This is a genomic window from Haloarcula sp. JP-L23 (assembly GCF_011602445.1).
Taxonomy (GTDB): Archaea; Halobacteriota; Halobacteria; order Halobacteriales; family Haloarculaceae; genus Haloarcula; species Haloarcula pellucida.
Genome location: NZ_CP050014.1, coordinates 2,728,006 through 2,949,975, shown reverse-complemented (window position 1 = coordinate 2,949,975; position 221,970 = coordinate 2,728,006). Strand labels below are relative to the sequence as shown.

Below are 221,970 nucleotides of genomic sequence, written 5' to 3'. Positions count from 1 at the left end.
GTGTTGGCCGAGAGCTTCGGACTCTGATGCGGTACAAGGTGGCCCCGCCGGCGCGGTCGCTGTCGTTCCTCGCGGACGCGCGGGCGGCGATTCCGCTGGTCCCGGACGACGAGGCGGACTGCTGTCGGGCCATCCAGCGGACGACAGACGTCCCGGACCGCGAGACGGCCCGCGAGTACCTGACGTTTCTGCGAGCGCTGGGCCTCCTCGAAGAGAGCGACAGAGGGTACTACCGGACGCGGACTGATCTGGAGCGAGACACGCTGGCGGCGACGTTCCGAGAGAACGTCTTCGGCGCCGCCGAGGTACTGGACGTACTCGGCACCGACCCACGAACGGCCGACGACGCCTTCGAAGCCGTCCGGGACATCGTCCCCCGCTGGGAGCGCGAACGCCGCGCCAACTGGGAATCCGTCTGGCGCACGCGGGTCGAACACCTGCTGGCGTGGGCGGCAGTGTTCGGGGCGGCACGGCACACGGACGCAGGCTTCGAGGCGCCGTAGTGTCCCGTCTCGGGTCCGCCACAGGACCTCGTCGACGTCGGCTCTTCGATGTACTACTACCGACTGTCGAGTTCGCACGAGTATGCCCGTCTGGCACGGCGATCCGCCGTACAGTCCGGCAACACAGCCGGTATCCGCCCGAATGTACGTTCGAGACCGCCTACTCGGGGGTGGCGTGGGCCATCAGGTGCCCATAGCAGGCGGTCGCCGGACTGGCCGAGCGACCGAGGTTCGTCGGCGTCCCGTCGGGCATCTGGGGCGGACAGACCAGCGTCCGCTCGCGCCGAAGACGTGCATATCCACGTCACGGCGAAAACGACCGACGAATAACGGCGTCGTTCCTAACGGAGTCAGTCTGTGACGATATCGGTGACAGTGCCGACGCCTTTCGACCGCCCTTCTCGGAAGACGAACTTCTGGCCCTCCTCGACGAGGTACGACCGGAACTTGAACTCGACGGTGGTCTCGCCGGCGTCGCCGGGGAGGAGTTGGCCGTCCTCCGGGTGGAACGCCGCCGCTTCACTGATCGTTTCGAGGTGGACGACCGGTTCGTAGCCGTCGCCGATGCGTGTGGGGTGGTTCAGCACCATCACTTCGGCCTCGAACTCGCGGACGGGTGTCGGGTCGGCGTCCCGCGGGAGTAAAACCATCCCGCGTTCGATGTCCGCCTCGCGGACGCCTTTGAGTGCGATACCGACGATGCGGCCCGCTTTGGCCTCGTCGACCCGGTAGTAGTGCATCTCGATGGATCGGACTTCTACCTCGCGGAAGGTCCCGTCCTGCATCGGTCCTAACAGGAGTTCGTCGCCGGCTTCGACCTCGCCGGACTTGATGGTGCCCGACGCGACGGCGCCGACGCCCTGTACGTTGTACGTGCGGTCGACGTACATCCGGAACTCACCGACTTCGCCAGCCGTCTTCGGGAGCGCCTCGAACATCGCGTCGAGGGCGTCGAGGCCCGCCTGTGTGACGGCACTCGTCGTCACGACTGGGACGACGGTCTCGGATATCTCCTCGATAGCGGCCTCGATGCCGTGGCGCTCGACCCGGAGGGGCGTCTTGTCGACCTCGCGGAGCGCTCGCTCGACGGCCCGTTCGACCTCGCTCACTCGCTCGTCGGGAACGAGGTCCGTCTTGGTGATGGCGACGATAGTCGGGAGGTCAGTCGCCAGCAAGATACCTAGGTGCTCCCGGGTCGTGTCGGTCACGCCGTCGTCTGCCGCGACGGTAAGCAGGCCATAATCGAGTTTCTGGCCGACCAGTCCGCGGATCGTCGTCCGGAGCCACGGTTCGTGGCCGACCGTGTCGACGAACGACACCAGTCGGTCGGACTCCTCCACTACGCGTGCGCGGTCACTTTTCCGATGCGGGTTGTCCATCCGGACCGGTCCGTCCTCGTCGAAGCCGTAGACGCCATAGGAGAGGTCCGCCGAGAGGCCGCGTTCGACCTCGTGGGGCTGGACGTCGAGGAAGCCGCGCGTGTTACCCTCGCCGTCGTCGGCCTCGCCGGTGACGAGCGACCCGACGAGCGTGGACTTGCCGTGGTCGACGTGACCGGCGGTCCCGACGACGATGTGGTCGTCGTCTTCGAGAACGGCGCCCTCTCTGACGGTGGCGACCCCGACGATGCCTTCTGGGCCGTCACCACCGCCTGCCGAGTCCGTCTCCGGGACGCCGTCTGTGCCCCACGTCTGGACGTCTTCGATGTGGGCACCGGCCTCCTCGGCCAGTAGGCTCAACACGTCCATCGACTCAGAGAACTCCTCGGGAGCGATACCGGCGAGGCCGCCGTCGTCGGTGACGCCGACGACGTAGGTCGCCTCACCGTCGCCCGAGAGGACGCGGTGGCGAAGTTGCGCAGTCAGGGATTCGAGCCGGCCCTCCGAGAGGTGTAGATCCTCTGTGAGCCGTTCTTTGAACTCGACGCTGCCGCCCTCCTGTTCGCCGCGCTCCAGCGCGCGCCGGAGGACAGCCCGGTCGGGGCTCATGCGAGTCCGTAACGGAGGACGAGATAAAAGCTTTCCCCGGGTTTGGAGCCGCTTACCGGTGTTTTAGCGGGTGAATGGGTCTGTCTCTCACAATAGTTTCGCCCGAGGATTTATGTACGTGAACGGAACGATGCCCGGGCCGTGCCCAGACTCGCCGCACGGGACTCGCGGGCGCGCGACACCCACTCGTGCGGACGGTAGCGGGGGACTCCCGTGACGACCCCGACGATTTCCGGGTGTCGCCAGTTCGCCCCTGAAGGCCGCTACGGGCGGTACGGAGCGACGGCTTCGAGAAACCCGTCGGCGTACCGGGCTTCGGTCACCCGGTCGGCGCGCGCCTTCGCCGTCTCGTCAGCGTTGGCCACGGCGATGGCCTCCCCGGCCACGTCGAACGCCTCGGCGTCGTTCTCGGAGTCGCCGACAGCGAGGAACGACGACGGGTCCATCTCCAGTTCCGCACAGATGGCCTCCAGTCCCGTCCCCTTGTCCACGCTCGGGTCGGTGACGTGATACGCGAATCCGGTGTCGAGGACGACGAGGCCGAACTCCTCGGCCACCCGTTCCAGTGGCTCGAGCGGTTGGTTCAGACTGACGACGACCTCCGTCTCGCGCCAGCGGTTCGCCAGATCGACGGCCCCGAAGCCGAGTTCGTGCCCCAGTTCGCGGTAGGCTTCCGCGACGGCGAGACTCGCTTCGTGGTCGCCGCGCAACTGGAGTTCGTCGGTCGCCTCGACGAACACTACGCCGCCGTTCTCCGCGACGACGGTGCGTTCGATGCCGAGGAACTCACAGAGCGCGATGGGGAACGGCATCGCCTTTCCGGTGGCGATAACGACGGTTTCGGGCCACTCGCGTAACACGGGGAACACGCGCGGGTCGATGGCGCGTGACTCGTCGGTGAGCGTCCCGTCGATGTCGACGAGCAACGGCGGCGTCTCGGACATACGCCAACTGACGCCCGAGGCGGTTTGGCCGTTGCGATTACACGGGTCGGCGTCGGTCACGACCGGTGGGTCTCCCGACCGGTCCGGCGAACCGCCGGGACACAGTTACAACCACCCGTATCAGTCGTCGGTCAGCCTCTCGTAGGCGGCTTTGACCCGTTTAAACTCGGCCTCGCTCCCGGTGTCTGTGTCGGGATGGACCTCTTTGACACGTTCTCGGTAGGCCTGCTTGACCGCTTGCTCGTCCGCGCTGGGGTCTAGTCCGAGGCGGTCGTAGGCCTCCGACGGACTGGGACCGCTCGACTGGCGGACGCGACGGTGCTGGCGTTGCTGGGTCCGCTGTCGACGCTGCTGCTGTCGGGCCTGCTGAGCGCGTCGACCGAACCCGTCTGCACGTCGGCCGTCCCTCGGCGGGGTCCACTCCTCGCGCGGCCCGGCACCGAACCCGCCTCGACGACTCCCGCGGGACTGTGTGGCAGCGCGCCGTTCGACTCGTTCGTAGAGGTTAGCGGCCATCTTGCCGCTTAGATGGTAGTACATGACGTACGTGGAGACAGCGAACATCAGGGCCAAAAAGAGCACGGCCGGGTTCACCAGTATCCCCACCACCGTCAGCACCGCTGTCAGTACCGCGAACACCGCGGCGACGCCCGTGATGAGCCGGTCGTACTGCACGAATCGTGGTTCGGTCCACAGGACTGTAAGCGTCTCGCCTGTCGCCCCCAAGCGTTCAAGACTCCGAGCGTGCTAGAGTGTAGCATGAGTGTCTCCGGGCTCTGTGACCTGTGTGACCGGCCCGACGTCGACCACGGCTGTGACCGTTGTGGCCGACTCGTCTGTGACCGCCACTGGGACGAGACTACAGGACTGTGCGTCGAGTGTAGCGTCGAGGCCGGAAAACCGGGCGAGCGAACCGACCCCGAGAACCTGCCGGACGGCGTCGACACCTACCGGTTCTGAGCTACCGGTACTGGTTGAGTTGGGTCTTGAGTCGCTTCGCCGACTGGCCAGCCGCTTCGAAGAACTGCTCGGGGGACCCGCGGCCGGCGGCGTCTCCCGGCCCCGTCGCTCGACTGTCCGAGGTGCGTCGCGCCTCGCTATCTTCGCCGGCGAAGATGATACCCCGCGAGGAGTTCACGAGGCCGACGCCGTCGGCCAGTCCGTACTCCACGGCGGCCTCGGCGTCGCCGCCCTGCGCGCCGACACCGGGGACGAGAAACGGGATGTCGGGGACGAGTTCACGTATCTCCTCGAGTTCTTCCGGTGCGGTAGCGCCGACGACGAGGCCGACGTTCCCGTTGTCGTTCCAGAGGTCCGCGAGATGGACGACGCGCTCGTACAGTTTCTCGCCGGAGGCCAGTTCGAGGTCCTGCAGGTCGGCGCCGCCGGGGTTCGAAGTACGCCCGAGGACGAACACGCCCTTGTCCTCGTGCTGGAGGAACGGTTCCAGCGAGTCCCGTCCGAGGAACGGGTTGACCGTGATGGCGTCGGCGGCGGGACCGTGGTCCTCGTCCAGAATCGTCGCGTACTGCCGGGCCGTGTTCCCGATGTCGCCCCGTTTGGCGTCCAGCAGGACCGGAACGTCCTTCCCGTGGGCGTACGCGATGGTCTCCCGAAGCGCCCGCCAGCCGTCGGGGTCCTCGTAGAACGCCGCGTTGGGTTTGTAGCAGGCGGCGTGTTCGTGGGTCGCGTCGATGATTCGGCGGTTGAACTGCCAGCGCGGCAGGTCGGCGTCCTGTACCGCCTCGGGCAGGCGGTCCGGGTCCGGGTCCAGTCCCACCGAGACGACGCTGTCCGCGGCCACGATGCGGTCGTGGAGGCGGTCGAAGAAGTGCATAGGTACCGCGCCGACGGCGACGGATACAAGCGTTTCCCTCTGTCGCCGCGACCGGCGTCTTCTAAAATCAACGTTGAGAATCAGACCCCGCGTCTATTTCATACCGGACGTGGAACGGTAGCTATGGACCGATCCCTCGATGTCGGGCACGTCGCGGAGACGCTCCCGAACCTGTGGCAGGCACTCGAGGACCCCCGGCTACGGCCGTTCGGACTCGTCGGCGGCGTCGGACTGCTCGCCGTCGGTGCGGTGCTCTCTCTGGCACCGACGTCTGGTACGTCTGCGTTCTGGTCGAACGCGGTCGCTGCCACGCTCGTCTTCGTCGGGGTCCCGCTCTTCTGCCTCGGCCTCGCAGCACGGGAACCCGCGTCGGACTCGTGGTTTCACATCGGTGTCGACCTCTCGACTAAACAACGCCAAGCCGTCGCTATCGGCACGTTCTGTATCACGCTCGCTCCGATAGTGATGGTTCTTGGCTCGCCACTCGGACTCAAGACCGTGGTGCTCGCGACGGCGGCGACGATGACCTTCGTCGGGTCGGCGCTGGTGCTCACTGGATTCGTCGCGTGGACGGCCGAAACGCTGGCGGAACCGGGGTCGAACTGACTACCCGAGTCGGTCGGCGAGGACGTCGACGAGCGATTTGACCGCGGCGCCGCTGTGTGCGATGACGACGGTCCCGTCGTCCGATTCTTCGACCGTGACGTCCTCGCGGTCTACGTCGACGGTCACTGGTTCGGTCAGCGTCAGGCGTGCCGTCTCGGGCGTGACGTGGACCTCGCCGAGGCGAGTTCCGTCGGCCTCGATCCCGAAGGCGAAGGCGCCACCCGGTGTCGGGTCCACGTCCGGGTCGGCGTCGACCACCGACAGCGTCCCGAGCGCACCCCGTTCCAGTCCGGTCACCTCCGAGGCGAGCAACTGGCCGATGCGTTTCCCGTCGGTGATGCGATCGTCGACCATCAGATTTCCTCCCGCGCCTCCGCGGCGATGCTCTCTACGGTGACGCCCTCGCTGCGGGCGTAGACGACTGCCGCGGCCTCCAGCGTCACGCCGAGGGTTGACTGCAGCGAGTTGATCCCGGCGACGGCTGTCTGCTTTTCTACGCCGCTCTCGACGACGGCGTCTAACACTCGCTCGAACGTCGAGCGTGACTGGAGGACCTCTTCGCCCGGGGCGAAGCCGTCCGGAATCTCGACGTTGCCGGCGTCGAACGTGACGACGAGGGCGTCGTCCTCGCGTTCGACGAGGCCCTCGCTCGCGGCGACGTCGACAAGCGACTTCGCCTGATCCGGCGAGAACCAGTTCCGGTCGAGCGACAGGGCGACGACGAACTCACTCTCGGCCATCCGGTCGGTCCCCCGCTGACGGAACGGCGCGGCCACGGCCGTCTTCAGACTCATCGTTCGGGTAACCGTCTCGCCCCCGGGTAACGATTACGATCACTGCTCTCCCACACCCTAGGCGGCCCGCTGGCCCAGCGCCGATGCGGGCTCAGAACGCCCGTCACACAGCTACACACCCCGGCCGGTCATCGAACGGTTCAAGTAGCCGCTGGTTTATGAATCGGGTATGAAAGACCAGGGACGCTCCCCTCGCAAGCGCACAGGCGGTCGACGACGCCCGAACCACAAGAAGAAAAAGCACGAACTCGGCCGTGAGCCGACCGAGACGCAGGTCGGCGACCAGAAACTGAAGGTCGTCGACTCCCGCGGCAACACGCAGAAGGTCCGTGCGGTCACGACTGACGTCGCGAGCGTCGCCGACGGCGCCGAGACCGTCGAGGCGACCATCGAGAACGTCGTCGAGAACCCGTCGAACCCGAACTACGCCCGCCGAAACATCATCACGAAGGGCGCTATCGTCGAGACCTCCGAAGGCGAGGCCCGCGTCACCTCCCGCCCCGGGCAGGACGGACAGGTCAACGCTGTTCTCGTCGAGTAACCACTCTCCGAGCATTCTACCGCATCCGACGGCCCGATACCGACTGGTAAGTCAGGAGAGCCCTCGCGCCGCGAACCGTTGACGGCGGCTGGTGCAGGGCCGCCGTCGAGGTGACGTGCTCGAATCGACTGACGAAGTAGTGGCTGGTTGGATGCCAACAGCACGTCACCGAGAACTACACAATCGGTCATGATAAAGAACTAGGGCGGGTAGCACGCCGTCACAGCGAGGCCGTACCGCCGTGGACTACGGTAGTGGTACGTACCGATATATACGGCTATTATAAAGCATCTAACTGGGATCCACCGTCCTGACTGGTAAGGCCAACCCAAGCGGTGGCTACTCCCACATGGTACTGCAACCGACACTGAACCCGACCATCGACGCCTCGCACCGACGCATCGACAGCGGCCAGTGGGACGACATCTACGTCGTCGGCGACGTCCACGGCTGTCGAGGAACGCTGGAGCAGTTGCTCGACGAACTCGACCCGGGTCTCGACGACCTCGTCGTCTTCGTCGGTGACCTCGTCAGGAAGGGACCGGACAGCAAGGGTGTCCTCGATATCGTCCGCGACCGTCCGAACCTCGTCAGCGTTCGGGGCAACAACGAGCAGAAACTCGTCGACGGCCACAAGACCATCGATGCGCTCACCGACGACGACGTGGCGTACGTCGAGTCGATGCCTGCGGCCGTCTCGTGGGACGACGCACTCGTGGTCCACGGCGGCGTCGACCACCGGAAACCGCTGGTCGAACACTCCCTGACCGAACTGCTGAACAACCGCTCGCTCGTCCCCGACGCGAGTTACGAGCGACCGTACTGGTTCGAGACGCGGCGGGAGACCCCGCGCGTGTTCTTCGGTCACACCGTCCTCGCCCATCCGTTCGTCAGCGACTACGCCGTCGGACTCGACACCGGGTGCGTCTACGGCGGGCAGTTGACCGCATACGACTACCGCGCCGACGAACTGATCGCGGTCGACCCGCCGGAGACGTACGTCTCGCGCTCGTCTGACAGCATCGTGGAGCCACGAGTTACGTCGCCGACAGATCAATGACAGCGGAGGACACCCTCGACATCTCGCCGTACGAGCCAGCCAGCGTCGATCTCTCGGACCCGGACCTGTACCTCAACCGCGAACTGAGCGAACTCGCCTTCCAGCGCCGGGTGCTCCACGAGGCCATCGACGACCGGAACCCGCTCTTAGAGCGAGTTCGGTTTCTCTCTATCGTCACCCGGAATCTTGACGAGTTCGTCATGAAGCGTATCGGCGGCCTGAAACAACAGGTGGAGGCGGGCGTCGCCGAGCGAACGGCCGACGGACGGACCCCGAAAGAACAGTGGGCGGAAGCCCACGAGACGCTCGGGCCGATGCTCACCAAACAGGCCAACTGCTACAGCGAGATGCTCCGCCCGGCGCTCGCCGAGGCAGGTATCGACGTCCTCGACTACGACGACCTGAACGCGGCCGAACGCACGGAGATGCGTGAGTACTTCGAGGAGTCCGTCCTGCCGACGCTGACGCCGCTCTCGTTCGACCCTGCCCACCCGTTCCCGTTCATCTCGAACCGGTCGCTCTCGCTCGCGGTGTTGACCCGACGACCCGACAGCGACGACCCGACGTTCACTCGCATCAAGATCCCGCCGAACCGGCCCCGACTCGTCCAGCTCGGCGACGACTCGCGGTACGTTCTCGTCGAGGACGTGGTTCGGCACAATCTCGACCTCCTCCTCCCGAACGTCGATGTCGTGGACACGGCGCTGTTCCGCCTGACCCGTAACGCCGAGGTCCGGCGCAACGAGGAGGTCGCAGAAGACCTCATCGACATGATAGAGGAGGTGCTCGAACAGCGCCGCTTCGCCAGCGTCGTCAGGATGGAGATAGAGAGCGACGCGCACCCGCGTATCCGCGCGACCCTACAGAACCAACTCGACCTCGACGACCGCGAGATATACGACCTCGACGGACCGCTCGACTACCGAGAGTTCGCGTCGCTGACGGACCTCGAACGACCGGACCTCAAACTGGAGTCGTGGACGCCACAGCCACACCCACGGCTTCGGGACCGCCGACCGGCGGCCTTCGAACGCGACGAACACGACCACCACCAGAGCGTCTTTGACGACATCGACGAGGGCGACATCCTGTTGCACCACCCGTACCACGACTTCGGGGACACCGTCCAGCGGTTCCTGAGCGAAGCCGCCAACGACCCCGACGTCCTCGCGGTGAAGGCGGCGATCTACCGGACCGCGAGCGACTCGCAGGTCATCCAGTCGCTCATCGAGGCCGCCAAGAACGGCAAGCAGGTGGCCGTGATGGTCGAACTGAAGGCCCGCTTCGACGAGCAGAACAACCTCGAATGGGTCCGTAGACTAGAGGAAAACGGTATCCACGTGGCCTACGGCACTATCGGGCTGAAGACCCACACGAAGACGGCGCTGGTTGTCCGCGACGCCGAGGACGGCGTCAACCTCTACTCCCACGTCGGGACCGGCAACTACCACTCCGAGACGGCAAAGGGGTACGTCGACCTCGGCCTGTTGACGGCCGACCGCGACGTCGGACAGGACCTCGTCACACTGTTCAACTTCTTCACCGGGCCGGGACTGGACGAGGAGTTCAGGAAACTACTCATCGCGCCGGTGACGATGCGTTCCGAGTTCACTCGGTGCATCCGACGGGAGGCCCAACACGCACAGGCCGGTCGGCCTGCCCGCATCGTGGCGAAGGTCAACGGACTGGAAGACCCCGACATCGTCGCAGAACTGTACCGGGCGTCGATGGCGGGGGTCGACATCGACCTCATCGTCCGCGACATCTGCCGACTCCGTCCGGGACTGGAAGACGTCAGCGAGAACATCACGGTCCACTCGGTCGTGGGACGGTTCCTCGAACACTCTCGCGTCTTCTACTTCGAGAACGGCGCACGCGCCACGGACTGTGAGACGACCGGCCCGGAGTACTACATCGGGAGCGCCGACTGGATGACTCGGAACCTCGACTATCGCGTCGAGGCGGTCACGCCGGTCGAAGACCCCGCTATTCGTCGGCAGTTACGCTTCGTACTGGCGCTCATGCTGGCGGACAACCGCAAACGCTGGACGATGAACGCCGACGGAAGCTACGACCAGCAGTATCCGAAAGACGGCGAGGCCGTCGTCAACACGCAGGAGATTCTGATGCGTGAGACGCTGAAAGCGAGTCGCCGGGAGGACGCCGAGACGGGGATACTCGCGGACTACCCGGTCGACAGCGACCTCCTCGTCGAAGCGAGTCGTGGAGAGTGCGAAAGCGCGAGGACGGCGTCCGCTGACCGGACGGACGCTCCGGTCCAGAGTTTCGATGGCGGACAGTTGCTCTCGGACCCGCTCGACCGCTATCCTGAGAAGTGGTACCGACCAGACAGCGACGTCTACGACTACGCCGTCCGGACACCGGACGGTGAGCGGCGATACCTGAAAACGAGAGACGGCGTGGCGTCGCTGCTGGAACGACTCTACGACTAGGGGCGCGGGGCTGCTTTCTGGAGCGCGCTCTCGGCGATGTTACCGCCGTAGTCGGCCGTCCGGGAGAGGGAGTCGACGACGCGGCCGAGAATCTGGGCGCTCTGTGGGTCCTGTTCTCGGACGTCGGTATCGACTTCCCGGGCCGTCTCGTCGACGCTGGGTATCTGGCTGCGTGCCTCGTTCGCCAGTTCGACGGCGTCGTCGGAACTCTCAGCGAGGAGTGCGTCCATCGCCGTCTCCGAGACGGAGGTCGCTTCCTGCTCTAACTGTCGGAGCAACTCGGCCGTCTCGCCGGTAATCTCGCCGATCTCCTGGGACAGGCCGGCTATCTTCGTCGCGTGGTCGGCGATGCGCTCCAGTTGCCGGGCGCTAGACTGGTAGTCGAACACCGTCTCGCGGGGGAACCCGATCTCGTTGGCCGCCGTCGGGTTCCGAAGGACCGTCCGGAACACCCGTGAGACCATGTACCAGAGGCGGTCGACGTCGTCGTCGCGTTGCATCACGTCCGCTGCGAGGTCGTCGTCGTCCTCGATGAGCGCCTCGACGGCGTCCGAGAGCATCGTCAGCGAGACCAACCGCATCCGAGTGATGGCGTTGTGGACCGACAGTTCCGAGGAGTCGAGGAGGTCCTGTAACACGACGCGGTCGGACGTCTCCTCGATGACTTCCAGCCCCACGAGTCCCTGTGTCGCGTCCCGGATGATACGCCGCTGTTCGGCGGTGATACGTGGTGCTTCGAGGCGGATGACGTCGAACCCACTGACGTACATCGTCATCACCGCACGCGTGAGTTCGTGTTTGTTGTCCAGACCACCCACGTCAAGCGTCCCCTCGACTCTGTCGTCGTCTCGCTTCGGTGCGAGCAACAACAGGTCCTCCTCGGCGTGGAACTCGACGACGCTGCCAGCGCTCACGTCGTTCTCTGTCGCCCAGTCTTTCGGGAGCGAGACGGTGTACGTCGAGCCACCGGTCACCTGCACCTTGCGGGTCTCCATGTACGTCCGTATCAGACCCCCTTTGACATAAATCCATCTCAATCTATATATCCGGAAAATATTTCACCTTCAGCGGGCCGAATATCATCCTGAAGGGCTCTATAGTAGTTCTCTACCTCCGAGCGTGTTACCACAACTAGCTTCAGAGCGCCCGTCGGGAGTCGCGCGCTACCGTCAGAATTCCGCTGTTAGACGTATATTCGGCACTAATTCCGGTACCCCCGACACACACTCCCAATATTTGTCTATATAGATAACGTAGCAATACATACACGTCATAGTAGAGTACTTATTTATCACTGGCCTCGATTGGGGCGATGACAGACTCACCGAACGGCGGCGTCTCGCGTCGTAGTTTTCTGGCAAGTACCGGTGCAGTCGGAGCACTCGCTCTCGCAGGCTGTACGGAAGGGCCCTCCAACGGTGGCTCCGACGATGGCAGCGGTTCCAGCGGTGACAGCGGTTCGAGTCAGCTCTCCGGCGAGATAAACATCACGGGGAGCAGTACGGTCTACCCCGTCGCGACGGCCGTCGCGAACCAGTTCCAGAAGAAACACTCCGGCGTCGACATCAGTGTGAGTTCGACCGGGTCCGGTGGTGGGTTCAGCAACCACTTCTGTGTCGGCAACTCGGACTTCAACAACGCCTCTCGTCCCATCTCGGAGGAGGAGAAACAGCTCTGTAGCGACAACGACATCGAGTACCACGAGATTAACATCGCCACGGACGCGCTGACTGTCATCGTCAACAAAGAGAACGACTGGGTCGACTGCATGACCCCCGACCAGCTCAAGCAGATATGGCGCGCCGACGGGGCCTCGAAGTGGTCCGACGTCGACAGCGAGTGGCCCGACGAGCCCATCAGTCGCTTCGGCGCCGCCGACACCTCCGGGACGTTCGACTACTTCAAGGAGTCCATCCTCGGCGAGGAGGCAAACCACACAAGCAACTACGAGGCCACCGAGCAGGACAACCTCATCCTCCAGGGCGTCCAACAGGACCAGTACGGCATCGGCTACTTCGGCTTCGCGTACTACGTGGACAACAAGAGCGCCGTGAAGGCGCTGGGCATCGACAACGGCAACGGCTGTGTCAAACCGTCGCTCGAAACCGCGAAGGCCGGCGACTACAAGCCGCTCTCCCGCCCGCTCTTCACCTACCCCCAAAAGAGCGCCCTCGCCGAGGAGCACGTCGCGGAGTTCGCCCGCTACTACGTCGAGCAGAGCGCCAACTCCTCGCTCATCGCCGACGAGATCGGCTACGTCCCAAAGACTGAGGAGAGCATGCAGGAGGAGCTAGACGCGCTGAACGAGGTTATCGACGAAGTCCAGTAACCGTCACATAGGCGAGTATTGAGAGACAATAGCCCTATAGATACAATCCGGGTACTTTTTCCCGAGATACAGTATATGACACAACAACCACGATGAGCAACGAGGGACAGACTCCCGACCTCACAGGGGACCGGGGGTTCAGGACGGTTCGGGAGTCGACGTACAGATACGCCCTTGCCGGGTGTGCCGTATTGTCCGTCCTGACGACCGTCAGTATCATCGCGGTGCTGGTTCTCGACGCGGCCGACTTCTTCTCGGTCGTTCCCATCGCGGAGTTCCTCGGCGGGACGCGGTTCAGTCCGAACCTCCAGCCCCGGAGTTTCGGCGTCCTCCCGCTCATCCTCGGGACGCTTCTCATCACTATCGGGGCGGCCGTCATCGCACTCCCCGTCGGCCTGCTGACGGCCATCTATCTCAGCGAGTACGCGACCCAGCGGACTCGTTCGCTTCTCAAGCCGATGCTGGAAGTGCTCGCCGGCGTCCCGACCGTCGTCTACGGCTACTTCGCTATCGTCTACATCACGCCCGCACTCAACGTCGCTCTCGACTGGCTGAACTCGACGCTGGGGCTCGGACTCCCCAATCTGGGCCTGTTCAATGGGCTCTCTGCCTCTATCGTCGTCGGTATCATGATAATCCCGATGGTCTCCTCTATCAGCGAGGACGCGATGAGCTCCGTGCCGGACTCACTGCGACAGGCCGGCTACGGCCTCGGGGCGACAAAGTTCAACGTCTCACTCCGCATCGTCGTCCCGGCCGCCGTCTCGGGCATCGCGTCGTCGTTCATCCTCGCCATCTCTCGGGCCATCGGCGAGACGATGGCCGTGGTGCTGGCCGCTGGCTCACAGCCACCGGACATTCCGGCAGTCCAGTCGGCCTTCGGCATCCCGTACGTCGCGCCGGGTGACCTCCTCGGACTGTACACGGAGAGTTCGGCGACGATGACCGTCGCGATGATAGACATCGCGAGCGGGGACATCTCGGGGGGGTCGACCGCCTACAAGTCGCTGTTCGCCATCGGCCTCACGCTGTTCGTCATCACGCTGGCGATGAACGTCGTGAGTGACGTCGTGGCGAGCCGCTACCGGGAGGAGTACGAGTAAATGGCGACACAGACACCGACACAGGAGACGACAGAGTTCGGCGAAGTCAGCCGACTCAAGGGCATCGCGTTCAAGTACATCTCGTTCGGGGCGTCCATCGTCGGTATCCTCGCGCTTGGCATCCTGCTCGCGTACGTGTTCTGGGACGCCTTCGGGCTGGAGTCGGCGGGGACGACGTGGTACCTTTCCTACACGGTGACGCTGCTGGTGCCACTCCTCACGTTCTTCGCGTACGCACGGACGAGGCCCGACGTCGTCGCCGGTGCGTTCGAACTGTTCAGCCTCACGCTGGGCGGCGTGATGCTCACCGTCGCGACGGTCATCGTCCTCTCCGTCATCGCCAGCCCACCGGTCTGGTTCGCTTACTTCCTGACCGTGGTCGGCCCGGCCATCGGCATGTACGTCTACGGCCAGTACGACCGTGAAGCGACGTGGGTCGGCCTGGGCATCCTCGCCGCCGTCGTCCTCGGCCCCGTGGTCGGTACGATAGCTCTCGGCACCCTCAGCTCGCTCGGCGCGATGCTCGGCGCACCGGGCATCTACTTCCTGTCGCTGGTCCTGCCGGGCGCGGGGATGGCCGCCTTCCTCGCGCACGACCGACTGGAACTCTCGAAGCGACAGAGCATCGGCATCGGCGTCGGCCTCCCGGTGCTGGCTATCGTCGGCGTCCCGGTCGTCGACATGGTACCCCAGATAGCCCGGTCGGTGTGGCTCATCGGCCTCGTGATGTTTGGGTTGCCCGTCGGCTACACCGTCGTCAACACCGCGCAGCGACGTGAGCGGTGGGCCGCCTTCGCGTTCCCGGCTATCGCTATCCTCGGCTTCCTGCTCGGAGAGTTCGTCGTCGGCGTCGTCGGCGCGACGGAGCCCTCGCCGTGGCTCGACTGGCAGTACGTCACGAGCGGGCCGTCGATTTCCAACGCCGCCGAAGCGGGCCTGTACCCGGCTATCATCGGGTCGGTGTTTCTCATCGTCCTCGTGAGCGTGTTCACGTTCGTATTCGGCGTCGGCACCGCTATCTACCTCGAAGAGTACGCTCCCGCCACTGGACCGCTCGGGACGATTACCCGACTCATCAACGTCAACATCTCGAACCTCGCCGGCGTCCCGTCGGTCGTGTACGGATTGCTCGGACTGGGTATCTTCGTCAATATCAACGCCCAACTCGGACCGATTACCTACGCCGGGTTCGGCGTCGGGACGGTGTTCACCGCGTCGCTGACGCTCTCCTTGCTCATCCTCCCCATCGTCGTCATCTCCGCACAGGAAGCCATCCGGTCGGTGCCCGACTCGCTCCGGCAGGCCTCATACGGTATGGGCGCGACCCGGTGGCAGACGATTCGGAACGTCGTGTTGCCCCGGTCCTTACCGGGCATCCTGACGGGGACGATTCTGGCGCTGGGTCGGGCTATCGGCGAGACGGCACCGCTCATCATGATCGGTGCGGCGACGACGAAGTTCTCGCCGCCGTCGGGACTGTTCAGCAAACTCACCGCGATGCCGATGCAGATCTATGCGTGGGCGTTCCAGCCCTCGCCCGACTTCCGCTACGGCGTCGTCGCGGCCGGGGTCGTCACACTGCTCATCGTCCTGCTGACGATGAACAGCGTGGCGATTCTCGTGCGGAACAAATACCAACAGGAGGCACATTAATGACCACAGAGGACATGGCGACAGAGACCGAGGCACAGCACGACGAGGCGGACGAGGAGTCGCTCATCAGTACCGACCCCGGCAAGGGCGGCTTAGACGAGAACGCCGACCGCGGCGGCGTCACCGCGAGCAATACCGTCATCCGCTCGCGGGACCTCGACGTGTTCTACGGGGAGACACAGGCACTCCAGCACATCAACCTCGAAATCCCCGAAAACCAGGTGACAGCGATGATCGGCCCCTCCGGGTGTGGGAAGTCGACGTTCCTGCGGTGTATCAACCGTATGAACGACCTCATCGACATCGCCCGCGTCGAGGGAGAACTGACCTTCAAGGGCAAGAACGTCTACGACGACGACGTCGACCCGGTGGCGCTCCGCCGGCGCATCGGGATGGTGTTCCAGCACCCCAACCCCTTCCCGAAGAGCATCTACGACAACGTCGCCTACGGCCTGCGCACGCAGGACAAGACCGAAAACATGGACGAAGTTATCGAGGAGTCCCTGAAGAAGGCGGCCCTGTGGGACGAGGTCAAAGACCGCCTCGACGAATCCGCACTCGACCTCTCGGGTGGCCAGCAACAGCGACTCTGTATCGCGCGGGCCATCGCCGTCGACCCCGAAGTCGTGCTGATGGACGAACCTGCCTCGGCGCTAGACCCCATCGCCACCTCCCAAATCGAGGACTTAATCGAGGAACTCTCCGAGGAGTACACCGTCGTCATCGTCACGCACAACATGCAGCAGGCGGCCCGCATCTCCGATAAGACGGCCGTCTTCCTCACCGGCGGAGAACTCGTCGAGTTCGACGACACGGACAAGATATTCGAGAACCCCGAGAGTCAGCGCGTCGAGGACTACATCACCGGGAAGTTCGGATAACGTCCCAACCGCTTCGTTCTGTCCTCACTCGGCGAGCGTCGCTTCGGTGTCGATACCGTACACCGCACGCGGCGTCTCGACGTGTGCGGTCCGCACCGCCTCCTCGTGCCCCGCTTCTAACAGCCACCGGACGCGCCGTGGCACCGTCTTCGGCCCCAGTACTGCGCCGGGTCGGTCCGGGTCGTCGATGTAGTCCGTCTCCATGAGGAACGGGTCGCCCTCCTCGATAGCTATCTCCAGTTCGTCCTTGTCCGCGAGGACGGACTTCGTGGGGCCCTGCAACCGGCCGCCGGAGTAGTGCTTGACGACCTGTCGGCGGTCCATGCCACGTTCCTCGGCCCACTGTGCCACCTGCTCGAAGTCCTCACCGCCTTCGGTGTGCAGCTGGACCGCGAACTCACCGTCGGCGGCCAGTTCGAAGGCGTGACACATCACGGCGTTCGAGGCGTCCCACACGTCCTCGTCGACGTCGTAGTGGGGTCGCCCCGACTTGATGGCCAGCGCCGGGCCGTCCCTGACGTACTCCGCGGCCACGTCCAGCCCCGTCTGCATGATGTCGCGGGCCTCCGCGGGCGTGTAGCCGTTTTCGACCAACTTCGAGACGAGTGCCGGGTGGACCCCCAGCACCGGCCACGCCCGGCCGGACAGTATCTCCGTCGCGGACTCGACGGCGCCGACAGTCAGGTCGAACGCCTCGCGGAACGTCGACTCGTCGGTCGCGGCCTCGACGAGGTGCCACGACGGCTTGTTGAGGACGAGCAGGTGGGTGCCGCCCTGTTCGGCGAACTCCTCGACGGCCTCGACGTTCCGGCCCTGCACCGGGTCCAGATGCATGTGGTTGTCGAGTACCGGCGTCTCCTCGATGTCCATATCCGGTGGTCCGGTGCCCGCACAAAAAGGCGTTCGCTATTCGACGTCGGCTTCCAGCGAGAGGGCGTCTTGGGCGGCGTTCTGGAGTGCGTCGGACTTCCCGTGTTCGCCGGGTGCAAGCGCGACGGTCCGGACGTCGTTCCGGGCAGCGACCTCCAGTGCTGGTTTGAAGTCCGTATCTCGCGAGGCGACGACGAGCACGTCGATACGGTCGGCCGCGACGGCCGCCGTCGCGTCGACGGCCAGACGCACGTCCACGTCGCCGCTCGTGGTGACGACTTCGAAACCGCGGGCTTCGCCGGCCTGAATCAGCCCCGGCGAGGCGTTCTCGTCGAGGTACAGTCTGGTCGTTGCTAACGGCCCGTACGATTCTGCGATAGTCCGAACCTCGTCTAAGTCGACGTCGAACTCCGAGCGCAACACGTTCGGGCCGTCGACGTACAACCCGACGCGCGTCCGGTCGTCGGCGTCGTCACCGACGAGGCGACGAAACAAGTTCATGCGCCCTCTCGCCCGCCGCTGGGCTTATGTGTGGCGTTTCGGGTCTCGGTGGTCGTTCGAGCAGTAAATCAAATACCGCTATATCGAATCCAGTACTCAGAAGATGCGACTACAGGGGGTTTAGCGGTGCTGTGATGCGTGGGTTCGGCCGAATCAACGAGCGGAACCTGCTTCAGATTGTCCTCTCCAAGCGGGCGTTCTTGTCGTGCAGGCAACGGATTCAAAGTATTTCCGAGACTCCGGATAGTGTAGCCACTCAGACGCCGTGCTAACCCAGATTGAGTGTCTCTCTCTACTCGATTCCTATTTCCTTCTTCAACAGCGTCAGCGTATTGTCGGCTGTTACGATCGGTGAGTGCTCGTACTCAGCGGTGAACCACACTTAGACCACCGCTTCACCAGCGAAATCAGGTACGGTCTTTTCGAGGGTCCTTTGTGTGGAATCGACACTATCAAAATAAAACATAGGAGGCTCTGGACAGAAGCTTACTCATCATAGCTGATAGCAATTATTGTGGCGCTTCCGATGAGTCCGTCTTATTTGGTGTATCTGTGTACGTCACTACTTTGCCATTATCTGTAATTCTAATTGACGTGATGAGTCCAATTAACTTAGGATTAGAATGAGCTAACTTAATCCTTGATGGTTTTTCACGGAACTTGACACTGGCAGAGTATTCAAAGTATTTCGTACAGGTATTGCAGTTGTGCTGATCTAAAGGATAAACATCAAGAAGATAATCGTCACCATTATCCGTGGAAATACTACTGGTACCTATTCCCAGCGGACCGCACTTCTCAGCGGAACCCCAAGTTCCATCTATGGTTGCTATGTTACTATTGTTGTCCCACTTGATAACACCAGAATGTTCTTTTTCACCACAGCCACGTTCTTCAATAGTAACTGATTTTTCATATGCATTTTCCCTTTCGTTATTTGGACCACTGAGGCATCCACTAGCAGCTAAAGTGCATGTACTAAAAACTTGAAGAAAACCTCTTCGTTTCATCCAAGATAATCTAAAAGACAGAGGAATTTAAATCTCACTCTCGACAGTTTGCGTTTTAGATGGAGATATTGGATTTATTTTTCTGGTTCAAGCCCGTGAATCTGAATCGGTAAATTATCAGCTATATGGGTAAACTCTTTTTTCTGGCCGTTAATTTTCAACGTCTTTGGTTCGTCTAGTTGCTTAACGCCATATTCCTGCTTTTCTTTCGCAGTCATGTCCTGTGCCGACGGAATTCCAGACCGTTTGTTCTCTTTGTCATTTACTGCTCGTTTAGCTTGCTCTCTCGTAAGATATTCTGGAGCCTTTTGGTCGGTTGTGGTCAGATCAGAGGTAGAAGTCGTGCTTGGCGGATCAGCAGGTTCAATATAGGAATAATCCTTAAAGCCACCAACTGTCAGCATGAAGGATATCGGTGTATCAGTATTACCTTGGGTTGTTACTTTCATGTTGCCGTAATCATCTGGATCGATATATCCGAACCAGTAGGCTTGATGAGCTGCTTCTTCTTTATCATCATTAGTTCCGTATGACCAGTTCCACTCATGACAGGAGTAATCATTACAGCCTTTATTTCCGCCCTCATCAAGCTCATCAGCGATCTTACTACCAGCGGATGCAACGCTATATGCATCACTGAGTAGTGAAGCGGTAAAATCGATCATATCAGTGGCAACATTTGCTAAGTCAATGTTGCTATTCGGATTCGGCCATGCACCAACGTATTCAGAGTCTTCACCATCAATAGTTAGCGATGAAGAATCTTCCTTAGTTATTTTTGTTGAATGGTTTTCAACGAATGGTTTTTTATTTCCGGTTCGTTCATCAACTGTAATCACCTGGGTGTTAATAGAAAACTTATGATTCCAACGATAGGGTTCGGTATTTTCTTGGAAGGAACCCTGATAATAAACAGTAGAGGAGACTGGCACCTCAATATAACTGTGCCATTGTGAATTTTTCGTATATCGGATGGTTCGCCTTTTGGAATCACCTTCAATAGCATCGTAGGGATAACTGGCCGCTGAAGCCATTCCAGTAAAGGACCTAATAGCTGGAACTGTCGCGAGGGTAAGACTTCCTTTTTTTTAAGGCGTTGCGTCGAGTGATGCCATCATCGTCGCTATTATTCGCCATGCAATTTTTTATAAAACTCGAAGATATATAAAAATAAGTAATTCTAACTTCTATTATAATATGGTTATCCATTATAGCTAACTATTATAAAGTATAGATTCAATTAATAAAATAGAAAAATAACCAAGCCATTGACAGACGTAGGTCAACGAATCTAGTGAGGTCTGCTCGAGCTACAAAGGCCAAGAACCGCCGCGGAACAGCTGTTCTCGCGGCGCTTGTCTCAGACTAGGAGATCATGATGGCGGGGGCGCCACGGTGATCAGCTGACGCTCGTTGCGGCGTGCTGCGACTCGCTTTGTGTGATCCGTGGACAGCGTGGATCGATTACCAGGGCGATCTTGAACCAGTAATTCAGGTGGGTGGAGACCTCTCCCAGCCACTGGGAAAGGTCTGGACCGACGGACTCCAAGCGTATATACAAATGGACCGTACCCATCGAACAGTCGTACACAAAGAGACGTATGTATCGCCTGAGGGTGTCCATATAATTAGTTGAGTGCCTGTTCTCACTTGTCCAGCCGTGGCTACGGAAGTTCCGCGGCCTGTCCAAGCAGGGCTTGGAACAGGCAGCTCACACCTTCGGTATCATTTGGTCACTCAACCTAGCTGGTGAATCAGTCGATACAACTATTGATTGTCTCGTTATCGGGACTTTCCGTAATTCTACATAAGAGCGACGCTCATGTGTAGCAAATTGTTGGTTTCACAGCGTCGCCCGAACAGCGTGTTTGAGAGCATTTCGGCCCGGTTTTCGTATAACTCTCGCCGTAGTTGAAATGCTCTGAGATACTGTGTCAGCTTGTCCTTGGAGACGCCTCGGTGAGGCGAGAGCCACCGTCGCGTCAGCGATGCGTGGCTCTCGCAAGTGCTTGGCCCGCTGCCCAAAGGGATTTTCCTCGGGGCTGCAGAGTGGCTCTATGGTCCTCCCGCTGGAGATGGGATGGCGGCACCTTCTGTTCGAGAACTGGCCGGTCGACCCGGCGGTGATGGACGCACACCTCCCCGACCGGTTGGTGCCCGACGTGTTCGACGGGTCGGCGTGGCTCTCGATCGTACCGTTCACCAACGTCGCCGTCCGGCCGAAGGGCCTTCCCGAAGCGTTCGGTATCCGGGTACCCGAACTCAACGTGCGGACGTACGTCACACGCGAAGACGTCCCGAGCGTCTACTTCTTCAGCCTCGACGCGCAGGGCATCTCGAGCGTCGTCGGCGCACGCCTGTTTCATCACCTCCCGTACTACTACGCGCGCATCTCGCTGTGCTGGGACGACGGCCGAGTGCGGTTCAGTAGTCGCCGTCGACATCCGGGGTCCCGCCCCGCGCAGTACGCGGGGACCTACTGGCCGACCGGCGCGCCGTTCTCGGCACCCGACGACCCGTTCGGCGAGTTCCTCGTCGAGCGCTATCGGTTCTACACCGAGGCACAGGACGGGTCGCTCAGATACACCGACGTCGAACACGACCCGTGGACGCTGTACCCCGCCGTCGCCGACGTCGAGACGAACACCGTCCGCTCGGCACACGGGTTCGCACGACCCGACGGCGACCCAGTCTACTACTACAGCCCCGGCCTCGACGTGGTCGCATCACGGAGCAAGCACGCTCGCGACGACTAGGTCTCGTCGGTAGGGTATCGAAGGTAGCGACGCGAGGCGGAACAGTGAGGCCGATGAACCCCACGGCGACGAGCCAATCACCGGTCGGCGACCCAACGTGTCGCTTCATCGCCGCCCCGAGGAACGTCATCTCGCGCCCACGCGAGAAGATACGGGTCCACGGCTCCGTAGACGCCGTCTACCGCTACGACTCTCCGTCTGGTGTCGTCACCGCTGTATAACGCACAGCCGTTCTATCGCTCCGCTCAGCAGGCCGCCCGTGACGCCACGAACGTGATTTGATATCGCGATATGTGATTTATGAGTTCTGTCGAAACCGTCCCAGACCGCGACCAGAGGCCAAGTAGTAAGGTGACCGGGGGCGATTTCTCGGCTATGTCACTGCGGACACCCCCGCTCTCGGGGGTCCACGAGGAGGCCGGTGCCAGCATGACGGACTTCGGCGGGTGGGAGATGCCCGTCGAGTTCGAGTCGATTCGCGAGGAACACGCCACCGTTCGGTCCACCGTCGGGAAGTTCGACGTCTCGCACATGGGCGAGATAACCGTCGACGGGCCCGAGGCCGAACGCCTCACCCAGCGGTTGACGACCAACGACGTGGCGGCGCTGGACCCCGGTGAGGCACAGTACGCCGCGATAACGAACGACGACGGCATCATGCTCGACGACACCGTCGTCTACCGATTACCGGCGGAAGCAGACGACGAGTTCCTGTTCGTTCCCAACGCGGGCCACGACGAGGAGATGGCCGAGCGGTGGACGAGTCACCGAGAGCAGTGGGGCCTGGACGCGACGGTCACGAACCGGACCACGGAGTACGCCATGATCGCACTTCAAGGGCCGGACGCGCCGGATCTGCTGGCCGAGCGGACCGATATTCGCCTCGCCGAGATGGACCAGTTCGGCGTCGAACGCGGACCGGTCGCTGGCGTCGACTCGCTGGTCGCGCGAACGGGCTATACGGGCGAGCGCGGGTTCGAGATACTGTGTCCGTGGGACGCGGCCGAGACGGTGTGGACAGCACTGGAGTGTCCGCCCTGTGGCCTCGGCGCGCGCGACACCCTTCGTCTGGAGATGGGGTTTCTCCTCTCGGGACAGGACTTCGACCCCGAGGACGAACCGCGGACGCCATACGAGGCCGGCATCGGCTGGACGGTCAAACTCGACACCGAGTTCGTCGGCCGCGACGCGCTCGAACAGCAGGACGCCGAGGGCATCACGGAGAAACTGGTCGGCATCGAACTGGTCGACCGAGGGATTCCGCGCCACGGCTACGAGGTGCAGACTCCGGAGGGCGAGTCGATAGGCCACGTGACGAGTGGGACGATGAGTCCGACGCTCGGCGAGGCTATCGCGCTGGCGTACCTCCCCGTCGAGTACCGCGACCCCGGCACGTCGCTGCGCGTCGTCGTTCGCGGCGAACCGAAGAAGGCACGTACCCGGGCCACCCCATTCATCGACAGATGAGCTTCGACGTTCCCGACGACCTGCGATATCTGGAGTCCCACGAGTGGGTGCGCGTAGACGACGCGACCGCTCGTGTCGGCATCACCGACTTCGCTCAGGACGAACTGGGCGACGTGGTCTTCGTCGAACTGCCCGACGAAGGCGAGGAACTGACCGCCGGCGAGGAGTTCGGCGTCGTCGAGTCGATAAAGGCCGTCTCTGACGTGTACGCCCCGGTTTCGGGGACAGTGACCGCCGTCAACGACGCCCTGTTCGACGAACCGGAACTGGTCAACGAGGACCCCTTCGGCGAGGGCTGGATGCTCGAAGTCGAACTGGCCGACGCGGGCGAACTCGACGACCTGCTTTCGGCGGACGCGTACGGCGACCAGATAGCGTAGTCGCGCGTTCGACCGCGTGCGACTCTCTCGCGCGGACCGGGGGAAGGAGTAGGCTAATGTACAGTCAGTTGCTAGCATCAGCCATCATGTCCACCCGTGCGGATGGGCGTTCCTACCAATGAGCGAGAGTGACGTATCCACGACTGGCAGTCCGTACGCACCGCACACGCCGGCCGAGACGGCGGCGATGCTGGAGGCGCTCGGAGTCGACGACGTCGAGGCACTGTTCGACGTGCCCGACGCCGTCGCCTTCGACGGCGACTTTGGCATCGACGCCCACGGCGAGCGTGAAACACGCCGGGAGGCGGCCCGTCTCCTCCGGCGCAACGACGACCTGACGGAATTTCTCGGTCGGGGCCACTACGACCACTACGTGCCGAGCGTCGTCGACGACCTGTCGAAACGGTCCGAGTTCCTGACCTCCTACACGCAGTACCAACCCGAAATCGCACAGGGGTTCCTGCAGGCGCTCTTCGAGTACCAGTCGATGCTGGTCGAGTTGACCGGGCTGGGGGTCGCCAACTGCTCGATGTACGACGCTGCGACGGCGCTGGGCGAGGCGGCGACGCTCTCCCAGCGAGTCCGCTCGGTGTCGGGCGACCGGATTCTGGTCCCCGAACACCTGCGTGACGGCAAGCACGCGGTGCTGGAGAACTACGCGGATGGCCCCGGGCTCTCTGTCGAGTCGTATCCGATGGACGACGGCCAGGTCGACGTCGCCGCCCTCGCCGAGATGGCCGACGAGGACGTGGCGATGGTGTACGCCGAGACGCCCAGCGTACGGGGCGTCGTCGCGGAGAATCTCGCAGGCGTGGGCGACGTGACCGACGACCACGACGCCTTGTTCTGTCTCGGGTCGGACCCGGTCGCACTAGCCCTGCTGGAGCGCCCGGCCGACGTGGGCGCCGACGTGGTGGTCGGCGACGCCGCCTCACTGGGCATCGGCACCGCATACGGCTTCGGTCTCGGGATGTTCGTCACCCGCGAGGAGTACCTCCGGCAGGTCCCCGGCCGTCTCGTCGGCGCCAGCGAGGACGCCAACGACCGCCGGGCCTACACGCTGACGCTCCAGACGCGCGAACAACACATCCGCAAGGAGCGTGCCACCTCGAACATCTGTACGAATCAGGCGTGGGTCGCGCTCCGCACCGCGATGCACGCCGCGTGGCTGGGTCCGCAAGGACTGGTCGACCTCGCCGAAGACTGCGTGACGCGCGCCGAGGGTCTCGCCGCCCGACTCGACGAAGTCGTGGGCTTGCAGGCGCCGGTCCACGACGGCCACCACTTCCGGGAGTTCGTCGTCCGCACCGACCAACCGACGCGGGCGGTCGTCGAGGACCTCGCCGCGCGCGGCTACGCCGTCCACGCCGTCGACGAACACCTGTTACAGGTGTGTACTACCGAGGTGACCGCCGACGAAGAGGCGGCGTTCGTCGAGGCGATGGCGGAGGTGGCCCGATGAAGTACAATCAGGCCCGGTGGACGGACGACGACGACGAGCGCTACGAACCGCTCCTCTCGGAGAAGGCAAACCGCGAGGTCGCCGTCGAAGATTCGCCCCTCCCGGACGACCTGACGCGGGACTCGCTGGAACTGCCCGACCCGGCCGAACCGGAACTCGCCCGACACTACACGCGCCTCTCGCAGATGAACTACGGCGTCGAGAGCGGGCCGTTCCCGCTGGGGTCCTGTACGATGAAGTACAACCCGTCGTTCACCGAGGACATCTCGCGCCGTGCCGACGCCGCCGTCCACCCGGACCGACCGGACAGTACTGTACAGGGGACGCTCGCGCTCTGTCACCGCCTGCAGGACTATCTCGGTCGCATCGGCGGGATGGACGCCGTGACGCTCCAGCCACCGGCCGGGGCGGCGGGTGAGTTCACCGGTATCCAGATAGCGAAGGCCTACCACCAGCACAACGACGACGAGCGCTCCGAGGTCGTCATCCCCGACTCGGCCCACGGCACGAACTTCGCCACGGCGGCGATGGCGGGATATAGCGTGGTCGAACTCCCGAGCGGCGAGGACGGCCGGGTCGACCTCGAAGCACTGGAGGCGGCCGTCGGCGAGGAGACGGCGGCGCTGATGCTCACCAACCCCAACACGCTGGGCCTGTTCGAGCGCGACATCGAACAGATTGCCGACGTCGTCCACGACGCCGGCGGTCTGCTGTACTACGACGGCGCGAACCTCAACGCCCTGCTGGGGAGGGCGCGCCCGGGCGACATGGGCTTTGACGTGATGCACTACAACGTCCACAAGACGTTCGCGACGCCCCACGGCGGCGGTGGGCCGGGTGCCGGCCCCGTCGGCGTGACCGAGGACCTAGCCGAGTTCCTGCCGGACCCGCACGTCCGCTCGAAGGACGGCGGGTTCGAGTACTACACGCCCGACCACTCCATCGGGAAGGTCCACGGCTACTACGGCAACTGGCCGGTCCTCCTGAAGACGTTCGCCTACGTCACCCGTCTGGGCGATTCGGGACTGATCGACGCCAGCGCCAAGGCGGTGCTGAACGCCAACTACCTCGCCGAACAGATTCCCTACGAGGTGCCCTTCGGGCCGTTCCACCACGAGTTCGTCGCCAGCGCTAGCCCGCAGGACGCCGCCGACGCGGCCAAGCGGATGCTCGACCACGGCGTCCACCCGCCGACGACGAAGTGGCCCGAAATCGTCGACGAGGCGCTGATGACCGAACCGACGGAAGGCGAGAGCAAGCGCTCGCTCGACCAACTGGCGGCGGCGTTCTCGGCGGTCCACGGCGAGGACGACGAGACGCTGGCGTCGGCACCCGAGCGGACGGCCGCCGGACGCATCGACCAGGTCGGCGCGGCGCGGAACCCGCGGCTCTCGTGGCAGGCGCTCGATTCTGAAACCTGATAATCTGGGCCGAGTTTATTAGTTCCCGGTCCCCGGTTACGACGTACCACCAGCATGTCCGAGCAGTCCGTCGTCTTGCACGTCCGTCCCGCCACCGTGGCCGACGGTGTCACCTCGCTCTCACTCCCGGCGGGCCCCGCCGTCGAGGTGACGTCGGTCACGTCTCGCGATGCAGCCCTCGACACTGCGGCCGCCATCGACCCCGACGTCGTCGTCTGCGACCACGTCCCCAGCGCTGGCCTCGACGGCCTCGCCGTTCTCGACGCACTCAGCGACCGGCACCCCGACGTTCCGGTGTTGCTGTGTACCCCCGGCCCCGACGGCAGCGTGGCCGCCGAGGCGACGCGCCGCGGCGCCACCGAGTACGTCCCCCGGAGCGAGACGGACCCCGCAGAGCGGGTCCGGGCGGTGCGAACGGGAGGGGATGGCCCCGAGAGAGCGACGGACGTCACCGGGCAAAAAGCGCAGGAACGCGAACTCCGGACGAACAACGAGGCCCTGCGGGACCTGACACGGTTGGCGACCCGGGACGACCTCACGAACGCGGAGACCATCGACGCGGTGCTCGAACTCGGCGCCGAGCGGTTGAACCTGTCGCTGGGGTACATGAGCCGCATCGAGGGACAGGACTACGAGGTGGTACAGGTCGTCGGCGACGACGAGGTCATCCAGCAGGGCGCGACCACGGACCTCGCGAACACGTACTGCAAACGTATCGTCGAAACGGGGGAGGCCCTCGACGTCCTCGACGCGCCGGCAGAGGGGTGGGCCGACGAACCCGCCTACCAGACGACCGGGTTCGCCTGTTACTTCGGCGGTGGGATTCACGTCGACGGCGAACTGTACGGCACGCTGTGTTTCGCCGACGAGGAACCGCGGTCGGAACCGTTCAGCGAGGGCCAGCGGACGTTCGCCGAACTCCTCGTCGAGTGGGTCAGTCGGGAACTCGAACGGCGTCTGCGGGAGGACGAACTCGAACGCTACGAGGACATCATCGAGGCCGTGGACGACGGCGTCTACGCCCTCGACGACGAGGGTCACTTCGAGTTCGTCAACAGCGCGATGACGGCCCTCACGGGGTACGACGAGGACAGCCTGTTGGGTGCGTACACCGGGGCCGTCAAAGACGATGCGAGCGTCACGCGCGCGGAGTCGGTCATCCGGGAGATGCTGTTCGGTGACCGCGACGACGAGGCCACCTTCGACCTCGAAATCCAGCGGGCCGACGGCACGGCGTTCCCCGCCGAGGACCACATGACGCTGCTGTACGGCGACGACGGGGAGTTCGTCGGCAGTGCAGGCGTCGTCCGGGACGTCACCGAGCGAAAAGCGCGCGAACGGGAACTCCGCGAGGCACGCCAGCGCATCCAGCAGATACTCGACCGCATCGGTGCGGCCTTCTTCGCCGTCGACGACACTGGGGAACTCACCTACTGGAACCACCGCGCCGAGGAAGTCCTCGGGAGAGACGCCGAGACGGTGATGGGCGAAACCCTCTGGGAGATGTTCCCCGAGGCCGTCGGGGCGACGTTCCACGAGGCCTACCGCGAGGCGATGAAGACGCAAGAACCGGTCTCGTTCGAGGAGTACTACCCACCCGTAGAGAAGTGGTTCCGGGTCAACGCCTACCCCTCCGAGAACGGCCTCTCGGTGTACTTCCACGACGTCACCGACCAGAAGGAACGCGACGAGAAACTCTCTGGACTCCTCGAAACCACGCGGTCGCTGATGCAAGCCCACACCGCGTCCGAGGTGGCCGAGACGGTCGTGGCGGCCGCGGAGGCCCAACTCGAGTTCGACCTCAACCTCGTCAGACTCCACGACCCGGAGACGGACGTCCTGCGGCCGGTGGCCGGGTCCAGTTCACTGCCTGACCGGCCGCTGTACGACGCTGACGAGGCGTTCCCCGGCGAGGCGTTCCAGCGCGGCGAGACCATCCGTGTCGACGACTTCGACGACGTCGAGCGGTACGACAACCGCGACGCCAACGCCGCGATGTACGTCCCCCTCGGCGACCACGGCGTGCTGAGCGTCGCCGCCGTGGAGACGCCCGAGTTCGACGACGCCGACGTCTCCGTGGCCGAGATTCTCGCCTCGAACGCCGCCGCCGCGCTGGACCGCGTCGAGCGCGAGGAGGACCTCCTGCGCTACGAGACGGCCGTCGAGAACGTCCGTGACATGGTGTACGTCTTAGACGAGGACGGCACCTTCCAGCTCGTCACCGAACCGCTCGCCGAATGGCTCGGCTTCGAGCGCGAGGAGATGCTCGGCGAACACCCGCGGTCGGTGCTCGACGACCGCTCTGTCGCTGCCTTCGAGCAGCGCATCCGTGACCTCCGAGCGCAGACCGACGACGCGTCGGTGCAACTGGAGACGTCGCTGGTCACCGCTGCGGGCGTCGAACGTCCCGCCGAAATCGAGGTGTCGCTCATCGACGACGACGTGTTCCGCGGGACCGTCGGCGTGGTCCGGGACCTGACCGAACTCAAACAGGCCCGCGAAGAGCTTCGCGACGAGCGCGACCGCTTCTCGTATCTCTTCAACAACCTCCCGGACGCGGTCGTCGAGACGGAGTTCGTCGACGACCGGCAGGCGGTGCGCTCGGTCAACCCCGCGTTCACCGAGGTGTTCGGGTTCGACCACGCGACGGTCCTCGACCGGGAACTGACGGACCTCATCGTCCCGCCGGACGAGGCGGCCCGGACAGAGGCCGACCGTCTCGCCGCTGTCAACGCGACCGGGGAGTCCGTACAGGCCGAGATTCGACGCCGGACCGACCAGGGGTTCCGTGACTTCCTCTATCGGGGCGTCCCCTACCGGCGCGACGACGGCCGGATGTGGGGCTTTAACATCTACACGGACATCACCGACCAGAAAGAACGCGAGCGTCGACTGGAGGTTCTCAACCGCGTGTTGCGCCACAACCTCCGGAACGACCTCACCGTGGTGATGGGGCTTGCCGACGAGCTGGCCGAGCGACTGGACGATACCGACCGGCTCTCGCTGGTCGAGCGACTCCAGCAGAAGGCCGCCGACGTGGCCTCGGTCAGCGACCGGGCCCGCGACATCGAGCGTGCCGTCCGCCGGGACGACGCCGGGACGAAACCGGTCGACGTCCCCGACGCCGTGGCTTCGCTGGTCGACACCTACGACGAGGCCGACGGCGCTATCGAGACTGCCATCCCGCCGGTCGACGCGGCGGCCGCCGACGGGCGGTTCACGCGCGTCGTCGCCGAGTTACTGGAAAACAGCCTCGACTACGCCGGCCCGGACCCGTCCATCACCGTCGACGTCAGCGTGGCCGACGAACGCGTCTCGGTGACGGTAGCCGACGACGGGACGGGAATCCCAGAGTACGAACTGGACGTCCTGACTGGTGACGAACCCATCACGCAGTTGAGTCACGGCAGCGGCCTCGGCCTGTGGCTCGTCATCTGGGTGACGGAGTCCTACGGCGGGACGGTGACGTTCGAAGAATCGGACGCAGGCGGTGCGTCGGTCACGCTCACTCTCCCACGGACGGACGTCTAGACCGCGTCCCGGATGCGGTCGGCGAGGACGCTGTACTGTTCGGTCCCGGTCCCTTTCTGGACGAACGCGGTCACGCCGGCGTCCGTAGCCGCTGGCTGGACGTCCTCGGGTTCCCGGGCACTGAACAGGAAAAACGGGAGCGACTCGTCGTGTTCTCGAATCGCCGTACAGAGCTCTACGCCGTCGAGTTTCGGCATCTTGAAGTCGCTGACGACGGCGTCGTAGTCGCCAGTCAACGCCATCTCCAGCGCCGCTTCCGGGTCAGACTGGCTCGTCACGGAGAGATCGTCTTCTTGACCGAGGAACGTCGCTACGATTTCGAGTACGTCATGGTCTTCGTCAACCAGTAGGACCTCCACACTCATCATATAATGCTTTCGGCCCGAGGTGGTAAAACTCCCGGTCACCGCATCTCGTCTAGCGCGACGAACGCCGACCGGTCGGCGGTGAGCCACGTCGACATCCGCGGCACGCCGGACAAACCGGGCGGATAAATCGTACACCGGTCGGGGCCGTCGGAGTACTGCACGACCGTCAGGGACAGTTCGACGTCGGGGTCGCCGGGACCGCTCCGAGTCTCGGCGGTCACCCAGTCCGGGTCGAGGCTCATTGCGTCTACGTGACGTTCCACTGACCACCGATAAAACGGCTGCTAAGAACTCTCTATACGGCTATTGAGGCGTCTATGCCGTCTGTCCGGTGTCGACTTCGCCGTCGATACGGACGAACCCGTACTCACACTCGGGGCAGTGCCACTTGACTTTCGTCCCGAGGTGCATCGTGGTACTTGCGACCTTCCAGAAGTTCCGGTACTCTTCGCACTCCGGGCAGTAGTGCTCCAATTCGAGGCTCATACACCCCGGTTCTTCGTGGGCCCAATTGAAGGTCCCGGTTTCCGCCGGTTCGCGGTCGTCTCGCCGGTCCCGAACACGCAAACCGTTCGCGCCCCTGTCGTCCGTATGGGACGATGGGACCGAGAGTCGACGCGACCGACGGCACTGGACGTAGACGCCGAGGCGCTCCCGCCCGAGGAGACGGCGACGGCGACGTTCGGCATGGGCTGTTTCTGGGGACCTGACGCCCGGTTTGGCGCGATGCCGGGCGTGGTCCGTACGCGCGTCGGCTACGCGGGCGGGAGCGACCCGGACCCGAGTTACTACGCGCTCGGCGACCACTCCGAAGTGATACAGGTCGAGTACGACCCTGCGGAGCGCTCTTACGAGGACCTACTGGGCGTGTTCTGGTCGAACCACAGTCCGTTCTCCACGCCGCACAAGCGCCAGTACCGCGGCGTCGTCCTCGCACACGACGACGCCCAACGGGAGGCGGCAGCGGCCTCGAAGACGGCCCTCGAGGAGCGAACCGGCAAAACGGTTCAGACGCCCGTCGAGACGCTAGAGCGGTTCCACCGGGCGGAAGACTACCACCAGAAGTACGAACTCCGGTCGACGCCGGTCGTCGCCGACGAACTCGAAGACGTCTACGGGCCGGCGTTCGTCGAGTCGACGGTCGCCGCCCGCCTCAACGGTTTCGTCGCCGGCCACGGCGACGACGCCCAGCGCCGCGAACTCCTCGCCGAGTTGGACCTTCCGCCCTCGGTCATCTCGGAAGTCCGACGACGACTCTGACGCCACGGTCGTCCGGTCGGTTCGCCGCGCCCCAAACGGTTCGCCCACGGCTATAAGAGCGTGGCAGACCCACCTCCTGTATGACCATCTACACCGGCCGCGGCGACCAGGGGCAGACGGACCTCCGGACGATGGACCGCGTCTCGAAGGACTCCCGCCGCATCGAGGCCTACGGCACCGTCGACGAGGTGAACGCTCTCGTCGGCGTCGTCCGACCGACGGGCTACGACGACTTAGACGACCACCTCCGGGCGGTGCAGAACCACCTCCACATCGTGCAGGCCGACTTCGCGAATCCCCAACCCGACGAGGACGACCCGCAAATAACCGAGGAACACGTCGAGGAGATAGAGGCCATTATCGACGAGGCCAACGAGGAACTGGACCCGCTGGAGTCGTTCATCCTCCCGTCGGGGTCCGAACCCGGCGCGAAACTCCACCACGCGCGAGCGGTCTGTCGCCGGGCGGAGCGACGGTCCGTCTCACTGGCCGCCGAGGAGGCCGGCGTCAACGAGACGGCCATCGTCTACCTCAACCGCCTCTCTGACGCGCTGTTCACCCTCGCGCGACTGGTCAACAAGCGCGAGGGCGTCCGCGAGGAGAGCCCCGAGTACTGACTGGACCGGGTCCAGTTGGCCCACATTTTCTTGTGTCTCGGTTACGTGTCACAGGGTAGTCATGGCAGCGACCTTCGAACTGTACACCGACAGTGCAGACCAGTGGCGGTGGCGGCTTCGCCACTCGAACGGCAACATCATCGCAGACAGCGGCGAGGGCTACGCCAGCAAGGCGAAAGCGAAGCAGGGAATCGAGAGCGTGAAGTCGAACGCGCCGGACGCCGACGTCGAAGAGCAGTGACGACCGCGCGGGTTCGCAATAGCAAAGTGACCGGCCCGGAAGGGTGAGGTATGAAAGCGACCGCGAAGGCCCACCCGATTCAGGGCTTGGTCAAGTATCACGGGATGCGCGACGAGGAGCTTCGGCTCCCCTACCACGACAGCATCTCGGTCTGTACGGCGCCGAGTCACTCGAAGACGACCGCCGAGTTCGACCCGGCCCGCGAGGAAGACACCTACGTCATCGACGGCGAGGCAGTCGAGGGTCGCGGGGCCGAGCGCATCGACGCCGTCGTCGACCACGTCCGCGAGTTGGCGGGCATCGACCACGGCGTCCGCTTCGAGTCGACGAACAACTTCCCGACCAACATCGGCTTCGGGTCCTCGTCCTCGGGCTTTGCCGCCGCGGCGATGGCACTCGTCGAGGCGGCCGGACTGGACATGACTCGCCCGGAGATTTCGACGGTCGCCCGCCGTGGCTCCTCGTCGGCGGCCCGCGCCGTCACCGGCGCGTTCTCCCACCTGCGGACCGGGATGAACGACGAGGACTGCCGGAGCGAACGCATCGAGACCGACCTCGAAGACGACCTGCGCATCGTCGCCGGGATGGTCCCCTCCTACAAGGAGACGGAGGCCGCCCACGCCGAGGCCGCCGACAGCCACATGTTCGAGGCCCGGATGGCCCACATGCACGGCCAGATCTCCGACATGCGTGATGCCCTGTACGACGCCGACTTCGACCGGGCGTTCGAACTCGCCGAGCACGACTCCCTCTCGCTCGCGGCGACGACGATGACCGGGCCCGCAGGGTGGGTGTACTGGCAACCGCGCACTATCGAGATTTTCAACGCCGTGCGGGAACTCCGCTCCGAACACGACGTGCCGGTGTACTTCTCGGTCGACACCGGTGCCAGCGTCTACATCAACACCACCGAGCAGTACGTCGACCGCGTCGAGGAGACGGTCGCCGACTGCGGCGTCGACACCCGCGTCTGGGAGGTCGGCGGCCCCGCCCGCGTCCTCGACGAGGACGCCGCGCTGTTCTGACCCGACTTCTGACCGACGGGCTGGAACAGGATTATCCCGCTCCGGACCCAACCAGTGGCCATGCGCGTCGCCGTTCTCGGTGCCGGATACGCCGGCCTGACACTCGCACGGTCGCTCGAACGGACACTCCCCGAGGCCGTGGACCTCGTCGTCGTCGACGAGCAACGTGACCACCTCGTCCAGCACGAACTCCATCGAGTCGTCCGACGGCCGTCGCTCGCCGACGACATCACCGTCCCCCTGACCGACGTGCTCGACTGTGAGGTTCGGCGGGCCGAAGTCACGGGCCTCGACGCCGACAACGGGCGCGCGACGCTCCGGACGGCCGACGGGGAGGAGACGCTGGACTACGACGTCGGCGCGGTGTGTCTGGGTGCCGAGACGGCCTACTACGACCTCGACGGGGTCCGGGAGCACGCGACGCCGCTGAAACGTCTCGACCACGCCGAGACAATTCGCACGGACTTTCTCGAACTCGGCGACGGTGCCCGGGTCGTCGTCGGCGGGGCGGGCCTCTCCGGCGTGCAGGTCGCCGGCGAACTCGCGGCACTGGCCGACGAGGAAGCCGTCGACGTGGAGGTCGTCCTCGTAGAACAGGAGGCCCACGTCGCGCCGACGTTCCCCGAGTCGTTCCAGCGAGCGGTCCACGACTCGCTGGTCGACGCCGGCGTCACCGTCAGGACGGGCACCGGCGTCTCGGGCGCCGACGCCGACGCCATCGCGCTCGAATCCGGCGCGGACCTCGCCTACAACCAGTTCGTCTGGACGGGCGGGATTCAGGGGCCGGAGGCGTTACACGACGAGCGCCCGGTCGTCAGGGCCGACCTCCGACTGGGCGAGTCGACGTTCGCCGTCGGAGACGCCGCCCGCGTCGTCGACAGCGACGGCGAGGCAGTGCCGGCGAGCGCCTCGGCCGCCATCCGTGAGGCCCGCGTCGCGGCCGACAACGTCGCGGCACTCGTCGACCACCGCCGCGACGGCGACGGCAGGTTCGAACCGCGTCTGACGCAGTATTCCTTCGACGTGCCGGGATGGCTCGTCTCCGTGGGGAACGACGCCGTCGCGAAGGTCGGGCCGACCGTTCTCACGGGCCGGGCGGCGCTCGCGCTGAAGACGACGGTCGGTGCGGGCTATCTCGGTAGCGTGGGTGCCATCCGGAACGCGACGGACCTCGTCCGGGAGGAACTGAACGTGGCCGTCGACGAGGCCGACGTCGACGTGGACGTGCCGGACGTCGTGGACGTCTCGGAGAAGTAGGCCGCTCAGTCCTCGCCGGTCGCCGCTTCGAGCGCGTCGTCCGGTTCGACCCAGATGACGAACTGGTCGTGGTCTTCCCGGTCGACGACGCCGCGGACGTACTCGGCGTCGACCGGTGGGGCGTTGACCTCGGATTCGGCGACGGGGACGACCTGTCGAACGTTGTCGACGACCCATCCGACGGCACCCTGTTCTTCGAACATCTCGGGGTCGAAGACGACGATGAGGTCCTGACTGCCGTCCGCGCCGATGTCCATCATCTCTTTCGGTTCGAGGATGGTCGTAATCTGCCCGCGCAGGTCGACGACGCCCTCGACGTAGTCGGGGGTGTTCGGGACTCTGGTCACCGCGTCCCGTTTGACGATCTCCTCGACGTACTCGATGTCGAGACAGTAGTACTCTTCGCCGAGTGCGAACTCGAGGACCCGGACGAGTTCCTCCGTCTGTGTCGATTCCTCTTCCAGTGCGGCGGCGCGGGCCCCGCCCTCGGTTCGGCCGACGTCGCCGGTCGCCATCGCCTCCTCTAGGAGTTGCTGGTCCGGGAGTTCGACGCCGGTCGGCCCCTGCATCGGCGACGCCGTCGCGGAGACGTCGCCGGTCTGTGTCGCGGGCGCCGCGTCGGCGTTGCCACCTGTAATCTCTGCGGCGGCGGCCGCCGCTCGCTGGGCGACTTCGGCCGGGTCGACCTCGGCGTCCGACTCGTCGGTCACCGCCGCCTCGGTGCCGGTTCCGTCGGCCGGTTCGTCGGCAGGTTCGGCCGCCGTGTCCTCGGCCGTCTCCGTCGTCGGTTCCTCGGACGCCGACTCGCCGTCCGACTCGGCGTCGGTCGGCCCGTCGCTCGCGGCCTCGGCCTGTTCGTCCGTCGGCGCTGCCGATTCGTCGTCGTCCCTGTTCCCCGCGCGCATCTTGCTGATGCGTTCTGCTCGGTCCATGCGGTCGTCGTCACTCATGCTGTCACCTCTGTGTAGCCGAACTGTTCGTCGAACGTCGCGGCGATGTCGCTGAAGACCTCGGCCATGTCACAGCGCTCGTCGGTCGCGAAGATGGATTTCCCCTCGGTGTAGGCCCGCTGGAGCGCGACGCGCTTGCGGACCTCCCACACGGGACTGTCCGGAAACGCGGCGTCGAACCACTCCAGCATCATCTCGTCCTCGGACGTCGTCTCGATACGGTTCGCGACGACACCCAGCGTCCCGACGGTGGTCCCGGTCTGGCGCTCCATGGCGGCCATCTGATCCATCAGGAGTTCGATGGCTCGCTCGGAAGTGGCTTCGGCCAGCGCCGGGATGAGGATGTGTCCCGCGGCGAACACCCCGGTGTCGGTCAGCTTGCCGTAGAACGGCGGCGAGTCGATGATGACGTAGTCGTACCCCGACACCGTCGAGAGCGCACGGTCCAGCGTGTCCAGCGCGTGGTCGCCGGTCACCGTCTCCGGCGTGACGTTGAGGGCGAACCCGGCCAGCGCCGCCGGGTCGACGCCGTGACCCTGCGTTCGGACCCGGGCGATGAGGTCGGCGATGGTCAGTTCGTGTTCCGCCTGAAGCATGTCGATGCTGGAGGGAATCACGTCCATCTCCTCGTGTTCGACTACGAGGTCGCCCAGCAGCGAGGGGTCCCTCGTCAGCGCGTCGAACAGTGTCGGTGGCTGGGCGTCGTAGGCGTCGGTCAGCCCCAGTCCTTCCGTGGCGTTGCCTTGCGGATCGAGGTCTACGAAGAGGACGTCCCGACCCCGGTCGTTCAACGCACCGGCTACGTTGATGGCTACCGTCGTCTTGCCGGTCCCGCCCTTCGCGTTGGTCACGCAGATACGGGCAGGGTCGGTCGTTGCGTGCCGGCTCATCGTCGAAGTGGCTCCACCTCGGTCGTGGGTCCCTATAAAAATACGCCCCCGATTATCAACCGCGTAATTCGGGTATCAGCGACGGAATCGACTGGAAAGAGCCGTGAGCGAGTGTCTGACGGCCGTCCGACGGGTGCAAGATTTAACTTGACGTAGGTGAAACAGTTGTGTCATGACTATCAACCCGCGCGACTACGACCTAGACGAGTTGCGCAAGATGGCCCGCAAGCGCGGTGATCGTAACGGCGGGCTGGGTGAGGACGAGGAGGTGCCCGACCCATCAAATCTCGAAATGGGACTCGAAGACGCCGACGAAGAGGTACTGGCCGGCAGTTCCTTCCGGTCGGGGCTGTACCGCGAACTGCTCCCGTTCCTCGCGGGTGACAGTCAGGAGAAACCGTATCTCGCCTCGCTCCCGGAGACGTACGCCGCCGAGTTCGTCGTCTTCGAGTGGCTCGAGTTCCTGTTGATGCACTCGGGGTATCAGGGCGCAGACGAGGCACTGGCCTACTACGAGTCCATCGACTGGATAACCGAGGCGGTCGAGTCGGACCTCTCCGATTACCTGCTGGGTATCGATGAGTCCGCCACCAACGACGGCAACGACCTCAGCGTCGACGACCACATGCTGAGTCTGGTGTACATCGCGAAACTCACCGCGATGACGTAGAGCCGGGTCGCTATCAGCGCTGATTCTTGACGTGAGGTTATATACCGAGGCGGCGACAACACGCCATCGTACATGAGTGACGACGACGCGGAGGCAGGCGGTGGGAGCGGCCGTTCGGTGCCGATCGGTGTGAAACTGGGTAGCACGCGGACGGTCATCGCCCTCCCCGACGAACACGGGACCGAGAACCGCATCATCAAGACCCTGACCTGCATGGCCACCTACGAAGACGCGCTGACCGGCGAGGAGAAGATCCTCTACGGCGAGGAGGCGGCCCGCGAGTACCCTGACCGAGTGCAGTACATGCTCCGGTCGGGCCTCCCGGAGGACGAAGACCGCGCGGCGATGACCAAGACGTTCTTCGAGGCGCTCATCGAGGAGAACGACATCCCGGCCGACAGCGGCGTCGTTTACGCCATCCCGACCATCGACAACCCCGCTGGACTGGACAACCTCAAAGACGTCATCGAGGGGTCCTCTATCGGTCTGAGTATGGTCGAGAGTTATCCCGAGTCGCTGTGTGGCTCGATTCCCGCCTTCGGCGACGATCTAGAGGCCATCGACGAGATATTCATCTCGGTCAACATGGGGTCGACCAACCTCGAAGCCTCCGCGTACCGCCGGGGCGAGCAACTCGCTCCCTTCACGACGGGCGCGGTCACCGGCAACGAAGTCGACCGGATGATAGCGAACTACGTCGAAGAAGAGACGCAGGGACGGGTCAACATCGACACCCAGACCGCCCGCGAGTACAAGGAGGCCCACGCCGACTTCGTGGAGTTCGAGCCGTTTACGGACATCATCCAGCAACCCGGTGGCGGCACCCACGAGTTCACCATCGAGCGCTCGGTGATGGACGCCGTCGACGAGTATCTGGACGACGCCGTCGACGAACTCGCCAACACGTTCCTGCCGGAGCTAGCAAACGACTACATGAAGGTGTACCAGTTGGCACTGGACCGCCCCGTCGTCCTCACGGGCGGGATGGCCTGCATCCCCGGCATCGTCGAGGAGTTCGAGCGGCGACTCAGCGAGGAACTGAACCGAGAAATCGAGGCGACGGCCGCGGACGAACCGGACGTCGCACCGACCGTCGGCGCACAGCGTATCGCCGCACGACTCGTCGAGAACAGCTAATCAGCCGCTCCAGCAGTCGAGCCACCGCTCGATGACCGGTCGCATCGCTCGGTCGCGCCGTGGGCGCTTCCCCGAGAGGATATCGAACACGTCGGTGTCGATTCGGACGTCGAGTCGCCCCTCGACACGGTTCTGTCCCCCGCTGTGGTCCGTGGTATTCAGCCGTACCCGTGGCATGGAACTGGCTATGGAACCCTGAGTTGTAAACCTCAGTCAGACGCCTGTCTGCCGTCTCGGCGACGAGCGGCGACACGAAATTGTGAGACGGTCCCGACTCTCGCGACCGAACTGTCAGATCACCGACGGAGCCGAAAAATTCCACGTAGTATTATCGGATTAGATGAGTGAGTATCATAGTCACCGACGCTGTAGGCCGTATTGATGGGTCAGGTTATCAAGGTAGATAATCGTGGGGGTACGCTGCCAGACGTACTCACTCGGACCGGACAGGGTGGGTTCCTGTCCACGGGCTATCTCCGCGACCAACCGGCAGCGGCGGCACTCGACGACGACGAGACACCACAGTTCGTCCTCACAAACAGCAAGAACGGCGTCACTATCGAGTCGTCGGATTCGACCGACCACGTCACGCCCGGAAGCGGGTATCGGACGGTCGCCGTGCTGACCGACCGCCGCGTCGTCGTCTTGGTGGGCGACGCGGACGGCGACACGCAGTTCGTGGTGCCGCTGGTCGAAATCGAACAGGTCGAACACACCACGAGTATCCGGCGCGGTCGGCTCACCTTCCGCCGCGAGGGCGGGTCGACGTGGCACGTCCACACCGGGACCGACGGACTGGCCGAGGTTGCCGACTACCTCGCCGCCGCGTCACAGGCGTGGATACGCGTCGAGAACGAATGCAACAGGGTCACACAGACGCTCGTCACTGCCACGGACCACAGAGACGACGGCGAGTACGACGAGGCGCTGTCGACCGCTGAGAGTGCCGAGGACCACCTCGAAACTGCGCGGGCGACGGCGCTCCGGTTCTCGACGGCCCGGCCCGGCGATGCCCTCCGGAAGCGACTGGACCCCGTCGAATCGCGCTGTGTGAACACTGTCGCAGAGATTCGGGTCGGCCGCGCCAGACAGGCCACGGACGAGGGCGAATCCCTCTGGCGCGAAGACGACTACGAGGCCGCCTACGAGGCCTACGAGCGGGCCCGTGAGGAGTACGAAGCGGCGCTGGCACTCGACCAGACCCGTCTCGACGACGTCGACGGGATACGCGAGGAACGGGAGCGCCTCGACCGCATCGTCGGCCACCTCGAACAGTCCCCGCTCCGCCACGCCGTCAGGGCCGACAACGCGGCCGTCGACGCGGACGACCCGGCGGTCGCGGCCGACCGCTGGACAGAGGCGATGGCTCACTACCGGCGCGTGCTGGAACTGGACTGGGGCAGCGGTGACCGGCGCTTCGCGGGTGACCCCGAGAAGGTGCGCGAGCGACTCGGGACCGTCGCGGAGCAACTGACCGGGGCCCAGCGAGCGATCGCCGTCGACGCGATGCGGGCCGGCGACTGGTACAGCGACGCCGAGCAGTACGATGCGGCCCTCGCGGAGTTCGAGGCCGCTGCAGAGGCTTTCGAGACGGCGCTGGCGACCGCCCGAGACTGCTACCCGGACGCGGTCGACCACCTCGAAACCGAACGGGACGCGGTCACACAGCGTATCGAGCGAATCGAGGCGATACTGGCCGGCGACGAGGTCACGGACCACATCGAGGGTGGCGAGGAACCGGCCGATTCGGTGACGGCGACCATCGGTGATCCGGTTCCCGACGACGACGGTCCCACGGCCATCGAGGCGGCTATCGAGGCCGCGGAGTCGGAGTTCGGGCCGTCGCTCACCGGACAGGGTGCGCCCGAGTCGACGACCGAGCGCCTTCGCTCGCTCGACCAGCAGGAACTGACGGCGGTGGTCGCCGACGCACTCGACGAGACGGTGTGGTCGACCCAGCGCGGGGCCGGCGAGTCGCCGTTTGACCTTCTGGTCCGGCGGGACGACGGCGACGTGATGGGTGTCGTCGTCGAGGACCCCGAGGCGGACTCGGTCGGCGCGGCCACACTCGACCGCTGTGCCGACCTCGCGTCCTCGGACGACGCCGACGCGGTGTTGCTCGCGGCGGCGGTCCCCTTAGAACAGGAACGCTCCTCGCTCGCGGGCGACCGGGAGGTTCGAGTCCTCGATGGCGACTCGCTCTCGGCCATCGTCGACGCGCAGGACGTCGCCTTACCCGAGTCGACACGGCGCGTCATCGAAGAGTGACTGGCGGGCACTCCCCGAATCCGCGCGAGCGGGTGGCCAGACCAGAGACCAGACGGACGAGTCGACCGCCCGCTGTCCCGTCGAAGTCCCGGAATTCGGACTGCGCAGGGCCGCATGCCGGCGTATAGTCCCACCCCAGCCCGCTTTACCGATGTAAGGCCGTTAAATTAAATAGAGTTTCCAAGGGGGAAGCAACGCTTAATACTGCCCAAAAACCATCATCAACTATAATGTACTGTTCGAACTGCGGTACACGGATGACGTACAACGACGAGACGACGAAACTGACAGAGTTCGTCTGCCCGAACTGTCACGACACGCTCATCGACTGGAAGGCCGAGGCTCGGAACGCGCGTATCGACTGACGCGACGGCACCGTCTTCGCTGTTTTTCTCCGGTAGGACGGTGCTTCCGCCGACCCACTCACATTCAGTCAGTAACAGACACGAACGATTGCCGAATGTTTTTATATTTGAGAGGGTGAGTACCTCCAATGGTAGAGTCGCGACGCGTCGGCTGCCTGTTCGTCGATTCCTGTTCCGACGAACAAACGGCAGCGTACGAATGGTGCGAGGAGGCGTTCGACGACGTCGAGCGGTGTTCTCTCGCAACTGTCGACCCGACCGACTACGACGTGCTCTGGTGGCACCGTGACGACCCCTTCGACGGGGCGGCCGTTGCGGGCCCCCAAGGGGAGGCACTCGCCGCCTACGTCCGGTCCGGTGGGTCGCTCCTGCTGACCCTCGGCGCGATGGCCGCCGTCGAACCGCTCGGCTTCGACGCGGTCGGTCCCGACGCGGTGGGCTGGGAGGAGATTCCGGAACCCACGGGTCCGCTCTGGAAGGCCCTCTATGCCGACCACCCGGTCGCAGAGGGGTTCGACACGCTCAGAGTCCACACCCGCGGCCCCGGGATAACGGTGCCCTACGCGCGCTATGAACACGTCGCGCCGATGGCGGGTGACGTTCTCGCTAGCACGGTGCGGGGCGACACCGACGTGGTGAAAGGAATGGCCACTGTCGTCTGGGAACCCGGCGAAGGCCACGTCCTCGGCATCGGCTCGGCCGTCTCCTTTCGCCAACCGACCCACGACATCTGTCACCGTAACCGCGAGACGCTGGTGTCGAACGCGCTGGGGTACCTCGCCGACGGCGACGGTGTTCGGTTCACCGGTCGCCCGAAAGACGTCGAGACGCTTACCGCGATGCGCGAGGGGCTGGCCGACGACCCGCTCCGGCCGACGTTCCACGTCACCCCGCCGGCCAACTGGCTCAACGACCCGAACGGACTCATCCACTGGAACGGGCGCTATCACCTGTTCTATCAGTACAACCCGACCGGGCCGTTCCACAACACGATTCACTGGGGCCACGCGGTCAGCGACGACCTGATACACTGGGAGGACCGACCGGTGGCGCTCTCGCCGTCGCCGGACGGTCCGGACCGCGACGGCTGTTGGTCCGGATGTGCGGTGGACGACGACGGCACCGCGACCATCCTCTACACCGGCGGCCGGGACAAGAAACAGTTGCCGTGTATCGCGACGGCGGCCGACGAGGCGCTCTCGTCGTGGGTCAAGGACCCCGCGAACCCCGTCATCGAGGAGACGCCCGCCGAACCCGAGGTCCTGCGGACCGAGGACTGGGAAGGCGAGTTCCGCGACCACTGCGTCTGGCGCGAGGACGGCGTCTGGCACCAGCTCATCGGCGCCGGCATGGAGGGCGGCGGCGGCGCGGCCCTGCTGTACGTCTCCGAGAACCTCCGGGACTGGGAGTACCGCGGTCCCATCCTCAGCGGCGACCGCGACACCGCCGGCACCGTCTGGGAGTGTCCCGAACTGCTGGACTTCGGGGACCGACACCTCCTGCACGTCTCGAACTACGAGGACGTTGTGTACTTCCTCGGTACCTACGACGACGGCGAGTTCACCGCCGAGCGCCGGGACAAACTCGACCACGGCGACTTCTATGCGCCCCAGTCGATGTGGACGGACGACGGCCGCATCCTCACGTGGGGCTGGATTCCCGAGGCGCGTGACGTAAGCGCCCAGTGGGACGCAGGCTGGTCCGGGACGATGTCGCTCCCACGCGAACTGACGCTGGCCGACGACGGCGGCCTCTGTCAGCGGCCCGCGCCGGAACTGACGGCCCTCCGCGGGGCGAACACCCACCACGACGAACTCCGCCTGTCGAGCGGAGACCGACAGCGCGTAGACGTCGAGAGCCGGGCGTTCGAACTGCGCGCGACTGTCCGACTGGAGGACGCCGAGGCCGTCGAACTCTCCGTGCTGGAGACACCGGACCGGGCCGAGCGAACGCCGATTCGCTACACGCGCGACAGCGAGATGTACGTCGACCGCTCGGAATCGAGCCACGACCCGGAGGCGACCATCGCCACCCAGCGGATGCGAGTCACGCCGTACGACTCGCCGCTCTCGCTGCGCGTGTTCGTCGACGGCAGCGTCGTCGAGGTGTTCGCCAACGAGCGCCACTGCCTGACCAGTCGCGTCTACCCGACCAGCGAGGACGCCACGGGCATCTCGCTGGCGGCCGACGGCGGGCGTGCGACCGTGGCGTCGCTCGACGTCTGGGAGATGCAGAGCGCGTGGGACGCGGAACGCGAGCCGAGTGTCCGCGAAAAACTGTCGAGCCGTCCCTGAGTCAGTCCTCGGAGACGTAGCCGCCGCTGCCGTCCTCGTCGGTCCGCGCCCGACGAATCAGTTCTCGCTCGGTCGGCGGTAGTTCCTCACCGGCCATCGGGACGTGCCAGTGACCGAGTTTCCCGGTGATACGCGTCTCCGTTCCCTGCACGTCGAGTCGGAGCGTCGGCCCGAGCGTCCCGCCGAACCGGCGCATCTGTTCGGACTCCGGGAGGTGTGCTATCTCGTCGAGCGTCTCGCCCGCGAAGTCGAAGTAGTTGAAGAAGCTCTGGACGAGCACCTCGTCGTCGTGGGGGAACGCCATCCACGAGTACGACTGGAACGGTGCGTTCTCGGGGTTAGTGACGACGAGGCCCGACTCGTTCAGCGGGACGTAGTCCCCGCGCAGTTCCTCGGCGACGAAGCCATAGAGCGCGTCGTACCCCTCGAGTCCCGGCGCGAACGTATGGAGGTGACTGGAGACGAAGAGGTAGTACAGGTCGTCCTTGTAGACGATGTGAGGGCGTTCGAGTTCCTGATTGACGCCCACGGCGTCCAGCAGCGGGTCTTCGAGTTCCCACGAGAGCGGGTCGCCCGTCGGCGAGCGTGCGATGCCGACGCTGCCGTTGTACCCCTGCTGGGCGGCGTCGCCGTCACAGACGTCGCTCCCTTCGGGCACGGGGGAGTTGGCCTCGAAGAGGAGCCACGTCTCGCCCGTCTGGGGGTCCTCGAAGAACCACGGGTCGCGGAACGTGTAGATCATCGCGCGCGATTGGTCTTCGCGCTCGTACCGGTCGCCGTCCGGGCGGAGCAGTTCGTGGTGGGTCCACGGTCCGCGAAGGGAGAACCCCTCGCTCGTGTCGACGGTGCCACCGCCGGCCCCGACGATGCGCTGGGAGTACGTCAGGTCCTCGGCCCCTTCCTCACCAGCGGCGGTGTAGAACAGGTAGACCGACCCGTCGTCGTCGTACAGCGCGGAGCCGGCCCACTGGCGCTGGCCCAGTGCGTCCTCGAAGACGGGGCCGCCGTCGTGCCAGTTGCGGCCGTCAGCAGAGTAGAAACAGCGGACGCTCGCCACGTCGTGGCGCTTACCCGGCAGGAGGTCCGAGGGCGCGGTCAGCGAGAAACAGACGCGGTAGCCGTCGACCTCGGCGAGGGTGCCGTCCCGGTTCCGGAGGAACCACGTATCCCAGATGTGGAGATGGGGTATCTGGTCGCTCTCGGGCGGATAGACGATGGGTCCCACCGTCTCGTCGGTCCGTTCGATGCGTGCCGCTTGTTCACGTGTCCAGCCGGCGCGGGCTCTGAAACCGGGTGCCCCGTCGCCGAGCGAGTGGTCGTCCATGCATCCGTGTGCGTCCACGACCGGGATAAGGGTTTCTGGATGACTACAACTGCTGTTGTATACGCGTTTCTGATTGGTTCTCCGTGTGCCTACTCACGGGCCTCGCCGAACTCCTCGGCCTCGACTCGCGAGAGACGCATCGCGTTGCCGGTGACTCCGACGGTCATCCCCGCGTCGCCCAGCAACACTGCCAGCGCGACGCCGACGTATCCGGTGACCGCACCGACCGCCAGCAGGAGTTTCAGGCCCAGACTGGACCAGACGTTCTGCCGGATGACGCCGGTGGCCTTCTTCGAGAGGGTGGCGAGATAGGGCAGTCGCCCGATGTCGTCGCCCAGCAGGGCGATGTCGGCCGTCTCGATGGCCGCGTCGCTGCCGGCCGCGCCCATCGCGATACCCACCGTCGCCGTCGCCAGCGCCGGCGCGTCGTTGACACCGTCGCCGACCATCGCCACGCTGTCGTACTCGTCTAGCAGTTCCTCGACGGCGGCCACTTTCTCGTCAGGCATGAGTCCTGCCCGGTAGTCGGTGATACCGACCTGTTCGGCGATAGCGCGGGCCGTGCGCTCGTTGTCGCCGGTGAGCATCACCGGTTCGATACCGAGGTCACGGAGACGCGCGACCGTCTCGGCGGCGCCCGGGCGCAGTTCGTCGGCGACGGCGACGATACCCTCCAGCGAGTCCTCCGTCCCCACCAGCACGACGGTCTTGCCCTCGTCCTGCAGTCGGGGGATGGTGTCCTCGACGAGGTTGAGACAGCCCTGTCGGTCACACATCTCCCGGACCTCGCCGGCCAACTCGCCGGAGGGGTTGACCACGTGGGCGTGGTCGAGTTCGAAGCCGAGGTCGTCGAACAGGCCGGGTTTGCCGGCGTAGTGGCGCGTCCCGTCGAGCGTCGCCTGCACGCCCTCGCCGGTCAGGCTCTCGAAGCTCGTCGGTTCGGTGACTTCGACGGCCGCCTCCTCGGCGTGAGCGACGATGGCCTCGCCGATGGGGTGTTCCGACCGGGCTTCGAGGCCCCGCGCACAGCGCAGGACGTCCGTCTCGGTCCGGTCACCGACGGGGACGACGTCGGTGACGGAGAGTTCGCCCTTCGTGAGCGTCCCCGTCTTGTCGAGGGCTATCGCGTCGACGCCGCCCATCGCTTCGAGGTAGGTCCCGCCCTTCACGAGGACGCCGTGGCGGGCGGCGCTGGTGATGCCCGCGACGACGGTGACAGGCGTCGAGATGACGAACGCACAGGGGCAGGCGAGCACCAGCAGGGTGATACCGGTGACGAACCACTCCAGCCACGGTGCGCCCAGCAAGAGCGGCGGGCCGACCGTGACGGCGACGGCGAGTGTCACCATCAGCGGCGTGTAGTAGTTCGAGAACCGCTCGACGAACTGCTCGCGCTCGGTTTTCTTCGCCTCGGCGTCCTCCACGAGGCGGATGACCTGCGAGAGGGTGTCCTCGCCCGGCGGCGCGGTCACTTGCAGTTCGAGGTAGCCGCCCTCGTTCATCGTCCCGGCGTAGACGGCGTCCCCCGGTTGCTTGTCGACGGGGACGGACTCGCCGGTGACGGGCGATTCGTCGACGGCGGACGCCCCTTCCAGAACGTCGCCGTCGGTCGGTATCTTCTCGCCAGGCCGGACGACGACGCGGTCGCCGACGGTCACCTCGTCGACGGGGACCGTCACTTCCTCGCCGTCCCGCTTGACTGTCGCCTCGTCGGGTGCGAGGTCCACCAGTTCCCGCAGAGAGTTTCGCGCCCGGTCCATCGCGTACCCCTCCAGCAACTCGGCGATGCTGAAAAGCACTGCGAGCGTCGCCGCCTCGACGTACAGCGTCTCGTCGCCGACCAGCGAGGCGGTGATGGCGCCGACGATGGCCGCCGACATCAGGAAGTCGATGCCGAGGTTGCGCTGCCGGGCGGCGACCACTCCCCCGCGCAGGATCTCCTGTCCGGCCGCGGCGACCGCTCCCAGAAAGAGGAGGTCCGCGAGGACGAACTCGACGAGGCCGAACGGTCCGACCGGACCGACGGTGGCGACCGGTATCGGGGCCAGACCGAACTCGGCGACGAGGCCGACGGCGAGCAACACGCCGCCGACGGCCGTCTTCTTCGCGCGGGCCGACCGCCAGACCGAGGCGCGAGCCTCGCTTCTGGGCACGTCGGTCGCGTCGTCGCTCGCGCCCTCGACGGCGTAGCCCGCCCGTTCGACGGCCGAGACGAGCGTCTCCCGCTCGACGGCGCCGGGGTCGTACGTCACTACCGTGATACCGCTCCCCGGCCGCGTGTCCACGGATTCGACCCCCGGTAGGTCGGTCATCGCCGAATCGACCGTCGCCGCACAGGACGAACAGTCCATCTCCGGGACACGGAGGCGGAGCGTGCGCGTGTCCTCGCTGCTCATATGCGAGGGTAGACGACGGTGTCCTATTAACCCAACTGCTACAGAGTGGGGTACAGTTGGCCGAGATTATTAAAGAATCTGGGCTAGATTATTATGGGTCTTCGACGGCGTCCTCGTCCTCGTGCAGGCCCACGCCCTCAGGGGCGCTGATGTCGAGCGGCCGGACCCACTCGTACCAGATGTACACGACCCCGAGGCCGTAGCCCAGCGCCCAGACGGCGCTTCCGACCCACGGATACCCCATCTGACTCAGGAACCCGTTCGCGAGGCCGGGGACGATTACCACGGCGGCGATGGTCACGGCGAGCGCTATCGTGTCGTCGCGGTTCATCGACCCCTCACCACCGCACGGAGGACGGTCATGGGCTATCGTACGTACTTGCTCGGCTTAGGCGTGGCGTTTGCCGCCACGCCGGTGACCACCGGACCGTCTCTCGGCCGCAACACAGCCGCCCCATTTTTATCACAGTACGCCCTACGCCGGGTGACGGGAATGTCTCAGAACCACACTGGCCGGTCGTCAGAAGAAGATATTGAGTGGTGCTACGACGCCGTCCACCGGGTCTCGCGGACGTTTAGTTTGACAATTGCGGAACTCGACGAGCCGATGGCACGCGACATCTGTGTCGGCTATCTCCTCTGCCGCGTCGCCGACACTATCGAGGACGCCGGACACATCCCCCCGGGGGTACAGGCGGACCTCCTCCGACTGTACAGTCGGACGCTTGACCCCTCTGCCGACGCCTCGGTTCGCGCGTTCGACGAGGCGGCGTCGGAGTGGCTCCCTGCCACGATGACCGACGACTGGGAGGTCGTCGACAACGCCGGTCGTGCGGTCGGTGTCTTCCGTTCGCTCGACAGTCACTCGCTCGAAGCGATTCGCGGCCCGGTCCGCGAACTCGTCGACGGGATGGCGATGTTCGTCGACCGCTACGCCGACGAGGGCGGTCTGCGCATCAAGAGCCTCGAAGAACTCGAAGAGTACTGCTGGTACGCCGCCGGCACCGTCGGGACGCTGGTGACGGGGCTCGTCTCCCACGAAGCCACCGACGAGCAGGTCCAGCGGATGGAGGAGAACGCACGCTCCTTTGCCCTCTTGCTCCAGTTGGTCAACGTCGCGAAAGACGCCGCGACCGACATGGAGGAGGAGAACAACGTCTACCTCCCGCTGGAACTGCTCCGCGAGGAGGGCCTCGACCACGGCGACGTGGGCGACCCGAGCAACGTCGACTCGCTGGTCCCGGTCATCGAGCAGGTAACCGCCCGGGCCGAGAGCTACCTCGACGGGGCCCAGACGTGGCTCGACGCCATGCCCGAGACGCGGGGCAACTCGCTGTCGGCGTGGGCCATCCCCTTCCTGCTCGCCGTCGGCACCATCCGCGAACTCCGCACTCGCCCGGCCGACGTCATCGAGCAAGGCAACGTGAAGATAACTCGCGAGGAGGTTCACGCGGTGTGCCAGCAGTTCGTCGGCGACGGCGACCCTGCTATCGGCGACCTGCGGAGCAAGATTCGCCAGCGACCCCTCCACGAGTACTGATCCAGCGACCGACCGGTCGACTCGACATTCCTCTCTCGGGCCGAGCGTGGTCCGCACAACCCTGAAACGTCGCCCACACGTACTGTCGTCCATGAGCGAGACGCTCGAACTCCCAAACGGCGACGAGGTGTCGCCCGACGACGTCTTCCTGTACAACGATTACCCCTACCGACTCGTCTGGCTCGATAGCGAGACGCACGCCTTCGAACTGTCGCCGCTGTACTGGGGCGACAGCGGCATGGACATCCCGTTCCGTGACCGAGAAGCGCTCGTCGACCAGTGGGAGTCCGACTCCCGAGGCTTGCTCTCGGCCGAGGGATGGGCTGACTGGCTCGACGACGCCACAGCGGACCCACGGTTCGGCGAGGAGGAAGTGGCCGAACTGGCCGCGGAACTGCCCACAGAGTGGGACCCCTCGGAACGTGACTCGTCGTCGACTGGCGGCCTCCGCGACAAACTCGGGCTCTGAACTCGGGCGGTTCGCCCGGTCGACGCGACGCCGTACCGACTCTGTAACCTATTAGAACGCGGAACCTGAGACACCGCACATGGAACTCATCTGGTTCGCGGCCGGCGGCGTGCTCGTCCTCGCGCTGGGTCTGGTAGCGCTTCGACGCAACGGGTCGTCAGACGTGGCTCAGTCCAGACGTGCCCACGAGGACGCACAGGAGCGTGACCCACCCGTCGACATCGGCGAGACGTACGAGTTCGGCATCACGGAGTTCACAGACCACCACTCCGGCGACCGCGTCGCCGTCGGGAAGGTGGAGGGGTTCGTTCTCTTCACCGAGGACGTGCCCTCGTCGCTCTCGGAGGGCGACGTCGTTCGTGCGCAGGTGTTGTCGTTCAACCGCGGTCACACCTCTGCGGACGCGCGGTTCGTCGAGACGGCGTAGCACGGCGCGAGTAGCGTCCCCTCAGTACCGGGCGACGGTGCCGTCGATCTGTGCCTTGCGAATCAGTCGAGACAGATACCGGTTAAACGGGTCGGTACCGTGAGTTCTGGGCCGATGGTTGCTTCAAACCCGAAATCTGCGCCGACTGGCACCGCCCAAGTGGTATAGACTACCTCCGGACGTGGTCGAAAGAGCGCGGCGTAAACCCCTCACAACCGCCAGCAGCGAGGGTTTGGTAGAGCTCCACCACTTCTCAGGGCAACGAGACACAACGAACGTACTTAGCCCCCCGATAAGTTTCCATTCGTAGAATCTAGGGCCGACAATGAGACGACGGACGTTCCTCGCCCACTCGGCGGCGGCCCTCGGTGGGTCAGCGCTTATCGGGACCGTTGGGACGACATCAGCGACGGCAACGACGCAGGCAGGTGGAGGGGCGCGCACGACGGAGACGCTTCTGGCGGGGACGGAGTACGCATCAGAGGTGGTCACCATCGATGCGCCGAACGACGGCCCCACCGCCGTCGTCGTCGGCGGGATGCACGGTGACGAACCGAGCGGGTATCGGGCGGCGAGCGACGTCGCCTCGTGGGAGTTCGACGCCGGAGAACTAGTCATCCTCCCGAAGGCGAACCGACCGGCCATCGAGCGAGGGACGCGACACAACGACAACGGTGACCTGAATCGGAAGTTCCCCACAGGTCGAGAGGCAGAGACGAAACTCGCACGGGCCATCTGGCAACTGGTCGAGCAAGCCGATCCCGATGTCGTCCTCGATTTACACTCCTCGCAAGGCGTGTATCGAACCCACGAATCGTCCGTCGGGCAGGCGGTCTTCCCGACGGTAGTCGACCCAGCACCGGCTTACGCGCAGACGGCTATCGATACCGCGAACGACACCGTCGTCCCGTGGTATATGCCGTACCATCGCTACGAGCGCGGGAACTCCCTCGACGGGTCTTCTCCACTCCTCGGCCACAAGGTTGCAGGTGACCTCGACCTCCCGGGCTACATCGTCGAGTCGACGAGGTTCATTCTTGATCCGTCGACTGCGGCACAGTGGACGTCGCTCATTGCAGAGACGTTGTTGGCGAGACACGGCATCCCACGGCGTGACGGGCGGGTCGAAACCACGGGAGGTGATAAGAACAGATGAGCGACTCAACTGCGGACGGACTCGACCTCCAGCACTTCCGGACGGTGTTTGCTGGCCGCGTCGTCGCGGTCGTGTTCACACTCCTAACTGTTCCACTCGTCGTCGGCAGTCTGGACGGCCGACTACTGACGCCGTTGGCGTATCCGGGCTACCTCGTGATGATGCTCGGAAGTTCCGTCGGGAGCTACCTGTTCCCGAGCTTTGACCTCTGGGTGTTCTGGGCTCCCTTCTTGCTCGGGAGCTACGCTGTCGCCGTCGTCGCCGGTGTCGGATACCGCACCATTCGCTGACAGCCTCCGTCGAACCGGATCCGTCCCTCATCGAGGCGGCCAAGGCAGACCTCGGATGGGCCGACAGCGACGCCGACGAATACGACGTCCACGAGGACGCGATAGCGACCAAAGCAGACGAAAAAATCCACCTCCGCGGTGATCTGTAAGCTCCCCTTGTCCTCGGCTGGGGATTTTCGCCACGTTGGGAGCCGGCTTGGCACCGCCGTGTGATGTAACCCCCACGTGTCGGCTTCACTTCACGGCTACAGTCGCAGGGTTTCGCCACGTCCCTTCGATATCGGCGGAATTGTTGGTGACTTTGCGCTGTGTATTCAGCACGGCTTCTCAGAACTGTCGCTGATTGAGGGTTTCAACGAGGCCACCGAAACGTAACTGTACTACTAGTATCCTACTTCGACGTACTCGGGTAGCGTATGGCCGCTACACTCGTCGTTTCGTGAACGCAGAGGATGGGTTGGGGCGGATTCTCACCGACTGAACTTCGCTCGCTACCGCTCGCTCGCTCCGGGGTTCGAATCCGCCAAACGCTTCATACACGCGCCGCTCGCAGTGAAGCGGCGCGAGAAATTCAGTGGGTTGGGGCGGATTCGAACCGCCGACTTCCTCCGTGTGAAGGAGGTATCATAACCGGACTAGATCACCAACCCCGGCTACACCCGAGGCTATTCGACCGGATACATTAAGAATTGCGTTCCGACTACGCTTCCGTCTCGTCTTTCTGCCGGTAGGAGTCGATCTTCTCGCGGGCGTCGGCGATGGCCTGTTCGGCCTCGCCCTCGGCGTTCTGCTGGAGTTCCTTCAGGTCCGATTTGACCTTATCGAGGCGTCCGGCTTCCGGTTCGCTCTCCTTACCGGTCAGTTCTCGGAATCGCTGCTCGACGGGTTCGAGTTCCTCTTTGACGCCCTTGCTCGCGGTTTCGCCGGCGCGCTTGAGATAGTACCGAGCGTCTTCGAAGTGCTTGTTCATATCTGTCCCTTGGCGGACGACGAATAAATCCTTTGTGCCCGACTGGGTGTGTACGAACTGTTTTCCATCCTGCCACACATCATCGTGGTATGTTCACACGTGTATCTATTCCGACGCCGTTTCAGGTCGGGGCGGTCAACGCGTACGTCGCCGGTCGAACCGTCGTCGACCCGGGGCCGGACAGCGAGGAGGCGTGGTCGCGGCTGCTGGAGACGCTGGAGGCACGCGAACTCACGCCCGCTGACGTCTCGCAGGTCCTCGTCACCCACCCGCATCCCGACCACTTCGGACTCGCGGCCCGCCTGCGCTCGGAAGGGGCACGTGTCCTCGCCAGTCCCGACGCCGCGGGCATCATGCGCGACTTCGCCACCCGCCTGAAGTACGAGCAATCGTACTTCTCGGATTTCTTCGAGCGCTGTGGCATCTCCCGAGAGACCGCGGAGGCGGTCACACAGCTCCCAGAGGCGTTTCTGGCGTACGCCCAGAGTGTTGCCACCGACCGCGAGGTGACGGCCGGTGATACGCTTACCGTGGACGACGAGCGACTCACGGTCGACAGCGTCGCCGGACACGCCGTGGGGGAACTCATCTTCTCGTACGACTGGGACGGCCGCCGCGAGGCCGTCGTCGGCGACAACGTGTTGGGCGACATCACGCCGAACCCGTTCCTCCAGCCACCCGAGGACCGCGGCGGTCAGCGTCCGCGCGTCCTCCCCGCGTTCAACGAGTCGTTACGCTGGCTCCGAGAGCAGGGTCACGACCGCTTTCTCACCGGCCACCGAGAACCCGTCGAGTCACCGACGGAGCGTATCGACGCCATCCTCGCCGAACACGACCAGCGAAGCGAGGAAGTCACCGACATCGTGAGCGAGGGCGCGACGACGCCCGCGGACGTGATGACGGCGCTGTTCGGGGACCTGCCGGCGACGGAGTACTTCTCGGGCATGAGCGAGGCTATCGGGCATCTGGACGTGCTCGAAGCACAGGGCCGCGTCCAAAAACGAGAGAGCGGCGGCGTCTTCGTCTACGAGCTACAGTAGTTCGACGGCCCGGAACGCGAGACTGGAGACGTAGTCGAACCCGGGGACCAGCAGCACCGTCACGACGGCGGCCGAGACGATAGCCGTGTAGAGACCGGTCGGGTACGACTCGATGGTGCGGTCGCCGGTCGGCTCCTCGATCCACATCGCCTTGACGACGCGGGAGTAGTAGAACAGCGACAGCGCGCTGTTGATGACCAGCGCGGCCGCGAGCGACCACGCGCCGACGTCCAGCGTCGCCGAGAACAGGTAGAACTTCGAGAAGAACCCGCCGCCGATGGGCAGGCCGGCCAGACTGAACAGGAAGACGGTCATCGCGGCACAGGCCAGCGGGGCCTGCCGGCCGAGACCGTTGTAGTCCTCGAAGCGGCGGCCGATGCCCCAGTACTCGGCGAGCGCGATGAACAGGAACGCGCCGGTGTTCATGAACCCGTAGACGAGCAGGTGGGCCATCCCGGCGCTCATCGAGAGGGCCATCCCGTCACCGGAGGCCGACAGTGCGGCCAGGCCGATGAGGATGTAGCCGGCGTGGCCGACGCTGGAGTAGGCCATCATCCGCTTGACCTTCTCTTGGGTGGCGGCCGCGAAGTTCCCGATGAACATCGTCGCGATAGCGAGCACCTGGAAGACGACGAACCAGTTCAGCGCCTCGCCGCTGGAGACGAGCGCCCCGATGGGGAACGCGACGGCGAAGGCACGGAAGGCGAGCACGAACCCGGCGGCCTTCGAGGCCGACGAGAGGAACGCCGAGATGGGCGCGGGCGCGCCCTCGTAGGCCTCCGGCGCCCAGAAATGGAACGGGACGGCGGCGATTTTGAACGCGACGCCGCCGATGACCATCATGATACCGACGCCCAGAATCGACATCGGGACGGCGGGCGACCCGGACTGGGCCTGCACCGTGCCGTCGACGATGGTCTGGACGGTGCCGCTCTCGATGGCCGTCGCGATGCCGTCGAACCGGAGGACGCCCGTCGCGGCGTACACCAGCGAGATGCCGTAGGCAAACACCGCCGAAGACACCGCGCCGATGAGGAAGTACTTGAGCCCGGCCTCGACGCTGCCGCGGTTCTTCTTGAGGAACGCGACGAGCGCGTAGGAGGGCAGCGAGACGAGTTCCAGTGCGACGAACGCCGTCGCCAGACTGTTGGCCGCACTCAGGACGGACATCCCCGTCGCAGCCAGCAAGACGAGAGCGTAGAACTCCGCCTGATAGGCGTGTTCTCGCACGTAGTCCGTACTGGCGAGCGTCACGAGCGCCGTGACGCTCGCGACGATGATCATGAAGAACAGGGCCATCTGGTCGACGACCAGTTGCCCGTTGAACAGCACGGGCGTGCCGACGCCGCCCTCGCTGGTGGGGATGCCGGTGCCGCCGAAGATGAACCACACGGCGAATGCCAGCGACGCCAGCGATCCGACGACGGAGACGCCGCCGAGGAGACTCGTGTTCGTCGTATCGGGGTCGACGCTGTCGATCAGTAGCAGGACCAGCGCCGTCACGGCGAGTGCAAGCGCAGGTGCAAGCCCCGCCCAGCTAGGTAGCTGATGAACCATCTATGCACCACCTCCAGTGAGCGGCGTAATCGCGTGTTGAATCATATCGTAGGAGAGGTCAGGGGCGACACCGAGTGCGATGACTAGCAGGAGGAGGACCGCGAGCGGTGCGACGTCGTGGAACGCGGCCGGACCGACCTCGTAGTCCGTCTCCAGACTGAAGCCACCGAACAGCGTGCGCTGCATCGCCCACAGCAGGTAGCCGGCGACGACGACGATACCGAACATGGCCAGCGAGGTCAGCACCGGCGCGGCGCTACCCAGCGTGGCCGCGTCGAACGCGCCCTGGAAGATGAGGAACTCTCCGGCGAACCCGGCCATCAGCGGCAGGCCCATGTAGCCGAACGCGGCGGCCACGAAGATGCCGACCGTCCACGGCATCCGGTCTGCGAGGCCGGACATGTCGCCGACCATGCGCGTGTGTGTGGTGTTGTAGATGACGCCGACGGTCATGAACATCAGCCCCGAGATGAGGCCGTGTGCGACCATCTGGAAGGTCGCACCGCCCATGCCGTGGGGCGTGAAGGCGACCAGTCCGAGGATGACGTACCCCATCGACGAGATGGAGGAGTATGCGACGATGCGCTTGAGGTCGCGCTGTGCCAGCGCCAGCATCGCGCCGTAGATGACGCTGACGACGCCGACGATGGCGAGGGGGACGGCGAGTGCCTGTGCCGTCTCCGCGAGCATCGTGAAGTTGAACCGCAGCAGTGCGTAGGTCCCCATCTTCAGGAGGACGCCCGCCAGCATCACCGACACCGGCGTCGGCGCCTCGACGTGAGCGTCGGGCAGCCACGTGTGCAGCGGGAAGACGGGCACCTTCACCGCGAACCCGAAGAACATCAGGACGAAGGAGATGGTCGCCAGACTGAACCCGGCGATGGTCGGCAGTCCGGAGGCGTTGCGGAACGCTTCGGCCATCGCCGGCAGGGCCAGCGACGTGAGGTCGGTGCTGAACACCAGTGCGAACAGCCCCGCGAACATGACGAGCGAGGCCACGTTCGTGTAGACGAAGAACTTGATCGCGGCGTACTTCCGCCGGGGGCCGCCCCAGACGCCGATGAGGAAGTACATCGGGATGAGGACGCCCTCCCAGAAGACGAACCAGAGGAAGAAATCGAGCGCCGCGAAGACGCCGATGAGGCTCGTCTCCATGAACAGCATCAGCCCGTAGAACTGGGACTGTCGCTCGTCGATGGGCGTCCACGCCGAGACGATGGCCAGCGTGGTCAGGATGGTCGTCAGCGCGAGCAGCGGCATGCTGACGCCGTCCAGCCCGACGTAGTAGGCTATCTGGTAGCCCGCGAGGTCTATCCACGGGATCTGTTGGCCGAAAGCCACCTCTCCGGGCGAGAGGAGCGCGTTGCCCGCACCGCCGTTCTGGGTGAGGAACACGTAGTACATGTACACCGACGCCAGCGCCGGGACGGCGCTGATGGCGGCGGCGAGTTTGCCGGCGTAGCGGTCCGGCGAGAGCATGACCGCGGCGCTCCCGAACAGTGTCACCGCGAGGAGTGCAGCGACCCACATTCAGAACCACCCCCCGGCGAGGCCGAAGATAGCCAGCAGGAGCACCAGCCCCAGCGTCAGCAGCGTCGCGTAGTTGCTGACGACGCCCGACTGGATGCGGCGGATGCGACTGCCACCGAAGAGGCTCACGCTGGAGATGCCGTTGACGACGCCGTCGACGACACCCTGATCGAACTTGTCCATCGCGCGTGCGAGCGGGTACGTGAGACCCGTCGCGAGCCACACCTGATACTCGTCTTGGTAGTAGTTGTGCATGAGTAGCGTCTTCAGACTGCCCAACTTGTCCGTGTGTTCGACGGGGTCGGGTCCGCGGTACAGCGCGGTCGCGGCGCCGGCACCGGCGAGCGCCAGCCCCAGCGAGACGGCCGCCGAGGCGAGCAGCGTCGGCGTCTCACCGAGCGGGTACCCCGCGGTGACGTGGGCCACGTCGTGAAGCAGCCCTTCGTAGTGGTGGAGGCCGGTGTTGAGTGCGGCCGGCCAGCCACCTTCCTCGGGACCGTTCAGCCACTTGTGGAGGAAGTCGATGTGCGCGCCGGTCAGTTCCGCGACGGGTTTCATGTTGATGAACCCGACCGTCGCGGCCAGCACGCCCAGCACCGCGAGCGGCCCTTTGACGTTCCAGCGAACGCCGTGGGGGTTCCGCGCGGTGTCAGTGCGGGCGGTTCCGTGGAAGGTCAGGTACACCATCCGGAAGGTGTAGAAGCCGGTGAAGAACACGGCCAGTAGCCCCATGGCGTACGCGACGAGGTAAGCCGTTCCGAGACCGCCCTCAGTTCCGAACCCGTGGATGAGCGCCTCGAACAGCACCTCGTCTTTCGACCAGAAGCCGGCGAAGGGAACGATGCCGGCCAGCGCCAGCGACCCGGAGAGGAACGTCCAGTAAGTCACCGGCATCTTCTCTTTCAGACCGCCCATGTCCCACATGTTCTCGTTGTGGTGCATGGCGATGATGACCGACCCGGCACCGAGGAACAGCAGCGCCTTGAACACGGCGTGGGTGGTCAGGTGGAAGACGGCGGCGATGTAGCCACCCGAGCCCAGCGCGAGCATCATGTACCCGTACTGGGAGATGGTGGAGTACGCGAGCACCTGTTTGATTTCCTGTTTGACCAGCCCCATCGTCGCGGCGAACAGGGCCGTGAAGCCACCGATCAGCGCGATGACCGCGAGCGCCGTCGGCGAGATGGCGTAGAACCCGTACATGCGCGCGACGAGGTAGACGCCGGCCGCGACCATCGTCGCTGCGTGGATGAGCGCGGAGACGGGCGTCGGGCCCTCCATCGCGTCGGGGAGCCACGTGTGCAGCGGGAACTGTGCGGACTTCCCGATGACGCCACCGAGGACGAGCAGTCCCAGCACCGTGAACCACGCCTGCGCGGAGAGGCCGACGGTGTCGAGCATCGCGATGGCCTCCGTCTCGCCGTCGACGACGGCGTGCTCTGCGAGCACGGGGAAGCTCTGGGCGACCACCTCGCCGTTCTGCGTGATGGGGGCGAAGAGGCCGGTACCGAAGGTGGCGAAGATACCGACGACGCCGATGAGGAAGAAGTAGTCACCGAAGCGGGTGACGAGGAACGCCTTCTTCGCGGCGCTCGGCGGGCCGTCCTCGCGGAACCAGAACCCGATGAGCAGGTACGAACACAGGCCCACCAGTTCGAAGAACATGAAGGCCATCAGCAGGTTGTTCGCGACGACGAACCCGAGCATGCTCGCCGTGAACAGGCCGAGGCCGGCGTAGTAGCGCGGCAGGCCCGTCTCGTCCTCGTCGTTCATGTAGCCCAGCGAGAAGATGTGGACGAGGAACGAGATGAGCGTCACGATGAGCAGCATGAGCGCCGACAGCGGATCGAGCAGTAGCCCGAACCGGAGCGTCACCGACTCGACGCCGGCGACCCACGTGTAGACGAACTCGTTGTGGTAGCCCCCACCGGCGACGGTGAGCGCGACCCAGATAGAGAGCAGCAGCGACCCGCCCGTCGCGGTGATGCCCGCGAGCGCGCCGCCTTTCGGCATGCGGTCGCCCGCGAACAGTGCGACGAGGAACGATACGAACGGCAGCAGGACGATCGCCGGAGCGTATGTGAATGCAGCCATCTGTTACCACCTCATCGTCGTCGCCTTCGTCACGTCCACGTCACTGAAGTTACGGTACAGCACGAGGATGATACCGATGCCGATAGCCACCTCGGCGGCGGCAAGGGCCATCCCGAACAGCGCGAACACCTGCCCGGTGAGGTTGCCGTGCTGGAGCGAGAAGGCGACGAAGTTGATGTTCGCCGCGTTCAACATTAGTTCGACGGACATCAGGAAGACGAGCGCGTTCCGTCGGGTCAGAATGCCGAACAGGCCGATACAGAACACGGCAGCCGAGAGCAGGAGGTACATCTCGGCGGGAATCACGCACCGTCACCTCCGTGACTGTCGTCGGACTCCGCACCGCCGTCGGCCGCGACGGCCGGTTCGTCGGTGCCCGTGTTGTCGACGCCGAGGTCGACGATTTCGCCGGACTCCTCGCGGCGGGCCAGCATGACTGCGCCGACCAGCGCCGCGACCAGCACGACGTCGATTATCTCGAAGGCCACGAGGAACCCTTCGGAGGGGACGGCGGCCTCGTTCTCACCCATTATCGCGCTCGGCGCGATGTCGAACATCGCCGCGCCCAGACTCTTCGTAATCGCGGCGGACTCTCCGAACCCGGCCGGGTTCGGGAACGAGACGCCGAGGAACACGACGCCGAGGACGACGAACAGCGCGACGGCCGCCAGTCCCGCGACGAAGTTCCCCTCGGTGTTGAGTCTCGGTTTACTGGTCATGGTGTCACCTCGATGACGGAGTCGTCCTCCCGAGTGAGCATCACTGCGAAGGTGATGAGGATGAGGACGCCGCCGACGTACACCAGAATCTGCATCGTTGCGACGAACGCCGCCTGGTTCATGACGTAGAACACGGCGACGCTGACCAGTGACACGCCCAGTAACAGCGCCGAATGCCAGACGTCCCGAACTAACACGACGCCTGCCGCGCTGCCCACCGTCACCAACGCGAACAGCGCGAACGCGATTGACTCGTACAGTGCCATCTTACTTTGAGACTCTTTGCGGCGCCCCTTTGAAGATTCCTCTTTCGTCTCGCGTGAGCGCGGGTCCGCACGGGGGACCATCGGCTACCGACGGCCCGAATCGGGCGTGAAAAGAACGGCCGACAGGTTACTGGTAGTCCACTTCGCCGTCGCCCTCGCCGATCCACGCGCCCCGGTCGGGTTCGCGGGATTCGAGCGGGTCGATGTCCTTGTACCACGGCACGTTCTTGAGTTGCTCCTTGTCGTAGGCGAACTCGTCTTTCGTGTCCGCGGTGAACTCGAAGTTCTGGGTCAGCAGGATGGCGTCGGTCGGGCAGACCTCCTCGCACAGTCGACAGTAGATACACTGGCCGATGTGGAGGTTGTACTGCTCGCCGTTGCGCTGGTCGTCCATCACGATCTGGATGGTGTTGTTCGGGCAGACGTTCTCACACTGCCGACACCAGATACACCGCTCTTGGCTCCACTTGTGGACGCCGCGAAAGCGGGGGCTCACCTCGGGGGCGACGTCCGGGTACTCCACCGTGAACGTCTCCCCGTCGAGGGCGTGTTTCATCGTCGTCGCCATGGACTTCAGGATGCCAATCATTGTCAGTTGCCTCCAGCGGATTCGGTCGTGAGTGCGGTCATCAGGCGATCACCCCGACGATGACCGCGGTCAGCAGCAGGTTCGCCAGCGAGAGGACGAGCATTCCCTTCCAGCCGATCTCGATGAGCTGGTCGATGCGGACGCGCGGAACCGCCGAGCGGGCCCACTGCGTGAACAGGAACACGCCCCAGATCTTGATGAAGAACCAGACGATGCCGAGACTCGCCGGTCCCGGACCGGCCGGGCCACCGAGGAAGATGGTGGCGATGATGGCCCCGCCGAGGAAGATGTGGATGAACTCACCCAAGTAGACGAGGACGAAGTACACCGAGGAGTACTCGGTCTGGTACCCGGCGACAATCTCTGTCGGCGCTTCGGGAATGTCGAAGGGGTTACGGCCGACTTCGGCGAGGTTCGCGATCATGAACAGCACGAACGCGAAGGGGTTGACGAACGCGTACCACGAGGGCAGCGGCCCGATGAGGGTCTGTTGCTGGGCTGCGACGATTTCGCTCATCTGGAGCGACCCGGCGAAGATGACCACCGACGCGCCGGTGAGGATGAGCGGAATCTCGTAGGCCAAGTTCTGTGCGACGGCGCGCAGACCGCCGAGGAACGAGTACTTGTTGTTCGACGCGTAGCCGGCCATCACCAGACCGACCGAAGCCATCGAGGCCGTCGCGAACACGTAGGCCAGACCCACTTCGGGGTCGGCCAGGTGGATACCGCTGCCCATCGGAACGACTGCGAACCCGAGCAAGGCAGTGCTAGCGATGACGAGCGGCGCGAGGTCCCACGCGGGGCGGTCGACACCGTCCGGAACGATGAGTTCCTTCGAAAGCAGGCGCACTGCGTCGGCCACGATGATAAACAGGCCGTACGGTCCGATTCGGTTGACGGCGATGCGGTCGGTGAACGCCGCCGTGATCTTCCGCTTCGCCCACGGGCCGGCCAGCGCCGTGTTAGTCATCATCAGCGTCCCGATCAGCGCCGCGCCGACGAGACTCATCAGGATCATGACCGGCGTGCTGTTGGGGTCGAGTCCGACGAGGTTCGCCAGCGTCTCTGGGAGCGGTGCCGACTGCATCAGCGGTCCACCTCCCCGAGGACGATGTCGAGGCTACCGAGCGAGGCCACCATGTCCGGGACGTACTCGCCCTGTGACATCTCGGGCAGCGTCTGGAGGTTCGAGAAGCACGGACTCCGGATCTTGAACCGGGCCGGCTTGTCGGTGCCGTCCGACCGGATGTAGATGCCGAGTTCACCCTTCGCACCCTCGACGGCGCGGTAAATCTCCGTGTCCGGGTCCGGACGCAGCGTCCGTGGGACGTTGGCCTGAATCTCGCGCTCGTCTTCGGGCCACTGTTCGAGGAGGTTGATACACTGTTCGATGATGCGGGCCGACTCCTCGACTTCGCGCATGCGGACGAGGACGCGACTGAAGTTGTCACAGCCATCCTCGGTGACGACGTTCCAGTCGAGTTCGTCGTAGTAGCCGTAGGGGTCGTCACGGCGGAGGTCGTAGTCGACGCCGGAGCCACGGGCGACCGGGCCAGTGGCGCCGTACTGCTTGGCCTCTTCGGGTGAGAGGACGCCGGTGTCGACACACCGCATCTGGAAGATCTCGTTGCCCGTGATGAGGTCGTGGTACTCTTCCAGTTTGTGCGGCAGGTCGTCGAGGAAGTCGCGGGTCTTCTCGAAGAACTCCTCGCGGGGTTCCGGGAGGTCCCACGCGACGCCACCCAGCCGCAGGTAATTGAACATCAGGCGCTGGCCGGTGAGGTCTTCGAGGATGTTCTGGACGACCTCGCGGTCGCGGAACGCGTACTGGAAGATGGCGGTGAAGTCGCCGAAGACGTCCAGCGCGAACGTCCCGAGTGCGAGCATGTGCGCGGCGATGCGGCACAGTTCGGCGGACATCGTCCGGATGACCTGTGCGTACTCGGGCACCTCGATGTCCGCGAGGTCCTCGGCCGCGCGAGCGTACGCCCACTCGTTGAGGATGCCGGCCGAGACGTAGTCCCAGCGGTCCGGGTACGGCATGATCTGGTGCCGGTAGGTGCCCTGCTGGCACATCTGCTCCTCACAGCGGTGGAGATAGCCGATGTCCGGTTCGATGTCGGCGATCTGCTCGCCGTCAAGCACCGTCTTCACGTGCAGGACGCCGTGGGTCGCCGGGTGGTGGGGACCGATGTTGACGAACATCGTGTCCGAGTCGTCCTCGCTACGGTGGTCCGCCTCCAGCGGGTTGGCGTTCTCACGCAGCGTGACGATCTGTGGCTGGTCCTGATTGAAGTCCTGCGAGAGCGGGTGGCCCTGCCACGTCTCGGGGAGGAGGATGCGCCGCAGGTCGGGGTGGTCGTCGTAGTTGATGCCGACGAGGTCGTAGGCCTCTCGCTCGTGCCAGTCGGCCGTCGAGTAGACGCGAGCGGCCGACTCGTTGTGCGGGTCGTCCTTCGGCGAGGGCACGACGACGGACAGTTCCTGCGTCGGGTCGTCGAACTTCCGGAGATGGTAGATAGACTCGTACCGGTCGTCGTACTCCTGTGCCGTGACACACGCACAGTGGTCGAACCCGGCCTCGTTCTTCAGCGTCGAGAGGACCGCCTGCACTTCGTCGGGACGGATGACGAACCCCTCGGCGTTGACGTGTTCCTCGCGGTCGAGGACGTGCCCGCCGAGCAGGTCGGCCAGTGCGTCGTAGTCGAGGCCGTCCTCGGTGACACCGACCTCGGCCGCCGTGTCGGGTGTGGGTTTTTCCAGACTCATGGTTATGGGGAGTTGTCCCAGTTGTACCGCATGACGAGGTCGTCTTCGTCGATCTCGTCTGCGAGTTTGTCGACGAGTTCGTCCTGTTCTAAGTCACCGAACTGTTCGAGTTCGTACGGTTTGACCGTCACCGGCGAGGACTCGCCGTTGGCGATGCGCTCCTGTAGTTTGGCGACGCCGTAGACCAGCGCCTCGGGGCGCGGCGGGCATCCGGGGACGTGGATGTCGACGGGGATGACCTCCTCGGCCCCCTTGACGACGTTGTACCCTTCCTGGAACGGGCCGCCGGAGATGGTACACGACCCCATCGAGACGACGAACTTCGGTTCGGGCATCTGGTCGTAGACGCGCTTCATCCGCGGGGCGAACTTCGAGACGATGGTCCCCGGGACGATGATGACGTCGGCCTGCCGCGGCGACGCGCGCGGCACCCCGGCACCGAACCGGTCGAGGTCGTGCTTGATGGCGTAGGTGTGGATCATCTCGATGCTGCAACAGGCGATACCGAACTGCAGCATGAACATCGAGGACCCCCGGACCCAGTTCATGAACTTGTCGAACTTGGTCAGGATGAACGGCGTCGACCCGAACGCCTCGCGTAGCGTCGAGTTGAACCGGTCGTCCACGCCGTCACCCATGCGGGCTTCTTGCGTCGATACATCTTCGACCGCCGGCGGTGTCTGGTCACTACTCATATGTGTCTGCCCCCTTCGTGGCACGCGGACTGCGCACCCATCTGACTGCGCCGTTACGCCACGCCCAGCCGAGTCCGACGACGAGCACGCCGATGAACACGACCATCGGCAGCAGGACCTTCGACATCCCGACCGCGCCGACAGCGTCGCGGTAGATGACCGTCCACGGGAAGATGAGGACGGTCTCGATGTCGAAGATGACGAACAGCAGGGCGACCATGTAGTACTGGATATTGAACTTGATCTGCCTGCTGCTGCCGGTCGGCACCTCACCGGACTCGTAGGTGGCGGTTTTGCCTTGTTCGGGCACGCGCGGACGCAGAAGGCTCGACACGGCCATCATCGTGATGGGGATAGCGAGCGCCACGACCGCGAGTGCGCCGATGGCGATCCATGGATTACTCATTCCGAAATCTCCTATCGTGCGACGGTTAGAAGTACTGGCATATAAGGGTTGATAACCACTACGGCGCCGGATTTCGGGCGGTTCGGGGGTCTTTAAAATGGCCGGTCAGAGCGTCGGCTAGTCCCAGTACGCCGCTTTGAACCCGGGGGTCCCGAGTTCGTGAAGGTCTCGTGATACCTTTCCGACCTCCTCCTGCAGACCCTCGTGGTATTCGACCAGACGGTCGCGGAGTTCGTCGTGTTCTCTGGAGAGAATCTGGACGGCGGTGAGCGCCGCGTTGAACGACTTTCCGGCGTCGACGGCCGTGATGGGCGCGCCTTGGGGCATCCCGATGACGGAGTCGATGGACTTCTCCTGGACGGGGACGCCGATGACCGGCAGCGGGTAGGCGATGCTCGCGGTCATGTTCGGGAGGTCGGCGGACTTCCCGCCCGCGCCGGCGATGATGACGTCGACGCCGCGGTCCTCGGCCGTCTCCGCGTACGCGTACATCAGGTCCGGAGTGCGGTGGGCCGAACAGACGAACGTCTCGAAGGTGAAGCGAGCGTCGGGCGCGTCGGTGTAGTCGGTCTGTTCCTCGAAGCCGAGTTCGTCGGCGAGTGCGGCGTAGGCCCCGGGCCGTTTCCCCTTCCCGCCGGCCATCGTCGGGAGGTCCGAGTCCGACCCCATGACGATTCCCACGTCGGGCGTCAGGTCGTTCGGGCGGTCCATCGCCGCTTCCTCGTGTAGCTGGTCGACGAGCGACTGGACGGAATCTGCGGTCATACGAGAGCGTCCGAACGCTGGGGGTGTAAGTGTAGGCGATTTCAGTTCGTCACTCGGCATCGAGTACGGTCGCGAGCGCGTCGTAGCAGGCCTGCGGGTCGGCGGGGAACAGTCTGAGCGGTCGGGTCTGGCCGGAGACGCTGACTCTGAGCGCCCCCCGTTTCCGGTAGGTGAGCGCGGTGCTACCGATGCCGGCGACGACGAACAGTACCGCGAACAGGAGGTTGCGACCGACCGACGCGAGGCCGAATCCGACGAGGCCGAGACTCATCACGACGAGGAACCAGTCGATATCTTGCAGGGTCACGTCCACGACGCCGGACAACGGGACGGCGACGGACTCGCCGTCCGGCCGGTCCACCAGCAGTCGGTCGCGAGTGACGGTAATCCGGCCACCGCGTCGCAGGACGCCGTCGTACACTGTTTCGCTCTCGTCGGACATCGCGACTCAGTCGTCGCCCGAGACTGGCGGTCGGTCGCCGCCGCGACCCCGGAGGCGGTCGAACGCCGAGACGAACTCGTCGTCGTCCTCGGTGAGTTCGGCCCACGCGCTGAGGCCGCGTTCCTCGCGGGTGCCGGGGATGGTGTTGTCGAGGACGAACGCGACGATGCCGCCGACGACCATCCCGGTACCGCCGACGACGAACAGCGTCGTCGCCACGACGTCCGTCCCCAGTATCGCGCCGAGGACCGGGACGCTCGCGAGGCCCTGTTGGAGTGCCGTCGCACCGGACGCCTCCAGTCCCTGCCCGACCTGACTCATGTACTCGGGGACGGCGAGGCCAGCGAAGAGGGCGAAGCCGACGATGAAGATGTTGCGGTTGGCGTCTAAGTCGACGTACTTCAACTGCGAGAGGCCCACGGCGGCGATTTGTCCGAACATGACCATGTAGAGGCCGCCGATGATGGGCGCGGGGATGGTGGCGAACAGTTCCCCCATCGGGCCGAAGTAGCCGACGACGATCATCACCGCGGCACCGATTTGGACGACGTAGCGGGAGGCGACGCCGGTGATGGCGATGGCGCCGACGTTCTCGGTGTAGGAGGTACAGCCGTTCCCGGTGCCCATGATGCCGGCGAAGACGTTGCCGACGCCTTCCATGCCGATACCGTGGTCGATGCGCTTCGCGCTCGGGGCGCCCTTGCCGGCGATGCGGGCGACGGAGTGGTAGTCACCGAAACTCTCGACGACGGACGCGAGCATCCCCGCCATCATGCCGACGATGAACCCGGGTGTGAACTGTGGGAGGCCCCACTGGAACGGGTAGATAGGCTGGAGCAGCGGGGCGCTCGTGACGCTCCCGAGGGCGACGTAGCTCACCGACCCCTCGGCGAAGACGCCGGTCACAGAGAGGACGGCGGCGACGCCCCACGCGAAGGCGATGCCGAGGAGGACGGGGAACAGTTTGAACACCCGATGTCGACGGTCGAGGTACTGCGAGAAAACGACGATAGAGAGCATCGTCAGCCCGAGCAACCACCAGTTCTGCCCGGTACCGGGCGCACCGAAGTTCGGGTTCGAAATCTGGGGGACGTTGAACAGCGCGAGGCCGATGAGCGCGATGACGGGCGCGATGACGACCGGCCCCATGTACCGCTTGAGTTTGCCCATCACGCCGGTGTAACCGATGAGAACCTCGACGAGGCCGGCGACGATGACCGCGCCCTGTAACTCGACGAGCATCGTCTGCCAGTCGGCCCCCTGCTGGGCCAACACGCCGACGATGGCTAGTCCGGGCGCGAGCATCGAGAACGTCCCGCCCTGCACGATGGGGTAGCGGTTCCCGATGGTCGTCTGGGCCAACGTCGCGATACCGGAGACGACGAAGAACGTGCCGATGAGTCGGCCGACCTGTCCCGGTGCCGCCTCGAACATCCCCATCGCTCCCGCGAGACCGAGTGGGATGGCGACAGAGGCCCCTATCATCGTCAGGTAGTGCTGGACGCCCAGCAGCATCGACGCGCCTCTCGGTGGTCTGTCTTCGATGCCGTACTCCACGAACCCGGCAGCCGAGGTCTCGCCCACGGCGTCGGGCCCCTCGGGTGTGAAGTCTCCTTTCACTTCCTCGAAGTCGTCCGCGTTGTCAGAACCCATGAGCCAACTACGGTGGACGTGGCTACGACGCCACTAATCTCTTGCCAGTCAGGTCACTCTCAGACGCACGAGAGCGCTGGACGCCCACACCGAAAGGAAAACGCTCTTAGCCCGGACCGACACATCTGCGTACATGAGCAACGGGGACGACGAGACCGCCGAGGACGCCCCTGCCGAGGAAGACGGCGACGGCGTCGGTAGCGAGGAACTCGAATCGCGACTCGACGAGGCCAGCGAGGCGCTAGAGGCCGCCGAGACGGAAGCGGACCTCGACGAAGTCGAGACGACGCTCGACGACGTCGAGAGCGACCTTGAGGCCGCCGACCTGCCCGAGCCGGACGAGGACGACGAGGACGCCGAGGACCCCCGCGAGGAACTCGAATCGCGCCTCTCGGACCTGCGTGACGACCTCGAATCCCAGCGCGGACCCTACGCCGAGGACGTCGTCGACGTCGTCGAGACCGCACAGGGAACCGTCACCGACAGCGAGTGGACCGACGACGGCGAGGACGAGGCCCACGAGGCCGTCGATACGTTCCTCGCGGCAAGCGAGGAGTACGTCGACCACGGCGCCGACGCCGGTGCCGACCTCGACGCCGCGGCCGACGCCCTCGCCACCGTCGCGGACGCTATCGAGGGTGCGGCCCTCGACGCCGACGACGACGACGAAACCATCGCCGGCCTCCTCGAAGCGGCAGAGACCCTCGAAGACGACCTCGAAGCGGCGGAGGTCTGGGACGACCTCACCGTGCGAGAGCAACTCGACGCCAAGGGGTTCTACGACGTCCTCACCAACGAGAACCGCAAGGACTTCCCGGCCGAGTGGAACGCCGCGAAGATCCACGCCAAGGAGGGCAACCTCGACATCGTCCTCTTTGCGCTCGACAAACTGGGCTCTGAGTTCATCGAGGAGTACTTCATCGACATCCTCTATCACCTCGGGAGCGACGCCGCACCCGCCTTCGACGTGATGCACCAACGCGCACAGAAGCGCGATAAGGGACCGATCAAGGTCCTCGGGAAGATCGGCGACGACCGTGCCACCGAGACGCTCCACGACTTCATCGACGGCGACGGCGACCCCGCCCTCCAGACGGTGACGATGCGCTCGCTGGGCGCTATCGGGAGCCCCGAGTCGGTCCAGCCGGTCGCGAACCGACTCGACGCCGACGACGACGAGGTCCGCTCGGTGGCGGCCCGGTCGCTGGGACTGCTCGGCGACACCCGCGCGGTCGCCCCCCTCGCTGACGTCCTCGAGAGCGACGACAGCGACGAGGTCCGCGCGTCCGCCGCGTGGGCGCTCCGACAGATCGGGACACAGGAGGCCCTCGACGAGGCGGCGAAGTACGCCGACGACCGCGCCTACCTCGTGCAGGCCGAAGCGGAGAAAGCCGAGAGCGCGTAGGCCGAACCCTTTTGTCCGAAGGGGCGACCAGCCCCGCCGATGCGGTTCCCCGTCGACGTTTCAGACTCGACTGCTCGCACCCCGCTCGCCCAGCGACTCGCGTCGCTGGCACTCGTCTCGCTCGTCCTCGTCAGCAGCGTCACCGCCGGCGGGATAGCGGTCGGTTCCCCGACAGCAGGTGGTCCCCCGGCGACGGCACCGACCATCCACGCCGTCTACCCGGACCCGGTTGCCGGCGGTGATCGGGGCGAATTCGTCGTCCTCGACGTCCCCGCGGCAACCAATCTCGGCGCGTACACGCTCACGGACGGCCACACCACTGCTCCGCTGCCGGACCGGACCGTGCGGGGACGAATCGTTCTCACCGCCCATCCCGACCGGGTACAGAACCTGACCGACGAGTCCGTCTACAGTCTCGATTCAGCCGTCGCTCTCGCGAACGGCGGCGACACGCTCCGACTACGCCACAACGGCAGCGTCGTGGACCGACTGCGGTACCGCGACGCCGACGAGGGTGCGGTCGGCGTCGTTCACGGATCGACGGTACGGTGGCGTCCGCTCGGCGCGACGGACCGCCCTGTCGTCACGGACGGTCCCGGGTCAGTCCGGGTTTTCACCCTCCCGGACGCGCCGGGCGCCCCGGTCGAACCCCTCGATGACGCCGACGAACGGCTCTATCTGGCGGGCTATACGCTTTCGTCGACCCGCGTCGCGGACGCACTCGTCGCCGCCCATCGACGAGGGGGCGACGTGCGCGTCCTGCTGGAGGGGTCACCGGTCGGTGGCCGGACCCGCGCGGAAGCCCGAACGCTCGACAGACTCGTCTCGGCGGGCGTGAGCGTACGACTCGTCGCTGGCCCACACGCTCGATACACCTACCACCACGCGAAGTACGCCGTCGCGGACGAGCGCGCGGTGGCCCTCACCGAGAACTGGAAGCCCGCCGGGACGGGCGGCAACAGCAGTCGCGGGTGGGGCGTCACGACGAGACAGTCGCGGGTCGTCGCGGGTCTCGCGGCGACGTTCCGTGCCGACGCTGGCTGGCGGGACGCCGTTCCGTGGTCCCAGTACCGACGCGGACGGCAGTTCGAACGCGGCGAACCCGCCGACGCGACGTATCCGTCGCGGTTCGAGGCGCGGTCCGTCGCCGTCGACCGAACCGACCTGCTCGTCACGCCGGACAACGCACAGCGGGCGCTCGTCGACGAACTCGACAGCGCGGACGACTCCATCGCGGTCGTTCAGCCAACTATCGGCGGATGGAACGAACCACTGCTCCGGGCACTCCGGCGGGCCGCCAGCCGCGGCGTCGAGGTCCGTCTCCTCCTGAGTTCGGCGTGGTACGTCCGCGAGGAGAATCGACGGACCGTCGAGCGGTTCGAGGCGTGGGCCGACCGGACCGGCGCTCCGCTCTCGGCGAAACTAGCCGACTCCGGTGGTCGTTTCGCGAAGATACACGCGAAGGGAGCCGTCCTCGACGGTGACCGGGTCGTCCTCGGGAGCCTCAACTGGAACGAACAGGCCGCGACGACGAACCGCGAGGTGGTGCTGGTCCTCCACGGCACCGAGGTGGCAGCGTACTTCGGCCGCGTGTTCGAGGCGGACTGGTCCGGCGGTCGACCGGCGGTACCGACTGGGCTTCTCGGTGCTGTCTTGGGCGTCCTCGTCGTGGGCGCACTCGCCGCTCGGCGGGTTCGGTTCACGAGATAGCGGTTCGAGAAGGGGCCGTCGTGCCGCTCAGACTTCTTCGGGGAGCGCCGTCGAACTGCCGAGGTCTTCGTCGATCTCGGCGTCAGCCATCTTCTCTACCAGCGCGTCGATGACGGCGTCGCGCATCCCCGAGACGAACTTGATAGAGCCGACGACGAGGTGGCCGCCGCCGGAGACGCCGCCGCCGTCGACCTCCTCGGTCAGTTCCGAGACGTAGCGCGGGATGTCCAGACGCACACCGTCACTCCGGAGGACGGCGAAGTCGGGGCCGTAGCCGATGGTGATGACGGGGTCGCCCGTCTCGGCGACCTTCCGGTCGTGTATCTCGCCGGTGGTCTTCCCGGGCGCGGGGTAGGTAAAGCGGTGGGCGTGGTTCTCCACGTCGATGCGGTAGAGGTGCGCGCCGTTGTCGAGTCGCTCGTGTTCGACGTGGCTCATCGCCGCGTCGAGTTGCTCGTCGACGTCGCGTTCGGCCTTCTCGGCGAGGACGTCGACGAGTTCCCCGTGGCGCTCGCGGTTCTCACAGTCGACGTTGAGCACGTCGCTGATGAGTTGTTCACCGGAACTGTAGCGGAGCCAGTGGGTGGCGTAGTCAAGCGCTTCACCGATGTCTCGCAGGTCGGTCTCGTCGTACCCCTTCTCGCCAGCCAGTTCGAGGTAGTCGCTCATCGCTTCGGCCTCCGAGCGGTCCGAGAGGCCGGCCACGGCGGGCACGTGCTTCAGGTCCTCGGTGAGGTCCGGGTCGATCATCCGGGCGAGTTCCACACACAGCATCCCCGTCGTGATGCGGTAGTCCTCGCCGTGGAGGTACGGGTTGACGTGCTGTTCGATGAGGGGTTCGACGGCCTCCGGGTCAGGGTGGTGGTGGTCGACGACGACCACGGGGATATCGTAGTGCCGGAGGTTGCGGTAGGCCGGCGTGTCCTCCTCGGTCGACCCGTTGTCGAGCATCAGGAGGAGGGGGAGTTTCTGACCGTGGCGGGTGCGGTCCTCCAGCGCGAAGTTGAGGTCGCGGGTGACGTCCTCCATCTCGTAGTAGGGCGCCTTGCTCGGGAGGCGCTTGAGGAGGTGCTGGGGCGCGTCGCCGTCCTCGTAGTGGTCGGCGATGAACCGTTCGAGCGCGACTTGCAGGGGGACGCTGGCACAGAGGCCGTCGCCGTCGGCGTGGTGACGCATCCGGATGGGTCGCCCTTCCAGAACGGTCTTTCGCAGTTCCGTGGCGACGTCTCGCAGGTCGTCCCACAGTTTCTCGAAGGCGGGCCACTCGACCAGCGGGTCGATGTCCGTCGGTTCCGCGGCGGCGGCAAGCGCCTCGTCGAGGTCGTCCCCGACAGCGGCGGCCTCGTCACCGTCGAGAACGGTCAGGGAGTCGACTTCGACCTGCACGCCGCCGTCTCGTTCCTCGGCACGGCCGGAGACTCGAATCACGTCGTCCATCTCCACGTCGGGGTAGGCGCGGACGCCGGCCTCCTCGAAGGCGGCACAGGGGACGACGCCGGTGCCGTCTCGGACCTGAAAGACGGTCGGGCCGCCGGTCTGTTTGATCTGGACGACCTGTCCCTCGACGACGACGGTGTCGCCCGTCTCGTCGTCGAGGTCGGTGACGTCCGCCGCGGTCCCGTGTGGTACGTGTTTTTGCTCGTAGTCGGTCAGGCGGACCTCCTCGAAACTGAGGTCGCCGTCGGGACGGACCTCGCCGAGTTCGACGACGAGATCGTCCCCGACTTCGTAGTTACCCAGGAGGTTCGACCTGTGGACCAGCCCGGACACTTTCTCGGAGAGGTCGACGAAGGCGCCGTAGTCGACGACGCCGTTGACCGTCGCTCGGTAGCGGGCTCCTTCCTCGACGTCGTCAGCGGTACACTCAGCAGCGAGATCGTAGACGATGGTTCCCCCGTCGGGAACCGCGGCACCGTCGTCGGTGCCAGTTGGCGGAGACATTTAGCGTCTCTTCGGCACTCCCCGGTTTGTACTCTTCGAAATCGCTGGCTAGGCGATACGCGCGTGTCTGGCGTTCGTGCTTGCGTACACGGCGACGAAGATGGACTGCCGAGAGCGGAACCCTTAGAAAGCGCCCGACCCCACCGTATAGATATGGGGCTGTTTCGTTCGGGCGGCATCCTCGGCATCGCCGAGTCGGCGCTCGACTTCGCGCGGGCCGCGTCCGAGGAATCCCATCCGAACGAGTACATGGGACTGCTTCGTGGCGACGACGCCGCCAAACTGGGGCTCGACGAGGACGGCACCGTTCTCACGGACGTACTGGTCATCCCGGGAACCGAATCGAACCCGGTGAGTGCGACGGTCAAGACCAGCATGGTGCCAAACGACATGCGGGCCGCGGGGTCGATTCACTCACACCCCAACGGGGTCCTCCGGCCGAGCGACGCCGACCTCGCCACGTTCGGTCGGGGCGACGTCCACATCATCGTCGGCTACCCGTACGGACCCGACGACTGGCAAGCCTTCGACAACGACGGCGAACCGGTCGACCTCCCAGTGCTGGATGTCGAACCGCCCGAAGAGACCTTCTTCGACTTCGACCAGAGCGACATCGACCGCGAACTGCGCGAGGAGGAGTTCGACTCGTGACACGCGTCGTCGCACAGGGCACGTTCGACATCCTCCACCCCGGCCACGTCCACTATCTGCGAGACGCCAAAGCGATGGGCGACGAACTCCACGTCATCGTCGCCCGGTCGGTCAACGTCACGCACAAGGAACCGCCGGTAGTGCCGGACGAACAGCGTCGCGAGATGGTCGCCGCGCTCAAACCCGTCGACGAGGCGCATCTCGGTCACCCCGAGGACATCTTCGTTCCCATCGAGCGCATCGACCCGGGCGTCATCGCACTGGGGTACGACCAGCACCACGACGAGGAGAAACTACAGGCGGCACTGGCCGACCGCGGCATCGACTGCGAGATTCGACGTGCGAGTCCGCTGGACCGCGAGGACTCGGATCGCCTGCTCTCGACGGGGCGTATCATCGACCGAGTGCTCAAAGAGCGGTCGTAGCCGGCGTCCCGGCGGAAGTGTCGGGTCGGACGTACCACCCGTGGGCACCCCGGTTTTCAGACGGGGACTCAGCCACGAGGCCGACGAGAGCGGACGCGTCGGGTTTCGGCCGATCAGAACATTTTTTACCACGACATTTGCAGATGCGGTAACCTCGAACGGGTGGGGAAAATGCAGAGAGCTACCGTCAACGACGTCGAATCGCTGTCGTACCGCATCATCGAAGTACTGCTGTTGCTGCCGACGGCCGCTTGGGGGCTGTTCGGTCTGGGGACTATCTTCCTCGGCATCACGGGCGGCGTTGGGGGGTTACAGGGGCCGGCCGGTATGGTCGGTATCCTGGGAACGTTCGGCCTCGGGTACGTCGCGCTCCTCGTTTTGGCCGTCGTCTCGTGGCTGGTGACGCCCGTCGTGTTGTATCTGGACACCAGCCGAATCGCCGAGACGGACGTCGACTGGGACCCGAACCCGATTCTCTGGGCCGTCGGCGGCTTCTTCCTCGGCCACCTGATGAAGTTAAACCACCTCTACTACCGCCACAAGGTCGTCGTCGACTGGGTCGACCGAGACTGGTGGTGGGTCTTCGTCACCGTCGGAGCGGTCTGTCCGCTTACGTTCATCGCACTCGGAGTCGCCCTCGCGGAGACGCTCGGGACCGCGGTGACCATCGTCCTCGTCGGCCTCGGTATCCTCTCGGCCGTGCCGTTCGCGCTCGCAATCTACCGGGACGCGACGTACGTCCGACTCAACTCGGCCGAGTGGCGACCCAACCCCGGTACCTACGTCTCGCTGGGGCTCATCTTCCTGCTGCTGGCACCGGTCGCGTACCCGTTCGTCGGTGGGTACTATCTGGTCCGGCGGTACGGGGCCGTCGGCTTCGAGTGATACCGTCGTCCCAAAGCATATGATTGGGTGGGTGCTGTCGTAGCCCATGCCCCTCCGTCGCCGCTCCCTCCTCGCTGCCATCGCCCTGTCACCGCTGGCCGTCAGCCCCACCGACGCGGCCGATACCGGTTCCCTCGCCGTCGACTGGCGGACGACGGTCGGTGACGGCAGACTGCTAGACAGCGCCCGGGTCGACGGTCGGACGCTGCTGCTCACCGACCACTCCGACCAGACTACCACGCTCCACGCGGTCGACGACGACGGGACGAGCGTCTGGTCCCGGCAGTTCGACGACGTGCCTTCGCCCGAGACCGTCACCGGAACCGACGACGGTGGCGCTCTCACCGCCGGGCGCACGGAGACTGACGACCGGGTGATGGTCGCACGGCTGTCGGCCGACGGGGCACTGTCGTGGCGACACCGCGTCCCGGTGGGGTATCACGACGATGAAATCGGCGTCCAACCGCTCGATGGCGGCCGGGTTGCGGTCGTCTCCAACAGTATCACGACACACGCCGTCTCGGCCCGCATCCAGTGTCTCGACTCGTCGGGGACCGTCCGCTGGGACCACACTCGCGACGGGTTCGGGGCGACCATCACCGACGCTCTCGACGGCGACTTGGTGACCAGTGGCTACGCGTACAAGTCGGCGTTCGACGGCTGGCTCGACCGAATCGACGCCGAGGGACAGCGGGTTTGGGAACACCGGTGGACGGAGGAGTACACGGACGCCGCAGGGTTCGGTCCCGGAGGCGGCGTCGCCGCGTCCGGCATCTACGAGGACGACGGCACGGACGCGTGGCGCATCAGCTATCTCTCGGCCGACGGCCGGATGCAGCGCGAGTGGACGCACAACTTCGCGGGCGACGACCGAGCGAACCCGCGGGCGGCCCTGCGACTGGCCGACGGGAGCGCCGTCTTCGTCGGCGACCGAAACGACTCGCCCCGAATTCGACTCCTACAGACCGGGCCGGCAGGGTCGCCCGACACCGTCACGCTCGAACCGTTCGACGCCGCCGTCGCGCCCCACGACCTGTTCCCGGTCGACGGTGGGGTCTTGCTGACCGGCGATTTCGAGTCCGCTTCGGACCGCGGGAGTTGGGTGGTCCGCATCGCCGAACGCGGGGCAGACGCGACGGCGACGCGGACTGACACACGGACGACGCGGCGCTCGAAGACACGGACCACCGCCACGGAGACGGGGGCGACAGGTTCAGCGCGGACAGACGCGTCATCGGCGGTGACGACCACCGGAGAGAGCGGCCCCGGATTCGGGCCGCTGGCGACGCTGGCGGGAATCGGGACTGCGGCGCTGGCGAAACTACGAAACGACGAGAAGGGAGGGAGTTAGATGAGGTCGTGTTCGGCCAGTCGGTCGACGGCTTCCTGCAGGCGCTCCTTGCTGTTCGCGTAGGAGATGCGGGCGTAGCCGGGCGTCCCGAACGCGCTACCGGGGACGGTGGCGACCTGTGCGTCCGAGATCGCGGCGTCACACCACTCGGTGTCGTCGCCGTCCGGAGCGACTTCCGGCATCATGTAGAACGCGCCCTGCGGTTCCGGGACGTGGACGCCGTGTTCTTCGAACAGACCGATGAGGAACTCGCGGCGCTCGGCGAAGGCCTGGCGCATCTCCTCGACGGCCTCGTCGGTGTTGGTGAGCGCCTCGATGCCGGCGTGCTGGACGAAGTTGACGGCACAGGAGACGGAGTGAGAGTGGACCTTCCCGGCCTGCGAGACGAGTTCTTCCGGCGCGGCGAAGTAGCCCAGCCGCCACCCGGTCATCGAGTAGGCCTTCGAGAACCCGTTGAGCGTGATCGTGCGGTCCTCCATGCCGTCGAGGGTGCCGAGGCTCGTCGCCTCGACGCCGTCGTAGGTGATCTCCTTGTATATCTCGTCGGAGATGACGGTGATGTCGTGCTCGACGGCGAGGTCGCGGACGCCTTCGAGGGCCGCATCGGAGTAGACGGCGCCGTGGGGGTTACCCGGCGAGTTGACGACGAGCAGTTCGGTGTCGTCCGACACCGCGTCGGCGAGGTCGTCGAGCGCACCCTCTAGCTGGAAGTCGTGAGCGGCCGTGTCGACGCGGGTGAGTGACCCGCCAGCGAGTTTCGCCATCGCCTCGTAGGAGACCCACGCGGGGTCAAGCAGGGCGACTTCGTCGCCGTCGTCGATGAGGGTCTGGAAGATTTCATAGAGGGCCTGTTTGCCACCCGGCGTGACGATGAGGTTCTCGGCGCCGTACTGGGTGAGGCCGTCGTCGTGGAGTTTCTCGACGAGGGCGTCCTTGAGTTCGGGGATGCCGTTCGACGGCGTGTACCCGGTGTGGCCGGCGTCCAGCGCGTCCTTTGCGGCCTGCTTGATGTTCTCGGGCGTGTCGAAGTCGGGTTCGCCGACCGAGAGGTCGACGACGTCCTTGCCCTCGGCTTCGAGTTCGGCGGCCTTGTTGCTAATCGCGAGTGTCGCGCTCGGTTCTACACGTTCGACGCGGGAAGCGAAGTCCATAGTCATAGTCTTGCGAGTTCGATGGCGCTCGTGACGGCCGAGCCACCCTTCTGCGTGCGTGCCTCGGCTTCGTCCTTGCTCATGCCCGGACCGATGATGCCCAGCGTGACGGGGGTGTCCCGTTCGAGCGAGACGTCGGTCAGGCCCTGTGCGGCGGCGTCGGCGATGACCTGGTCGTGGTCGGTGTCGCCTTCGATGATGACCCCCAGCACTGCCACGGCGTCGATGTCCTCCCGACGCGCCAGTCGGTCGGCCGCCAGCGGCGTGTCGTAGGCCCCGGGCACGGTGGCTGTCTCGACGATGTCTGCGTCGTGGTCGGCCGCTGCAGCGCTGGCCGACTGTCTCATCGCCTCGATGACGGCACCGTGTTTGTCGTACTGGGCGACGACCAATCCGAGCTGCACCATACCTGTGTGGGTGGCTGTTATCCCTAAAGAACTACCGTTCCGGCACGGCGAACCAGAAGGGTTCTAATCCTGCCCCTGCTTGCCACCACCATATGGCTACGTCGAGCGGTGTACTGCCCGTCCTCAAGAACACGCGCCGCCGCGTCAGTTCGTGGGCGCGATCCGACGAATACGCGACGATCAAACTCGTCGTCGGCGTCACGCTCCTCGCGCTCGTCTTGCGATTGGTCTCGCTCGGACAGCGCGTCGCCCACTTCGACGAGGGCCGGGTCGCCTACTGGGCATGGCACTTCGGCGACACCGGGTCGTTCGCCTACCGGTACATCATCCACGGACCGTTCATCCAACACGTCGACCGATGGCTGTTCGCCGTTATCGGTCCGTCGGATTTCGCGATGCGCCTCCCTGTCGCCGTCGTCGGGGGTCTCATGCCCCTGACAGCGCTGTTGTTCCGCCGGCACCTCCGCCGGACGGAAGTGGTCGCCGTGGCGCTCTTGCTCGCGGTCAACCCAGTGTTGCTGTACTACTCACGGTTCATGCGGAGCGACGTCCTCGTCGCCGCGTTCATGTTCGCCGCGTTCGGCTTTCTCGTCCGATTCTACGACACCCGGAAGCCACGCTACCTCTATGCTATCACCGGGTTCATGGCACTCGGTTTCGCCTCGAAAGAGAACGCCATCGTCTACGTACTGACGTGGCTCGGCGCGACGGGACTGTTGCTCGCGAAAGTGTTGGTTCTGCCCAACGGCTTTCGCGACGCCGTCCTCTTCGTCACGGACACCCCCTCGGCGGGCGAGATTCGGGACCGGGTCGTCGGCCGGGTGAAGGGCGATGTCGCCCTCGCCGTCGAGGCGGTCCGGGCGTTTCGTGACCGTCACGACAGCCCGCTTGGCGTGTTCGGAATCTACGTCGGCCACATTGCGCTGGCCGTGGCCTTGTTCGCCGTCGTCTCACTGTTCTTCTATGCGCCACGCGGTGCCGGTGTCGCCGGTATCAAGCACCCGCCTGCGCCCCCGTCTGCCGGCTCTGTCGGCTTCTGGGAGGGCGTGACGAATCCGGCGCTGTTCGGTGATATGTTGCAGGTGACCGTCGACCGCGTGATCGACCAGTGGGGCGAGTGGCTCAACCCCGCCTCCGAGAAGACCTTCGACGACTACGAGCGCCACCTCGGCGTGTTCGTCAAGGCGATGGCGTACGCCTCGGCTCCGCTGACGGCCTTTGCCGGCCTCGGCTACGTCCTCGACCGACTCGGCTACACCGTGCCGCGCCACCTCGTCCCGTTCCTCTTTTATGGCGGGTTCGTCTCTGTCTTCGGCTACCCGCTGGGAACCGACATCGGCGCGCCGTGGATCGTCACCCACGCCGTCGTCCCGCTTGCTGTCCCGGCGGGCGTCGCCCTCGCGGCGGTGTTCCGCTGGGGGGTCGAGTCGCTGTCGACCGACGACGAGACGGGCGTCGCCATCGCGGCCGTCGTCTTCCTCCTGCTGACGGTGCTCGTCGCAAACGTCGCCGTCACTCGCGTCTACACCAACACGACCGCCGACAGCAACGAACTCGTCCAGTTCGCCCAGCCAGACCAGTCTGTCAGACAGGCACTGACCGAGATGGACCGCATCGCGACGGCCCACGACGGCGGCCCCGACGTCGTCGTCTACCACGGCGAGTCGGGCGACGCCTACGACGACAACAACGCCTACGTCGAGGAGAGCAGGGACACGTGGGACGACGCGTGGTGGAACCTCCAGCCGACCTGTCTGGAGTGGCACAACACGCTCCCGCTACCGTGGTACTTCGCGGCCAGCGACGCGAACGTCGCCTGTGAGAACCAGGAGACGGCGCTCGGCGTGCGAACGATGCAGAATCAGCCACCTATCGTCATCACGCAGGTGTACGACTCGACGGTGCCCAGAGAGCGCCTGCGGTCGGCGGGCTACACGAACGAGAGCTACATGATGCGCACCAGCGGCTACAAGAACACCTTCACCGTCTGGACACACGAGGAGTACGCGGGCAACGCGACGGTCGAGTGAGGCCGACCACGTTCTCGTCGGCCCAGAAATCAACGCTTAAGCGCTCGCCAGCGAAAGCGCGGCACATGACACGTACGTCGCCCGGTCCGACCGTCGGTGTGGTCGGCGGTGGGCAACTCGGACGCATGATGGGAGAGGCGGCCGCGCCGCTGGGCGTCGAACTGGTCGTCGCCGACCCGACGCCGGACTGTCCGGCCACGCCGGTCGTTCGCGACCAGTTGGTCGGCGACTTCGACGACGAGGAGACGTTCCGCCGACTGGCCGAGCGAGCGGACGTCCTCACCTACGAGATAGAGCTCGCGGACCCCGACGTCCTCGAACGAGTCGCCGAGGAGACGGGGACGCCGGTCCACCCCGACCCCGAGACGCTCCGGACGATAGAGGACAAACTCGTCCAGAAACGGCGGCTCTCCGAGGCCGGGGTTCCGGTCCCGGCGTTCCGCGCCGTCGAGACGGCCGAGGACTTGCGCGAGGCCTGCGATGAACTCGGCTACCCCGCGATGCTGAAGGCCCGCACTGGCGGCTACGACGGGCGCGGGAACGTCCCGGTCTCCGGTCCCGAGGACGTCGAGGCGGCCGTCGACGATGTCGCCGGCCCGGCGATGGTCGAAGAGATGGTCGACTTCGAGCGTGAACTGGCCGTGATGGGCTGTCGCGGCGACGGCGAACGCGACACGTTCCCGGTCACCGAGACCATCCACGAAGAAGAGATCCTCCGCGAGAGCGTCGCGCCGGCCCGCGCGAGCGAAGCGGTCCGTGACCGCGCCCGCGAGGTGGCGCTGGACGTCTTAGACGTGATGGACGGCCGTGGCGTCTTCGGCATCGAACTGTTCCAGACGGCCGACGACGAGATTCTCCTGAACGAAATCGCCCCGCGGCCGCACAACTCCGGCCACTGGACCATCGAGGGCTGTCACACCTCGCAGTTCGAACAGCACGTCCGCGCGGTGCTGGGGATGCCACTGGGAACGACCGAGCAGCGCGACCCCACCGTCTCGACGAACATTCTGGGCGACGTCGACGAGCCTCAACCAGCGGTGCTGTACGGCGACGAGAACGTCTTCGAGACCGAGCGCGCGCACCTCCATTGGTACGGCAAGCACGAGGTGTACGAGTTGCGGAAGATGGGCCACGTCACGATGCCCGGTGACGGCGAGCGCGACGTCGACGAGTTGCTCGCCGACGTCCGCGAGTTGCGCGACGGACTCACCTTCCGGGACTGAGAGCTCGCCCTTCGACAGCGCGCCCCGCTCACGGCTCGCTTCTCGCTCACTCGTACCGAACCGAGTCGTCTTTGTCCGTCCGGTACCGAGCGGGGCTATGGACCGACGAGCGTTTCTCCGGGCAGTCGGGCCGGCCACGGCAGTCGGTCTGGCCGGATGTATCGGTGGCAGGAGCGCCAACACCGACTACGACGTCGGGATGGGCGCGAAGGTGTTCCGGCCACAGGAACTGCGGGTCGAACCGGGCACCACCGTGACGTGGCTCAACACGAGCAAACAGGGCCACACCGTCACCGCCTACGAGGACACCCTCCCCGAGGGCGCCGACTTCTTCGCCTCGGGCGGGTTCGAGTCGGAACAGGCCGCCCGAGACGCGTGGGGGAACAGTTCGGACGGGACGCTGTTCGAGGGACAGTCCTTCGAACACACTTTCGAGGTGCGCGGCGAGTACCCGTACTTTTGCATCCCGCACGAACGCGGCGGGATGGTCGGCACCGTAGTCGTCACTGACGACCCGGAAACGACCGAAGAATAGTCGGCTGTGTGCCGAACGGAGTTAGGCTTCTTCGACTTCGACGTCTTCCTCGTCGACGTCGACGGCCGTCTCCTCTTCGGCGGCGACTTCCTCGGGGCGAGCCTCGAGGGTGGTCTTCTGGATCTCGACGCGGCGGAGGGGATAGATCTCCTTGGCCTCGCCGTAGATGGCCGAGGAGAGACGTCCCTCGACGACGCTGTCGACGAGTTCCTCGAAGGTGCGGTCCTTCGCGGTCTCCTCGACGAGGTCGATCATCGTGCGGCGGATGGCCTTCTCCTGGGAGGCGTCGGCCTTCTTCGTCGTGACGGCGACCGGCTGAATCTGGACGCGGTAGTCGTCCGTCGTCAGCACGGTGATGAAGGCCTCGACCTTCGAGGAGCCGCGGCGGACGAGCGAGCGCAGGTAGTCCCGCGTTAGCTCGTGCTTGACGAACTCCGTGTACGCGGAGTCGCTGGCGACCTCGTTGATCTTGAAGGTCAGCTTCGTGTTGTTCTCGCTGGCGTCCTTGTTCAGTTCGCCCAGCGTCGTTTCGATGGTGCGACCGAGCACCTGGTCCGGTTCGTCTGCGGGTGTCTCACCGAGAACCTCCCGGTCGAACTGTTCGGGAGCCTGCACGGTGTACCACCGCTTTTGCTGTTTGCGCTTTGAGACGCTTCGTTCACTCATGGTTGGATTGTATGGATTGGTCGGATAGCTGTGCTGCGACCCGGAGGTTGACGACGTAGTCGTCGACGGTCGACTGCAACCCGCCCGTCGAGTCGCGCTCGACGGTGGTGACCACGGCGTCGTCTTCGACGCGGGTGGTCATCTCGTCGGTGTTGTCCGGCCGGAGTGCGGCCGCGACGCGTTCTGCGCGGGCGGGCGAGCCGTGTGTCGTGCGGATCTCGGCCCGTCTCATAGTGCCTCCCTGAACGCTTCGATGAGGTCCGCGGTCGGCACGTCGAATCTCGCTCTGGCGCGGGTAGCGTGCCCAACCGCCTCGCCGTCGACGGCGTCGGCGGCGGCCCGCATCGCCGCGGCCACGTCCCGGCCGTCGGTGGCGCGGGCGGCGGCCTCGCCGTCCGTGACGACGAGCGTCACGGGTTCGGGCGCGCGGAAATCGGCCACGAGACGGGCGACGGTGCCGACCGGCATCTGGTCGCCGCGGGCGACGAACAGGCCGTCGTATCGGCCGGTCGTCGCGTCGTCGACGGCGGCGTGGGCCCGGCGGGCGTGGGTTCGCCACGCCGAGAGGGCGTCCTCGTGGACGCTGTCGTGCCCGAGCGCGAGTGCGATTCCCGTCCCCGGTCGCTCCCGGGCGACGGCGTCTAACACGTCGGCGTAGCCGCCGACCGTCTCGAACGGCCCGCCCACGTAGGGGTGGAGGACGCGACCGAGGGCGTCGGCGGCCCGCGGTGGCGCGTCGTCCACGCCGGTGACCGACAGCGCGACCAGCGACGCGACGCGCCGGTGGTCGTCGTCGGTCGGGTCGGCGGGCAGTGCCAGTTCGGCCAGCGTCGCTCGTGCCTGCTCCTCGTCCCCCGAGAAGGGGCCCGAAAGCAGCGTCGAGTGGGCCAGTCCGTCGGCGAGGTCCGCGACCGGTACCGCGAGTCCGGGGCGGCGGTCGAGGCCCGCCTGTTCGGCGGCGCTCTCGACCGACCCGTCCACGTCGCCACCAGCGATAGTGCCGGCGAGCGCGAGGGTCGGACTGGTCGCGGTGCCGAGTTCGCGCGCCACCTCGAAGGCGGCCGCGGTCGGCCGGTCGGCCAGCGTGTGGTCGGCAGTCGGGAGCGAGCGACCGAGGGCGACTGTCGAGTCGGCCTCCGTCGTCCGGTCGGGGTCAGCGAAGGGGGCGACGACGCTCGCCTGGAACGGCGTTCCGGCGGCGTCGAGTGCCCGTGCCAGTACGCCCGTCGCGGCCAGCGAAGCGCCGGTCGCGTCGCTGACGAGCCGAACGAAGTCGGCGGCGCCGAGCGACGCGGCGACGTCACTGGGGGCTGGGGCTGGCGGCTGTTCCCGACCGGTGGTCGACATCAGTCTTCGTAGAGCAGCGCGACGGCCTTGTCGTAGCTGTAGGTGAAGTCCTCGTCGAGTTCGTCACCGCGGTAGTAGTCGACGAGTCGGCGAATCTTCGACTGCGTGTTCTGGAGTGCACGCTTGTTCTGGTGGTCGCCGGGGTTCTCGTCCATGTGGTCACGCAGACGCACTGCGCGCTCCATCAGGTTCCGGAGGTCCTCGGGGACGTCGCCGTCGGCGTCGTTCTCCTCGAGAATCTCGGTGACCTTCTTGCCGGTCGCGAGTTTGACGTTCGGGACGGGCGTGCCCTGAACACCTTCGTCGCGTAGTTTGAGACCGATTTCGCTGGGCGAGTGACCCTGCTCTGCGAGTTCGACGACGCGTGCTTCGACGGCGTCGTCGTCGACGTCGCTCCACTCCGGGGGTTCGTCTGCCGCGGGCTTGTCCGAGTCGGACGAGCCGCGACGGCGTGTGTGCATTCGTGCCATTGTTGTCGATTGGAACCGCACGAACCGCTCGTCGCTGCCGGTAGCGAGGCGTATCGGCATCGGACGATGCCAAACACGGCCGCAATCCCGAGCCGTGGAAGCCCACGGCGTGTCAGATTTGCGGTCGTGCTGTTCCCGTAGAGGCGTCGTCGGTCACGCGACTAAACCGTTTCCATCTCGTCTCCGTGGCCAGTAGACATTTGTACTGGTACATCCACGGTGGGTGCATGGATCGGCGTGCGTTCCTGCAAAGCGGCGTCGCGGTCACCGGCGCCGTCGTCGCCGGGTGTGCCAGCGACGGGCCGACGGGGACGCTCGCCACGTACGTCAGTGACCAGCCCGGCGACATCGGCGATTTCGAGTCCTGTGTCGTCTCCGTAGACGAGATTCGCGTCCTGCCGGCGGCGTCGGCCACCGAGACGGCAGACCACGACGGCGACGAACTGACCTTCAGTGTCAGCGGCGTCACCCTCGACCTCGTCGACCTGACCGGTGAGGCGGCCGCACTCGCCGAGACAGTAGAGCTCCAAACCGAGGAGTACGCCTACCTCAAACTTGGTATTTCGACCGTCGAAGCGTCGCTCGCGGACGGTGGCATGGCGATGGTCACGACGCCCGGGAACGCCCGCCTGAAGTTCCCGCAGTCGTTCGAGATTCGAACCGGCCGGACGACGCGCTTTACTGCGGACTTCGCGCCGGTGGCTCGGGGCGGGACCGGCCGGTACGTACTCAAGCCAGTCGCCGAGGAGACCACCGTCAGCTACGGGGAGTAACGGTACCGAGCCACATTCAGTGTTCGATACCACGCCAAGAGTATTATGTCAGAAGTAGCTGTAATAAACTATGTCGGGAAGGGGTGGCAGCGTCGGGCCTCGGGGGCAGAGTGCGCCGTTGGGAGTCGTACTCGTCCTCACGGTCATGATCGTCTCGACGACGGCTGTCGTCGCGCTGGGTGCCGACGCCATCGCGAGTACGCAGAGCCAACTGGACGCCGAGCGGACCAATAAAGTACTGACGCAACTGGACTCACAAGCCGCACTCGTTGCGCTCGGTCAGTCGGAGGTCCAGCGAGTCGACCTCTCGGCGGTTGGGTCGAACAGATATCGGGTGGTCGATGGGACCGACGGCGGTGAGATACGTGTCGAAGTCGACGGCGTCGCGACGCCTATCATCGAACAGGAGATGGGCAAAGTCGTCTACGAGGGCGAGGGCGGAACGAGGGTCGCGTATCAGGGTGGTGGCGTCTGGCGGACGAACGCGGACGGACAGGGAGTGATGGTCTCGCCACCTGAACTGCACTATCGGAACGCCACGCTGACGCTTCCGCTAGTGACTATCTCCGGCGATTCGTCGCTCAGTGGGCAGGCCACCGTCACCGACAACGGGTCGATGCAGGCCTATCCGAACGCGACGCTCGGCCGGACGAATCCCCTACAGAGCGGTCGCGTCAACGTCGTCGTCCAGAGCGAGTACTATCGGGCGTGGGGCGAGTATTTCGAGGAGCGGACGGACGGCGGGGTGGCGTACGACCACGTGAACGAGGAGGTGACGCTTACCCTCTCTGTTCCAGCCACGAACCCCCCAGTCGCCGGCGGTATCGTCTCGGGGGCGCCCGGCACGTCGATGACCATCAAGAACAACGCCGAGGCAGACAGCTACAACTCCTCGAACGGCGACTACAGTGCGACGGTAGCAGAGGAAACCCGAATCATCACTGCCGGCGACGTCGTCGTCGAGAACAACGCCGTGATCAAGGGGAGTCTGGAGGCTGGCGGCGACGTCGATATCGACAACAACGGTGAGATTCGTGGCAACCTCTCGTACGGCGGGACGGCCTCTGGAGGGGGATATCCGGGCGGCGTCGACGGCTGGGACGCACAGAACGCGTCCGTCACCTCACCGGACTCCGTGGAACTGCTCATCGACAATCGGCGAGTCGGCGCCGACGACAGCAGCGAGAACGACAACGACGACCCGAGCGTGGACATCGACGAGAGCACGAACACGCTGGAGAACTGCGGGTCGACCTGTGAGGTGACTGCCGGGACGTATTACCTAGATTCTATGAGCGTTCCGGGGACCCTCCGAATCGACAGCAGCGGCGGGCCAGTGAATATCGTCGTTGATGGCGACGTCACCCTTCCGAACAACGCGAACATCGAAGTCGTCGGTGGTAACCGCGTCAACCTCTACGTCGAAGGCGACGTGACCTACGGGCAGAACGCCTACAACTCCGTTACCGGTGACGAGGCCCCGAACTTCTGGGTGTACACGAACCCCGGCGCGAGCGCCACGTTCGACAACAACGCCGTCTTCGTCGGAGTCCTGTACGGTCCGGGGGACGGTACCAATCCCGGGACGTCTGCGACGCTCAACAACAATGCGCACGTCTATGGCGGTATCGTCGGCGACGTCTCGTTCGTCAGCAACAACTACGGCGTCCACTACGACGAAGCGCTGACGAACGTCCAGAGCGTCCAGAACGCGCGAACGATACCTGCACTGACCTACCTCCACGTCTCGGTCAACCGAGTCAACGTCACGGCGTCGTAATCAGCGCCGTGCGGGAGTGACAGTTCGGTTTCTCTGACGATACTCTCACCGTAGGCGATCGCCCCGATGAAGCTATCAGTTCTCACCAATCGGCCATCGTGCTTATCACGGATGATATCTAATTCGTCGCAATGCGATCGCCAATCGACTCCGAGGATGGCCAGCGGCGCCAACGCGCGCAGTCTGCGCCACTCGGGGTGGCACTGATGCTCGCCGTGATGATCGTCGCGACGACGGCGGTGGTCGCGCTCAGTGCTGGCGCAATCACCAGCACGCAGTCGGAACTCGGCACAGAACGGACACAGAAGGCGATGACCGAACTGGACTCCCGGACGGCCCTCGTCGCACTGGGCCAGTCCGGCGTCCAGCAGGTCAGCCTCTCGGAGCGCGGCAGCCAGCAGTACCGCGTCGAGGAGGGCGCTGGGTGGATGAACCTCTCGTACGAGAACACGACGACGGGCACCCAGACCACGATCTACAACGAGACGATGGGCGCCGTCGTCTACGAGAGTGAGAACGACCGGACGATAGCGTATCAGGGCGGCGGCGTCTGGCAGTCAGACCGTGGTGACCGTTCGGTGATGATTTCGCCACCGGAGTTCCACTACCGGAACGCGACGCTGACGCTCCCGCTCGTGACCGTACAGGGCGAGTCGTCGCTCGACGGGAGGGCGGTCGTCACCCACAACAACACCACGCGGTACTTTCCGAACAAGAAACTCAACACGCAGTTCCAGAATCCGCTGAACAACGGCCGCGTCACCGTCACGGTCAGGAGTCGATACTACCGTGCGTGGGGGGCGTTCTTCGAGACACGAACAGACGGCGACGTCGAGTACGAACACGCGAACAACGTCGTCACCGCGGAACTGGTCGCCCCCGTCGACAAGCAGCGACTCACCTCCGCGACGTCTAGCCTCTCGGCGAGTGGGGGGTTCACCGTCAACGGGGGTGCGACGCGAAACGACACCTGTGGGGCCGCGGCCGACGTTTACACGGACAGCTACAACTCTAGTGGCACGACCAACGACTACTGTACGCAGGCCGACAACGGGAACCTCGGGGACGACGGGGACGTCGTCTACGGCCAGAACATCGACATCAGCGGTGGCGCCGCTGGCGAGGACTTCAACGGTGACCTCGTCTCCGGTCGGAGCGTCATCGTCGGGAGCGGGTCCGGGAAACCGGACGTCGACGGGAACATCAGCTACACGGACAACTGCAGTCCCAGCGTGAGCGACTGTCAGAGTCGCATCGTCGACCCCGACGGGAGCGTCAAGCAGATCAGCGGCGTCGACCAGGCCGCAGCGATAAACGGCATCGTCCGCGACCGACTCGAAACGGCCGCCAGCGACAACGACAACGCCGGGACGCCGGCGGACGGCGAGAACATCGATTACACCTCCGGCACCGCGGAACTGGAGGACGGGACGTACTACCTCACAGACCTGACCGTCGCGTCCGGCGACACGCTGACGCTCGATACGACCAGCGGCGACATCGTCCTCGCGGTGCAGGAGAACGTCGAACTGGGCGACGGTGCGACCATCGAGGTCGAAGGCCCGGGCACCGTCAGCCTCTACGTCGGCGGGACCGGCGGACACACGGACCACATCTTCTTAGACGACGACGCCGCGGTGACGAACCTCGGTGACGACGCACCGCAGTTCCGCGCCTACGGTCGCGACAACCTGACCGTGACAATCGGTGGCGGGAGTAGTTCTCACCCGGCGAAGTACGTCGGCGTCATCTACGCGCCCCCGGGCGTCACTGGCACCGGCAGCGTGACTATCGACGGCGGCCTCGTCTACGGCGGTATCCTCACCGGTCAGACCACTATCGAGAACAGCGGGAAGGGCGGCATCCACTACGACGAGGCGCTACGGACCCGGAACATCCTCTCACGGGACGACTCCGTCGTGAAGGTCACGTACATTCACGCGTCGGTCAATCAGGTCAACGTCACCAGCACCTGATCACTTATCGATGTTGACCCTGACGTCGTGATAGACGACGTAGACGCGGTCGATGTTGCCCGGATTGTACGTACACTCGACGCTCGTCTGACTCGGCAGAGTGCAACTGAAGCCGTATCTACTGTACACCTCGGCCCAGAGCGACGCTCGCGGCGTCGAACTCATCGTGATCTGGACGCTGTCGACGTCGGCAGACCGGTTCCGGTAGAAGACGTTCGAACCGCGGTGGTTCATCCGGACGAGCACCGTCGACCCGCTGAGACTCTGGACGTTGGGTCGGTTGACGCCCACTACCGTCACGAGCATCCGTTTCTCGTCGACGACGAGTGGCGGTTCGCGGACGACCACGCCGCCGTCGCGGTTCGTCCGGAACACGGCACCAGCCTCGTAGACGATTCTTCGGTCGTCGTTACCCTCGTAGACGATGGGTCGTATGTCCCACTCGAAGTCCTGTGGAAGGCCGCCTCCGCCCTCGAGTTCGACGCGCATCGTCACGTTGTCGCCGGTTCGGAGTTGGGACTCGCCAAGGCTGATCTCGGTCGCGCGACTCGGCGCACCGCGTTGGTGGATGTCCGCGACGTTGTCCGCGAGCACGTCGAAGGCGCGCTCTGCACTCTCCAGTTGCTCGACGTCGCGAACGTCTTGCAGGCTCCCGAGGCCGCCCACCGAGATGAGTGCGATAGAGGCGACGATGAGCGTAAAGACCAGCGTGAAGCTCAGCACCTCGCTCACGGCGCGGTCAGACATCGGTTATCACCAGTTCACTCGGACCTTTGTCGTACCAGATCTGGACGACGCCACCGTCGGCCGTCGACCCGGACCTGAGGTCCGTCTTGACCTCCAGACTGACCGTGACAGACACTTCGGGGTCGGTCGACGTCAGGACGAGCGTCTCCTGGTTCTCGACTGCGACGTCGTAGCTACTGCCCGAGACGCGGTCCGGGAACGTCTGGTTCATCCGGACCGTCGGACTCTGCCCGGCCCGGACCAATCGGTCGGCCCGTGAGAGATCAGACGCCACCTGATGTCCGATGATGGTGAGTTCCTCACGGACGACCTGTTCCCGTCGGTCGTTGACGTAGTCGGTGCCGGCGACGAGGAGGCCGGTTATCAGCAACGCCGATATCGACAGTGTCAGCGTATAGGAGAGCGTCGTCGAGACCGCACGGTTAGTCATCTGGCTCACCCGGTGCGACCCTGATGTCTGTCACGTACCGCAGGTTCGGTGTATCGTAGCTGTACTCGACGGTAATCTCGTAGTATGCGTCGGTCCAGTAGGGGTTGTCACTGTTAGAACCCGGGCCGTCTTGGACGTTCGCTATGATTGAGTCGGGCGTGTCTGGGTCGAGCACGACCAGCGAAAAGTTCCCCGCTATCTGGCTGGCGTTGTTGAACCGGATGTTGTAGTTGTCTGTTGCGCCGGCTCCGAACTGGTAGTTTTCCCCACCGCTAGTGATCCCGAGTGCCTGACAGGGCTCTCCTTGAACGGTCCCGCCGGTGACGTCGATGTGAATGTACGAACGTTCCGGATCGACCACGCACTGTGTCTCCCTGTAGGAGCCACCTTCGTTAACCGCCGTTCGAACGTGGATAGAATTGTTGCTGGTAGACTCGAAGATGAGTAGCTGCCACGTGTTCGTGTTGACACCAGCCAACACCGATGCCTCCCGAACCTCGACTTCGAACGACGAGCTGTTGCCCTCCTGGATACTGCTGGTCGTCGCGTTTATGACGAACGCGCGGGTCGCGTTTTCTCCGTCGGTGCCAGACCGCGTAATATCCCTGGCGAGGGTGTAGTTCGCGCTCGAATCGAACGGCTGTGATACGTTTGCCGACTCGAAGGTCGGCTTCGCCGCGTCTGTGCTGTTCTGTGCGATTCTGACGCCGGTTTCGCTCTCGCTCGGCGCATAGGACACGTTCACCAGCGTGCCGGTCATCGCCTGCTGTTGCTCTGTCTGCATGCTCGTGTTGTTGACAGCGAACGTGATGGCCTCGTCACGGACGCTATCGGTGCTGTAGTTGTATCGGTTGGCAGCCGTCAGTGCCGCTCCGGCGTTGGTCTCGACCATCGCCCGCATCGCCAGTGCGTCGTCGCTGCCCGCCGTCTCGCCCCGGCTCGCGAGGTTCTCGGTGAAGATGGCGGAGTTGACGATGAGCGCCAGCGCGACGAACGTCACCGCGAGCGCGAACGCCGCGATAAGGATGATCTGCCCCCGGTCGTCGCGGTTTAGATCCGCCACGCGATCACCTCCACACGGACCGTGTTGTAGACGTTAGAGGGGAGGTTCGGTATCGGATACGTGTCCCTGTCGTCCCGTATGACCGTCGCGTTCCTCGTCTCGTTGGCGTCGTACAGGTGGTCGTGGTCCATCAGCGTTATCGTGTGGCTCGCGCCGACGGCGTTGTCGCTCGGGACGCCGCTGTAGATGTACCGTCGACTGATGACGTCGCCGTTCTCGTTCTGGAACCAGAAGTAGACGTTGTAGGCGATGCCTCGCCGGTCGAACGACCGGTTGAGCATCTGACCCAGCGTGTTGTTCGGTGGCCCACTCGTATAGTAGCCTAAGTCCTCGTTCGTGCCGTGGAACTGCTCTGAGGTGTTGTTCCAGTAGAGGACGGCGGGCTTGAGCGAGTCGTTCTGTGCCGCCGCCGCCAGTACGCCACTCCCCGTCGCCTGCTGCTGGTTTTCGATATGCTGGCTCGACGTACTCGCAGACAGAGGCGTCACCGCCGTCATCTGCAACGCGAAAACGAGACTCGACAGCAACATCAGTCCGGCGACGACTGCCTCCAGCGTGTGTGCTTGCCCGCGCATGTTACCACATCTCCACGTAGAGGGTGATGTCCTCCAAGTTCAGCGAGACGACCCGCAGTGCGGTCACCGTCTCGTCGTTCGTCGACGGCGGCGTGTCGCCGCGGGCGAGTCGGACATCGCTCCCCACACAGTCCGACTGCTCCAGCAGTCTGTCCGCCGAGACGTCCCAGCAGAGAATCTCCTCGCTCTCTGTCGGCTGTTTCGTCACGTTCCCACGGATGGTGACGTTGACGTTCTGCCGATTCGCGTCCAGTCCCAACTGCTCGCTGAGCGACTCGTCGTCGTACGCACAGCGACCCGGCCCGTTCCCATCGAAGAACTCGACGGTACAGAACCGGTCGATAGTGTATGGCTGGTCGGGCCCGCCGAGCGTCGACTTCGTCAACTGGTCTGCGACCCGGTTGGTGGTGACCGTCTCGTCCTGTGCCCCCGCCGTGAACGGGGACAGCAGGCCAGGAATGAACAGGAAGACGAAGATAAGCACCGCAAGAAAGAGACTCATCCCGATGGCGAAGTCGAGCGTCGTCTGTCCGCGCATCAGTTCCCCCGCCCCACTTCGAAGCCGTACCACTGACGGCCATCCAGCCTATCGCTACTAGTTCCCTTGCCGTACATGTATCGCCTCGCGCAGCCCCACGCTACGCGGTGTCTGACGGACTGTCGCACTCGACGCTCTTGTACATTGTGGCAGTCCCGGCCGGGAGTGCGGGACGGCAGCGACTCGCACGTTCGATTCGGTTCGATGGGTTTAAGAAAGGCCGTCGGGTACGATTGGATGCAACGAGGGCTCGTAGATCAGGGGTAGATCACTCCCTTGGCATGGGAGAGGCCCCGGGTTCAAATCCCGGCGAGTCCACTTGAAATAAACTGCCGTGTCGGGGGAACCCGAAACGGCGTTTTCACTGTCCTTAAACGCTTAGCTAGCCGTTTCGGATTTTCAGCACCTCCCTCAGAGATTCGAGATGAACAGCTAAACAAGCGCGGGTCCCGCCGTCGGGCGATTTCTGAGAGGGAAGTCTGTCGATACTGTGGTGACTTCGCTGATAAGCACGCCCACTGCCCCGCCCTCGACGACGGGAGGTGCCGCCCATGACCGTCACGCTGGAGACTCCGTGTCTCACGGACGGGAACTGGGTCCGCCGATCGGCCGACTCTCGAGGCGTCGACGGGCACGATCTCTGCAAACAGTGTTTCCCTGACGGCTGGGACACGGTCGCCGAAAAAGACGTCGAGACGTTCCTGACGACTGGCCGAACGCGGTCGAAACTCCACTGGAGTATCGACACCGGCGACGACGCCGACACGAGCGAGTTCGGGAATCATGACTACCCCGACCGGACGCTCGCCTCGCGAGTCCTCAACGGCGACGTGACGGTCGACCACGAGTTCGAGTGGGACCGCGCGGGAGGTGATGTCTAGATGGTGTCGCACGACGACGAGTGCGAGTCTTGCGGTGCCATCGGTCGAACCACCCGGATGCGGTGGCCAGACGGCGAGTATCGCGAGATGTGCAGCCCCTGCGAGCGGCGCTGGCTCATCATCTGGCGGCACTTCTGCGAGATTCAGCCATGGCAAGCGAACCGTGTCCGGGCCGCGGCGAACGCCGACAACCTCGCTCGTAGCGATGGCGGCCAGCCGATGACCGACGGTGGTCAGTCTGCGAGCGACACCGATCAAAGTCTTTACTGCCGACGGTCCGGCTCATTCCCAGATCGAACAGAGCGGAGAAATAACCAGACACCGGCAATTGAAAGTGCACCGACGAAGCCTACGATACCTGCGATCACCAGGGCCCAGAGAAGGAATCTAAGAGCTTCAAAGACCGGCATACTGTCTGATAGTCAAGAAGATCATAAAATAGACCGGGGTGGGTGGAATGACTGAGCCATCCGTCGATGGTATCGGTCGATCGTTCAGAACGCGTCGAGGACAGCTTCCAGCGTCTCAAAGAACGCTTCTTCAGCGGCCGCCTCGGTCGGACTCTGATTCTCTTTTTCATCGTCGGCAGAATCCTCCTCGTCGCCCATTATCGTTAGAATATACAAGACATATTATAAAAATTCACTGTCCGAATATACACAGGGCACTAAGACTTGTCTTCCGCTCGGTGCATACGGTCACTGACCGGGAGGGGTCGCAGTGACACTGTACCCATCGGGTGGTGAGGCCGCGACACTCGTCCTCACCTACTGTCTGCTGTCGTGGTTCGTCGGCGGCCTTTACGGCGCCTACGCGTGGGAACGCGCCCACCGCGACCGGCCGCTCCGAGAGATATGCGGGCTCGGCGACCGGGAGGTTGCCACCGACGGCGGCCAGGATACGTTCGAGTGCGACGGCTGCGGCGAGGAGACGCCGGTCGGGAACCGCTGGCGGTACCTCCGCCCGGATCAACTCGACGATGGGCCGCTCCAGCACGACGAGCTCTGTCCGCGTTGCTCGACGCGGAAGGACTCTTCCCGGCTGTTCCGGTCGGCCGACGATATTTGGGGTGGTGCCGGTGAGTAAACGCGCCATCGCGCGGGAACACCTTCTCGGGGCGACTGTGTGGGCCTACGGTGGCGGTTCCGCCATCGTCAAGCCCTGGACCAGCCGTGACCACTTCTCGCGGTTCTGGAGGGTTGGCTCGTGAGTAGCGCCACGGAGCTGGCCGACCCAAAGGCCATCGGCCTCGACGTCGAGGACCTCGTCGTCGGCGCCGTCGACGCGCTGGCGGCCGCCGAGGATGACGACGCGCATCACGACGCGGTCGTGACCGAGCTACTCTGCCCGTCGGTGCCCGCGTCGAGATCAAGGCGGCGAAGCGCTGGACCAGCGACGGCGCTGGCCGGTCGCGTGGTCGGTGGGTGCTGAAGGGTCGCGACGACGGGCAGCACGCGGCGCTCCTGGACGGTGCGGACTACTACGCGTTGGCGGTCTACGAGACGACGCCCAGCGACGAGCGTGTACTGGTCGCGGTCGCCGTGATCCCGGCGTCGCTCCTAGACGAGCATCTCCGTGGTCGGTGGCGCGAGACCGATCGGCGCGAGGGCACGCTCGCGAAACTCGGCTGGCCACATGTTCTCAGCGATATCATCGGGGAGGCCGATGACTGATGCCGTCGACGCACCAGGGCAGCGAAACCCGCGAGCGGTTGCGCTGTCCCGACCTCGCCGACCGTCTCGGCGAAGACCCGGCCCGTTGGCTGGATCAGGACCTCATGGCGCGGTCCGCGAAACGCCAGATCGACCACGAGGGGACCGGCCCCCAGCAAGTCCGGCTCGTCGAAGATCGCGACGTCACGACCGCGGCGAAGGTCGTCTTCTCGCTCATCGACGGCATCGACACGATCGAACGCGTCCGTATCTGGAAGGCGGTCGAACGACGACTGGCGAATGAGCGGTACGACTCCGCAGTCGACCTTGACGAGCCCCGCGAAGCGGTGATGCGCCGACTGGACCAGCGCGAGGAGTGGCTTCGTCTCCACGGCGAGCGCCCTAATCGACTCCCGCACGGGCCACGCCGGCCGTGTGACTGTTGCGAGGACGAGGACGGTGTCACCGCTGGCGACCTTCGGGAACGCGACGAGGCAGCCGCTGAGCGACTCGCCGAGGGGTACTCGCCTGACGGTGTCGACACCAGTGAGACCACGCCGGAGACCGAGGCTGCGACGCTCGGCGAGTACGCGACTGACGGAGGTGCGGCCGAATGACTGGCGCCGCGACCAGCATCGAGGACGTCATCGATCTTCAGCCCCACCGAATCGGCGCGCATACCATCTTCGACGACGGTGGTCTGTCGCCGTACTGGGCGATGGTCAGCCAGTACGAACCCGACCTCGACGAGCGTGACGAGACGTTCACCTTCGACGGGACGCAGTTCGAAATCACCCGCTCAAGACACTGGTCGGGGAAAATTGAAGCCCCTCCGTCGGCGACGTTCGACGGCGCGATGAACGAGTACAAACTCGGTGTCTACGCAGTCGACGACGAGAATGACGAACTGGGGGCAGACTTCACGTTCCGTCCAGGCTTTCCGAAGGCCCGGCACGTCGAGACTGGCGACCTCATCGGCGGGATGCCGACCGAGTGTCCTGAGTCCGTCCGTGTTCAGGTCGAATCGACGAACCTCTCACAGTTCGAAGCGCTGGGGTTGCTCCAGTCGCTCGCGTCGTTCCTATCGATCGACGCCGGGTACTTCGTCGAGGCGCACGAGTGGTCCCGCATCTACGCGCTCGAACTGTACGGGCGCATCATGCGTGAGGTCGCCACCGGGAAGGTCGCCGGCAAGGGTGGCGTCCTCGAACATCTCTCGCAGTTCTCGAACGGGCGCGGTCGGGGCGAGCACCACTGGGACCACGAGGACATCAAGGGCCACTACGAGGCCGTTGCGCTGTCGCCCGACAACTGGAAGCGACTGTTGCCCAACCAGACGCTCGCGAAGCGGCTGAAGTGTTACCAGCCAAAGTGGGTCCGCTCGGAATCATCGGGCGACGACCCGCTGTACCACCACAAAATCGAGTGTCAGTACTGGGCGGACTACTACCCCGACGGCGAGTCTCCGATCCAGTGGTCGGGCTACGATACAGCGGTCGAGGAGTTCCGTGAGACCGTCGTGAACGCGCTCCACTGGGCCGGCGTCGACTTCACGCCGGAGTCGGATGTGTGGGTCGAAGACCCGTACTTCGAGCCCGGGCAAGCTGCGGACGCCGTCGACGTGTATCCAAACCCGATGCCCGATCTCGAACAGCAGGAACGGGCCGATGCGGTCGACCAGCTCCGCGGCCCGGAGACGACCGAGGGGGCGTGGGACGTGCTGGTCGCGATGACCGACGGTGGCGAGCGGCACTACCAGGAGGTTGCGGACGAGGCCGGGAAATCGGCGTCGACGGTGTACCGCGCCGCCGAACGCTTCGCCGATATCATCGAGGTCGACAACGGCATGGTCCGGTTCCGCGATGGCGTCGTTCGCGACCAGATCGAGGATGTCGCCGAGCGCTGGCGTGCGACGAAGGACGTGACGATGGACGCGCTGGAGCGCGTCGCAGAGCGAGCGTCGCCGTTCTCACGCCGTAGTGACGACGACGAACCCAGCGCCCTGGAGCGCTGGGCGAACCGGCACGGCATCGTCGTGTACTCGACGCAGGACCCGCTGGAGATGGAATTGAAACGGCCGGTTGGCTTGCAGGAGATGCTGAAGATACTCCGCTCGGGGCTCGACGCCGCCGAAGCGTCACCGCTTCCCACCGAGCGTTTCGAGAACGCGCTCATCGACTGGAAGGGTCTCGACGGCGAGATTCGGAAGGGGCATCGTGTCGTCGTGAACGGACGGTACCTCGGGAAGCACAACGTGGGTCGGCCCATCTGGTAGACGGCTCCAGCAGAGAGGCATCACTATCCAGCGGATAGTTTCGTTTATATACCAACCGCTTTCCAACGCCACCCGTCGTGTAATTTTGTCCGGCGGTCGACTCGACAGCCGGTGGCTTCGCGGGCGCTTTTGCACGGTTTGGGCAAGGGCCCCTTAGGAAGTGTACCGAAGGGTACTCAATCCAAATACCCACCCCTCCCTACGGTCGGGGTGGACCGCACCGCAAAACCGCAATACTACCGCTACCGCAGATTCTGAATAGTCCCTTGGTTCCATCTGCTACTCACGGTTAACAACCACCTGACGCTGTTGAAACCCTCAGAATTTGACAGGTGCGGTGTGCTGAATATAGAGGCCGTCTGCAGCAAGTGAGTTAGCGGCGATATCGTTCTATTCTACGCCGCCTGTCCCTGCAGCCCTTAATGATTATCTAGCGACTCTGGACAATCATTCGGGCCGGGGACTTCGGGCGCGTGTTGATTACTGATTCCACCTCAAATGTCGTCTCCGGGTAGAGCTCCAAGTGATAGTCCTGGTAGAGGGATGCAGGGAAGAGTGTCGTCTCCATCAGCGCGAAGCGTGCCCCGACACAGCGTCGGGCGCCGGCATCGATCGGGAAGTAGGCTAACCGGGGAAGCGCAGCTCGGAACGCGTCGGTCAGGCGTCGGGCTGAACGTGTCTGGGCCGTGGTACCACCGCGGGTCGCGATCAACCACCCATGGCGGTGTTGATATCGTCGCACCCGGTGGGATGTACTATCTCTGGATACCGACTCCATCGATTGGTTCAGCAATGATTTGTTTCAGAAGTTGTGTCGAATTGAAGGTGGATTTCTTTTATGCTCAACTTTGCCCGTTTCTGTCATCATACGCACTATCATGTCGCTCAACTTCCAATAACCGCACAGATGCATTGGTGTGTTGGTCATTACCATTGTTTGGCCGGTGGCTCACGCCCCCTGATTCTCGAACTGATGATATATTTGACACCATTCCTTACTCCAGGTATCGTTCGATCTAATCAGAGTAGGGTATTCGAGTTATGAAAAAACGGTTACATGCATTTTTGTTCATTGAATCAACATATTTACTCCGGCTTAGCAGCCAACGGAAGAGTGACCAATACAATGACTTCCCAAAACGCGGACACAACCCAAGCGGACTCAGATGGGTTAGCTGGCGACTGGTCTGAATTCAGGCGGCGTTCACTACTGAAAATGCTGAGTGTTGGAGGTGCGCTCTCAGCCGGTGGCGGTCTCGCAGCTGCCTCAGGCGACGAATCCAACCACCAAGGTACCGGAGACGAGGGTCAGGGCGGCGAAGGAGACAGAGAGGACGAGCGTGGCGACGCGGAGATCGACCTACGGTACGGCTTCGCCACACCGGACGCCGGGGATCTCCCAGAGGGCCTCGACCCGGATCACGAGGTCGAACTGCATAGAGTGTTGTTCGATCCCGAAAACCCGGGCGTCCCTTCGTTCTTCCACTTCGAGCCGACCGGCTTGAGCGTGGCTGCCGGCGATATCGTGCAGTTCACGTACAATAGTCCGAACCACACCATCACGGCCTACCATCCGGAAAACGGGTTCCAGAGGCGGGTGCCCAAGGGCATCCCGGCGTTCTCGTCACCGATCGTCAAAGAGGACGGTGCCTGGCTCTACCGATTTGAGCAAGCGGGGATTTACGACCTGTACTGTGGCGTCCACTCGGTCCTCGGGATGGTCATGCGGGTCGTCGTCGGCGACGTCAGCGAGAAAGACGTCCCGGACTATGTGGGCACGTTCAAAGCCGAGCCGCCACTCTTCCCGCCGATCCCGAAGGCGGCTCTCGAACAGGAACTCAACGTGGCGAGCAAACAGAACGAGGACTGCGAGTGGCCGTGGCTGACGGCGCCCGAGGTCCTCAAGGCGGACGCGCTGGATCCGATGAACATTCAGGAGGCCGGGGAAGTGTCGTTCGAGACCGTCCTCGCGCAGATCGACCGCGTCCCCGATGAACTTCCGGACCACGCCGCTGGGATGGCCGTCCAAGTCCGGGAACATCCCGAACACGGCGACATCTTAGTCGACTCGGAGGGGATGACGCTGTATATGTTCGACAAGGACAGCCAGGGCGCCGGCGAGAGCGCGTGCACTGGCGACTGTGCTGGGGCCTGGCCGCCGCTCACAGTGGATGGTAAGCCCACTGCCGGTGATAACGTGACGGCCGAACTCGGAACGCTCGACCGGGAAACCGGTGAGACGCAGGTGACGGCGAACGGCTGGCCGCTGTACTACTTCGTGAAGGACGAACAACCGGGCGATGCCAATGGACAGGGTGTGCAAGGGTTCGGCGACGCGTGGTGGATCCTTCAGCCAGACGGCACGCCGATCAGGTCCGGGTAGTCCGAATAGGCGACGAACCAGACCTTCGGACCGGTATCCGTTTCTAGTTTGATATTGAGCCTTAGAGATGATTCCTGCTGGAACGTGAGGATCTAGCCCTGGCGTTGGGTTCGAGCCATTCTTTCATATGAATGGAAATGAAAATAATCGGCTTGATTCTCAGTCAGGATCGCCGGGACGGATTACACGTCGGGCCGCACCGAGCTACCCTGCTGAATACGCGCTCTGTATGCAGCACGACTTCTACAAAGCATCAGGGGCTGAGGATTTCAAGAGAGCAGACCAAGGTAGAATATCTTAGATAGTTCAATTTGCAGAGTGTGGTGCGGTTGAAGCCGGCATCGTACCCGGATGCACCACTTCCGTCTCTTTGTCGCCGCCTTCGAGGAAGTCAACCTTCCCACGCTCTCGACGAATCGCCTCCGGACTGAACTCTCCGAGGTAGTGCTTTCTGAACGTATCCCAGTCCTCCCACCCACCGAAGGACATCACGACGGATGGAATTACACCCTGTTCCAGTAGGTATGTGCCCCACGTCCTCCGAAGGTCGTGGACATCGAGGTACTGCCAACCGCGGTCGCCGGTCTCTTCCTCCAGGGCGTCGGCGGCGCGCCGGACCCAGCGGTAGACGGTTGAGCCAGTTTTTCCGGTGAACTCGGGGGTCAGAAGGGGTCAGATCGAGTGAGATTGCATCAGAACACACGCTTCTCGGGCACCAAATTGTGAGGTCTCACATGTTGGTCAGTACAGGGGTACAAGATATCAAATTCCGGATTATCTCTTGAGGGGTCGTTCCTTGTCGAATTGGGGACCTTTCATTACAACGCTTCTTTCTTGATCCCATTTGACTAACCCGTCTTCCGCTAACTCTTCCAAGCACTTTTTGTTGAGTTCAAGACGGAGCTTAGCAACCTCTATGTCGGCAGAGGGTGGGTCGGAACGGGGAACGTCTACTGGTTGCGTCTGTTCTATCATAAAAAATCCAATACGACGCATACGGAAGAGTACACTGGGTTTTCACGTGGACCATACAATGTGACCAAGTGGATAACACTCTGCAATTGCCACTCAGTACGCAGTGACGTTCTAACAGGTCATTCGGTCACTCTGGTCTGTAATCAGTGACCTAGATTGAGCAATAGAGGACTCTCACTGAGCGCCCAGGTCGTTTCGTCCACGAAGGATTGTGTTCCTGAGCCGAGGTAGATAATGGATGAGATCAGTCGTCGTGAGGATGCCGACGAGGTCGCCATCGTCGGTGACCGGGAGCCGCCGGATCGAGTGTTCTTTCATCAGAGTGGCGGCGGCGTGGATGTCTTCTGTGCTGTCGATCGTGACGAGTGGCGTACTCAGAAATGCAGTCACAGGAACGGAGTCGATATCAGCCCCCGCTGCAACCTGCCGCATAATATCGGATTCAGTTACGATCCCGATGTACTCGCCCGTCTCGGGATCGACCACGACTGCCGATCCGATGTCGTGATCCGCGAACAGTGTCGCAACATCACAGGCCGTCGTCTCTGGCGGAATCGTTCGAACTGACTGCCTCATCACATCACCGACGGATTGATCAATCATACTACTGATTCCTACTGGAGATGGTTAACCCTGCCGAGGAAGTGATACTACAGAACAAGACACTCTGCCACTCACGATACAGTTCGTAGAGTCCATAGCGGAACTGGAGGAGGTAGATTATATTGGCGTTGACCTCGCTCAACGAGGAGATTAACCCCGATGCTCTCGATAGGTTGTTTACCTATCCGTCCACGGAGCGGAAGCAAAAACCTATCTTCGTATGCTTCCAGTACTGTGGCTATACAGCTTCGCAGACGAGGATCACAACATCATGGTTGAGGAGCTAAAACATGGGATGGGAGAGGGACATGGGTGAGGATATGGCGGTTGAGCGGTTGTTTGTTCCAGACAGTCGTGCCGGGCTATCTCTTTGGGAACCTACTGACCGATCGCGATGAATCTGGCCCAAGCCGAGCTTCTGTCTCCATGTTGTTTGGTACCAAGACTTATACGGTGTGTCCCCCTCTCTGCAAGGAGTATGGGTACTCTCGAAAAAATGACAACAGCGGACGGGGTGTGCGACGACTGCGGAGCGGTATGCAGAGTGCGAATTTGGCCAGATAGCGAACTCCGTGCAGTCGGAAATGATGGCAAGTGTGCTTGTGGCAGTCTCTCGTTTCACCGACTCGATTAGTTCGTTTTACTTCTGCAGACAGCACTGATAAGAATATGTACGCCCGCCCTGACGCTAGTATCCAGTACGCAGGTATACCAATCAGACGTTGCAGACGAAATTACCGAGTAATAAGGGCACATCAGCGAAAAAACACCGCTACCGCACCCGCACACGAAACACTCGACAGGGTGGTTGAGTGGTCTCAGAACGGAACGCGGGAGGAATCCGATTTGTGAGTAGTGCCAGTCACCACTCCTCACGTGGCGGGAATTCCTCTCCGCAGCGTGGACAGTATCGCATGGGTGCACGTGACTCTTGACTCTTCCTCCCGTATGTGATTTCTCGCCCGCAACTCTCGCATGCTATCTTTGACATCATGTTCCTCATTGGGCCGTTGCCGCACCGATGGCCTACTGTAGAGTCGAGTTTCAAGTGCGTTAAATGTTAACCACTCCACCATTTGGAATCGGGCGTAAAGGAGAGTACTCACTATGGCTCGCAATATCGGCTACAACTCGTCCCGTAGCCACTGGGACCGCTTCTCCCCAATCCCGTCCACGCGCTGGAGATCGTCAGCGTCGGCCGCGTGGAGATCGGCCACGCTGTCGAACTCGTCGGCGAGCTCGCGCCGCCGTTCGTCGACGTTTCGCCACTCGGTTCGGTACGGTCGATTCGCGGTCTGGGCCGCGCTGTCCGGCGGTTCGTCGCCGCCGGACGTGTGGTCGGTCATGGGTAGGGGTACAGGCCCGCGGTTCGACCGCGGGTTGACCGCGAATGTGACTATCAGGTGATATACCCGCCGCTGAGATAGGGAAAAGTGCCAGAGCGTGGCCAGAGAACTGTGATAGAAGATACGTTTAATAGCCTAGATATGGCCCTTCCGCTATGCAGCAACTCCAGAATCGAGGTGGGTCCGGACTGGTGACGGTGCCGAAGGACTTTCTCGAACGCGACGGCTTGCTGGACGAGAGTGGCGAACCCGAGGACGCGCATCTGACCGTCGAGCGACTCGGTGAGCGCGCGTACGTCGTCCGTGTGTGTGTGACGGGGACGTGCCCGAACTGTCCGAGTGTGAGTTCATCCAACGCATTGCCGCCGAGCGCGTGCTTGACGAGGACGTGTTTGGACGGCGTCAGGGTGAGTAATGGCTGGCCGGAAAGCCGGTGTTCGGTGCCGCATCGGACGGTAGTCGTCGCTGTTTTCGGACCGTGTCGACGTCGGAACCGTCGGGAAGGAGGGCTATTTCGTATGAGGGGGTCTGTTGAAGCCCTCAACACCTGACAGAACTGGTGTGCAAGATACAGAGGATGAGTTCAGCACGCCGACCTCGTTTATCTCGTCAAGTGGGTGCCGAATCAGCCACTCACTGAGCCTGCCGGTAAATCGCCAGGGAATTACTCCCCGGATCAAACCGAACCGGGCCGATATTAGAAAGAGATTACGCTGGTAGAGGGAGTAATAGCCTGAGCATGCTAGAGTACAGGATTTGTAACAATAGGGGGACACCGAGATGGCATGGTCATGGATGAGTCATCCATGACCGACCCCGAGCTCGTTTCGAAGTTGCGAAACGCCGACCCCTCGTCACGGCGATCGTTTCTTCGGCGATCAGCAGCCGCCGGAGCAGGAGCGCTCGCGTTGGCCGTCGGCAGTTCGAACGCGGCGCTTGCTCACGATGGTCAGGACGACAGTTTCGATGATGTGGAGGTGCTAAACTTCGCATTGAGACTCGAACATCTCGAATATGCCTTCTACCGGGACGGACTCGAACGGTTCGACGAGAAGGATTTCAGGAAGGCCGACGTTCTCAGAGGATTTTCCAACCGGGTGAAGGGAGACGTTCTGCCAAACCTCGAAGACATTCGCGATCACGAGGAGACGCACGTCGATGAACTGACACGCATTATTGAGGAGGAATTAGGTGAGGATGCTAACGAGGAGGAGTGCTACGATTTCGGATACGACACCGCCAGTGAGTTTCTCGGTGTCGCTGCGGTTCTTGAAAATACCGGGGTATCGGCCTACGACGGCGCGATCAGCCTCATCGAAAAGGAGGAGTATTTGACGGCTGGTGCGACCATTGCCACGGTCGAAGCGCGCCACGCGTCGTATCTCAACCTGCTTAACGACGATTCCCCGTTCCCGGATGCCTTCGACCCGACGAAGACCCCCAGCCAGGTTCTCGCCGCCGCTGGTGGGTTCATCGTGTCGTGCGAGTAGCGCCCCTCAACTGAAGTACCATGACTTCTTTCTGATACGCGGTTTCCTTCGCTGGTATCGAGTGGTATATCTCTCACCCGTATCGGCCGACCTCGATCCACACTGACTGTGCTTCGACCCGTGCTGTATTCGCGCCCTGTATTCAGCAGGGCTCCTGAAACCTATCACCGATTAAGGATTTTAGCAAGGCCGATACTCAGATGAGTCCGATAGCACGCCGAATTCGGATAGTCCGTCACTCCGTGTCGACGGTGACCGTGCGCTCGACGGCGACCTGCATCTCGCGCGTACTCAGGCGGTCGGCGACCTCGGCGAGCACGTCGTCGCCGACGTGATCCGCGAGGAAATCCAGCGCGTCACGCTTTGCGTCGAGGTCTTGGTGGGCGTGTTCGGTGGCGTGGATGACTGCGGCGGTGTTGTTGCCGACGCCGAACACGTCTTTGGCCTGCTGGATGGACTCGTAGCGGTGGGCGTAGCCGTCATCGGCATCGGTTCGGATGCGGACCTGACTCGGGATGTCCTGACTCATGCCTGTGGCCACGGCCCCCAGAATCCTAGTTTTTCCGGCTACCTCGAATTTGCTGAGTATATAAAGATCGGTCGAATCCTTAGAACGCCGCGGGTCGAGTCGGGGCGCGCTGCGGTCGTCGCGACCAGCTCGGCTGAGTAGTGGCCACGAAGTGAGCGGGCCTCGTGGCCACTATCGCGAGTCGGTTTTTGTCGACGTGCGACCCCGTGTGGTCGCGTCCGAACTCACTTGAGCGGCTCCGACCTATTACGATTAATTGAGCTTCCGCTAGTTTGGTTCCTATGACGATCGTGATCGGGGCGGGCACACATCGAGTTTCGAGTGAAAACCGCCGTCTCTGTTACGACTTGTGTAAAAAGTCGTTACTGCCTGAGTCACTTCATTTCAGGGTCAATTAAGAGAATACGCCGTTCAGTAGACCTGCGTACTGACCGATGCCAGCTGTTACCATACCGCCGGGACCTTTACTACTGAAGCATCGGCAGGCAACCTATGGAACTCGTGGAAGCCACCGTGGACGACCTCGACGCGCTCGCTGACCGCTGGTATTCGCTTGCAAAGTCGATGGAGTCGTACGACGAATTGAACCAACTCGTCTACACGGATGCTGACGACGTCCCGAAGGAGGGCTTCCGCAACCATCTCGATGCCGAGGAAATCACCGACTATCTCGTCGTTCACGAGAACGAGACCATCGGCTACGTCATCCTCCGGGAAGGGCACCACCCGTCCCGCCAGTATTCGCATTATCTTCGTATCGTTGATCTTCACATTGACGAAGACCGACGAAACAGCGGTCACGGCACAGCAGTCGTCGATCGCGTTAAGGAGATCGCTCGCGACCGAGGATGTGACCACCTCAAAGTCTCTTGTGAGTGGGAAAACGAAGATGCACGACGGTTCTACCGTGGTACGGATTTCCGACCGAAGCAAGTCGAATATGCGCAACCACTGAACTGACCGAAAGATACGTTCAGTACATCCCCTGCATCGACCGTTCAGTAGGTGTGCGTATTACCCAAGTGTGATTTTGTCCTTACGGCATGGGTTCATATTGGGAGCATGAATGAGAGCCTATGAAGCGCCGTCACTATCTTGGAATCATATCAATTGTCTCGACAGGGATAACAGCAGGTTGCTTAGGTGGAAATAGGTCTGAGGAGCCAACCTGCTCCAATGGAAATAGCTGGTCTCCGAATGTCAAAGCGGATATTTTGACCCTTTCACCTGGGGATTCGGATGAGATCGATATTCACATCGATAGCCTCTCCAGATTCCAATTGTTCGGGCACTTAGTACATGATTCAGCCGCTATCGACTTGAGTTTTGATGAGGATACGGTTTCTCCTGCACCTGATCGTGCATTAGATTCCTCACCGCCCGTTTGGAAGTGGGAAGAGTGTACCAGCGTCGATATTACTCTCCCAGTCTCCGTCTCTTCCGATGCATCACCGGGTGAGTATGAATGGGGATTCAGTATCTCTGAGGAAATCGGCAAACCTCATTCAAATGAGTTCTACTACACGATTACTGTAGATAGAAACTAACCTAACCAGATCTGGTTAGGTATACTTCACCTGTATTGAGCGGTTTTACGACTTATTAAACAAGTCGGCACTGGAGGCGTGTCTTCGGCTACGGTATCTGGATTCGTAATCGGAGCATTGTTTTTACGTACCCAGAACTACCCATTTAGCTACACTGCCGAAAACGAGTGGGGCACGCCCACCCGGCGCCATCACGGCGTCGGTATCTCAGCCAACTCAAGCGTTATAATCGAACTTGTCAGATTTGAAATGGGCGCACGACTCGATATCGGTCAGTATAATGAGCTTATTCGGCTCTTGGGGTTATAGTACTGATCTATGGACAAGCAACGGTTTCCCATCTCGAATTAGGACGGAATCCTGATGGATCTCTGTCAGATCGAGAAGCGAATCTTGGATCAATGTAATACCACGAATGGAATGGTTCACTACCCAGATCTGTTTCCATTTCATCCATTTGAGTAATCGAAAAATCGACAGACACGTTGACTTCAATAAAGAATCCATTTTTTGTTTTTCCATAGACGTTTCCTGTCCATCCGTCGAATCCTCCAAACTTTGTATCTGGGCGGTTTTTGAATGTCGCCTCGGCAAATCGCTTTTCAAATTCGACAGCGAATGCCTTGGCGCTCTCTTCAGTCATTTCTGAAGGAAAAGCAGGGTACTCCGCTTCTGGTATTGATGAAACACTGCAGGGTTCACTTAAATGGGGAGTATCCCGTGCATCGGTATCGGCTGTTCGATCGTTTTCTGATGGAATATCCGTGCCGTCGCTCGTAGGGCTAAGAGATCTGTTACAGCCAGCTAGACTGGTAAATAATGCAGTGGAGAGACCTCCTAATACCGTACGTCGATCCGACATAATTACAGTGCTTTTCCCAGAATGAAAAACTTGGCGTCTCTGGTTTAGTACCTATACCTATTCCACGATTGGGTACAGAAAGCCGATTTACAGCCAGAATCCGGAAAAGCTCCGAATCAGATCGCGCTCGACGAAACGGTGATTCGCATCAACGATCAGCAATTCTGGCTGTACGCCGCTGCTGATCCACAGACGAACCAACTGCTTCACGTCCGGCTGTTTTCGACGACAACCACCGCTCTCACCGAAATTTTTCCTCCGCGAACTTCGGCAAAGAATGGTCCTCTCGGACGCGTTCCTGCTCGCGTCCCTCTACCAGTTCGGTGGTATCGGGACCATCACGCTTGATGGCCATCGTACACGCTCACGGCCGATTACGCCGTCATGGTGTCGCTCGGCGTGTGGGTCGTCGCGTTCGCTAGCTCGGAGACCAAACGGTTCCACTACCGTTCTTCGGCCGCTTCGCACCATTAGTCGTTCGTGGACTCGCCGAACGCCGTGCGTTCGCTCACTCTCGGCGAGTTCTGGCTCTCGCGTCGCGACCACAGTCCCGAGCGGTGTGCACGTTCGTCGACGCCCGGCTTTGAACCACTGCCAGTCACGGCGCCGAGTGGAGCGAGGCGATCGGTCCCGCTGGGACGACGTTCCGGCGCGCTCCGCCACCTCTCACAACCCGAACGGTCCGAGGACGCCGAAGTCGATGCGGAGCGATTCGATCATCGTCGCGGCGTGGCTCTGCATGAACACGTCGGCGCCGCGGAGTCGGTCGTTCCCCCACGTCTCCAGCGTGGCGTCCGCCGCGACCCGCGACGTCTCGTCTAGATACGCCGCGAACGTCTCCCAGAGGTTGGTTGGCTGGCGTTCCTGGACGACCTGCCCGAGGTCCACCGTGGCGATAGCCTCGCGGCAGTTCGCCTCCAGATCCGTAATGAATTCTCGCTGGGTCCGGACGTCCGCCGGCGTCCCGAGTCGAGTCAGGTGGCCGGCGACGAGCGTATCGAAGTCGTACTCGAGGATCTGATCGTGGGCCCTGATGTAGCCCGGAACGTCTGACGACTCGGCGAGGTTCTGGAAGGGGATCCATCCCGGGAACACGACGTCGACGAACATGAGGACTCGGTGGGTTGGCGCGTGGATGAAGACGTTTCCGGCGGCGTGGTTCGGACCGCGGTGTTCGAGTTCGAGGCGTTGGTCCCCGACTTCGAGGGTGTAGCTGTTGCCATCGGCGTGTCGACGTGCGGGGCATTCCTGCATACCGCCGGAGGGTGTGGTTGCAGATGGCGTTCGCTGGGATGGGGTGTCTTCCGAGGGAGTACCGGTACTGTCGGGCGTGCGCTCCTGCTGACCGGCAGTGCTCGGAGTGGCGGTCGTTCTCGGACCGAACACAGTCGTCGGAGACGGGCGGTTGTCGTCACCGACCCGGTCGAGGAATCTGGCGGTCCCCACGTGGGCGATGTACTCGGCGTCGTCTGGGTAGAGCGTCGCAGCGCCGATGTGGTCCGCGTGGTAGTGGCTGTAGACGACGTGGGTGATCGGTTCGTCGGTCACCTCGTCAATCGCGGCGAGGATGTTCTGCCCGATGGTCGGGGGTGCGTCGACGACGACCACGCCCTCGCCCGTCGTGAGAAACAGCATCTGGTAGACGCCCTCGGTGATCCAGTAGATGCCGTCGCCGAGTGCCTCCACCAGATAGCCCTTGTCGGGAATCTCCGGGTCTTCGGGGGCCGAAGTCTGTGCCGCGAGCGCGCTCGTCGCGTCTGAAAGGTCCTGCGCCGACACTGAGCCGCTCAAGCCTGCCATCCCGAGCAGACCTGCCGCGCTGGCGGTGAGGTAGCTCCGCCGTGTGACGTCGGGGTCTACCGGATGATTGTTCCCCTGCATGGTGTCTCGACGACGAGTGACGCGCGCAAAGTTATGACCGAGATACCCCTCTCGTCCTGTCGGTACCGGTACTGGACGGGGTCACGGGACGCGGATTACCGGCGTGAGTGAGACGGGTGGCGTGGCTCACTCACAGAGTTGGCTCGGATTACTTCCGGCGGAGTGCGGGAAAGACGAAGAGTCTGCCACCGCGGGCGAGACACGGACGGGTTACCCGACGGCCATCCACACGACGAGCGCTATCGTCGAGAGAACGACGGCGAACTTCACGCCCGCCATCAGGTTCACCTCGCGGATATAGCCGGCGATGAACGAGGAGAGGAGCGCCTGCAGGGTGACCGCGTGGAAGAACAGCATCGACAGGAGGTCGACGTCGACGCTGCCACCGAACCCGCTGCCGGACCCGCTGGCACCGGAGGCCTGACTCGACAGGCCGGACATCACGTCGAGGAACTGCGTCTTCAGCAGCGCCATCACGCCCAGCAGGGTGAGGTAGGTCATGATGATGATGACCATCTGCATCCGGGTTCGGGACTTCCGCTCGCGCTCGATGTCGTCCTGATTCTCCGAGGCCTGTGCGGCCGTCGAGAGGACGTCCTGAATCTGGCTGGAGGCTTCCTGTGCCTCGGCGATGAGTTTCACCGTCCGAGCCAGTCGCGGGACGTGGTACTTGTTGTTGAACTCTCGGAGGGCCTCCTTGAGACTGGTGCCGTAGTTGACCTTCGCGTGCATCGTCTCGAGCTCGTCTGAGAGCTTCCCGGCGGACGTCTCGGAGACGACTTTGATGGATTCGAGCAGGGTCATTCCGGTGTCGTTCGCCGAGGCGAGTTTCCGGAGGTTGTCCGAGAGGTTGCCGATGATGGCTTTCCGCGAGCGCTGGTTCCACTCGTAGAATATCGTCAGCGGCACGAAGTTGATGTACATCGGGACGTACACCCAGAAGAACGTCCCCGGTACAGGCCGGTTAATCATCCCGTCGAGCGAGAGGGGGGCTTGTCCGAGGACCACGGCGGCGACGAGAGAGAGGATAGAGAGCGGAATCGTCAGCCCCAGCACGAGCATCGGGTGGTCGCGGAAGAACAGGTGCGGCTTCTTGAGAATCTGGAGGAATTCGTAGGTCCCTTCGCGGCTCTTCACGCGGTCGAAGACGGCGTAACTGCCGCTGTACTGCTCGACGAGGCCGAGGTTGAAGACGCCGATGCCTTCGTCGACGACGATGTCGTCTTCACTGGCGTCTGGCCGGAGGTACCCATCACCGATGGAGTCCTGCGTGACCGTAGAGACGAGCACCAGGAAGGCCATCCCGGTCAGCGGGATGAGGCCGTAGACGGTACCGTAGATGAGCGTCTGTTGGGCGTTCCCCATCATCGACATGATGACGAGGATGATGATGAGCAAGAGGGGGAACAGCGAGAGGGTCATGTACATCTCGCCGAACAGTTCCAGCGTCTCCAGCATCTTCTCTTGCTCCTGCCGGGCGGTCCGCATGTGCTTCTCTTTCTGGTCTTCGAGGAACGAGGTCATGTCCCCCCCGGAGTTGATGATAGAGAGCATGTCGGTGAGGAACTGGGAGAGGCTGTCGGAAGGGGTTTCGAGCGCCTGATTCCGAACGGCCGTCCGATAGTCCGTATCGAAGTATTCGGTCTCTAGAACGATAGACTGGAACTCCTTTGCCACCTCGCCGTAGGTGTCGTCGGCTTTCGCCATCGCCTGGAGGATCTCGAGCTGGTTCAGCCCACCCACGGAGAGGGCGTACATAAACGAGATGGAGTCCGAGAGGAGGATGTTGATTTCGCGCTCGCGAGCACTGGCCCGGAAGTACGGAATCGAAACGAGCGAGCCGAAGCCGATGCCGAAGCCGATGGCACCGAAGACGACGCCCGTCACGAGAATCAGGAAGGGGAGTTTCAGCGCCTCGATGATGGCGAGCAGCGTCTCGTTCTGGATGACGACGCCGATGAACGTCGGCCCCTCCGAGCCAGTAAACAGGATACTGACGAGTAGGTACCCGAGCAGGGTGCCGACGAGCCAGAGTGCCAGTCCCGCGATGACGCCGACGGCGAGGGCGCGTGCGAGGAACATCTCGACGTTGTCGGCCATCCGCGCCTCGGCGAGTTTCGTCTGCACGCTGTCGACGAAATCGCCTTCCTCGTCGAACAGCGTCTGGTAAGCGGGGTAGAAAGCGTCACCCAGAGCGCCACCGCTCCCGAGTTGTTGCTGACCCTTCGTGTCGAGGCTCATCCGCTATCTGCCTCCTTCCCGGCTTTCGGGACGAACTGGCCGAAGCCGACGGTCTCTTCTTCCTCATTTTCGGCCTCCGCCAGTGCGTCGCCGTCCATCAGCGCCGAGACGATGTCGGTGGTGTCGCCGCTCGTGAACTGGTCGAACAGCGGGCCGGCGTTGTCCAGTACGTCTTTCGTCTCCTCGACCATCTCCGGTGGGGCGTCGGGCCGCGGGACCATCTCCTCTTTCTCGGGATCGATGTCGATCTTGACAGACTCCATCTCCCGGAGGTCTTCGAGCGACTGTTCGAGTTGGTCGTTGGCGATGAGTGTGAGGATGGTCTCCGGGTCGTTGATGAACGCCTGAATCGTCGCGGCGACCTGCGTGTAGGTGTTTAGCCCCTGTTCGATGAGGTACGCGAGGACGACTTTCCGCTTGAACAGTTCCTCGTCGAGTTTCTCTTGGGTCCACCCGCGGTCGAACTTGACCTCCTCTAAGGTGTTCGAGTTCCCCATCTGGATGTACTCGTCCGTCTCGGCGCGCCACTCGTAGACGTCCCGGACGTTGATTTCGTCGTTCTCGGCGGAGTACTCGTTGATTTCCGTGAGCGACTTGTTCCGGCGGACCTTGTTGCCGTCGACCCGCGTCTGGGTCTGGATCGAGACGAGGTCAAGCGCGGTAAACAGCGTCTTCGAGACGTTGATCGGTTCGGTGGTGAAGCGCTTGATGACCTCACCGACGGAGTCGGCGTGGAAGGTGGTGTAGGTGGTGTGACCGGTCGACATGACCTGAAACAGGGTGCGACCTTCCTCACCGCGAATCTCACCCATGACGATGTAGTCCGGACGTTGCCGGAGTGCGGCCTCCAGCAGGTCGAACTCGTCGACGTCGCCGGTGTCGTCCTCGCCGAAGGAGGGGCGGGTGACGCTGGCGACCCAGTTGCGCTGTGGCAGTTCCACCTCGCGGGTGTCCTCGATGGAGACGATTTTCGAGTTCGAGGGGATAAACAGCGAGACGGCGTTCAGACTCGTGGTCTTCCCGGATGCGGTCCCGCCCGCGAAGATGAGCGACTTGTGGTTCTCGATACAGAGCCAGAGGAACGCCATCTCGTCCAGCGAGAACGTGTTCCAGTTGATGAGGTCGATGGGGGTGAAGGGGACGTCCTTGAACTGCCGGATGGTGTAGTTCGTCCCGTGGTCGGACACTTCCCGGCCGAGCGTCAACTGGGCGCGAGAGCCGTCGGGGAGCGTCGCGTCGACCTGTGGTTGACGCTTCGAGATGCCCTTCCCCGAGCGCTGGGCGAGTTTGACGACGAAGTCGTCGAGTTCCGTCTGGCCGTGTTCGACGTTCGAGATGATCTGCTCGTAGTCGGTGTGGTAGACGAACACCCGGGAGTTGTACCCGTCACAGGAGATGTCCTCGACGTTGATGTCGTGTTTGATGCCGTCGATGCGGGCGTACCCGATGAAGTCCCGCTTGAGCATGTACAGCAGTTTCTCGACTTGGTACTCGTTGAGCGTCGCGGGGTCGTCCTCGAGAATCGCCGGTTCGGGCCGCGTCGAGATACCGTCGAGTTGCCCGGCCGCTTCCGGGTCTTCGGCCGCCTCGCCCATGTCGAACAGCTCTTTCACCTGGTCGAGGATGCCGCCGCCGTCGCCGCTGCCGGCACCGACTGTCCCGTCGTAGAGGTCGTATCTGGAGAGGAGGTTCTCGGCCTCTCGCTGGATGACTTCGGCCCGGTCGGCGTTCGACCCCTGAACGATGACCTCGTCCTCCGAGTACTTGATGGCCGTCTTGAGCTTTCCGGAGAGGAACTGCTTGAGGTCGTCCTCGATGGCGTTGAGGTACGGTTCGACGACGTAGTACTTCTTCTCGTTCTCCTTGCGGGAGTGGAAGATGACGACGCAGGCGTAGGGCTTGTTGACCCAGTAGCGCTCTAGCTCTTTGAAGTGAGACTTCTTGCTGTGTGGGACCGCCTTCTCTAGGTCGTAACGGTTGACGACCGTCGTGTGGCCGTGTCTGGTCGAGAAGAACGCGTCCTCGTCTAACTCCGGATTGACGTCGACGGTGTTCTCGCCGACGACGTCGGCCAGTTCGGACGCGAAGTCTTCGGCCTGTGAGAGTCGGGTCTCGGTGTGGTCCGGGTCGAAGCCGAGGTGCTTTTCGGCGTCGAACGGGACCACCTCGCCCTCCTCGTCCCGGGGGAGAGAGCCGTCCTCGTAGTAGTACTCTTGCTTGAAGTGTTCCCACGTGTAGGCGCCCTTCGTGACGGGCGTCGTCGAGGGGTCGAGATACTCCTCGAACGGCCCGTTCAGCGTGAGCGCCGTGCTCGCTGCCGTCTCTAGCTTGTCTCCGAGTTGGCGTGGCTCGAACCCGAGATACTCGCTCCGATCGAACCGGCCTCCATCGTGGAACTCCCGTCGCAAGTCGTCCCACGTGTACTCCCCGACTGCCGCCGACTGGTCGGCACCAGTCCCACCCTCGCCGACCTGATTCGGCTCTGCCCCCCCTGTGTCATCAATTGCCATTATCTGTCATCTGCTGGTCGGCGTGAAAAAACTTATTGCCGGTGAATTGACCCACGATTCCCCGGACGGTGACCCTATGCTGCACGGTTTGACAGTGATTGTAGAGGAACTATCCTTAAGCTTTCGGCACCGCTATTGTGGTTGATAACTGGGTGTCCGCCCCGTCCCGAAACGGTTCTCGAGGCGCTACTGGAGGAACGATTCCATCCGGTTCATCGCCTCTTTGAGGTCGTCTAGCCCCGTCGCATAGGAGAGGCGAAGGTGGCCGTCCCCGCCTTCGCCGAAGGCGGTACCCGGCACGACGGCGACACCCTCGGACTGGAGCAACGACTCGGCGAACTCGCTCGCGTCGTCCCACGGACACTCGGGGAAAGCGTAGAACGCCCCCGACGCGGGGAAGCAGTCCAGTCCCATGCCATCGAGACGCGAGAGGACGTAGTTCCGCCGTCGGTCGTACTGCGAGGTCATCTCCTCGACCTCCTCCCAGCAGTTCTCCAGTGCCTCGATTGCGGCGTACTGAGCGGTGGTCGGCGCCGACAGCATCGTGTACTGGTGAACGCGGTTCATCGCGGTGATGGCCTCCGGCGGCCCCATCGCGTAGCCGAGTCTGAATCCGGTCATCGCGAAGGCCTTCGAGAACCCGTTGAACACGACGGTTCGTTCGCGCATCCCCGGGAGCGTCGCGATAGAGGTGTGGTCGTGTTCGTAGGTCAGGTCGGCGTAGATCTCGTCGGCGAACACCACGAGGTCGTTCTCCCGGCAGAAGGCCGCCACCTCGCGGAGTTCCTCGCCGGTCATCGTCGCGCCCGTCGGGTTGTTCGGGTAGCAGTAGACCAGCGCGTCGGCCTCGGCCGCGCCCGACTGTTCGAGCACCTCGCGGGTGAGTTTGAACTCGTCCTCGACGCGGGTCGGCACGTCGACGACGTCGACGCCGGCGAAGGTCGCACCCGGGACGTAGGAGACGTAACACGGCTGTGCGACCGCGATGCTGTCGCCGGGGTTGAGCAGCGCGCGGAACGCCAAGTCGAGCCCCTCGCTCGCGCCGGCGGTGACCAGAATCTCCTCGTCGGGGTCGTAGGTCAGGTCGTGGCGCTCGGTCTCGTAGCCGGCGATGCGCTCGCGGAGTTCGCGCTTGCCGCGGTTGGCGGTGTAGGAGGTCTGGCCGCGTTCGAGCGAGGTGATGGCGGCCTCGCGGGCGGCCCACGGCGCGGAGAAGTCCGGTTCGCCGACGCCCAGCGAGATGATGTCGTCCATCTCCTCGGCCAACTCGAAGAACCGTCGGATACCCGACGGTGGCACCGCGTCGACTCGGTCTGCTGGCTCGAACGTCATGGCGAGACGGAGAGTCTGTCGTCGTCGTCGTGGTCGTCGAAGTTCATCCCCTGTTCCTTGTAGGACTCCATGATGTAGTGGGTGACCGTCTGGGTAATCTCGGGGATGGGCGCTATCTTGTCGCTGATGAAGTGCGACACCTCCCGCATGGAGTCGCCCTCGACTTCGAGGTCGAAGTCGTAGTCACCGCTGACGAGGCGCAGAGAGGTGACCTCGGGGAACTTCCCGATGCGGTCGGCGATGTCGCTGTAGTTGGTTTCGCGGTCCAGTGCCACGTTGAGTTCGACCGTCGCGCGCACTCGCTCCTCGTCGGTGCCGACGGCGCTCCAGTCGACGACGGCCTGATACCCACAGATGACGCCGGCCTCCTCGAACTCCTCGACGATGGTCTCGACCTCGCTCTCGGAGAACCCCGTCATGTGGGCGAGGTCCTCCGTCGTGTAGCGGGCGTTCTCCCGCAGCAGGTTCAGAATCTCGCGGCGACTGCTCATACACAGAGGCGGACGGTCCCGAACAAAAGCCTTGCTCAATGGTGGGACTGACTGGCACGCTGTCGGTCGGTCGTCGAAACCGACGCGAGGTTTAATTAGGTAGCGTCCTACGACTCGGCTGATGTTCGAGGAGGCCGCAAACGAAGAGACAGTCGAGACGGGGTGGGGGAACGTCGCGTCGTACGACGGCGCGCCGGCGGTCATCGACACCCTCCTGCGTCTCGACGCCGAGGCGACGTACACCAAGACCGAACTGAGCGACGAGGCCGGTGTCCCCCTGAAGACGCTGTATCTCGATGGCACGTTAGCGCATCTCGTCGAGATAGGGGTTCTGGAGAAACACGAGGTCGAAGGCGACGAAGCGCTGTTCGGCGTCGCGACGGAGACGGACGTGTTTCGCGCCGCTGCGGCGTTCGACGAGGCGGTTTCGGCTCGATTGGCCGAGAAGGAGTGACCCCGCCGAACCACACCGTTCTTTGTGGCGGGCCGCACACCCTGACCTATCGTGGTCTCTGACGCCCAGTCCCGTCTCGTCGTCGGCCTCGTCGGGGGGTCGCATCTGGTCAACCACGCCTACTTCATGCTGCTGCCCCCGATTTTCGGGCCGCTGAAGGCCGACCTCGGGCTGACCGACGCCCAACTGGGTATCGCACTGGGGACCGTCGGCGTCGTGGTCACGGCGCTCCAGTTGCCGTTCGGGTCGCTATCGGACTCGCGGAGTCGGACGTCGGTGCTGGCCATCTCACTGACGTTCGGAGCGCTGGGTGCGATGCTCACCGCCACCGCCCAGAGCTACCTTTGGTTGCTCGTCGCGAGCGTCGTCACCGGAATCGGTATCGCCGGTCACCACCCAGCACACTACCCGCTCATCGGGACGGCGACGACGCCAGACACCCGTGGCCGGGCCTACAGCGTCCACGGGTTCACCGGGGCGCTCGGCTTCGCCGCGCCGCCGGCCGTCGTCGCGACGGCGAGCACGCTCGGTGTCGACTGGCGCGTCGCCATCGGCGCTATCGCCGTCGTCGGCGGCGTCTACGGCGCCGCCTGTCTGCTCGCCTTCGACCGGCGCGTCGACGAGACCATCACCCATCCAACGAGCACCGAGCAGTCGGGTGAGGCCCCACTCGCGACGCGGATTCGGAACGAACTCCGCACTGTCCTCGCCTCGCCGCCGATACTCGCGCTCACCGTCCTCTGGTTCGTCACGTCGATGGCCGGGTGGGGCATCAAACAGTACACGGCGACGCTGCTCTCCGTTGGCTACCCGATTCCCGACGCCACCGCGAACTTCGCCGTCTCGGCGATGCTCGTCACCGGCGCGGTGCTCATCTTCGCCGGCGGGTGGCTCACCGACCGCTACTCGCCGGGGCCGGTGCTCGTCGGCGGCTACGCCGCGCTGGTCGTCGTCGCCTCCCTGCTGGCGCTGGGCACGCTCCCGGTGCTCGGAGCGCTGGCGCTCGTCCTCGTCCTCTCGGCCACCGTCGACGGCAGTCGGCCCGCCCGAGCGTCGCTGGCCGACGCCCTCTCCTCGGCGGACTCGGCGGGGAAGAACTTCGGCCTGCTCACGGTGGGTATCTCCGGCGGCGCGGCCGTCGCGCCACCCGTCCTCGCTGTCGTCGTCGAACGCGCTGGCGTCGCGGCGGCGTTCTGGGTCGTGGCCGGCACCGGTGTCCTCGCCATCGGCCTGACGGCTGTCGTGCTGGCCGTGGGTGGGTCACGAGCGACGGAGTCGGTCCAACTGGGGAACTGAGCGGGGTCCGTGGGCTTTTATCGAACGACGACGTAGCGTCGCCCACCATGGTTTCGCTCGACTCCGACTCCGACGTGCTCGAACGTGGCGACGCCGCACCGACGTTCGAACTGCCCGGTGCCGACGGGGCGACGTACGCGCTCGACGACTTCGCCGACTACGACGCACTGCTCGTCGTGTTCACGTGTAACCACTGTCCCTACGCGAAGGCGAAGATTCCCGAACTGAACCGGCTGGCCGAGGCGTACGACGACCTCGCCGTCGTGGGCATCAACCCGAACGACGCCGAGGCGTACCCGGACGACTCGTTCGAACGGATGCAGTCACTCGTCGAGAGCGGCGACGTGGCCTACGACGCGTACCTCCGTGACGAGAGCCAGTCTGTCGCGGCGGCGTACGGCGCTCGCTGCACGCCGGACCCGTTCCTGTTCCGGAACGACGGCGGGACGTTCCGACTGGCCTATCACGGTCGACTGGACGACGCCCCGAACCCCGACGACGAACCGAGCGAACGAGAGATGGCAGCCCACGTCGAGACGCTGCTGGCCGGCGACGAGATAACCAGCGCCGAGAAGCCGTCCCGTGGGTGTTCCATCAAGTGGACCGAGGGCAACGAACCCGACTACTGGGACGTCTAATCACCGACCCCGCTGGGCCGTCCGACTCGCCGCTTGGACCCAGTCGAGTCCGTCGAACGAACCGACAGGCACGCTTTTCGAGCGAAAACGCCCTCACACACTCCTGACACGCCCCTCGCTCAGCTTTAAGGACCAGTGCGGCGATTGTCATCATGTACCATGAAGAAGCTCATCAACGACCCGGACGACGTGGTCGACGAGATGCTCGACGGGATGGTCGCGGCGTACCCGGACCGCGTCCGTCGGCTGTCGGATACGAACGTACTGGTCCGCGAAGACGCGCCGGTCGGCGGGAAAGTCGGCGTCGTCAGCGGCGGCGGGAGCGGCCACGAACCGACACACGCCGGCTACCTCGGCGAGGGGATGCTCGACGGCGCGGCCGCGGGGGAAGTGTTCACGTCACCGACGGCCGACGAACTGGAGGAGATGGTCGCCGCCGCCGACAGCGGCGAGGGCGTCCTGATGGTCGTGAAGAACTACGAGGGCGACGTGATGAACTTCGAGACGGCCGGCGAGATGGTCGAGATGGAGGGGACCGAGGTGGCCGAAGTCGTCGTGAACGACGACGTGGCCGTCGAGGACTCGCTGTACACCTCCGGACGCCGTGGCGTCTGTGGCACCATCCTCGTCCACAAGGCCGCCGGTGCGAAAGCCGCGGCGGGCGCCGACCTCGATGAAGTCCAGCGGGTCGCCCAGAAGGTGGTCGACAACGTCGGCACGATGGGGATGGCCCTGACCTCCTGTGTGACCCCGGAGAAGGGCGAACCGACGTTCGACCTCGGCGAAGACGAAATCGAACTCGGCATCGGTATCCACGGCGAACCGGGCGTCGAACGGACCGACATCATGGACGCCGACGCCATCACCGAGGAACTCACCGAGTCCGTACTGGACGACCTCGACCTCGACGAGGGACAGGAGGTCGTCACCATCGTCAACGGGATGGGCGGGACGCCACAGATGGAACTGTTCGTGGTCAATCGGAAACTGCAGGAACTGCTCGGCGACCACGGACTGGAGACGTGGGACGCGTGGGTCGGGGACTACATGACGTCGCTGGACATGGCGGGGTGTTCCATCACCGTCTGTGCCGTCGACGACGAGTTGAAGGAGTTGCTCGGAGCGCCGGCCGACACCCCGGCGCTGACGGTCCGATGAGCGACGAGGGTGCCGCCGTCGTCGCCGCCGTACAGGCCATCGCGGAGCGGTTGGAAGCCGAACGGAGCTATCTCACCGACCTCGACTCGGCCATCGGTGACGCCGACCACGGGGGGAACATGGCCCGTGGCTGGAGCGCCGCCGCCGAGAAAGTCGCCGACCTCGACGACCCCGACCCGGCGACGGTGGTCAAGACAGCGGGCAAGACGCTTCTCTCGGAGGTGGGCGGTGCATCGGGACCGCTCTATGGCGGGTCGCTCGTCTTCGCCAGTCAGGAACTCGACGGGGGCATCACCGCCGAAACCGCGGTGGCGTTCGCCGAGACCTATCTGGAGAAGGTGCAGGACCGCGGCGACGCCTCGGTAGGGGATAAGACGATGGTCGACGCGCTGGTACCGGCCGTCCACACCTTCAAGAAGTCCGTCGAGACGGACGACCTGCCGCCGGTCGAGGCGCTGGCAAAGGCCGTCGCGGCCGCCGAGCGAGGCGTCGACTTCACGGTCCCCATCCGGGCCTCGAAGGGCCGAGCGTCGTATCTCGGGTGGCGCTCGGTGGGCCACCAGGACCCCGGCGCGACCAGCACGCTGTACATCATGGAGGAACTGTTGGACGTCGCGACGGAACACGTAGACGTCGCCGAGACGCCCGCCGTCGACGCGACGTCGCCGACCGTTCCCGACGGCGAGGAGGCCGCCGAGGACTGATGGTCGGCCTCGTAATCGTCTCGCACAGTCGGAAAGCCGCCGAGGGAATTGCCGAGGTGGCCGCCGAGATGGGCGGGGTCACCCGCATCGAACCGGTCGGTGGCGACGGACAGGGCGGGTTCGGGACGGTCCCCGACGACATCGAAGACGCACTCGCGGCCGCGGACGACGGCGAGGGCGTCGTCGTCCTCGTGGACCTCGGGAGCGCCGTGATGAACGCCGACGTCGCCATCGAGATGAGCGACGTAGACGCGGTCATCGCCGACGCGCCGGTACTGGAGGGGGCGGTCAACGCCGCCGTCGCGGCGACCAGTCCGAAGGCGACGCTGGACTCGGTTCGCGAGCAAGCCGAGGCCGCACGGGACGTGGACAAACTCTGAGACGGGTGGTCACTCGACGCCGTCGAGTCGGGCCACCACCGCCGCCCGCGTCTCGCAGGCAAGTACCGTCTCGGCGAGCGTCGCCGCGCTCTCGGCGTCAGTCTCGCGAATCCGGGCTTTGACTGCCGGGACGGTGACGGCGCTCATCGAGAGTTCGTCGAGGCCGAGGCCGACGAGCAGTTCGGTCAGGTCGGGGTCGCCGGCCATCTCCCCACACATGCCGACCCACGCATCGCACGCGTGGGCGGCGGTCACGGTCCGGTCGACGGCGCGGAGGACGGCGGGGTGAAGCGGGTCGTGGAGGTCCGCGACGCCGTCGTTCTCACGGTCGGCGGCCATCACGTACTGGGTGAGGTCGTTCGTCCCGATAGAGAGGAAGTCGAGTCTGTCGGCCAGCGCCCCGGCCACGTAGGAGGCGGCGGGCGTCTCCACCATGGCTCCGAGGTCGGGTATCTCGTAGTCGACGCCTTCGGTGTCGAGCGTCGCGGCCACGGCCTCGATACGGCTCAGGACGTCCTCGACTTCCTCGACGCGGGCCACCATCGGCACCATCACTGCGAGGGCGTCGCCCGCGTCGGTCGCCGCCGCTCTGAGGAGCGCTCGCAACTGCGTTTCGAAGAGGTCGGCGTGGTCGCTCAGCGAGAGGCGGACGCCGCGCCGTCCGAGGAACGGATTGGGTTCCTCCGGGAGGTCAAGATACGGGACCTGCTTGTCGCCGCCCACGTCCAGCGTCCGGACGACGACGCGTTCGTCGGGGAACGCTTGCAGGGCGGCCGTGATAGCCGCGAACTGCTCGTCCTCGTCCGGCGGTGCGTCGCGGTCCAGGAAGAGGAACTCGGTGCGGTACAGACCGATGCCGTCGGCTCCGCGCTCGGCGGCGGGGTCGAGTTCTGCCGGCCGACCGACGTTTGCGGCCACCTCGATCTCGCGGCCGTCGGCCGTCGAGACGCGAGCAGCGACGACCGGTGCGTCGACGTCCGAAGCGGCCGCTCGCCGCTCCTCGTCTGGGTCGACGACGACCTCCCCCGCCTCGCCGTCGACCAGCACGGTCGCACCCTCGGGGATGTCGTCGAGGCCGTCACCGACGCCGACGACGGCCGGAATCGCCAGCGACCGGGCGATGATGGCTGCGTGGGAGGTGCGGCCGCCGGTCGCCGTCGCGATGCCGGCGACGGCCTCGGGGTCCAGTTCCGCGGTGTCGCTGGGCGTGAGTCGGTCGGCCAGCAGGACCGTCCCCTCGGGAAGCGACCCGAGGTCGACGGCCGCGACGTCGAGCAGTGCCCGCAGGAGGCGGTCACGGACGTCCCGCAGGTCGTCGGCGCGTTCGGCCATTCGTCCCTCCATCCCCTCGAACTGCGCGATGGCGTCCGCGTAGGCGTCGTCGACGGCGTGTTCGGCGGGGCTTCCATCGTCGATAGACCCCTCGATTGCGTCGACCAGTTGCGGGTCGTCGAGGAACTGCTCGTGGGCCTCGAAGACGGCGGCCTCGCCCTCCCCGACGGTCTCGGCCGCCCGGTCGCGCGCCCTGCGGATGGCCTCGCGGGCGGCGTTCCGTGCGCGCTCGAAGCGCTCGCGTTCGGCCTCGCTGTCGACGGACGCGGGGTCCGGTCGCGCCGGGAGTTCGAGCGCCGTCGGTCGGTACCAGCGGGCGGTCCCGACGCCCGACAACGGCGTACTGCCGACACCGGTGAGCGCCCTCACGAGGCCTCGCCCCCTTCGTCGACTGGCGTCGTCAGCACCGTTTCGAGGGCGTCGAGCGCGTCGCTCGCGTCCTCGCCCTCGGCGACGATGCGGACGGATTCGCCGTGTTCGACGTTGAGACCGGTGACGGCCAGCATGCTGTTGGCGTCCACCATGCCGTCCTCGCCGTCGTCGGCCCGGCCGACGGTGACGGTGGCGTCGTACTGGTTGACGGTCTGGACGAACTTCGAGGCCGGGCGTGCGTGGAGTCCTGCCTCGGGGACGACTTCGACGGTACGCTCCATACATCCCAATGTCGTGCGTGAACTATTACCGTGTTGGCGCCACCGAACCGTTTAGTCCATCCCTCCCGTCGGGCACTGGTGTGAGTCGTCCAGTCGGGTATCTGTCGCTCGCGATGGCCGTCGTCTGTGCCGGCAGCGTCGCACTCGTCCGGCGAGTCGGTGTCGAAGGGAGCGTTCAGGGCGTCGCAGTCGCCTTCCTCGTCGTCAAACTCCTCTCGCTCGCGGCCGTCGGGTTCGCTACGTACGGCTGTTACCGCATCCTGCTGAGCGTCTACGACCATCGGACGGCGGACAAGCGACGGCGACACGACGCGAAGAACCTCTTCCGGTTGGGATTCGGCGCGGCCGGGACGCTGGCCGCGCTGGGCGTGGTCACCGATCAGTGGGTCGGACTCCTGTTCTCGCTGGGTATCGTCGGGTTCGCGGTCACCTTCGCGCTCCAGCAACCCCTGTTCTCGCTCATCGGGTGGCTGTACATCATGGTCAAGCGGCCGTATCAGGTCGGTGACCGCGTCGCCATCGAGGACTCGAAGGGCGACGTGGTCGAAGTCTCCTTCCTCGTGACGACGCTGTGGGAGATAAACGGGGACCTCGTCTCCTCGAACCAGCCGTCCGGACGGACCATCACGCTCCCGAACAGCGTCGTCCTCTCCTCGCACGTCAAGAACTTCACACAGGAGGAGTTCCCGTTCGTCTGGAACGAACTCTCGGTGCAGGTGGCCTACGAGACGGACTTCGAGTTCGCCACCGACACGATGCGGAGCGTCGCGGACGACTACCTGGGCGACGAGATGGCCGCCCGAATCGGCCGGTATCGGGAGCGCCTCGACGAGACGCCGGTGGAACTGGAGGTGCAGGACCGGCCGACGGTCAACGTCGTGCAAGAGGAGTCGTGGGTGGAGTTCCGCCTGCGGTATCTGGCCCACCCGCGGCGGGGGCAGCGAGTGAAGAACGAACTGTACCGGCGCATCCTCGCGGCGTTCAACGAACACCCCGACCGGGTGAAGTTCCCCGTCAGTCGGAACCGGTGAGGCGAGACTTTACCCTCTACCCGGTCGGACGCTTCCCTATGGACGAGACGCCGCTGCCAGACGTGACTGAACAGTTCGCCCGAACGCTGGCGCCGGACCGTGACGCGGTCCTCGAGGAGATGGATCAGAAGGCCGACCGCGAGGGGTTCCCGACGGTCGGGCCCGCCGTCGGGGGGTGGCTCAGGATGCTCGCCCGCATGACCGACGCCGACCGCGTCTTCGAGTTCGGCTCTGGCTTTGGCTACTCGGCGTACTGGATGGCCCCGGCGATTCCCGCCGACGGCGACATCGTGCTGACGGAAATCGACGCCGACGAACTCGACGAGGCCCGGGAGTTCCTCGCACGCGGGGGCTACGCGGATCGGGCGTCGTTCGAACACGGCGACGCCATCGAGGTGGTCGACGAGTACGGCGGCCCGTTCGACGTGGTGTTGATAGACAACGAGAAGAGCCGCTACGCGGAGGCGTTCGCGGCCGTCCGCGAGAAGGTGCCGGTCGGTGGCGTCGTCGCCGCCGACAACGCCATCGAGGCCGGACCGCTGGACTTCGAGGCGGTGCGAGCGCTCCTCGCCGGCGAGGACGTGGACGCCAACGCGACGAGTCGCGGCATCGCGACCTATCTCGAACGAGTGCGGGACGACCCGGACTTCGAGACGGGGTTGTTACCGCTGGGCGAAGGCGTCGCCGTGAGCGTGAGAGTGGCCTGAAAATTCATGCCACCGGCTCGGCCGACCCGAAGAATGATTCGTGTCCGTGTTGATAGTTCACGCACACCATGATAGAGAGTAGTTCGGATTCCACGGCGGACGTGTTCGGGCTAGACGGTGCCGTCATCGACCGGACGGCCGAGAAAGCCGAGATGGAGACAGACCGGTTGGTGGGTGCACTCGACATCCTCCACGCCGAACTCATCGGCCGACACTCGAACCTCGAACGCACCACGGAGTACGTCACGGAGGGCGGCGTCCGCGCGTACCGCGTCGAGGACTCCGTCTGGGACGACTTCCTCGACGAGTTCGACTTCGAGTCCACCACCGAGGCCGCCGTCCGCTACGCCCACACCGAACAGGCCCGCCTCCTGTTCGCGAAGTCGGTCCGCGGCGACGACCACTTCGGGCCCGACGAGGAGGGCGTCGTCGTCGGTATCGACACGGCCGAGCAGTTCTGAGCGGCCCCCATTCTCGCCTGCGAAAATGGGGGTGCATAGCTTATGTGGCAGGCCCGGCAAGTCAGCGCCAACCGACCACACATGAGTTTGATGATAGATATCCGGAAACTCGGCCTGTTCAACCAGATGGCGAAGGAGGGCGGCAACACCGTCGCCAACCACCTGAGTCAGATGACGGGGATGGAGACGGAGATGGAGATTACCAAGATCAACTTCATCGACATTCCGGACATCAAGACCCACGTCGGCGACGAGAAGCAGATCGGCATCAGCATCGAGATGGTCGAGAAACCCCACGGCCACATCCTCTTTCTGTTCAACGCCCGAAACGCGAAGGACCTCGCTCACGGCATGATCGGCGACATGGGCGAGACGGACCCCAACGCGAACGGCTTCACCGACATGGAGCGGTCGGCGATTCAGGAGATCGGCAACATCATGACCAGCGGGTTCATCGACGGGTGGGCGAACGTCTTAGAGACGACCATCGACATCTCGACGCCGAACTTCACGTTCGGTCCCGGTAGCGGGATGGTCGACCAGTTGGTCGGGGACCGAGACAACGAGATGGCGCTGATGTTCGACTCGCGGGTGCACGCGCTCGACGCTGACATCAACGTGAAGGTGTACACGTTCCCCGAACTCGAGGAACTGGTCGACCTGATGCAACAGATCGAGGTCTGAGACGAGAAACAACTGCTGTTCCCTCACGATTAATTTACTGGCTTTCTTGTAGTATGCGCTCTATCCACACGGTATGCCAGGTGGCTCAGCTCAGACCCTGCGACCCTTCCTGTGGCGCGCGGACCAACTGTACCCGGACACGGAAATCGTCTCCCGTACACACGAGGGTATCGTCCGCTACGACTACGACGAGTTCGCCGACCGGGCCGCCCAGTTAGCCAACGCGCTGGACGCGGCGGGCTACGGCGACGGCGAGCGAATCGGGACGTTCTGCTGGAACCACCACCGGCACTTCGAGACGTACTTCGGGATACCGGGGATGGGAGCCCAACTTCACACTATCAATCCACTCCTGCCGGATAAGCACATCCAGTACATCGTCGAGAACGCACAGGACCGGACCATCTTCGTCGACCAGTCGCTCCTGCCGAAACTCGAAGGTGCGGTGGCAGACGACGCCGAACCGTTCGAATCCGTCGAGCGTTTCGTGGTGATGGGGGAGTCGGTCCCGGACACCGACCTAGACGCCGTCGCCTACGAGTCGTTCGTCGGCGACCAGCCGACGACCTACGACTGGCCGGACCTCGAAGAGGACCGCCCTGCGGGGCTGTGTTACACCTCCGGGACGACGGGCCGACCGAAAGGCGTCGAGTACACCCAGCAGATGCTGTGGAGTCACACGATGGCCATCCAGTCCCCGCAGGGGATTCCGCTTTCCGACGACGACGTGATGATGCCCGTCGTCCCGATGTTCCACGTCAACGCGTGGGGCCTGCCGTTCTCGGCGACGGCCGGCGGTGCCAAACACGTCTATCCCGGCCCGCAACCGGAGCCGGAGGACCTCGCGAACCTCATCGAAGAGGAGGGTGTGACCGTCACCGCGGGCGTCCCGACGGTGTGGCTCGGCCTGATGGAGTACGTCAAGGAAAACGACGTGGACCTCTCCTCGCTTGAGCGACTCGTCGTCGGCGGAAGCGCCGCGCCGGAGGCGATGATTCGCTTCTTCGACGACCACGACGTCGAACTCGTCCACGCGTGGGGGATGACGGAGACGGCACCGGTGGGAGCCGTCGCCCACCTCAAATCGGACCTCGAAGACGCCGACTACGAGACGCAACTCCAGAAGCGGTCGAAACAGGGGCTTATCGCGCCCGGACTGGAGTATCGAGTCATCGACGACGACGGCAACGAGGTCCCACACGACGGCGAAGCGTTCGGCGAACTCCAGATTCGCGGCCCGTGGGTCACGACCGAGTACTTCAAGCGTCCCGAAGCCAACGAGTCAGAGTTCGAGGACGGCTTCCTGAAGACCGGAGACGTCGTCTCCGTCGACGAGGACGGCTACATCAAGATCGTCGACCGGGCGAAAGACGTCATCAAGAGCGGTGGCGAGTGGATCTCTTCACAGGAACTGGAGAACGCGCTGATGGCCCACGACCACGTCTCGGAGGCGGCGGTCATCGGCGTCCCCCACGAGCGCTGGCAAGAACGACCGCTCGCCCTCGTCGTCCCGACCGAGGACGCAGACGCCGACTCGCTGGCCGACGAGTTGCGCGAACACATCCTCGAAGAGTACCCCAAGTGGTGGGTGCCGGACAACGTCGTCATCATCGACGAAGTGCCGAAGACGGCGACGGGGAAGTTCAACAAACAGGCGTTGCGTGAGGAATACGCCGACGAATCGCTCGTCGAAGGCCGCGTTCCCGAGGACGCGTCACCGGAGTAAGCTACAGAGCCCGTACTTCGACGGCCCGTCTCACTGGACGCCGGCGACCAGCGAGCGCACTTCCTCGCGGTATGCCTCCGGTTCGAGACCGAGGTCGATGTCGACGGTGACGCTGATGCCCTCGCTCAGGTCGCTGTCGATGCTCTGTTCGAAGTTCTCTTCGGGGTAGGCGCCGCCGGACACCAGCACGTAGTCCCCGTGGTGCCACACCGCCAGTATCGCGCTGATTCCGATATCTGTGGGTGGTATCTCGACGCTCTCGGACTCGCTGATGTCGAAGCTGATGCCGTCGAACGGGTAGACGGCACCGAGATTCACCGTCTCGGCTGTCTCCCCGGTGTCGATGTCGACGCTCCCGGTTCCCGTCTGTTCGATGCTCGTTAGTCCCTGATTTTCCATCTGCTGTTCGAACTGGTCGCGGGCGTTGGCCTGCACCTGATCGACGATTTGTGCCTGCCCGACACCCGCCGGGAGGTTGTCCAGATTCGGACTGAAATCGATGCGCGATGCGAACCAAACCGACAGCGCCGTCTGCATCCGCCCGAGCGTCCTGTCAGCGACCGTCTGTTGCAGTGCCACGTCCTGATACTGGAGGGTGTGCTGGACCGCCTGAAGGGTCACCGGTCCGTACGACTCTTCGAGGACGGTACCGCTGTTCTCTCCGGATTGCTCCCAGCCGCCCGATTCGAGTCGGTCGGAGGGCACCGACGGCTTCGGCGTCTCTGCGGCCGCAAAGAAGGACGAACACCCGCTCATTGCGGCGGCGCCGACGCTCGCTCCGACGGCCAGATAGTCACGTCGATCCATATCGTTGCCTCGTGGTTACCATCAAAAAACATGCTGGCCCAATTATCAGGAGCTTCGAAAAAACAACTTCAGAGGGGTTTCTGTGAGTTCCACGAGGTATATGGTGACACCATCCATGATAATCCCTATGGAGTTACTCTCTGAGTACCCGGTTCCGGACCACGCACTCGACGTCAAGCAGGAGGCACGGGAGTTCGCGGAGGAACACATCGCGCCTAACGCCGCCGACTACTACGAATCCGGGGAGTATCCACACGACATTCTCGAAGCGGGGATGGACGCCGGCCTCGTCGCACAGGACCTCGGCGAGGCGGTCGGTGGGAAGGGGTACGACCTACAGCAGATGCTCGCCATCGCCGAAGAGTTCTACAAGGCCGACGCCGGTATCGCCCTGACGCTCCAGCTAGCGAGTTTCGGCGCGGAGATCGTCGAGGAACACGGCGCCGACTGGCAACACGAGGAGTTCCTCCGCCCCGTCGCGGAGAACGACCAGATTACCGGTCTCGCCGTCTCCGAACCCGAGACGGGGAGCGACCTCGCCGGGATGACAACCAGCGCCGAGAAGGACGGCGACGAGTGGGTCATCAACGGCGAGAAGTACTGGGTCGGCAACGCCGTCGAAGCCGACTGGCTCACCCTCTACGCGAAGACGGGCGACGACCCGAACAACCGCTACGGCAACTACTCGATGTTCATCGTCCCGACCGACGCTCCCGGCTACCACGCCGAACACATCCCGGAGAAGATGGGGTTCCGAGCGTCGAAACAGGGCCACATCGTTCTGGAGGACTGTCGCATCCCCGAGGAGAACCTCGTCGGCGTCGAGGGCGCCGGGTTCTACATGCTCGCGGAGTTCTTCAACCACGGCCGCGTCGTCGTCGCGGGCCACGGTGTCGGCCTCGCGGCGGCCGCCATCGAGGAGGCCTGGGACTTTGTCCACAACCGCGAGGCGTTCGGCAAGACCGTCGACGAGTTTCAGGCCGTCCAGCACAAACTCGCCGATATGCATCTGGCCTTCCAGTCGGCCCGCTCGCTCACGTGGGACGCCGCAGAGCGGGTCGCAAATCAGGAGAACGCCGGCTACTGGGCGGCCCTCGCAAAGACCGAGGCCACCGAAGCGGCTACCGACTGTGCCGAGAAGGGGATGCAACTCCACGGCGGTCGCTCGGTGCTGACCGAGAACCGCATCTCCCGGGTCTATCGCGACGTGCGCATCCCGGTCATCTACGAGGGCGCAAACGACATCCAGCGCAACCTCATCTACCGACAGGCCCCGCAGTAAGGACCGCTTGTCCCGACTGTCGGCGAGCCGCTGCCGGCGGTCGTCTGCTCACTGTGTGAGAAACCCTCACGCCGCGTTTTTGCTTTCAGAGCGCCTACATCTACCATGGACGATATCAGCGTCACGTTCGTGGACCGCGGGCGGGTACAGGCCGACCGCAACTTCGTCGTCGACGGCACCAGCGTCGCGACGGCGTCGGACCGCGACCCCGACCACGAGTACGAGACGTACGTCGTCTGGAACCTCGTCGTCGAGACGCCCGAGACGACAATTCTCTGGGACACTGGCTCCCATCCCGAGGCCGGCGACGGCTACTGGCCCGAACCGCTGTACGAGGCGTTCGCCCACGTCGACGCCGCCGAGCACTCGCTCGCGGACGACCTCGGAGCGGCGGGCTACGGCATCGAGGACGTCGACGCCGTCGTGATGAGCCACCTCCATCTGGACCACGCCGGCGGGCTGTACAACTTCGCCGGGACGGACACGACCATCTACGTCCACCGGGAGGAACTCCCCTTCGCGTACTACAGCGCGAAGACCGACGAGGGCTCTATCGCCTACCTCGCCAGCGACTTCGACCACGACCTGAACTGGCAGATAGTCCACGGCGACAGCTACCACCTCGCCGACGGCGTCGAACTGCTCCACCTCCCCGGCCACACGCCGGGCCTGCTGGGTGCGCTCGTCGACAGACCGAGCGACCCCTTGCTGGTCGTCGGCGACGAGGCCTACGTCACGGCCAACTACGAAGGCCAGCCGATGGCGACCAGTCTGCTCTGGAACAACGGCGCGTGGAAGGAGAGTCTGGCGCGGTGCCAGAACATCCAGCGTCAGACGGGTGCCGAGGTCCTTCTGGGCCACGACCTCTCGGTGTTCGAAGACCTCGCGTAGGCCGCTAGCCGTCGACGGGGACGAGCGTCAGTTCCGCACCGTCCTCGGTCCGCACCGTCCACACGTCGTCGGTCCGGTCTACCGCACTCCAGACACCGAAAAACAGGTGCAGGTCCAGTTCGAGCGCGTTCACTCGCTGGCCGGTCGCTTCGATTCGGTACGTGTCGGGATCGGTGTCCATCTGTTCTCGGTTTCGGTTTGCAGTGGTCGACGTTCGAGGGACTGAACGAGGGGAAGTCCCTCGCTACTGCTCACGGGTCGCACCGTTCCCCGTTCGCAATCGGAGACTCCTCGCCGTGCTCGGAGTCGCCCTACTGCTCTGCGGTTCGTTTCCCTCACCGCTTCGTTTCGAGGGCCGCGTTCCCTTCGTCACGCGCCCCTCCCTACTGCTCTACGAACCCGTAACTCGACTCCAGATGATCGATTATCCAGTCGACCGTATCCTCGTCGTAGGTCCAGAAGCCGTAGAACTCGCGCGGTTCGCGTTCCTCTGCGAGGAGCGCACACTTCTGGTCCGGGTCGCCGCCGCCGTCGAAGACGACGAACCACGACGCGGCGATCTCGTCACTGCGTTCGAGGTGGAGGGTGAAGGCGCTCCGTTCGGGTGGGTCTACGTCCGGCACGGCGTAGGCGTGGACGTCGACGGCGGACTCGCCGAGGCGTTCGTACAGGTCGAGTTCGCCCTTCAGCGTCGAGAGGGTCTGGAAGCCGGCGTACAGGGCCCCCTCGCCGACGCGCCACGCCCGGTCCTCTATCTCGCGGGAGGCCGCGACCATCCGTTCGATGGACCACGAGGTGAACATGGTCTCGTCAAGGTGGTCGAGGATGGACCGGTACGGCCGTTCGTCGGCGGTGAGATGCCGGTTGCGCGTCTCTAAAGCGTCGTAGAACGCATCGAGGTCCGTCGCGGTGATGACGCCGTCGTCGTCGCTCAGCGTGAGAAACTCCCCGGGGCGTCCGCTCTCCGTCCGCTCCGTGACGACCCGGACGTTCCGGTCGGCGAACTGCTCGCGCAGTTCGGCGGCGGTCGATTCGTCGGCGTTGAACACGGTGAGCGTCTTCTCGTGATGTTCAACCCCGGCGATAAGTTCCGTGAGCGACATTCACACGAAGAGTGTGGTGAGCGACCGGTTTAGGCCTTGCGACGACCGACCGTTTCGGCCTCTCACAGGGGGCTCTTGCTTTCGCCGTTTCCGCCACAAAACTGAGCCACAGCCCTCATTAATCACGATTAATGAACCTTGATGTAGTGGAAAATCTTTAGTCGTGGCCCCCCAATTTCCCGGTACGGCACCAGAGCTGGGGCCGAGGATTTCACCATGACAGACAATGAACTAATCTGGCGAATCGCTGGCGGTTCCGGTGACGGAATCGACTCGACCAGCCAGAACTTCGCGAAGGCCCTGATGCGTTCGGGACTTCACGTTTTCACACATCGTCACTACCCGTCGCGCATCCGGGGAGGCCACACGTACGTAGAAGTGCGCGCGAAGGACGAACCCGTCCAGTCGCGCGGAGACGGTTACAACTTCCTGCTGGCACTGGGTGACTCGTTCGCCCGGAACCCGCAGGAAGAGGCCTACTACGGCAAAGAGGAACTGAAGCCACTGTACGAGAACTTCGACGACCTCCGCGAGGGCGGCGTCCTCCTGTACGACGAGGGCCTCCTCGACGAGGAGGACGTCGACGAAATCGAACTCGAAGAGGCCGCCGAGGAGAACGACTGGCACGTCGTTCCGATGGACCTCCGCGGCATCGCCAAGGAGCACGGCCGCGAGATCATGCGGAACACGGCCGGTATCGGTGCGACCGCCGCCATCCTCGACATCGACACGGCGGAGTTCGAGGAACTCATCAAGCAGAACATGGCCGGCGACATGCAGGAGGCCAACCTCAACGTTCTGCAGGACGCCTACGACGCGGCGGCCGAACTCGACATCGACCACGACATCGAGGTGCCCGAGAACTCCCACGACGAGGAGCAGGTCATCCTCTCTGGGTCGAACGCCATCTCCTACGGCGCGCTCGACGAGGGCTGTCGGTTCATCTCGGGGTACCCGATGACCCCGTGGACCGACGTCTTCACCATCATGTCCCAACACCTGCCGGAGTTCGGCGGTATCTCCGAACAGGTCGAGGACGAAATCGCCGCAGCGGCACTGGCGCTGGGTGCGTCCCACGCCGGCGTGAAGTCCATGTCCGGATCGTCCGGTGGGGGCTTCGCGCTGATGTCCGAACCGCTCGGGTTGGCCGAGATGACCGAGACGCCTATCGTGCTGGTCGAAGCGATGCGTGCCGGTCCGTCGACCGGGATGCCGACCAAGCCCGAACAGGCCGACCTCGAACACGTCCTGTACACTTCACAGGGTGACTCCGCTCGCGTCGTGTTCGCGCCCGCGAACATCCGCGAGTGTTACACCCAGACGCGCGCCGCGTTCCGCATCGCCTACGAGTACCAGATTCCGGCCATCGTCGTCTACGACCAGAAGATACAGGGCGAACTCCGGAACCTGCCGGCGAGCCACTTCGACGAGGAGCCAAACGCCGACCCCGGGTCGGTCCTGACCGAAGAAGAGATTCAGGACGCGGCCCACCACTCCTCGGGCAAGTTCCAGCGCTTCCTCCACGAACCGGAGGACGGCTCGAACGTCAGTCCGCGCTCGGTCCCCGGGCAGAAGAACGGGCGCTACCTCGCTACGGGTAACGAGCACAACCCCTCGGGCCACATCAGCGAGGACCCAGAGAACCGCATCGCGCAGATGAACCGTCGGCTGAACAAGCTCGACGACATCCGCGCCGACCTCGACGAGAACGCGAGTCATCAGGCCTACTACGGGCCGGACGACGCGGAGTACGGTATCCTCGTCTGGGGCAGCCAGCAGGACACCGTCTTCGAGGCCGTCGACCGCCTCAACGACAACGGGCACTCCGTGAAGGCGCTGGGCGTCTCTGATATGATGCCCTACCCCGTCGAGGAGGTCAGCGAGTGGCTCGACTCCGTCGACGAAGCGCTCGTCGTCGAGATGAACGCCACGGCCCAGTTCCGCGGGCTGACCCAGAAGGAGATCGGCAAGTACGGCGATAAGCTGTCGAGCCTCCTCAAGTACAACGGCAACCCGTTCGAACCCGCCGAGATCGTCGACGGGTTCGAGTCCAGTATCAACGGCGAGGACCTCGCCGCGACCAACATGAAGTACCTCCCCGCAGCGGGTGACTAACCATGAGTGCATTCAGCGCAATCGGCGAAGAACGCGAGATTGACCGTGACGAGTTCACACCCGGCATCGAACCGCAAGCGACGTGGTGTCCGGGCTGTGGTGACTTCGGCGTCCTCAAGGCGCTGAAACAGGCCATGCCCGAGGTCGGGAAGAACCCCGACGAAGTCGCGCTGTTTACGGGTATCGGCTGTTCCGGGAAGCTTAACAGCTACTTCAACAGCTACGGGTTCCACACCATCCACGGCCGCTCGCTGCCCGTCGCCCGGGCCGCGAAACTGGCCAACCCCGAACTGGAGGTCATCGCAGCCGGCGGTGACGGTGACGGCTACGGTATCGGTGGGAACCACCTCATCCACACGGCCCGTGAGAACCACGATATGACGTACATCGTGTTCAACAACGAGATTTTCGGGCTGACGAAGGGACAGACGTCGCCGACGTCCCCGAAGGGCCACAAGTCCAAGACCCAGCCCCACGGCTCGGCGAAGTCACCGATCCGACCGCTCTCGCAGTCGCTCAACGCCGGTGCGACGTACATCGCTCGCACCGCAGCGGTCAACCCCAATCAGGCGAAGGAGATCATCGCCGAAGCCATCGAACACGACGGCTTCGCACACATCGACTTCCTGACCCAGTGTCCGACCTGGAACAAGGACGCGAAACACTACGTCCCGTACACGGACGTCCAGCAGTCCGACGAGTTCGACTTCGACGTCTCGAATCGCGTGGAAGCCGCCGAGATGATGCGCAAGACCGAGGAACGACTGTACGAGGGTGAGGTCCTGACCGGCCGGATGTACGTCGAGGACGCCCGCCCCTCCTACGGACAGGAGAAGCGCGCCATCGGCGAGATGCCGGAAGAACCGCTCGCAGAGCGGTACTTCGACGAGGACGCGGAGTGGGAGCGGACCTACGACAACCTCCTCGAACACCACAAGTAACCACCTCGGTCCGGGCCTCCCCGTACCGTTTCTCGGGGCGCTCGAAACCGGGTTTCTGGTTCGGAAGATATTTTTTCGTCCATGGAAAAGAAACGTACATGAGTGCCGAGTCTACGGAGCGTCGAATCCTGTCGGTCCTAGAGGACGATGCTCAGGCATCCTACGCAGAGATAGCGAACCGGGCCGACGTCTCGAAGCCGACGGTCCGCAAGTACATCAAGAAACTCGAAGAGGAGGGCGTCATCGTCGGCTACTCCGCCGACGTCGACCCGAAGAAACTCGCGGGCCAGTCCATCGCGATGGTCGGTATCGACGTCGCGAGCGAACGCTACGTCGAGGCCACGCGAAAGCTGAAAGGCATCGACGCCGTCGAGTCGCTGTACACTTCCAGTGGCGACCACATGTTGATGGCCGAAGTCCGCGCGACGGACGGCGACTCGCTGGCGGCGGTCATCGAAGACGAGATACTCGCGCTCGACGGCGTCACAGCGGCTCACCCGTCGTTCTTGCAGGAACGACTGAAGTAACGGGTTTTTAGACGCTCCAGAGCGGACCAGAACCCATGCCGTCTCGGTTGGTGCTGGGAGCTGGTTCGACTGCACTGGCGCTCATCGACGCCGCAAGCGTTAGCCACCGCCCGCTCCACGTCGTCACCGACGACGAACATCGCGCCGAGACACTGCGGACCGACGACATCGCCGTGACGGTGGCCGACCCGGCCGACCGCGCGACGCTCGCCGGTATCGACATCGACCCGGACACCATCGTCGTCGCGACAGACGACCCAGCAGTCAACACCGTCGTCGCAGAGACCGTCGAGAAACTGTTTCCAGACGCGTTCGTCCTGTGTTATACGGGCTATGAAGCGACGCCCGACCAGCGAGCGACCCTCGAGAGGATCGCCGACCGAGTCGTAGACGCCGAGGCGGTCGTCGTCGACGCCCTCAATCAGACTGTCGGAGCCGAAGGAACGCGGGTCCGCCAACTACAGCGGGTCCTTCGGGACATCGACGGCCACCTCGCTATCTTCGCCCACGACAACCCGGACCCGGACGCCATCGCCAGCGCCGTCGCGCTGGGGGAACTCGCGGAACGGGCAGGCTGTACCGTCTCCATTTGCTACTACGGCGACATCTCCCATCAGGAGAACCGTGCGTTCGTGAACTTACTGGAGTACGACCTCGTGAACCTGACAGAGGAGGACACGGACGCACTGGCGGAGTACGACGGGTTCGCACTCGTCGACCACTCCAGACCCGGCGTCAACGACCAGTTGCCCGAGGACCTCGCCGTCGATATCGTCATCGACCACCACCCACCACGTCTCCCGGTCGAGGCCCGCTACGTCGACCTACGGAGCGCTGTGGGGGCGACCAGTACGCTACTGGTCGATTACTTCCAGCGGTTCGGCGTCGACATCCCGAACCCGATCGCGACGGGACTGCTCTTTGGCATCCGAGTCGACACGAAAGACTTCCGCCGAGAAGTCTCCGTCGAGGACTTCGAGGCCGCCGCCCACCTCGTCCCCCGGGCGGACATGGATGCCCTCCAGCGCATCGAGGACCCGAGTGTCAGCGCCGAGACGCTGACAGTCATCGGCCGAGCCATCGACAACCGGGAGAAAGAGGGGTCGGTGCTGTTGAGTTGCGTCGGCGAACTCGGTGACCGCGACGCACTGGCACAGGCCGCAGACAGGCTCCTCGACTTAGAGGACGTGCAGGCGACGATGGTGTACGGCGTCATCGACGGGACTATCTTCGCCTCTGCGAGGGCACGCGGTGCCGACATCGACCTCGGGGAGGCCCTGCGAGACGCCTTCGGCCAGATCGGGTCCGCAGGGGGCCACGCCGACATGGCCGGCGCCCAGATAACGCTGGGCGTACTCGACGCCATCGACGACCGGGACGAGTCCCTCCACGACATCGTCCGGTCGGTCGTCAACGACCGGTTCCTCGAAGCGGTGCAATCTCGTTCCCACCGGTTGCTCGGCAGCGTCTACGGATCCTCGGAGTACGGGCCGGAGACGTACGCCGAAATCATACCGGAACCAGTCGAGAATTCGCCGGGCGACGACGAGGAGTAGCCGAGACTTTTTCATCGTCCCCGGTCAATTCGGGGTGATGGACGACCCGAGTCGACCGACGGTCGGCGAGTACATGACACGGGAGGTAGCCACCGTCGAACTCGACGATACAGTCGACGAGGTCGCGACCCGTATCGCCGAGAGCGACGAGTTCAGTGGCTTCCCGGTGACCGACGGACGACGCGTCGAGGGCTTTGTCAGTGCGCGTGACCTCCTGCTGGCGGACGGCCACGAACCGATGTTCCGGGTGATGAGCGGCGACATCCTCGTCGCCCACCCGGACATGGCGGTACAGGACGCGGCCCGCGTCATCCTCCGGTCTGGCATTCAGAAACTCCCGGTCGTCGACGACGCGGGCCACCTCGTCGGCATCATCTCCAACGCGGACGTCATCCGCTCGCAGATAGAGCGCGCGACCCCGGACAAGGTGGAGAAACTCGGTCGCACGCTGGAGAACATCCACGGCATCACATCCCACGAGGAGCGGCGCGAAGTCGAGTTGGCCGATCTGACGCCGACACAGAAGACGGTGTACGCCGACGAACTGGAAGGCCGAGTATACGAACTCGAACGGGGACTGGCCGAACCGCTGGTCGTCATCGACAACGGCGGCGACCTGTTGCTCGCCGACGGCCACCACCGAGTGAAAGCGGCCGACCGTCTCGGTGTCGACCGGATGGACGCCTACGTCATCGTTCTCGACGGACCTGTCGAACTCGGAATGGCGGAGACGGCCGCCAACTCCGACCTCGAACGCATCGACGATATCGAAGTCGTCGATTACGCCCGGCATCCACTGGTCGAGACGACACAGCGGTTACAGGACGAGTAACAGACGTTTTACTGACACTATCTCCGTTTTCACGAGGGTATCCGGACGGCATCTCCGACCGTCCGACGCCGTCGTCGCGGACGGAGCGACGACCGCGCCCGAACACTCTTGCGGACTGGTGACATATGACGCGGTATGTACGACGAGCAGGACCTCCAGCGCATTCGGGACGCCAAGGGCGAGTGGGAGCGCGAGACACTCGGCCCGGTACTCGACGCCTACGGCGAGCGCCGCGAGCGGTTCGCGACCGTCTCGAATCTGGAGGTAGATCGCCTGTACACCCCGCTCGACGTCGCCGACACCGACTACGAGACTGACCTCGGGTTCCCCGGCGAGGAACCGTACACACGCGGTGTCTACCCGACGATGTACCGCGGCCGCCAGTGGACGATGCGGCAGTTCGCCGGCTTCGGCACGGCCGAGGAGACCAACGAGCGGTTTCACTATCTCACCGAGGAGGGGCAGACCGGCCTCTCGACGGCGTTCGACATGCCGACGCTGATGGGCCTCGACTCCGACGCCGCGATGGCCGACGGCGAAGTGGGCAAGGAGGGCGTCGCCGTCGACACGCTGGCGGACATGGAACGCCTCTTCGACGGTATCGACATCGGTTCGGTGTCCACGTCGTTCACTATCAACCCCAGCGCACCGGTCATCTACGCGATGTACCTCGCTATCGCCGACCAGCAGGGCGTCCCGCGCGAGGAGATTCGTGGCACCCTCCAGAACGACATGCTCAAAGAATTCATCGCACAGAAAGAGTGGGTCGTCCCGCCGGAACCCTCGCTGAAGTTAGTCACGGACGTCATCGAGTTCGCCTGCGAGGAGACGCCGAAGTTCAAGCCCGTCTCCGTCTCCGGCTATCACATCCGCGAGGCCGGCGCCACGGCCGTCGAGGAACTCGCGTTCACGCTCGCCGACGGGTTCGCCTACGTCGAGGACTGTCTCGACCGGGGACTGGACGTCGACGAGTTCGCCCCGCAACTGTCCTTCTTTTTCAATTCCCACAACGCCATCTTCGAGGAGGTGGCGAAGTTCCGTGCGGCCCGACGCATCTACGCCCGCGTGATGGACGAGTGGTACGACGCCGAGGCCGACGCCAGCAAGCAACTGAAGTTCCACACCCAGACCGCCGGACAGTCGCTCACCGCCCAGCAACCACTCAACAACGTCGTCCGCGTGACGATTCAGGCACTCGCCGGCGTGATGGGCGGGACTCAGAGCCTCCACACCAACAGTTTCGACGAGGCGCTCGCGTTGCCCTCAGAGGACGCCGTCCGGGTCGCCCTGCGAACCCAGCAGATCATCGCCGAGGAGTCCGGGGCGGCCGACATCGTCGACCCACTCGGCGGGAGTTTCGCCGTCGAGGCGCTGACCGACGAGATAGAGGAGAAGGCCATGACCTACATCGACCACGTCCGCGACGAACTGGGCGACGGGTCGGTCCGTGACGGCGTCCTCGCCGGCATCGAGCAGGGGTACTTCCAGCGGGAGATACAGGACTCGGCCTACGAGTACCAGCGACGCGTCGAGGACGACGACGAGGTCGTCGTCGGCGTCAACGCCTACACCGTCGCGGAGGACACCGAACCGGACGTGCTAACAGTCGACGAGGACGTCCAGCGCCGACAGCGGGACCGCCTCGACGCGGTCAAGGCCGACCGCGACGACGCGGCCGTCGAGGCCGCACTCGACGACGTCCGGGCGGCCGTCGACGCCGGGGAGAACGTGATGCCGGCCATCGTCGACGCCGTGAAGGCGTACGCGACGATGGGCGAGATAATGGCCGTGTTCGAATCCGAGTACGGCGCCTACCGAGAGACGGCGGGCGTCGCCTGAGGCCGGTCGGCGAGGAAGGCCACGATAGCCGCTCCGGGGGTTTATATCGCATACCGAGCGAGCCCGCGCTATGGGACAGACGACCAAAAGGAGGCCGGGAATCGCACAGCAGCTACGACTCGTCGTTGGGACCGTCCGTCCACTTCTCCGTTATCCCGCACCGCTCCTTTACCCGGTGCTGAAAGCGCTGTCGGGGACACTCGCTATCGTCGCCGTCGGAGCCATCGCGCTGTCACCCGTCGACGGCATCGGGCCGGACGTTCCCATGGGTATCCCGACGCTGCTGCTCGTCGTCGGGAGCTGTCTGTTCTCGCTGTACGTCGTCGGCCCGATACTGGTCGTCCTCCTCGACGTCGCGTACTGCTACGAACTGCACGCACTCCTGCAGGGCACTCGACCGACGCCGGGTTCGGGACTGGCCTACGCCGTCCGTCGACTGCCGGCCATCTCTCTGGGTGCGCTCGCCGTCACGGGAACGTTCTTCGCCGGCTACGTGACCGATACCGGGAGCCTCCGAGTCGGGTCGGGCGTTCTCGGAACGTTCCTCCCCCCGGCGCTAGCCATCGAGGACCGCAGTGCCAGCACGCTCGTCACTCGGATAGACGGTGCCATCACCGACCAATGGGGGAGTGCGGTCCTCACCGTTTACGGTGCGAGGACGTTCGAGTACCTCGCGGGGAGCCTCGGAATCGCGACCGCGGTCGGCGTCGTCGTCGGCCAAGTGCTCGGCGTTTTCACGGTCGACAGCGGCGTCCTTCCGTTCGTACCCGGTCTCCCGCAGGCAGCGTTCCTCGCCGTCGCCGTCTTCCTCGGTGGCTTCGCTCTCACGGCGTTCCTCCGTGGACTCGTACGCGGCCCCGTTTCGACGGCGCTGTACCACTACGCCACGAGGGACAGCGTCCCGGAACGGTTCGCACTCGACGCTGGAGAGATGGTTCACATCGACTGAAAAGACGGCGGGCGACGCGAACTACTGTCGTTCGCGCTGGCCGTCGTCGTCCGTGTGTCGGGAGATGTAGACCACCAGCGCCAGCAACACGCCGAGGCCGAGACCGACGGTGACCAGACCGTAGATGGCGACGCCGAGTGGCGTCGGCGGCAGTGCGATGACCCCGAACAGTTCCGGTTCGAGGTCGGACGGGCGGATGTTGCCCAGCACGAACCCCATCACGCCGGCGAGGGCGACGATGACGACGTACAACTGGACGACCACTCGTTCACCGGACCGCCCGACCGGTTGCTCGCTCATGCCCGCAGGTAGGTGACCGAGACGATTAGCCTTTTTCACTTCCGGCCCGTAGCTTGCCTATGAGTCAGAAAGAACTGCTGTTCGTCGTCCTCGCGGGTATCGCCGTGATGATGTTCGTGACGGCTATCGTGCTCGTCTCCGGCGCCTGAGCGATAGATCGCTTCTGCGAACAGCGCCGGCACTAGGAAAGCGGGCCGTCTTCAGTCGTCGCTACGCGCTCCGGTCAGCGCGGATTGCTCCTCTTCTTCACCGCCGTCCGTGACGGTCGTCTCGAGTTTGCGGTCGAACCACTGGAACTCGCGGTCGAGCATCCCGTCGCGCTCGAGGTTCCACGGGTCGCCGTCCTCGACCTTCGGGCCTTCGAGCCACGACTGGACGACGTTCCAGACGAAGATGAGCTGACCGACGAACAGGATGAGCGCGCCGGCAGTGGCCAGCAGGTGGTACGTCTCGACCTGTGCCAGCGGCGCGATAGCGCCGTCGAACTGGTAGGTCGCATAGCGGCGGGGCATCCCGAGGTAGCCCAGCGCCAGCATCGCGAAGAAGGTGAGGTTCGTTCCGACCATCGAGAGCCAGAAGTGGGCCTTCCCGAGGGTGCGCTGGTACATCCGCCCGGTGAACACCGGGAACCAGTAGTAGATGCCGGCGAAGGCGGCGAAGCCGATGGCCCCCATCACGATGTAGTGGAAGTGGCCGACGACGTAGTAGGTGTCGTGGAGGATGAGGTCGACCGGAATCGCGGCGAGGAAGACGCCGGTGACGCCGCCGATGATGAAGTTCGAGATGAAGCCGATACAGAACAGCATCGGCGTCGTCAGGCGGAGTCGCCCGTTCCACATCGTCGTGATCCAGTTGAACGTCTTGACGGCGCTCGGGATAGCGATAGCCAGCGAGACGGCCATGAACGAGGCCCGCAGGCGCGGGTCCATCCCCGTCGAGAACATGTGGTGTGCCCAGACGCCGAACGAGAGCACGCCGATAGCCAGCGTGGAGTAGACGACGAACTTGAAGCCGAACAGTTTCCGGCCGGCGAACTTCGGCAGGATGAGGCTCACAAGGCCCATCGGCGGGAGCACGAGAATGTACACCTCTGGGTGACCGAAGAACCAGAACAGGTGTTGCCACAGCAGTGGGCCACCGCCCTCGACGGCGAAGAACGTCGTCGCGAGGTTGCGGTCCAGCAGGAGCATGACGATGGCGCTGCCCAGCAGCGGGAACGCGAAGAGGATGAGCGCCGACTGGGTCAGGATCGTCCACGAGAAGATGTCGAGGTTCGCCCAGCTCACGTCGTCGTCACGCTCGGTGAAGATGGTCGCGATGAAGTTGATCGCACCCATCGTGGCGGCGACGCCGGAGAGGTGCAGGCCCAGCAGCATCAGGTCGACGCCGGGGTTGGTCTGTTCGACCGACAGCGGCGTGTACATCGTCCACGCCGTCTGTGCGGGTTCGATCATGTTCTCGGTGACCGGCGCGAGGAAGAACCCGGCCCAGATGAGCAGGGCCGCCGGCGGGAGGAGCCAGAACGCGATGGCGTTGATGCGCGGGAACGCCATGTCGTCGGCCCCGATGAGGAGCGGGATGAAGTAGTTCGCGAACGCCGCGATGATGGGCGTCCCGAACAGGAACAGCATCGTGATGCCGTGACTCGTCAGAATGGAGTTGTAGGCGTTCGCCCCCAGCAGCGCCCCTCCGGGAGTGACGAGTTGAAGGCGGATGAGCATCGCCATGATGCCACCGACGGCGAAGGCGATGACGGCGTAGACGCCGTAGAGGATGCCGATGTCTTTGTGGTCGACTGTCGTTAACCAACGAACGATACCTGCGGGCTTCTCACGGTGGATGACGGTCTCGCCGGTCGCGGTACCGCCGCCCGCGAGCGGTGTGTACGACCGCCAGTTCTCGATGCGCGTGAGTAGCGCGGCGATACCGACGAGGAGGACGGCCATCAACCCCGTCAGCACTAGATCTCCTGCTGCCATGGTCGCACGTCAGGACTGGCCGATAATGAAAGGGTCGGTTCCGCGGTGCCCGCGGTTGATTCGGCTTACTCGTCTTCGAGCTCGCCGGGTGCGTCTTCGTCCTCGAACTCGGTAACTTCGTCTACCGGCTCGTTCACCGCGCTGGCTTCCTCGAGGGATTCCTGTGCGTGCTCTGCGTTTTCGATCGCTCGCCCAGCGTAATAGGTCAGCACCGCCAACAGGAGGAACATCGAGATCATCAGCGCGAACTGAAGCCCGCTGAAGACGGGGTCCGTGCCGAACGCGGGAACGACCGCGAACGCCGCGATGAAAAAGAGGATGATGCCCAGTGGAATGACGTTGACGGTGAGGTCGAGCAGGGTGTCCTTTTCGAACCCGAACAGTGCCATGTATGACTCGGCGTTGGCGTAGGCCAGTAAATAGACTGTTGGTTTCGCTCAGACCTTGGTCTGTTCGACGACGGACCCGGCCCCGCCCATCGCGACCATCACGGCACCGGCGACGACGACCGCGACCAGACGGGTGAACAGCGGTCCCTCGCCGACGTTCGCGAGCGTGAACGCCGACGTCGGTAACTGGAGGACGGCGACGAGCGCTGCGAGCAAGACGAGCAACACGCCGACCCCGACGAGCGTCGGCCACGGGCGAGTTGCGTAGCCAGACTCGGTGAGGATGCCGGCGATGCTCCCGCCAAAGAGGATGAGGCCGAACACCGCGACCGGGAACAGCCCGATGAAGACACCGATTTCCGAGAGCGCTAGTCCCAGAGCGACGAACACCGGCCACGGACTCGACATCCGATACTGGTCGCTCAACCCCGGTTTCTCTTCCATACCCGCCGTTCGGTCTCGGCCGGCATATGCCCATCGGACTCTCCGTGGTCCCCGTGCGTGTCGGTGGCGAGCGGAGCCGAGACCGCCGGTCACGTCCGCGTCTCTCGGCGAAACCGATCACCGTAGAGACACGTGTCTGACGGGGCACAAACTATTTGTCTGCCATCCGGCTTGATGAAGGTAATGAGTACGCAGACGGTAGAACTGGTTTCAGAGTGGGACTCGGTGCCCTTCGACGGCGGGTACGAGGGGCTCCGGACACTCGCAGACCAGGAGTTCTCCGGTGCCGTCGTCGCTGGCCCCACCCGGCTGTTCATGTTGAACGGGACGGTCATCGGTATCATAGACGGCGACATCGAAGCCTTCGAGACCGACAGTGGAACTGCCCGGGAAGCACCACACGACGCGCTTCCGCTTCTCGCAGTGATGCAAGAACGAAACGACGAGGTCCGCGCGAAGTACTACACGCAGGAGACGTCGATAGCCGACGTCGACCGGACGCTTTCCGACGGGAACTTCACTGGGTTCGTCGAACTCTCCGAGAACGTTCTCTCTGGCGATTACTATCTGGTCTATCATCAGGGGCGCTCGATGAGCGTCGCCTGGGTCGGGAGCGCCGAGCGACTCATCACCGACGACGAAGCCTTCGAACAGGCAGACGACGAAGTGGGCATCTACGAGGTCAAACCCGCCGAGATTTCGCCCGTCGAGATTCCGGAACCGTCGACGGCAGCAGACGCCTCCGATGTGACCGATGGACAGACTCTGAGCGACGGTACCGCCATCGACGACGCGTCGTCGGCCGACGAGGGGTCGACCGACGAGGGACCGGTTTCCGAACCAGTAGGAGAGACACAGTCCCCGGATTCGACGTCCGACAGCGACGTCGCCGAACCAGACACGGGTGCGTCGACCGCCGACCGTCGGTCGGGACCGGCCGCCGGTGGCCCACCGGGGTCGAAAGCCGCCGGTGCGAGCCAGGGTGCCGCAGCGAATCGGACAGCGGACCCCGAGACGACGGACGCGGGGACCGCGACCGAGCAGTCCCGACAGCGTCAGTCACAGGGGCGTGACGACGTAGCGGAGCGAGCGAGCGCCGAGCCACAGTCGGCAGAGCCAGACGCACAGACGACCGAGGCGTCCACGACGGAGTCACCGAATCCGTCGCCGGCAACTCGGCAGCGCACCCGCGATTCGGAGCCGACCCAACAGCCCGACCCGGCACAGAGAGAGCAGCGCTCGCCCGCAGAGCCACAGTCGCGACCGGACTCGTCCTCGTCACAGCATCCGAGCGCGGACAGCGGTGGTGAAAGCGTCGCTGCAGCGACGACGGCGGACCTCGAGACGCGCGCGATTCCGTCACTCGACCCCGACCGGTCTACGAACTCGCCGGACACCTCGGCCGCGAGCGACGACGCGGCCACGCAACCGACGGGCGACCAACACACGGAGGACCGCTCGTCACGCACGACCACGACGACGGAGCAGGCACCGGCCCAGACGACGCAGACGCCGACATCGCCTGCACCGGAGCGGGTGGCCGACCTCGAAGCGGAACTCGACGGCAAAGAGGCCGAAATCGCCCGCCTCGAATCGGAGATAGACGACTTAGAGACGACGAACGAGGAGCTACGGGCCGAGCGTGACCGCCTCCAGTCCGAGCTAGAGGCGGCACGGACAGAGATCGAACGCCTCGAAGACGGACTCGCGGAGGCCCAGAGCGAAGACACCCCGTCGGCCGGGACACGTCTGTCAGGGGCCGAAGCTATCGACGGGACGAACCTCTTCGTACGCTACCACTCGAAGGGCGAGGCGACCCTCGCTCAGGCCCACGACGGGGACGCCGACCCGACACAGGTCGAGGAGAACCTCCGGCTGGAGTATCACACCCAGTTCGACGCCACCGACGCTGCCGTCGAGGGAACCGAGTTCGAGACGTTCCTTCAGGACAGCATTCACTACCGGTTCGTCGAGTGGCTGATTCGGAACCTGCTGTACGAGATTCGTGACACCGGCCACGCGGGCGCGATGCAGGTGTTGTACGACGCACTGCCCGAGATAGACCGAGCCGAACTGAACGGCAAGGTGTCGGTCACCTACACCGAAGACGGGCAGGAACACCGCTCACAGGAGCAGTTCGACGTCGTCGTCCGCGACCGGATGGGTAACCCACTACTCGTCGCGAACATCAACGACTCCCGTCAGCCAGCGACCGAGGGGCAGATGACCGACATCGTTCGGAACGCAGAGCGCGTGGGCAACGCCTCTGACTCGCTGGCGGCGGCGTTTCTCGTCACCAGTAGCTTCTTCGAGCCGGAAGCGCTCGAAACCGCCGAAGAAGCGACCTCCAGCGGTCTGTTCAGCCGAGACAAGCGCAAAAGCTTCGTGAACCTCTCGCGGAAAGACGGATACCACCTCTGTCTCCTCGAGGCACGAAATCAAGAGTTCCACCTCGCCGTCCCGGAACTCTGACGACACGACGAAAGCGCGTTAGCCTTCTATTTCGGCCGCGTCCTCGATTTTCATTCCTTCGAGCTTCTCGATGATCTCGTCTATCTTCTCGTCTAGGTCGTCGACGAATTCGCCCGTCTGCTCGGTCGTGATGGCTCCCTGACTGGAGGGCTCGATGAGGTTCTCCTCTTCGAGGACGCGCAGCGAGTAGCGCACCTTGTGGTGTGGGTAGCCCGTCTCGTTGGACATCTTCACGATACCGATAGGCTCGTTCTCAATAACCATGCGGAGCACCTGCAAGTGACGCTCCAGCATGTCAACTTCCTTCTCAAGCCTGTCTATCATGGCAATTGTTAACTTGTGTTTGCAGGGTTTAAAAGTTGCCCTCGTGTACCCGTCTTTGCCGGTTTTTTGGTTCGGATAGGTGTGTATTAAATGCGTCGTAACGACTCCCATGCCAAACAGTCACCCCCATAACCGCGCCGAAAGGGACCGTAATCTGTTTATCACGGTGGCCGGAACGTCCGTGCGATGACCGTAACCATCGTCGGCTCACAACTCGGCGACGAGGGGAAGGGCGGCATCGTCGACCTGTACGGCGACGACGTGGACGTCGTCGCGCGCTATCAGGGCGGCGACAACGCCGGCCACACCGTCGTCCACGAGGGCGAGGAGTACAAGCTCTCTCTGGTCCCGAGTGGAGCCATCCGCGGCAAGGTCGGCGTCCTCGGCAACGGGTGCGTCGTCAACCCGCGAACGCTGTTCGACGAGATAGATACGCTGCAGAACCGTGGTCTCGACCCGGACGTACGCGTGGCCGAACGGGCACACGTCATCCTCCCGTTCCACCGCGTTCTGGACGGCATCGAGGAAGAGGTAAAGAGCGAGACGGACGACGAAGTCGGGACGACCGGTCGCGGCATCGGCCCGACCTACGAGGACAAGGCCGGCCGGCGCGGCGTCCGTGTCGGTGATCTGCTCGACTCCGACGTGCTTCGCGAGCGACTCGAGTACGTCGTCCCGCAGAAGCGGGCCGTCGTCGAGGACGTCTACGGCCTCGACGTCGAGGACCTAGAGGACCCCGACGCGCTGGACGTCGACGCACTCTTCGAGGAGTTCCGCGAGTTCGGCCGCCGCTTCGAAGAGGAGGGGATGACGGTCAACGCCGGTGCCTTCCTCACCGAGGCCATGGAAGACGGCCAGAACGTCATGTTCGAGGGGGCACAGGGGACCATCATCGACATCGACCACGGCAACTACCCGTACGTCACGTCCTCGAACCCGACGGCCGGCGGCGCCGCGGTCGGGACCGGCGTCAGTCCCGGCGTCGTCGGTGGCGGCGAAGTCGTCGGCATCGTCAAGGGCTACCTCACGCGCGTGGGGAGCGGCCCGCTGCCGACCGAACTCGGCGGCGTCGTCGGTGACACGCCCGGCTACGACGAACAGGGAGAAGGCGAGAACGAGGAACTGGCACATTACATCCGCGAGGAGGGTGGCGAGTACGGCACCGTCACCGGGCGCCCCCGACGTGTCGGCTGGCTGGACATGCCGATGCTCCGGCACGCGACCCGTGTCTCCGGGTTCACCGGTCTCGCTATCAACCACCTCGACGTGCTGGCTGGTCTCGACGAAGTGAAAGTCGGCCACACCTACACGCTCGACGGCGAGGAACTGACGTCGATGCCCGCACGGACCGAGCAGTGGGCGGAGTGTGAGGCGAACCTCCGTTCCTTCGAGGGCTGGGAGGCGTTCGACCCGGCCACCGTCGCGAGCGAGGGCTACGAGGCCCTGCCCGAGAACGCACGGACCTACGTCGAGTACATCGAGGACGAACTCGACACCCCGGCCTACGCTATCGGCGTCGGCCCGGGCCGCGGCGAGACTATCGTCCGCGAGTCGCCGTTCTAACGGTTCAGTATCTCGTTTTGGCGGTCCCGCGACGGCCAACAGCAGCCGCTCTCGTCGGACTCGGAATCGTTCTCGGCGGGTTCGATTCTCACCTCGCCACCGAGGCGGTCGGACAGCGACTCACCCGCGAGTTTGCACGACCAGCCGGGCGAAGAGAAGTTCCGCACCTCGCGCCAGACAGTACGCTTTTAGGGCTACCGGACCGACGCAGGTGTATGAAAGAGGACCTGATGGACATCATCTGCTGTCCGCTGGACAAACACGACCTCGACCTCGAGGTCGAGGAACGCGACGACGAGGAGATTCTGTCCGGACAGTTGGTCTGTACGGAGTGTGGCGAGGTGTTCCCCATCGAAGACGGTATCCCGAACCTCCTTCCGCCGGACATGCGCGACGAAGCGCCGGCCTGATAGTGGCTGTTGTAGCGATTTATCGGTACGCGCCGACCCCGGGGTCGGCCCGATACGGAAATAATCTACAACAGTCACTATGACACCCCTGAACCTTTTTTATGTGTCCCCGCCGACATTCCGGTGTGCCTGACTCGCTCCTCGTCCACGTCAACCGCGACGAACTCCACGGGCTAGCGGTACCGACGACGTTCGAGACGAGCGAGAGCTTCGACGTCCGTCTGGTCAACCACGGGGAAGCCACGCACGTCCACCTCCACCTCGACGACGCGCTCTCCAGTCTCGCAAGCATCGAAGCGCCCAACCATCACGTCGAACGAGACAGCGAACGCCGGGTGCGGGTGACCCTGACTCGCGACGGGGCCGTCCGCGGGAAACTGAAAGTCGTCACGGCCTACGGCGCGACGACGCGCTACGTCGACGTCGTGGTCACCGAACCGGACCGGAGCGACGACCCGGTCGAAGTCGACGAGGACCTCGCGAAACCACAGCCGAAACCCGAATCCGAGTCCGCATCCGCCCTCGCCGACGTCCCCGACTTGCCGGTGCTCGCGGTCGGTGGCGTCGCCCTGCTCGCGGCCGTCACCGCCGCGTTCTTCGTCCAGAACGTAGTCGTGTTGCTGGCGGCGCTCGCCGTCGTCGTCGGCGTTCTCGCGACAGTGTACGCGGTGCTCGCGACTTAGTCATCGGTCTCGACGCCACAGAGGTTGCCGTCGTCGTCGAACAGTTTCGCCCGGAGGAACCGTGCCCGGTAGCGGTTCGCCCCGTCGGCGGTGTCGGCCTCGCGGATGTCGGCGGCCCGGCCGTCGGCGACGGCGTCGACGATGGCCTCGACCTGCGCTTTCTCGCTGGGGGTCAACTCGAACTCGTAGGTCTGGGGCTCCTCGGCTTCGAGTTTGGTCCACTTGCGCGCGGCCGAGACGACGAGCGAACACGGCTCCCGGCAGGGGAACTCGCCGTCGCCCCCGTCCACGTCGAGGTCGGTGTCGGCGTCGTACTGCCACTCGCGGCGTTTCAGACACTGCGAGTCGTCACAGCAGGCCTCGGCGACCCAGTTGACGTGTTCGTACCCCTCGCCGCGGTCCCACGTCTTGACGACGCCGTAGATGCCGGTCTGGCGTTCGACGGTCTCGTGCCAGTGGGTCACGTCCAGTTCGCCCTCCCGTTCGCGGTACCAGTTCTGGACCGTCGCGGGGTAGAACGTGTGGACGGCCTCGACGAGTGCGGCGGGGCCGAGCGACGGGAACGCCCACCCGCTTCGGAGCGACGGCGCGGTCTTGAGCGGTCGGTACCGCCCCCGGTCGTCGTGTTTCGTGATGTCACGGGCGGCGGCCGGGTCCTCGTACGTGTTCAGGTCGTCGACCACTGTCCCGACGTCGGCCTCGTGCCGGAGGTCGTAGACCCGCCCGCCGTCCTCGGTCAGTGAGACGGTGACGGCGAGTTCGCCCCACTCGGCCGTACGGCCGCCGGAGAGCGCGTCGTATCGCTCGGGGACCGGCGTCGACTCGGCACCCTCCAGCCACCGGAGGAACGCCCACCGTGGCTCGGCCTGTGGGGCGGTGGCGTGCCAGAAGTACCAGTTGGCGGCATAGGGCGAGTCCGTCGCGACCGAGCGGAAGTCGTCTTTGCCGAGGTCTTCGTGGGACTCCTCGGGCGTCTCGAACGTGTAACGGTCTTCCTCGCGGCCGACGTGGAGGCCGTCGAAATCGATACCGTCCGGCGCGGTAGCCACCAGCGCGTCCACGGAGTCCTCGTCCATACTGAACCACGGGACTCCCGCGGAAAAAGTTAGCCGGTTCGCCCGTCTGTTGCCGATTGTTACGGGTAGACGCAGTCGCTGGCCGTCGCCGGGTTAGTCACCTGTCGCCGGGTTCCCGTTGCCGGTCTCCTCGCGGACCTGTTCGATAGCCCCGCTCACGTCGGCGCCCGCGTCGGCGGCGCGTTCGAGGACCACGTCGGCCATGAGCGGTTCCGTCCCGACGGCACCGGCGTACCAGATGTCGTGGCCGTCGACGGTTTCGGGGGTGTCCCAGCCGGTCCGGTAGTCGTCGGTCAGGCCCATGTCTTCGGGGATGTCCTCCTGCGTGTGGTAGCCGTCGGCGATGAACAACGGGACGACGACGACGTCCTCGCTCTCGAAGTAGTCGGTGACGTCGTCTACCTCGGGGTCCTCGTCCATGAACAGCGCCTGCACCTCGTCGAAGCGGTCCATCTCGCCGATGCGCTGGGCGTGGTACTCGATGGCCTTCGCGGAGTTCTCGTTTCGCTCGGTGCCGTGGCCGACCACGGCGAGTCCGAACCCTTCGCCCACGTCGGGGTCGTCCGTGACCGACTTCGCCCGCTGGACGATGACGTCGCTCATCGAGTCGTGGGTACCGACCGGGCCACAGTAGTGGACGGTCTGGCCGGTGTCTTCGGCGGTCAGCGTCGCGTGGGTGGCGCTCGTGCCGTCGGAGTCCCACATCTCGGGGTCCCACTCGTCGAGGCGGAACTCCCGGGGGATGACCTGTTCGGTGAAGTACCCCTCCGAGATGAACAGCGGCACCAGATACACCTCCTCGGCGTCGACGGTGCGTAGCCCCTCCCGGAACGACGGCTCCTCCTTCCAGAAGGCTTCCCGGACCTCGTCGAACGCGCCGGTCGCACGGATGGTGTCCGCGTGTGAGAACGTCGGCGTACTCGACTCGGCGTTGAGATGCGAGCCGTGGGCCGCGATGACGAGCGCTTCTTCCATACCACGCCGTTGGGACGAACCGCTCTTAGGGGCTTCGCTGGCGGTCCACACCGCCGGCGCTCCGGTGTCGGCCGAACACCCCCTCACTCCGAACCGGACGCCAGCGGTTCAGAGTCGGCTTTCACCGAGGCGAAGACGCGCTCTGCCCACTCGCGGGCGACGGCGTCGTCGGTGTCGACGAACACCTCCATCAGTCCCGTCTCCTCGTCGTAGCCGCCGACGCCGACCCGGTCGTCGAATATCGCGAGGCCGTACGGGAGCGTGTCGCGGGTCCGGAGCGTCAGGTGGCCGCGGTCGATGGCCTCGCTCGCCCGCTCCGGGTACGTCTCGAACAGTTTCTCGGCGATGTGCGGGAGATAGATGATCTCCGTGTCCGTCGCCTCGAACACCTGCTGGTGGAACTGCCCGAGGACCAGCGGTGCCATGTGGGTGGTGTTGAACCCGCGGAGGGTCTCGGAGTCCCGGACGAGCGAGACGAACCGCTCGACCGGTTGGTAGGGGTCTTCGGGCGCCGCAGTCGTGACGGTGGCGTTGACGAACGGTTCGATGACGAACTCCTGATGGTCGTCACAGATGGCGTCCAGCAGCGGCGTCAGGCGGTGGGCGGTCCGGACGTTCGCCTCGAACCGCAGGACTTCCTCCGCGACCGTCTCGCCGCGCCCGGTCAGCCGAAAGCGACTGTCGACCTTCTCGACGAAACCCTGTCTGTCGAGCCACTGCGTGAACCGGTGGCTGGTCGCCCGCGAGACGTCGAGTCGGTTCTCTATCTCCCCGCGGTCGAGTGGCCGTTCGAGGAGGGCTTCGAGGACCGGCCCGTGACGGACGATGTCGCCGAGGTAGTCCGTCCCGACCCGTTCGTCCGCCGCCGCAAGTCGCTCGCCGAGATACCGACGGGTTCGTGCGTTCTCTAGGACGGATTCGAGGACCGGCGACCCCGGCGATGGCTCCGCACGCTCGGACGCGTCGTCGGTCGTCTCGTCCGTTCGGTCAGTCGCCATGGTTCTCTCTAGCTAGGTACGGTGGCCCACGGTAGTAACTCTAGCTACGCACGACACGAGACGCGTTTCACGGGCCGAAACGGCGTTCACTCCGCCGAACGCTCGGTGACGAATGAGGCTAACAGCCCACACGGCGTCCGTTCGAGTATGAGTCAGGAACACGAGACGCTCCCGGGAGTCGAGCGGTTCGCCGACGGCGTCCACGGGGCGGTGATTCGACCGGGCGACGACGCCTACGACGACGCCCGGGCCGTCTGGAACGGGATGATAGACAAACACCCCGCCGCCATCGTCCGCTGTGCTGGCGTTAGAGACGTCATCGAGACGGTAGCGTTCGCGCGTAAAGCGGACGTGCCCCTCGCAGTTCGCGGTGGCGGCCACAACGTCGCCGGGACCGCTGTCTGTGACGACGGCGTGGTCTGTGACCTCTCCGAGATGACCGCCGTGCGAGTCGACCCCGCGGAGCGAACGGCGTGGGTGCAGGCGGGCGCGACGTGGGCCGACCTCGACCGCGAGACGCAGGCGTTCGGACTGGCGACCCCCGGCGGCGTCGTCTCTGACACCGGCGTCGCCGGCCTGACCCTCGGCGGCGGCATCGGACACCTCCGCTGTCGGTACGGCCTGACCTGTGACAATCTCCGGGCCGCCGACCTCGTCACCGCCGACGGCGAGTTCGTGACCGCGAGCGAAGATACCCACCCGGACCTTTTCTGGGCGCTCCGGGGCGGCGGGGGGAACTTCGGTGTCGTCACGGCGTTCGAGTTCGACTGCCACCCCGTCGGTCCGGAGGTGGCCACGGCGCTCGTCTTCTACTCCGGGTCGGAGGCGAAGTCGTGTCTGCGAGCGTACCGGGAGTACGTCGAGACGGCACCCGACACCGTGAGCACGCTCACTTCGACGGGCGTGATGTACGACGAGGACCTGTTCGGCGACGACGTCGTCGGTGACTTCAAGTTCGCCGTCATGGGGTGTTACGCCGGGCCGCCCGAAGAGGGCGAAGCCGCGCTTGCCCCCCTCCAACAGTTCGCGGACCCGCTCGTCGACGTCAGCGCGGTGCGGCCCTACACAGAGTTCCAGCAGATACTTGATGCGGATTACCCCGACGGCATGCGCTACTACTGGAAGTCGCTGTACCTCGACGCCCTTTCGGACCCGGCCATCGACCGCATCGAGTACTGGGGTGAGAAAGCCCCCTCACCGCTGTCGACTGTCGACGTCTGGGAACTCGGCGGTGCCATCACCGACACCGGCATCGAGAACAGCGCCTTCGCCGGTCGACACGCGCCGTTCTTGCTCGGTGTCGAGGCGAACTGGGAGGACCCGGCCATGGACGACGCGAACGTTCAGTGGGTCCGAGACTGTCTCGATGACATGCGGCAGTTCTCCGACGGGTCTGTGTACCTGAACTTCCCGGGCTTCCTCGAAGACAACGACGAGACGATGGCGAAGACGTTCGGGACGGCCTACGACCGACTCGTCGCGGTGAAAGACGCGTACGACCCGACGAACCTGTTCGCGCTGAACCAGAACGTCAAGCCGTCGGGCGACGGTGAGCACGCCGGATAGGCGTCGACGACGACTTGCTGTCGAACCCGCCGCTGATGGGTCGTCGGTTCTCCGAGTAGGGTCGGTGAGTCGTGAATCGACGTCACCGGTGATTACAGCGCCGTTAGCAGCAGGAACGCCAGCGTGACGGCGGCCCCGACCAGCGCGGCGTGTCCCGCCACACCGACAGCGAGGACGATTCCGGCGACGATGCGCTCTATCGGTGCGAGTGGGTGTCCGAACGCCTCCCGCTCTCGTTGTGCGATGGCCATTTGTCTTCCCTCGTGTGGAGAGACGGCCGGTCGCCTATCAATACCACAGGACGGTTCTCAGTAACTGGGAGGTCCGATAGAACGGTTTTTGCACCTGCCGTCGTGAGCCTCGGGTATGTCACTCGCCGCCGCCACTCGCGAGGCCGTTCGAGCGCGTCCGTCCCTCTACGACGCGCTTCGGGCCGGCGTCGTCAACTACACCGCCGCCGCACGGACGTTAGACGTCGACGGGGACACGGACGCCGTCGCCACGGCACTGCGTCGCTTCGCCGAGGAACTGCCCGACGACCCGGCACACGAGAGCGAGGCCCGCCTCTCGATGCGGAGTGGAGTCGGGCGAGCAGACGGGGACGGCAGCGACGGGGACGTGCTTCTCGAGATGGGCGACACAGCCTTCCTGAACGGTGCAGGCTCACTCACCGGCATCGTCGCCAGCGGCGACCTCTCACCGGCGGCACTCGGCGACGTGCTGGGTCGGTTGCGGGCCGCGGAGGTCCCCGTCGAGGCGGCCGGCGTCGCCGACGACTCGCTCGTGGTGGTCGTCGAGCGACGCGACGGGCCCGACGCGCTCCGGGTCGTCGAAGCCGCAGTGGGCCGCTGAGCACTTCGGTGAGAGCGCGCCGTTCCGACGCCTTGAAGCGGCCCCACACAGTCTGATTCGACAATGACGCTGCGCGTGACGAACACGCTGACCGGCGAGACAGAGCCGTTCGAGCCACGCGACCCCGACTCCGTTCTCCTGTACTACTGTGGCCTCACGACCTCTGACCCGCCGCATCTGGGCCACGCTCGCGGCTGGGTCCACGTCGACGTGATGTGTCGCTGGTTGGAGTGGTTGGGGTACGACGTGCGCCACGTCGAGAACTTCACCGACGTGAACGAGAAGATAGTCGCCCGCGTCGGCGAGGACGGCGACAGCGAGGCGGACGTGGCCCGCCACTACATCCAGCAGGTCATCGAGGACATGCGCTCGCTCAACCTCGACCGGGCAGAGGTGTATCCTCGCGTCTCCGAGCACGTCCCCGAGATTATCTCGCTCGTCGAGCGACTCGTCGAGAGCGGCCACGCCTACGAGGCCAACGGGTCGGTGTACTTCGACGTGACGAGTTTCGAGGACTACGGCAAACTCTCGAACCAGACCATCGAGGACATCGAGGCACAGGGTGAGGACGCCGAAATCGAGAAGCGCCACCCGGCAGACTTCGCCCTCTGGAAGGCCGACGGCGTCGACCCCGAGGACATCGAGGAGCACCGGCACCCCGAGGCCGCACCCGCCGCGGAGGCCTGCGAAACGGCCCAAACGTGGGACTCGCCGTGGGGCGAAGGGCGACCGGGCTGGCACATCGAGTGTTCGGCCATGTCGATGACTCACCTCGACGAGACCATCGACGTCCACGTCGGCGGGCAGGACCTCGTCTTCCCCCACCACGAGAACGAGGTGGCCCAGAGCGAGGCCGCGACCGGCCAGCGCTTCGCCGACTACTGGCTTCACGTCCGCCTGCTGGAGACGAAAGGCGAGAAGATGTCCTCCTCGCTGGGGAACTTCTTCACCGTCGCCGACGCCGTCGAGGAGTTCGGGGCCGACGTGTTGCGGACCTTCCTGCTCTCGACGGCGTACTCCTCGCGGGCGACCTACAGCGAGGAGACCATCGGCGAGGCCGAAGAACGCTGGGACCGCCTCAAGCGGGGCTACGAGCGAGCGGTCGAAGCCTGCGACAGCGTCGACGCCTACGCGAAAGTGACCGACGAGACGCTTCGTGACGCCGTCGAGGAAGTCCGCGCGGACTTCGAGGCGGCGATGAACGACGACTTCAACACTCGCGAGGCGACGACGGCGCTACTCGACCTCACGAGCGCCGTCAACACGCACGTCGACGACCACGACGACGCCTACGACTACCGTGGTCTGCGGCGGGCCGTCGAAACGTTCGAGGAGTTCGGGGCCGGCATCCTCGGCCTCGCCTTCGGCGACGAACACGCGGAGAGCGACGTCACACTCGCCGGCGACATCGTGGAACTCGTCCTCGACGTGCGCGAACAGGAGCGTACAGCCGGCAACTACGAACGCGCCGACGAGTTGCGCGACGAACTCGAAGCGCTCGGCGTCGAGGTGCAGGACACGGACGACGGCCCGACGTACCGCCTCTGAATCGACGGCGAGGTTTAGTCATCGCCGATACACTTCTCTAATAGAACAGCTTCGTACGCGTGCTATCTCCCGACAGTACGTGTTTATATCCTTTCGAGATAAATATGTATTCGTCATGATTACCGTACCGTACAGTTCTCGGATACTACCGCTCGTGGTCGTGTTCGCGCTCGTCTTCGGATCGGCCGCCGGTCCGGTGGCCGCCCAGAGCGACCAACCGGAGTGGGGCGACGAGATGTACGCCGAGTTGGAGGCCATGGTCGGCGTCTACAACGAGAACGTCGACGCCAGCGACCTCGGGGTCGCCGGCGACCAGTTGCAAGACGAACGGGTGAACCTCGTCGTGACGGACGCGAACGGGACGGAAGCCACGGCCTCGTTCCGGATGGACGGTGACCTGCAGATTCAGGAACTGAAACAGGGGACCCGTGACGACGCGACGATGAAGATGACCACCGACCGGGAAACGTTGACCGGTATCGTCGAGTCGAACGATCCCTCGACGGCGTTCCGGAACGCCATCACCGGCGGGGACATCACTATCGACGGCCTCGGCACCGTGAACGCCGTGAAGTGGGTCGTCATCAACACTATCGTCAGCCTGTTCGGGTAATGTCGGCGAACAGCTTTTTTATGCCCCACCGTCTCGTAGCGAACACCAATGCGAAAGCCGCTACTCTCCGCACTCGTCGCCCTCCTCGTCGTCTCCGCCGGATGTACGGGCCTCATAACCGGCGAGACGGTCGCCTTCGAATCCGAACCGGCGACCGTCGAGGATTCGGCGCTCGAATCGACCGGCTACGAACTCACGAACTCGACCGAACAGAACATCACTCGCGACGTCACGTTCGCCGGGCAGAACCGGACGATTCGCGTCGTGAACAACGTCAGGCAGTACCAGCGCGGCGTCGACCTCGGACCGCTCGGGAGTCTCCAGTTGGCCCGGTTCGTCGTCGTCTCGACACCCGGCGCGAAAGTCGCCGGACAGACGCTGAACCCGGCCGCACAGTGGTCGAACCGGCGGGTCGTCGAACAGTTTGCGGGCCGTGCCAGCGGCGTCGATGACGTGCAGTCCGAGGGCAACCGCACCGTCGAGGTACTCGGAGAACCCCGTGACGTCGGGATGTTCTCGGGGACTGTGACCGTACAGGGACAAGAGATAGACGTCCGGATGCACGTCGCCAGTTTCGAACACGAAGGCGACGTCCTGATCGTCCTCGCGGTCCACCCCAAGCAGATAAACGAGCGTGCCAGAGTCGATACGATGTTCGGCGGCATCACCCACAGCGGAGACTGACTCGGCGTTCGCGGGGGTACGCTTTTTTATCGGCACCGTGATTGGTGGGGCATGCAACCCGTCTCGCTGATGGGTGCTGTACTCACCGTCGCCGGGATTCTCGGATACGTGCTGGGCGTCACGATGCCCTATCCGGGTCGTGCGTTCTCGCTGACCGCGCTCATGTTCGGGTTGACGGCGCTCGCCGTCGGCCGGTCCGGTCAAGCGGAGGGCGAACCGTGATTTCGGCACTCGTGTACGCCGACGAGACGGCCGTCGCCTACGACGATCTCGCCAGCGCCCGCCGCGCCGTCGGAACGACGTGGGTCCACGTCGCCGAGGCCACCGACGACGAGATAGACGCCGTCGTCGCAGCGTTCGACCTCCACCCGCTGGCTATCGACGACGTCAGGGGCGACGTCAGAGCCAAGACCGAGGAGTACGCCGACCACACGTTCGTCCTCATCAAGAGCGCCTCGCTCACCCCCGGCGAGACGACCTTCGAGAAGGAGGTACGGACCTCCCCGATTGCCATCTTCATCGGTCGGGACTGGGTCGTCACGATGTCTACAGGGGCAGCCAAGCCGGTACAGCGGGTGATGGACGCCGTCGAACGCGGGGACGAACGCCTGCTCCACCGCGGCCCCGACTTCACCGCCTACCGCGTCGTCGACGTCGTCGTCGACGCCTACTTCGACCTGCTTGACGACGTCGAGACGGACATCGAAGAGATCGAAGAGGAAGTCACCGTCTCAACGGACATCGAGACGCTTGAGAAGATAAACGACGTCCGCCGGGACCTGCTGTCCTTTCGCAAGCAGGTCTGGCCCGCGCGTGAAGCCATCGGCGTCCTCGCCCGCGGCGACCCACAACAGGTCCAGCCACAGACGGAGAAGTACTTCCGCGACGTCCACGACCACCTCGTCCAGATAGTCGACCTGACCGAGACGTACCGTGACCTCGTCTCCGGTGCGCGGGACATCTACCTCAACACGCTCTCGCAGTCGACCAACGAGGTGATGAAGGTACTCACCGTCGTCGCGACGATTTTCATCCCGCTGACGTTCGTCGTCGGCGTCTACGGCATGAACTTCGGCGAGAGCGCCTACAACATGCCCGAACTCGGCTGGACGTACGGGTATCCGGCGACCATGCTGGGGATGACGTTGATGGTGGCCGTCATGCTCGTTCACTTTCGCCGTCGGGGTTACCTATAAACCGAGGGGGACGAGCAGGACCCCCATCAGCGTCGCCCGCCGACAGTCAAAGCGCGGCGGGACGTGGCCGGCGAGCGTCGCGGCCCCGAACGCGGCGACACCGATGTGACCAGCGAACACGCCGGAGAGGACAAGGAGCGCGGCCAACACGGACACAGAGAGCCACGCAGGGTCCAGTCGGCCGACGGTCCGGAGGTAGCGGTCGCCGAGCCACGGGACCAGCAGGGCACCGGCGACGGCGGCGACGACTACGGCAGTCACCAACACCGGGAGTGCGAGCGGCACGTTTGCTCGGTCCAGTGCGACTAAGACGCCGGTTCGGGGGTCACCGAACGTGACGAGCGCGAACAGTGCGAACACCGCCGTGGCCGTGTTGACACCGCTCGTCGTGACGACGAACGCTCGCGGCCCGCGTGTCGACGTTACCCCCAACGCCAGGGTCGCCGCGATAGCACTCGACACACCGGGGATGTAGCCGACGACGGCCCCACAGAGCGTGCCGACTGTCGCCAGCGTCGCAACCGTCCGTCGCGGCGTCGTCACCGCCGGGTCGGCCTGCGGCGGGACGCCATCGCCCTCGATCGCGGCGAGCAACACTGGCGCACCGAACAACCCGGCGAACAATGGGACGAGAACGTCGGCGACCGGGAGGACACCGGAGAGAGGCGCGTCGAGAAACAGGAGACCGAGGCCGCCGCTCGACCCGAGCGACACCAGTGCGCCGACCCGTCGACGCGGCCCGCGTTCTGTCACGACGAGCAGCGCCGCGATACCGGCTAGCACCAGCGAGAGGTGCGCGGAGACGACTGGATACAGCCGCGTCATGACGGCCGTAACCGGCAGTGCTAGCGGGGCCGCGAGCAGGACGGCCCCGGCGCTTCCGAGAGCCGACAGGCGGAGTGCTTCGCGGCCTCGGCCTTCGACGACGAGTCGATGTCCGGGGAGTGCTCCGGCAGCCATCGCCGGGTCGGGGACGCCGAGTGCCAGCGCCGGCACGACGTCGAGAAAGGTGTGTGTCACGCCGGCCGCCAGCATGGCCGCGCCGACGTACACGCGCGGTCCGGGAATCTGTCCGGCCGTCGCCGCGAGTAACAGCGCCAGCGTGTTAGCGTGCAGGCCGGGGACGAGGCCGCTTGCGCACCCGAGACAGACGCCACCCGCTATCGCGAGCACCACTCCCGCGACTGCCAGCGGCTCTGCCGTCAGTCTGACCGGGAGCATACGCTCGCTGGTCCCGGCTTCCTACTTCAACGTCGGGTCGACAGCGCCGTCGCTGGTCGGACGTACGCGAAAGAAATGCGGTTCGAGTACTGCCGAGTTAGCCGAAGAGTTCGCCGAGACCCTCGCCGCTGGCCTCGTCGTCCTCGTCGTCGTCGCCGTCTTCCTCGTCTGCGGCCTCTTCCTCGGCCTCGTCGTCGTCCTCGTCGGCGCTCTCCTCGCCCTCGGCGGGCGCGGCGGCGCCGCCACTGGCGGGGACGGGTGCGGCAGCGGCCTGTTCGACGGCCTCCTCGATGTCGACGTCCTCGAGGGCGGCGACGAGGGCCTTGACGCGGGACTCCTCGACGTCGACGCCAGCGGCGTCGAGCACGTCGGTGAGGTTGTCTTCGTTGATCTCTTCGCCCGATTCGTTCAGGATGAGTGCAGCGTATACGTATTCCATTGTTCTGTAGTGGTGGTGTTAGAACATCGCTCCGAGCGCGTCGCCGGCGTCTTCGTCGTCGTCATCGTCGTCCTCGGCCTCGTCTGTGGCGGCCTCGGCGTCGTCGGCGTCGTCCTCGGATGCGGTGTCCTCGGTCTGGTCGTCAGTCGATTCCTCGGTGGCCGGGGCGGCATCCACGTCCTGGAGCTCCTCCGGCAGTGCCTCTTCGTCGTCGATCTGCGAGGCGAGCGCTCGGACCTGTGCGTCGGCCTTGCTCACGAGGTCGGGGACGACCTCGGGGTCCTCGATGGCGGCCTGCAGCGCGAGGCTCTTGGCGTCGCCGCTCGCGGACTGGAGCATGGTCGGCACGGTCTGTGCGGTCGGGTAGCCGGCGTTGACCGAGAGGTTGAACGCCTGCCCGGCGGCCGCACGGATGTCCTGCTCGTACTCCTCGACGTCGAGTTCGAGTTCCTCGGGTTCGAAGAGGACGCCGTCCGCGAAGACGCCGCGCAGGTCGAGACCGACCTCTTTGGGCTCGATGCCGAGTTCGTTGAGGACGTTCGCGAGGTCCTGCGAGACTTCCTCGCCGGCGTCGAGCACCGTCGAGTCGGAGAGGACCTGAATCGACCCCTCCTGAATGCGGGCGTCGGCACCGATAGCCTGCAGTTCACCGACGAACGGGCCCGGGTCGACACCGGTGTCACCCTCGGGGATGACGATGTCGTTCGGGGCGACTTCGCCGGCGCCGATGGGCGCGGGCGTCTTCGACGCTTCGAGTTCCTGGAACAGCGAAAACGGGTTGCTGTTCGTGCCGATGAGGCCGACCTGACCGCTGACGAACTGCGTCAGGTCTTCGAGGCCGTCGTCGACTTCCTCGAGGGCGCGTCGGAGCAGCGTGTTCCGGGAGACCCGGAGCTCCGCGGTGCCGTGGAGGTCACGGCGCATGTCCTGGAGCTGTCGGGACGGAATCCCGGCGATGTTGACGACGCCGACGCTCTCGTAGGATTCGACCATCTCGACGATGGAGTCGACTTCGTCCTGCTTCCACTGCGGGATGGTCTCTGTCTTGCGTTCAGCGCTCATATCAGGCCACCTCCACGGCGGGGCCCATCGTCGTCTTCACGTAGACGGTGTCGATGTTGAGCGGCCCCTTCTCGAGGTCGGCGTGCAGTCGACGGATGATGACGTCGATGTTGTCGGCGATGTCCTCGGCGGACATGTCTTCGGCGCCGACGCGCGTGTGGAACGTCCGCCGCTCCCCACTGCGCAGCTGCACGGTGTTTTTCATGCGGTTGATAACCTCGACGACGTCGTCGTCGGGGTCGAGCGGTTCCGGCATCTTCCCGCGCGGGCCGAGGACGGTCCCGAGGTATCGACCGATGTCCTGCATCATGTCCTTCTCTGCGATGAAGAAGTCAGTCGCATCGGCGAGGTCCTTGGCGGCGTCGTCGTCGCCACCCAGTTCCTCGAGTTCGTCCTCGTCGAGTACGTCGTCTGCTGCCTCCTCGGCACGAAGGGCTGTCTCGCCCTCGGCGAAGACCACAATGTTGGTCTCCTGACCGGTGCCGGCAGGCAGAACGACGGACTCGTCGACGCGGTTCGACGGGTCGTTTAGGTCCAAATCGCGCAGGTTGACAGCGAGGTCGACCGTCTCGCGGAAGTTCCGCTCAGGTGCGTCCTCGAGTGCGCGAGAGACTGCGTTCTCTATTTCCTGGTCTGCCATTGTTCACCTCCGTAGTACGCCAAACGGCTTCTACGGGTCAGTGAAACAGGCGGATGCCTGTCTCGTGCGGCAAGAGGCCAATGCGACACTTAAAGCCGTCGAACCGACACTCCCACGGTTTATTACGCGACGGAGTATGGGTCGAGGTAATGCGTCTCCGGTCGGGGTTTCTCGGGTCCTGTTCGTCGTCGCTCTCGTGTTGTCCACAGTCGTGTTCGCTGGGTTCGCCCTCCACCGCTCGGCGATTACGACACAAGAGCGACAGGCTCTCGAGTCGGACGCGTGGACCGTCGCCACCGACATCGACACCCGGTTGCGCGAGAAGCGGTCGACGGTCGCCCTGTGGGCGAGCAACGACGCCGTCGCCGACCACGGTTCGACAGCCCAGCAGCGAGCGGTCACGACGCTCCGCCGGCAGACCGCGTTCGAGGGAGCGTCGGTCGTCGCCGCCAACGGGACGATGACCGCCTTCGACGCGGCGGACGCCTCCCCGAAGGACCGGGCCACGCTGGTCGGGCAGGACTTCGGTGACCGGACGTACGTGCAGACAGCCCTGCGCGGGCAGTCACACATCAGTGCTCCCTTCGAGGCGGAGAGCGGCAACTACGTCGTCATTCTGTCGGCACCGATCCGAACGAACGGGACCGTCGTCGGGACGCTCAACGCCGCCTTTCATCTGACTGCGACGGACTTCTTCGAGCGGGCGACGGCCTCACTCACGTCGGGGCGGTCGCTGCGTGTCGCCACCCGTACAGACACGACGCTGTACGACCAGTCCCGGGAGTTCGATGCACCGCTCACCGCTACGGCGACAGTCGAGTCCACCGGGTGGCGAGTCACCGTCGCCGCCGACCGGACGCCGCTGGAACGACGCCTGCGCCAGTCGACCGGGCTACAGGTCGGGGCCGTGCTGGCGACGCTCCTCGTCGTCGCCAGCCTCGGCGTCTGGGCGTCGCGCAGGACCATCGAACAGATAGAGCGACTCTCTGACGGTCTCGGGGAACTAGAAGCGGGCGAGTACGACACGTCGCTGGACCTCGGCCCGGCAACGGAGTGGCGGCGAATCAGCGACCGGTTCGATGCGCTCGCGGCGACGCTCGACCGACGCGAGTCCCAGTTGTCGGTGTTCAGCAGGGTGTTCCGACACAACCTCCGCAACGATATGTCGGTCATCATGCTCTCGACGGAACGGATCCTCTCCGCCGAGGGCACCGACGGGGCGGTTCAAAGCTCCGCCGAGCGAATCTACAGTCGCGCGAAGTCGTTCATGGCGACGACCGAACACGCACGAACCATCCACGACGAGCTCCTCGACGGTCGGCCAGCGACGCCGATTCCTGCCGACGTGCAAACCGTCGTCGAGGATGTCGCCCACTCGCTACGGACGAGCTATCCCGAAGCGACCGTCGAGGCGTCGGTGGCTGACGCCGCGGTCGTCGACGGCGGGCGTCGTCTCCCCATCGTCCTCACCGAACTCGGCGAGAACGCCATCGCACACAACGACCAACCGCCCGGCACGCGCCACCTCGCGTTCGACGCGTGGCGGGCGGACGAGACAGTCGCGATTGCGGTCAGCGACGACGGGCCGGGGATGCCCGAGACCGAACGCGAGCTATTGGTCGGGAACCTCGAAGAGACGCCGACGGCCCACGGGAGCGGACTGGGGCTCTGGTTGGTCAAGTGGCTGGTCGACTCACTGGACGGGTCGATAGCCGTCTCGACGCCGGATGGCGAGGGGACGACGGTCACCGTTCGGGTGCCGGTCGACGGCGACGAGGAGGGCTAGGTCTGCCGGTCGCACGCTTCGAGCCCTGTCGGCACTCGGGACACGGAAAAGACCGCAAAATCCGGGTTGTTTCTGCCCGCGTTTAGGCCGCGGCGGCGTCCGCGAACTCGTCGTCGTACTCGCCCTCGTCGATGCGCTTTTTGAACTCGCGGGGGTCGTTGCCCTCGATGGTGACGCCCAGCGAGGTGCAGGTGCCGACGACCTCCTTCGCGGCGTTTTTCAGGTCGTAGGCGAGCAGGTCGGACTGCTTTTGCTCGGCTATCTGCATGATCTGGTCGACGGTGAGGTCGGCGACGAACTCCTCGTGGGGCTCGCCGCTACCGGTGTCGAACCCGGCCTCGTCCTTGACGAGTTCGGCCGTCGGCGGGACACCGACGTCGATGGTAAAGGAGCCGTCGTCCTCGTACTCGATGGTGACGGGGACTTCCGTGCCGTCGAACGCCTCTGTCCGGTCGTTGATTTCCTGCACGACTGCCTGCACGTCCACGGGCGTCGGTCCGAGTTCCGGACCGAGGGGCGGGCCAGGGTTGGCCTGTCCGCCGGGGACGAGCACTTCGATAGTTCCAGCCATGTACGGTCAATCCGTCCCGGCAGTTTAAAGGATTGCGTTTCACCCATCACCGCGTGAGCCCCACACACGGTTTCGTGTGCGATAGCCAGCGGTCGCGAGCGGTGTCGAGTGAGACGGTCGCCGCCCTCGACTGCCGGCTGTGACGGTTCGATATCAGGCGAAGGTCACGCCGTTCATCGCGAGGAAATCGCCGGCGTCCTTGATCTCGACGGGCGAGCCGATGATACGGACCGTCGGTCCCTCCTTTCGGACCGTGACCATGAATCGCGTTTCGAGTTCGTCGCGGATACCGTCGAGTGCACCCGCCGGTAAGAGAATCTGCGTGCTGTCGCGGAATCGATCAGCACCTGCCATTATCGAAATTTGATAGCGGCCGTCGTATAGGTGTGTCGGAATCGTAGAGCCGTCGCTCCGCACACATATTCGACCGAATACTCGACCGACGAGGTGCCGGGTGCTTTCTCGTCAACGATACTGACGATACGTCTGTCACGGGGCCACGCGAGATACCTCCCCGTCGACCCACGCTATGCGAACTGGGTTCTCGTCGGAGAGGGAAGAAAACCTTATTCGGGACGAGGGGCCGACGTACAACTGATGGGGCTCGAAGAGGAGATACAGGAACTCGAAGACGAAATAGCGGACACGCCCTACAACAAGTCGACAGAGGCCCACATCGGCCGGCTGAAGTCGAAACTCGCGGAAAAAAAGGAGAAGCTCGAACAGCAACAGTCCGGGTCGGGTGGCGGCGGCGGCTACGGCGTCGAGAAGCATGGCGATGCCACCGTCGCGCTCGTTGGTTTCCCGAGCGTCGGGAAGTCGACGCTGTTGAACGCGCTGACGAACGCCGAGTCCGAGACGGGCGCCTACGAGTTCACGACGCTCGACGTGTACCCCGGAATGCTCAAGCACAAAGGGGCGAACATCCAGATTCTCGACGTCCCCGGCCTCATCGAGGGGGCGGCGGGCGGTCGGGGCGGCGGGAAAGAGGTGCTGTCGGTCGTCCGGACCGCCGACCTCATCGTCTTCCTCGTCTCCGTCTTCGAGATCGACCAGTACGACCGCCTGCGCGAGGAACTGTACAAGAACAAGATCCGCCTCGACACCGAGCCCCCACGCGTGAACATCCGCAAGAAGGCCAAGGACGGCCTCTCGGTCAACAGTTCCGTGGACCTCGACCTCGACGAGGAGACGGTCAAGAGCGTCCTCCGCGAACACGGCTACGTCAACGCCGACGTCACTATCGGCGAACAGGTCGACCTCGACAGACTCATCGACGGCGTGATGGACAACCGCGAGTACGTCCCCTCCATCGTCGCGGTGAACAAGGCCGACCTCATCGAACCGGACTACCTGCCGACGGTCGAAGCCGAACTCGAAGAGCGAGACATCGACCCCGACGAGGCGATCTTCATCAGCGCGGAAAAAGAGAAGGGACTCGACGGCCTGACCGAGCGAATCTGGGACGAACTGGGTCTCATCCGTATCTACATGGACAAACCCGGACGGGGTGTCGACTACGAGGAACCGCTCATGCTCCGCGAAGGCGACACCGTCGACGACGCCTGCCGGAAACTCGGCGGTAGCTTCGACGAGCGGTTCCGCTTTGCTCGCGTCTCCGGACCGAGCGCGAAACACGACGAACAGCAGGTCGGTCGTGACCACGAACTGGCCGACGAGGACGTCCTCCGAATCGTCGCCAGAAAGTAGTTGTTCGATCAACGCGTGCGTGTGCGAACAGACTAAACAGTCGCAGCCCTGTCGACCGGTATGGTCGCTGGCCCTCGCCGTCGTCTCGTTGCCGTCGTCGTCGCCGGTCTCGTCCCGTGGACGGTCCTCGTCATCGGCGGCGAACTGACGATGGTGTTCACGCTTGGACTGTTCAACGCGAACCCGCCGCAGATGGTCTCGATATACGACTTCTTCTTCCGGTTCACCGACGGCCTCCCGCAGTTCATCGAGTCGTGGGGTACCGGCGTGTTGCTGTACCTACTCGCGCTGGGGAGCGCACTCTCGGGCGTCGTCTGGCGAGAAGACCACCGCATCACCGCGCTCGCACTTGTCGGTGCGGGACTCTCTCAGATCGGGGTCGCAGTGGGGTTCAACAGACGTATCGGTTACGTCGCGCTCCCGGTCGGGACCGTCGTCTTGCTCGGACTCGCGTGGTGGTACTACTGGCCGCTGGTCCGGCCGCCATCAGTCTCGTCCACGGCGGAGTGAGATCGGCACCGCCGCGTGCGGTACCCTTTTCGCTCGCCCGGCCCACGGTCCGACTATGCTGACGCTCGACCACACGATGATGCGTGTCGAAGACCTCGAGACATCGCTGGACTGGTATCGGGACTACCTCGACTACGAGGAGAAGGGACGCTGGGAGGCGGACACGTTCACGAACGTCTTCCTCGGCCCCGAAGACGTCCACGATGAGGGGGCGCTGCTGGAACTGACGTACAACCACGACGGACGCACGTACACGATGGGCGATGCGTGGGGTCACGTCGCCGTCCGCGTCGACGACGTCTACGACGCCTACGAGGAACTGATGGACGCCGGCGTCGAGGACTACCGCGACCCGGACTCCTGTGGCGGGTCCTACGCTTTCGTCACGGACCCCGACGGCCACGAGATCGAAATCGTCGAGCGCGACCACGGAGCGAGGTGGAGCCTCGACCACACCATGCTCCGAGTCGAGGACGCCGACGCCGCGATCGGCTGGTACACCCGGAAACTCGGCTACGAGATGTTCCGACGGGCGGAGTTCGACGACTTCGCGTTGTACTTCCTCAAGCCGGAGGGCGCCGCCGACGAGGCGATGTCGGTCGAACTGACGTACAACTACGATGGTCGCTCCTACGAGATGGGCGACGCGTGGGGCCACGTCGCCGTCCGGACCGGCGACCTCCACGAGACGTGGGACGACCTGCTGGTGCGCGGTGCCGAGGACTACCGCGACCCCGAGAGCTGTGACGACCGCTACGCGTTCACGAAAGACGCGGACGGCCACGAAGTCGAAATCGTCACGAACTGACAGGCCCCGGCGTTCCGAGGGGACTGGCGAGCGTCCCGTGAGACCGGAGTACTCGGGGCTCCGAGACGACTCGTCGTGGTGCCGACGACGTCGAGACGCGTCGAGTGTCAGACACTCGCATGACACAGTTCTGAAACGAACCACAAAGTGCTTATATGTTCTCTATATCGCCTGTGTCGACTGATTTCGGGCGTGTCTCTCGTTCTCATGCCGCTTGTCTGACCACAAAGCATTTATAACATCCGGCATAGGTTTACAGCGTACCCCTACCCATGGCGCCAGAAGTGAGTACACCGGTTCGGTCTACGCGTGGCCGCAGTCGCCGCGCACCGACCACGTGGAAAACGGCTGACGCCGCCCGATAGCAACCAACAAACTATGACAGAAACTAACGAAAAAATCCGCAGCCTGTTCCTGACAGCGCTGATGGTGTTCTCGGTGTTTGCGATGAGCACCGCGTTCGCCGGTAGCGCTGCAGCAGCAGAGCCTAGCGTGGACAAGGCGGTCCACTATTCCGCCGGGAACGCCGCCGCTAGCCAGGTCTCTGGCGTTAGCGAAGGCGATCCCGTCCTAGAGGTACAGTTCGAGAACAGCATCAACGACCCGAGCGGTGAGACGGTCACCGTCGGTCTCACCAACGGTAACACCCAGCAGCTCACGCTCAGTGGTAACTACTACCACTCCGGTAGCCAGCTCGTCATCGACACTGGCACCACGTACAACCGCATCCAGAACGTGAGCTTCAGTAGCGGTGTTACGGACGCGTCGTCCGGTGACACCATCGACTCCGAAGACGACTTCGACGCCGTCTACGCGCCGACCACCATCGACGTGACGGACACCGAGCGTGGGACGTCCCCCGACGGTGACGAAGAGAGCGCCTTCCGTGGCGCCCCCGTCGTCGTCCAGGCTGACGCAGGCCAGACGTTCGACGTCGTCTCCGAACCCAGCGAGGACCACAGCATCAGCCGCCAGCGTGGTACTGGTTCCGAGTCCTTCATCTACGTCCTCAGCACTGAGAACCTCGAACTCGGCGACTACAACGTCAAGACGGACAGCGGACCTGCGGGCAACACCAACAGCTCGCTCACCATCGAGGACCTCGGCTTTACGGCCACCGCCGACCAGAGCTCCTTCGGTGAGGACGAAGACATCGAAGTGACGGTCGAATCCAGCGCTATCAACCGTCCGGTCGACGCCGAACTCATCGACTCCAACGGCAACGTTGACGCCGACACCTACAGCCAGAACCTGCAGATCGACTCCGATGGTGAGATCACCATCACGTTCAACACGAACGACGACGTCGATCCGGGTAACTACACGGTCAACGTGACCGACGTCGAGACCGGCATCACGGCCTCGACCGACCAGTTCACCGTCGCCCAGACTGGCGACGCGCAGGCAAGCTTCGGTACCTCCGTCGTGACGGAGGACAAGGGTGACATCGCGCGCATCCCGATCCAGCTCCAGAACACGGACGATGGTACGCTGACCATCGGTGACCGTTCCGACGACGGTTACCAGACGACTGTGGAGGTCGAGGACGGCAACGGTGACGGCGAAGTTACCGTGCTGTTCAACACCTTCACCGCTGCGAGCGGTCAGAGCTACATCGACGTCGCAGATGACGACGACGACGTCGAAATCGTCAGCTCGCCCCAGGAGATCAACCGCGACGGTAACGCGGCTACCTTCAACACGCCCGCCGGTGACAACCTGCTCGACGCCGCGTCCTACGACATGAACGTCACGGCAGACACCGGCTCGAGCGCTCTCAAGAGCACCGACGTCGTCGACGACAGTGACGACGTCGCCTCCCTCTCGCTGCAGGAACGTTCGACCGACAACGTTCAGGTCTGGACCGCTCCTGACAGCGAGTTCAGCGACATCAGCGACGCCGCCGACGACGACAACGCCAGCGCGATCTACAACCTCGCCGGCAACAACAACCTGACCCAGTCCGACACGGTCGCCTTCGACGACACGCTCGTCGTGCAGGTCGAAGCGTCCGGTCTGGAAGGTGCCTACGAAGCCGCTGGCGACGACGCTGCCGGCTACCAGGCTGTCAGTAACGACTTCAACAACAACACCAGCTCCCGGAACCAGGTCACCGACGCGCTCTTCCAGCTCTCGCTGAACGAGACCAACCCCGGTGCCAACAGCGACGGTGTCAACTTCAACGTCGCTGACTTCAACTCCAACGAGATCGCTGTCCTCTACGACGAGGCCAACGACACGCACTTCGTCGCCATCGACACGGACTCGGTCAACGCTGGCTCCGGTACGCTCAGCGCCGTCGAGGACAACGACGAGTACGTTGCGAACTTCACGGTTCGTGACACCACGGAACTCTCGGAAGACACGGTCGAAGTGAACGACTCGTTCACCTTCGAAGAGCCTGACTCGACGCTCAACAGCGGCGAGGACATCACGGTTCAGGCTGCCTCTGGTCAGCAGATCACCGGCACGACCAACATCGCGCCCGGTTCGGAAGTCACCGTCCAGATCCGCAGCACCACCGAGAACAGTCCGTTCCTGAAGCAGCCGACCGCCATCGTCCAGCCGGACGGTAGCTTCACGGCTGTCGCCGACTTCAGCGACAACAGCCCGGACACGAACTTCACTGCCGAAACCAGCATCTCGGACGACGAGATCGACGGCACGATCGGTGCCGCTCCGTCCGCGTCCGTGAGCATCAGTGATCAGGAGTCCAACGGTGAGACGGTCGTCGTCGACAGCGCCACGCTGTCCGAGGGCGGCTTCATCGCCATCCACAACGGCTCCGCCTCCGGTGACGTCATCGGGGCCTCCAGCTACCTCGAAGCTGGCAGCCACGAGGACGTCGAGGTCACGCTGAACACCACGCAGTCCGAGGACTTCACCGCGGTCGCGATGCCGCACCTCGACGACGATGGTGACCAGACCTACGACTTCCCGGAGAACGACGATCCGTACACGTCCAACGGCTCCGCCGTGACCGACTCTGCTGCCGTGACGATCACCACTGGCGAGCAGACGACCACGGAGCAGACCACGGAGGAGACGACTACGGAGCAGACGACCACCGAGGAGACCACCACCGAAGAGGCCACGACGATGGAGACGACCACGGAAGAGACGACCACTGGTGACAGTGGCCCGGCTTCACCGCGGTCATCGCCCTCGTTGCCCTCGTCGCTGCTGCGCTCCTCGCGGTCCGCCGCGACAACTAACGGGATTTCCCGTCTCTGAGATTCCGCCCTTTCTTTCGCGCGCTACGTCGGTAGCGGCAGCGCCGTCGACGCGAGTGCACGCGGCCCGCACACACTGGCGTAACGACAAAGCATATAGGCCGGATTAGCCAACGTAGGCACAATGCGTCCGCTGCTTCAGTCTACCGTCTCGTTCGGTGGGCTCTCTTTCGACCCGCTGGTGTGGTCGGAGCCGCTGATGTGGCTGGTACTCGCGGCGTTTCTCGGCAGCGCAGTGCTCCACCAGTTCGCGGAGGCGTGGGCACGCCGAGTCGCTGTAGCGGGCTGGGGACTGTTCGCGGCGTTCTGGTTGGTTCTGGCGCCACACTTCATCCTGACACAGAAGAGCGCCATCGAGGGGGTCGGTGGCCTCGCGGCGGTGCCGTTGTCGCTGTATGCGGGCTATCTCCTCTGGAACGGCCGGGACTCGCTGTTCGTCCTGACGCGAGCGATCGGGCTGATGGGCATCGTCTACGTGCCGTTTATCACCGTCGACCCGCTCAGACAGTGGATCGTGGAACTGGTCACCGACCAGACGGCGTTCCTGCTGTCGCTGGTCGGCGTCGACCCACTCGTCGTCGAGGGCTTTACGCACGACGGCATCAGAATCGCCACGAAGCAGTACCCCTACGAGAGCACGTTCTGGTTCGAACACGAGGAGGGGCCGATTACGTACAACATCCTCCTCGCGTGTACGGGGATGGGGAGTATCTCCATCTTCGCAGGCGGTATCCTCGCCGTGTCGGCGCCGTTACGGCGAAAACTCCGCACGCTCGCGGTGACGGTGTCGGTCATCTACGTGTTGAACCTGTTCCGGAACGTCTTCATCGCCATCTCCTTCGGGCAACAGCGGATGCAGTGGTTCGAAGGGGTCGTCATGTCCCTGTTCGGTCTCTCGGACCCGCGTATGGTGTCGTACTACGTCGCCGACCGCATCCTCGCACAGACGGGGTCGGTCGTCGTGCTGGTCGGCATCACGTGGTTGTTGGTCCGTGAATTGCCGGAGATAACCATCCTCGTCGAAGACTTACTGTTTCTCGTGACGGGGACGGAGTACGACCTCCAGAGTGCTTTCGACATCGAGAGCGACGAGACAGATGTGCCCGCGACGCCGGGCGACGACTAGGGCGCATCGGCGATCGCTGTCAGGGCGTCTTCCTCTATCAGGTGGAGGTCGGCGGGAATCACCAACAGGTGAAGCGGGTCCCCGAAGGACCGGGTGGCGAGTTCGTCGAGGGTGTCGGCGACGATAGCTGGGTCGGGACTACCGGCGCGGGCGACGACGACGCCGAGCGTCTCCGGAAACGACTCGGCGAGCAGTCCCGCAGCGTGGTCCGCGGTCATGTACGTGTCGTCGCTGTCGTCCCAGTGGGGGTCGTCGACCTTGATGTCCAGATACACCAGCGTGTGGAGGTTCCGAGAGCGGTTGTCCTCGATGGTCTGGACGACGCTGTCGGGGACGCCGTCGCCGCCGTGTGCCCGTTCGAACGGGAGCGTCGTCGCCTTCCCGAACCGGTAGTTCTGCAGGCCGGTCAGCGATGCGGCGGCGGTCTGTGCAGTGGTGCCGTGGACGACGCGGGTTTCGATGCCGCGCTCCTCGGCGCGCAGACGGAGGTCGGTGTGGGTCGTCGAGACCATGGTGTCACCGGCAGTCAGGAAGACGACGTCGTCCGTCTCCGCGGCGTCCAGCACCGGGGCGGGGTCCTGTTCGACGCCGGCCCGGTCACGGACCTCGATGGTCGTGTCGTGGTAGGCTTCTAGCGATTCGAGGTCGGTCCCGATCAGCCGACTGGTGTAGAACTCCGCGAAGACGCGGTCTGCGTCCCGTATCGCGTCTCGTCCGGCGATGGTGACCGAGCGTTCGTCGTAGAGGCCGAGGCCGACGAAGGTGAGCATACCCTGCGTCGGTCGTCGCTGGGGATAAAGGGCGCGAAGCGTCAGGCTTACCGCCGCCGGTCGGGGAGAGGTGGTATGGGCGTTCCCTGCGTTCGCGTCGCGCGCGAGGACGGCGAGGCGACTCGCCAGCGGTTGGCCGAGGCGGGCCTCGTCGAGGACGGCTACGACATCACGGTCGAAGACGGGTCGCTGTACGTCCCGGTCACCGACCCGACGGCCGTACCCGAGGACCTCTCCGTCGTCGAGTTCGACGCCCCGGTCCGCGAGGGCCAGACCATGCCGGCGGACATCCTCGGGTTCGACCCGAGTTACGAGCGCATCGGGGACATCGTCATCGTCGACGAGGACGACCCGGCGCGGACCCGCGAGATAGCGGCCGCCCTCGTGGAGTCCGACCTCCCGGTCGAGGGCGTGTTGAACCGCGCCTCGAAGATAAAGGGCGAACAGCGGGTCCGAGACTGGGAGGTACTGGCCGGCGACACCACCGAAGTCGTCCACCGCGAGTACGGGTGTGCCTTCGAACTGGACCTCGCTGAAGTGTACTTCTCGCCGCGTCTCGCGACCGAACGCCACCGCGTCGTCGAACAGGTCCGGGAGGGCGAACAGGCGTTCGACATGTTCGCGGGCGTCGGCCCGTTCGTCGTCCCGTTCGCGAAGCGCGGGGCCACCTGCGTCGGCACGGACATCAACGAGACGGCCATCGAGTACCTCCGGCGGAACGCCGAGCGCAACGGCGTCGCCGACCGCGTGACGGGCATCTGTGGCGACGTCAGGGACGTAGCCACCGACTACGAGGGGTGGGCCGACCGCGTCGTGATGAACCTCCCACACAGCGCAGACGAGTTTCTGGACACCGCGGTCCGACTGGCCGGCGACGACTGCGTCGTCCACTACTACGACATCCAGCCAGACGAGGGCCTGTACGGTCCCGGGGAGCGAGCGATACGGGCCGCGGCCGAACCCGAGTACGAGGTGTCCGTCGAGACGCGCCGGACCGTCCGGTCGTACGCGCCGGGCGAGCAAAACGTCGTGTTGGACGTTCGACTCCGGCGCTGACCGTCCTCTCACCCCGTCCCGGGTGACGAACAGTTATGTGGGTCCGGCAGGTGATGCGAACTAGCGACAGATGGGTGTGAGCGCGGCCGACGACATCGACGTACGTGACATCTCGCCAATGGCGTGGCGACTACTCCGTGTCGCGGCCGGGTTCGGGCAGCGGGAGGTCGAGGCGGAAGTCGACGACATCATGCAGGCACACGTCTCGATGCTGGAGAGCGACACGCGTAGCCTCTCGGAGGCACGACTGCAGGAACTGTTCGACCTGTATCGCGCCGAGATAACCGACGAACAGCTGTGCGTGCTGGTGGAGAACTTCTGACAATGACGGGGGTACACACGCGACCGACGGATGGTAGAGGGACGAACGACCGGCGCGACGGGTGGTGTCTGCCGTGACGTGGAACGGACACGCGAGGCCTCGGCGTCTCGCCGTCGCACTCGGCACCGCGGTCGTCGTCACCGTGCTCGTCGCCGCGGCACCGGCGCCGGCAGGGCTCGACCCGGCGGCCCAGTACGCGCTGGCGACGATGGCACTGGCGGCCATCCTCTGGGTGACGAACGCGCTCCCGTTACCCGTGACGGCGCTGCTCATCCCGGTGGCGCTGACCACCTTCGGCATCTACGACTCGATGGAGCAGGCGCTGTCGGGCTTTGCCGACCCGCTCATCTTCCTGTTCATCGCGGGGTTCATGCTCGCGGCGGCGCTCCAGACGCACAACATCGACCGCCGACTGGCGTTGACGCTCATCAACCGGATGGGCCGGTCGCCGCGCCTGCTCATCCTCGCCATCATGCTCGCGACGGCGTTCATGTCGATGTGGGTGTCCAACACCGCGACGACGGCGATGATGACCCCCGTCGCACTCGGCGTTCTCGCACAGGTGGTGGGCCGGGAGTCCCCCGAGGGCGAGGTGTCGAACATGCGCGTGGCGACGCTTCTGGGGACGGCCTACGCCGCGAGCGTCGGCGGGGTCGGAACGCTCATCGGGACGCCGCCGAACGTCGTCGCCGTCGCCTTCCTCGATAGGCTCGTCGGCGTCGAGATATCCTTCGCCCAGTGGCTCGCCGTCGGTCTCCCCATCGTCGTCATCACGCTCCCGCTTACGTGGTACGTGCTGACGTTCTGGCTGTACCCGCCCGAAATCGACAGCGTTCGGGGCGCACAGGAGCAGGCGGCGACGTATCTCGAAGAGGAAGGCGACCTCTCGGCGCGGGGTCGGCGCGCGGCTTACATCTTCGCCGCGACGGCCGGGCTGTGGATTCTCGGCGGACTTGGCTTCCTCTTCGAGGGTCTGCTCCCGGACACGTGGTTCGTGACGCTGTTCGGCGGGGAAGGCGAGAACGTCTTCGGACTGACGGGTCACCGCGGCGTCCTGTACTTCGTCGTCGTCGGCCTCCTCGCCATCCCCGCGCTGGTACTCGCCGACGCCGACGACTGGGAGAACCTCGTCGATATCGACTGGGGGACCATCGTCCTGTTCGGCGGCGGCATCTCGCTGGCCGATGCGCTGGCAGAGACTGAGGCGACGAACTGGCTGGCTCGCAGCGTCTTCGATGCCGTCGTCGGCGCTCCGCTGGTGCTGGTCGTCTTCGCCGTCGTCGTCTTCACCATCCTCGTCACCGAACTCTCCTCGAACACGGCGACGACGACGATTATCGCGCCGATCCTCGTCGGATTGGGCAGCGTCCTCGCGGGGACGCTCGGCGTCGACCCGATCCCGGCGGCGGTGTTCCTCACGGTAACGGGCGCCATCGCCGCAAGTTTCGCCTTCGCGCTCCCCGTGGCGACGCCGCCCAACGCCATCGTCTTCGGGAGCGGTCATCTCGAACAGCGAGACATGATTCGCGCGGGCGTCGTCCTGAACGTCCTGATGACGATCGTCCTCACACTGTTGCTCGTCGCCCTCTTTTCGGTGCTGTGGCCGACCGTCCTCTGGTGACGGCTCGCCCCGTCGTGTAAACCGCTATTGCTTGCTACTGCCGATCGAACAATCCTTAATGTTTAATAGGGCGTGTCACATTGGCCCGTACAGAGCGTGTATCATTGATACACGCCGGTACCAAGCCAATGTCCCGAAAACACGACAGAAGACAGTTTATCAAGGTTGCAGGGAGCGCAGGCGTGCTAGGACTGACCGGACTCGCTGGCTGTTCCGGTGACGGCGGCGACGGCGGCGGTGACGGCGGTGGCGGCGACGGCAGTGACGGCGGCAGCGACGGCAGCGACGGCGGGTCCACCGGTGACGGCAGTGGCGGGACGAACACGATTCGCCTCGGCGGATCGATGAGTCTCTCCGGTGACAACGCCGACCTCGGCAAACTGTACAAGGACGCCTACGAACTCACCATCCAGCGCATCAACGAGTCGGGCGGGTTCGAGGCCGGCGACGGCAACACGTACGAACTGGAGATGGTGTTGCGCGACGACGGGACGGACGCCTCGGCGTCGAAGTCCATCTATCAGGAACTCATCGACCGGGAGAACATCGACTATCTGCTGGGGCCGTACTCCAGTACGGTGACGCTGCCGGCCAGCGCGGTGGCCGCACAGAACCAGAAGCCGATGGTCGAAGGCGGCGGTGCAAGCCCCGAAATCTTCAGTCAGGGCAACGAGTGGATCTTCGGCCTCCTGCCGACGGCCAACAAGTACGCGAAAAGTTTCATCGACATGTGCCTCGCGCAGGACCAGACGCCGGAGTCCATCGCCATCCTCGCGGAGGACGGCACCTTCAGTCAGTCCACCGCGGAGGGCGCACGGCAGAAGATATCGAACACCGACCTCGAAATCGTCGTCGACGAGACGTTCCCCTCCGACACGTCGGACCTCTCGACGAACCTCGGGAAGGTCCGGAATCAGGAGGCTGACATCCTCCTGCTGTGTGCCCACCAGAAGCACAACATCATCCTGGCGAACCAGATGGAGAGCCAGAACGTCAACGTCGACGCGGCGATGGGGACTGTCGGCAGCCTCAACGAGTCGTTCAAGAACGAGGTCGGGCCGAACGGCGACTACATGTACGGCCCCTCCTCGTGGGCGGTCAACGCCGACTTCGAGGACCCGGTCTTCGGAACCACGAGCGACTTCGTCTCCGCCATCGAGGAGAACTACGGGTACACGCCGGACTACCACAGCGCCGCCGGTGAGGGCGTCATTCTGACGTTCATGAACGCGTTCAAGAAGGTCAGCGAACTCGGGCCGACGCCGGTCCGGAACCAGATCCGGAAGTCGGACTTCTCGTCGGTGTACGGCAACGTCGCCTTCGACGACAGCGGGGTCATCGACAAGAACATGCTGGTCTACCAGTGGCAACCCGACCCCGGCCTCCAGATCGTCCACCCGAGCAACGTCGCCCAGTCCGACCCCATCTACCCGATGCCAGACTGGAGTGAGCGATAAGACAGATGGCGTTCACGCAGTTCGTCGTCAACGGCCTGCTCATCGGTGCGCTGTTCGCGGCGGTAGCCGTCGGGTTCGCGCTCATCTGGGGGGTCGTCGACATCATCAACCTCGCGCACGGCGAGATGGTGATGCTCGGCGGCTACACCTCCTACTGGGTGTTGACCCTCATCACCGGCAACGCGGAGGGGTCGCCGTTGCTGTTCCTCGCGACCATCCCGGTGGCCATCCTCGTGTTGTTCGGCGTCGGGTACGCGCTCCAGCGGACGCTGGTCTCGCGGGTCATCGGGACGGACATCTTCCTGACGCTGCTGGTCACGTTCGGCATCAGCATCGCCATCCAGCAACTGGCGCTGCAAGCGTGGTCGGCGAACCCGCGGTCGATTCAGGTCAGTTTCAGCGACCCGTCGTTCGCCGTGGCAGGGCTCGTCGTCCCGAAGATGAAACTGGTCGCGTTCGTCGGTGCTATCGTGCTGACGGCACTGCTCTGGGCGTTCCTCCAGAAGACGCGGACAGGGCGAGCGATTCGCGCTGTCTCGCAGAACCCGGAGGCCGCGGCGCTGGTCGGCATCGACGTCGAACACACCCGCGCGGTGACCTTCGGCGTCTCCTCGGCCATCGCCGGGGGCGTCGGTGCGTTCATCGCGACCATACTCAACATCCAGCCACAGATGGGGCTCATCTACACGCTGAAGAGCTTCGTCATCGTCGTGTTCGGCGGCGTCGGTTCGATTCCCGGCGCGCTGGTCGGCGGACTGCTACTCGGCTCCGTCGAGGAACTGACCGCGGGGTTCGTCTCCTCGCAGTGGACGCTGGCGGTGAGTTTCACGCTGCTCATCGTCCTCCTCGTGGTGAAACCGAAGGGTCTGTTCGGTGAGGGGGCAGAGCAATGAGCACGGAATCGGAGTCCAACAGCGGGTTGCTCCGCTCTATCGTCCCGCCGGACCAGGTGGACCGTCTGTTCGACGTCTGCGGTGCCCACGGCTGGAAGTTGCTGGCGGCCGGCGCGGTGGTCGGTGCGCTCCCGCCGGTGCTCGGCCTCCAGCAGGGGTACTACATGACCGTCGTCTCGGAGATGTTCCTCTTTGCCATCCTCGCGCTGTCGTGGGACATCGTCGGCGGCCAGACCGGCTACCCGAGTTTCGGGAACATGGCGTTCTTCGGCATCGGCGCGTACACCACGGCCATCCTCATCAAGGACTTCGCCGTCTCGTTCCCGGTCGCGATGGTCGTCGCCGGTCTTGTCGCCGTCGTCTTCGCGGCGGTCATCGGTGCTATCGTGTTGCGTCTGCGTGGCCACTACTTCGCCATCGCGACGCTGGGTGTCCTGCTCGCGGCCCAGCAGGTTTCTAGAAACCTCGACATCACCGGGGGCGCGAGCGGGAAGATTCTGTTAGACGTTCCCTCGGGGACCGTCTTCTACTACCTCTTCCTCGGCGTCCTCGTCGCCGAGATGGCGCTCGTCTACTACCTCTCGAACACGCGCTTTGGCTTCATCCTGAACGCCATCCGCGACGACGAGGAGAAGGCCACGGCGATGGGGTTCAACACGACCTACTACAAGACGGCCGCGTGGATGCTGGCCGCCCTGTTCACGGGGCTGGCCGGCGGCGCGTACAGCCTGTTCAACACGTTCATCGACCCACAGACCGCCTACAACGGCGCGTGGAACGTCGAACTCATCGCGATGGCGCTGATGGGCGGGTCCGGCACCGTCGCCGGCCCGGTCATCGGCGCGTTCGGCCTCCACACCGTCATCGAAGTGGTGGAGACGGCTTTCGTCGGCTGGCAACTCGTGTTGCTCGGTGTGGCCGTCATCGTGACTGTCATCGGGTTCCCCGAGGGCGCCGTCGGGACGCTTCGGGAGTACGCCAGCGAGATGGAGTACTACAAGCGCGGTGGCATGGCCGCCGCCGACAGCGGCGAGGAGGTGAGCACCGATGAGTAGGGCCACCGACGCGGCCGCGACCGACCCGCAGGGCGAGCGGGCGGTCCTTCGGACCGACGGCGTCACAAAACGCTTCGGCGGCCTCACCGCCGTCGACGACGTCGACGTCGAGGTGAACAAGGGCGAAATCGTCGGCCTCATCGGCCCGAACGGGGCAGGGAAGTCCACCCTGTTCAACTGCATCACCGGGACGCTCAACGCCGACGAAGGTCGAGTGTACCTGCAGGGACAGGACGTCACGGACTGGCCCGAGTACAAAATCGCCCGGGCCGGCCTCGGGCGGATGTTCCAGGAGACGCGCATCTTCGGCGACATGACCGTCCGCAAGAACCTGCTGCTGGCCGCCCAAGAGGGCGGTGCCGACATCGGGAACTTGCTTCGCAGACCTGACGACTCGCTGCTCGAACGGACAGAGGAACTGCTGGACTACGTCGACCTCGGCGGCTTGGCGGACACCCGCGCGGGCCGACTGAGCTTCGGCCAGCAGAAACTCATCGAGTTCGCGATGGAACTGATGGCCGAACCGGACCTGCTGTTGATGGACGAACCGGCGGGGGGTATCAACCCCTCGATGCTGGAGAACCTCATCCAGTACATCCGGACGGCCAACGAGGACGAGGAGGCGACCATCTTCCTCATCGAACACAACATGGACTTCGTGATGGAGATAGCAGACCGCATCTACGTCCTCGCCCACGGCGAGCGCATCGCCGAGGGCACCCCCGAAGAGATTCAGAACGACCAGCGCGTCCTCGACGCGTACCTCGGGAGGGAATGAGATGGCCACGACAGACACAGACACCACGACGACAGAGGACCCGATACTCGCGATGAACGACGTGACGTCGGGCTACGGCAACACGACCGTGCTACACGACGTCAGCATGGCCGTCGAGGAGGGACAGATAGCGTGTCTCATCGGCCCGAACGGGTCGGGGAAGTCCACGCTGATGAAGAGCATCTACGGCTTCGCCGACGTGCAGTCGGGGACCGTTACATTCCGGAACGATGACATCACCGGGCGCTCGCCCCAAGAGAACCTCAAGAACCGGATGAGCTACGTCCTGCAGGACGCCAGCGTGTTCCCGGGCATGACCGTCCACGAGAACATGCTGATGGGCGGGTACGTCTTCGACGACGACGAACAGGCCGCCCAACGCGCCGAGGTGCTGTACGACGAGTTCCCGGTGCTGGGCGACATCCGCCAGCAGAAGGCCGGCACCCTTTCCGGGGGCCAGCGCCGCCTGCTGGAACTGGCCCGGGCGCTCATGGTCGACCCGGACCTGATGATGCTCGACGAACCGTCGATCGGTCTCGAACCGCGGTTCATCGACGACGTGTTCGAGCGCATCGAGCAACTCAACGACCTCGGGACGACCATCCTGCTGGTCGAACAGAACGCCGAGAAGGGCCTGTCTGTCGCCGACCGCGGGTTCGTCCTCGCCAGCGGCGAGATAAAGTTTACCGGGACGGGCACCGAACTCCTCAACGACGAGGAGGTCGGACGACTCTACCTCGGTGGCTAACATGTACCGGATACTCGTACCCGTCGACGCCGACTCGGACCGTGCCCGCGGTCAGGCCGCCTTCGTGGCGGAACTGCCGACTGCCGCGGAGAACATCGAAGCGATAGTGACCCACGCGCTGACGCCGGAGGAGATCGACGCGCCCGACGAACTGCAGTCCGTCGACCGCGTCGAGACCGTCCGGTTGGTCCGTGACTACCTCGAAGAGCGCGACATCGCCGTCGAACTGGCGGAGGGCAGTCTGCCGCCGGCCGACGGCATCCTCGAACTGGCCGCGGAGTTCGACGTCGACCACATCGCGATGGGGTCGCGAAAACGCTCGCCGACGGGGAAGGTGGTGTTCGGGAGCGTCGCCCAGCAAGTGCTGCTGGAGTCGGACGTTCCGGTCACTATCGTCGGCGCCCGCGAGGCGTGAGAACGCGTCTCTCGACGCCCCCGATTCGCAATCCTTATTGCGGTTATCGCTGCAAGTAACGTGTGCAGACAGGCACACCGAGACGAGTTGTCGTCACGTGCGTCTGGCAGTGTGTGCCCGCGCCGGTGTAGCTCAGACTGGCAGAGCGAATCCTTCGTAAGGATTAGGCCGAGGGTTCAAATCCCTCCACCGGCTTCCTGCGACGAACGAACGTGAGGAGCGGAAGCCAAACCGGGATTTGAACGAGACCGAGGTTCTGCGCGAAGCGCAGGTTCTCGGGCGTAGTTCACAATCCGCGCCACCGGCTTGCTTCCTGCGACGACCAACTCGCGAGCAGTGACAGCTAGGCGGACGTCCTACTTCGCCGTCTCGTACTCGAACTCCGTAATCTCTCCCCGCCAGTACGGCAGGTCACCGTCGGGGAGGGTCCACGCCACCTCGCCGCGGGTCGGCACGAGCATCCCGCTTCGCTCGGTGTAGTCCTCGAAGTGCCCGGTCCATCGTGCGGCCTCGAACCCGCCGTCGACGGCACGGTATCGCTCCTCGGCGACGACGCGGTCGACCAGATTGTCGTCGTCGAAGTGGAAGGAGAGCGACGCCGAGACGTCGCCGTCGGTGAGAGTCGCCCGTGCGATACTGTCGTCGATGGCTGTCCACTCGACGCCGCTCTCGGGGAGCAGGGCCGTCGGGAACCAGACGGCTTCGGCGAGATAGCGCTGAAGTTCGGCGGCGTCGAGTTCCGGCGACGGGTTGGCGTCGGCCACCGGCACCGTCCAGAGCAGGGAGGCGACGAGCGAGCCGGTGCCGTCGACGTAGCTGTCGATGACGCTGACCGGCAGGACCGACCCCAGCCGTATCGACGCGTCCCAGACGAATCCCGGCGGGTCGACGGTGTAGTGCTGGGTCGCTTCGAGGGGGTGCCACGACGAGTCAGCGTCGCCGAGGCGGAACACGCCACGCTGGGTGAGCCTCGTCGCCCGAACGAACTGCACACCGGGTTCGAGAACCGTCTCGAAGTACCGGCGGGCCGGCGCGGGAAGGTCGGCGAAGTCGGCCTCGGTGACGGCGCGTGTGGGACCGCCGCTGGACGCGGCACGCAGGGCGTCGGTCGATCGGGCGGTCCGTGCCGAGACTCGACGCTTCCCGACGAGGACAGTGCCGACGGCGGCGGCCGCCAGCCCGAACAGGACGGTTCGACGGGTCGGCCACCGGCCGCGCTCCGTCGTGGTTTGATGGGCGGACATCGTCTCTCGGACGGTAGTTCTCTCGCCGACGCCAAATACGTATCCGGGGCGTGTCATAGCACGACAGCGCCACGGACGGCCGTGAGCGCCCGACAGTTCCGATATAAACGCCCCTCACAGGTGGTGCAGTAGACAGACTCGTAGCGGGGTCGAACGACGGACCGAGCAACCGATGTCACGACCCTCTCTCCGACGACCCGAGATGCCCGACGACTACGTGTCTCGTGGGGGTGCTTGAACCGTGTCCGACCGGAACGCGTGGCACCGTGACGGGGGCGAGGTGACCTGTCTCTCCTGCGGCGAGTCGGTGTCGCGTGACGACGCTCGCGAGTACGACAAGCACGGCGACCGGTGGAACCGCGACGAGAAGGAGTTCGAGTTCCTCTGCAAACCGTGCTATCGCGAGTGCTGTCACAGTCCGCGGCAGGGGCTAGAGGAGCGGTTGATCGAGGCGGGTGCTGGCACCACCGACCGCGAGACGTTCCTGCGGCGGTACTGCGCGCTCGCGCGTGACGGTACACCGCCGGAACGTGAGCGGTGACCGAGCGCCCGGTCAGGGCGTGATAACCGCCCGCCCTTCGATTTCGCCGTGTTCCAATTTTTCGGCGACGGTGTTTATCTCGGCCAGTTCGTACTGGGTGGTGTGGAGTTCGACGGCGTCGCGTTCGACCAGTGCGACCAGTTCCTGCAGTTCGGTGTACCGGCCGACGATGTTGCCCTGATAGGCGAACTCGCCGCTGACGAGCGCCTGTGCGGGTTGGTGGATGTGGCCGCCGTAACCGATGACGTGGTGGTCGCCGCCGGCGGCACAGACGTCCGGGGCCAGTGCCGTCGTCTCGTCGGCGCCGACGAAGTCTAGCACCTGCGCGGCGCCGACGCCGTCGGTGATGTCCGCGATTTCGCTCGCGACGTCCTCGCTCCTCGGGTCGATGGTGTAGTGAGCGCCCAACTCCACCGCGAGGTTGCGGGCCTCCCGTTTGATGTCTACGGCGACGATGTCAGCGGCGCTCATCTCGGCGATGCACTGGAGTCCGATGTGGCCGAGGCCGCCGATGCCGATGATGACCGCCGCATCGCCCGGATTCAGACCGCGAACGGCCTTCTTTGCGGCGTGGTAGGCCGTGATGCCGGCGTCGGCGTGGGGTGCGATTGCCGCCGGGTCGACGCCGTCGGGGAGTGGGATCACCGAGCGCTCGCTGGTGTGTAATTGGTCGGCGAAGCCGCCGTCGACAGTGAGGCCGTTGAACGACTGGTTCTCGCAGTACATCGTCTCGCCCTGTCGGCAGGGCCGGCAGGTGCCACAGGTCTGGACCGGGTGACAGATGACCTGGTCGCCCTCGGAGACGAGAGTCACCTCCGCACCCGTCTCGACGACGGTGCCTGCGTTCTCGTGGCCCAGTGTCAGCGGGAGCGTCTGCTCGACGTAGTCGGTCCACATCCCCTCGATGATGTGGTTGTCCGTCTGGCACCAGCCAGCGCCTTCGACTTCGACCACGACGTCGTCACTGTTCGATACCTGCGGGGCGTCCACCTCGTCGATAGAGAGCCCGTGTGCCATGTCGTCAGTGTACTCGTGAAGTCGTGCTGCAAGCATCCCGTGCTAGTACGTGACAGCTGCTCAAAAAGACTCGCGCGGGGGCTCGTCTACGACCGGCGGGCGAAGACGGCCATCGACAGGAGTGCGAGGACGGCGGCGGTCACGCCGAACCCGGGGCCGAAAGCGGAACTCGGGGCGTTGCTCTGAGCACGGATCGGTTCCTCTACGGGTTCGTTGGCCTCGTACTCCCAGACGGCGGTCCGGTTCTCGACGATGTCGGCGTTGGACTCGTAGATATCGCCGGGCATCGTCAGTTCGTAGCGGACGGCCACGCCGTCGCCCAGTGCCACGTCGTCGTTCTCCTGCACGGTGACGAAGGTGCGGTCCTCGTAGGTGAGCGTCCCGTTCTGGACGGTCGCGTTCACGCCGCTCTCGGGACCGGGGGTCCAGTCGGTGAACTGCAGCCGAACCGAGACGTTGTCGCCTTCGAGCGCCTGTTCGTAGGTCACGTTCTCCATCCGACTCTCGTTGACGCCGTCGGTCAGGTACGCTTCGACGGAGTCGTAGCCCTCGTTCTCGGCGGTTCGCTGGAGGGCGTCGAAGACGGTGCCGCTCATCGCTAACTCCACTTCGTAGGTAGAGACGGTCCCGTCGGCGTCGACGCTGGCGTCGACGGTGGCGGTCATACAGCCCGAGAGGGCGAGCACGACGACGACGGCGATTTCGGGGTAGGGCTTTCGCATACCGTCGAATAGGAAAGGAGTGAAATAAACGTTCGTGCTGGCGAGTACGGCCGTGAGCGGCGAATCAGTGAGTCAACACGAGCAACTGGTCGTCGGTGCGGACGAGGCAGAACGGACTGCCGGGATTCCCGAACGTATTCGTGCGGTTCTCGCTGACGAACAGGCGTTCGAACGCGTCGCCACAGGCAGGACACGCGAACCCCTGTCGGTTCTCTAGGGTCATCGTGCCACGGTCCTGTTTGAGCAGTTTCAGGCCGTGGCGGTAGTCGTGGACGTCGAAGCCGTCGCTGACGTCGAGTCGATCCATAGAGAACACAGAGTGGGGAGTCGCTTAAGCCTTAGACGAGGTTCGCGCCCATGTAGAGGACGACGACGAGGAACACCCAGACGACGTCGACGAAGTGCCAGTACATCGACGCCGTCGAGACGGAGGTGTGTCGTTCGGGGGAGTACTGCCCGTAGTACGCCCGGACGAAGACGATGCCCAGCAGGACCGCACCCATCGTGACGTGGAGGCCGTGCAGGCCGGTCAGGCCGTAGAACGCAGAGCCGTAGATGCCCTGTGCGATGGTGAAGTTCTCGTGGACGATGAACTCGTAGTACTCGTACACCTGCCCGCCGATGAAGATGATTCCCAGCAGGAGCGTCAGGCCGAGCAGTTTCATGAACCTGTCGCGGTTCCCGTTCAGCAGTGCGACGTGGCTGTAGTGCAGCGTCACCGAGCTAACGAGCAGGATGACGGTGTTGACGATGACGAGCGAGCCCCAGACGTGGGGGATGTCGGCTCCGACCCACACGTCGGTGCCGCGGACCATGAAGTAGTAGATGAAGCCCGCGCCGAACGTCGCCACCTCGGACCCGAGGAACAGCAACATCGCGAACTTCAGCGTCCGTCCGGAGTGGTGGTCGGTGCCGCGTTCCCAGAAGTCCGAGACGAAGGCGTGGTAGAGCCAGCCGTATATCCCGACGAGGAACAGGCCGACGCTCGCGACGGTCGCCCCAGCCCCGATAGTCGTACTCACGAGTGCGTTCTCGCCCAGCGAGAGGACGAGCAGTGCCGCACCGATGTAGATGCCCGACCCACCGATAGCGGTCACGAATGGCCACCAACTCGCCTCGCCGAAGCCGCGGGGCCAGTCCTCCGTGGCCGGGAGGTGATGGTCCCCGTGTCCGCCGTCCGCGTGCTCGTCTGTCGTGCTCATACCGACCCCTTGCGAAGCGATTACTAAAAGCCCATCCAATTCGCTCGCACGCATGCCGGCCCGATGTCGGAAACTACACGGCCCCGAGGTCCCTAGGCCCGCCGATGACAGCACGCCGACGCCGTGTCGCCGCGATGGCCGTGGGGTCGCTCTGTTGGCTGTTCGCCGTCGGAACGGCCAGTGCCCACGGCGGGAGTCTGGCTGCCGGCGGGCGTGAGTCGTTGACGATTCCGACGTGGCTCTTTCTCTCGACGGGCGGGGCCGCCGTCGGGGCGTCGTTCCTGCTGGCCTCGTTCGTCACGGACCGCTCGTTCGTCGAGCGCGTCCACGCCTGGGGGACCCCGCTCGTCGACGGTGAGGCCCGTATTCCCCGACTGCTCGGCCGCGCAATCGGGGTCGCGGGGCTGGCCGCCGTCGTCGTCGTGGGGTTTTTCGGCCCAACGACGCCGCGGACGAACCTCGCCATCCTGCTGGTGTGGGTCGGCTGGTGGGCCGGCCTCGCCATGACGACGTATCTGGTCGGCAATAGCTGGCGCGTGCTCAACCCACTGTCGACCGTCGCGCTGGCGCTCCCGTCGCTGGACCGAACGTACCCCGACCGACTGGGCGCGTGGCCCAGCGTCGTCGGTCTGCTGGCGCTCGTCTGGCTGGAAGTCGTCAGTCCGCTGGCCGACGACGCGCGACTGCTTGCGACGGCCGTGGTGGGGTATAGCGTCCTGACGCTCGCGGGGAGCGTCGTCTTCGGCCGCGAGACGTGGTTCTCCGAGGCCGACCCGGTCGACCGGGTGTTCCGCTACTACGGCCGCGTCGCGCCCGTCAGCCGCGCCGAAGACGGAAGCCTCCGCCTGCGTCTGCCCGGGATGGCCCTCTCGACGCCGCGACTAGTCGACGGGGCCGACGAGGTGGCATTCGTCGTCGCACTGCTCTGGGTGACCACCTACGACGGCCTCGTGACGACGCCCGCGTGGCGTGCTCTGACGACCCCACTCGTTTCGGCGGGCCTCCCGCCCCACCTCCTGTATCCGCTCGCCCTGCTGGCCGGGTTCGGCCTCTTTCTCGGCGTCTACCGCCTCGCGGTGCGGGTTAGCACGCGGACGGCCGAGACGTACCTCGCGCCCGACGAACTCGCCGAGCGGTTCGCCCCGCCGTTGCTGGCTATCGCCGCCGGCTACCACTTCGCACACTATCTGGGCTACTTCCTCTTTCTCGCGCCGGCGCTGGGGACGGCCACGCTCGCGCCGTTTGCGGACCCGGCGGCGGTGCCGGTCTACCAACTGCCGGACTGGTTCGGCGGCGTCGCACTGGCAGCGGTCATACTCGGCCACCTCGTCGCTATCTGGGTGGCCCACGCCGCCGCTTTCGACCTCTTTCCCTCGCGACTGCAGGCCATCCGCTCGCAGTATCCGTTCGTCGCCGTGATGGTGTTCTATACGATGACCAGCCTGTGGGTCGTCTCCCGCCCGGAGGTGCCCCTTCCCCACCTATGAGTCAGTCAGACCACGCGTACGACGTGCCCGCCGACGCACCGGTCTTCGAGTGTGGCTACTGCGGTCGCCCGTTCGCCCGCGAGGGGTGGCTGGCGCTCCACCGCGGCCTAGAACACCCGAACGAACTCGACGACGACGAGGTGACGGCGTTCCGCAAAGCCCACGAGGACGAGGAGGACTCGCTGGGCGCCTTCCGCTTGCAGGCGCTCGGCGCGCTGGTGGCGATATACTTCGTCCACCTGATGATTTACGCGCTAGTGTGAGTCGTCCTCGTCGTTCCCGTAGTCTCGGATTACCCACTCACCGTCGCGAAGGACACTCCGGAAGCCCTCACCCGCTCCCGGCCATCTGATGTCTGGTGCTATTGGGCGGTGGAAGCGTGTCGCTCGCGGCGCGAGCGACCGGGGAGGCGTGGGGACACGTCCGCGACCGCGCTCCGTCGCGGTCGCACCGCTGTCCTCGGCGGACTGAAAGGGCGAGACCGGTGGCGGCCGCTGCACGGGCCCTATCCGAGCGGTGCGAGGATATCCCGTACAGCGGCCGCGAGCGGTCGAGGGCTTTCGTGGACCTGTGAGCATCGGTAGTAACGGAGCGGTCGACTACGGAGAAGCGACACGTTGATGGGCCGCTGAGCGAGTACACGTAGGCATGGACCTTCGCGTCATCGACAAGTCGGACACGGAACTCTCTATCGAGATTGCGGGCGAGGACCACACGTTCATGAACGTCATCAAGGGCGCCCTGCTGGAGACGGAGGGCGTCACGGCGGCGACCTACGACGTGAACCCCGAGCAGTCCGGTGGCCAGACCGACCCCGTCCTCACCATCAAGACCGAGGCGAACGTCGACGCGCTTGACGCCCTCGAAGACGGCACGGACCGCGTCATCGAGAAGGCCGACAGCCTCACGGAAGCGTTCGAGGCCGCGGCGTAAGTTTCCGGTTTAGCAGACGACGTAGGTGACGAACACGCTCCCGTCCGGCGCGACGTGGATATCGACGCCGACGGTGCCCGCTTCTGCCGCGCGGAACCGGTTCCCGCGCTCGACGTAGCTATCGACGAGCGACGCCGCCAGCGCCGCCTCGCTGTCGAAGTCGCTCACCGAGCGACCGGTTCGGTCGTAGGCGACCTGATAAGCGACGATGTTCGGGCGCTCGCAGGCGAGACCGAACCGTTCGAAGGCGTTCTGTTCGGGCCCCGACCCGTCGCCGGCCCGGGCGGCGACGATGGCCTTGTTGTAGTAGGCCGCGGCGTCGTCGGCCGTCGCGTTCCGGGTCAGGGCTCCGGCGCCCTCGCTCGTGCGGCGTTCGTTGAGCGCGTCGAGGTAGGCGTCCTCGGTGGCCGACAGCGAGAGGCCGTCCGCCGTGTCGGCGCTCCCCGGTGCGGCCGGAATCTCGGGCGGGCCGGCGGCCGCCTCGCCGCCGAACCCCGGGAGCGTGACGACGCCGAACACCGACAGCAGCACGACGCCCAGCAGGACGGCGACGGCGGCGTAGCCCGCGACGTACTTCGGTTCGAGTACGTCCCGCCAACTCGTGCTGATGTCCGCCATCGGGTCGGTATCGGCCACCCGTTCGCGCTCGAAGTTCGCGCTCCCACACCGCCTGCAGGGTGGGGAGTTGCGCTGGTGCTGGCGGCCACAGTCCTGACAGACCCAGACGGAACCGCCGTGGACCTCGCCGTCTGCGGACCGGGTCGGGCCGACGGGCTGGACCGCTCGCTCGTACGTGCCGTGGCCGCAGTTGTCACAGGGCGGGTCGTTCTCTTCGTGAGGTTTGCCACACCACTCACACCGCCATTCCATTGGGTAACCGTAGGTGACCGAGCTACAAAGAGTGCGCGGAACTGGCGTGCAACAGCGCGGGGGCTACACCCCCGACGGTCGCCGACCCGTCCTACAACCGAACCGGGATGCCCTTGCTGTCCAGATACTCCTTCGTCTCCTCGATTGTGTACTCGCCAAAGTGGAAGATGGAGGCCGCGAGACCGGCGTCGGCACCGGCGTCGACGAACACCTCTTCCATGTCTTCGGGGCCGCCACAGCCAGAGGAGGCGATGACCGGCGTCGAGACGGCATCACAGACCGCCTTCATCAGTGGAATGTCGTAGCCGTCCTTGGTGCCGTCGGCGTCGATGGAGTTGACGAAAATCTCGCCGGCCCCGCGTTCCTCGGCCTCCATCGCCCACTCGACGGCGTCTAAGCCGGTGCCCTCGCGGCCACCTTTGACGGTGCATTCGAACCAGCAGGACTCGCCGTCCACCTCGACGTAGTGCTCGCCCTCGTCGTCGAAGCGCCGGCGGGCGTCAAGCGAGATGACGATGCACTGACTGCCGAACGCCGCCGCGCCCTCCTCGATGAGTTCCGGGTTCGCGATGGCGCCGGAGTTGATAGACACCTTGTCGGCGCCCGCCCGTAGCGTCTCCTTGATGTCCTCGCGGGTGCGGATGCCGCCGCCGACCGTGAGGGGGATGAACACCTCGTCGGCGACCGCGGAGACGGTTTCGAGCATCGTCTCTCGACCCTCGGCGGAGGCGGTGATGTCCAGAAAGACGAACTCGTCGGCTCCGGACTCGTTGTAGGCTTTCGCCATCTCGACCGGGTCACCGGTGTACTCTAGGTCCTCGAAGTTGACGCCGGTGTAGACGGCGGCCTCCCCGTTCTCGTCGACGTCCACGTCGATACAGGGGATGATGCGTTTCGTGAGCGTCATTCAGTACCCGTTCGTTCGCTACAGGGGCGTTTGACGGTTTCGACTGGTGCAAAAGCCGATAGCGGGCGGCGGGCGTGACGGCTCACTCCCGGTCGAGTGCGAACAGGCCGTCGTGACTGCCGACGAAGACACGGTCCTCGTCGACCACGGGCGTGACGGAACTGTACCCGACCGGGACCGACCACCGTTGCTCGCCGCTCGCGACCGAGACGCTATAGCAGTTGCCGTCGTTGCTCCCGACGTAGGCCACCTCGCCGTCGGGGCCGACTGCCGGTTGGGTCACGAGCCAATCCGCGGCGTCGAAGCGCCACCGCTGGTCCCCGGTGTCTCGTCGGTGGGCGTGCAACGACCCGCTGGCTGTCCCGAGCAACACAGTCTCGCCAGTCACGACTGGACTGCTGTCGGCCAGCGCCTGTCCGGTGTCGACCCGCCACCGTTCGCGGCCGTCGGCCGCGTTCAGAGCCACCAACTCGCCACGCTCTTCCGCTGGGACGCTCGTCGCGACGTACACCGTGCCGTCGTCGACGGTGGGTGTCTGCGTTCGGTGGGCGCCGAGGTCGGTGTGCCAGCGTTCGGTCCCGTCGGCCGCCTCCAGCGCGTTGACGGTCCCGCTGTCGCTCCCGACGACCACCGTATCGGCCGTGGCTCCGGCCGGTGTGAGGCCGTCTGTGTCTTTGCGGGCCGTCCATCGGACGGACCCATCGGTGCCGTCCAGCGCGGTCAAGCCCCCTTCGCTCACGTACACTGTCCCGTCAGCCGCGGTAATCGACTCCAGCGACGTCACGTCGGGGGTCTTCCAGACGGACGTGCCATCGAGACGGACCGCTCGCGTGCTGTCACATCCGGAGACGTACACGAGTTCGTCGTCCCGCGTGCTCTCGCCCACGTCGAGGCCGGAATCGTAGCAGACGGTGTCGTCGGGGTCGTCGAGCAGGACCCGCCACCGTTCCGTCCCACCGGTGTCGAACCCGAGCAGGCGCCACATCGTCAGGACAGCGAGCGTTCCGTCGGCGAGGGCCAGCGCACCGACGGTACCTTCCGTCTGCCGGTGCCATGCGACGCGCGCGTGGCGCTCGCCGGTGACGCGGTCGAGGCAGCCAGCGACGGCCGCGCTCCCGAGGCCGCCGACCGTCGCCAACAGGCGCCGTCGCGTGTACTCCATACCACGACTTGACGGGCCAGCAGAAAGTGTCTTCAGGTGGCTCAAAACGGGCTTTGAGCGAGCGAATCCGACAGTTACAGGTAGTCGCTTGCAGAACGCCCGTACATGGGAGACGACCACCACGAGGACGACCGACCGGCGTTCGACCCAGCGAACGTCGAACTGCCATCGAAGGAACCGCCGCTTCGCGAGACGGCTCCCCAGAGCGACTTCACGATGTCGCAGGTGTCGACGGGTGCCGTCGTCGCGCTCGTCGGACTGGCGCTTACGTTCGGTATCGCCTTCGCACTGGTCTGACGGGACCGAACGGGGGAGGTAGGTATAAGTGGATCCGGTGATACGTATGGTATCGTGTCACCCGACCAGTCGGTAGGGACGACGGTCTCGACCGGGACCTCGGTGTCGCCCGACGGACGACGCGCCGGGCAGGCAGCCACCAGTACGGCCCGGAGGGGCCTCGACGCCGACCGAGTGGACTTCTGTCAGGTCTTCGTCGACTCGAGTTACGATCCGCACGAGGTCCTCTCGGGCGTCGAGACCGTCGTCGACGACGACACCGACGTCGTCGGGTGTACGGGCACCGGGAACTTCACCGAGACCGAGACGCTGGCAAACGGTATCGCCGTGGCACTGGTCACCAGCGACTCGTTTCGGTTCGACACCGCCGTCGCCACCGGTCTCGGCGAGAACATCCACGGGACTGTCAGAGAGGCCGCACGCGCCTTGCCCGACGACATCGACTATCCGTATCAATCGGCACTCGTCTTACACGACGGTCTGGCCGGTGTCGGCGAGCGACTGGCACTCGCGATCCAACGACGGCTGGGACCGCACGTCGGGTTCGCCGGCGGGGCGGCGTCCGACAACTATCAGATGGAGTCGACGCCGGTGTTCTGTGACGGGACCGTCGCGGAGGACGCGCTGGTTCTGGTGCTCGTCTCCGGCACTCAGCGGGCGGTCATCTCGGTCGACCACGGTCACGAACCCATCTCGGAACCGCACGCGGTGACCGACGGGTCGGGTAACGTCGTCCGCGAACTCGACGGTGAACCGGCCTTCGAGGTGTGGAAAAACGCGGTCCGCGACCACGCGGCGGCGTTTGACTTCGACGTCGACGCGCTCTCGCTCGAATCGGAGGAGATGAATCGATTGATGGGCGTCTACGAGTTCGGCATCGATCAGGGCGATGGCTTCAAGATACGCTGGCCAAAGTCTATCGGACAGGATGGCTCGCTCTCGTTCGCCGTCGACGTCCCCGAGGGGACCGTCCTCCGCGTGATGTACGGGGACCCGGAGAGTCAGATAGACTCCGTCCGCCGAGTCGCCGAGGAAGCAGTCGCGCTCGCCGAGGGTGACCTCGCCGGTGGATTCATCTTCGACTGTGCCTGCCGCGAGATAATCCTGCAGGACGAGTTCTCCGATGCCGTCGACGAACTGGCGTCTGTCCTCTCGGTCCCCTTTGCCGGGTTCGAGACGTACGGAGAACTGTGTATGCAGATGGGACAACTCAGCGGCTTTCACAACACGACGACGGTCGCCTTCCTGTTGCCCGAGTAACCGATGGACCGAAACGAACTCGTCTCGAAGTTCGCGGAGACGGTGGGCATCGAGAAGGCGGAGTCCGTCGTCGACGAGGCGATGGCCGACATCGGTATCGAGGGGTCCTCGTCGATGACGAACACGGACGCCCGCGACGTCTGTGAGATCATCCACCACGAACACGACGGGTACATCACCCTCGTCGCGAGCGAACTTCGCGTCCAACTGGCGGCCCAAGAGCGGTTCGCCGCGCTCCTCGAGAACATCCCGGACCCGGCCGTCGTCGTCACGTTCGACCAGCAGGAACCGTACGTCAGTTCGGTCAACGACGCCTTCGAAGTCGAGTTCGGCTACACGCGGGAGGAAGCGGTCGGAGCGTCGCTCCCGGCGCTCATCTCGACACCCGATCAGACCGCTGCCGACATCGTCGCCAACTGGTGGCAAAATACCAACCAGTCCGAACAGGAGGTCACACGGATAACCGCTACCGGCGAGGCCCGGACGTACCTGTTCCGGAGCGTCATCGTCGCCCGTGAGGGCGGCGAGGTCGAAGGGTACGGCATCTACACGGACATCAGCGAGCGCAAGCGTCGCGAGCAGCAACTCGCGTCACAGAACGAGCGCCTCGACGAGTTCGTGAGCATCGTCAGCCACGACCTGCGGAACCCGCTCAGCGTCGCCGCCGGTCACACCGACCTCTTGCTCGAGACGGTCGACGACGAGACGGTTCGAGAGCGCCTGCAAGCCGTCCGCGACGCCCACGACCGGATGGGATCACTCCTCGAAGACTTGCTCGAACTCGCCAGACAGGGACAGGTCGTCGGGTCGACCCAGCGGGTCGACCTCGAGACTGTGTCCACCGACGCGTGGGCACAGGTCGACACGGCCGATGCGACGCTGACCGTGGACGCGCCCGTGTCCGTCGAGGGCGACCCCGACCGCCTCCAGCAACTGTTCGAGAACCTCTATCGGAACGCGGTCGAACACGCCGGCCCGGCGGTGACCGTCACTGTTGGGACGCTCGGCGAGGGTGGCCGCAGCGGGTTCTACGTCGCCGACGACGGACCCGGTATCGCCGCCGCCGACCGCGAACGGGTGTTCGAACACGGGCACACCACCGACACCGATGGAACCGGATTCGGCCTGTCAATCGTCCAGAGCATCGCGGAAGCCCACGGCTGGTCGGTCAGCGTCACGGAGAGCGAGACGGGCGGCGCGAGGTTCGAGATCAGGCGCTGACTCAGGCCAGTTCGTCGTCGATGGTCGACCGGAGGTCGGCGATCTCGCTCGCGTGGTACTGGAGCGTCTCGTCGTTGACGGTGAGCGAGAGGTGGTTCGAGCCGTTTGCCTCGCCCAGTTCAGTCACCGGGGCGACGCCGTCGAAGGCCTCGTGGACGGCTGCTGGGTCGGTGGTCTCGAAGACGACGCGACCGGGCCGTTCGTTGAACAGGAGGCGCTTCCGGGTGCCGCGTTCGACCGTCTCGACGTCGACGCTGGCGCCGGCGTCCTCGTGGACCATCTCGGCGAATGCGACGGCGAGGCCGCCGTGGCTCACGTCGTGGGAGGCGAGCACGTGGTCCTCGTCGGCCACCTCGGCGATGGTCTGGACGAGGCCCGTCGGGTCGGCGGGCAGTTCGGGGAAGGCGTCGGTGCCGCCGAAGATGGCGGTGTACTCGGACCCTCCGAGGCGCGGGTCGGCCTCGCCTTCGAGCGCGGCGTCGCCGACGACGACGAGGGTACCCTCGCCGGAGAGGTCCATCGGCGGGGCGTCGTACCCCTCTTTGACGCCGACCAGTGCGAGCGTCGGCGTCGGCGGGATGGGGCCGGTCACCGAGTCGTTGTACAGCGAGACGTTGCCGCCGACGACGGGCACGTCGAGGTCGCTGCACATGTCTGCGAGGCCGTCGACGATGCCCTTGAAGCCGCCGTAGACGTCCGGCTTCTCGGGGTTGCCGCCGTTCAGGCAGTCGACGGCGGCGTGGGGCACGGCTCCCTTCGCAGCGACGTTGGTGGCGTTCTCCAGTGCCACGGCGCGAGCGCCCTCGTAGGGCGCGGCGTCGGTCCAGTTGGGGTCGGCGCCGGCCGAGAAGGCAAGCCCCGTGCCGGCCTCGCGGATGGCGAGGAGTGCGGCGTCGTCGCCCGGCAGGACGCTCGTGCGGACCTGCACCTCGTGGTCGTACTGGCGGTAGACCCACCGTTTGGAGGCGGTGTTCGGGCTGGCGACGATGCGCTCGAACGCCTCCGAGAGATCGACCGTCGGGAGGTCGCGCTCCTGCTCGGGCGGTTCTTCGGCCGGCAGGTCGTTCATGGGCGCGCCGTCGCCGAGGAACTCCGCCTCGACGTCGACGACCGTCTCGCCCTCGAAGGTACAGACGTAGTTCGTCCCGGGGGCGGTGAGTTCGCCGATGACCGAGCAGCCGAGGTCGTAGCGCTCGGCGAGTTCGGCGACGCGGTCGACGTTCTCCGGCGCGACTTCGTACACCATGCGCTCCTGACTCTCGGCGAGCAGGTACTCCATGGCGTTCATGTCGGGTTCGCGCTCGTGGACGCGGTCCAGTTCGATGGTCGCGCCGAGACCGCCCTTCGCGACGAGTTCGGAGGACGCGCCGCCGAGGCCGGCCGCTCCGAGGTCACGCGCCGATTCGACGAGGTCCTCGTCCAGCAGGGCCTCGTTGCACTCGATGAGGAGTTTCTCCGTATACGGGTCACCGACCTGCACGGCCGGTCGGTCCTCGGTCTCGGCGTCCTCCGCGAGGTCCTCGCTGGCGAAGGAGGCCCCGCCGAGGCCGTCGCGCCCGGTGGAGTTGCCGACGAGGACGAGTTTGTTGCCCGGTTCCTGCGCCTCGGCGGTGATGGTCCGTTCGGGTTCCATCAGGCCGATGCAGGAGACGTTGACGAGGGGGTTGCCCTCGTAGTCGTCGTGGAACGCGACCGACCCGGTCACCGTCGGGACGCCGATGCAGTTCCCGTAGTGCGAGATGCCCTCGACGACGCCCTCGAAGAGGTAGCGGGAGTGCTCGCGCTCGAAGTCGCCGAAGTACAGGCAGTCCGCGAGCGCGATGGGGTACGCCCCCATCGAGAGGGTGTCGCGGACGATGCCGCCGACGCCGGTGGCGGCGCCGTCGAACGGGTCGACGTAGGAGGGGTGGTTGTGGGACTCGACGCCCATCGTGATGTACATCTCCTCGCCGTCGCCGTGGCTCGGGAGCGAGACGACTGCGGCGTCGTCACCGGGGCCGATGACGACTTGCTCGCCCTCGGAGTCGAACGCCGTCAGGAGCGGTCGAGAGGAGCGATACGCACAGTGTTCGCTCCAGAGGTTCTCGAAGAGAGCGGCCTCCGCCCGGGTGGGCTCCCGACCGATTTCGTCGACCACGATGTCGTGGTCCGCGTCGGACAGGCTCATTAGGTTCCCGTGGCCACCGGCCGGCTAAATCGCTTTCCATGCAGGTGCGTCGGCGGCGACTACGCTGGCACAAAGCGCGCTTCGTACCGGCGCTGGAGATACACCAACAGCGGCGTCCCGAGGAGCGTGGGCCACAGCCATCGGCCCACCGTTGGGAGGAACACGAAGTTCACCGCCGAGAACGCTGTCACGGTGGCGATGTAGCCCGCTCCCATCCGGGTGACGTGTTCGCCGAGCCACGCCCGCGGGTCGGCCTCGGTGCGGAACGACCGGACGTCGGCGACGGTGAGGACGGTTCCGAGGACGCCGAACACGAGCACCACCACGGCGAAGCCGTTGCCGGCGAGTAACTGGAGCGCGCCCATGGCGAGGAGGCCGACGCTGGCGAGGCCGTACAGCGTGACCGCACCCCAGTCGACGGCGGTCGGCGCGTCGGCCGGTCGCTTCCGCGAGAGAACCCGATAGCCAGAGAACACGAAGTAGAAGCTGAAGACGGCGACCAAAGCGAGGAACTGCCGCGTCGCCGTCGGGTCGAGAGCGAACAGCGCGAGCGCCGTCGCGGCGACGACGACCATCCCGTAGACGTACGCGCGGCCCGCGCGCCTGTGTCGCAGGCTGCCTTTCTCCGTGACGAACGCCCCCACCCCCGCGAACAGCGCGAGAAAGCCAGCCGCGATGTGGACCCACAGCGTGGCCGTTTCCACCGTCGTCATTCCCCGGTCCTCCCGAACCCGCCGTCCGTCGGTCGCTGTCGCATCGGGTGCTCGTTCGGCGACGGTGACAATAAACGTACTGAGTGGACACTCAGCTATCCGTCTCGGCCAGTAAACTATCGATATACGCCGACCACCCGGCCCGCAGGTCCTCGCCGACGTCCATCTCCAGTGCGACGTGAAACCCGGTCGACCCGTCGGCGGCGGCCAGCAGGAACGCGGCCGTCGCCCGCGGGTCCACGTCCCGAAACACGCCCTCCTCGACGCCCTCGGCGACGATGCGTTCGAGTTCGTCCAGCGTGGCGGATTCGAGCGCGAGCAGTGGTTCCCGTAGCGTCTCGTTGTACGGTGCGTGCGAGAGCAGTTCCATGACGGCGACGTGGAGGCCCGCGCCCTCCTCGCCCGGCGAGCGAAACAGCGACTCACAGGCGGCCCGCAACTCCGCCGCCGGATCCTCGGCGTCACGCGCCGCCAGTTCCTCGCCCAACTGACCGGCCGCGTCTTCGAGAAACGCCGCTATCATCTCGTCCTTGCTGTCGAAGTAGTAGTAGAGGCCCGCCTCGCTGTTCTCGTACTCCTCGGCTATCTTCGCCGTCGTGAGCCGTTCGTACCCGTGTTCGGCTAGCGCCCGTCGGACCGCGCGTACGACCTCGGCGCGGGCGTCGGCGTCCATCTCCGGCATACCGTCGAGTGAGCGCTCACTCGCTTCAGCGTTTCGCACCGGGCTACTCGACGACGTACGACCGGTGTTCGCCGCGGCTCTCGACGTCGACGAAGCGGTAGCGCCGCGCGTCGGTCAACCGGCCGGCAAACGCCGCGTCGTCGGCCCCGTCGACGTCGTACACCTCCTCGGCACCGACGAACCCGCGGTCGCGAAGCGTCTCGACTGTGGACTCGGGAAGGTCGCACTCGGCGGGGAGTTCGACGACGAGCAGTCGGTCGGTGAAACTCTTTGCCGTCCACGCGTCGGCGACGTCGGGGCGAGCGGCGATGTCGGCGGCCAGCGAACGGGCCGTCTCGTCGCGGTCGGACATACACGCGGGTTGGCTCTCCGCTCGGGAGTCGCCAGTCCCGAAGGTGTTCGCCCCATCAGAACGGCGTCTCCACGTCCGTCTCGTCCGGTAGGTCGTCGCCGTCGTCTGCACTCCCGAGGTCGTCCGGTATCTCTCCCGTCTCGCGGTACGTCGCTTCGAGTTGCTGCAGTTTGCCGTTGATGGCGACGCTCTGGTGGTGCATCGGGTCGACGCGGACTTTCACGAGGTCGTACTCGTGGCGTTCAGTGAGGCCGTTCCACGCGCGGAACGCGCCGACGGTGAGGGTATCGCTCTGCGGGCAGAACTCCGTGGTCGGCGTGAACTCGGCTCGCAGGACCGCCGGGTCGTCGGCCTCGCGCGCGTACCGGAACCCGGCGTCGGGGTGGCGGTGGTCTAAGTTCAGACGGGCGAGGTTGTAGCCGAAGGTCATATCGTAGACGCCGCGTTCGGCGAACAGGCCCATCGTCACGCGGTGGAACGCAGCGTGGTCGGCGTCGGTCAGCACGTCGTGGCCCTCCAAGACCTCGCCCGGGTCGGGGACGTGTTCGGGGACGAACGCGTCGTAATCGTCGAATCCGGTGTCGTCGCCGCCGCGGATGCCGGAGAGGAGACTCATGGACGGAGGTAGACGCTACACCCCACAGACAGTGTCCCCGAACACGTTCGGCAGAATCGCCTCCGGCAAGTGCGACCCACGTCCGCGTGATGGTAACCACGAGCATCGACGCCGAACGCGAGTACGTAGACGACGGGTTCTCGGCACAGACGATTCACGAGACGGAGCGCCAGAAAGTCGTACTGGGGTACTTCGAACCCGGGCAGTTCATTCCGGTCCACGCTCCGGACAGCGACGTGGCGATGACGGTCCTCAGCGGCGAGGGAACGATCCGCGACGGCGACGAGGAGCGCTCGGTAAGCGCCGGCGACGTGGTGGCGGTTCCGGCGGGCGCGGACCGCGGTATCAGAGCGGAGCGAGGGCGACTCGAAGCGACACTCGTCACCGCGCCCCCGCCGACCGACACCGAACACGAACCGGTGCGCCGGGGGCTGAAACGAGGCGAGTTCGACCCCGAGTGACGAACATATTCGGGAGAAGTCCCTCCGCCGGTGACGGAGAACCTCCGGGTGATGCCCGCCGCGAAACTCGACTTACGCAACATGGCACCGCCCGAGCGACACCCGACCATCCACTCCGCGTTCGACGAACTGGAGCCGGGTGAGACGCTCCGCATCGTCAACGACCACGAACCGAAGCCGCTGTTCTACGAACTGCAGGCCGAAGTCGAGTCGTTCGACGCCGAGCGCTACGACTGCCGCAAGGAGGACGAGGGCAAGTACGTCGCCGACCTCCCGAAGAAAGCATGACCGGCGCCGACGCCGCCGGCCTCGAACGCGTCTCGCTGTCCGACCTCGACGCGTCGGGCCGCGCGCAGTTGTTCGAGGGCGAACCGAAGACGGTCCGACTGACGCTGTCGGCGGGCGACGAGGTCCCGCCACATCAGCACCCCGGCCGCGACATCGTCTTCCACCTGCTGGACGGCGAGGTGGACCTGACGCTGGGCGAGACGACGCTCTCGCTCTCGGCGGGCGACGTCGCCCGATTCGACGGCGACCAGGACATCTCGCCGGCCGCCGTCACCGACTGCGAGGCGTTGCTGGTCCTCGCCGAGTCGGCGTAACCACGCCGGGACCGCCGTGGTGACAGCGGTAGCCGGGACGAACGACGTTTTCAGGCCGGACGGCGTAGAGCGTCCATGGGTGTTACGGCACGATGGACGCTGGCAACCGCTCGGAGGCGGCAGCCGTGACCGACGACGCGCCGGTGGGCGACCGCCCCGTACTGCTGTTCGACGGCGTCTGCAATCTCTGTAACGGGACCATCCAGTTCGTCATCCCGCGGGACCCCACGGGACTCCTCAGGTTCGCACCGCTGCAGTCCGAGGCCGGGACGGAACTGCTGGAGCGAGTCGGCCTGCCGACCGACGACATGGAGTCCGTCGTTCTCGTCGAGGGCGACGAGGTGTACCGGAAGTCGGCGGCGGCTATCCGCGTGGCGGAACTGCTCGGATGGCCCTACAGTCTCGCGAGCGTCGGCCGACTCGTGCCCCGTGGGATACGGGACGCCGCCTACGACGTCGTCGCGGAGAACCGATACGACTGGTTCGGGCGCAAGGACCAGTGTATGGTGCCAGACGACGACGTGCGCGACCGCTTCCTCGGCTAGCTCAGCCGAACAGTTCGACGGCCGTCTCGACGGTCCGGTCCCCGGCGTTGCTAGACTGGCGGAGACTCTCCCGCGGGACCGCGAGCAGTCGCTCAGCCAGTCGTTCGCTCAGGCGCTCGACGGCGGCCGCCTGCTCGTCGGTCAGGTCGCCCTGCGCTCGCAACTGTGTGAGCGCCTGTTCGAGTTGCTCTGCCCGAATCCCGGCGGCACGGGACTCTATCTGTCCGATTGCCTGTTCTACGTCCGGCGTCGTCTCGTGGGTGTCGTCGTTCACACTCATCGGTTCCAGATGACCGTCACGGTCGCCTCGTCGGTGTCGACGGTCTCGTAGTCGTAGCCGCGGTCCTCGAGTTTCGGATAGAGGTGCTGTGGCGCGCGGTCGTTGTACTGGATGAGGACGGTGTCGTCGTCGAGCGTCGGCAGCAGTTCCAGCGTCTCGGCCAGCGGCTTCGGCGGCCCCAGTTCGCGCACGTCGAGGCGTTCTGTCGGTGCGTCGGCCGGCGCGTCCGTCTGGGCGAGGACGGCGTCGGTTGCCAGTGACATACGCGGGGATTGACGCTCGTCCGCGCCGTCGGTTTCCCCGAACGTGTTCGGCCACACCGACAGCAGGCCGGCGCTCTAACCACCGAGTGATGAGCGCGATACCCGGGAACGTCGACACGGACGCTGGGCCGCCGATGACGGTGCCGTTGCGCCACTTCGTCGTCGCGCTGGCCTTCCTCGTGGCCGGCGTGGCCGTCGGGGTAGCGGGCGGCCGCGGCGGCCACCTCGCACAGGTCCACCTGTTGCTCGCTGGCTGGGTCTGTCTCACCATCATGGGGGCGATGACGCAGTTCGTCCCCGTGTGGTCGGGCGTCGCCCTGCACTCTCGCCGGCTCGCTGCCGCCCAGTTGCCACTCGCGGCCGTCGGGTTCGCGGGATTGGCCGGTGGCCTCCTGTTCGGCGTCACGGCCGTCCTCCCCGTGGCCGGTGTGTTCGCCGTCGCGGGCGTCTGGACGTTCGTCTACACAATCGGTCGGACGCTGGCCGACGCCGAGTGGGACGTGACGACCGCCCACTTCGCCGCGGCGCTGGGCGCATTCGTCCTCGTGTCGAGCGCGGGCGTCGTACTGGCGCTCGACCACGCCGTCGGCGTCCTCCCGATGGTCGGCGTCACGCGGGCCGACCTCCTGTCGGCTCACGCCACGCTCGCGGTGTTCGGCGCAGTCTTGACCACCGTGGCGGGCGCGCTCGCGCAACTCGCGCCGATGTTCACCCAGACCGACGCCACTCGCGTCGGCGGCCTGCTCCAGCGAGCGGAGACGGTGGGCTACCCACTCGGCGTCCTCCTCCTCGCTGGCGGACGGCTGCTGGGGATTCCCGCACTCGCTCGCGTCGGCGGCGTCCTCGTCGCCGGCGGACTGGTCGTCGTCGGCCTGTTGCTGGCCCGTCGGCTCCTCGCCGCGAGCGTCGAGCGCACGCCGATGCTCACCCGCTACGCCGTCGTCGCCGTCACGCTGGTGGTCTGGGCGCCGCTCTCGGCGTGGGCGTGGTGGCAGGACCCGATTGCCTACGGCAGCCTGTTCGGACACCCGGCGGTCGGGACGCTGCTGCTGGTCGGCGGCGTCGGGTTCGTCGTCCTCGGGACGCTGTACCACGTCGTCCCGTTCATCGTCTGGGTCCACCGCTACAGCGACCGCCTCGGGTTCGAGGACGTGCCGATGATCGACGACCTGTACGACGACCGGGTCGCGCTCGCCGACGGGGCCTGTCTCGGCCTCGCTACCGTCGCCGTCCTCGTGGCTGCAATCGTTCCCGTACCGACCGGGAGCAGTCTGCTCGCGGGCGTCCTCGCGTTCGTCGGGGCCGCGCTGTTCGCGGGCAACCTCCTCGGCGTCCTCGTCGAACACGGGCCCCAATCGCTGCCGGCACTGGTCGGGGGCCGGTTCGTCGAGGAGTCCGAGTCCTGACTCGCTCATTCCTCGTTCGGCTGGTCGGTGTACAGCGAGTAGGTCAGCACGGCGAACCCGGCGGCGGTGAACACGCTCTCGACGGCGGTACTCGTCACCACGGGGAACGCAAACAGTTGGTGGAGGCTGCCGGCCAGCAGTGCCCCGGCGGTCACGAGACCGATACCGACCCACAGCGCACGCATCGCAGTCGCTTTCGTCCGGTTGTACGCCCTGTACGTTAGCGTCGTGAGGACGGCCCCACAGACGAGTGTCACTGTCTTGGCCGCCACGAGGAGTACGGTACTGGGGTGCATCATCGTGGTGGACACTGCACGACTCTTTCAAATATAAACCGGCGCGCGTTGCCACCGAGTGAGAAGCCCCGCCTCAGCGCACGTACAGGGAGTAGAGGATGATGCCGAGGCCGATCGCCGTCAGCGCGCTGGAGACGAAGACGCTCGTGTAGATGAGGTTCACCCCGAGGTACGTCCCGACGACGAGGTCGAGCACACCCCCGAGTATCGCACCGAGCGTGACGACGCCGAACCCGTAGGTGAGCCACTTGTGCTGTGGCGCCCCCGTCCGGTCGTAGGCCTGATACGAGTAGTAGGTTATGAGCCCACCGATGATGAGGATGAGCGTCTTCGAGACGACGACACCGACCTGTGAACTTGGTATGTGTACCATGGATTACGTCTCCTTTCGGACTTCGGACCAGAGGTTTTCGAGCCGTTGGTCCGGGGACCGGGCGCGGTGACTGATGTCGACGGCGAACTCCCGGTCTTCGTCGAGCGCGATGACCACTTCCTTGAAATCGACCGCGTACCGACTGGCGTGTTGCCCGTCGGGCCGGACCTCGACGCCTTCGTACAACAGGGACGAGTCGGTCAGTAGCTCAAGCTTACGATAGGTCGTAGACAGTGGGACGTCGCTCGCCTCCGAGATTTCGCTCGCTGTCATCGGCTCGTCGAGTACGCTGACGATAGACCGGCAGTCCTCGTCGTCGAGGGCGTCGAGAACCGTGGTCAGCTCCGGCGTGTCGTCGTCAGCGAACGGATCCCGAACCATCCTTGTCGCCAACTCATTTCCCGCCCCCTTTAACCTAACCGACTCACGCCGAACGGCGGTCTCAGAAAGTCACGACCGGAATCCCCCAGAATATTCGGGGTTTGGTATATTGATGGAAGCGCCCGTTCCCAGCCGCTGAGAACGGTTCTGTCACCGTGAGAACGCCCCTACGGAGGTTTATGTACACACTCGATACGTTCAGGTGTCCATGAGCAAACGAGTCGGTGCACCTGGTTCAGGTATCTCGCGTCGTGACTTCGTGAAGGCTTCCGGCCTCGGCGGAACGCTCGCTCTCGCTGGCTGTACGGCCCCCGGAAATCCGCAGGACTCGGTCAGCACGTCGACGGAGGCAAGCGCCAGTCAGGCCGGCGGCGACCTGCCGAGGACGTCGCCGCCAGAAATCGTCAACGTCGACGAGCAGGGCGGTGAGGTGACGCTCTCGTCCGTGCCGGCACGCCACGAGGCTCACCCGGGCGAGTCGATGGGTGGCCCCGTCGAACTGCCGCAGGTCTGGGCGTTCAAGGCCGACGACGGCGACCCGAGCGTCCCCGGCCCCATCCTCCGGACGACGGAGGGCGAGGACATGGAGGTGACCTTCGACAACACCGACGGGAAGCGCCCGCACACCGTCCACTTCCACGCGGTCCGAAAGAAGTGGGAAGACGACGGCGTGCCCACCACGACCGGCATCCGCATCGATCCCGGCGAGAAACACACCTACACGATTCCCGCGAACGTGCCGGGGACGCACCTCTATCACTGCCACTACCAGACCCACCGGCACATCGACATGGGGATGTACGGCATCTTCCGCGTCGACCCGAAGGGCTACGAACCGGCCGACAAGGAGTACTTCCTGACGCTGAAGGAGTGGGACTCCCGGCTCAACCGCCAGATGGCGGGGATGGACGCGAACTACGACGTGCGGAACCGTCGCCCGGACACGTTCACGATCAACGGGAAGTCTGCGCCGCGGACGCTCCACCCCGAGGACGGGTCGCCCATCATCGTCGAACAGGGCGACACGGTCCGCATCCACTTCTGTAACAACGGGTACATGGACCACCCGATGCACATCCACAATCACCGGTTCCAAGTCGTCGCCAAGGACGGGGGCACGATTCCGGAAGTGGCCCGCCACGATCAGGATATCACTAGCATCCCGCCCGCCGGCCGACACACCATCGAGTTCGAGGCGGACGCCGACCCCGGCATCTACCTCGCGCACTGCCACAAAGTCAGCCACGCGATGAACGGGAGCGCGTACCCCGGCGGCATGGTAACCGGTGTCGTCTACAAGGAGGCGATGGACACGGACATCTTCAAGCAATTGATGGAGTACGCGGGGTACGAGGGTTGAGCGAAGCGAGCGGCGGAGCCGCGAGCTCCGACGGCTGACCCCCGGGACGCCGTCGGAACGAGCGAGCGAAGCGCGGATTCCTCGGAAGAGCGCCAGAGCGCCCCTCTCTTTCTGCCACGTTGCCCCGCCGACGGCGTCCACGAGACGGGATAGCGACGGGCTGTCCGTCGGACGCCGACTGCGTGGTTCGGTACCGCGTTCGATACACTGTGAGTGTCGCGTATGTCGACTGTGGAGCAGGACACGCACGCACGTGTGACGACCCTCGTTGCCGGTTCGGCGTCTCGCCACCCTCGTCCGTCGAGACCCAAACCCGGCCGTTCCCGGCGCAGACGCCGAGGGAGCGGCCGACTAGCCGCCCGAAACGTCGTCGGACGCCATCGAGAACGCGACGCTGCTGGTGCGCCCATCGGTAACACTTCCTGCGTGGAGCGGTCGGAACCTCTCGGTCACAGTGTCACGGTACATTTTCGGGTCGTTGGACTCGGATATCCAGCCCGAAGTGACGCTACGCGCGGGTGAGAACGACGCGCACGGTGACGAGGGGTCCGGCGGCGTGGTTTCGAAGTCGGCTGCTAGCGGATGACAGCAGCGAAGACGGTGTTCGAGACTCGAAGTCGTTATATGAGCGGTTGTTCAACTACTCAATCATGCCCGAGACAGACCGCCTCGAACGGCTCATCGCCGACGAGTGTGGGGAGTGTTGTGAGTCAGACGTCGCGGAGCGTCTCGAATCACTCGAAGCGTATCGGGACGCGATTCCGGACGACGCCGGGACAGACCGGAGCGCACTGCAGACGCTGAGCAACGAGACGCGGTACGACATCGTGTACCTCCTGGCGGCGGCCGACCGGGAGCTCTGTGTCTGTGAGATCAACCCGCTCGTCGACGTGAGCGATAGCGCCATCAGCCACGCACTGTCGGACCTCCACGACGCGGGGCTGGTCACTCGCCGGAAGAACGGCACGTGGCGGTACTACGAGACGACCGACCGCGCAGCGGAACTCGTCGCGGCGCTCGATGCGACGCGGGGTGGTGAGTGATGACCGATACGCCGCTCAGGGTGGCGTTCGTCTGTGTCCAGAACGCCGGCCGGTCCCAGATGTCGGCCGCCTTCGCCGAGCGCGAGCGTGACCGCCGGCATCTCGACGGGCAGGTCGACGTACTCACCGGCGGGACCCACCCGGCCGACCACGTTCACGACGAGGTCGTCGCGGTCATGAAAGAGGAGGGGTTCGACCTCACCGACCGGACGCCGCGAGAGATTACGACCGCCGAACTGGCGTCGTGTGCGTACGTCGCGACCATGGGATGCTCGACGCTCGAACTCGACGCGGACGCCTCGGCGGTGACAGTCCGGGACTGGGCACTCGACGACCCAGAGGGGGAAGATATGGACCGGGTCCGGGAGATTCGCGACGAGATACGGGCGCGGGTCGGCTCGTTGTTCGACGACGTCGAGGCGGAGCTTTCGAGCGATGACTGACGAGTGTCACTGGGCGAGTACGACGGCTATCGGGGTGAGATAACCGTGGCGCTCTCAGAGCTGTGGGCCGTCGAGATGCTTCTGGCGGCGTTCGCGGGCGGTGCCTTCGGGGCGGCAATCGGTGCCCTCCCGTCGTTCACGCTCGCGGGACTGCTGGTCGTCGTCGGTGAACTGTACAAACTCGTCGTCCGGACGACCGGTGCCGACGCTGTACCCGTCGACATCACGGGGACCATCGGCTTCGGCGTCGTGCTGGGGCCACACGTCGCGTTCGGTGGCGGGGCCGCGGCACTGGCCTACGCGACGAAACAGGGGTACCTCGACGGCGACTTCGAGTACCATCCGGCGAAAGACGTGGCCCGCGGTCTCGGGAGCAAGCCCGACGTGCTGGCCGTCGGCGGCGTGTTCGGCGTCGTCGGGTACTGGATAGCGACGGTCTCCAGTTCCGTCTCGGTCCCCGTCGACCCCGTCGCACTCGGCGTCGTCGGTTCGGCGGTCGCACATCGCCTCGCGTTTGGGTACAGCCTCGTCGGTGCGGCCCCCTCCGAGTGGTTCGATATGCGACCCGACGAACGGGGTCGCGACACGGAGGACAGCGGCGGAGCCGTGACGGACGGCGGGACGGCGGCAGTCGAACCTTGGCTCCCCTATCAGTACCGCTGGAGCGACGTCGCGATGCTCGGGGCAGTCGTGGGCGTCCTCGGAGGCTACGTCGCGTACCTGACCGCGAGTCCGTTCCTCGCGTTCGGTATCAGCGTCGTCGCGCTGGTCTTTGTCAACGCCGGTGTGGCGAACGTTCCGGTCACGCATCACATGTCGCTGCCGGCCAGTACCGCGGCGCTGGCACTGGTCGACGCCCCGGCGGCCCAGCTCACACCGGCGGTGGTAGCCGGGAGTGTGCCGCTCGGACTGGCGTTGTTCGTCGGGGCGGCTTTCGGCGTTCTCGGGTCGCTCCTCGGCGAAGTGGTACAGCGAATCTTCTATGCCCACGCCGAAACGCACTTCGACCCGCCAGCGGCGAGCATCGTTCTCACGTCGCTCGTCGTTGCACTCCTCGCACTCCTCGGCGTGGTCGAGTCCCCAGTCTGGGTCCCGCTCCCCTGAGCGACGCGACGGCGTCGGCCCGCCGGTCCGACCCCGGGCCGGTACGCGTTCGTGGCTCTCGTCGACCCGCGCGGACCCGGGTTGCCCCGGTCATCGACGTCGAACGGCACGCTCCGGTCGTGTGGAGATGAAAGACGTTTTCATTTTCCCATCGGAAGACGGACGGGATGTCGCACACTGCGACAGACCCGCCGTCGTTCGAGCGCGGGTCACTGGTCCCCGTCGTAACGTACCTCCTGACAATCGCTGTGCTGTCCGGATTCGTTCTCGTCTCCTCGGGGAGTCACCGTCGCCCTTCTGGGAATGGTCTGGGGCTGTTCCTCGTCGCACTCGCTGTCGGCGCGTTCGTGGTCGAAGGCGTCTCCCCGCGCTCGCTCGTACCGCCCCTCCGTTCGGTTGCCCCGGTGTTCGCGCTCGTCGCGGCGTTCTGGGCGCTGTACAACCTCGTCGCGTTCGGGCTGGCTCTCGGCGGCGTTCCCGGCGTCACGACCACTCCGTCGAGGGTCACGGCGCACCCGTCCCTCTACCTCGCTGCCCTCGGGAGCGCTCTCCTGTTCACCGCGATTCCGGAGGAACTCGTCTTCCGCGGGTACCTCCAGTCGAAGGTCGGAGCGCTGGCCGAGCGCCGAACGCGTCGTTCGGTCGCGACCGGTATCGCGGTCGCGGCGGTCCTCTTCGCACTCTTTCACCTCCCGCGGTGGTTTCTCGCGTCGGGCCACGGCGTCGGGTCGGCGCTCGCGGTCCGACTGCTCGGTCTGACGCTCATGGGGCTCACGTACGGGCTCGTGTACGCGCTGACGCGGAACCTGTTGCTGGTCGCCCTGTTCCACGCGACGATGAACCAGCCCCCGTTCTTGCTCACGGTGCAGTTCCCAGCCGAGTTTCACTTCGTCGTCGGCCTCGTCGAGTACGCTGCGATGGTCGCTCTCGTCGTGGTCGCCGTGCGGTTGGGCGGGTCGACTGAGCTGACTGTGTCACGGTCCCGGCACGAGCCGTCGTCCGCCACCGACGACTGAGCGCCGCGGGTGGCGGCATCGCCGTCGCCCACCCTAGTTTTAGGCAATCCTAAATCATCTCAGTCTTCGTCCGAACGTGTTCGCACCTGTCGTCGGTCCCCGAGAACTGGGGCTGCCTACAAACCCGAGGACGGTGAACCGCCGCCTGTATGCAAGTCTCACGACAGACGCTTGCGAAACTGCTCGTCGCCGCGTTCGTCATCAACCTCGTGGTGATGGGCGCGGGCGCTGCGCTCGCCTACGAGAAGGCACCGCCCATTCCCGAGCGGATTGCCGGTCCCGACGGCGAGACTATCGCGACTGCTGCGGACGTACAGAACGGCAAAGAGACGTTCCAGAAAGACGGCCTGATGAACCACGGGTCGATACTGGGCAACGGCGCGTACTACGGCGTCGACTACACCGCCGACACGCTGGACCTGAAGGTGCAGTACATGCGCCAGTACCACGCCCGGGAGGAGTACGAGAAAGACTTCGACGCGCTCTCGGCCGAGCGACAGGCCGCCATCGAGACGCGAGTCGAACAGCGACTCGACCGGCAGGCCTCCGGCGAGGTGGTGCAGTACTCGGCCGCCGAGGTGTACGCCCACCAGCAGATTCGCGAGGAGTACGTCGAGCGCTACCACGAGGGGAGCCACGAGCGTGGCGTCCCCGAAAGCATGATTCAGAGCGAAGCAGACGCGCGAGACTTCGCGGACTTCGCGCTCTGGACGGCGTGGTTCTCCCACGCCGACCGCCCGGCGGGTGACCACTCCTACACGAACGAGTGGCCCTACGCCCCCGGTGCCGGTAACGACGCCACCGCCGCAGCCATGACGTGGAGCGTCGTCGCCATGGTGTTACTCGTCGCCGGTGCGGGCGCGGCGGTGTGGCTCTACCGCAGCATCGACCTCCCCGAACCCGAAGTCGAGGGCATCGACGTGCCCGCGCCCGACAACGTGGCGCTGTTCCCCGGCCAGCGGGCGGCCACGCGGTTCATCCCCATCGCGGCCGGGTTGTTCCTCGGGCAGGTCCTCCTCGGGGGCCTGCTCGCGCACTTCTACGTCGAGCGCGCCGCGTTCTTCGGTCTGGGCGAACTCGTCGGGGTGAACGTCCTCCAGTGGCTCCCCTTCGCTATCGCGAAGACGTGGCACATCGACATGGGTATCCTCTGGATAGCCACCCTGTGGCTCGGTGCCGGTCTGTTCCTCCCGCCGTTGCTGACCGGGCACGAACCCGACCGGCAGGGAACGCTGGTCAACGTCTTGCTCGGTGCGCTCGTGGTCGTCGTCGTCGGCGGCCTCGTCGGCATCTGGCTCGGCATGCAGGGCTTCTTCGAGGGTGACCTCTGGTGGTGGCTCGGCAACGAGGGGCTGGAGTACCTCGAAGTCGGCCGCGTCTGGCAACTCGGTCTACTCGCGGGCTTCCTCATCTGGGCCGGCCTCGCCTACCGTGGCTTCAAGCCGCTGCTCGACGACGAACCGAAGTACGGCCTCTCGCATCTCATCCTCTACGCCGGCGGCTCTATCGCCCTGCTGTTCACCGCTGGCCTGCTGTACACCCCGAAGACCAACATGGCAGTCACGGAGTTCTGGCGCTGGTGGGTCGTCCACATGTGGGTCGAGGGTGCCTTCGAGTTCTTCATCGTCGCCATCGTCGGCATCACGCTGGTGTCGATGAACCTCCTGAAACGCCAGAGCGCCGCCAAGGCCGTGATGTTCGAGGCGCTGCTGGTGATGGGCACCGGCGTCATCGGCGTCTCCCACCACTACTGGTGGATAGGGATGCCCGACATCTGGGTGCCCCTCGGGAGCGCCTTCTCCACGCTGGAACTCGTCCCGCTGGTGTTCATCCTCTACGAGGCCATCAACGAGTACCGCGCGATGGCCACCGGCGGCGAGAGCTTCCCGTACACGATTCCGTTCATGTTCATCGTCGCCTCCGGCGTCTGGAACTTCGTCGGCGCGGGCGTGCTCGGGTTCTTCATCAATCTCCCGCTCATCAACTACTACGAACACGGCACCTACCTCACCGTCGCCCACGCTCACGCGGCGATGTTCGGGGCCTTCGGCTTCCTCGCGCTGGGTATGGCGAGCTACATGCTCCGCATCAGCGTCGACCCGAGCGACTGGGACGGGTCGTGGCTTCGGGCCGCGTTCTGGTGCTGGAACGTCGGCCTCGCGCTGATGGTGCTGGTCTCGGTGACGCCCATCGGGTTCCTCCAGTTAGAGGTGGCCTTTACCGAGGGCTACGCCGCCGCCCGGAGCGTCGCGTTCTACGAACGCCCGCTGGTGCAACTGCTGTTCTGGGCGCGGATGCCCGGTGACGCACTCATCATCCTCGGGACGGCCATCTTCACCGCCGACGTGCTTCGCAAGCGGTTCTCCCTGCGGTCGGTGCTGGCCGACGACGACGACGCCCCGGTGTCGGACCCGGTCGTCTCCGACGACTGAGCGACCGCGAGCCGTCCGTTTTCCACTCTTTCGAGAGACGGCGGCTCGATAGCGACGGGTCGTACCGAGAGCCGCTTTCTCGGAAGTAAACTGGATGTGACTATATCGAATCCGGATGGGTTCGGTCCGGTTCCCACCCGCTGGGAACACGCTCGACCCGTTTTTTGTAGGGCAGACAAGTGTCCGCGTATGGGAGAACTCGACCACGAGGTGGACGCCCCGCGCGGCGCGACCAGCCGCGAGTGGGAAGTGTTCTGCCGGGAGGCGTCGGCAGACCCGCTCACGCACGTCGGGAGCGTCAGCGCGCCATCGGCCGATATCGCCCGCGAGCAGGCGACACGACTGTTTGCCCACGCCGCCGAGGCGCTGTGGCTCTGTCCGGCCGACGAGACGGTCCGTGTCCAGACCGAGTCGCTGGTACTCGACCCAGCGGCGGACGGGACCGACGCGACGATGGACGCTGAGTCGATGCAGGCGGAGACCCTGCGAGGTGAGCGGGAGTGATCTCCGTCTCGAAACTGCTGACCGACCTCGACGCGGAGGGCGACGGCCTGCGTTATGACGCCGCCGAAGAGTCCACGAAGTCTCAGATCCGCGACGAGAAACAGCGCCGTCCGGTCGTCGTCTGGAACGTCACCAAGCAGTGTAACCTCTACTGCGATCACTGCTATGCCGCCGCCGACACCGACATCGCCGACGGCGAACTCACGACGGCGGAAGGAAAGGCCCTGTTAGACGACCTCGCGGACTACGGCGCGCCGGTGATTTTGTTCTCCGGGGGCGAACCGCTCGTCCGGCAGGACCTCGAAGAACTCGTCGCGTACGCGAACGAGGTCGGCGTCCGCCCCGTCCTCTCGACCAACGGCACCCTCATCACCGAGGAGCGAGCGGCGTCGCTGAAGGATGCGGGGCTGAAGTACGCCGGCGTCTCCGTCGACGGCCTCCCCGAACGCAACGACGACTTCCGGGGGATGGAGGGCGCGTTCGACGGCGCCGTCCAGGGCATCCGGAACTGCCTCGACGCAGGCCTGAAGACCGGCCTCCGCTACACTATCACGGAGCGCAACGCGCCGGATCTGGAGGGCGTCGTGGACCTCCTGACCGACGTCGGCGTCGACCGCTTTTGCTTCTATCATCTGGACTACGGCGGCCGCGGCACAGAAATCGTCGACGCCGACCTCACGCCAGTCGAGCGCCGGGAGGCCGTCGAGCGGGTGTGTGACATGACCCGAGCGTACCACGACCGGGGCGAGGAGATAGAGACCCTGCTGGTCGGGAACTACGCCGACGCGGCCTACCTTGTCGAGTACGCCCGCGAGCACATGGGCGAGTCACAGGCCCGCAGAGTGTACGAGTACCTCCGGGTCAACGGCGGCGACCCGACCGGCGAACGCGTCGCCGACGTCGACTATCAGGGCAACGTCCACCTCACCCAGTTCTGGCAGGGCTACTCGCTGGGCAACGTCCGTGACCGCCCGTTCGGCGACATCTGGGAGGACGAGTCGAACCCGCTCGTCCGGGCACTCCGAGAGCGCGAGGACCGTCTCACGGGGAAGTGCGCGGACTGTCGGTACGCGGGAGTCTGTCGCGGCGGGTCGAGACTCCGGGCGCTTACCGTCGAAGACGACCTGTTCGCGCCGGACCCGCAGTGTTACCTCGACGACGACGAGATTCGCGGTCCGGAACCCTTCGCCGGCGGCGACGCGACGAGTCCGGCGGACTGAGCGCCTCGGGTCAGGGTTGCCGGTGGTCGTCGAGGTGCGTATCAAAGCCCTCCGCGTTGAGGCCACGGCCTCATTCCACTCCCCGTGGTACGTCCACGTGCGACCGTCGACGACGGTCGCGGCGTATCGTGTCAGTGACTCCAGTCTCGTGGGAGTGAGCAGAACGGTTTGTTCGGGCCACGACCGCCCGTTGGACGCGGGCGGCCACTGCTCGTGTTCTCTTTCGGTGACATCACGCCCCGTGTACCGGGGCGCTTTTGGCCGGGCCACCTCTATGACCGCTCGTGCTGTCGGTCGAGCTTCACACCCACTCGGCGCTGTCCCACGACGGGCGCGACCCGGTCGAGCTACTGCTGGCACAGGCAGAAGCCGTCGGACTGGACGCGCTCGCGGTCACCGACCACGACGAACTGGACGCGAGTCTGGAGGCCGCCGAACTCGCGCCGGAGTACGGTCTCGTGGGCATCCCCGGGATGGAGGTGACCTGTGCGGCGGGGCACGTCCTCGCGCTGGGTATCCACTCGCCCGTCTCGGCCGGACTCTCCTTCGCCGAGACGCTCGACCGCATCCGCGACCAAGGGGGGCTGGCCGTCGTGCCCCACCCGTTTCAGGAGTCTCGCCACGGCGTCCTCGAACACATCTCGAAGGACGAACTCGCGACGGCAGACGCCATCGAAGTGTACAACTCCCGCTTGCTGACCGGGCGGTCGAACCGACAGGCAGAGCGGTTCGCCCGGCGTCGGGGTCTGCCGATGACCGCCGGGAGCGACGCTCACATCGCCGAGATGGTCGGGCAGGCGGTCACGAAGGTCGACACCGACGAGCGCTCCGTCGACGCCATCCTCGACGCCGTCGGGAAGGGGCGAACGACCGTCGAGGGCGAGCGAACGCCGTGGCGCATCAGCTTCCGGCAGGCCGCCGGGGGCGCGAAGCGCCGCGTGAAGAGCCGACTCGGGAGCTTTCTGGACTGATGGAGGGCACAGACGAGGCGACCGTTCGCGCCGCCGTCGAGTCCGGTGACCCGCTCCCCGGAACCACCGGGTTCGCGGGGCGACTCGACGACGCGCTCGTCCGGGACGTCCTCGGGCGGTATCCGCTGTTCGTGGAGTCGGCGGTCGACGGCACAGTCACCGGCGACGACTGGAGTTCGGACCCCACTGAACTCGACGACCCCGACTCGTTCCCGGCGGGCCACGTCCGCGACGCCGACGGGACGCGCGAGGTGTGGTCCCTGCCGGACCCGGACCCCTTTTCCGACCGCGAGACGGCCGTCGAAGCTGTCCGGGACGCCGTCGAGACGAGTATCGACGCCGTGGACGTGGACGGCCTCGCGATTGCCTTCTCGGGCGGGGTCGACTCCGCGCTACTGGCCGCTCGACTGGACGCGCCACTGTACGTCGCCGGATTCCCCGACAGCCACGACGTCGAGGCGGCCCGGTCGGCGGCCGAGTTACTAGGGCGGGACCTGCGAGTGGTCGAGTTGACCCACGACGCCATCGAGCGGGCCGTCCCCGGAATCGTCGCTGCCACGGGCCGGACGAACGCGATGGCGGTCCAGATTGCGCTCCCGCTGTATCTGACCGCCGAACGAGTCGCTGCCGACGGGTTCGACCGACTCGCGCTCGGACAGGGCGCCGACGAACTGTTCGGTGGGTACGCGAAGGTGGCGAAGGCCCCCGAGGACCCGCGCGTCGATGCCGACACGGTACGTGGCGCCCAGCGAGAGGTGGTCGCGACGCTTCCGGACCAGCTATCTCGCGACGTGCTAACCCTCCGGGCCGCGGGCGTCGAACCGGTGACGCCGCTGCTCCACGACCGCGTCGTGTCGGCGGCCCTGCGACTGGACGACCGGATGCTCGTCGACGGGGAGACGCGCAAGTGGGCGCTCCGGCAGGCGGCACTCGGATCGCTGCCCGAGGCCGTCGCGATGCGAGACAAGAAGGCCGCCCAGTACGGGTCGCTGGCCGCCCGTGAACTGGACCGACTGGCCAGACGGGCGGGCTACAAGCGCCGGATGGACGACCACGTCACCCAGTACGTCGAGTCGCTGGTCGAGTGATTACTCCGCCGGTGTGTCGCTCCCAGTGATGGCGACGGGGCGATTGGAGTCGAGGATGACCGCTTGACTCACGCTCCCGAAGACGAACGCACCCAGCGGCGACCGCTTCCGACCCCCGAGGATAATCATGTCGACGTCGTATTCCTCGGCGATGCTCACTATCTGCTCTTCCGGCGCGCCGTAGATGGTGACCGTCTCGACGGCGACGCCGGCATCACGCAACGCTTCGACCATCGTCTTTCCGGCGGGCGTCTGTTCGACGGTGGTCTTCTCGGCTGTCTCCTTGGTGTCGAAGACGTGCAGGACGACCGCCTCCACCTCCTCGTCCGCGTACGGCAGTGCCGTCGTCGCCGCCACCTGTGCGGTCGCTCGCTCCTCGCTCGCGTCCACGGGAAGTAACACCTGATACATGCACCCCGAGACGGGTCTTAGACCGATAGTTAGCGACTGCTTATCGTCTCGATGGCCCGCGTCCCGATCTCTACGACGTCCGCCGGAATCTCGTCGCGCCGGTCGGCGAGGTCCGCGGCCGTAAACCACGTCCAGTCGTCGGCCGGTTGCTCGCCGGGGTCGGGGTCGATGTCGCGGGACGGCGCGTCGCCATAGAAGATGAAGTCGACGTGCTGGTGGCCCACCTCACCGCTCTCGTGGACGTTGATGTCCTCCAAGAGGAAGTGCTGTGGCTGGGGAATCGAGCGGACCGTCTCGCTCTCGATGTCTTCCTGTGGGGCGACGAGGTCGACGGTCATGCCCAGTTCCTCGCGCGTCTCGCGCAGGGCGGCCTCGTGGGGGAGTTCGTCACGGTCGACGTGACCGCCGGCGGGGAGCCACATGTCGAGTTTGTCGTGTTCGTGCAGGGCGACGCTCCCCTCGCTGACGGCGTAGACGGTCGCGACGAAGTGGCGGGTCGTCTCCATACGGGTGGCGACGGGACAGGGGAAAGTCTACGTTACGAAGTTCAGGGGTGGACGCTGTCCTCGGCTTCCAGCAGTTCGTGGTAGCGGTTGCGGATGGTGACCTCGGAGATGTTCGCGACTTCGCTGACCTCGCTCTGGGTGACCTTCTCGTTGGTCAGCAGCGAGGCGGCGTACACCGCGGCCGCGGCGAGGCCGACGGGGGACTTCCCGGAGTGAACGCCCTCCTCTTTGGCGTTCTTCAGTAGTTGGCGGGCGCGGCGTTCGACCTCCTCGGAGAGGTCCAGGTCGGAGGCGAAGCGGGGGACGTAGCTCTCGGGGTCGGCGGGCTGGATTTCGAGACTGAGTTCCCGGACGACGTAGCGGTAGGTACGGGCGATCTCGTCTTTGTCGACCCGGGAGACGTTGGCAATCTCGTCGAGCGACCGCGGGGTGCCGGCCTGTCGGGCGGCGGCGTACAGCGACGACGTCGAGACGCCCTCGATGGAGCGGCCGGGGAGCAGGTCCTCGTCGAGCGCTCGGCGGTAGATGACAGAAGCCGTCTCGCGGACGTTCTCGGGGAGGCCGAGCGCGGAGGCCATCCGGTCGATCTCGCCGAGCGCCTGCTTGAGGTTGCGCTCTTTGGAGTCACGGGTGCGGAAGCGCTCGTTCCAGGTGCGCAGGCGCTGCATCTTCTCGCGCTGGCGCGAGGACAGGGAGTTGCCGTAGGCGTCCTTGTCCTGCCAACCGATGTTGGTCGACAGGCCCTTGTCGTGCATCATGTTCGTCGTCGGCGCGCCGACGCGGGACTTCTGGTCTTTCTCCTTCGAGTCGAACGCCCGCCACTCGGGGCCGGGGTCTATCTCGTCTTCCTCGACGACCAGCCCACAGTCCTCACAGACGGTTTCGCCGCGCTCGCTGTCGGAGAGCAGAGAGCCACCACACTCGGGACAGACGAGTCCCTCGTCTGCCTCCTCTGTTGTCTCGTCGACGTCGGTTTCGTTTTCATTCGTGTATCGGCGGATGGTGGTATCGGTCATTGGTAGCGAACTGACGGGTCTGGGTACCCGAAAAACGTCTCTTGTACCCTTTTGTTGTGGCCGGAGCAACTTAAATCCTTTCCCGATTCACAAACATAGTGTTTGCCTTTCGTAAAACTCCGTTGGTAGTTTTTGCCGAAATACTTCCTCTGCGAGAACTGCCCCCAACAGTTTGGCCCCCTGTTTCGAAACGCTTACCGCCGGTCCGATACTCCGCCCGGACATGAGCGACAACGCCGTCGACCCGAGCGAGGTGCGTCACATCGCCGACCTCGCCCGCATCGACCTCGACGACGACGAGGTCGAACGGTTCACCGAGCAGTTCGGCGAGATTCTGGCCGCCTTCGAGGCGCTGGACGAGGTGCCCGAGACCGAGCGCGAGGCAGACCTCGCGAACGTCATGCGACCAGACGAGGTCCGGGAGGGCCTGCATCAGGAGGAAGCGCTCCAGAACGCCCCCGAGACGGAGGCCGGGCAGTTCAAAGGCCCGAAGGTGTCGTGAGATGACCGACTACAACGGTTACATCGCCACGGAGACTATCGAAGGCGAGGAGGACGGCCCCCTCGCCGGCCGTACCGTCGCCGTCAAGGACAACATCTCCACGGAGGGCGTCCAGACGACCTGCGGGTCCGCGATGCTGGAGGGGTACGTCCCGCCGTACGACGCGACGGTCGTCGAGCGTCTGAAAGAGGCCGGTGCGACCATCCCCGGGAAGACCAACATGGACGAGTTCGGGATGGGGACGACCACCGAAACGTCGGCCTACGGTCCCGTCGAGAACCCCGTCGCCGAGGGGCGGGTTCCCGGTGGCTCCTCCGGTGGCTCGGCGGCCGTCGTCGCGGCGGGCGACGCCGACATGGCGCTGGGGAGCGACACCGGTGGCTCGATTCGCTGTCCGGCCGCCTTCTGTGGCGTCGTCGGCATCAAGCCGACCTACGGCCTCGTCTCTCGGTACGGCCTCGTCGCCTACGCGAACAGCCTCGAACAGATAGGGCCAATCGCCCCTTCCGTCGAGGAGGCCGCGGAACTGCTGGAGGTCATCGCCGGTCCCGACGAGCGTGACGGAACGACGCGAGACGCCAGCGAGGAGGTCGAGGGCTACGACTTCGCCGACGCCGCCGACGGCGACGTCGACGGCCTCTCTATCGGTGTCCCGACCGAACTCCTCGACGGCGCCGACGAACAGGTCGTCGAGACGTTCTGGACGGCGTTGGACGACCTCGAAGCGCAGGGCGCGACCTACCACGAGGTCGACCTCCCGAGCGTCGAACACGCCGTCGAGGCGTACTACGTCATCGCGATGTCCGAGGCGTCCTCGAACCTCGCCCGCTTCGACGGCGTCCGCTACGGCCAGTCGGGCGGCTACGAGGGCAACTGGAACGAGTCCTTCGCCAATTCGCGCGAGGAGGGCTTCGGCGAGGAGGTCAAGCGCCGCGTCCTGCTGGGGACGTACGCCCTCTCGGCCGGTTACCACGACAAGTACTACAAGAAGGCTCAGGACGCCCGCGCGTGGGTCAAACAGGACTTCGACGAAGCGCTCTCGGAGGCCGACGTGCTGGCGTCGCCGACGATGCCGGTCCCGCCGATGAAACGCGGCGAGAGTCTGGACGACCCGCTGACGATGTATCTGGCCGACGCCAACACGACGCCGGTCAACCTCGCGAACCTGCCGGCTATCTCGGTGCCCGCCGGCGAGACGGACGAGGGCCTCCCCGTCGGCCTGCAACTCGTCGGGCCGGCCTTCGGCGAACGGACGATTATCCGGGCCGGCAGCGCGTTGGCCTGAGAACCCGTACTGAGACACCGGCATAGCGCCGGTCAATGCCTCACCCCGTCATGCTTTTTATACAGCGTATCGAAATTCGAACGATAGTGCCTGCCACCCACTCCACCCTCCGCCTGCGGCTGGCTGCCCTCCTGCTCGGCCTCGTCGCCTTCGACGTGGTCGCCGTGGTCACGGCATACGTGTTGGTCCACATCGCCTACGGCCTGCTGCCGATGTTTGGCCTCCCGGTCGGCGCGTCCTTCTGGACCCATGGGTTCCATCTCGTCTCGCTCCGGCCCGCGGTACTGGCCGGAACGCCGCTCGTGTTGGCCTTCCAGTTCGTGTTCGGCTATCGGGCCACGCTACGGGAGGCCACCGGCGGCCCGGACCTGCCAGAGGCGTCCGAGCCAGAGACTACCAGAGAGCGCTTCACCGCTATCAAACACGAGCGGACGCTGTTCGTCACAACGGCGCTCGTCGACCAACTCGACGGCGACGAACTGGACGCCGTGCTCGCCCACGAGCTCGCCCATCTGAAAAACGGCGACTCGTTCGTGATGACGGCGGCGGCGTTCCTACCGATCGTCAGCGCACGCGCCACACGGTGGCTCCGAACGACGCTCGAAACCTCGGTGTACACCCACTGGTTCTTCGACGGCGAGACCAGCAGAAACGCCATTAGCGCTGCCTATTTCTACCTCCCGCTGGTCGCGTTCGCGTTTCTCGCGATGCCGTTCACGGCGGCGCTGTATCTCGCCAGTACGGCTTGCTACCGGCTCTTGTCCAGAGTCCGGGAGTACGCCGCCGACGCCGGCGGTGCCGCCATCTGTGGCTCGCCCGCGGCGATGGCGAGTGCGCTTGAGACGCTCACTGCCGACCGTCGGCCGACCGCGGATTACCGCACCGCCCGGACCGGCGTCCGCGAACTGTGTGTCCTCCCGTACGCTCTCGACGAGGCTGGCGACGACCCGACGACGGATCGAACCGGGGGAGTGGGTCGGTTGTGGCGGAGGGGCTGCGAGCGCGTCCTCCCCGACTCCCATCCCGACGTGGCCGACCGAATCGATGCGCTCGGCGAGCGACAGGTCGACGTCGACGGCGGTCGGTCGCGACGCTGACGACCGGCACGGTTTATCTGCTGGCGTTCGTTGCACCCCTATGGCAGACGACGAGGGACGACTTGCGTGGATTCACTGGCCGACCGTCGCGAAAGGCGTCGCCGTCGGTATCGGCGTCGGACTCATCCTCGCACTGATGCTGGAGGACTTCGTGTTCGGGATGCTGCTGGGGTTGGTGAACGGCCTCGCGTTCGGAATTGGGTGGTCGCGCTCGCGGTGATACCCCGGTAATCAGGTGTGCCGTTTTTCTCCGGGTGCGACCAAACCGACCTGTACGCCTCGCTCGCCGACCGCGCCGAGGGGGCCCTGTCGGACCCGCGGGTTCGCCGTCGCTGTTCGTTCTCGAACCGTGGGCGGGACCGGAGAGACAGTGACGAAGACCGGGCGTCGGGGCAGACAACCCTCACGGACTGCTGAGCTACAGGACGGAGTCGTAGACGGTCGACAGTCGGTCGACCGCGTGGTCGACGCTGACTGCGTCACGACGCGCGAGACAGGTCTCTCGCAGGCGCTCGCGCTCGTCCAGCGTCCGCTCGATAGCCCGTCGGAACCTGTCGATGTCGCCCTCCGGGTAGGAGTACCCCGTCTCGCCGTCGTGGATAGTGTCAGAGAGCGCACCGGCGTCGACGCCGGCGACAGGGGTACCACAGCAGTTGGCTTCCAGCGCGACCAACCCCTGCGTCTCGACGGGACTCGGGAACGCGAACACGTCCAGCGCGCTGTACAGGGCTGGCAGTTCCTCACGGTCCAAGAACCCGAGAAAGCGGACGTCGACGTCGGCCTCGGCGGCCATCGCTTTGAGGTCCTCGCGTGCCGGGCCGTCGCCGCCGAAGACGACGGTCACGTCGAGGCCGTCACAGGCCGTGACGATGTCTTCGAGGCACTTCTCGTGGCCGTGCCGGCCGGTGTAGCCGACGAGGGGACCGTCCGGCAGGTCGTGGCGCGCACGGAAGTCGTCGCTCTCCGACGGCCTGAAAAAGTCCGTGTCGACGCCGTTGGAGATGACCTCGACTCTGGCGTCGGCACCGACCGTCTCCCGGACGTGGGCGGCCGCGCGCTCGCTCGGGGCGACGACGACGGCGGCGCGGTCCAGAAACCACCGCTCGTAGTGTTCGGCACTGGACTGGACGGCCGACTCGACGGTCGTGTTCGAGGAGACGTACTCTGCGTACTCGCCGGTCGGCGTGTGATAGGACGCCACCAGCGGCGCGTCGAGTTTCCGCGCGAGTCGCTGGCCGGCCATCCCGAGGCTGAAGGGCGTGTGTGCGTGGACGACGTCGGCCCCGTTGACCGCGTCGGGAATCTGGGGCATCCCGAGGCGGAACCCCTCGTAGAACGGGAACGGCAGGCTCCTGACCGGATACTCACCGTCTTCGGCGTCGTGGTCGCTCCTCGGGTAGACGACGTCCATGCGGCCGCCGCGGGCGTGCCAGCGGTCCCGCCACGTCTTGACCGTGTACGTCACCCCGTTGACGGTCGGGAGGTACGTGTCGGTGAACGCGGCCACCTGCGGCAGTGTCATCGACGCGGCGTAATCAGACCAGCGGGTAAACCCTTGCTATTGGCCGCGAGAAGCCCCCCGCCGTCGGTGGGCTTTTCAGCCCCCGTCCTGTCCATCTGCCAATGGCTTCGGACCGCTGGCTGTACGCGTGGGCGCTGGGCTCTGTTGCACTCGGTGCCGCCTCGTTGCTCGTCCCACTGTACTTCGTCACTATCGGTGGGAGCACGCTCCTGCTGGGCGTACTCGCCGGTGTCGCGGCCGCTGCGGGCGCGCCGGGCGCACTCATCTTCGGCCGTATCGCGGACCGGACCGGCGAGCACCGCTCGCTCGTCCTCGTGGCGCTGGCACTCGCCGGTGGTGCGCTCGTCGTCGTCTCGCTGACCGAGTCAGAGTGGGTCGTCATCGCCGGCAACGGGGTGTTGTGGTTCGCCGCCGGTGCCGTCGCACCGGTTCTCACGCTTCTCGTCACCGTCGGGTCGCTCGAACGCGACTGGCCGGGCCGCTTTGCCACGCTCAATCGCTATCAGGGGTGGGGCTGGGCCGGGGGGCTCGTCCTCGGACTGGCGTGGACGACGGCTCTCTCCGGGCCGCTCGGGACGAAAGTAGCTCAGCAGGCACTGCTGTGGCTCTGTGCGGGCGTGGCTGCCGTCGCGGCCGTCCTCGCCGCCCGGTGGCTCCCCACCGGCGTGCAGACGGCAGACGCGCCCCGACCGAGCCGTATCGCTCGCGCCATCGCTCGCTCCCGTCGACTGCCGGTTCGCAGTGCGACGTTCCCGGTCGGGCCCGGCCGCGTCTACTGGCTCACGCGGTCGTTCCATCCCCGGCAGGTTCTCGCTCGTCTCACGCCGTCGCTGTCGCTGTACTTCGCCGCCATCCTCGCTGTCTTCGCCGGGTTCGGCGTGTTCTGGGGGCCGCTCCCCTCGTACCTCTCGGGGACGCTCGGCTACGACTCGGGGACGATATTCGCGCTGTATCTGGTGTCCAGCCTCGGGTCGGCGCTGTTCTACGGCGGGGCCGGCCGACTCACAGACCGGTACGACGCCACGGGTATCCAGACCGGTGGGCTACTGGCCCGGGCGATACTCCATCCCACGGTGGCTTTTGTCACTGTTCTCGTCCCGGTGGCGTCGCTGGCCCTCCTGACCAACGGCGTGGTGTTCGGCCTCATCGGCGTGGCGTGGGCGCTCATCGCCGTCACCGCCGCCAGCATCGTCACTCGTCTCGCACCCCCGGCCATCCGCGGAGAGTCCTTGGGGCTGTACACGGCGCTTTCCGGCCTCGCGAGCGGCGTCGGGTCGATACTCGGTGGGTGGCTCGGCGGCTACGGGTTTACGCTGACGTTCGGCGTCGCCGGCGGGTTGGTCTTCGCCGGGACGGCCGTCGTCGCCGTCCTCTGGCGGCGGACTCCGACGACGGTTTCCGAGCGCCCCACGGGCGCCGACTGAGGTCACGGCTCGGGGTTGGCGTCGCCAACGCGTTCGATCGGACGATGACTGTGGTCTCTCGCCCGTCGGATACGTAACGGCCGGTGAGTCGAACACGGCTTGAGTGTGCGGTCGCGTCCGGGCTCAGACCAGTTCCTCGTACGTCTCGACCAGTCGCTCGCCGACCCGGTCGAGGCCGTGTTCGCGGGCCGTCTCCATCGCGTTCTCGCCGAGTCGCTCGCGGAGGTCCGGGTTCGCTTCCAGACGCTCTACGGCCTCACGGAACTCCGCCTCGTCCGAACAGATGAGACAGTCGTGGCCGTCCTCGTAGTACTCGCGGAAGACGGGGATGTCCGAGAGGACGACGGCCTTGCCACAGGCCATCGCTTCGAGGACGACGATACCCTGATTCTCGACTTTCGAGGGGAACAGGAACACGTCGCCGGCCCCGTAGGCCCCGCGAATGTCGTCGACCCAGCCAGTGAACGTGACGTTCTCGGGCGGGTCGGCGGTCCAGCGACGGACCTCGGCCGACCCGTGTGGCCCGTCGTCGTACGTGCCGAACCACGCGAAGTCGTAGTCAGTCTGCTGGGCCAGTTCGCAGAACGTGGTCAGGCCCTTGCGTTCGAAGACGCTCCCGACGGCGAAGACGACCATCCCGTCTAAGTCGTACTGCTCGCGGTACTCCTCGCGGAAGGACTCGAACCCGTCGAGCGGGGCCGTGTCGACGCCGTTGGTGATGGGTCGGATGGGCGCGTCGACCGGGTAGTCTTCGAGGACGCCCTTCGTGTACTCGGAGGGACAGAGGACCATATCGGCCTTCGAGTAGAACCACTTCAGGTACTCGCCCAGCGCGGGTGCGACGAGGTTCGACCCGCGGAAACTCCCGCGGAAGTCCTCCCGGGTGACGTGAGCGTGCAACACGAGCGGGATGTCGTTGCGCGTAGCGTGACGAGCGACGGCGACCGACCCCGGCCCGATCATGTTGCAGTGAGCGATGTCGTACTCGCGGAACACCGGGTCGTCGAACGCGATGTTGCCACCGACGGCCCAGCCGGGGTGGCCGTCGGTCCACGGTGTCGTCAGTACCTCCACGTCGGTGTCGGCGAGCGCCTGTCGCTGGTGGTCGACGGACGTACCGATGCCCGACCGGTCGAGGCGGTCGGCGAGTTCGAGGTAGTTCAGGACGCGCACGGACGGTCCGACCGTGGCCGCGAGCAAAACTGTACCGACTCCGTGCGCAGTCCGGAAGGCGTTTTTACGCGCCGGTCGGAGTGTGTGCGATGACAGACGAGGCGACTATCGCTCGCGAGCGCATCGACCGCCTCCAGTCGATGGCCCGCGACGCCGTCTGTGAGGGGCGCGAGGACCGGGCCCGCGAGTACGTCAGGCGGGCGCGACGCATCGCCGAGCGACACCGTCTTCGCCTCCCGCGGGAGTTCGAGCGGTCGATATGCCGCTCCTGTGACACGTTCCTCGTCCCGGGCCGAAACGCTCGCGTTCGTACCCGGTCGGGTCACGTCGTCGTGACCTGTGAGTGTGGGTCACACGCTCGCTATCCGTACGGCTGACGGTTTTAGGACTGTTGGTTTTAAACGTATCGAGCCCTTTGTGCGCCCATATGTCTGATACCTCTCGAGAGCAGCGAATCCACGAACTCGACGCGACACTTCGCGTCGGGAAGAACGGCATCGAACCGGTCGTCGACGAACTGAACACCCAGCTAGAAGACCGTCAGTTCGTGAAGGTGAAGTTCCTCCGGTCGGCCCGCGGGGGAACCACCACCGAGGAACTCGCCGACGAGATGGCCGAACAGGTGAACGCGTCGGTGGTGAGAGTTCGAGGTCACACGGCGGTGTTCGAGCGGTGATGCAGGTCGAACCCATCTCCAATTTCTTCCAGAATCTTGGACTGGGTCCCGGTCTCGCAGGGACAATCGCGCAGGCTGTCGTCTTCGTCCTCGTCGCTATCCTCGTCTACGTACTCGGGAAGGCTATCGTGGTCCCCATCGTCGACCGGTCGCTGAAGTCCCGTGACCTCGACGAACACGCCCGGAACCCGATAAAGAAACTCACGAGCATCGTCATCGTCTTCGTCGCTATCTCGATGGCGTTCGGGTTGGCCCAGTACGGGAACTTCCTGCAGTCGCTCGCGACCATCGCGGCCGCCGCGACGCTGGCAATCGGGTTCGCGATGCAGGACGTGCTATCGAACTTCGTCGCCGGCATCTTCATCTTCACCGACAAGCCGTTCCGCATCGGCGACTGGATCGAGTGGGACGACAACGCCGGCGTCGTCGAGGACATCAGTCTCCGTGTCACCCGCGTTCGCACGTTCGACAACGAATTGCTGACGGTTCCGAACTCGCAACTCACCGACGGCGTCATCAAGAACCCCGTCGCGAAGGACCAACTCCGTCTGAAGTTCGTCTTCGGCATCGGCTACGACGACGACATCGACGCGGCGACCGACATCATCCTCGAAGAGGCAGAGAACCACGAGGGCATCCTCGAAGATCCCGGCCCGTCGGTCCGACTGGTCGAACTCGGCGACTCTTCTGTGGGTCTGCAGTCCCGCATCTGGATCGACAACCCCAGTCGCTCGGACTTCGTGAAGACCCGCGGCGAGTACGTGCAGGCGGTCAAGGAGCGGTTCGACGAGGAGGGAATCGACATCCCGTACCCGAACCGAACCATCGGCGGCGGCCTCGAACTCGCCGGGATGGACAGCATCGTCGAACCGGCCGACGACTGACCGACTCTCGATTTTACGTTTCGTCGCCGCCGTCGAGAGACGCCCGCGCCGATCCCTCGACGCCGGCAGAGCCGTGACTACGGCCGAACCGTTCGTCGTTACGTCCCGCTGTAGCGGCGTCTCGCGGACGTGAGACTCCGGGAGTAGATACCGAATGAATGGACGGACAGCCGGGATTGCCCGGCGTTCGGGCGTGGGTAATCCCGTTTGCCTCCTCCACCCCGCGACCCCACGAGCGACGGGTGTTCGATGGTCCGCTGCTCACTTCCGTGCCTGACGGGCTGCCATCGACTAACCACGTGGGCGCATCCCTGCAGATGCGACCACG

At 65.0% G+C, this 221,970-nt stretch carries 232 protein-coding genes, 3 tRNA genes, 1 other RNA gene and 5 pseudogenes (2 of these 241 cut by a window edge); 136 read left to right on the top strand and 105 right to left on the bottom strand.

Annotation, left to right across the window (positions count from 1 at the left end; translation table 11 throughout):
* On the top strand, positions 1 to 27 hold the 3' portion of the coding sequence (mch, locus tag G9465_RS15375; RefSeq protein WP_166971524.1) for a methenyltetrahydromethanopterin cyclohydrolase. Its footprint begins 906 nt before the window's first position; 27 of the gene's 933 nt are visible here — the last part of the coding sequence; the start codon falls outside the window, past its left edge; the stop codon is at positions 25 to 27.
* Positions 27 to 503 (top strand): hypothetical protein, encoded by a 477-nt coding sequence (locus G9465_RS15370; protein ID WP_166971522.1) that lies wholly within the window; start codon positions 27 to 29, stop codon positions 501 to 503. The genes mch and G9465_RS15370 overlap by 1 nt, the downstream gene beginning before the upstream one ends.
* Positions 504 to 853: 350 nt before the next feature.
* On the opposite strand, the gene G9465_RS15365 is transcribed toward G9465_RS15370, so the two are convergent.
* The 3 genes from G9465_RS15365 to G9465_RS15355 form a co-directional block, all read right to left on the bottom strand.
* The gene (locus tag G9465_RS15365) at positions 854 to 2,491 is read right to left on the bottom strand and encodes a GTPBP1 family GTP-binding protein (protein ID WP_166971519.1); all 1,638 of its coding nucleotides are present in this window, start codon (positions 2,489 to 2,491) and stop codon (positions 854 to 856) included.
* 263 nt (positions 2,492 to 2,754) lie between these two features.
* Positions 2,755 to 3,435, bottom strand: a complete 681-nt coding sequence (locus tag G9465_RS15360; RefSeq protein WP_166971516.1) for a phosphoglycolate phosphatase — start codon at positions 3,433 to 3,435, stop codon at positions 2,755 to 2,757.
* A 120-nt stretch (positions 3,436 to 3,555) separates the two neighbouring features.
* On the bottom strand, positions 3,556 to 4,110 hold the full coding sequence (locus G9465_RS15355; protein WP_166971514.1) for a J domain-containing protein: 555 nt from the start codon (positions 4,108 to 4,110) through the stop codon (positions 3,556 to 3,558).
* An 84-nt stretch (positions 4,111 to 4,194) separates the two neighbouring features.
* On the opposite strand from G9465_RS15355, the gene G9465_RS15350 reads away from it, so the two are divergent.
* The gene (locus G9465_RS15350) at positions 4,195 to 4,395 is read left to right on the top strand and encodes a hypothetical protein (protein WP_166971512.1); all 201 of its coding nucleotides are present in this window, start codon (positions 4,195 to 4,197) and stop codon (positions 4,393 to 4,395) included.
* A 1-nt stretch (position 4,396) separates the two neighbouring features.
* Here G9465_RS15350 and pyrF read toward each other — a convergent pair whose 3' ends face one another.
* A complete protein-coding gene (gene pyrF / locus G9465_RS15345) occupies positions 4,397 to 5,272 on the bottom strand; it encodes an orotidine-5'-phosphate decarboxylase (protein WP_166971510.1) in 876 nt (291 codons plus the stop codon).
* Positions 5,273 to 5,395: 123 nt separating this feature from the next.
* On the opposite strand from pyrF, the gene G9465_RS15340 reads away from it, so the two are divergent.
* Entirely contained in the window at positions 5,396 to 5,878 is a 483-nt protein-coding gene (locus tag G9465_RS15340) for a hypothetical protein (protein WP_166971508.1), read from the top strand.
* Here G9465_RS15340 and G9465_RS15335 read toward each other — a convergent pair whose 3' ends face one another.
* Positions 5,879 to 6,232, bottom strand: coding sequence for a hypothetical protein (locus tag G9465_RS15335; RefSeq protein WP_166971506.1), 354 nt, complete (start codon positions 6,230 to 6,232; stop codon positions 5,879 to 5,881). It lies immediately after the preceding gene.
* A complete protein-coding gene (locus G9465_RS15330; RefSeq protein ID WP_166971504.1) occupies positions 6,232 to 6,672 on the bottom strand; it encodes a DUF2240 family protein in 441 nt (146 codons plus the stop codon). Before G9465_RS15330 ends, G9465_RS15335 begins: the two co-directional genes overlap by 1 nt.
* Positions 6,673 to 6,841: 169 nt before the next feature.
* On the opposite strand from G9465_RS15330, the gene G9465_RS15325 reads away from it, so the two are divergent.
* The 3 genes from G9465_RS15325 to ppk1 all read left to right on the top strand — a co-directional run bounded on the left by G9465_RS15325 (position 6,842) and on the right by ppk1 (position 10,726).
* On the top strand, positions 6,842 to 7,213 hold the full coding sequence (locus G9465_RS15325; RefSeq protein ID WP_166971502.1) for a 30S ribosomal protein S8e: 372 nt from the start codon (positions 6,842 to 6,844) through the stop codon (positions 7,211 to 7,213).
* Positions 7,214 to 7,562: 349 nt separating this feature from the next.
* Positions 7,563 to 8,273 carry a metallophosphoesterase family protein gene (locus tag G9465_RS15320; protein WP_166971499.1) on the top strand — a complete coding sequence of 237 codons (711 nt, stop codon included), beginning with the start codon at positions 7,563 to 7,565 and terminating at the stop codon, positions 8,271 to 8,273.
* Positions 8,270 to 10,726, top strand: a complete 2,457-nt coding sequence (ppk1, locus tag G9465_RS15315) for a polyphosphate kinase 1 (protein WP_166971497.1) — start codon at positions 8,270 to 8,272, stop codon at positions 10,724 to 10,726. The genes G9465_RS15320 and ppk1 overlap by 4 nt, the downstream gene beginning before the upstream one ends.
* Here the strand turns inward: ppk1 and G9465_RS15310 are convergent.
* The gene (locus tag G9465_RS15310) at positions 10,723 to 11,721 is read right to left on the bottom strand and encodes a phosphate uptake regulator PhoU (RefSeq protein ID WP_166971495.1); all 999 of its coding nucleotides are present in this window, start codon (positions 11,719 to 11,721) and stop codon (positions 10,723 to 10,725) included. The genes ppk1 and G9465_RS15310 overlap by 4 nt on opposite strands.
* A 308-nt stretch (positions 11,722 to 12,029) precedes the next feature.
* On the opposite strand from G9465_RS15310, the gene G9465_RS15305 reads away from it, so the two are divergent.
* The 4 genes from G9465_RS15305 (at position 12,030) to pstB (ending at position 16,692) form a co-directional block, all read left to right on the top strand.
* Entirely contained in the window at positions 12,030 to 13,055 is a 1,026-nt protein-coding gene (locus G9465_RS15305; RefSeq protein WP_394353980.1) for a phosphate ABC transporter substrate-binding protein PstS family protein, read from the top strand.
* 92 nt (positions 13,056 to 13,147) lie between these two features.
* Positions 13,148 to 14,158, top strand: coding sequence for a phosphate ABC transporter permease subunit PstC (gene pstC / locus G9465_RS15300; protein WP_166971491.1), 1,011 nt, complete (start codon positions 13,148 to 13,150; stop codon positions 14,156 to 14,158).
* Positions 14,159 to 15,811 (top strand): phosphate ABC transporter permease PstA, encoded by a 1,653-nt coding sequence (gene pstA, locus G9465_RS15295; RefSeq protein ID WP_166971489.1) that lies wholly within the window; start codon positions 14,159 to 14,161, stop codon positions 15,809 to 15,811.
* The gene (pstB, locus tag G9465_RS15290; protein ID WP_166971487.1) at positions 15,811 to 16,692 is read left to right on the top strand and encodes a phosphate ABC transporter ATP-binding protein PstB; all 882 of its coding nucleotides are present in this window, start codon (positions 15,811 to 15,813) and stop codon (positions 16,690 to 16,692) included. Before pstA ends, pstB begins: the two co-directional genes overlap by 1 nt.
* A 24-nt stretch (positions 16,693 to 16,716) precedes the next feature.
* On the opposite strand, the gene G9465_RS15285 is transcribed toward pstB, so the two are convergent.
* The 4 genes from G9465_RS15285 to G9465_RS15270 form a co-directional block, all read right to left on the bottom strand.
* The gene (locus tag G9465_RS15285; RefSeq protein ID WP_166971485.1) at positions 16,717 to 17,562 is read right to left on the bottom strand and encodes a TatD family hydrolase; all 846 of its coding nucleotides are present in this window, start codon (positions 17,560 to 17,562) and stop codon (positions 16,717 to 16,719) included.
* A gap of 36 nt (positions 17,563 to 17,598) precedes the next feature.
* Positions 17,599 to 18,063 carry an NYN domain-containing protein gene (locus G9465_RS15280; protein ID WP_166971483.1) on the bottom strand — a complete coding sequence of 155 codons (465 nt, stop codon included), beginning with the start codon at positions 18,061 to 18,063 and terminating at the stop codon, positions 17,599 to 17,601.
* A 509-nt stretch (positions 18,064 to 18,572) separates the two neighbouring features.
* Positions 18,573 to 19,073, bottom strand: a complete 501-nt coding sequence (locus G9465_RS15275; RefSeq protein ID WP_166971481.1) for a hypothetical protein — start codon at positions 19,071 to 19,073, stop codon at positions 18,573 to 18,575.
* Positions 19,074 to 19,147: 74 nt separating this feature from the next.
* Positions 19,148 to 20,107, bottom strand: a complete 960-nt coding sequence (locus G9465_RS15270; RefSeq protein ID WP_166971479.1) for a hypothetical protein — start codon at positions 20,105 to 20,107, stop codon at positions 19,148 to 19,150.
* A gap of 247 nt (positions 20,108 to 20,354) precedes the next feature.
* Between G9465_RS15270 and G9465_RS15265 the strand changes: the two are divergent.
* A pseudogene (locus G9465_RS15265) lies at positions 20,355 to 20,884 on the top strand (IS1595 family transposase); the annotation flags it as partial.
* A 32-nt stretch (positions 20,885 to 20,916) separates the two neighbouring features.
* Here the strand turns inward: G9465_RS15265 and G9465_RS15260 are convergent.
* Positions 20,917 to 21,083: pseudogene (locus tag G9465_RS15260) on the bottom strand (IS1595 family transposase); the annotation flags it as partial.
* Between the two features lie 47 nt (positions 21,084 to 21,130).
* Here G9465_RS15260 and G9465_RS15255 point away from each other — a divergent pair.
* The 6 genes from G9465_RS15255 (at position 21,131) to G9465_RS15230 (ending at position 30,090) form a co-directional block, all read left to right on the top strand.
* Entirely contained in the window at positions 21,131 to 21,829 is a 699-nt protein-coding gene (locus G9465_RS15255; RefSeq protein ID WP_166971477.1) for a YqjF family protein, read from the top strand.
* A 375-nt stretch (positions 21,830 to 22,204) separates the two neighbouring features.
* Positions 22,205 to 23,296, top strand: coding sequence for a glycine cleavage system aminomethyltransferase GcvT (gcvT, locus tag G9465_RS15250; RefSeq protein WP_166971475.1), 1,092 nt, complete (start codon positions 22,205 to 22,207; stop codon positions 23,294 to 23,296).
* Positions 23,293 to 23,676: a glycine cleavage system protein GcvH gene (gcvH, locus tag G9465_RS15245; RefSeq protein ID WP_166971473.1), complete on the top strand. Its 384-nt coding sequence runs from the start codon at positions 23,293 to 23,295 to the stop codon at positions 23,674 to 23,676. The genes gcvT and gcvH overlap by 4 nt, the downstream gene beginning before the upstream one ends.
* 118 nt (positions 23,677 to 23,794) lie before the next feature.
* Positions 23,795 to 25,138, top strand: a complete 1,344-nt coding sequence (gene gcvPA / locus G9465_RS15240; RefSeq protein WP_166971471.1) for an aminomethyl-transferring glycine dehydrogenase subunit GcvPA — start codon at positions 23,795 to 23,797, stop codon at positions 25,136 to 25,138.
* Complete coding sequence (gene gcvPB / locus G9465_RS15235; protein WP_166971469.1) at positions 25,135 to 26,559, top strand: aminomethyl-transferring glycine dehydrogenase subunit GcvPB; 1,425 nt, start codon at positions 25,135 to 25,137, stop codon at positions 26,557 to 26,559. The genes gcvPA and gcvPB overlap by 4 nt, the downstream gene beginning before the upstream one ends.
* A gap of 54 nt (positions 26,560 to 26,613) precedes the next feature.
* Positions 26,614 to 30,090, top strand: coding sequence for a PAS domain S-box protein (locus G9465_RS15230; protein ID WP_166971467.1), 3,477 nt, complete (start codon positions 26,614 to 26,616; stop codon positions 30,088 to 30,090).
* Here G9465_RS15230 and G9465_RS15225 read toward each other — a convergent pair.
* From G9465_RS15225 to G9465_RS15215, 3 genes are all read right to left on the bottom strand, one after another.
* Entirely contained in the window at positions 30,087 to 30,455 is a 369-nt protein-coding gene (locus G9465_RS15225) for a response regulator (RefSeq protein ID WP_166971465.1), read from the bottom strand. The two genes, G9465_RS15230 and G9465_RS15225, sit on opposite strands and share 4 nt — an antisense overlap.
* Positions 30,456 to 30,493: 38 nt before the next feature.
* A complete protein-coding gene (locus G9465_RS15220) occupies positions 30,494 to 30,700 on the bottom strand; it encodes a hypothetical protein (RefSeq protein ID WP_166971463.1) in 207 nt (68 codons plus the stop codon).
* Between the two features lie 73 nt (positions 30,701 to 30,773).
* Positions 30,774 to 30,944: a hypothetical protein gene (locus tag G9465_RS15215; RefSeq protein WP_166971461.1), complete on the bottom strand. Its 171-nt coding sequence runs from the start codon at positions 30,942 to 30,944 to the stop codon at positions 30,774 to 30,776.
* Positions 30,945 to 31,049: 105 nt separating this feature from the next.
* Between G9465_RS15215 and msrA the strand changes: the two genes are divergently transcribed.
* From msrA to G9465_RS15190, 5 genes and pseudogenes are all read left to right on the top strand, one after another.
* Complete coding sequence (msrA, locus tag G9465_RS15210; RefSeq protein WP_166971459.1) at positions 31,050 to 31,718, top strand: peptide-methionine (S)-S-oxide reductase MsrA; 669 nt, start codon at positions 31,050 to 31,052, stop codon at positions 31,716 to 31,718.
* A gap of 80 nt (positions 31,719 to 31,798) precedes the next feature.
* Positions 31,799 to 32,335: a cob(I)yrinic acid a,c-diamide adenosyltransferase gene (locus G9465_RS15205; protein ID WP_166971457.1), complete on the top strand. Its 537-nt coding sequence runs from the start codon at positions 31,799 to 31,801 to the stop codon at positions 32,333 to 32,335.
* A gap of 67 nt (positions 32,336 to 32,402) precedes the next feature.
* A pseudogene (locus G9465_RS15200) lies at positions 32,403 to 32,576 on the top strand (HVO_2922 family protein); the annotation flags it as partial.
* A gap of 50 nt (positions 32,577 to 32,626) precedes the next feature.
* Complete coding sequence (mvaD, locus tag G9465_RS15195) at positions 32,627 to 33,601, top strand: phosphomevalonate decarboxylase MvaD (RefSeq protein WP_166971453.1); 975 nt, start codon at positions 32,627 to 32,629, stop codon at positions 33,599 to 33,601.
* Between the two features lie 60 nt (positions 33,602 to 33,661).
* Entirely contained in the window at positions 33,662 to 34,858 is a 1,197-nt protein-coding gene (locus tag G9465_RS15190; RefSeq protein ID WP_166971451.1) for an NAD(P)/FAD-dependent oxidoreductase, read from the top strand.
* A gap of 5 nt (positions 34,859 to 34,863) precedes the next feature.
* On the opposite strand, the gene G9465_RS15185 is transcribed toward G9465_RS15190, so the two are convergent.
* Complete coding sequence (locus tag G9465_RS15185) at positions 34,864 to 35,808, bottom strand: chemotaxis protein CheW (RefSeq protein WP_166971449.1); 945 nt, start codon at positions 35,806 to 35,808, stop codon at positions 34,864 to 34,866.
* A complete protein-coding gene (locus G9465_RS15180; RefSeq protein WP_166971447.1) occupies positions 35,805 to 36,698 on the bottom strand; it encodes a ParA family protein in 894 nt (297 codons plus the stop codon). The genes G9465_RS15185 and G9465_RS15180 overlap by 4 nt, the downstream gene beginning before the upstream one ends.
* A 172-nt stretch (positions 36,699 to 36,870) precedes the next feature.
* On the opposite strand from G9465_RS15180, the gene G9465_RS15175 reads away from it, so the two are divergent.
* Both G9465_RS15175 and G9465_RS15170 read left to right on the top strand, forming a co-directional pair.
* Positions 36,871 to 37,368 (top strand): FlaD/FlaE family flagellar protein, encoded by a 498-nt coding sequence (locus G9465_RS15175; RefSeq protein WP_166971445.1) that lies wholly within the window; start codon positions 36,871 to 36,873, stop codon positions 37,366 to 37,368.
* A gap of 72 nt (positions 37,369 to 37,440) precedes the next feature.
* Positions 37,441 to 38,505, top strand: a complete 1,065-nt coding sequence (locus G9465_RS15170; RefSeq protein ID WP_166971443.1) for a rod shape-determining protein — start codon at positions 37,441 to 37,443, stop codon at positions 38,503 to 38,505.
* On the opposite strand, the gene G9465_RS15165 is transcribed toward G9465_RS15170, so the two are convergent.
* Entirely contained in the window at positions 38,506 to 38,682 is a 177-nt protein-coding gene (locus G9465_RS15165; protein ID WP_166971441.1) for a hypothetical protein, read from the bottom strand.
* Positions 38,683 to 38,886: 204 nt separating this feature from the next.
* Between G9465_RS15165 and G9465_RS15160 the strand changes: the two genes are divergently transcribed.
* Both G9465_RS15160 and G9465_RS15155 read left to right on the top strand, forming a co-directional pair.
* The gene (locus G9465_RS15160) at positions 38,887 to 40,773 is read left to right on the top strand and encodes a hypothetical protein (RefSeq protein WP_166971439.1); all 1,887 of its coding nucleotides are present in this window, start codon (positions 38,887 to 38,889) and stop codon (positions 40,771 to 40,773) included.
* 493 nt (positions 40,774 to 41,266) lie between these two features.
* The gene (locus G9465_RS15155) at positions 41,267 to 43,432 is read left to right on the top strand and encodes a GH32 C-terminal domain-containing protein (RefSeq protein WP_166971437.1); all 2,166 of its coding nucleotides are present in this window, start codon (positions 41,267 to 41,269) and stop codon (positions 43,430 to 43,432) included.
* 1 nt (position 43,433) lies between these two features.
* Here G9465_RS15155 and G9465_RS15150 read toward each other — a convergent pair whose 3' ends face one another.
* From G9465_RS15150 to G9465_RS15140, 3 genes are all read right to left on the bottom strand, one after another.
* Positions 43,434 to 44,756: a glycoside hydrolase family 68 protein gene (locus tag G9465_RS15150; RefSeq protein ID WP_166971435.1), complete on the bottom strand. Its 1,323-nt coding sequence runs from the start codon at positions 44,754 to 44,756 to the stop codon at positions 43,434 to 43,436.
* 89 nt (positions 44,757 to 44,845) lie between these two features.
* A complete protein-coding gene (locus G9465_RS15145; protein ID WP_166971433.1) occupies positions 44,846 to 47,152 on the bottom strand; it encodes a cation-translocating P-type ATPase in 2,307 nt (768 codons plus the stop codon).
* Positions 47,153 to 47,243: 91 nt separating this feature from the next.
* Positions 47,244 to 47,483 (bottom strand): hypothetical protein, encoded by a 240-nt coding sequence (locus G9465_RS15140; RefSeq protein ID WP_166971431.1) that lies wholly within the window; start codon positions 47,481 to 47,483, stop codon positions 47,244 to 47,246.
* A gap of 162 nt (positions 47,484 to 47,645) precedes the next feature.
* On the opposite strand from G9465_RS15140, the gene G9465_RS15135 reads away from it, so the two are divergent.
* From G9465_RS15135 to G9465_RS15115, 5 genes are all read left to right on the top strand, one after another.
* Positions 47,646 to 48,692, top strand: coding sequence for a phytoene/squalene synthase family protein (locus G9465_RS15135; protein ID WP_166971429.1), 1,047 nt, complete (start codon positions 47,646 to 47,648; stop codon positions 48,690 to 48,692).
* Positions 48,693 to 48,783: 91 nt separating this feature from the next.
* Complete coding sequence (locus G9465_RS15130) at positions 48,784 to 49,161, top strand: hypothetical protein (RefSeq protein ID WP_166971427.1); 378 nt, start codon at positions 48,784 to 48,786, stop codon at positions 49,159 to 49,161.
* A gap of 79 nt (positions 49,162 to 49,240) precedes the next feature.
* Entirely contained in the window at positions 49,241 to 49,588 is a 348-nt protein-coding gene (locus tag G9465_RS15125; RefSeq protein WP_166971425.1) for a TRAM domain-containing protein, read from the top strand.
* Positions 49,589 to 49,913: 325 nt separating this feature from the next.
* Complete coding sequence (locus G9465_RS15120; protein ID WP_166971423.1) at positions 49,914 to 50,744, top strand: succinylglutamate desuccinylase/aspartoacylase family protein; 831 nt, start codon at positions 49,914 to 49,916, stop codon at positions 50,742 to 50,744.
* Positions 50,741 to 51,034 (top strand): hypothetical protein, encoded by a 294-nt coding sequence (locus G9465_RS15115; RefSeq protein WP_166971421.1) that lies wholly within the window; start codon positions 50,741 to 50,743, stop codon positions 51,032 to 51,034. Before G9465_RS15120 ends, G9465_RS15115 begins: the two co-directional genes overlap by 4 nt.
* Before the next feature lie 575 nt (positions 51,035 to 51,609).
* Here the strand turns inward: G9465_RS15115 and G9465_RS15110 are convergent.
* Both G9465_RS15110 and G9465_RS15105 read right to left on the bottom strand, forming a co-directional pair.
* Positions 51,610 to 51,684: transfer RNA gene (locus tag G9465_RS15110), tRNA-Val, on the bottom strand.
* 50 nt (positions 51,685 to 51,734) lie between these two features.
* Complete coding sequence (locus G9465_RS15105) at positions 51,735 to 52,004, bottom strand: hypothetical protein (RefSeq protein ID WP_166971419.1); 270 nt, start codon at positions 52,002 to 52,004, stop codon at positions 51,735 to 51,737.
* Positions 52,005 to 52,093: 89 nt separating this feature from the next.
* On the opposite strand from G9465_RS15105, the gene G9465_RS15100 reads away from it, so the two are divergent.
* Complete coding sequence (locus G9465_RS15100) at positions 52,094 to 53,044, top strand: MBL fold metallo-hydrolase (RefSeq protein WP_166971417.1); 951 nt, start codon at positions 52,094 to 52,096, stop codon at positions 53,042 to 53,044.
* On the opposite strand, the gene G9465_RS15095 is transcribed toward G9465_RS15100, so the two are convergent.
* From G9465_RS15095 to G9465_RS15030, 14 genes are all read right to left on the bottom strand, one after another.
* Positions 53,036 to 54,601, bottom strand: a complete 1,566-nt coding sequence (locus tag G9465_RS15095; protein WP_166971415.1) for an NADH-quinone oxidoreductase subunit N — start codon at positions 54,599 to 54,601, stop codon at positions 53,036 to 53,038. The two genes, G9465_RS15100 and G9465_RS15095, sit on opposite strands and share 9 nt — an antisense overlap.
* Positions 54,602 to 56,131 (bottom strand): NuoM family protein, encoded by a 1,530-nt coding sequence (locus tag G9465_RS15090; protein ID WP_166971413.1) that lies wholly within the window; start codon positions 56,129 to 56,131, stop codon positions 54,602 to 54,604.
* Positions 56,132 to 58,225: an NADH-quinone oxidoreductase subunit L gene (nuoL, locus tag G9465_RS15085; RefSeq protein WP_166971411.1), complete on the bottom strand. Its 2,094-nt coding sequence runs from the start codon at positions 58,223 to 58,225 to the stop codon at positions 56,132 to 56,134.
* A gap of 3 nt (positions 58,226 to 58,228) precedes the next feature.
* Positions 58,229 to 58,531, bottom strand: coding sequence for an NADH-quinone oxidoreductase subunit NuoK (gene nuoK / locus G9465_RS15080; protein ID WP_166971409.1), 303 nt, complete (start codon positions 58,529 to 58,531; stop codon positions 58,229 to 58,231).
* Positions 58,528 to 58,944 (bottom strand): proton-conducting membrane transporter, encoded by a 417-nt coding sequence (locus tag G9465_RS15075; protein WP_166971407.1) that lies wholly within the window; start codon positions 58,942 to 58,944, stop codon positions 58,528 to 58,530. The genes nuoK and G9465_RS15075 overlap by 4 nt, the downstream gene beginning before the upstream one ends.
* Entirely contained in the window at positions 58,941 to 59,210 is a 270-nt protein-coding gene (locus G9465_RS15070) for an NADH-quinone oxidoreductase subunit J (RefSeq protein ID WP_166971405.1), read from the bottom strand. The genes G9465_RS15075 and G9465_RS15070 overlap by 4 nt, the downstream gene beginning before the upstream one ends.
* 127 nt (positions 59,211 to 59,337) lie before the next feature.
* Complete coding sequence (locus tag G9465_RS15065) at positions 59,338 to 59,799, bottom strand: NADH-quinone oxidoreductase subunit I (RefSeq protein WP_166971403.1); 462 nt, start codon at positions 59,797 to 59,799, stop codon at positions 59,338 to 59,340.
* 40 nt (positions 59,800 to 59,839) lie between these two features.
* Positions 59,840 to 60,886, bottom strand: a complete 1,047-nt coding sequence (locus G9465_RS15060; RefSeq protein ID WP_166971400.1) for a complex I subunit 1 family protein — start codon at positions 60,884 to 60,886, stop codon at positions 59,840 to 59,842.
* Entirely contained in the window at positions 60,886 to 62,568 is a 1,683-nt protein-coding gene (locus G9465_RS15055; protein WP_166971398.1) for an NADH-quinone oxidoreductase subunit D, read from the bottom strand. Before G9465_RS15055 ends, G9465_RS15060 begins: the two co-directional genes overlap by 1 nt.
* 2 nt (positions 62,569 to 62,570) lie before the next feature.
* Entirely contained in the window at positions 62,571 to 63,263 is a 693-nt protein-coding gene (locus G9465_RS15050) for an NADH-quinone oxidoreductase subunit B (RefSeq protein ID WP_166971396.1), read from the bottom strand.
* Positions 63,256 to 63,669 carry an NADH-quinone oxidoreductase subunit A gene (locus G9465_RS15045; protein WP_166971394.1) on the bottom strand — a complete coding sequence of 138 codons (414 nt, stop codon included), beginning with the start codon at positions 63,667 to 63,669 and terminating at the stop codon, positions 63,256 to 63,258. The genes G9465_RS15050 and G9465_RS15045 overlap by 8 nt, the downstream gene beginning before the upstream one ends.
* A gap of 117 nt (positions 63,670 to 63,786) precedes the next feature.
* The gene (locus tag G9465_RS15040) at positions 63,787 to 64,434 is read right to left on the bottom strand and encodes an AIR carboxylase family protein (RefSeq protein WP_166971392.1); all 648 of its coding nucleotides are present in this window, start codon (positions 64,432 to 64,434) and stop codon (positions 63,787 to 63,789) included.
* A gap of 49 nt (positions 64,435 to 64,483) precedes the next feature.
* Positions 64,484 to 64,876, bottom strand: coding sequence for a hypothetical protein (locus G9465_RS15035; protein ID WP_166971390.1), 393 nt, complete (start codon positions 64,874 to 64,876; stop codon positions 64,484 to 64,486).
* A 6-nt stretch (positions 64,877 to 64,882) separates the two neighbouring features.
* On the bottom strand, positions 64,883 to 66,529 hold the full coding sequence (locus G9465_RS15030) for a uracil-xanthine permease family protein (protein ID WP_166971388.1): 1,647 nt from the start codon (positions 66,527 to 66,529) through the stop codon (positions 64,883 to 64,885).
* Positions 66,530 to 66,662: 133 nt separating this feature from the next.
* Between G9465_RS15030 and G9465_RS15025 the strand changes: the two genes are divergently transcribed.
* On the top strand, positions 66,663 to 67,934 hold the full coding sequence (locus tag G9465_RS15025; RefSeq protein WP_166971386.1) for a HEAT repeat domain-containing protein: 1,272 nt from the start codon (positions 66,663 to 66,665) through the stop codon (positions 67,932 to 67,934).
* A 39-nt stretch (positions 67,935 to 67,973) separates the two neighbouring features.
* The gene (locus tag G9465_RS15020; RefSeq protein ID WP_166971384.1) at positions 67,974 to 69,644 is read left to right on the top strand and encodes a phospholipase D-like domain-containing protein; all 1,671 of its coding nucleotides are present in this window, start codon (positions 67,974 to 67,976) and stop codon (positions 69,642 to 69,644) included.
* A 27-nt stretch (positions 69,645 to 69,671) separates the two neighbouring features.
* On the opposite strand, the gene G9465_RS15015 is transcribed toward G9465_RS15020, so the two are convergent.
* Positions 69,672 to 71,585 carry a DHH family phosphoesterase gene (locus tag G9465_RS15015; RefSeq protein WP_166971382.1) on the bottom strand — a complete coding sequence of 638 codons (1,914 nt, stop codon included), beginning with the start codon at positions 71,583 to 71,585 and terminating at the stop codon, positions 69,672 to 69,674.
* A gap of 153 nt (positions 71,586 to 71,738) precedes the next feature.
* On the opposite strand from G9465_RS15015, the gene G9465_RS15010 reads away from it, so the two are divergent.
* The 4 genes from G9465_RS15010 to G9465_RS14995 all read left to right on the top strand — a co-directional run bounded on the left by G9465_RS15010 (position 71,739) and on the right by G9465_RS14995 (position 74,897).
* Positions 71,739 to 72,236: a Mov34/MPN/PAD-1 family protein gene (locus G9465_RS15010; protein ID WP_166971380.1), complete on the top strand. Its 498-nt coding sequence runs from the start codon at positions 71,739 to 71,741 to the stop codon at positions 72,234 to 72,236.
* Positions 72,233 to 72,661 carry an adenylyltransferase/cytidyltransferase family protein gene (locus tag G9465_RS15005; protein WP_166971378.1) on the top strand — a complete coding sequence of 143 codons (429 nt, stop codon included), beginning with the start codon at positions 72,233 to 72,235 and terminating at the stop codon, positions 72,659 to 72,661. Before G9465_RS15010 ends, G9465_RS15005 begins: the two co-directional genes overlap by 4 nt.
* A 171-nt stretch (positions 72,662 to 72,832) precedes the next feature.
* Entirely contained in the window at positions 72,833 to 73,546 is a 714-nt protein-coding gene (locus G9465_RS15000) for a hypothetical protein (protein WP_166971376.1), read from the top strand.
* Positions 73,547 to 73,592: 46 nt separating this feature from the next.
* On the top strand, positions 73,593 to 74,897 hold the full coding sequence (locus G9465_RS14995; RefSeq protein ID WP_166971374.1) for a hypothetical protein: 1,305 nt from the start codon (positions 73,593 to 73,595) through the stop codon (positions 74,895 to 74,897).
* Here G9465_RS14995 and G9465_RS14990 read toward each other — a convergent pair.
* Positions 74,894 to 76,054, bottom strand: coding sequence for a pyridoxal phosphate-dependent aminotransferase (locus tag G9465_RS14990; protein ID WP_166971372.1), 1,161 nt, complete (start codon positions 76,052 to 76,054; stop codon positions 74,894 to 74,896). The genes G9465_RS14995 and G9465_RS14990 overlap by 4 nt on opposite strands.
* Positions 76,051 to 76,455, bottom strand: a complete 405-nt coding sequence (gene ribH / locus G9465_RS14985; RefSeq protein ID WP_166971370.1) for a 6,7-dimethyl-8-ribityllumazine synthase — start codon at positions 76,453 to 76,455, stop codon at positions 76,051 to 76,053. Before ribH ends, G9465_RS14990 begins: the two co-directional genes overlap by 4 nt.
* Positions 76,456 to 76,547: 92 nt before the next feature.
* Between ribH and G9465_RS14980 the strand changes: the two genes are divergently transcribed.
* The 3 genes from G9465_RS14980 to G9465_RS14970 all read left to right on the top strand — a co-directional run bounded on the left by G9465_RS14980 (position 76,548) and on the right by G9465_RS14970 (position 80,243).
* Positions 76,548 to 78,485 carry a flippase activity-associated protein Agl23 gene (locus G9465_RS14980; protein ID WP_166971368.1) on the top strand — a complete coding sequence of 646 codons (1,938 nt, stop codon included), beginning with the start codon at positions 76,548 to 76,550 and terminating at the stop codon, positions 78,483 to 78,485.
* 65 nt (positions 78,486 to 78,550) lie between these two features.
* Complete coding sequence (locus G9465_RS14975; protein ID WP_166971366.1) at positions 78,551 to 79,708, top strand: 5-(carboxyamino)imidazole ribonucleotide synthase; 1,158 nt, start codon at positions 78,551 to 78,553, stop codon at positions 79,706 to 79,708.
* A 97-nt stretch (positions 79,709 to 79,805) separates the two neighbouring features.
* Positions 79,806 to 80,243 (top strand): plastocyanin/azurin family copper-binding protein, encoded by a 438-nt coding sequence (locus tag G9465_RS14970; protein WP_166971364.1) that lies wholly within the window; start codon positions 79,806 to 79,808, stop codon positions 80,241 to 80,243.
* Between the two features lie 21 nt (positions 80,244 to 80,264).
* Here G9465_RS14970 and G9465_RS14965 read toward each other — a convergent pair whose 3' ends face one another.
* The 4 genes from G9465_RS14965 to G9465_RS14950 are packed head-to-tail and all read right to left on the bottom strand — an operon-like array spanning position 80,265 to position 82,726.
* Positions 80,265 to 80,909, bottom strand: a complete 645-nt coding sequence (locus tag G9465_RS14965; RefSeq protein ID WP_166971362.1) for a 30S ribosomal protein S3ae — start codon at positions 80,907 to 80,909, stop codon at positions 80,265 to 80,267.
* Positions 80,902 to 81,141, bottom strand: a complete 240-nt coding sequence (locus G9465_RS14960) for a KEOPS complex subunit Pcc1 (RefSeq protein ID WP_166971360.1) — start codon at positions 81,139 to 81,141, stop codon at positions 80,902 to 80,904. The genes G9465_RS14965 and G9465_RS14960 overlap by 8 nt, the downstream gene beginning before the upstream one ends.
* Complete coding sequence (locus tag G9465_RS14955) at positions 81,138 to 82,256, bottom strand: hypothetical protein (protein ID WP_166971358.1); 1,119 nt, start codon at positions 82,254 to 82,256, stop codon at positions 81,138 to 81,140. The genes G9465_RS14960 and G9465_RS14955 overlap by 4 nt, the downstream gene beginning before the upstream one ends.
* Positions 82,256 to 82,726, bottom strand: coding sequence for a 30S ribosomal protein S15 (locus tag G9465_RS14950; RefSeq protein ID WP_166971356.1), 471 nt, complete (start codon positions 82,724 to 82,726; stop codon positions 82,256 to 82,258). The genes G9465_RS14955 and G9465_RS14950 overlap by 1 nt, the downstream gene beginning before the upstream one ends.
* Before the next feature lie 227 nt (positions 82,727 to 82,953).
* Here G9465_RS14950 and G9465_RS14945 point away from each other — a divergent pair, with 227 nt between their 5' ends.
* The 3 genes from G9465_RS14945 to G9465_RS14935 all read left to right on the top strand — a co-directional run bounded on the left by G9465_RS14945 (position 82,954) and on the right by G9465_RS14935 (position 87,255).
* Positions 82,954 to 83,499 (top strand): DUF4382 domain-containing protein, encoded by a 546-nt coding sequence (locus G9465_RS14945; protein WP_166971354.1) that lies wholly within the window; start codon positions 82,954 to 82,956, stop codon positions 83,497 to 83,499.
* Positions 83,500 to 83,569: 70 nt separating this feature from the next.
* Positions 83,570 to 85,279, top strand: a complete 1,710-nt coding sequence (locus tag G9465_RS14940; RefSeq protein WP_227015574.1) for a hypothetical protein — start codon at positions 83,570 to 83,572, stop codon at positions 85,277 to 85,279.
* A gap of 131 nt (positions 85,280 to 85,410) precedes the next feature.
* Positions 85,411 to 87,255, top strand: a complete 1,845-nt coding sequence (locus G9465_RS14935; RefSeq protein ID WP_166971352.1) for a hypothetical protein — start codon at positions 85,411 to 85,413, stop codon at positions 87,253 to 87,255.
* On the opposite strand, the gene G9465_RS14930 is transcribed toward G9465_RS14935, so the two are convergent.
* The 5 genes from G9465_RS14930 to G9465_RS14910 are packed head-to-tail and all read right to left on the bottom strand — an operon-like array spanning position 87,256 to position 90,608.
* Positions 87,256 to 88,002, bottom strand: coding sequence for a hypothetical protein (locus G9465_RS14930; protein ID WP_166971350.1), 747 nt, complete (start codon positions 88,000 to 88,002; stop codon positions 87,256 to 87,258).
* Positions 87,995 to 88,432, bottom strand: a complete 438-nt coding sequence (locus G9465_RS14925; protein ID WP_166971348.1) for a hypothetical protein — start codon at positions 88,430 to 88,432, stop codon at positions 87,995 to 87,997. The genes G9465_RS14930 and G9465_RS14925 overlap by 8 nt, the downstream gene beginning before the upstream one ends.
* On the bottom strand, positions 88,425 to 89,495 hold the full coding sequence (locus G9465_RS14920; protein WP_166971346.1) for a hypothetical protein: 1,071 nt from the start codon (positions 89,493 to 89,495) through the stop codon (positions 88,425 to 88,427). Before G9465_RS14920 ends, G9465_RS14925 begins: the two co-directional genes overlap by 8 nt.
* The gene (locus G9465_RS14915) at positions 89,483 to 90,070 is read right to left on the bottom strand and encodes a hypothetical protein (protein ID WP_166971344.1); all 588 of its coding nucleotides are present in this window, start codon (positions 90,068 to 90,070) and stop codon (positions 89,483 to 89,485) included. Before G9465_RS14915 ends, G9465_RS14920 begins: the two co-directional genes overlap by 13 nt.
* A 1-nt stretch (position 90,071) precedes the next feature.
* Entirely contained in the window at positions 90,072 to 90,608 is a 537-nt protein-coding gene (locus G9465_RS14910; protein ID WP_166971342.1) for a hypothetical protein, read from the bottom strand.
* Between the two features lie 246 nt (positions 90,609 to 90,854).
* Between G9465_RS14910 and G9465_RS14905 the strand changes: the two genes are divergently transcribed.
* The 7 genes from G9465_RS14905 to G9465_RS14875 all read left to right on the top strand — a co-directional run bounded on the left by G9465_RS14905 (position 90,855) and on the right by G9465_RS14875 (position 95,416).
* A tRNA-Ala gene (locus G9465_RS14905) sits at positions 90,855 to 90,926 on the top strand.
* Positions 90,927 to 91,159: 233 nt separating this feature from the next.
* Entirely contained in the window at positions 91,160 to 91,489 is a 330-nt protein-coding gene (locus tag G9465_RS14900; protein ID WP_166971340.1) for a hypothetical protein, read from the top strand.
* A 720-nt stretch (positions 91,490 to 92,209) separates the two neighbouring features.
* The gene (locus G9465_RS14895; protein WP_166971338.1) at positions 92,210 to 92,575 is read left to right on the top strand and encodes a hypothetical protein; all 366 of its coding nucleotides are present in this window, start codon (positions 92,210 to 92,212) and stop codon (positions 92,573 to 92,575) included.
* A gap of 120 nt (positions 92,576 to 92,695) precedes the next feature.
* A complete protein-coding gene (locus tag G9465_RS14890; protein ID WP_166971336.1) occupies positions 92,696 to 92,920 on the top strand; it encodes a hypothetical protein in 225 nt (74 codons plus the stop codon).
* Positions 92,914 to 93,162, top strand: a complete 249-nt coding sequence (locus tag G9465_RS14885) for a hypothetical protein (RefSeq protein WP_166971333.1) — start codon at positions 92,914 to 92,916, stop codon at positions 93,160 to 93,162. The genes G9465_RS14890 and G9465_RS14885 overlap by 7 nt, the downstream gene beginning before the upstream one ends.
* Positions 93,162 to 93,758 carry a hypothetical protein gene (locus G9465_RS14880; protein WP_166971331.1) on the top strand — a complete coding sequence of 199 codons (597 nt, stop codon included), beginning with the start codon at positions 93,162 to 93,164 and terminating at the stop codon, positions 93,756 to 93,758. Before G9465_RS14885 ends, G9465_RS14880 begins: the two co-directional genes overlap by 1 nt.
* On the top strand, positions 93,755 to 95,416 hold the full coding sequence (locus G9465_RS14875) for a hypothetical protein (protein ID WP_166971329.1): 1,662 nt from the start codon (positions 93,755 to 93,757) through the stop codon (positions 95,414 to 95,416). The genes G9465_RS14880 and G9465_RS14875 overlap by 4 nt, the downstream gene beginning before the upstream one ends.
* Positions 95,417 to 95,846: 430 nt before the next feature.
* Here the strand turns inward: G9465_RS14875 and G9465_RS26410 are convergent, their stop codons facing one another.
* On the bottom strand, positions 95,847 to 96,194 hold the full coding sequence (locus G9465_RS26410) for a cytochrome P450 (protein WP_166971327.1): 348 nt from the start codon (positions 96,192 to 96,194) through the stop codon (positions 95,847 to 95,849).
* Between the two features lie 348 nt (positions 96,195 to 96,542).
* On the opposite strand from G9465_RS26410, the gene G9465_RS14865 reads away from it, so the two are divergent.
* Positions 96,543 to 97,799, top strand: a complete 1,257-nt coding sequence (locus G9465_RS14865; RefSeq protein WP_166971325.1) for a plastocyanin — start codon at positions 96,543 to 96,545, stop codon at positions 97,797 to 97,799.
* 306 nt (positions 97,800 to 98,105) lie between these two features.
* On the opposite strand, the gene G9465_RS14860 is transcribed toward G9465_RS14865, so the two are convergent.
* Together G9465_RS14860 and G9465_RS14855 are read right to left on the bottom strand one after the other, a co-directional pair.
* Positions 98,106 to 98,465, bottom strand: a complete 360-nt coding sequence (locus G9465_RS14860) for a tyrosine-type recombinase/integrase (RefSeq protein WP_227015775.1) — start codon at positions 98,463 to 98,465, stop codon at positions 98,106 to 98,108.
* A 483-nt stretch (positions 98,466 to 98,948) separates the two neighbouring features.
* Positions 98,949 to 99,377: a cyclic nucleotide-binding/CBS domain-containing protein gene (locus G9465_RS14855; RefSeq protein ID WP_227015573.1), complete on the bottom strand. Its 429-nt coding sequence runs from the start codon at positions 99,375 to 99,377 to the stop codon at positions 98,949 to 98,951.
* Between the two features lie 122 nt (positions 99,378 to 99,499).
* Between G9465_RS14855 and G9465_RS26405 the strand changes: the two genes are divergently transcribed.
* Positions 99,500 to 99,664 (top strand): HalOD1 output domain-containing protein, encoded by a 165-nt coding sequence (locus G9465_RS26405; protein WP_166971323.1) that lies wholly within the window; start codon positions 99,500 to 99,502, stop codon positions 99,662 to 99,664.
* Between the two features lie 837 nt (positions 99,665 to 100,501).
* Here the strand turns inward: G9465_RS26405 and G9465_RS14845 are convergent.
* Positions 100,502 to 100,723, bottom strand: a complete 222-nt coding sequence (locus tag G9465_RS14845; protein ID WP_166971321.1) for a helix-hairpin-helix domain-containing protein — start codon at positions 100,721 to 100,723, stop codon at positions 100,502 to 100,504.
* Positions 100,724 to 101,508: 785 nt separating this feature from the next.
* Here G9465_RS14845 and G9465_RS14835 point away from each other — a divergent pair.
* On the top strand, positions 101,509 to 102,213 hold the full coding sequence (locus tag G9465_RS14835) for a ferritin-like domain-containing protein (RefSeq protein ID WP_227015571.1): 705 nt from the start codon (positions 101,509 to 101,511) through the stop codon (positions 102,211 to 102,213).
* Between the two features lie 235 nt (positions 102,214 to 102,448).
* Here G9465_RS14835 and G9465_RS14830 read toward each other — a convergent pair whose 3' ends face one another.
* The gene (locus tag G9465_RS14830) at positions 102,449 to 102,742 is read right to left on the bottom strand and encodes a hypothetical protein (RefSeq protein ID WP_166971319.1); all 294 of its coding nucleotides are present in this window, start codon (positions 102,740 to 102,742) and stop codon (positions 102,449 to 102,451) included.
* 492 nt (positions 102,743 to 103,234) lie between these two features.
* Here G9465_RS14830 and G9465_RS14825 point away from each other — a divergent pair, with 492 nt between their 5' ends.
* Both G9465_RS14825 and G9465_RS14820 read left to right on the top strand, forming a co-directional pair.
* Positions 103,235 to 103,702 (top strand): N-acetyltransferase, encoded by a 468-nt coding sequence (locus G9465_RS14825; RefSeq protein WP_166971317.1) that lies wholly within the window; start codon positions 103,235 to 103,237, stop codon positions 103,700 to 103,702.
* Positions 103,703 to 103,818: 116 nt separating this feature from the next.
* On the top strand, positions 103,819 to 104,289 hold the full coding sequence (locus G9465_RS14820; RefSeq protein WP_166971315.1) for a hypothetical protein: 471 nt from the start codon (positions 103,819 to 103,821) through the stop codon (positions 104,287 to 104,289).
* A gap of 316 nt (positions 104,290 to 104,605) precedes the next feature.
* Here G9465_RS14820 and G9465_RS14815 read toward each other — a convergent pair whose 3' ends face one another.
* Positions 104,606 to 105,151 (bottom strand): hypothetical protein, encoded by a 546-nt coding sequence (locus tag G9465_RS14815; RefSeq protein WP_166971313.1) that lies wholly within the window; start codon positions 105,149 to 105,151, stop codon positions 104,606 to 104,608.
* Positions 105,152 to 105,214: 63 nt separating this feature from the next.
* On the opposite strand from G9465_RS14815, the pseudogene G9465_RS14810 reads away from it, so the two are divergent.
* Positions 105,215 to 105,455 (top strand): annotated as a pseudogene (locus G9465_RS14810) (IS6 family transposase); the annotation flags it as partial.
* Between the two features lie 362 nt (positions 105,456 to 105,817).
* On the opposite strand, the gene G9465_RS14805 reads toward G9465_RS14810, so the two are convergent.
* From G9465_RS14805 to G9465_RS14785, 5 genes are all read right to left on the bottom strand, one after another.
* Positions 105,818 to 107,032 (bottom strand): MBL fold metallo-hydrolase, encoded by a 1,215-nt coding sequence (locus tag G9465_RS14805; RefSeq protein ID WP_166971311.1) that lies wholly within the window; start codon positions 107,030 to 107,032, stop codon positions 105,818 to 105,820.
* A 210-nt stretch (positions 107,033 to 107,242) separates the two neighbouring features.
* Positions 107,243 to 109,273 (bottom strand): type II secretion system F family protein, encoded by a 2,031-nt coding sequence (locus G9465_RS14800; protein WP_166971309.1) that lies wholly within the window; start codon positions 109,271 to 109,273, stop codon positions 107,243 to 107,245.
* On the bottom strand, positions 109,270 to 111,783 hold the full coding sequence (locus tag G9465_RS14795; RefSeq protein WP_166971307.1) for a type II/IV secretion system ATPase subunit: 2,514 nt from the start codon (positions 111,781 to 111,783) through the stop codon (positions 109,270 to 109,272). Before G9465_RS14795 ends, G9465_RS14800 begins: the two co-directional genes overlap by 4 nt.
* A 186-nt stretch (positions 111,784 to 111,969) precedes the next feature.
* Positions 111,970 to 113,115: a pyridoxal phosphate-dependent aminotransferase gene (locus G9465_RS14790; RefSeq protein ID WP_166971305.1), complete on the bottom strand. Its 1,146-nt coding sequence runs from the start codon at positions 113,113 to 113,115 to the stop codon at positions 111,970 to 111,972.
* Positions 113,112 to 113,606, bottom strand: a complete 495-nt coding sequence (locus G9465_RS14785; protein ID WP_166971303.1) for an Lrp/AsnC family transcriptional regulator — start codon at positions 113,604 to 113,606, stop codon at positions 113,112 to 113,114. Before G9465_RS14785 ends, G9465_RS14790 begins: the two co-directional genes overlap by 4 nt.
* A 121-nt stretch (positions 113,607 to 113,727) precedes the next feature.
* On the opposite strand from G9465_RS14785, the gene G9465_RS14780 reads away from it, so the two are divergent.
* The 6 genes from G9465_RS14780 to dhaM all read left to right on the top strand — a co-directional run bounded on the left by G9465_RS14780 (position 113,728) and on the right by dhaM (position 118,236).
* Positions 113,728 to 114,060, top strand: coding sequence for a hypothetical protein (locus tag G9465_RS14780; RefSeq protein ID WP_166971301.1), 333 nt, complete (start codon positions 113,728 to 113,730; stop codon positions 114,058 to 114,060).
* A gap of 51 nt (positions 114,061 to 114,111) precedes the next feature.
* On the top strand, positions 114,112 to 115,356 hold the full coding sequence (locus G9465_RS14775) for an MFS transporter (protein ID WP_166971299.1): 1,245 nt from the start codon (positions 114,112 to 114,114) through the stop codon (positions 115,354 to 115,356).
* A 47-nt stretch (positions 115,357 to 115,403) separates the two neighbouring features.
* Complete coding sequence (locus tag G9465_RS14770; protein ID WP_166971297.1) at positions 115,404 to 115,994, top strand: thioredoxin family protein; 591 nt, start codon at positions 115,404 to 115,406, stop codon at positions 115,992 to 115,994.
* Between the two features lie 159 nt (positions 115,995 to 116,153).
* Positions 116,154 to 117,152, top strand: a complete 999-nt coding sequence (dhaK, locus tag G9465_RS14765) for a dihydroxyacetone kinase subunit DhaK (RefSeq protein WP_166971295.1) — start codon at positions 116,154 to 116,156, stop codon at positions 117,150 to 117,152.
* On the top strand, positions 117,149 to 117,856 hold the full coding sequence (dhaL, locus tag G9465_RS14760; RefSeq protein WP_166971293.1) for a dihydroxyacetone kinase subunit DhaL: 708 nt from the start codon (positions 117,149 to 117,151) through the stop codon (positions 117,854 to 117,856). Before dhaK ends, dhaL begins: the two co-directional genes overlap by 4 nt.
* Complete coding sequence (gene dhaM / locus G9465_RS14755; protein WP_166971291.1) at positions 117,856 to 118,236, top strand: dihydroxyacetone kinase phosphoryl donor subunit DhaM; 381 nt, start codon at positions 117,856 to 117,858, stop codon at positions 118,234 to 118,236. Before dhaL ends, dhaM begins: the two co-directional genes overlap by 1 nt.
* A 9-nt stretch (positions 118,237 to 118,245) precedes the next feature.
* Here the strand turns inward: dhaM and ptsP are convergent, their stop codons facing one another.
* Complete coding sequence (gene ptsP / locus G9465_RS14750) at positions 118,246 to 119,937, bottom strand: phosphoenolpyruvate--protein phosphotransferase (RefSeq protein WP_166971289.1); 1,692 nt, start codon at positions 119,935 to 119,937, stop codon at positions 118,246 to 118,248.
* Positions 119,934 to 120,221 carry a phosphocarrier protein HPr gene (gene ptsH1 / locus G9465_RS14745; protein ID WP_166971287.1) on the bottom strand — a complete coding sequence of 96 codons (288 nt, stop codon included), beginning with the start codon at positions 120,219 to 120,221 and terminating at the stop codon, positions 119,934 to 119,936. Before ptsH1 ends, ptsP begins: the two co-directional genes overlap by 4 nt.
* An 80-nt stretch (positions 120,222 to 120,301) precedes the next feature.
* Here ptsH1 and G9465_RS14740 point away from each other — a divergent pair, with 80 nt between their 5' ends.
* From G9465_RS14740 to G9465_RS14720, 5 genes are all read left to right on the top strand, one after another.
* A complete protein-coding gene (locus G9465_RS14740; protein WP_166971285.1) occupies positions 120,302 to 121,252 on the top strand; it encodes a mechanosensitive ion channel family protein in 951 nt (316 codons plus the stop codon).
* 38 nt (positions 121,253 to 121,290) lie between these two features.
* Entirely contained in the window at positions 121,291 to 121,959 is a 669-nt protein-coding gene (locus tag G9465_RS14735; RefSeq protein WP_166971283.1) for an O-methyltransferase, read from the top strand.
* Between the two features lie 68 nt (positions 121,960 to 122,027).
* The gene (locus G9465_RS14730; RefSeq protein ID WP_166971281.1) at positions 122,028 to 122,420 is read left to right on the top strand and encodes a hypothetical protein; all 393 of its coding nucleotides are present in this window, start codon (positions 122,028 to 122,030) and stop codon (positions 122,418 to 122,420) included.
* Positions 122,421 to 122,501: 81 nt separating this feature from the next.
* Positions 122,502 to 123,104 (top strand): chemotaxis protein CheC, encoded by a 603-nt coding sequence (locus G9465_RS14725; RefSeq protein WP_166971279.1) that lies wholly within the window; start codon positions 122,502 to 122,504, stop codon positions 123,102 to 123,104.
* 73 nt (positions 123,105 to 123,177) lie between these two features.
* The gene (locus G9465_RS14720; RefSeq protein ID WP_166971277.1) at positions 123,178 to 124,830 is read left to right on the top strand and encodes a long-chain fatty acid--CoA ligase; all 1,653 of its coding nucleotides are present in this window, start codon (positions 123,178 to 123,180) and stop codon (positions 124,828 to 124,830) included.
* Between the two features lie 30 nt (positions 124,831 to 124,860).
* On the opposite strand, the gene G9465_RS14715 is transcribed toward G9465_RS14720, so the two are convergent.
* Entirely contained in the window at positions 124,861 to 125,637 is a 777-nt protein-coding gene (locus G9465_RS14715; RefSeq protein ID WP_166971275.1) for a hypothetical protein, read from the bottom strand.
* A gap of 127 nt (positions 125,638 to 125,764) precedes the next feature.
* Here G9465_RS14715 and G9465_RS14710 point away from each other — a divergent pair, with 127 nt between their 5' ends.
* Together G9465_RS14710 and G9465_RS14705 are read left to right on the top strand one after the other, a co-directional pair.
* Positions 125,765 to 126,919, top strand: coding sequence for an acyl-CoA dehydrogenase family protein (locus G9465_RS14710; protein WP_166971273.1), 1,155 nt, complete (start codon positions 125,765 to 125,767; stop codon positions 126,917 to 126,919).
* Positions 126,920 to 127,024: 105 nt separating this feature from the next.
* Complete coding sequence (locus G9465_RS14705; RefSeq protein ID WP_166971271.1) at positions 127,025 to 127,810, top strand: N-acyl homoserine lactonase family protein; 786 nt, start codon at positions 127,025 to 127,027, stop codon at positions 127,808 to 127,810.
* 4 nt (positions 127,811 to 127,814) lie between these two features.
* Here the strand turns inward: G9465_RS14705 and G9465_RS14700 are convergent, their stop codons facing one another.
* Positions 127,815 to 127,991, bottom strand: a complete 177-nt coding sequence (locus G9465_RS14700; RefSeq protein WP_166971269.1) for a hypothetical protein — start codon at positions 127,989 to 127,991, stop codon at positions 127,815 to 127,817.
* A gap of 202 nt (positions 127,992 to 128,193) precedes the next feature.
* Complete coding sequence (locus G9465_RS14695; RefSeq protein WP_166971267.1) at positions 128,194 to 128,913, bottom strand: DICT sensory domain-containing protein; 720 nt, start codon at positions 128,911 to 128,913, stop codon at positions 128,194 to 128,196.
* Between the two features lie 216 nt (positions 128,914 to 129,129).
* Between G9465_RS14695 and G9465_RS14690 the strand changes: the two genes are divergently transcribed.
* The 7 genes from G9465_RS14690 (at position 129,130) to G9465_RS14660 (ending at position 137,672) form a co-directional block, all read left to right on the top strand.
* Positions 129,130 to 131,028, top strand: a complete 1,899-nt coding sequence (locus G9465_RS14690; protein ID WP_166971265.1) for a 2-oxoacid:acceptor oxidoreductase subunit alpha — start codon at positions 129,130 to 129,132, stop codon at positions 131,026 to 131,028.
* Between the two features lie 2 nt (positions 131,029 to 131,030).
* Entirely contained in the window at positions 131,031 to 131,969 is a 939-nt protein-coding gene (locus G9465_RS14685) for a thiamine pyrophosphate-dependent enzyme (RefSeq protein ID WP_166971263.1), read from the top strand.
* A gap of 98 nt (positions 131,970 to 132,067) precedes the next feature.
* Complete coding sequence (gene lrpA1, locus G9465_RS14680; RefSeq protein ID WP_166971261.1) at positions 132,068 to 132,496, top strand: HTH-type transcriptional regulator LrpA1; 429 nt, start codon at positions 132,068 to 132,070, stop codon at positions 132,494 to 132,496.
* Between the two features lie 35 nt (positions 132,497 to 132,531).
* Complete coding sequence (locus tag G9465_RS14675; protein ID WP_166971259.1) at positions 132,532 to 134,052, top strand: DHH family phosphoesterase; 1,521 nt, start codon at positions 132,532 to 132,534, stop codon at positions 134,050 to 134,052.
* 37 nt (positions 134,053 to 134,089) lie between these two features.
* Complete coding sequence (locus G9465_RS14670; RefSeq protein WP_166971257.1) at positions 134,090 to 134,884, top strand: CBS domain-containing protein; 795 nt, start codon at positions 134,090 to 134,092, stop codon at positions 134,882 to 134,884.
* Positions 134,885 to 135,019: 135 nt separating this feature from the next.
* Positions 135,020 to 136,723 carry a methylmalonyl-CoA mutase family protein gene (locus G9465_RS14665; RefSeq protein ID WP_166971255.1) on the top strand — a complete coding sequence of 568 codons (1,704 nt, stop codon included), beginning with the start codon at positions 135,020 to 135,022 and terminating at the stop codon, positions 136,721 to 136,723.
* A gap of 70 nt (positions 136,724 to 136,793) precedes the next feature.
* Positions 136,794 to 137,672 carry a hypothetical protein gene (locus G9465_RS14660; RefSeq protein ID WP_166971253.1) on the top strand — a complete coding sequence of 293 codons (879 nt, stop codon included), beginning with the start codon at positions 136,794 to 136,796 and terminating at the stop codon, positions 137,670 to 137,672.
* Between the two features lie 21 nt (positions 137,673 to 137,693).
* Here G9465_RS14660 and G9465_RS14655 read toward each other — a convergent pair whose 3' ends face one another.
* The 4 genes from G9465_RS14655 to G9465_RS14640 form a co-directional block, all read right to left on the bottom strand.
* Positions 137,694 to 137,972, bottom strand: a complete 279-nt coding sequence (locus tag G9465_RS14655) for a cox cluster protein (RefSeq protein WP_166971251.1) — start codon at positions 137,970 to 137,972, stop codon at positions 137,694 to 137,696.
* A 200-nt stretch (positions 137,973 to 138,172) separates the two neighbouring features.
* Positions 138,173 to 139,951 carry a cytochrome c oxidase subunit I gene (gene ctaD, locus G9465_RS14650; RefSeq protein WP_166971249.1) on the bottom strand — a complete coding sequence of 593 codons (1,779 nt, stop codon included), beginning with the start codon at positions 139,949 to 139,951 and terminating at the stop codon, positions 138,173 to 138,175.
* Between the two features lie 65 nt (positions 139,952 to 140,016).
* Positions 140,017 to 140,340 (bottom strand): DUF6684 family protein, encoded by a 324-nt coding sequence (locus tag G9465_RS14645; RefSeq protein ID WP_227015569.1) that lies wholly within the window; start codon positions 140,338 to 140,340, stop codon positions 140,017 to 140,019.
* A gap of 48 nt (positions 140,341 to 140,388) precedes the next feature.
* Entirely contained in the window at positions 140,389 to 140,784 is a 396-nt protein-coding gene (locus tag G9465_RS14640; RefSeq protein WP_166971247.1) for a hypothetical protein, read from the bottom strand.
* A gap of 183 nt (positions 140,785 to 140,967) precedes the next feature.
* Between G9465_RS14640 and G9465_RS14635 the strand changes: the two genes are divergently transcribed.
* Positions 140,968 to 143,256, top strand: a complete 2,289-nt coding sequence (locus G9465_RS14635) for a hypothetical protein (protein ID WP_166971245.1) — start codon at positions 140,968 to 140,970, stop codon at positions 143,254 to 143,256.
* An 18-nt stretch (positions 143,257 to 143,274) separates the two neighbouring features.
* Here G9465_RS14635 and G9465_RS14630 read toward each other — a convergent pair whose 3' ends face one another.
* Positions 143,275 to 143,580, bottom strand: coding sequence for a hypothetical protein (locus tag G9465_RS14630; protein ID WP_135304560.1), 306 nt, complete (start codon positions 143,578 to 143,580; stop codon positions 143,275 to 143,277).
* A gap of 186 nt (positions 143,581 to 143,766) precedes the next feature.
* Between G9465_RS14630 and G9465_RS14625 the strand changes: the two genes are divergently transcribed.
* From G9465_RS14625 to G9465_RS14615, 3 genes are all read left to right on the top strand, one after another.
* Complete coding sequence (locus G9465_RS14625; RefSeq protein ID WP_166971243.1) at positions 143,767 to 145,143, top strand: adenylosuccinate synthase; 1,377 nt, start codon at positions 143,767 to 143,769, stop codon at positions 145,141 to 145,143.
* Positions 145,144 to 145,358: 215 nt separating this feature from the next.
* A complete protein-coding gene (locus G9465_RS14620; protein WP_166971241.1) occupies positions 145,359 to 145,553 on the top strand; it encodes a methytransferase partner Trm112 in 195 nt (64 codons plus the stop codon).
* A gap of 125 nt (positions 145,554 to 145,678) precedes the next feature.
* Positions 145,679 to 146,236, top strand: coding sequence for a hypothetical protein (locus G9465_RS14615; RefSeq protein WP_166971239.1), 558 nt, complete (start codon positions 145,679 to 145,681; stop codon positions 146,234 to 146,236).
* On the opposite strand, the gene G9465_RS14610 is transcribed toward G9465_RS14615, so the two are convergent.
* The 3 genes from G9465_RS14610 to G9465_RS14600 all read right to left on the bottom strand — a co-directional run bounded on the left by G9465_RS14610 (position 146,233) and on the right by G9465_RS14600 (position 149,285).
* Positions 146,233 to 147,312: a DR2241 family protein gene (locus tag G9465_RS14610; RefSeq protein WP_166971237.1), complete on the bottom strand. Its 1,080-nt coding sequence runs from the start codon at positions 147,310 to 147,312 to the stop codon at positions 146,233 to 146,235. The genes G9465_RS14615 and G9465_RS14610 overlap by 4 nt on opposite strands.
* Positions 147,313 to 147,405: 93 nt before the next feature.
* Positions 147,406 to 148,287, bottom strand: coding sequence for a CbiX/SirB N-terminal domain-containing protein (locus tag G9465_RS14605; RefSeq protein WP_166971235.1), 882 nt, complete (start codon positions 148,285 to 148,287; stop codon positions 147,406 to 147,408).
* A gap of 83 nt (positions 148,288 to 148,370) precedes the next feature.
* Complete coding sequence (locus tag G9465_RS14600) at positions 148,371 to 149,285, bottom strand: winged helix-turn-helix domain-containing protein (RefSeq protein WP_166971233.1); 915 nt, start codon at positions 149,283 to 149,285, stop codon at positions 148,371 to 148,373.
* A gap of 147 nt (positions 149,286 to 149,432) precedes the next feature.
* Here G9465_RS14600 and G9465_RS14595 point away from each other — a divergent pair, with 147 nt between their 5' ends.
* The gene (locus G9465_RS14595) at positions 149,433 to 150,851 is read left to right on the top strand and encodes an FAD-binding oxidoreductase (RefSeq protein WP_166971231.1); all 1,419 of its coding nucleotides are present in this window, start codon (positions 149,433 to 149,435) and stop codon (positions 150,849 to 150,851) included.
* A 92-nt stretch (positions 150,852 to 150,943) separates the two neighbouring features.
* Here the strand turns inward: G9465_RS14595 and G9465_RS14590 are convergent, their stop codons facing one another.
* The gene (locus tag G9465_RS14590; protein ID WP_166971229.1) at positions 150,944 to 151,102 is read right to left on the bottom strand and encodes a hypothetical protein; all 159 of its coding nucleotides are present in this window, start codon (positions 151,100 to 151,102) and stop codon (positions 150,944 to 150,946) included.
* Between the two features lie 115 nt (positions 151,103 to 151,217).
* On the opposite strand from G9465_RS14590, the gene G9465_RS14585 reads away from it, so the two are divergent.
* From G9465_RS14585 to corA, 6 genes are all read left to right on the top strand, one after another.
* Positions 151,218 to 151,703: a hypothetical protein gene (locus tag G9465_RS14585; RefSeq protein WP_166971227.1), complete on the top strand. Its 486-nt coding sequence runs from the start codon at positions 151,218 to 151,220 to the stop codon at positions 151,701 to 151,703.
* Between the two features lie 63 nt (positions 151,704 to 151,766).
* Positions 151,767 to 153,251, top strand: a complete 1,485-nt coding sequence (gene cysS, locus G9465_RS14580; RefSeq protein ID WP_166971225.1) for a cysteine--tRNA ligase — start codon at positions 151,767 to 151,769, stop codon at positions 153,249 to 153,251.
* Positions 153,252 to 153,366: 115 nt separating this feature from the next.
* On the top strand, positions 153,367 to 153,864 hold the full coding sequence (locus tag G9465_RS14575) for a hypothetical protein (protein WP_166971223.1): 498 nt from the start codon (positions 153,367 to 153,369) through the stop codon (positions 153,862 to 153,864).
* Between the two features lie 48 nt (positions 153,865 to 153,912).
* Entirely contained in the window at positions 153,913 to 154,548 is a 636-nt protein-coding gene (locus tag G9465_RS14570) for a DUF6517 family protein (protein WP_166971221.1), read from the top strand.
* A 51-nt stretch (positions 154,549 to 154,599) separates the two neighbouring features.
* Positions 154,600 to 154,770 carry a hypothetical protein gene (locus tag G9465_RS14565; protein ID WP_166971219.1) on the top strand — a complete coding sequence of 57 codons (171 nt, stop codon included), beginning with the start codon at positions 154,600 to 154,602 and terminating at the stop codon, positions 154,768 to 154,770.
* The gene (gene corA / locus G9465_RS14560) at positions 154,767 to 155,744 is read left to right on the top strand and encodes a magnesium/cobalt transporter CorA (protein WP_166971217.1); all 978 of its coding nucleotides are present in this window, start codon (positions 154,767 to 154,769) and stop codon (positions 155,742 to 155,744) included. The genes G9465_RS14565 and corA overlap by 4 nt, the downstream gene beginning before the upstream one ends.
* Here the strand turns inward: corA and G9465_RS14555 are convergent.
* The 4 genes from G9465_RS14555 to G9465_RS14540 all read right to left on the bottom strand — a co-directional run bounded on the left by G9465_RS14555 (position 155,739) and on the right by G9465_RS14540 (position 159,106).
* Positions 155,739 to 156,965 carry a tripartite tricarboxylate transporter permease gene (locus G9465_RS14555; protein WP_166971216.1) on the bottom strand — a complete coding sequence of 409 codons (1,227 nt, stop codon included), beginning with the start codon at positions 156,963 to 156,965 and terminating at the stop codon, positions 155,739 to 155,741. The genes corA and G9465_RS14555 overlap by 6 nt on opposite strands.
* A gap of 97 nt (positions 156,966 to 157,062) precedes the next feature.
* Positions 157,063 to 157,404 carry a 50S ribosomal protein P1 gene (rpl12p, locus tag G9465_RS14550; protein ID WP_166971214.1) on the bottom strand — a complete coding sequence of 114 codons (342 nt, stop codon included), beginning with the start codon at positions 157,402 to 157,404 and terminating at the stop codon, positions 157,063 to 157,065.
* A gap of 18 nt (positions 157,405 to 157,422) precedes the next feature.
* On the bottom strand, positions 157,423 to 158,466 hold the full coding sequence (locus tag G9465_RS14545) for a 50S ribosomal protein L10 (RefSeq protein WP_166971212.1): 1,044 nt from the start codon (positions 158,464 to 158,466) through the stop codon (positions 157,423 to 157,425).
* 1 nt (position 158,467) lies between these two features.
* Positions 158,468 to 159,106 carry a 50S ribosomal protein L1 gene (locus G9465_RS14540; RefSeq protein WP_166971210.1) on the bottom strand — a complete coding sequence of 213 codons (639 nt, stop codon included), beginning with the start codon at positions 159,104 to 159,106 and terminating at the stop codon, positions 158,468 to 158,470.
* Between the two features lie 136 nt (positions 159,107 to 159,242).
* On the opposite strand from G9465_RS14540, the gene G9465_RS14535 reads away from it, so the two are divergent.
* Positions 159,243 to 160,892: a sensor histidine kinase gene (locus tag G9465_RS14535; RefSeq protein WP_166971208.1), complete on the top strand. Its 1,650-nt coding sequence runs from the start codon at positions 159,243 to 159,245 to the stop codon at positions 160,890 to 160,892.
* Between the two features lie 82 nt (positions 160,893 to 160,974).
* Here the strand turns inward: G9465_RS14535 and G9465_RS14530 are convergent, their stop codons facing one another.
* Positions 160,975 to 161,463 (bottom strand): 50S ribosomal protein L11, encoded by a 489-nt coding sequence (locus tag G9465_RS14530; protein WP_166971207.1) that lies wholly within the window; start codon positions 161,461 to 161,463, stop codon positions 160,975 to 160,977.
* 153 nt (positions 161,464 to 161,616) lie between these two features.
* Positions 161,617 to 161,817: a hypothetical protein gene (locus G9465_RS14525; RefSeq protein WP_166971206.1), complete on the bottom strand. Its 201-nt coding sequence runs from the start codon at positions 161,815 to 161,817 to the stop codon at positions 161,617 to 161,619.
* 243 nt (positions 161,818 to 162,060) lie between these two features.
* Here G9465_RS14525 and G9465_RS14520 point away from each other — a divergent pair, with 243 nt between their 5' ends.
* The 6 genes and pseudogenes from G9465_RS14520 to artA all read left to right on the top strand — a co-directional run bounded on the left by G9465_RS14520 (position 162,061) and on the right by artA (position 168,850).
* The gene (locus G9465_RS14520) at positions 162,061 to 163,173 is read left to right on the top strand and encodes a GTP-binding protein (RefSeq protein ID WP_166971204.1); all 1,113 of its coding nucleotides are present in this window, start codon (positions 162,061 to 162,063) and stop codon (positions 163,171 to 163,173) included.
* A gap of 60 nt (positions 163,174 to 163,233) precedes the next feature.
* Entirely contained in the window at positions 163,234 to 163,683 is a 450-nt protein-coding gene (locus G9465_RS14515) for a TIGR04206 family protein (protein ID WP_166971202.1), read from the top strand.
* A gap of 55 nt (positions 163,684 to 163,738) precedes the next feature.
* A complete protein-coding gene (locus G9465_RS14510) occupies positions 163,739 to 164,491 on the top strand; it encodes a VOC family protein (protein ID WP_166971201.1) in 753 nt (250 codons plus the stop codon).
* 378 nt (positions 164,492 to 164,869) lie between these two features.
* Positions 164,870 to 167,134, top strand: a pseudogene (locus G9465_RS26110) (BGTF surface domain-containing protein); the annotation flags it as partial.
* A gap of 515 nt (positions 167,135 to 167,649) precedes the next feature.
* On the top strand, positions 167,650 to 167,706 hold the full coding sequence (locus G9465_RS26400; RefSeq protein WP_227015774.1) for a hypothetical protein: 57 nt from the start codon (positions 167,650 to 167,652) through the stop codon (positions 167,704 to 167,706).
* Between the two features lie 142 nt (positions 167,707 to 167,848).
* The gene (gene artA / locus G9465_RS14500; RefSeq protein WP_166971197.1) at positions 167,849 to 168,850 is read left to right on the top strand and encodes an archaeosortase A; all 1,002 of its coding nucleotides are present in this window, start codon (positions 167,849 to 167,851) and stop codon (positions 168,848 to 168,850) included.
* Here the strand turns inward: artA and dph5 are convergent.
* Positions 168,847 to 169,620, bottom strand: a complete 774-nt coding sequence (dph5, locus tag G9465_RS14495; RefSeq protein ID WP_166971195.1) for a diphthine synthase — start codon at positions 169,618 to 169,620, stop codon at positions 168,847 to 168,849. The genes artA and dph5 overlap by 4 nt on opposite strands.
* A gap of 75 nt (positions 169,621 to 169,695) precedes the next feature.
* On the opposite strand from dph5, the gene G9465_RS14490 reads away from it, so the two are divergent.
* From G9465_RS14490 to G9465_RS14445, 10 genes are all read left to right on the top strand, one after another.
* Positions 169,696 to 170,676 carry a class I SAM-dependent methyltransferase family protein gene (locus G9465_RS14490; RefSeq protein WP_166971193.1) on the top strand — a complete coding sequence of 327 codons (981 nt, stop codon included), beginning with the start codon at positions 169,696 to 169,698 and terminating at the stop codon, positions 170,674 to 170,676.
* Between the two features lie 70 nt (positions 170,677 to 170,746).
* Entirely contained in the window at positions 170,747 to 170,998 is a 252-nt protein-coding gene (locus tag G9465_RS14485; RefSeq protein ID WP_166971191.1) for a helix-turn-helix transcriptional regulator, read from the top strand.
* A gap of 73 nt (positions 170,999 to 171,071) precedes the next feature.
* A complete protein-coding gene (locus G9465_RS14480; protein WP_166971189.1) occupies positions 171,072 to 172,619 on the top strand; it encodes a DASS family sodium-coupled anion symporter in 1,548 nt (515 codons plus the stop codon).
* 128 nt (positions 172,620 to 172,747) lie between these two features.
* Positions 172,748 to 174,076, top strand: a complete 1,329-nt coding sequence (locus G9465_RS14475) for an amino acid ABC transporter substrate-binding protein (protein WP_166971187.1) — start codon at positions 172,748 to 172,750, stop codon at positions 174,074 to 174,076.
* Positions 174,077 to 174,081: 5 nt separating this feature from the next.
* Complete coding sequence (locus G9465_RS14470; RefSeq protein WP_166971185.1) at positions 174,082 to 174,969, top strand: branched-chain amino acid ABC transporter permease; 888 nt, start codon at positions 174,082 to 174,084, stop codon at positions 174,967 to 174,969.
* The gene (locus G9465_RS14465; protein WP_166971183.1) at positions 174,966 to 176,024 is read left to right on the top strand and encodes a branched-chain amino acid ABC transporter permease; all 1,059 of its coding nucleotides are present in this window, start codon (positions 174,966 to 174,968) and stop codon (positions 176,022 to 176,024) included. Before G9465_RS14470 ends, G9465_RS14465 begins: the two co-directional genes overlap by 4 nt.
* Positions 176,017 to 176,802: an ABC transporter ATP-binding protein gene (locus G9465_RS14460; protein ID WP_166971181.1), complete on the top strand. Its 786-nt coding sequence runs from the start codon at positions 176,017 to 176,019 to the stop codon at positions 176,800 to 176,802. The genes G9465_RS14465 and G9465_RS14460 overlap by 8 nt, the downstream gene beginning before the upstream one ends.
* 1 nt (position 176,803) lies before the next feature.
* Entirely contained in the window at positions 176,804 to 177,550 is a 747-nt protein-coding gene (locus G9465_RS14455) for an ABC transporter ATP-binding protein (protein WP_166971179.1), read from the top strand.
* 1 nt (position 177,551) lies between these two features.
* Positions 177,552 to 177,965, top strand: a complete 414-nt coding sequence (locus tag G9465_RS14450; RefSeq protein WP_166971177.1) for a universal stress protein — start codon at positions 177,552 to 177,554, stop codon at positions 177,963 to 177,965.
* A gap of 121 nt (positions 177,966 to 178,086) precedes the next feature.
* A tRNA-Thr gene (locus G9465_RS14445) sits at positions 178,087 to 178,160 on the top strand.
* Positions 178,161 to 178,321: 161 nt separating this feature from the next.
* Here G9465_RS14445 and G9465_RS14440 read toward each other — a convergent pair.
* Positions 178,322 to 179,266, bottom strand: coding sequence for a DUF6920 family protein (locus tag G9465_RS14440; protein ID WP_166971175.1), 945 nt, complete (start codon positions 179,264 to 179,266; stop codon positions 178,322 to 178,324).
* Positions 179,267 to 179,450: 184 nt separating this feature from the next.
* Between G9465_RS14440 and G9465_RS14435 the strand changes: the two genes are divergently transcribed.
* Complete coding sequence (locus G9465_RS14435) at positions 179,451 to 179,750, top strand: hypothetical protein (RefSeq protein ID WP_166971173.1); 300 nt, start codon at positions 179,451 to 179,453, stop codon at positions 179,748 to 179,750.
* Between the two features lie 12 nt (positions 179,751 to 179,762).
* Here the strand turns inward: G9465_RS14435 and G9465_RS14430 are convergent, their stop codons facing one another.
* The 4 genes from G9465_RS14430 to G9465_RS14415 all read right to left on the bottom strand — a co-directional run bounded on the left by G9465_RS14430 (position 179,763) and on the right by G9465_RS14415 (position 182,691).
* On the bottom strand, positions 179,763 to 180,803 hold the full coding sequence (locus tag G9465_RS14430) for an NAD(P)-dependent alcohol dehydrogenase (RefSeq protein ID WP_166971171.1): 1,041 nt from the start codon (positions 180,801 to 180,803) through the stop codon (positions 179,763 to 179,765).
* Between the two features lie 50 nt (positions 180,804 to 180,853).
* Entirely contained in the window at positions 180,854 to 181,489 is a 636-nt protein-coding gene (locus G9465_RS14425; protein ID WP_166971169.1) for a PGF-CTERM sorting domain-containing protein, read from the bottom strand.
* Between the two features lie 64 nt (positions 181,490 to 181,553).
* Positions 181,554 to 181,796: a flagella cluster protein gene (locus G9465_RS14420; protein WP_166971167.1), complete on the bottom strand. Its 243-nt coding sequence runs from the start codon at positions 181,794 to 181,796 to the stop codon at positions 181,554 to 181,556.
* A 31-nt stretch (positions 181,797 to 181,827) separates the two neighbouring features.
* Positions 181,828 to 182,691: a heme-copper oxidase subunit III gene (locus G9465_RS14415; RefSeq protein WP_166971165.1), complete on the bottom strand. Its 864-nt coding sequence runs from the start codon at positions 182,689 to 182,691 to the stop codon at positions 181,828 to 181,830.
* Positions 182,692 to 182,795: 104 nt separating this feature from the next.
* On the opposite strand from G9465_RS14415, the gene G9465_RS14410 reads away from it, so the two are divergent.
* The 3 genes from G9465_RS14410 (at position 182,796) to G9465_RS14400 (ending at position 185,111) form a co-directional block, all read left to right on the top strand.
* Positions 182,796 to 184,178 (top strand): hypothetical protein, encoded by a 1,383-nt coding sequence (locus G9465_RS14410; protein ID WP_227015565.1) that lies wholly within the window; start codon positions 182,796 to 182,798, stop codon positions 184,176 to 184,178.
* The gene (locus tag G9465_RS14405) at positions 184,175 to 184,441 is read left to right on the top strand and encodes a C2H2-type zinc finger protein (RefSeq protein ID WP_166971163.1); all 267 of its coding nucleotides are present in this window, start codon (positions 184,175 to 184,177) and stop codon (positions 184,439 to 184,441) included. The genes G9465_RS14410 and G9465_RS14405 overlap by 4 nt, the downstream gene beginning before the upstream one ends.
* A 385-nt stretch (positions 184,442 to 184,826) precedes the next feature.
* Positions 184,827 to 185,111 carry a DNA-directed RNA polymerase subunit L gene (locus tag G9465_RS14400; RefSeq protein WP_166971161.1) on the top strand — a complete coding sequence of 95 codons (285 nt, stop codon included), beginning with the start codon at positions 184,827 to 184,829 and terminating at the stop codon, positions 185,109 to 185,111.
* A gap of 9 nt (positions 185,112 to 185,120) precedes the next feature.
* Here G9465_RS14400 and G9465_RS14395 read toward each other — a convergent pair whose 3' ends face one another.
* From G9465_RS14395 to G9465_RS14385, 3 genes are all read right to left on the bottom strand, one after another.
* Positions 185,121 to 185,981 carry a hypothetical protein gene (locus tag G9465_RS14395; protein WP_166971159.1) on the bottom strand — a complete coding sequence of 287 codons (861 nt, stop codon included), beginning with the start codon at positions 185,979 to 185,981 and terminating at the stop codon, positions 185,121 to 185,123.
* 91 nt (positions 185,982 to 186,072) lie between these two features.
* The gene (gene hisF, locus G9465_RS14390; RefSeq protein WP_166971157.1) at positions 186,073 to 186,888 is read right to left on the bottom strand and encodes an imidazole glycerol phosphate synthase subunit HisF; all 816 of its coding nucleotides are present in this window, start codon (positions 186,886 to 186,888) and stop codon (positions 186,073 to 186,075) included.
* Between the two features lie 82 nt (positions 186,889 to 186,970).
* Positions 186,971 to 188,050, bottom strand: coding sequence for a PQQ-binding-like beta-propeller repeat protein (locus tag G9465_RS14385; protein ID WP_166971155.1), 1,080 nt, complete (start codon positions 188,048 to 188,050; stop codon positions 186,971 to 186,973).
* Positions 188,051 to 188,155: 105 nt separating this feature from the next.
* Between G9465_RS14385 and G9465_RS14380 the strand changes: the two genes are divergently transcribed.
* From G9465_RS14380 to G9465_RS14370, 3 genes are read left to right on the top strand one after another with little or no spacing between them, the layout of a single operon-like run.
* Positions 188,156 to 188,347 (top strand): hypothetical protein, encoded by a 192-nt coding sequence (locus tag G9465_RS14380; protein WP_166971153.1) that lies wholly within the window; start codon positions 188,156 to 188,158, stop codon positions 188,345 to 188,347.
* A 54-nt stretch (positions 188,348 to 188,401) separates the two neighbouring features.
* Entirely contained in the window at positions 188,402 to 189,607 is a 1,206-nt protein-coding gene (locus tag G9465_RS14375) for an FIST signal transduction protein (RefSeq protein ID WP_166971151.1), read from the top strand.
* Between the two features lie 3 nt (positions 189,608 to 189,610).
* Positions 189,611 to 190,828 (top strand): HAMP domain-containing sensor histidine kinase, encoded by a 1,218-nt coding sequence (locus tag G9465_RS14370; RefSeq protein ID WP_166971149.1) that lies wholly within the window; start codon positions 189,611 to 189,613, stop codon positions 190,826 to 190,828.
* A gap of 1 nt (position 190,829) precedes the next feature.
* Here G9465_RS14370 and purL read toward each other — a convergent pair whose 3' ends face one another.
* The 5 genes from purL to G9465_RS14345 all read right to left on the bottom strand — a co-directional run bounded on the left by purL (position 190,830) and on the right by G9465_RS14345 (position 195,358).
* Positions 190,830 to 192,995, bottom strand: a complete 2,166-nt coding sequence (gene purL, locus G9465_RS14365; protein WP_166971147.1) for a phosphoribosylformylglycinamidine synthase subunit PurL — start codon at positions 192,993 to 192,995, stop codon at positions 190,830 to 190,832.
* Positions 192,996 to 193,054: 59 nt separating this feature from the next.
* Positions 193,055 to 193,708 carry a DUF2306 domain-containing protein gene (locus G9465_RS14360; RefSeq protein WP_166971145.1) on the bottom strand — a complete coding sequence of 218 codons (654 nt, stop codon included), beginning with the start codon at positions 193,706 to 193,708 and terminating at the stop codon, positions 193,055 to 193,057.
* Between the two features lie 91 nt (positions 193,709 to 193,799).
* The gene (locus tag G9465_RS14355; protein ID WP_166971143.1) at positions 193,800 to 194,390 is read right to left on the bottom strand and encodes a TetR/AcrR family transcriptional regulator; all 591 of its coding nucleotides are present in this window, start codon (positions 194,388 to 194,390) and stop codon (positions 193,800 to 193,802) included.
* Positions 194,391 to 194,433: 43 nt separating this feature from the next.
* Positions 194,434 to 194,742, bottom strand: a complete 309-nt coding sequence (locus G9465_RS14350) for a hypothetical protein (protein WP_166971141.1) — start codon at positions 194,740 to 194,742, stop codon at positions 194,434 to 194,436.
* A 55-nt stretch (positions 194,743 to 194,797) separates the two neighbouring features.
* Positions 194,798 to 195,358, bottom strand: a complete 561-nt coding sequence (locus G9465_RS14345) for a hypothetical protein (protein WP_166971139.1) — start codon at positions 195,356 to 195,358, stop codon at positions 194,798 to 194,800.
* 89 nt (positions 195,359 to 195,447) lie between these two features.
* Between G9465_RS14345 and G9465_RS14340 the strand changes: the two genes are divergently transcribed.
* The 4 genes from G9465_RS14340 to G9465_RS14325 all read left to right on the top strand — a co-directional run bounded on the left by G9465_RS14340 (position 195,448) and on the right by G9465_RS14325 (position 196,966).
* Positions 195,448 to 195,819: a cupin domain-containing protein gene (locus G9465_RS14340; protein WP_166971137.1), complete on the top strand. Its 372-nt coding sequence runs from the start codon at positions 195,448 to 195,450 to the stop codon at positions 195,817 to 195,819.
* Positions 195,820 to 195,870: 51 nt separating this feature from the next.
* Complete coding sequence (locus tag G9465_RS14335; RefSeq protein WP_166973060.1) at positions 195,871 to 196,107, top strand: DUF2249 domain-containing protein; 237 nt, start codon at positions 195,871 to 195,873, stop codon at positions 196,105 to 196,107.
* A complete protein-coding gene (locus G9465_RS14330; RefSeq protein ID WP_166971135.1) occupies positions 196,104 to 196,421 on the top strand; it encodes a cupin domain-containing protein in 318 nt (105 codons plus the stop codon). Before G9465_RS14335 ends, G9465_RS14330 begins: the two co-directional genes overlap by 4 nt.
* Before the next feature lie 92 nt (positions 196,422 to 196,513).
* Positions 196,514 to 196,966, top strand: a complete 453-nt coding sequence (locus G9465_RS14325; protein ID WP_166971133.1) for a thiol-disulfide oxidoreductase DCC family protein — start codon at positions 196,514 to 196,516, stop codon at positions 196,964 to 196,966.
* Between the two features lies 1 nt (position 196,967).
* Here the strand turns inward: G9465_RS14325 and G9465_RS14320 are convergent, their stop codons facing one another.
* Positions 196,968 to 197,246 carry a glutamyl-tRNA reductase gene (locus G9465_RS14320; RefSeq protein ID WP_193571707.1) on the bottom strand — a complete coding sequence of 93 codons (279 nt, stop codon included), beginning with the start codon at positions 197,244 to 197,246 and terminating at the stop codon, positions 196,968 to 196,970.
* Positions 197,243 to 197,509, bottom strand: a complete 267-nt coding sequence (locus G9465_RS14315; protein WP_166971131.1) for a DUF2249 domain-containing protein — start codon at positions 197,507 to 197,509, stop codon at positions 197,243 to 197,245. The genes G9465_RS14320 and G9465_RS14315 overlap by 4 nt, the downstream gene beginning before the upstream one ends.
* Positions 197,510 to 197,598: 89 nt before the next feature.
* Between G9465_RS14315 and G9465_RS14310 the strand changes: the two genes are divergently transcribed.
* A complete protein-coding gene (locus G9465_RS14310) occupies positions 197,599 to 198,915 on the top strand; it encodes a hypothetical protein (RefSeq protein WP_166971129.1) in 1,317 nt (438 codons plus the stop codon).
* A gap of 5 nt (positions 198,916 to 198,920) precedes the next feature.
* On the opposite strand, the gene G9465_RS14305 is transcribed toward G9465_RS14310, so the two are convergent.
* The 3 genes from G9465_RS14305 to G9465_RS14295 all read right to left on the bottom strand — a co-directional run bounded on the left by G9465_RS14305 (position 198,921) and on the right by G9465_RS14295 (position 199,965).
* Positions 198,921 to 199,214, bottom strand: a complete 294-nt coding sequence (locus G9465_RS14305; protein ID WP_166971127.1) for a hypothetical protein — start codon at positions 199,212 to 199,214, stop codon at positions 198,921 to 198,923.
* Between the two features lie 70 nt (positions 199,215 to 199,284).
* Complete coding sequence (locus tag G9465_RS14300; RefSeq protein ID WP_166971125.1) at positions 199,285 to 199,584, bottom strand: hypothetical protein; 300 nt, start codon at positions 199,582 to 199,584, stop codon at positions 199,285 to 199,287.
* A 3-nt stretch (positions 199,585 to 199,587) separates the two neighbouring features.
* A complete protein-coding gene (locus tag G9465_RS14295) occupies positions 199,588 to 199,965 on the bottom strand; it encodes a helix-turn-helix domain-containing protein (protein WP_166971123.1) in 378 nt (125 codons plus the stop codon).
* Between the two features lie 208 nt (positions 199,966 to 200,173).
* Here G9465_RS14295 and G9465_RS14290 point away from each other — a divergent pair, with 208 nt between their 5' ends.
* From G9465_RS14290 to G9465_RS14245, 10 genes are all read left to right on the top strand, one after another.
* A complete protein-coding gene (locus G9465_RS14290; protein ID WP_166971121.1) occupies positions 200,174 to 201,325 on the top strand; it encodes a multicopper oxidase domain-containing protein in 1,152 nt (383 codons plus the stop codon).
* A gap of 650 nt (positions 201,326 to 201,975) precedes the next feature.
* Positions 201,976 to 202,368, top strand: a complete 393-nt coding sequence (locus tag G9465_RS14285) for a metalloregulator ArsR/SmtB family transcription factor (RefSeq protein ID WP_193571706.1) — start codon at positions 201,976 to 201,978, stop codon at positions 202,366 to 202,368.
* Positions 202,368 to 202,811, top strand: coding sequence for a low molecular weight phosphatase family protein (locus tag G9465_RS14280; protein ID WP_166971119.1), 444 nt, complete (start codon positions 202,368 to 202,370; stop codon positions 202,809 to 202,811). The genes G9465_RS14285 and G9465_RS14280 overlap by 1 nt, the downstream gene beginning before the upstream one ends.
* Positions 202,812 to 202,856: 45 nt before the next feature.
* Complete coding sequence (locus G9465_RS14275) at positions 202,857 to 203,915, top strand: hypothetical protein (protein ID WP_166973055.1); 1,059 nt, start codon at positions 202,857 to 202,859, stop codon at positions 203,913 to 203,915.
* Positions 203,916 to 204,082: 167 nt separating this feature from the next.
* Positions 204,083 to 204,931 (top strand): CPBP family intramembrane glutamic endopeptidase, encoded by an 849-nt coding sequence (locus G9465_RS14270; protein ID WP_166971117.1) that lies wholly within the window; start codon positions 204,083 to 204,085, stop codon positions 204,929 to 204,931.
* 149 nt (positions 204,932 to 205,080) lie between these two features.
* Entirely contained in the window at positions 205,081 to 207,363 is a 2,283-nt protein-coding gene (locus G9465_RS14265; RefSeq protein ID WP_166971115.1) for a nitric-oxide reductase large subunit, read from the top strand.
* Between the two features lie 189 nt (positions 207,364 to 207,552).
* On the top strand, positions 207,553 to 207,867 hold the full coding sequence (locus tag G9465_RS14260; protein ID WP_166971113.1) for an Htur_1727 family rSAM-partnered candidate RiPP: 315 nt from the start codon (positions 207,553 to 207,555) through the stop codon (positions 207,865 to 207,867).
* Entirely contained in the window at positions 207,864 to 209,087 is a 1,224-nt protein-coding gene (locus G9465_RS14255) for a TIGR04347 family pseudo-SAM/SPASM protein (RefSeq protein ID WP_166971111.1), read from the top strand. The genes G9465_RS14260 and G9465_RS14255 overlap by 4 nt, the downstream gene beginning before the upstream one ends.
* A 284-nt stretch (positions 209,088 to 209,371) precedes the next feature.
* A complete protein-coding gene (locus G9465_RS14250) occupies positions 209,372 to 210,058 on the top strand; it encodes a PHP domain-containing protein (protein ID WP_166971109.1) in 687 nt (228 codons plus the stop codon).
* Positions 210,058 to 211,146 carry an asparagine synthase C-terminal domain-containing protein gene (locus tag G9465_RS14245; RefSeq protein WP_166971107.1) on the top strand — a complete coding sequence of 363 codons (1,089 nt, stop codon included), beginning with the start codon at positions 210,058 to 210,060 and terminating at the stop codon, positions 211,144 to 211,146. The genes G9465_RS14250 and G9465_RS14245 overlap by 1 nt, the downstream gene beginning before the upstream one ends.
* Here the strand turns inward: G9465_RS14245 and G9465_RS14240 are convergent, their stop codons facing one another.
* From G9465_RS14240 to G9465_RS14230, 3 genes are read right to left on the bottom strand one after another with little or no spacing between them, the layout of a single operon-like run.
* Positions 211,147 to 211,557: a universal stress protein gene (locus G9465_RS14240; protein ID WP_166971105.1), complete on the bottom strand. Its 411-nt coding sequence runs from the start codon at positions 211,555 to 211,557 to the stop codon at positions 211,147 to 211,149. It abuts the gene before it with no gap.
* A gap of 29 nt (positions 211,558 to 211,586) precedes the next feature.
* On the bottom strand, positions 211,587 to 212,063 hold the full coding sequence (locus G9465_RS14235; protein WP_166971103.1) for an NUDIX hydrolase: 477 nt from the start codon (positions 212,061 to 212,063) through the stop codon (positions 211,587 to 211,589).
* 41 nt (positions 212,064 to 212,104) lie between these two features.
* Positions 212,105 to 213,079 carry a transcription initiation factor IIB family protein gene (locus G9465_RS14230; protein ID WP_166971101.1) on the bottom strand — a complete coding sequence of 325 codons (975 nt, stop codon included), beginning with the start codon at positions 213,077 to 213,079 and terminating at the stop codon, positions 212,105 to 212,107.
* A 223-nt stretch (positions 213,080 to 213,302) separates the two neighbouring features.
* On the opposite strand from G9465_RS14230, the gene gatC reads away from it, so the two are divergent.
* Genes gatC through G9465_RS14210 form a run of 4 tightly spaced genes read left to right on the top strand, consistent with a single transcriptional unit; the run spans position 213,303 to position 216,183 of the window.
* Positions 213,303 to 213,581, top strand: coding sequence for an Asp-tRNA(Asn)/Glu-tRNA(Gln) amidotransferase subunit GatC (gatC, locus tag G9465_RS14225; RefSeq protein WP_166971099.1), 279 nt, complete (start codon positions 213,303 to 213,305; stop codon positions 213,579 to 213,581).
* A 1-nt stretch (position 213,582) separates the two neighbouring features.
* A complete protein-coding gene (gene gatA / locus G9465_RS14220) occupies positions 213,583 to 214,866 on the top strand; it encodes an Asp-tRNA(Asn)/Glu-tRNA(Gln) amidotransferase subunit GatA (protein WP_166971097.1) in 1,284 nt (427 codons plus the stop codon).
* 50 nt (positions 214,867 to 214,916) lie between these two features.
* Positions 214,917 to 215,963, top strand: coding sequence for a M48 family metalloprotease (locus G9465_RS14215; RefSeq protein WP_193571705.1), 1,047 nt, complete (start codon positions 214,917 to 214,919; stop codon positions 215,961 to 215,963).
* A gap of 40 nt (positions 215,964 to 216,003) precedes the next feature.
* Complete coding sequence (locus tag G9465_RS14210) at positions 216,004 to 216,183, top strand: hypothetical protein (protein ID WP_166971095.1); 180 nt, start codon at positions 216,004 to 216,006, stop codon at positions 216,181 to 216,183.
* Positions 216,184 to 216,381: 198 nt separating this feature from the next.
* On the opposite strand, the gene G9465_RS14205 is transcribed toward G9465_RS14210, so the two are convergent.
* A complete protein-coding gene (locus G9465_RS14205; RefSeq protein WP_166971093.1) occupies positions 216,382 to 217,485 on the bottom strand; it encodes a glycosyltransferase family 4 protein in 1,104 nt (367 codons plus the stop codon).
* Between the two features lie 38 nt (positions 217,486 to 217,523).
* On the opposite strand from G9465_RS14205, the gene G9465_RS14200 reads away from it, so the two are divergent.
* Positions 217,524 to 218,909, top strand: a complete 1,386-nt coding sequence (locus G9465_RS14200; protein ID WP_349674909.1) for an MFS transporter — start codon at positions 217,524 to 217,526, stop codon at positions 218,907 to 218,909.
* A 123-nt stretch (positions 218,910 to 219,032) separates the two neighbouring features.
* On the opposite strand, the gene G9465_RS14195 is transcribed toward G9465_RS14200, so the two are convergent.
* On the bottom strand, positions 219,033 to 220,082 hold the full coding sequence (locus G9465_RS14195) for a glycosyltransferase family 4 protein (protein WP_166971089.1): 1,050 nt from the start codon (positions 220,080 to 220,082) through the stop codon (positions 219,033 to 219,035).
* An 89-nt stretch (positions 220,083 to 220,171) separates the two neighbouring features.
* Here G9465_RS14195 and G9465_RS14190 point away from each other — a divergent pair, with 89 nt between their 5' ends.
* Genes G9465_RS14190 through G9465_RS14180 form a run of 3 tightly spaced genes read left to right on the top strand, consistent with a single transcriptional unit; the run spans position 220,172 to position 221,642 of the window.
* Positions 220,172 to 220,459 carry a ribonuclease P protein component 4 gene (locus G9465_RS14190; RefSeq protein WP_166971086.1) on the top strand — a complete coding sequence of 96 codons (288 nt, stop codon included), beginning with the start codon at positions 220,172 to 220,174 and terminating at the stop codon, positions 220,457 to 220,459.
* 50 nt (positions 220,460 to 220,509) lie between these two features.
* A complete protein-coding gene (locus G9465_RS14185) occupies positions 220,510 to 220,758 on the top strand; it encodes a YhbY family RNA-binding protein (protein ID WP_166971084.1) in 249 nt (82 codons plus the stop codon).
* On the top strand, positions 220,758 to 221,642 hold the full coding sequence (locus tag G9465_RS14180) for a mechanosensitive ion channel family protein (RefSeq protein ID WP_166971082.1): 885 nt from the start codon (positions 220,758 to 220,760) through the stop codon (positions 221,640 to 221,642). Before G9465_RS14185 ends, G9465_RS14180 begins: the two co-directional genes overlap by 1 nt.
* A 156-nt stretch (positions 221,643 to 221,798) precedes the next feature.
* Here the strand turns inward: G9465_RS14180 and ffs are convergent.
* Positions 221,799 to 221,970: signal recognition particle sRNA (gene ffs / locus G9465_RS14175), an RNA gene on the bottom strand; it runs 145 nt beyond the window's last position.

Bases quoted from the DNA above. Each gene is read 5' to 3' on its own strand.
- G9465_RS14465 (WP_166971183.1), top strand. From the start codon at position 174,966: ATGAGCACGGAATCGGAGTCCAACAGCGGGTTGCTCCGCTCTATCGTC.
- G9465_RS15095 (WP_166971415.1), bottom strand. From the start codon at position 54,601: ATGGTTCATCAGCTACCTAGCTGGGCGGGGCTTGCACCTGCGCTTGCA.
- G9465_RS14295 (WP_166971123.1), bottom strand. From the start codon at position 199,965: ATGGTTCGGGATCCGTTCGCTGACGACGACACGCCGGAGCTGACCACG.
- G9465_RS14880 (WP_166971331.1), top strand. From the start codon at position 93,162: ATGCCGTCGACGCACCAGGGCAGCGAAACCCGCGAGCGGTTGCGCTGT.
- G9465_RS14545 (WP_166971212.1), bottom strand. From the start codon at position 158,466: ATGAGCGCTGAACGCAAGACAGAGACCATCCCGCAGTGGAAGCAGGAC.
- G9465_RS14535 (WP_166971208.1), top strand. From the start codon at position 159,243: ATGGGTCGAGGTAATGCGTCTCCGGTCGGGGTTTCTCGGGTCCTGTTC.
- G9465_RS15335 (WP_166971506.1), bottom strand. From the start codon at position 6,232: ATGGTCGACGATCGCATCACCGACGGGAAACGCATCGGCCAGTTGCTC.
- G9465_RS14795 (WP_166971307.1), bottom strand. From the start codon at position 111,783: ATGGCAATTGATGACACAGGGGGGGCAGAGCCGAATCAGGTCGGCGAG.
- G9465_RS15040 (WP_166971392.1), bottom strand. From the start codon at position 64,434: ATGACCGCAGATTCCGTCCAGTCGCTCGTCGACCAGCTACACGAGGAA.
- G9465_RS15140 (WP_166971431.1), bottom strand. From the start codon at position 47,483: ATGAACCGCGACGACACGATAGCGCTCGCCGTGACCATCGCCGCCGTG.
- G9465_RS14720 (WP_166971277.1), top strand. From the start codon at position 123,178: ATGCCAGGTGGCTCAGCTCAGACCCTGCGACCCTTCCTGTGGCGCGCG.
- G9465_RS14430 (WP_166971171.1), bottom strand. From the start codon at position 180,803: ATGCTTGCAGCACGACTTCACGAGTACACTGACGACATGGCACACGGG.
- G9465_RS14780 (WP_166971301.1), top strand. From the start codon at position 113,728: ATGTTCGAGGAGGCCGCAAACGAAGAGACAGTCGAGACGGGGTGGGGG.
- hisF (WP_166971157.1), bottom strand. From the start codon at position 186,888: ATGACGCTCACGAAACGCATCATCCCCTGTATCGACGTGGACGTCGAC.
- G9465_RS26410 (WP_166971327.1), bottom strand. From the start codon at position 96,194: ATGGAGTCGGTATCCAGAGATAGTACATCCCACCGGGTGCGACGATAT.
- G9465_RS14180 (WP_166971082.1), top strand. From the start codon at position 220,758: ATGCAGGTCGAACCCATCTCCAATTTCTTCCAGAATCTTGGACTGGGT.
- G9465_RS14305 (WP_166971127.1), bottom strand. From the start codon at position 199,214: ATGATGCACCCCAGTACCGTACTCCTCGTGGCGGCCAAGACAGTGACA.
- G9465_RS14355 (WP_166971143.1), bottom strand. From the start codon at position 194,390: ATGCCGGAGATGGACGCCGACGCCCGCGCCGAGGTCGTACGCGCGGTC.
- gcvPB (WP_166971469.1), top strand. From the start codon at position 25,135: ATGAAGTACAATCAGGCCCGGTGGACGGACGACGACGACGAGCGCTAC.
- G9465_RS15015 (WP_166971382.1), bottom strand. From the start codon at position 71,585: ATGTCTCCGCCAACTGGCACCGACGACGGTGCCGCGGTTCCCGACGGG.
- G9465_RS14570 (WP_166971221.1), top strand. From the start codon at position 153,913: ATGCGAAAGCCGCTACTCTCCGCACTCGTCGCCCTCCTCGTCGTCTCC.
- G9465_RS14190 (WP_166971086.1), top strand. From the start codon at position 220,172: ATGACAGACGAGGCGACTATCGCTCGCGAGCGCATCGACCGCCTCCAG.
- G9465_RS14975 (WP_166971366.1), top strand. From the start codon at position 78,551: ATGACACGTACGTCGCCCGGTCCGACCGTCGGTGTGGTCGGCGGTGGG.
- G9465_RS14945 (WP_166971354.1), top strand. From the start codon at position 82,954: ATGGATCGGCGTGCGTTCCTGCAAAGCGGCGTCGCGGTCACCGGCGCC.
- G9465_RS14965 (WP_166971362.1), bottom strand. From the start codon at position 80,909: ATGAGTGAACGAAGCGTCTCAAAGCGCAAACAGCAAAAGCGGTGGTAC.
- G9465_RS14675 (WP_166971259.1), top strand. From the start codon at position 132,532: ATGCCGTCTCGGTTGGTGCTGGGAGCTGGTTCGACTGCACTGGCGCTC.
- G9465_RS14855 (WP_227015573.1), bottom strand. From the start codon at position 99,377: ATGATTGATCAATCCGTCGGTGATGTGATGAGGCAGTCAGTTCGAACG.
- G9465_RS14260 (WP_166971113.1), top strand. From the start codon at position 207,553: ATGGGAGAACTCGACCACGAGGTGGACGCCCCGCGCGGCGCGACCAGC.
- G9465_RS14290 (WP_166971121.1), top strand. From the start codon at position 200,174: ATGAGCAAACGAGTCGGTGCACCTGGTTCAGGTATCTCGCGTCGTGAC.
- G9465_RS15190 (WP_166971451.1), top strand. From the start codon at position 33,662: ATGCGCGTCGCCGTTCTCGGTGCCGGATACGCCGGCCTGACACTCGCA.
- G9465_RS15130 (WP_166971427.1), top strand. From the start codon at position 48,784: ATGAGCGAGACGCTCGAACTCCCAAACGGCGACGAGGTGTCGCCCGAC.
- G9465_RS15100 (WP_166971417.1), top strand. From the start codon at position 52,094: ATGTTCACACGTGTATCTATTCCGACGCCGTTTCAGGTCGGGGCGGTC.
- G9465_RS15025 (WP_166971386.1), top strand. From the start codon at position 66,663: ATGAGCAACGGGGACGACGAGACCGCCGAGGACGCCCCTGCCGAGGAA.
- G9465_RS14490 (WP_166971193.1), top strand. From the start codon at position 169,696: ATGGGCGTTCCCTGCGTTCGCGTCGCGCGCGAGGACGGCGAGGCGACT.
- G9465_RS14510 (WP_166971201.1), top strand. From the start codon at position 163,739: ATGCTGACGCTCGACCACACGATGATGCGTGTCGAAGACCTCGAGACA.
- G9465_RS15000 (WP_166971376.1), top strand. From the start codon at position 72,833: ATGCAGAGAGCTACCGTCAACGACGTCGAATCGCTGTCGTACCGCATC.
- G9465_RS14455 (WP_166971179.1), top strand. From the start codon at position 176,804: ATGGCCACGACAGACACAGACACCACGACGACAGAGGACCCGATACTC.
- G9465_RS15230 (WP_166971467.1), top strand. From the start codon at position 26,614: ATGTCCGAGCAGTCCGTCGTCTTGCACGTCCGTCCCGCCACCGTGGCC.
- nuoL (WP_166971411.1), bottom strand. From the start codon at position 58,225: ATGGCTGCATTCACATACGCTCCGGCGATCGTCCTGCTGCCGTTCGTA.
- G9465_RS14470 (WP_166971185.1), top strand. From the start codon at position 174,082: ATGGCGTTCACGCAGTTCGTCGTCAACGGCCTGCTCATCGGTGCGCTG.
- G9465_RS14930 (WP_166971350.1), bottom strand. From the start codon at position 88,002: ATGTCTGACCGCGCCGTGAGCGAGGTGCTGAGCTTCACGCTGGTCTTT.
- G9465_RS14625 (WP_166971243.1), top strand. From the start codon at position 143,767: ATGACCGTAACCATCGTCGGCTCACAACTCGGCGACGAGGGGAAGGGC.
- G9465_RS14400 (WP_166971161.1), top strand. From the start codon at position 184,827: ATGGACCTTCGCGTCATCGACAAGTCGGACACGGAACTCTCTATCGAG.
- G9465_RS14785 (WP_166971303.1), bottom strand. From the start codon at position 113,606: ATGAGCAGTCGCCGCGAGATTCTGAACCTGCTGCGGGAGAACGCCCGC.
- dhaK (WP_166971295.1), top strand. From the start codon at position 116,154: ATGAAGAAGCTCATCAACGACCCGGACGACGTGGTCGACGAGATGCTC.
- G9465_RS14970 (WP_166971364.1), top strand. From the start codon at position 79,806: ATGGACCGACGAGCGTTTCTCCGGGCAGTCGGGCCGGCCACGGCAGTC.
- pstA (WP_166971489.1), top strand. From the start codon at position 14,159: ATGGCGACACAGACACCGACACAGGAGACGACAGAGTTCGGCGAAGTC.
- G9465_RS14660 (WP_166971253.1), top strand. From the start codon at position 136,794: ATGGGACAGACGACCAAAAGGAGGCCGGGAATCGCACAGCAGCTACGA.
- G9465_RS14630 (WP_135304560.1), bottom strand. From the start codon at position 143,580: ATGATAGACAGGCTTGAGAAGGAAGTTGACATGCTGGAGCGTCACTTG.
- G9465_RS14995 (WP_166971374.1), top strand. From the start codon at position 73,593: ATGCCCCTCCGTCGCCGCTCCCTCCTCGCTGCCATCGCCCTGTCACCG.
- G9465_RS15075 (WP_166971407.1), bottom strand. From the start codon at position 58,944: ATGACCAGTAAACCGAGACTCAACACCGAGGGGAACTTCGTCGCGGGA.
- G9465_RS14925 (WP_166971348.1), bottom strand. From the start codon at position 88,432: ATGACTAACCGTGCGGTCTCGACGACGCTCTCCTATACGCTGACACTG.
- lrpA1 (WP_166971261.1), top strand. From the start codon at position 132,068: ATGAGTGCCGAGTCTACGGAGCGTCGAATCCTGTCGGTCCTAGAGGAC.
- G9465_RS15170 (WP_166971443.1), top strand. From the start codon at position 37,441: ATGAGTGACGACGACGCGGAGGCAGGCGGTGGGAGCGGCCGTTCGGTG.
- G9465_RS15120 (WP_166971423.1), top strand. From the start codon at position 49,914: ATGAGACGACGGACGTTCCTCGCCCACTCGGCGGCGGCCCTCGGTGGG.
- G9465_RS14610 (WP_166971237.1), bottom strand. From the start codon at position 147,312: ATGGACGAGGACTCCGTGGACGCGCTGGTGGCTACCGCGCCGGACGGT.
- G9465_RS14990 (WP_166971372.1), bottom strand. From the start codon at position 76,054: ATGACTATGGACTTCGCTTCCCGCGTCGAACGTGTAGAACCGAGCGCG.
- G9465_RS14565 (WP_166971219.1), top strand. From the start codon at position 154,600: ATGCAACCCGTCTCGCTGATGGGTGCTGTACTCACCGTCGCCGGGATT.
- purL (WP_166971147.1), bottom strand. From the start codon at position 192,995: ATGAGCCTGTCCGACGCGGACCACGACATCGTGGTCGACGAAATCGGT.
- gcvT (WP_166971475.1), top strand. From the start codon at position 22,205: ATGTCACTGCGGACACCCCCGCTCTCGGGGGTCCACGAGGAGGCCGGT.
- G9465_RS14805 (WP_166971311.1), bottom strand. From the start codon at position 107,032: ATGCAGGGGAACAATCATCCGGTAGACCCCGACGTCACACGGCGGAGC.
- G9465_RS14690 (WP_166971265.1), top strand. From the start codon at position 129,130: ATGACAGACAATGAACTAATCTGGCGAATCGCTGGCGGTTCCGGTGAC.
- G9465_RS15205 (WP_166971457.1), top strand. From the start codon at position 31,799: ATGACCATCTACACCGGCCGCGGCGACCAGGGGCAGACGGACCTCCGG.
- G9465_RS14205 (WP_166971093.1), bottom strand. From the start codon at position 217,485: ATGACACTGCCGCAGGTGGCCGCGTTCACCGACACGTACCTCCCGACC.
- G9465_RS14800 (WP_166971309.1), bottom strand. From the start codon at position 109,273: ATGAGCCTCGACACGAAGGGTCAGCAACAACTCGGGAGCGGTGGCGCT.
- G9465_RS14715 (WP_166971275.1), bottom strand. From the start codon at position 125,637: ATGGATCGACGTGACTATCTGGCCGTCGGAGCGAGCGTCGGCGCCGCC.
- G9465_RS14830 (WP_166971319.1), bottom strand. From the start codon at position 102,742: ATGAGTCAGGACATCCCGAGTCAGGTCCGCATCCGAACCGATGCCGAT.
- G9465_RS14380 (WP_166971153.1), top strand. From the start codon at position 188,156: ATGGGAGACGACCACCACGAGGACGACCGACCGGCGTTCGACCCAGCG.
- G9465_RS14360 (WP_166971145.1), bottom strand. From the start codon at position 193,708: ATGACGACGGTGGAAACGGCCACGCTGTGGGTCCACATCGCGGCTGGC.
- G9465_RS14635 (WP_166971245.1), top strand. From the start codon at position 140,968: ATGAGTACGCAGACGGTAGAACTGGTTTCAGAGTGGGACTCGGTGCCC.
- G9465_RS15185 (WP_166971449.1), bottom strand. From the start codon at position 35,808: ATGAGTGACGACGACCGCATGGACCGAGCAGAACGCATCAGCAAGATG.
- G9465_RS14645 (WP_227015569.1), bottom strand. From the start codon at position 140,340: ATGGCACTGTTCGGGTTCGAAAAGGACACCCTGCTCGACCTCACCGTC.
- G9465_RS15165 (WP_166971441.1), bottom strand. From the start codon at position 38,682: ATGCCACGGGTACGGCTGAATACCACGGACCACAGCGGGGGACAGAAC.
- G9465_RS14725 (WP_166971279.1), top strand. From the start codon at position 122,502: ATGAGTTTGATGATAGATATCCGGAAACTCGGCCTGTTCAACCAGATG.
- ribH (WP_166971370.1), bottom strand. From the start codon at position 76,455: ATGGTGCAGCTCGGATTGGTCGTCGCCCAGTACGACAAACACGGTGCC.
- rpl12p (WP_166971214.1), bottom strand. From the start codon at position 157,404: ATGGAATACGTATACGCTGCACTCATCCTGAACGAATCGGGCGAAGAG.
- G9465_RS15150 (WP_166971435.1), bottom strand. From the start codon at position 44,756: ATGGACGACCACTCGCTCGGCGACGGGGCACCCGGTTTCAGAGCCCGC.
- G9465_RS14700 (WP_166971269.1), bottom strand. From the start codon at position 127,991: ATGGACACCGATCCCGACACGTACCGAATCGAAGCGACCGGCCAGCGA.
- G9465_RS14980 (WP_166971368.1), top strand. From the start codon at position 76,548: ATGGCTACGTCGAGCGGTGTACTGCCCGTCCTCAAGAACACGCGCCGC.
- G9465_RS15060 (WP_166971400.1), bottom strand. From the start codon at position 60,886: ATGCAGTCGGCACCGCTCCCAGAGACGCTGGCGAACCTCGTCGGACTC.
- G9465_RS15320 (WP_166971499.1), top strand. From the start codon at position 7,563: ATGGTACTGCAACCGACACTGAACCCGACCATCGACGCCTCGCACCGA.
- G9465_RS14710 (WP_166971273.1), top strand. From the start codon at position 125,765: ATGGAGTTACTCTCTGAGTACCCGGTTCCGGACCACGCACTCGACGTC.
- G9465_RS15125 (WP_166971425.1), top strand. From the start codon at position 49,241: ATGGAACTCATCTGGTTCGCGGCCGGCGGCGTGCTCGTCCTCGCGCTG.
- G9465_RS14440 (WP_166971175.1), bottom strand. From the start codon at position 179,266: ATGACACGCCCCGGATACGTATTTGGCGTCGGCGAGAGAACTACCGTC.
- G9465_RS14520 (WP_166971204.1), top strand. From the start codon at position 162,061: ATGGGGCTCGAAGAGGAGATACAGGAACTCGAAGACGAAATAGCGGAC.
- G9465_RS14300 (WP_166971125.1), bottom strand. From the start codon at position 199,584: ATGGTACACATACCAAGTTCACAGGTCGGTGTCGTCGTCTCGAAGACG.
- G9465_RS14790 (WP_166971305.1), bottom strand. From the start codon at position 113,115: ATGACGTTCGAGCCAGCAGACCGAGTCGACGCGGTGCCACCGTCGGGT.
- G9465_RS15285 (WP_166971485.1), bottom strand. From the start codon at position 17,562: ATGGACATCGAGGAGACGCCGGTACTCGACAACCACATGCATCTGGAC.
- G9465_RS14590 (WP_166971229.1), bottom strand. From the start codon at position 151,102: ATGGCCATCGCACAACGAGAGCGGGAGGCGTTCGGACACCCACTCGCA.
- G9465_RS15225 (WP_166971465.1), bottom strand. From the start codon at position 30,455: ATGAGTGTGGAGGTCCTACTGGTTGACGAAGACCATGACGTACTCGAA.
- G9465_RS14460 (WP_166971181.1), top strand. From the start codon at position 176,017: ATGAGTAGGGCCACCGACGCGGCCGCGACCGACCCGCAGGGCGAGCGG.
- G9465_RS15035 (WP_166971390.1), bottom strand. From the start codon at position 64,876: ATGTCCGACGAGAGCGAAACAGTGTACGACGGCGTCCTGCGACGCGGT.
- G9465_RS14555 (WP_166971216.1), bottom strand. From the start codon at position 156,965: ATGCTCCCGGTCAGACTGACGGCAGAGCCGCTGGCAGTCGCGGGAGTG.
- G9465_RS15280 (WP_166971483.1), bottom strand. From the start codon at position 18,063: ATGAACTTGTTTCGTCGCCTCGTCGGTGACGACGCCGACGACCGGACG.
- G9465_RS14215 (WP_193571705.1), top strand. From the start codon at position 214,917: ATGCTTTTTATACAGCGTATCGAAATTCGAACGATAGTGCCTGCCACC.
- G9465_RS14640 (WP_166971247.1), bottom strand. From the start codon at position 140,784: ATGGAAGAGAAACCGGGGTTGAGCGACCAGTATCGGATGTCGAGTCCG.
- G9465_RS14585 (WP_166971227.1), top strand. From the start codon at position 151,218: ATGTCACTCGCCGCCGCCACTCGCGAGGCCGTTCGAGCGCGTCCGTCC.
- G9465_RS15160 (WP_166971439.1), top strand. From the start codon at position 38,887: ATGGGTCAGGTTATCAAGGTAGATAATCGTGGGGGTACGCTGCCAGAC.
- G9465_RS15215 (WP_166971461.1), bottom strand. From the start codon at position 30,944: ATGAGCCTCGAATTGGAGCACTACTGCCCGGAGTGCGAAGAGTACCGG.
- ppk1 (WP_166971497.1), top strand. From the start codon at position 8,270: ATGACAGCGGAGGACACCCTCGACATCTCGCCGTACGAGCCAGCCAGC.
- G9465_RS15045 (WP_166971394.1), bottom strand. From the start codon at position 63,669: ATGAGTAATCCATGGATCGCCATCGGCGCACTCGCGGTCGTGGCGCTC.
- dhaM (WP_166971291.1), top strand. From the start codon at position 117,856: ATGGTCGGCCTCGTAATCGTCTCGCACAGTCGGAAAGCCGCCGAGGGA.
- G9465_RS14515 (WP_166971202.1), top strand. From the start codon at position 163,234: ATGGTCGCTGGCCCTCGCCGTCGTCTCGTTGCCGTCGTCGTCGCCGGT.
- G9465_RS14420 (WP_166971167.1), bottom strand. From the start codon at position 181,796: ATGGATCGACTCGACGTCAGCGACGGCTTCGACGTCCACGACTACCGC.
- G9465_RS14845 (WP_166971321.1), bottom strand. From the start codon at position 100,723: ATGACCGACCACACGTCCGGCGGCGACGAACCGCCGGACAGCGCGGCC.
- G9465_RS14955 (WP_166971358.1), bottom strand. From the start codon at position 82,256: ATGTCGACCACCGGTCGGGAACAGCCGCCAGCCCCAGCCCCCAGTGAC.
- G9465_RS14385 (WP_166971155.1), bottom strand. From the start codon at position 188,050: ATGGAGTACACGCGACGGCGCCTGTTGGCGACGGTCGGCGGCCTCGGG.
- G9465_RS14595 (WP_166971231.1), top strand. From the start codon at position 149,433: ATGAGTCAGGAACACGAGACGCTCCCGGGAGTCGAGCGGTTCGCCGAC.
- G9465_RS15180 (WP_166971447.1), bottom strand. From the start codon at position 36,698: ATGAGCCGGCACGCAACGACCGACCCTGCCCGTATCTGCGTGACCAAC.
- G9465_RS14415 (WP_166971165.1), bottom strand. From the start codon at position 182,691: ATGAGCACGACAGACGAGCACGCGGACGGCGGACACGGGGACCATCAC.
- G9465_RS14815 (WP_166971313.1), bottom strand. From the start codon at position 105,151: ATGTCGGATCGACGTACGGTATTAGGAGGTCTCTCCACTGCATTATTT.
- G9465_RS14335 (WP_166973060.1), top strand. From the start codon at position 195,871: ATGCCCGCCGCGAAACTCGACTTACGCAACATGGCACCGCCCGAGCGA.
- G9465_RS14525 (WP_166971206.1), bottom strand. From the start codon at position 161,817: ATGGCAGGTGCTGATCGATTCCGCGACAGCACGCAGATTCTCTTACCG.
- G9465_RS14685 (WP_166971263.1), top strand. From the start codon at position 131,031: ATGAGTGCATTCAGCGCAATCGGCGAAGAACGCGAGATTGACCGTGAC.
- G9465_RS14325 (WP_166971133.1), top strand. From the start codon at position 196,514: ATGGACGCTGGCAACCGCTCGGAGGCGGCAGCCGTGACCGACGACGCG.
- G9465_RS14345 (WP_166971139.1), bottom strand. From the start codon at position 195,358: ATGAGTCTCCTCTCCGGCATCCGCGGCGGCGACGACACCGGATTCGAC.
- G9465_RS15020 (WP_166971384.1), top strand. From the start codon at position 67,974: ATGCGGTTCCCCGTCGACGTTTCAGACTCGACTGCTCGCACCCCGCTC.
- G9465_RS14735 (WP_166971283.1), top strand. From the start codon at position 121,291: ATGGACGAGACGCCGCTGCCAGACGTGACTGAACAGTTCGCCCGAACG.
- G9465_RS14185 (WP_166971084.1), top strand. From the start codon at position 220,510: ATGTCTGATACCTCTCGAGAGCAGCGAATCCACGAACTCGACGCGACA.
- G9465_RS14410 (WP_227015565.1), top strand. From the start codon at position 182,796: ATGACAGCACGCCGACGCCGTGTCGCCGCGATGGCCGTGGGGTCGCTC.
- G9465_RS15340 (WP_166971508.1), top strand. From the start codon at position 5,396: ATGGACCGATCCCTCGATGTCGGGCACGTCGCGGAGACGCTCCCGAAC.
- G9465_RS14395 (WP_166971159.1), bottom strand. From the start codon at position 185,981: ATGGAATGGCGGTGTGAGTGGTGTGGCAAACCTCACGAAGAGAACGAC.
- G9465_RS15115 (WP_166971421.1), top strand. From the start codon at position 50,741: ATGAGCGACTCAACTGCGGACGGACTCGACCTCCAGCACTTCCGGACG.
- G9465_RS14915 (WP_166971344.1), bottom strand. From the start codon at position 90,070: ATGCGCGGGCAAGCACACACGCTGGAGGCAGTCGTCGCCGGACTGATG.
- G9465_RS15055 (WP_166971398.1), bottom strand. From the start codon at position 62,568: ATGAGTCTGGAAAAACCCACACCCGACACGGCGGCCGAGGTCGGTGTC.
- G9465_RS15330 (WP_166971504.1), bottom strand. From the start codon at position 6,672: ATGAGTCTGAAGACGGCCGTGGCCGCGCCGTTCCGTCAGCGGGGGACC.
- G9465_RS14270 (WP_166971117.1), top strand. From the start codon at position 204,083: ATGTCGCACACTGCGACAGACCCGCCGTCGTTCGAGCGCGGGTCACTG.
- G9465_RS14485 (WP_166971191.1), top strand. From the start codon at position 170,747: ATGGGTGTGAGCGCGGCCGACGACATCGACGTACGTGACATCTCGCCA.
- G9465_RS15155 (WP_166971437.1), top strand. From the start codon at position 41,267: ATGGTAGAGTCGCGACGCGTCGGCTGCCTGTTCGTCGATTCCTGTTCC.
- G9465_RS14825 (WP_166971317.1), top strand. From the start codon at position 103,235: ATGGAACTCGTGGAAGCCACCGTGGACGACCTCGACGCGCTCGCTGAC.
- G9465_RS14910 (WP_166971342.1), bottom strand. From the start codon at position 90,608: ATGCGCGGACAGACGACGCTCGACTTCGCCATCGGGATGAGTCTCTTT.
- G9465_RS14235 (WP_166971103.1), bottom strand. From the start codon at position 212,063: ATGGAGACGACCCGCCACTTCGTCGCGACCGTCTACGCCGTCAGCGAG.
- G9465_RS15175 (WP_166971445.1), top strand. From the start codon at position 36,871: ATGACTATCAACCCGCGCGACTACGACCTAGACGAGTTGCGCAAGATG.
- G9465_RS14900 (WP_166971340.1), top strand. From the start codon at position 91,160: ATGACCGTCACGCTGGAGACTCCGTGTCTCACGGACGGGAACTGGGTC.
- mvaD (WP_166971453.1), top strand. From the start codon at position 32,627: ATGAAAGCGACCGCGAAGGCCCACCCGATTCAGGGCTTGGTCAAGTAT.
- G9465_RS14320 (WP_193571707.1), bottom strand. From the start codon at position 197,246: ATGAGTGTGAACGACGACACCCACGAGACGACGCCGGACGTAGAACAG.
- G9465_RS15220 (WP_166971463.1), bottom strand. From the start codon at position 30,700: ATGAGCCTCGACCCGGACTGGGTGACCGCCGAGACTCGGAGCGGTCCC.
- pstC (WP_166971491.1), top strand. From the start codon at position 13,148: ATGAGCAACGAGGGACAGACTCCCGACCTCACAGGGGACCGGGGGTTC.
- gatA (WP_166971097.1), top strand. From the start codon at position 213,583: ATGACCGACTACAACGGTTACATCGCCACGGAGACTATCGAAGGCGAG.
- G9465_RS14935 (WP_166971352.1), top strand. From the start codon at position 85,411: ATGCGATCGCCAATCGACTCCGAGGATGGCCAGCGGCGCCAACGCGCG.
- G9465_RS14865 (WP_166971325.1), top strand. From the start codon at position 96,543: ATGACTTCCCAAAACGCGGACACAACCCAAGCGGACTCAGATGGGTTA.
- G9465_RS14820 (WP_166971315.1), top strand. From the start codon at position 103,819: ATGAAGCGCCGTCACTATCTTGGAATCATATCAATTGTCTCGACAGGG.
- G9465_RS14770 (WP_166971297.1), top strand. From the start codon at position 115,404: ATGGTTTCGCTCGACTCCGACTCCGACGTGCTCGAACGTGGCGACGCC.
- G9465_RS14240 (WP_166971105.1), bottom strand. From the start codon at position 211,557: ATGTATCAGGTGTTACTTCCCGTGGACGCGAGCGAGGAGCGAGCGACC.
- G9465_RS15065 (WP_166971403.1), bottom strand. From the start codon at position 59,799: ATGATTGGCATCCTGAAGTCCATGGCGACGACGATGAAACACGCCCTC.
- G9465_RS14575 (WP_166971223.1), top strand. From the start codon at position 153,367: ATGATTACCGTACCGTACAGTTCTCGGATACTACCGCTCGTGGTCGTG.
- G9465_RS15310 (WP_166971495.1), bottom strand. From the start codon at position 11,721: ATGGAGACCCGCAAGGTGCAGGTGACCGGTGGCTCGACGTACACCGTC.
- G9465_RS14425 (WP_166971169.1), bottom strand. From the start codon at position 181,489: ATGCGAAAGCCCTACCCCGAAATCGCCGTCGTCGTCGTGCTCGCCCTC.
- ptsH1 (WP_166971287.1), bottom strand. From the start codon at position 120,221: ATGGAGCGTACCGTCGAAGTCGTCCCCGAGGCAGGACTCCACGCACGC.
- G9465_RS15105 (WP_166971419.1), bottom strand. From the start codon at position 52,004: ATGAACAAGCACTTCGAAGACGCTCGGTACTATCTCAAGCGCGCCGGC.
- cysS (WP_166971225.1), top strand. From the start codon at position 151,767: ATGACGCTGCGCGTGACGAACACGCTGACCGGCGAGACAGAGCCGTTC.
- G9465_RS14670 (WP_166971257.1), top strand. From the start codon at position 134,090: ATGGACGACCCGAGTCGACCGACGGTCGGCGAGTACATGACACGGGAG.
- G9465_RS14620 (WP_166971241.1), top strand. From the start codon at position 145,359: ATGAAAGAGGACCTGATGGACATCATCTGCTGTCCGCTGGACAAACAC.
- ctaD (WP_166971249.1), bottom strand. From the start codon at position 139,951: ATGGCAGCAGGAGATCTAGTGCTGACGGGGTTGATGGCCGTCCTCCTC.
- G9465_RS14835 (WP_227015571.1), top strand. From the start codon at position 101,509: ATGGTCATGGATGAGTCATCCATGACCGACCCCGAGCTCGTTTCGAAG.
- G9465_RS15030 (WP_166971388.1), bottom strand. From the start codon at position 66,529: ATGGGTTCTGACAACGCGGACGACTTCGAGGAAGTGAAAGGAGACTTC.
- G9465_RS15135 (WP_166971429.1), top strand. From the start codon at position 47,646: ATGTCTCAGAACCACACTGGCCGGTCGTCAGAAGAAGATATTGAGTGG.
- G9465_RS14310 (WP_166971129.1), top strand. From the start codon at position 197,599: ATGAGCGCGATACCCGGGAACGTCGACACGGACGCTGGGCCGCCGATG.
- G9465_RS14600 (WP_166971233.1), bottom strand. From the start codon at position 149,285: ATGGCGACTGACCGAACGGACGAGACGACCGACGACGCGTCCGAGCGT.
- gcvPA (WP_166971471.1), top strand. From the start codon at position 23,795: ATGAGCGAGAGTGACGTATCCACGACTGGCAGTCCGTACGCACCGCAC.
- gatC (WP_166971099.1), top strand. From the start codon at position 213,303: ATGAGCGACAACGCCGTCGACCCGAGCGAGGTGCGTCACATCGCCGAC.
- G9465_RS14405 (WP_166971163.1), top strand. From the start codon at position 184,175: ATGAGTCAGTCAGACCACGCGTACGACGTGCCCGCCGACGCACCGGTC.
- G9465_RS14940 (WP_227015574.1), top strand. From the start codon at position 83,570: ATGTCGGGAAGGGGTGGCAGCGTCGGGCCTCGGGGGCAGAGTGCGCCG.
- artA (WP_166971197.1), top strand. From the start codon at position 167,849: ATGCGTCCGCTGCTTCAGTCTACCGTCTCGTTCGGTGGGCTCTCTTTC.
- G9465_RS14315 (WP_166971131.1), bottom strand. From the start codon at position 197,509: ATGTCACTGGCAACCGACGCCGTCCTCGCCCAGACGGACGCGCCGGCC.
- G9465_RS14540 (WP_166971210.1), bottom strand. From the start codon at position 159,106: ATGGCAGACCAGGAAATAGAGAACGCAGTCTCTCGCGCACTCGAGGAC.
- G9465_RS14665 (WP_166971255.1), top strand. From the start codon at position 135,020: ATGTACGACGAGCAGGACCTCCAGCGCATTCGGGACGCCAAGGGCGAG.
- G9465_RS15365 (WP_166971519.1), bottom strand. From the start codon at position 2,491: ATGAGCCCCGACCGGGCTGTCCTCCGGCGCGCGCTGGAGCGCGGCGAA.
- G9465_RS14475 (WP_166971187.1), top strand. From the start codon at position 172,748: ATGTCCCGAAAACACGACAGAAGACAGTTTATCAAGGTTGCAGGGAGC.
- pstB (WP_166971487.1), top strand. From the start codon at position 15,811: ATGACCACAGAGGACATGGCGACAGAGACCGAGGCACAGCACGACGAG.
- G9465_RS14705 (WP_166971271.1), top strand. From the start codon at position 127,025: ATGGACGATATCAGCGTCACGTTCGTGGACCGCGGGCGGGTACAGGCC.
- G9465_RS14450 (WP_166971177.1), top strand. From the start codon at position 177,552: ATGTACCGGATACTCGTACCCGTCGACGCCGACTCGGACCGTGCCCGC.
- G9465_RS14330 (WP_166971135.1), top strand. From the start codon at position 196,104: ATGACCGGCGCCGACGCCGCCGGCCTCGAACGCGTCTCGCTGTCCGAC.
- dph5 (WP_166971195.1), bottom strand. From the start codon at position 169,620: ATGCTCACCTTCGTCGGCCTCGGCCTCTACGACGAACGCTCGGTCACC.
- G9465_RS15350 (WP_166971512.1), top strand. From the start codon at position 4,195: ATGAGTGTCTCCGGGCTCTGTGACCTGTGTGACCGGCCCGACGTCGAC.
- G9465_RS14655 (WP_166971251.1), bottom strand. From the start codon at position 137,972: ATGAGCGAGCAACCGGTCGGGCGGTCCGGTGAACGAGTGGTCGTCCAG.
- G9465_RS14605 (WP_166971235.1), bottom strand. From the start codon at position 148,287: ATGGAAGAAGCGCTCGTCATCGCGGCCCACGGCTCGCATCTCAACGCC.
- G9465_RS14230 (WP_166971101.1), bottom strand. From the start codon at position 213,079: ATGACCGATACCACCATCCGCCGATACACGAATGAAAACGAAACCGAC.
- G9465_RS15145 (WP_166971433.1), bottom strand. From the start codon at position 47,152: ATGAGCAGCGAGGACACGCGCACGCTCCGCCTCCGTGTCCCGGAGATG.
- G9465_RS15050 (WP_166971396.1), bottom strand. From the start codon at position 63,263: ATGAGTAGTGACCAGACACCGCCGGCGGTCGAAGATGTATCGACGCAA.
- G9465_RS14350 (WP_166971141.1), bottom strand. From the start codon at position 194,742: ATGTCCGACCGCGACGAGACGGCCCGTTCGCTGGCCGCCGACATCGCC.
- dhaL (WP_166971293.1), top strand. From the start codon at position 117,149: ATGAGCGACGAGGGTGCCGCCGTCGTCGCCGCCGTACAGGCCATCGCG.
- G9465_RS15360 (WP_166971516.1), bottom strand. From the start codon at position 3,435: ATGTCCGAGACGCCGCCGTTGCTCGTCGACATCGACGGGACGCTCACC.
- G9465_RS14695 (WP_166971267.1), bottom strand. From the start codon at position 128,913: ATGTCGCTCACGGAACTTATCGCCGGGGTTGAACATCACGAGAAGACG.
- G9465_RS15370 (WP_166971522.1), top strand. From the start codon at position 27: ATGCGGTACAAGGTGGCCCCGCCGGCGCGGTCGCTGTCGTTCCTCGCG.
- G9465_RS14530 (WP_166971207.1), bottom strand. From the start codon at position 161,463: ATGGCTGGAACTATCGAAGTGCTCGTCCCCGGCGGACAGGCCAACCCT.
- pyrF (WP_166971510.1), bottom strand. From the start codon at position 5,272: ATGCACTTCTTCGACCGCCTCCACGACCGCATCGTGGCCGCGGACAGC.
- msrA (WP_166971459.1), top strand. From the start codon at position 31,050: ATGGGACGATGGGACCGAGAGTCGACGCGACCGACGGCACTGGACGTA.
- G9465_RS14875 (WP_166971329.1), top strand. From the start codon at position 93,755: ATGACTGGCGCCGCGACCAGCATCGAGGACGTCATCGATCTTCAGCCC.
- G9465_RS14730 (WP_166971281.1), top strand. From the start codon at position 122,028: ATGATAGAGAGTAGTTCGGATTCCACGGCGGACGTGTTCGGGCTAGAC.
- G9465_RS15325 (WP_166971502.1), top strand. From the start codon at position 6,842: ATGAAAGACCAGGGACGCTCCCCTCGCAAGCGCACAGGCGGTCGACGA.
- G9465_RS14280 (WP_166971119.1), top strand. From the start codon at position 202,368: ATGACCGATACGCCGCTCAGGGTGGCGTTCGTCTGTGTCCAGAACGCC.
- G9465_RS15070 (WP_166971405.1), bottom strand. From the start codon at position 59,210: ATGGCACTGTACGAGTCAATCGCGTTCGCGCTGTTCGCGTTGGTGACG.
- G9465_RS15270 (WP_166971479.1), bottom strand. From the start codon at position 20,107: ATGGCTTCAGCGGCCAGTTATCCCTACGATGCTATTGAAGGTGATTCC.
- G9465_RS15275 (WP_166971481.1), bottom strand. From the start codon at position 19,073: ATGAAACGAAGAGGTTTTCTTCAAGTTTTTAGTACATGCACTTTAGCT.
- G9465_RS14210 (WP_166971095.1), top strand. From the start codon at position 216,004: ATGGCAGACGACGAGGGACGACTTGCGTGGATTCACTGGCCGACCGTC.
- G9465_RS14285 (WP_193571706.1), top strand. From the start codon at position 201,976: ATGCCCGAGACAGACCGCCTCGAACGGCTCATCGCCGACGAGTGTGGG.
- G9465_RS14265 (WP_166971115.1), top strand. From the start codon at position 205,081: ATGCAAGTCTCACGACAGACGCTTGCGAAACTGCTCGTCGCCGCGTTC.
- G9465_RS14950 (WP_166971356.1), bottom strand. From the start codon at position 82,726: ATGGCACGAATGCACACACGCCGTCGCGGCTCGTCCGACTCGGACAAG.
- G9465_RS15090 (WP_166971413.1), bottom strand. From the start codon at position 56,131: ATGTGGGTCGCTGCACTCCTCGCGGTGACACTGTTCGGGAGCGCCGCG.
- gcvH (WP_166971473.1), top strand. From the start codon at position 23,293: ATGAGCTTCGACGTTCCCGACGACCTGCGATATCTGGAGTCCCACGAG.
- G9465_RS15010 (WP_166971380.1), top strand. From the start codon at position 71,739: ATGGGGCTGTTTCGTTCGGGCGGCATCCTCGGCATCGCCGAGTCGGCG.
- G9465_RS14370 (WP_166971149.1), top strand. From the start codon at position 189,611: ATGGACCGAAACGAACTCGTCTCGAAGTTCGCGGAGACGGTGGGCATC.
- G9465_RS14340 (WP_166971137.1), top strand. From the start codon at position 195,448: ATGGTAACCACGAGCATCGACGCCGAACGCGAGTACGTAGACGACGGG.
- G9465_RS15255 (WP_166971477.1), top strand. From the start codon at position 21,131: ATGGTCCTCCCGCTGGAGATGGGATGGCGGCACCTTCTGTTCGAGAAC.
- G9465_RS14960 (WP_166971360.1), bottom strand. From the start codon at position 81,141: ATGAGACGGGCCGAGATCCGCACGACACACGGCTCGCCCGCCCGCGCA.
- G9465_RS14245 (WP_166971107.1), top strand. From the start codon at position 210,058: ATGGAGGGCACAGACGAGGCGACCGTTCGCGCCGCCGTCGAGTCCGGT.